Origin of the sequence: Bacillus sp. FJAT-27001, assembly GCF_019039175.1 — a bacterium.
Lineage (GTDB): Bacteria > Bacillota > Bacilli > Bacillales > Bacillaceae > Bacillus > Bacillus velezensis.
On sequence record NZ_JAHOAA010000003.1, the window covers coordinates 168,526 to 397,650 of the forward strand.

Here is a 229,125-nt window from a genome sequence, read left to right on the forward strand (position 1 = left end):
GCGCTGATCGCATTCCCGTTCATTGCGAACTCTGCCGGTTGGATTATGACTGAAATCGGCCGCCAGCCGTGGACGGTCATGGGACAAATGACGACCGCACAATCCGTTTCGCCTAACGTAACGACGGGATCTCTGCTGTTTTCAATTATCGGCTTCGGCGTCATGTACTTGATTTTAGGCGCGCTGCTTGTCTTCCTATTCGTTCGTGAAATTAAAAAAGGTGCGGACCATGATGATCATAAGGATGTTCCTGTATCAACGGATCCGTTCAGTCAGGAGGTCTACCATGGGGTCACTTCATGATCTTTGGTTTGTACTCGTTTCAGTTTTGTTTGTCGGATTTTTCTTTTTAGAAGGTTTTGATTTCGGTGTCGGCATTTCGACCCGATTTCTTGGCCATAATGAATTAGAACGCAGAGTGCTGATTAACACCATCGGCCCGTTCTGGGATGCGAATGAGGTATGGCTGCTGACAGGTACGGGAGCGATCTTCGCGGCATTCCCGAACTGGTATGCGACGATGCTGAGCGGATATTATATTCCGTTTATCATCATCCTTCTTGCTTTAATGGGACGCGGCGTGGCGTTTGAATTCCGCGGAAAAGTGAATCATTTAAAATGGGTCAAAACATGGGACTGGGTGATTTTCTTCGGCAGCCTTATCCCGCCATTTGTATTCGGACTTATTTTCACAAGCTTGTTCCGCGGCATGCCGATTGACGGCCATATGAACATTCACGCAGGTTTTTCAGATATTGTGAACGTGTATTCCGTTCTTGGCGGAGCAGCCGTCACCCTTCTTTCATTCCTGCACGGTTTAATGTTTGTCACACTGCGCACGATCGGTGATTTACAAGAGCGTGCGAGAAAAATGGCAAAACGCGTAATCGGTGTTATCTTTCTTGTTGTACTTGCTTTCTTTGCGATGTCTGCATACGATACGGATATGTTTACACGCCGGGCAAACATCACGATTCCGGTATTCGTGCTGATTGTCATCTGCAACGTTCTTGCCGTTGTGTTCATGAGCAAGAAAAAAGACGGCTGGGCATTCGGTATGACCGGCGCGGGTCTTGCCTTGACAGTTGCGATGATTTTTATCTCTCTGTTCCCGCGCGTCATGGTCAGCTCGCTGAAAAGCGCGTATGACTTAACAGTAGCTAACGCGTCTTCCGGTGATTATTCACTTAAGGTCATGACAATTGCCGCACTGACTCTGCTGCCGTTTGTCATCGGCAGTCAGATCTGGAGCTATTATGTCTTCCGGAAACGCGTCAGCCATAAGGAGCCTATGACTTATTAATGGGAAAAGACCTGTTTCTTTATAAAGGAATGAAGCGGATTCTTGCGATCATTACGGGATTAACGATTATACAAACGGCCGCCATCATCTTGCAGGCGGAATGGCTGAGCCAGGCGGTAACCGGATTATTTAACGGGAAGCGGATTGCTTCTCTTTATCCGGTTATCGGCTTTTTCCTGCTTGCGTTTTTGGTCCGGCATGCGGTGACAGCGGTCCGGCAGAAAATCGTGTACCAATATGCCGCGCAAACCGGCGCAGACGTAAGAAAAAGATTTCTTGAGCAATTGTTCCGTCTCGGCCCCCGCTTTGCGAAAAAAGAGGGGACAGGCCGGATGGTGACGCTGGCGATGGAAGGCATCAGCCAGTTCCGCCGTTATTTAGAGCTGTTTCTGCCGAAAATGGTCAGCATGGCGATTGTGCCGGCGGCCGTTGTTATTTACGTGTTTTTTCAGGATAAAACATCGGCATTGATTCTGATTCTTGCGCTTCCGATTTTGATTGTATTTATGATTCTGCTCGGACTTGTCGCACAGAAAAAAGCTGATCGCCAATGGAAGTCATATCAGACGCTTTCCAATCATTTCGTGGATTCGCTCCGCGGACTGGAGACATTGCGGTTTTTAGGATTAAGCAAATCACACAGCAAAAACATCTTTCATGTCAGTGAGAGATACCGCAAGGCGACGATGAGCACGCTCCGGGTCGCGTTTTTATCATCATTCGCCCTGGATTTCTTTACGATGCTGTCGGTGGCGACAGTGGCGGTGTTTCTCGGCTTGCGGCTGATAGACGGACAAATTCTGCTCGGACCGGCACTGACCGCGCTCATTCTCGCACCTGAATATTTTCTCCCGGTCCGCGAAGTGGGAAATGATTACCACGCGACGTTAAACGGGCAGGAGGCGGGGAAAACCATTCAAGCGATTTTGGCGCAGCCCGGTTTTAAAGAAGAAAAGCCGCTCGAACTTGATACGTGGACTGACGGGGATGAATTACAGCTTGCACGTTTGTCCGTCCGAGAATCGATGTCTGAATTTCATCTGTCCTTCAAAGGGAAGAAGAAAATCGGGATTATCGGGGAAAGCGGTGCGGGAAAATCGACACTCATTGATGTGCTGGGCGGCTTTTTAGAGCCTGCGTCCGGTGAGATCAAGGTAAACGGTGAATCCCGCTCGCATCTGCAGTCGGACGGCTGGCAGAAGCAGCTGCTTTATATTCCGCAGCACCCGTATATTTTTGATGACACGCTTTTGAATAATATCCGGTTTTATCATCCTGATGCTTCGCGTGAGGAAACGGCGCGCGCCGCTAGATCGGCGGGTCTTTCCGAACTGATCCGTGATCTGCCCGGCGGTCTTGACGGCCGGATCGGCGAGGGCGGACGGGCGCTCAGCGGAGGGCAGGCTCAGCGTGTCGCGCTGGCCAGAGCCTTCTTAGGAAACCGGCCGATTCTCCTTTTGGATGAGCCGACCGCTCACCTTGATATTGAAACAGAATATGAAATAAAAGAAACGATGAAAGACCTGTTTGAAAACAAACTTGTTTTTCTGGCCACTCACCGTCTTCACTGGATGCTTGAGATGGACGAAATTATCGTGCTTGATGACGGCGCGGTGGCGGAAATCGGCACCCACGACGAATTGATGGAGAAACAAGGCGTATACGCCAAACTTGTAAAGGCGCAACTGGGGGAAAGAACATGAGAAAAGAAGAATGGATTCTGCCGTATATGAAGCAAAATGCCCGTTTGTTTGTTCTTGTGATTTTTTTAGGCGCGGTGACGATTTTTTCGGCGGCCTTTCTCATGTTCACTTCCGGTTTTTTGATCTCTAAGTCGGCGGCTAGGCCTGAGAATATCCTGCTGGTTTACGTTCCGATTGTAGCCGTGCGGACCTTCGGGATTGCCCGTTCAGTCTCACGGTACGCCGAGCGTCTGACGGGGCACCATATCATTTTGAAAATCGTGTCCGACATGAGGGTGCGGCTTTACAATATGCTGGAGCCGGCCTCGCTCATGCTTTCATCCCGTTTTCGGACGGGCGACATGCTCGGCATTTTGGCTGAGGATATTGAGCATTTGCAGGATGCGTTTTTAAAAACGATTTTCCCTGCGGTTTCCGCTTTGCTGCTGTATGCGGCATCCGTTATCGGACTCGGCTTTTTTTCCTGGCCGTTTGCCGCTTTTGCGGCGATTTACCTGTTTATATTGGTTGTATTGTTTCCGGTTGTGTCGCTTCTTGTGACGAGAGCGAAAAACATGAGGCTGAAAAGCGGCCGGAATACGCTCTACAGCCGGCTTACAGATGCCGTGCTCGGCGTGAGCGACTGGATGTTCTCGGGACGCCAGGCGGCCTTTATTTTCTCTTATGAAGAGAAAGAGAAGGCATGGTTTGATCTTGAAAGCAAACGTCAGCGGTTTACGAGATGGCGTGATCTCGCCGCGCAATGCCTTGTCGGCGGCTTCATATTGATCATGCTGTTCTGGACGGCGGGTCAGTATGCGGACGGCAGCATTGCCAACACGATGATCGCGGCCTTTGTGCTTGTCGTATTTCCATTGACGGAGGCGTTTCTGCCCCTTTCGGATGCGCTGACGGAAGTGCCTTCTTATCAGGATTCCATCAATAGAATGAGTCAGGCGGCTCCGGAGCTGCGAAGTCGTGAGGTGAAGCAGACAGATGAGAAACTGGATGTATCTGATGTGACACTTACATTTGATAACGTGACGTTTTCTTATGATCAGCACTGTCATGTGCTTGACCGTTTTTCCTTCACTCTCCGCCAAGGTGAAAAAATGGCGCTGCTCGGCAGGAGCGGCTCCGGTAAGTCGACCTCTCTCGCTTTAATTGAAGGCGCCTTAGTTCCCGATTCGGGCAAAGTGATGCTGAACGGGCTGGAAACTGCGGCCGTGCAGGAGCAGATTTCCTCAGCGGTGGCCGTTTTGAATCAGAAACCTCATCTCTTTAACACGAGCATTATGAACAATATCCGGCTCGGAAACGGCAAGGCGAGTGATGAAGATGTTAAGCGTGCGGCTCGGCAAGTGAAGCTGCATGATTATATTGAATCACTGCCTGACGGATATGAAACGTCCGTGCAGGAGACGGGGATTCGTTTCTCAGGCGGGGAACGGCAGCGGATCGCGCTTGCCCGTATTCTGCTCCAAGACACGCCGGTCATTATCCTTGATGAACCGACGGTCGGCCTTGATGCGGTCACGGAACGCGAATTGCTTGATACGATTTTTGATGTCTTTAAAGAGAAAACGATCCTCTGGATTACACACCATTTAGCGGGTGTGGAAACAGCTGATAAAATCGTCTTTTTAGAAAATGGAAAAGCAGAAATGGAAGGAACCCATCAAGAGCTTCTTGCAGAAAACGAACGGTACCGGAAGCTTTACCGTCTTGATGTTCCGGTCAGAACATAAACAGCCGCAAACGAGCGGCTGTTTTTTTGTGCGGTTTAAAATCTCTTCTTGTTTGGAATATAAATAGGAGACAGAAGAGGAGGTACAGAGATGAATATAATGGATTGGACGGAACAGGATGTGAAAGATACGCTGCCGAAGCGGGAGGCAGACAGCCATAAGGGGACGTTCGGGACGGCGTTATTGCTGGCCGGCAGCGAAGACATGCCGGGAGCCGCCCTTCTGGCCGGATTGGGCGCGATGAGAAGCGGTGTCGGCAAGCTCGTCATCGGTACATCGGCAGGCGTCATCCCGCTTATCGTCCCGGTGCTGCCGGAAGCGACGTACTGGCGTGACGGCTGGAAAAAAGCCGCGGCGGGCCAGCCCGGGGAAACCATCCGGGCCGCTGCCATCGGGCCGGGCCTTCCTCAAACAGACGAAGTGCAGCAGGCGGCTGATCAGCTGCTTTCTGCCGATTATCCCGTCATACTGGACGCGGGCGCCATTACGAAAAGAACCTATCCAAAGAGGAAAGCCCCCGTGATCTTGACGCCTCATCCCGGCGAATTTTCCAGAATTACAGGCCTTCCGATTCAAGAGATTCAGCAGAACAGAGCGGGATATGCCGCAGAATGGGCGGAGCGGCTTCACGTCACGATTGTCTTGAAAGGAAACGAAACCATTATCGCTTTTCCCGACGGGGAATGCCGCAGGAATACAACCGGAAACGGCGCGCTTGCAAAAGGCGGGACCGGCGACACGCTGACGGGAATGATTCTCGGCATGCTGTGCTGTCATCAAGACCCGAAGCATGCCGTATTGAACGCCGTCCGCCTTCACGGTGAATGTGCGGAGGTATGGACGAAAGAGCGCTCCGCCCATACCTTATTGGCGCACGAACTTTCTGAACTGCTGCCGCGTGTATGGAAGGAATATGAATAAAGAAAAGGCGTCTTCATAGAGAAGGCGCCTCTTGTTGTTTTACCCTTGATTTCATCAGGACATAATACAGCAGCGACGGAACGGCCAGGCCGATGACCCAGGCAATGTCGCCTCCGCCGAATATTTCAGCGAGCGGCCCGATGTAAAAGGATGTATTGATGAACGGGATTTCTAATATAATCGACAAAACGAAGGCGGCCGCTGTAATCCAATTGACCCTGCCGTATTGCCCGTTGACGTCAAACATCGATTTGACGTGGTATTTTCCGCGGCGGATAAAATAGTAATCCACGAGGTTGATCGCCGTCCATGGAATTAAGAAATAACTGATGAAAAAGATGAAATTTAAAAACAGTTCCATGAAATTGCTTTGGCCCAAGAGACTTAATACAGTACCTGCTGCCGTCACACAAAGGATCATTACCACTCTCGTTTTCGGCGTCACCTTCAGTTTTAAAAACGGCTCCAAGGTAGTCGTGGTTGACATAAAGGCTCCGTATAAATTAAAGACGTTGATCGCCATTTGCCCGAACAGGACGATGATCAGCATAATAAAGGAAAACGGACCGAACAATCGGACAATCTCATTTCCCGCATTAGCGGTAAATTCCGGGAGCGCCGTCGTCAAAATGGCGCCGAGAAGCATCATCCAGATGGAACTGACTGACGTACCTGCGTAGCTGTACCAAAAGGTATGCGATGCCGGTGTTTTGACCGGCAGATAACGGGAATAATCTGCGACATATGGTGCGTATGCCAGCTGCCATGTGGCCACCGCGCTGACCGCCACTAGAAAAACAGGCAGGTCTAATGAGCCGGGCACCCAGCTTCCTGAAGGAATCGGCAGTTGAAAAATAAGAATCGTTGCAGCAAAAAAAACGGCAAAGGAGGTCCAAGAGAGGATTTTCTGCATTTTGTGAATCAGATCATGACCGTAGATCGTGAGTAAAAAACAGATGGCGCTTAAGCCGATAATACACCATGAAGCCGGAATCGGTACAAAGCTGCTCAGTGTACCGGCTGCGAGAATCGTACTGCTCGCAAAGAAGCCCAGGTAGATAAACATGACCAAAAAGAGGGGCAGAATCGCTCCGAACACGCCGAATTGCGCGCGGCTTTGAATCATTTGCGGAATTCCGAGCTGAGGTCCTTGTGCGGAATGAGACGCCATAAAGATTGCGCCGATAAAGGTCCCGATAATAATGGCGGCGATACTCCAAAAGAGATCGAGTCCCATTGTAACGGGCAGTGTGCCTGTGACTAACGTCGTAATATGCATATTCGCCCCGAACCAGACGGGGAATAAATCTTTAGCCTTTCCGTGTCTTTCGTCATGCGGAATATGTTCAATCGTTCGCCTTTCTACTTTCAATAGATAATCTCCTCCGTATGTTCTTCTTTAACATAAAGACATAGCTTAACAGATTGACCTGCCGTTTACAAATTCCAGCATGCAGGAAAAACATTGTAAAGCCTCGCTGACAGCCGTCAAAGGGTTTTTTGAAAAACGGAACAAACACTGCCGCCAAAACGATTTGCCAGGGTTTAAAAGGCATGGATATGCTTACGGACTAATATGTATTAAGGAGAAATGTGTCAATCTTTTGACGAATGGAGCCATTATTCGTTAAGCTGAAAGAATAGTTTACTTTGTGTAAATTTCATTAATGAAAAGGGGATTGATGATATGTGTACAAGTCTTACATTGAAAACGACAGACGGTAATCACCTATTGGCGCGAACGATGGATTTTGCATTTCAGCTCGGTACGGACGTCGTGCTTTACCCTCGTCAGTACAGCTGGAAAAGCGAAGCTGACGGCAGGATGCATAAGACGAAATACGCATTTATCGGCATGGGGAGAAATCTCAGCAATGTTCTGTTTGCCGACGGCGTAAATGAAAAAGGGCTGTCGTGTGCGACGCTGTATTTTCCGGGCTTTGCGGGATACGAGAAAGCGGAACGGGAGGGCACCTGTCACATTGCTCCTCATGAGTTTGTCACCTGGGCCTTATCAAACTGTGAATCTCTTGAAGACATAAAGGAAAAGCTCTCAATGCTGACGATTGTAGAGAAGAAGTTAATGTTATTGGATACGGTGCTGCCTCTTCATTGGATTTTATCAGACCGCACGGGCGGCTGCATTGTCATCGAGCCGACACCGGAGGGAATGAAAGTATATGACAACAAACCCGGAGTGATGACCAATAGTCCAGAATTTCCTTGGCATGTGACCAATCTGCGCCATTATATCGGAATCAGGCCGCAGCAGTCAGAAAGCAAAACATTGGGCGGAATGACATTAACCGCTTTCGGCCAAGGATCTGGAACGATCGGGCTTCCCGGTGATTACACGCCGCCATCCCGATTCATCAGAGCCGCTTATCTGAAAGAGCATTTAGAGCCTGCTGCTCATGAAACGGATGGCGTTACGGCCGCTTTTCACGTGCTGTCCAATGTGAATATTCCAAAAGGCGCGGTGATCACAGAGGAGAATGAAATTGATTATACGCAGTATACGTCGGTCATGTGCTGTGACACCGGGAACTACTACTTTCATCTGTACGACAACCGGCAGATTCACAAAGTAAGTTTATTCCATGAAGATCTTGACCGTCCGGAGCCGAAAGTATTTGCGGCCGCGGCGGAGCAGAATATACAGGAGCTGAATTAGCTCAAAAAAAACAGGACGCGATTGTCCTGTTTTTTTATTTAATACGGATCAGACGGATGGCTTTCCTGTTCAGCCTGTTTTGCGGCTTGTGCTGTATCAGTAGTGCCGATCGGCCCGCCGCTGTTGCTTTCGGCGGCTTTTTTCAGCCCTTCCGCCACACGTTTTCCGTAGTCCGGATCTGCTTTTGTGAAATTCTCAATCATTTGTTCCTGAATGTCTTTGCGGCAGGAAGAAAGCGTATTGACCAAGTTTGTGATCAATTCGTTCCGTTCAAATTCCGAAAATCGGCGGTATGTTTCTCCGGCCTGGCCGAAATTATTCGGCCGGTCGATCGCTTCCCGCTTCACATCGCCTTCGACATGAGGTGTATGGTCTTTCCCATCCTGCTTTGCTTCGTTGAGTCCTCCCATAATGGACGGCTCATAGTTGACGTGCGGGTTTTGTCCTTCTGCCCGATCGACCCGATACTGCATTTGCCCGCCTTCCTGGTTGGTGGCGACATGCTTTTTCGGCGAGTTGATCGGAAGCTGCAGATAGTTTGCGCCGACGCGGTACCGCTGGGTATCTGAATAGGAGAATGTCCGCCCCTGAAGTAATTTGTCATCCGAAAAATCAAGGCCGTCCACAAGCACGCCCGTTCCGAATGAGGCTTGTTCCACCTCGGCATGGTAGTTTTCCGGGTTTTTGTTCAGAACCAATTTGCCGATCGGCTTCCAAGGGAAATCGTCTTTATACCACAGCTTGGTCGGATCAAGCGGATCAAAATCCAGCTCGGGGTGTTCGTCATCAGTCATGATTTGCGCATACACTTCCCATTCAGGGTAATCGCCTTTTTCAATCGCTTCATACAAATCCTGTGTCGCATGGTTAAAGTTTTTCCCCTGAATCTCTTCCGCTTCCTTCTGTGTCAGGTTGCGGATGCCCTGTTTCGGTTCAAAGTGATATTTAACGAGCACGGCTTTTCCTTCTTCATTGACCCATTTGTAGGCATGGACGCCTGAGCCCTGCATCTGCCGGTAGTTGGCCGGGATGCCCCACGGCGAAAACAAGAAAGTGATCATATGAGTCGCTTCCGGTGATTGGGAAATGAAGTCGAAAATACGCTCGCCGTCCTGAATGTTCGTAACGGGATCAGGCTGAAATGCGTGCACAAGATCCGGGAACTTCAGCGGATCACGGATAAAAAAGATTTTCAAGTTGTTGCCGACCAGATCCCAGTTGCCGTCTTCGGTATAAAGCTTAACGGCAAAACCCCGGGGATCACGCAATGTTTCCGGGGAATGCTTTCCGTGGTTGACGGTAGAAAACCGCACAAACGCCGGAGTTTTCATTCCTTTCTTTTGAAACACTTTCGCTCTTGTGTATGTAGAAATCTCCTCGTCTCCAAAACTTCCGTACGCCTCAAAGTATCCGTGTGCCCCGGCGCCGCGCGCGTGAACGACGCGCTCGGGAATTCGTTCGCGGTCAAAGTGGCTGATTTTCTCCAAAAAATCATAATTCTCCAATGTCGTCGGTCCTCTATTGCCGACTGTCCTGACATTCTGGTTGTCAGTGACCGGATGGCCCTGCCGGTTTGTCAGCGTGTCTTCTGACTCGCCTTTACCGGTCGTCTTACTGGAAAGCGTTTCTTCGCTGTTTTTGTTATTTTCCATTGTTGAACCCTCCTTTTTGAACGGTAACAATATGCCCAGCAGAGCCGTTTCTTAAAACCGATTTTCAAAAGAAGCAGTTATTCCGTGATCGGCGTCAAGGACCCGCCGTTCCATATTTCGCCTTTGTTCAGCGTCCAGCTGTTTTGATAAAGGCTTTGCGCGCCTTGATTGGCCGCCGGACTTAATTGTTCATCCCATGTCAAAAAGTACGTGGTCTCGGGATACTTTTGCCTGATCGCATTGATAAAAGCAGCATAATCAAAGCTTCCGATATTGCCGGACGGACCGGTTTCGGCAAAGGCAAACGGTTTTTTCAGAGACAGCATTTCATCATAGCCTGATATCGCATACGGATCAGTGAAGTAAGCGTCCAGACCGGTAATATCCACATAAGATGAGCCTGGGTAAAAGTCTGTTTTAAAGTCTCTGTTGGCATCCGGCGAATACACCCACAAAAGGTTATCCAATCCTCTTGTCTCTGTCATATAGCGGTATATCTTCTTGTAAAGCTCTTTGTACAGCGAGATTCTCTCATTGTCTTTTTGGTTGTAGCCTGTCAGCCCCCACCAGAACCACTCGCCGTTCATTTCATGCAGCGGCCTGAACAGAACGGTGACGCCTTGATTTTTCAGCTGAGTAAGGCCGTCGGCGATTTTGCTGAGCAGCGCCTCAAGCCGTTTTCCTTCAACAGTTGAAGGGTCCAGGATGTTTTTGTACTGGCTGTTTGAGATGGCCGTTTTATAGTTTCCGGATGGAAAAGCCGGATTTGCGAGATGCAGGCTGACCTGAGGGAGGCCGCCGCTTTTCCAGTATGAGATTAAGCTGCTGTTGCAGCTGTAATCGATAGAATCGGTGATATCCGCTGTTTCAAGCCATCCTCTCCCATAGTCACAGCCGTAGATGGCGGGAGACTGTCCCGTCGCGTTTTTCAAGCGGTTTTCCTCTGTCATTGAAAAAGTGACATCGCTGTACCCGCCGAACGCCCCGGACATGACCCTGTTTTCTGAACGGTTGGGCAGGTGCGCCAGCCAGTTCATGATATCTTTTGTCGTCTGCTGGGCATTTGGGTTGACGGGATAAACGGTGTGAGCCGATATCGGACTGGCGGCTCCTAAGAGTAATAAAACGATAGACAGGCAGACTGCTAACTTTTTGAGCATATAAAAGACCTCCTGATTTTTAAGATGATGAAGGATGTGAAACGATAACCTCACAATCTCCTTCTATAACAAACTCTCCGGAATCCGCCGGCACGATAAAGTGATCGCCTTTGTGAATGGGGCATCCATCCAGTTCTCCGCGTCCTTTCATGACGCTTGCGAGTAAATACCGGCCGGGTGCGGGAAATGATGCTTTTCCGCTCACATCCCATTGATAAACTGAAAAGAAAGGTGTTTCTGCGAGTGTTGTAATAAGAGCATCTCCGATCCGATGCTTAGTGCTTTTTACATTTTCATCGGTATGGGGAATGTCTGTTACGTCAATTGCTTTCTGAAGATGAAGCTCGCGTTTATTCCCGTTCCCATCCGTCCGGTCATAGTCGTAAAGCCGGTAGGTGGCATCAGAGCTTTGCTGGATTTCAAGAACGAGCGTACCTTCACATAAAGCGTGCAGTGTGCCGCTCGGGACATAGAAAAAATCGCCGGGCTTAATGGGGATGCGGCGGAGCAGGTGATCCCACTCGTTTTGTTCAATGAGCCGAACGAAGCCTTCTCTCGTTTGGGCGCGATGCCCTAAAATGAGCTCCGCGTCTTTTTTGCAGTCCAACACGTACCAGCATTCCGTTTTTCCGAGTTCTCCGTTTTCATGCCGATGTGCATATGCGTCATCCGGATGAACCTGTACGGATAAGTCCATATTTGCGTCAAGAATTTTTGTGAGCAGGGGAAAAGCCTCTTCTTTCGGATGTCCGAACAGGTCAGGGTGTTCACTCCAGAGACGCTGTAATGATGTTCCGGAAAAAGGCCCGTTCCGCACAATGGATGTGCCGTGCGGATGAGCTGAAATCGCCCAGCACTCTCCCGTCCGCTCAGAAGGAATCTCATACCCGAATGTATCGCGCAGCTTCGTCCCGCCCCATAATCTTTCTTTAAAAACCGGTTCCAAAAATAAGAGTTTCGTCATTTTTCCGCTTCCCGGTTTGCCGCCTTTAATGCGCGCTCCGCCAATACGAGCGAACCGGCCGCGCCGGAGTGAATCCCTAATTGAGGGGGAACGATGAAGTGTTCAATGTCGGGCAGATCAATATATTGATTCAGCCGCTTTTTCACGTGCTGACGGATAGAAGAGAACAGCTGCCGCTGCTTCATGACGCCCCCGCCGAGAATGATCTTTTCCGGCGAAAGTATGAGAATATACTGCACAAGCGCTTCGGCAATATAATAGCCCTCAAGCTCCCACACTTCCTGCTGATCCGTGAGCAAAAATGCTTTTTTCCCCCAGCGTTTCTCAATGGCGGGGCCTGCCGCGAGGCCTTCCAGACAATCTGTATGGTATGGGCAATTGCCTTTGTAGCCGTCGTCCGGATGTCTTCTGACATAAATGTGGCCCATTTCAGGATGAGACAGCCCTTGAACAAATCTGCCGTTCATGATGGCGCCCGCGCCGATGCCTGTGCCGACCGTCAAATAGAGGCAGCTGTCCGCGTTTTTGGCCGCGCCGAAAGAAGCTTCTCCAAGCGCCGCCGCATTAACGTCGGTGGTGAAGCCTGCGGGAATATCCAGAGCGCTTTTGATCGTTTGAAGAATAGGGCAGTTCCGCCAGGCTGTCTTCGGCGTCGCGGTGATGCACCCGTATGTTTGACTGTCAGGACGGATATCAATCGGTCCGAACGACCCGATGCCGATGGCTTCTATCGGGAAATCTTTAAAGTAACGGATGACCTGTCTGAGTGTGTCATCCGGTTCTCCCGTCGGAAACTCTGCTCTGTCCAGAATGGTGCCGTCTCTTTGTCCGGCGGCACAGACAAATTTCGTGCCGCCGGCTTCAATACCTCCAAGCATGGCCGTCCCTCCTCATCTGTTAAAATCCGTTTTGATCGGAAACGGCTTTGAACCAGCGGCCGCTTTTTTTGACGGTCCGTTCGCCCCCGTTTTCCAGATTGACAGATACAAAGCCGTAGCGGTTTTTATAAGCATTTGTCCAAGACCAGTTGTCCATGAAAGTCCACAGGTGATAGCCTTTTACATTTGAACCTTCTTCGATGGCCCGATGCACCCATTTGAGATGTTCCTGGATAAATTCAATCCTGTAATCATCCTGAATGATGCCGTTTTCATCGCGGAAGCGTTCCTCGCCTTCAACTCCCATGCCGTTCTCAGAAATAAAACACTCGATATTTCCGTAATGTTCTCTGAGATTGGTAAGAATGTCGTAGATTCCTTTTTCGTAAATTTCCCACCCGCGGTGAGGGTTCATTTTCCGGCCGGGCATGACATACGGATCGAAGAAACGCTCAGGCAGGAAAGGGGCATGCGGATTCGGAACATGTTCTTTTGCCTTGACGCGCCTCGGCTGGTAGTAGTTCACGCCTAACAGGTCGACCGTATGCTCCTGAATGAGGCGGAGATCTTCTTTCTCATAATGCGGCAGAAAGCCTTCCGCCTTGAGAATCTCGACAAGCTCCTCAGGAAATTCGCCCTTTACGGCGGGATCTAAAAATGAGCGGTTGAAAAAGGCGTCGGCAATCCGGGACGCTTTGACATCTTCAGGGTGTGAGCTTCTCGGATAAGAAGGCGTCAGATTCAGAATGATTCCGATTTGTCCATCCTGTTTCAATTCTCTGTAGGCTTTGACAGCCCTTGCATTCGACAGCAGGGTATGGAAGCCGGCCTGCACCGCTTCTTGAAAATTAACGTGATTCGGGTAATGAAAATCATATAAATAGCCGCCTTCAATCGGCACAATCGGCTCGTTGTGAGTGAACCATTTTTTCACCTTGTCACCGAATAGCGAAAAGCAGGTTTTGGCGTAATGTTCAAACGCGTCAACGGTGTTCCGGCTGACCCAGCCCCCCTTACGCTGAAGGGCGAGCGGCATGTCAAAGTGAAACAAATTGACAAACGGCTCAATGCGATGGGCAAGCATTTCATCGATGACGTCCTGATAAAACGCGACCGCTTTCTGATTGACCTCGCCAGTTCCGTCCGGAATCAATCTTGACCAGGAAATAGACAGCCGGAAGGAGTTATGGCCGATTTCTTTCATCAGCCGGATATCCTCCTTGTATTGATCGTAAAAACGTGACGTGTCGCCGGGGCCGACGCCGTTAAAAAAACGGCTCGGCTCTTTTTCATACCAGTAATCCCATATGTTTTGGCTTTTTCCGTCTTTGTCAGCGGCGCCTTCTGTTTGGGTGGCGGAGGCGGAAGACCCCCACCAGAATCCTTCCGGAAAACGATATTGAATATTTGATTCAGTCAATTGATTTCTCTCCCTTACTGCGATTTTGATTACATACTCATGCTGTCATCCCGGGCATGCTGCTCGGTCTCAGCTTCTTTTTCCTTTGCCATGTTTAATTTGTCCAGCGCTTTAAGAAACGGGAACCAGATGACAAACACAATACAGAGGTTGACCAGCTGCATAATGCCGCCCATGACGGAATTGGTCGCCATAATCCCGTTAATGAAAAGGGGGACGGTCCAAGGCACGGTCACGCCGGTAGGAGGGGGCACGATCCCCGCCGACATGGCCAGGTAGGTGACAAGGGTGACAACCATCGGCGCGATGACCCACGGAATGATAATGATCGGGTTCATCACGATCGGCAAACCGAAAATAACCGGCTCATTGACGTTGAAGATGCCCGGCGCGAGACCGAGTTTGGATATCTGTTTCATCTGTTTGCTTTTCATAAAAAGCAAGATGGCGATCACTATGGCCAATGTCATTCCGGTTCCGCCCATTCCGACGGTGTAAATCTCCATAAACGGCTTAGAAATAATATGGGGAATCTCTTTTCCCGCTGTATACGCAGCTAAATTTTCGACCTGTAATGTATTCCAAATCGGGTCCATCACGGAATTGATAATGATTTGTCCGTGAAGTCCGAAAAACCATAAAATCTGAATAAAGAAAACAGCGATTAATGTAGGAATGATGCCGCTTCCAAGTCCGACAAGCGGGGCTTGAACCGTATGATAAATGACATCATGCAGATTGGTGTGAAAGATCTGGGTGACAGCCGCATTGATCAAGAGGAAGACGGTAAGCGTGATAAAAGCCGGAATCAATGCGGCGAACGATTTAGCAACAGCCGGAGGAACACCGGCAGGCATCTTAATCGTTAAGTTTCTCTGAACGATTCTTCTGTAGATTTCACCTGACAAAAACGCGGTCATCATGCCGAGAAACATCCCTTTTGCTCCAAGCCGGTCAACCGGAATGACGCCTGCGACCGCTTTGCCCGTTTCCGGCTCTGAAACGAACGGGGTGAGCAGCAGAAAAGAAACCAATGCGATCGCTCCGCCGAATACGGCCTCCACTTCGTAGCTTTTGGAAAGGTAATAGCCGATCCCGAAGACGACAAAAATGGACATAATCCCCATCGTCGCCGTCGAAGCGCCGCCAAATCCGGATTGAAAGACAGACAGGGCGGAGCTGCTCATGATTTTGTTTAAAAACGGCAGGTTCGTCAGCACGACGAACACCGAACCGAAAATGGTCAGCGGAAACGCCAGCATAAAAGCATCCCGTAAGACTTGCAAGTAGCGGTTATTGTTTAATTTGCCCGCGATCGGAACAAGGAATTGGCTGATTTTCTCAAACACGTCTTCACCCCCGGCTTTTTATAAATTCTTTGATTGAAATAAGTCGAGCATTTCTTTGACGAGCTCTTTCATTGAGAGCGCTGACATTAAGTGGTCTTCAGCATGCATAAAAAGCAGGGAGACATCCGTTTTGGCGCCGCCGGCTTCTTTTTGAATCATCTGAAAATGGATGTCGTGCGCTTTCCCCAGTTCTTCTTCAGCCTTTGTCAGAAAGGTGTCTGACTCATCTGTCCGGCCGTCTTTATAAGCGCGTATCGATTGAATAATATTGCTGCGGGCATTGCCGCTGTGAAGAATCAGCTGAAAACTGATCTGTTCATCCGTGTACGTTTCCATGCTTATCGCCTCCTTTATTTGTTCTCTATCAAGGCAACGGCCTGTTCGTATGCTTTTTTGCCGTCTCCCATGCCGTAAGCCATCATGTCAATCACACATCAACGGTGATGTGAAGCGGGTCCGCCTCTTTTTGAAGCTCACCTTTTAAAAAACTCATCTGCGGGCCGATCAGTACGACGTCTGCATCTTTCATCGCTTCTTTTGCTTTATCCTGTCCGACTGCCCAAATCTCGGCTTCCTCACCGATGGAGCGGGCGTAATTCTGCATTTTCGTAACAAGAAGGCTGGTGGACATGCCTGAGCTGCAGGCTAATAAAATTCTTTTCATGAGGAATCCCTTCTTTCATAAAGTTAAAACGTTTTCATGAATATTATAATCTTTTGAAATTAAATGTCTATACTTTTAAAATATAAAGTTTTACTTTTCGGATTTTTGACACAAAAAAACCTTTTAAGATTCAACTTAAAAGGTTTTTCATCTCAAGCGAGCCATAACAGCCATAAATAAAGTCCGATCAAGGTGATGAATAACGTCGGAATGGTTAATATCAGACCTGTCTTGAAATACATTCCCCAGGAAATTTTCACGTTTTTCCGGCTCAGCACGTGGAGCCATAACAACGTCGCCAGCGACCCGATCGGCGTGATCTTCGGCCCGAGGTCAGAACCGATAACATTCGCGTAAATCAATGCTTCTCTCATCAGCCCGTGAGTGTCCGTTCCGCTGATGGCTATGGCGTCAATCATCACCGTCGGCAGGTTATTCATAACGGAGGAGAGGATCGCAGCGATAAAACCCATTCCGAGTGTGCCCGCAAACAATCCGTGATCCGCCGCTTTCTGAATAAGCTGAGAAAGAAGATCCGTCAGTCCGGCATTCCGCAAGCCGTACACGACAACATACATGCCGACAGAAAAAAACACGATGGCCCACGGGGCGTCCTTGATGACTTGTTTCGCAGGGACGGCGGGGCTTCGCTGCGCCAGAATGAGAAAAATGACCGCGATGGAGCCGGCAACGAAGGAAACGGGTATCGACAGCAGTTCGCTGACGAAATATCCGATCAATAAAACGGCCAGCACAGCCCACGATAACCGGAAAAGGCGTTCATCCTTAATCGCGGATGCCGGATGTTTCACAAGACCGGTGTCATACCGTTTCGGAATGTTTTTTCTGAAATAGAGATACAGCACCAAAATGCTTGCCGCCAGAGAAAAAAGGTTGGGCACCAGCATGCGTGATGCATATTCAATGTATCCGATATGAAAGTAATCGGCGGATACAATATTGACCAAATTGCTTACAACGAGCGGAAGCGAGGTGGTGTCGGCGATGAATCCTCCGGCGATAATAAAAGGAAAAACCAGCTTTTCAGGTAAATTCAAAGCCCGCACCATCGCCAGTACGATCGGGGTCAAAATGAGCGCCGCTCCGTCATTGGCAAACAGGGCGGAGACAACAGCCCCTAAGACCGACACATAGAGAAACATCCGCAGCCCGCTGCCTTTGGCCGCCATGGCCATATGCAGCGCGGCCCACTCAAAAAAACCGATACTGTCAAGAATTAATGAAATGATAATAATGGCGATAAAGGCAAGTGTCGCATTCCAGACGATTCCCGTCACTTCCGCGATATCGTGCAGGCTGACTGCTCCGGCGATCAAAGCGAGGACCGCTCCGCCGCAGGCAGACCAGCCGATTGATACATGTTTCGGCTGCCATATGACAAACACAAGTGTCAGCACAAAAATCAGCGCTGATAAAACCGCAACTCCCAAGAATATATCCCCCTTACCGGCATGTAACAGTGACTTCTTTTTGCCGCAATGTCTGTAAAACTTCGTCCTTTTCATCTATCTGCTGCAGAATCGAGCAAACCAGCGCGTATTCCGGACCGGACGGATGAATGGCATAGTACCGCCACTGACCCTCGCGTCTTTCCCGCACAAGGCCGGCGTTCTTTAATTTCTGCAAGTGCTGGCTGATGCCGGGCTGACTTATATGAAAAATAGCTGTCAGCTCGCAGACACAATATTCCTTATCCTTCAGAAGCTTCAGCATCAAAAGCCTCGTCGGGTCGCTTAGAAGTTTGAGGCACTGGCTGATCCCTTCGGAACTTAAAGCATTATGCCTCCGTTCCATGCGCTCACTCCTTTTTTACACTATTATATAAGCAGATGTTTATATAAGTAAACGACAATATAAAAAAGCCGGCCTTGCACTTTTTGCAAAACCGGCTCATGTTTATTTTTGGAACAGTTTTTTCGCTTCATCCATTGCTAATTTATTTCCCAGTGCTGAATAATCAAGCCAAGGCTGATCGGCAATTTTATAGACGTGGTTTGCTTTCACGGCCTTCAGCCCTTTCCATACAGCGCTTTTTTGCAATTCTTTATAGGCTTGCTGTGACTTGTCGTCTCTGTTAACGACGACGAAAATCGCATCTGCGTTGTAATCAGGCAGCACTTCTTGAGAAATGACTTCATAAGGGCGGGAGGTGTTCATTTCTTTAATGCCGTCAGCCGGTTTCAGCTTCAGATCGTCAAACAGAATCGGTCCCATCGGACGGCGTGTGCTGAAGACGCGAAGCTCTTTTGCGTTCACGCGGATCGCCATGACTTTGGCGTTTTTCCCTAATTCCTTATTCATCATGGATCTGACTTGTTTTGTTTCATCTTCGTAATCTTGAATAAATGTTTTCGCTTCTTTTTCACGGTTGACGATTTTTCCGATATCTTTTAAATGATCGCGCCAAGTGCCTTTATCAAGGTCGAAAACGTGTGTGTTTCCGATTTTCTTGTATTTTGACACATCTTTTCCCGCAAATTCTTTATCAAGATAAATGTTGTCTGGATTCAGCTCAAGTAAAGCTTCCATATCCGGGTCTGAGGCAGGTCCGAGTTTTTTCGTGTCTTTCAGCTGATTTTTCACATGAGGGAGAAAATCTTTTAATTCTCCGCCCACGACGGAACCGGCAGGTGTAACGCCGAGAGCCAGCAGATCATTTGTCAGGTGAATGGACATCGAAGCGATTTTATGATCGCCGGATTTCTTTTTTGACTCCGGCTGTGTTGAATCGGATTGGCAGGCAGCCAATAAGAAAATACACATGAAACTGACGAGCGCAATTATTTTTTTCATGGGAATACTCCTTGTTTTATGATTTGATTTTCATGACGAGATAGAGAAAATACGGCGCGCCGATGGCTGCCGCAACCACGCCGGCCGGAATGGCGTTCGGCTGAAACAATGACCGGCCGATGGTGTCTGCCGCGACAAGAATGACAAGTCCGATTAATCCCGCAATCGGGATAATATGCTGATGCATGGTGCCGACGAGCCGTCTTGCCAAGTGAGGGGCGGCAAAGCCGATAAAGCCGATTCCCCCGGCCATCGCGACGCTCGCGCAGGACAAGCCGACCGCTATGGCGATCAGCATGATCCTTTTTCTCTGCACGTGTGCGCCGAGCCCCGCGGCTGCCTGGTCACCGAGCATTAAAATATTCAAAGAGCGGGCGTTAAGCCATGCAAGCGGTGCGAGAATGCCGATCCAGGGCAATAGCGACCACACGTGAATCCAATCCCTGCCCCAGACGTTTCCCACCAGCCAGCGGGAAGCGAATGTATAAGTTTCTTCATTCAGGCGCAGCGACATAAACAATGTAACGGCGCTGAAGCCCGCGGAAACGGCGATCCCGACTAACAGCATGCGGATCGTTAAAAAACCGTTCAGCCTGTCGTACGTAAGCACTACGATCAGCAGGGCGGCGAGTGTTCCGCCCGCAAACGTAAACAGCGGGATGAACATCGACGCCTGCGCCTCCAGGGAATGAAAGAACGTGATATACATCATCAAACCGAAGGAAGCGCCGGCATGCAGTCCGAGAATGCCCGGATCGGCAAGCGGATTTCGGGATACACCCTGCAAAATAGCGCCCGACACTCCTAAACCGATGCCGGCCAGCATCGTCACCAGAATCCGGGGAAGCCGGTAATCGAATAAAACGGTTGTGCTTTGAAACGTGCCGTATCCGAACAGCGTTTTTCCCACCGTGAGAGGAGAAAGCCGGAATGAGCCCGTATGCAGCCCGATCAGAATAATGCAAACGGCGATGACCAGCAGAATGAGTCCTGCCGCCGCCGCTTTTTTTGTTTCTTTCTGCACTTTCATTTATAAGTCTCTCCCTTCCTTGCGGGCAATATAAAGAAAGAAAGGGACACCGACAAGTGCGACCATAATGCCTATCGCCAATTCCCTCGGGGGACTGACCGTGCGCGAGGCCAGGTCAGCCAAAATCAATAGAATCGCGCCGAGTAACGCGGACATCGGAATAATCAGCCTGTACGTAACGCCGACGATCTTTCGCGCGATATGGGGAATGACCAGCCCGACGAAGCCGATCGCGCCGGCAGCGGAAACAGACACACCGGCAAGAACGACGGCGATCATTAATCCGGCGGCACGCGTCAGAGCCGTGTTCACCCCTAAATTCGCCGCCACGTCATTTCCCATTGAGAGGAGGGTGACGGACCGGCCCATGAATGTCGCGAGAATGATGAAGACCGCAATCACGGGAACAAGGACTTGTAAATGAGCCCACTTGATCCCTGACACCCCGCCGGCGTACCAGAAGGCCAAATCCTGGCTTAAATCGTAATAAATCGCCACACCGGTACTGAGTGAATGTAAAAGAGCGGCTACGACCGCCCCGGCAAGCGTTACTTTTAAAGGTGTCATGCTGCCTTTTCCCGCCGCACTGATAAAGAAAATCAAGCCGGTGCTTGCCAGTGCTCCCAAAAATGACATCACCATCAGCAGGGCGTATGATAAATGAGGGAAAAAAGCAAAACTGAGCGCAACAACAAACATGGCGCCCGCGTTTACGCCTAAGACACCCGAATCGGCAAGCGGGTTTCTCGTGACACCCTGCATGAGGGCGCCGGCTGCGGCAAAAGCGGCTCCTGTAACGGCCGCCCCGAGCACCCTCGGAAGACGCAATTCATGAATGATCTGCTGGCCCGTTATATTCGGATTGTAATCAGCAACAGCCGACCAAACCGTATGTAAAGTAATGTCTTTCGCACCGAATGAGACGGCGAAAAAAATAGATACAAGCAGCCCGATCACAGCGATCAGGAAGAAAACCCCGTTTTTTAAGATGCTGATCAGACGGTTTGCGGACCTGACAGAATCGCTCAAAAATCAATTCACCTACTTTTATGATCATTGTCCGGTATTTATTAAACATGAGAATCATTTTCATTTGAACCATCATATTATACCGAGCCGATTTTCAAAACGCAATAGAGCGTTCAACAATAATGTCCTTTTTTTCTCTCATGTTTATATTGTAAAAAAGAAGTGAAAAACGTGAAAGAGGAAATCGCTATATTCAGAAAGGAGGGAGGCAAATGGCGGGAGAACGAAAGCCTTTGCCGATTGAATTTTACCAGAGACCGTCAGTGGAGCTTGCCCCTTTATTGCTCGGCTGTCTCTTGGTGAAGGAGACGGATGAGGGAACGGCTTCAGGTTTTATCGTGGAAACGGAAGCTTATATGGGAGCGGAAGACCGGGCGGCGCACAGCTTCGGCAACCGGCGCACGAAACGGACGGAAATTATGTTCCATGAGGCGGGCCGCATTTATACATACGTCATGCACACTCATACATTAATGAACGTCGTCGCCGCGGACATCGGCATTCCGCAGGCCGTGTTAATCAGGGCGGCGGAGCCTCATGAAGGGCAGTTCCTGATGGAGAGCAGGAGACCGGGCAGACCCCCGAGAGAGTGGACAAACGGCCCGGGAAAACTGACGAAGGCGATGGGCATTTCAATGAACGACTACGGCGGCATGATCACGGAACCGCCGCTGTATATTACGGAGGGTTTTACGCCTGAGCATATATCAACAGGCCCGAGAATCGGGATTGACAACAGCGGAGAAGCCCGGGATTATCCGTGGCGCTATTGGGTGACAGGGAACCGGTATGTCTCACGCTGACCATGTTTATAAACGCTGATAACAGGGGAAAGACAAGGTAAAAGAAAGGGGATTCAGACATTGAAAAAATTTTTCAAAACGATTATCAAATGGGCGCCCGTCATCTATCCGATCATCAGAAAAATCATAAAAGAACGGAAGGCATCTAAGCGGAACCGCATGTCCGCATCCCGAACAGCCGGCTGATCCGGCTGTTTTTTTACGGGCTTGGCATCGGATTGCCGCATTGACTTGAAATCCTCCCCATTATAGAATTTACATACATTTACCCCTTCCTCATTCTTTTTGCCCATTTTTCACGTCTGCATCTGATCTGATAGGAGGTTTTTCTCATGCTTCATGGGCGGCTTCGTGAACTTTTGCGCTTGCTTTTAGCTGCTGAAACACCGGTTACAAGCTCAGTCATCGCTGCAAATGTAAAGGTAACGACGCGGACGGTCCGCAATGACATAAAGGAACTGCAAACCATTGTAGAAAAACACGGCGCATCCATTCAATCTGTCAGAGGGAGCGGCTATAAGCTGCTGATCCGGAATGAACAGCCGTTTAAAAACTGGCTTCAGGACAATTTCCAGCAGAACAGCACCGTGCCGATTTTTCCCGATGAACGGATAGATTACCTTATGAAAAGAATGCTTCTGGCCGACGGCTACCTCAAGCTGGATGACTTGGCGGAAGAACTGTTCATCAGTAAATCCACACTTCAATCTGATTTAAAAGAAGTCAAAAAACGGCTCCGCCCCTATGACATCATTTTGGAAACAAGGCCGAACTACGGCTTTAAGCTGCGCGGCGAAGAGCTCCGCCTCCGTTATTGTATGGCGGAATACTTAGTGGACGACCGCGAGCCTGAGCCTGATCTCCTGAGTGAAAAGGCCGGTATTCTGCCGAAAGACGACATTCATGTGATCCGCACAGCCATTATGAAGCAGGTTCGAAACCATAAGATCCCGCTTTCTTTCTTCGGCCTGAACAATCTCATCATCCATATCGCCATTGCCTGCAAACGAATCCGGACAGAAAACTATGTATCTCTCATCCCGGAAGATCTTCATGATATTAAGCTTGAAACAGAATATCAGTCAGCGGAAGCCATCGTAAAAGAGCTTGAATCTGCGCTTTCGGTCACCTTTCCCGAACAGGAAACCGCCTATATCGCCATTCACCTGCTCGGGACAAAGCGCATGACCCAGTCACAACTGGAAGGAAAAGAGCTTACAAGGCTGATAGACGGGGAAACCAGCCGTTTGACGGAGGCCATGATCGAAGCCATTGAGCGGGAGCTGAAGCTCGGAATTACGGACGACAATGAGCTGAAAGCGGGTCTTGCGCTCCACATCAAGCCGGCGATTAACCGAAACCGGTACGGAATGAACCTGAGAAACCCGATGCTCTCCGCCATAAAGGAAAATTATCCGCTCGCATTTGAAGCGGGAGTGATTGCGGGAATCGTGATCAAGGAGCAAACCGGCATTGATATTCATGAGAATGAGATCGGATATTTGGCGCTTCATTTCGGAGCCGCCATTGAAAGGAGAAAGACGGAACGGCCGCCTAAGCGCTGCTTGATTGTCTGTGCGTCCGGCGCCGGCAGCGCACAGCTTTTAAGAGAAAAGCTCCGTTCCCGGTTCGCAAAGCGTCTTGAAATCGTCGGAACGGCTGATTACTGCAGCCTTGACCAGCTTTCCTTTGAGTCGATTGATTTTGTGGTCAGCACAGTTCCGATCAAAAAAGACCTGCCCGTTCCCGTATTAAAGGTTCATACGTTGTTGGGCGGCGGGGATTTTACAAAAATCGACGCCATGCTGGAAGAAAAGCGGGAACAATTGAACTTTCTGAAACCGGAGCTGGTATTTTTGCAGCAGGATCTGGAGACGAAGGAGGACGTCATCCGTTTTCTCGGACAGCAGGTTGCTGAAGCCGGCCTCGCTTCTGATTCTCTGACCGATTCTATTTTTGAAAGGGAAGCGATTTCTCCTACGAGTTTCGGCAATCTTACGGCGATTCCGCACCCGCTCGTTCCGCAGACAGACACGACGTTTTGGGCGGTATGCACGCTGAAGAAGCCGATTGACTGGGCGGATAAGCGTGTCCAATTTGTCTGCCTGCTCTGCGTCGAGAAAGAAAGCAAAGCCGACCTCCAGCATATGTACAAATGGCTCGGCGGCATGTTAGATGATCCGGCCGCGGTAAGCCGTCTCTTAAAATGCACAACCTATCAGGAGGTTTTACGAGTATTCAGAGACAAACGATCAGAGAAAGACCGGGATACACCTTTTTTCCGTTAACAGCGGAAAAAGCCTGAGTAGTTATGAAAGCGATTTCATAATATGATGGTACTAACATCGAGACATACAAAATATCAAACTTTCAGGAGGTCTTTTACATGAATATATTACTCGTTTGTGCAGCAGGGATGTCAACAAGCTTACTCGTCACCAAGATGGAAAAAAGCGCACAGGAACAAGGAAAAGAATATAAAATCTGGGCGGTGTCAGGCGATTCAGTCAACCAGCATATTGATAAAGCGGACGTATTGCTGCTTGGGCCTCAAGTCCGTTATTTGCTTCCGCAGCTGAAAAAATTGGGTGAATCAAAAGGAGTGCCGGTTGAAGTCATCAATACCGTCCATTACGGCACATGCAACGGAGCGGAGGTTCTGAAATCAGCGGAACAGCTCGGAAACGCATCGTAGAAAGGGGCGGGCCGTGTGAATAAGGTGAACCAGTTTTTAGAAGAGAAAGTCATGCCCATTGCCGGAAAAATTGCCTCCCAGCGGCATCTGCAAGCATTGCGTGACGGGATCATCCTCACCATGCCGCTTATTATCATCGGTTCATTTTTTCTGATCATCGGCAACCTGCCGATTCCGGGATATGCGGATTTCATGGCAAAGACGTTCGGAAGCGCCTGGTCTCAAAAACTGCAATATCCGGTTGATGCGACCTTTGAAATCATGGGTCTTGTCGCCGCTTTCGGAATCGCCTACCGCCTGGCCGAAAAATACGGGGTGGACGCTTTATCGGCCGGTGCGATATCTTTGGCGGCGTTTCTCTTGGCAACGCCGTACAAAGTTCCGTTTCTGCCTTCCGGCGCCAAAGAGGAAATCATGGTCGGCGGCGGCATCCCGCTGTCTCTCATGGGAAGCAAAGGGCTGTTTGTCGCGATGATCATCGCCATGCTGTCGACGGAAATTTACCGCCTGATCATCCAGCGGAATTTCGTCTTCAAAATGCCGGACGGCGTGCCTCCGGCGGTCAGCAAATCATTTGTCGCTTTAATTCCCGGCTTTGCCGTCATCTTTCTGATCTGGGGTGCGCGTTTAATTGTCGAAGCGACGCCGTTTGAAAGCCTTCATAATATTGTAAGCGTTGTACTGGGGACGCCGCTCTCGATTCTTGGGGGAAGTCTCGGCGGAAGCTTGATAGCCGAAGCGGTTCAAATGCTCTTGTGGGCGTGCGGATTACACGGGGCGAACATAGTCGGCGGCGTTATGGCGCCGATCTGGTTCGGAGCGATGGATGCCAACCGGATTGCGTTTCAGGCGGGCGATGCGCTTCCGAATATTTTCACCCAGCAGTTTTTTGAAATCTGGATCAACATCGGCGGAAGCGGCGCGACACTGGCGCTCGTGGTCACCATGTTTCTCCGTTCGCGAAGCAAGCAGATGAAGCAGCTTGGGAAACTCGCCATCGGGCCGGCCGTCTTTAATATTAATGAGCCGATTATTTTCGGAATGCCGATCGTCATGAACCCGATGCTTCTCATTCCGTTCATTATCACACCGCTTGTCACACTGGTCCTTACCTATATCGGCATGAGCACTGGCCTCGTCGCCAAACCTGCCGGCATTGCCGTCCCATGGACGATGCCGCCGATTTTCTCCGGCTATCTTGCCACGGGCGGAAAAATATCAGGGGCTGTCATGCAGGCGATTAATATCATCACAGCCTTTATCGTGTACTATCCGTTCTTCAGAATGTGGGATTCGCAAAAGCTGAAAGAAGAAAACGAACTTGAACAATCGCAGGCGCCAGCCGTACAGGGAGACGAAAAAGCCGTGCTGTAGAGAAAGGGAGTGAAACACATGAATGAAAAAATGGAACAGACCATTTTTCAGATCATCCTGCATGGCGGCAACGGCAGAAGCGCATCAATGGAAGCCATTGCCGCCGCAAAGCGGGGGGACAGAGCCATGGCGGAAGAAAAGCTTCAGGAAGCCGCAAAGGAACTGACCGAAGCCCATCATTATCAGACAGAACTGATCCAAAATGAAGCCGGCGGAGAAAAAACAGACATGACGCTTTTGATGGTGCATGCGCAAGATCATTTAATGAATGCCATGACCGTGAAAGACTTGGCCGCTGAGTTAGTCGAGATTTACGAAAAAGTGAGTCTGCAAGGGGGAGCAAAAATATGACAAAAGGAATTAAAATTGTAACGATCGGCGGAGGTTCAAGCTATACACCGGAGCTTGTGGAAGGCATCATTAAACGCTATGAGGAACTGCCTGTCAGAGAATTATGGCTCGTCGACATTCCCGAAGGCGAGAAAAAACTCAATATTGTCGGCACGCTTGCAAAACGCATGGTCGAAAAAGCGGGTGTTCCGATAGAGATTCACCTGACGCTTGACCGGAGAGAAGCTTTGAAGGATGCGGATTTCGTAACGACTCAATTCCGCGTCGGCCTTCTTGAGGCCCGCGCCAAAGACGAACGGATTCCGCTAAAATACGGTGTAATCGGCCAGGAGACAAACGGTCCGGGCGGTTTATTCAAAGGGCTGCGCACCATCCCGATTATTCTGGAAATCGCGAAAGACATCGAAGAGCTTTGTCCGAATGCATGGCTCGTGAATTTCACAAACCCTGCCGGCATGGTTACCGAGGCCTTGCTCCGCTACTCGAATCTCACAAAAGTCGTCGGCCTCTGCAATGTGCCGATCGGCATTAAAATGGGCGTCGCAAAAGCATTGGACGTGGATGTCAGCCGGATCGAAGTGCAATTTGCCGGGCTGAATCACATGGTCTTCGGATTAGATGTTTTCTTAGACGGCGTCAGCGTGAAAGATCAAGTCATTGAAGCCATGGGAGACCCGAAAAACGCCATGACGATGAAAAATATCTCAGGCGCGGAATGGGAGCCTGAATTCCTGAAGGCGCTCGATCTGATTCCTTGCGGCTACCACCGCTATTATTTCAAAACGAAAGAAATGCTCGAGCATGAAATAGAAGCGTCACAGACGGAGGGCACACGCGCCGAGGTCGTGCAGAAGGTTGAGAAAGAACTGTTCGAACTGTACAAAGATCCGAATCTCGCCATCAAACCGCCGCAGCTTGAAAAACGGGGCGGAGCGTACTACAGTGACGCGGCCTGCAACCTGATCAGCTCCATCTATAACGACAAACATGATATCCAGCCCGTCAATACGATAAACAACGGCGCGATCGCCAGCATTCCGAATGACTCAGCGGTCGAAGTAAACTGTGTTATGACGAAAGACGGTCCGAAACCGATCGCCGTCGGTGATCTGCCGGTGTCTGTCCGCGGACTCGTCCAGCAAATCAAATCATTTGAGCGCGTCGCCGCTGAAGCAGCCGTCACGGGAGATTATCAAACGGCGCTACTTGCGATGACGATCAACCCTCTCGTCCCGTCAGACTCCGTGGCAAAGGCCATTCTGGATGAAATGCTTGAGGCCCACAAAGAACATCTGCCTCATTTCTTTAAGTCGATTGAAGCATAAGAGCAGTAAAAAAACCCGGATTCGATTCCGGGTTTTTTGCTTATTTTGATTCGCTTAGTGAGGCGACTTCCGTCGTCCAGCCGAACACGTCGGCTTCCGCGCCTTTTTGAATGCCTGTAATGGTATCATACAATTTCTTCGAGATCTCTCCGGTTTCACCGCTGCCGATGACAAGACTTTCATCATTCCAGATCAGTTCGCCGACCGGAGAAATGACCGCAGCCGTACCGGTTCCGAATGTTTCTTCCAATCGGCCGTCACGATGCGCCTGGATGATTTCATCGATCGAAATCTTCCGCTCAGACACAGTCAGTCCCCAATGTTTGAGAAGGGTGATGACGGAAATTCTCGTAATTCCTTCAAGAATGCTTCCGTTCAGCTCCGGCGTCACGATTTCGCCGCTGATTTTGAAGAAGATGTTCATGCTGCCGACTTCTTCGATGTATTTTTTCTCAATGCCGTCAAGCCATAAAACCTGGGAAAATCCCTTCTCTTCCGCAACCTGCTGCGCCTTCAGGCTTGATGCATAGTTGCCGGCGGTTTTCGCGTTTCCGGTGCCGCCTTTGACGGCGCGCACGAATTCGTTTTCCACGGCGATTTTTACCGGTTTAATGCCTTCTTTGTAATAAGAGCCGACCGGGGAAAGAATGATAAACAGCTTGTACGTATGGGATGCCGCTACACCGAGGAAAGGCTCAGTCGCAATGATAAACGGACGGATATAAAGGGAAGTGCCTTCCGCTTTCGGAATCCAGTCTTTGTCGATGGCTACGAGCTGTTTCAGGCCTTCAAGAACAAGCTCTTCATCAATGAGCGGGATGCAAAGGCGGTCATTTGACTGGTTCAGGCGCTCCATATTTTTCTCCGGTCTGAACAGAAGCACTTCCTGATCCTTCGTTACATACGCTTTAAGCCCTTCAAAAACGGTTTGGCCGTAATGATAAACCATGGCCGCAGGATCCATTGAGATGGACTGATAAGGGATAATCCTCGGATCATACCAGCCTTGATCGGCGTCGTAATCCATAACAAACATATGGTCGGTGAAAATTCTGCCGAACGCAAGGTCATGGGGGTCCGGTTTCGGTTTTTTGGCTGAAGTCAATTCAACACGAATGTCTTGTTTCATATTGTTCTGTCTCCCTATTGGTGTTATTGTCAAACTTATTTGAAAATAATTTATATTCTATTGTATACCTTCAACAAATATTCGCAATAGTTTTCCTCAAATTTGTGAAAAAATCAAATCACATAAAAAGCAGGGGAGAGAATGCCCCCTGCGTGTTCGTTTTTACGTATTCTGTCATCACCGTGCTCAGTGAACCGTCACCTTGCCGGTTTTGTAAAACTGCTCCATTGCTTTATCGACGTACACCCAGCCCTTCCAGGCGATATGGATGGTGTCTTTCATAAAGTACGGATCATATTCGTGCCCGGATAAGTCGGCAACCTGAAAGCCCTTCGCTTTAATTTGCTTAGTGACTTTTTTGTAGTAATCAGTCCGGCCCTTTTTCGGGAAGCCGGTGTAGTCATACCATTTTCCGTTGACCGGAATAACCACGAACATCGGTTCAGCGCCGGCATCTTTCAGAATGTCCAGCATATCCTCAAAGTCGTGATATTCGACTGATTTGGCATACGTTCTTCCTTTGTTGATTCCTTTCACTCTCTTTACTTTCTTCTTAATCTTTTTATAAGAAGCGTCATCGATATAGAAAGGATTGGACTTGGAGCTCCGTTCTCCTAATTGAGCGGCGGCTGTTTTTAACTCTGACCACGATTTCCCTTTCAGGTTTTCAGAGATCGTCCGTTCAGGGCCCTTGGTTTCTCCCATTGAATAATAAAGATCTTTTTTCTCAAGCAGAGAATAATAAGCTTTGGCAGCCGGCATGACCGCTTTCACTTTCCATGATTGTCCGTTGACCATTCCCTTGTACAATTCAGAAAGGACGGCATCATGCTGAACGACTTTAAAACGGAGCATGCGCTTCATCATGTTCTTTTTGACCGCGGGATCAATCTGGTTATTAAATGCTAAATCCAATGCCTGAAGTGATGAAAAATTCGGCGCAAAGTGCTGTTCATCAGAACCTTTTTTGATAAACCATTGCGGAGAAACAATGAATACCAGCTTTTTGCCTTTCAGCTGCTGATAATGCGCCGCAAAGTTCACGGCGTGTATCAAGGATTGGTCCCCGCCTTTTCCGACAAGATAAGGCGTAAAGCCTTGGTTGTTCACTTGGAAATAGTTGGACGGGTGAAACTCATCCAGTCTTGAAAGCTCGGAAGAACCGAAAATCGGCAGATACTTCGAGTCTTCGAACATTTTGTTTTGAAGATAGAGTCCCTGGAACATATTCGGATTTAAGGCTGCCGCCGACTCTTCGACACGTTTTTCAGGAATGAAGCGCGTAAGCCATGAAGCCGGAACTGCGATAGCTCCGACAAACAGGACGAACGCTAAAATAATTGGTCCAAAGAAACGCTTTTTCATTTACTTCAACTCAGTCAGTTTGTTTACAATGTTGTTTGGCGTATTCCACTCGTCACGGTCAAATTCAGTGATCGGCACTGTAATGCCGAAGCGGTTTTCGATGGCGACAAGCAGTTCTACAGTTCCGAAAGAATCAAGCAGTCCTTCTTCAAAGATTTCAATATCAGGATTTTCTTTCACAGCGTCCTCCTGACAAACTTCAGCTAATACGTCTAATACTTCCTGTTTAAATTCCATGTGTTTTCAATCTCCTTTAGTGATGAAATGGTTTTCCTGAGAAAATATAAAATCCGAAACATACGAAATGGAATGTGATGACGATGGCTAAAAAGGCCGTAAAACGATTGGCGGGCAGCCACTTGTATTTCTTATTCCATTTCTCAAAAAAGTTATACCCGGTCATTAATACGGCGTGGTACAGGCCGTATACAATATATTGCAGAGCGAGTCCGTGCCAGACGCCCATCAGCATGAACAGCAGGAAATACCCGATGTTCGAGACGGCCATCCGGTTCTTTATCCATTTTTTCTTTGTCATCCAGAAAACAAAGCGCATAAATACGTAGTCTCTGAACCAGAAGGATAAGGACATGTGCCAGCGGTTCCAGAAGTCTTTAATGTTTTTGCTGATAAACGGCTTATTAAAGTTTTCCGGAGATTTGATACCCATGATATAGCTTACACCGACGGCAAACATCGTGTAACCCGCAAAATCAAAAAACAAGTACAAGCTGTATCCGTACATGTACAGCACATTACCCCACAGTTTGCTGTGGGTGATATGAGACAGATTCATAATGAAATACGTGTTAATCGCATATCCGATAATGAATTTGTATAAGAAACCGATAAAAATTTTATGAATGCCGGTATACAGTAAATCAGCGTATTCTCCCTTTGTCCATACTTTCTGTTCGTCCTTGGCAAATCTGCGGTATCTGTCGATCGGACCGGAAGAAATGGTCGGGAAAAACATAATAAAGTACAAAAGGCGGTGAAGCGGCATTTTTTCTTTAATCAGTCCGTCTCTCGTTTCCATGATCAGCTGGACGCCTTTAAATGTCAAATAAGAAATTCCTAAGAAACTGATCAGGTTATGAACCGTGTGATGAGGCGCCGGCGGAAAGAAAAACGGCCATAATTTAGATAAAAACAGGGGTAAAATGGACGCGATCACGGCCATACTGAAGACAAAGCCGCTGTTGGCTTTCAGTCTGTAAGCGAGATAACCCCTGATTAAAAGCACCTGCCACAGTGTAAAGATACATAGTGCGATCACGCCGTGCAGATCATGCGCGAAAATCAAAGCCAATACGATGATGGATATAAACATGTTGTATCCTTGGAATCTCTTGCCGTTCAGCCCTAAAATAATCGTCGGCAAAAGAAGGATTCCAAGTAAGATAAAGAAGAAAAACGAGCTGTAAGGCGTCATACAAGAACCTCTTCGCCAATGCGTTTACGGTCGATTTTTCCGTTCGCGGTCATTTGAATGTGATCCTGATAAATGAATTTTCTCGGAATCATGTAGGCCGGAAGCGAAGCGGCCAGTTCTTTCTTAATGGCGCTTGTCAGCTGGAATTCTTTTTCAAAATCATGTTTTTCAGGCACGATGGCGGCAATTAGATATTCGACAGGTCCGTTAGGCTGATACGGGATGACAACCGCCGTGCGCACATATTGAGACTGCCTTACATGTACTTCGATTTCCTCCAGCTCCATGCGGTAGCCGTGAAGCTTAATCTGGAAATCAAGGCGTCCTTGGCAGAAAATCTGACCATCCTGAACATAACCGGCATCACCCGTGTGATATGCCCACTGGCCGTCGATCGGGAAAAACGCTTTTTCCGTCAGAGAAGGTTCTCCGAGATAGCCTTTGCTTACGCTCGGGCCCGCGATGATGATTTCCCCTTTTTCTCCGTCCGGAAGCTTATTCCCGTTTTCATCCATGATGAAGATATCCATATCGGGTTTTGCAAAACCGACAGGCAGAGATTCATTTTCATCAATAACCTGCTGCGTGATTTCAACGGAGGTGACGGCAACCGTTGTTTCAGTCGGGCCGTATGTATTGAATACGCGGGCCTTCGGAAAACGGTTTAACAGCTCCTGTGCCACGGCAGCCGGAAGCGCTTCTCCGCAAAACATAAATACTTCTGCCTCAGGCAGGAGCTCCTGCGTAAAGCCGGGGTCCATCAGACACATTTGGACGAAAGACGGCGTCGATGTCCAGACGTTCAGTTTGGATTTCTCCAGTTCTTCAAATAGTACTTTCGGTTTATTGATTTTGTCTTTCGTTACGCAATGCAGCGTACCTCCCGTTTGAAGCGACGGGAAAATGTCCATGACAGATAAATCAAAAGAAAACGGAGCTTGGTTTAAGAAAGTCTTACCCCCGCCCACAGGAAAATCCCTGCAGATCCAGTCAGTGAAGCTTTGCAGGTTATCAGCCGATATCTGCACGCCCTTCGGATTTCCCGTGCTGCCGGACGTGTAAATAATGTAAAATGTATCCAGCTCTTTTACCCAGTTCTCACGGCTGAGGTCTGCATCTCCGTCAGCTGCAAGCTCTTCGGGCGTAACGGTTTTAATCAGATTGCTTCCTGTATCGACTGCATCGCCCGATACGCTGATAAGCAGCTCTGCGCCTGAGCTTTCAATGATTTTGACGATCCGCTCCGCCGGAATGGAAACATCGACAGGGATGTAAGGGCGGCCCGCTTTGACGCTTCCTAAGAAAGAAACGATCATATTCGGCTCCATATGTCCGTAAACCAGGACAGGCGCTTTCGAACCGTCAGCTGTATGTTTTTGAATGCCGGACGCAACCCGCTCCGACAAATCCCATAATTCCCCGTAAGTGAGGGAATGATCTAAGGAACGAAACGCTTCGGCCTGCGGCTTGGCGTCTGCGTATGTTTTTATAGCATCAAGTAGTTTCATAGTTATCCTCCCCGATTAGAAATCGTTGTAAATATAAGTGCCGGTATTCGCTGTATGAAATCCATACATCCAAAAGAGCAATACTAATATCAGAAAATAAAAGCCCGTATGAAACGTCCATTTGATCAATGTATTTTCATAAGCACGTTTTAATTTTTGCATCATATTCAAAATTCCTTCCCCGCGTATTCAATAATTACACCAGTATATGACGATTAGATTAACAAAAAGTTTCAAAATATGTCTAATATCCTAAGCTTAAAATTTCCTTAAAAATGAATGAGAAACAAAAGGATGGAAAACACGCATGTATAAATTGGCAAATGATCATACTAAAAAGGCGCTGTTCAGGCGGGATTTTTAACTTATCGTAAATATAAACGAGGTAAAAAAATTTTGGCGGCTTTTTCTTAAGCAGGCTTGTGCCGAACCCCAATGGAGAAGGGCGAAAAGCCGTTTCCGGCAGGATAGCCGATAAAGCGCCGCATCTTGTGAAATGAGGAAGAAATTATTATGATAGATAAGGTAGCAGAAAACGTGAAAACCCCAATTCAACACTACTGTTATCGGCTGACTGTGAAAGCCTTTTAATAGAAAGGAAGAGGAAAATGAATCAAAACAATATGGGGGGCAGCCAAAAGACGCCCGAGAAAGAAAGCATGGGCCGCATTTTGTGGCAGCTAACCCGCCCTCATACATTGACGGCATCGTTTGTGCCCGTACTTCTCGGCACCGTATTGGCGATGTTTTACGTAAAGGTTGATTTCCTGCTGTTTTTGGCCATGCTGTTTTCCTGCCTTTGGATCCAGATCGCCACGAACTTATTCAATGAATATTACGATTTTAAACGCGGTTTAGATACGGAGGATTCCGTCGGTATCGGCGGAGCGATCGTCCGCCACGGCATGAAGCCGAAAACAATTCTGCAGCTGGCGCTCGGCTCTTATGCGATTGCCCTCGTGCTCGGTGTTTATATCTGCATGAGCAGCAGCTGGTGGCTTGCGGCTATCGGCCTTGCCGGCATGCTGATCGGCTATCTGTATACGGGCGGCCCGCTGCCGATTGCGTATACACCGTTCGGGGAACTGTTCTCCGGCATTTGCATGGGCTCTGTATTTGTCCTTATTTCTTTCTTCATTCAGACAGGCAGAATTAATGAACAGAGCATTTTGATTTCCATCCCGATCGCCATCTTGGTCGGAGCCATTAATCTGTCCAACAATATCCGTGATATTGAGGAAGATAAAAAGGGCGGACGTAAAACCCTGGCCATTTTGATGGGGCATAGAGGGGCCGTTATGATACTGGCCGCATCTTTTGCCATCGCTTACATCTGGATCATCGGTCTTGTCATCATGGGTTACACAAGCCCGTGGCTGTTCCTGGTCTTCCTGAGCGTGCCGAAACCCGTTCAGGCCGTGAAAGGCTTTGTGAAAAACGAAATGCCGATGAACATGATTATTGCGATGAAATCAACGGCGCAAACCAATACATTTTTCGGATTCCTGCTTTCCATCGGACTCCTGATCAGTTATTTCCGCTGATTAAATGAAAGGGCAAATGCCATAACCGGCATTTGCTTTTTTTTATGACATAATCTTCACGATATTGTAAAGAACCTGACCGCGGACTGACACGTCTCATATATGGACAGCAAAGCAAGGAGATGAAAAAAATGGACTTGTCAACAGCCCATATGGATGATTTGAAAACGGTCATGGAAGATTGGAAAAATGAATTATTAGTTTATAAATTCGCTTTAGATGAGCTGGATACGAAGTTTTCTATCATCAGCCAGGAATATAATCTGATTCACGGGCATAACCCGATCGAGCATACAAAATCACGCGTGAAAAGTTTTGAGAGTATCGTCAATAAACTGATGCGCAAAGGCTGCGATGTGACGACGCAGGAAATGAAAGAGCATATTCATGATATTGCGGGTGTCAGGATTATCTGTTCCTTTATTTCCGATATTTATAATGTCGCTGAGGTTTTGAAGCAGCATAAGGACCTGAAGATCGTAAAGGTGAAGGATTATATCAAACATCCGAAGCCGAACGGCTACCGCAGCCTGCATTTGATTATTGAAATTCCCGTTTATTTGACGAATCGTGTGGAATATGTGAAGGCGGAAATTCAAATCCGCACCATTGCCATGGATTTTTGGGCGAGTCTTGAACATAAAATTTATTACAAATTAAATAACGAAGTCCCAAAGCATCTGACCGACGAGCTGAAGGAAGCGGCGGACATTGCCCATTATTTAGACGAAAAGATGCTTGGGATTAAGAAAGAAGTCGATTAAACAATTGATGCATCACAACCAGCCGGACCGCTTTTATGTGCAGTCCGGCTGGTTGTTTTTATGTTTACGTGTTTTCGCTTTCCTGCGCGATATATTCTGACGATGATTCAGGCTGAAATCCTGATTGAATTTGAACAGAGAATGCAAAAGATATCAAATCGCAAACAGCACATTCCCGCAGAAAAAATGTGTAAGATCGAGGTTTACTTTTTTTAAAAAGGGAAAGACATTTATACAACAAAAAGGGAGATGAATATCAGTGGGAAAGAATGAAACAATGCATATCGTATCATGTGCCGATGATCATTATGCTCGTCATTTGGGTGGGATGTTCGCTTCTTTATTGATGAATATGGATAAAACAAGGGATGCGAAATTATATGTGATCGACGGCGGAATTACTGCCGAAAACAAGGACAAGCTTGAACAGACCGCGATGTCATTCGGGACGCCGCTTGAATTTTTAGAAGTAGACGCTGATCAATACAAGCATGCAGTCGAAAGCAGCCACATTACAAAAGCGGCTTATTACCGCATTTCCATCCCTGATTTAATTAAGGATGAGTCCGTAAAGCGGATGATTTACATTGATTGCGATGCAATTGTGATGGAAGATATTTCGGTTTTATGGGACTTGGATATTTCCCCGGCAATAGTTGCGGCGGTAGAAGACGCCGGACAGCATGAAAGGCTGAAAAAAATGAATATCAGCGACACTGCCAAGTATTTCAATTCCGGTATTATGATTATAGATTTCGAACCTTGGAGAAAACAAAATATTTCCGAAAAGGTGATTGATTTTATTAACGAAAACAGCTCGGAGGATTTTCTCGTGTTTCATGATCAGGACGCGCTTAACGCGATCTTATATGATCAATGGCATGAACTGCATCCGCGCTGGAATGCGCAGACGCATATTATCATGAACGAGAAAACGCCTCCTGAACTGATCGACCGTATACGTTACAGAGAAACACGTGCCGAACCGGCCATCGTCCATTTCTGCGGCAGCGACAAGCCTTGGAATACAGGCACCTCGCACCCGTATCGTGATCATTATTTCCGATATATGTCCTTTACGAAATGGAACACGATCGACCGCCCGGCCATGAACCAATAGGCAGGTGTGATGAAACGCTTGTGAAGCCGTTATCCGGCTCATAAGCGTTTTTTGCTATTTCACCCGAATCGCACGCACGCGTTTTTGCAGGCTGGTCTTTTCGGCAGACGGCTTCAATCGGCTGACTGCCGTTTGCGCCGCTGATTTTGCTTTTTTCGTCTTTGTTTTTTCAGCCGTTTTTACTTTGTCTCTAGCCTGCTGCCGGTTGAGTTTATCTTTTATCCGGTCAAGCCGTTTTTCCAGAGCGGTTTTTTCTTTTCCCGGCTGGATTTCGCTGACTGCTTTTTGGGCTTTTGCGGTGCTGGCCTCAGAGGTCTTTTTTTCCGCCTGCTTGACGCTGGCCTCAGCTGTTTTCAAAAGGCTTGAGTTGACAGCGTTCAGCCGCTTTTGCAGCCCTTTTTTCTCTGAACCGGCCGGTAATTTGCGAATGGCGCTTTGTGCGGCATTGACGGCGGTTTTTTTCTTTTGTTTTTCGGCAGTCCGGACTTTGTCTCTTGCGTCCGTCACATTTCTTGCCGTCTGAACTTTATTGATCCGGGACTCGAGAGCGGTTTTTCCCTTTGACTTGGACAGCTTGCTGACGGCCGTTTTTGCTTGATTGATATCTGCCTGTTTTTTCGTCTTTTCCGCTTTTATTACGGTCCGTTCGGCATAGCTCTTTTGCTTTACATGATATTGCACCAGGCCGTACCCGAATCGGCTGTCACGTCCGGGAGCGCCCAGATCTTTGACGTTTTGCTGCATCTGCTGCCGGAGCTGTGTATTTGTTTCCTCGGGATATTTCTGCCTGAGCAGCGCGAACATGCCGGTGACGTGGGGCGCGGCTTGAGATGTGCCGTCAGCCGTGGCGTACATTTGATTCAGATACGTGCTCGTAATATTGGTGCCGGGTGCGGCAAACTCAATTTGTTTTCCGGTCGTGGAAAAAGCCGCGAGCCCGTTTTTTTCAGTTGACGCTGAGACTGCCGTTACGCTGCTGTAGGCGCCCGGATAATTGACGGGTTTTTTGTTGCCGTCGTTTCCTGCGGCGGCCACGATCACGATTCCTTTTTTGTATGCTTTGTCTACGGCGTCGTGAAGAATTTGGCTGTCTGCGTTAGTTCCGAGGCTCATATTGATGATGTCCATTTTATTGGCGATCGACCAGTCGATCGCTTTAAGAAGGCTTTTAAGATCCCCTGCACCCTTTCTGTCTAATGCTTTAACCGCATATAACCGGACATCCGGCGCGATGCCGTCAATGCCGTATCCGTCATGTTTTGCCGCAATGATTCCGGCGACATGCGTCCCGTGTCCGTTGTCATCTTTGTATGAGGAAGTATAGCTGACTGCGGAATAGCCTCCGGCAATGGAAAGGTCATCATGAGGGTAAATGCCGCTGTCAATGACAGCCACTTTCACCTTTTTTCCCGTCAAGCCTTCTTTCCACGCCTGCTTGACCTGAGTCGGTTCTATATCCCATTGCGGCAGCGCGTAACTGCTGCTTTGGGCCGCTGATAACGGGCGGATATCAGAACCGCCTGCTGCCTGAAAGGATACATTGTCTTCTACATATAAGATGTCAGGGTCCTGTTTCAGGTCTTTCACCGTTTGTGAATCGGCTGACACGGCGACTGCCGGGAGATGCTGATAGGTCTGTTCCACATCCGCTCCGCTGTCTATGGCGGATTCCTTGCCGTTTTGATTTTTGTACACCACGATAACGTCCCGGTCGTGCGTCTCGGCGTGCGCGGGCGCCGCGGCGGAGAACAGGCCGGCGCACAAGGCCGCGGCCATTATCGGTTTCAGGGTGTGATACATTGCAATTCCCCCTTTTTCTTTATATATCGGCAGTGCGGAATTCTTTTTTTCCTGAGGGATAAGGAAAATTTCTGTATGCAAATGTAAGCGTTTCTAAAATATGATGGAGAAAATGCTTTAAGACATCTGCGCAATGAACTCAAAAAGGGGGTTTTTGATAAATGAGTACGTTCAATCGGGTCATGGAAGAAAAAATCATGCCTGTCGCCGGAAAAGTCGCCGGCCAAAGGCACTTAAGAGCTTTGCGGGACGGCATTATTTTGACTATGCCGCTTATCATCATCGGATCGGTTTTTCTGATTCTGACGAGTCTTCCGATTCCCGGTTATGCCGATTTTATGGCTGGTCTTTTCGGTGAAAATTGGGTTGAAAAGCTCGGGTATCCCGTGAATGCGTCCTTTGACATTATGGCGCTTGTCGCCGCCTTTGGGATTGCCTACCGGCTTGCGGAAAGCTATGAGGTGGATGCCCTGTCGTCGGGAGCCATTGCCCTTGCCGCCTTTTTATTGGCGACGCCGTATCAGATTCCGTTTATTCCTGACGGCTCGGCAACAGAGATTATGGTGGGAGGCGGCATTCCGATTTCGCTGCTCGGAAGCAAAGGTCTGTTTGTCGCGATGATCATTGCAATGCTGTCTACGGAAGTGTACCGGTTTATCATACAAAGAAATATCGTCATTAAAATGCCTGACGGAGTGCCGCCTGCGGTCAGCAAATCGTTCGTTGCGCTCATCCCCGGTTTCATTATTATTACGCTTGTATGGCTGGCCCGTCTGTTTATTGAAATAACTCCTTTTAAAAGCCTCCACAATGTCGTAGGCGATCTGCTGGGCACCCCGCTGTCTATTCTGGGCGGGAGTCTCGGCGGAAGTCTTATCGCCGAATTCGTGCAAATGCTGCTTTGGTCGTGCGGCATACACGGCGCGTCCATTATCGGCGGCGTCATGTCGCCGATCTGGTACGGGGCGATGGATGCCAACCGTTTGGCTTTTCAGGCGGGAGAAGCGCTGCCGAGCATTTTTACGACACAGTTCTTTCAAATATGGATTAATGTCGGCGGAAGCGGAGCGACGCTTGCCCTTGTGCTGACCATGCTTGTGCGCTCCAGAAGCAAACAGATGAAACAGCTCGGCCGTCTCGGAATCGGGCCCGCGATTTTTAACATTAACGAACCGATTATTTTCGGGATGCCGCTCGTCATGAATCCGCTGTTAATCGTGCCTTTTATCATTGCGCCTCTCTTGACCATTACGGCGACGTACATCGGGATGAGCACGGGGATGGTGGCAAAACCGGCGGGAATCGCCGTGCCGTGGACGATGCCGCCGCTGATTTCCGGTTATTTGGCGACGGGCGGGAAAATCTCCGGTTCGGTCATGCAGCTGATCAATCTCCTGATTACATTTATCATCTATTATCCGTTTTTCCGAATTTGGGATCTTCAAAAATGGAGAGAGGAACGGGCGGCGGAACAAAACGTCACTGAAGAAACATAAAAAAAACGGGCTCTTTCGCCCGTTTTTTTTAACGCTGGAAAAATTCGATCCATTCGCCGTCAGGTCCTTCAATGTAAAAGTAGCGGTACCCGTTCGGAAGCGTCGTGATTTCTTCATCGATAAATACGGCGCCCTGACGCTTCGCATGCGTGAACTCCGCCGCGATATCTTCAGTTAATAAAGCGACATGATGGACTTTTCCTTCTGCGGGAAGCTCGCTGCTGTAGCCCTGGATCAGCTCAATTTCTGTCTCCGGCCCTTCTTGAAAGCCGAGAAAGGCAAGTTCAATAATGCCGTTCGTATGAGTGATACGATCCTTTAACTGCATACCGAGAACATCTTGATAAAAGGCGATGGATGTTTCAATATCTTTGACCATAATGCCTGTATGGTCGATTCTTTTGGCTGTCATGGTTTTCCCCCTGTTTTGAATTTTTCGGGACAATGCGGTGTTGATCATGTTTTATGGTACGATAAGAGAAAGCAAAACGAAAGAGGAATGCACAATGAAGCTACTTACAGTGAAAGATACATTTGCCGGAAAGCTGAAAAAAGGATTCCCCCTGATTGAAAAAGACGCTCTGTCCGGAAGCTCGGCTCATTTAACAGAGGGCGATCTTTTTGATGTGACATCCGAGAAGGGTGAGTTTATCGGAAAAGGCTATTACGGTTTGCAGAATAAAGGAGTCGGCTGGGTGCTGTCCCGCGCGAGAGATGAACGGATCGACGGACGTTTCTTTCTGGACAAGCTGAAAAAAGCGGCTGAAGCAAGAGCCCATCTGTTTAAGGCGCCCGATACGACGGCGTTCCGGCTGTTCAACGGTGAGGGCGACGGCATCGGCGGCGTCACGATTGACTTTTATGACGGTTATCTGCTGATTCAATGGTACAGTAAAGGCATTTACGCTTATAAGGACAGCATGATTGAGGCGATTGACGGACTGGAGCTTTCTTATAAAGCGATCTATGAAAAGAAACGATTCGATACGGCCGGGCAATACGTGGAAGACGACGATTTTGTCAAAGGCGAAAGAGGAGATTTTCCGGTCATTGTTCAAGAAAACGGCATACGGTACGCGGTGGATTTAAACGACGGGGCGATGACGGGCATTTTCTTAGACCAGCGTCATGTGCGCAAAGCGATTCGGGATAAGTATGCAAACGGCAGACGGGTGCTGAATACGTTCTCTTATACGGGGGCATTTTCCGTTGCGGCGGCGCTTGGAGGAGCTGAGAAAACGACCAGCGTCGATGTCGCCAACCGCAGTCTCGCAAAAACGATTGAACAGTTCAGCGCCAACGGAATTGATTATGAGGCGCATGACATTAAAGTCATGGATGTTTTCAAATACTTCGGCTATGCGGAGAAAAAAGGGCTGGAGTTTGACCTCATCATCCTTGATCCGCCTTCTTTCGCCCGCACAAAAAAACGGACGTTCAGCGCGGCGAAAGATTATAAAAATCTGCTGAAGGAAACGATCGCCATCACCGCAAAAAACGGCATCATCGTCGCTTCGACAAACAGCAGCGCCTTCAATATGAAGAAATTTAAAGGCTTTATAGAGACCGCCTTTAAAGAAACAAATGAGCGTTACGACATTTTGGAAGAATACACGCTTCCGGAAGATTTCAAAACGATTCCCGCGTTTAAAGAAGGGAACTATTTGAAGGTTGTTTTCTTGCGGAAAAAATAAACAAAAAAGCCGGGCGTGAAGCTCCGGCTTTTTTCTATTCAATAATGTGCTGCACCCGGCCGATTCGTCCGTCTTCAAGGCGGACCTTAATGCCGCGCGGGTGGAAGCTTGAGTTCGTCAAAATATCCTTCACGATTCCTCTTGTCAGCTTTCCTGAACGCTGATCGGCTTTCAGGACGATATCGACTTCAAGTCCTTTTCTGATGCTGCTTCGCTGCTGGCCGTTCATATGACACATCCGTTCTTCAGTCTTTTCACTTCATATCTTATCATATCGTGTTTTCGTCATTTTATGAAGGACAGACAAATCAATCTGATTGGCAAATAAAAAAAGACCGCTCTGTAAGGAGCAGTCTTTTATGACATAAACGAAAGCAAAATCGGGGCCGCGCACAGCGTCATAATTGCGGCGAGAATCATGGACACGCTTGAGATCGTTCCTGATACGGAGCTGAGCTCAAATGCTTTAGATGTTCCCGCTCCGTGCGCGCTAGTTCCGAGCAGCACGCCCCGGGCAATTTCGTTATCAATGCGGAAATAGCGGATGACCATCGGCCCGATGATCGTTCCCAATAAAGCCGTTAAAATGACGAAAACCGCTGTAACGGCCGGCATCCCGCCGATCATTTCTGAAACGTTCATGGCAATCGGCGTCGTCACGGATCGCGGCACGAGACTGTCGACTAAGCTGCTGCCGAGATGGAACCATTTCGCGATAAAGGCCGTTGACAGAATGGCGATACATGAACCGACCGCTACGTTCAAAATAATTTCCACGGCGTATTTCTTTAAAATCGGGAAATATTTATAAAGCGGGATAGCGAACGCCACTGTTGCCGGCTGAAGCATATCGGTCAGCAGTCCGCCGCCGAGATTGTATGTCTGATACGGGACATTGACAAGAAGCAGCAGTACGACCAAAACAGCGGGCGTAATCAGAAGCGGCGACGTATACACCCGCGGAAAACGAGTGTAGAGTTTTTTCGCGCCCAAATATACTAAGACAGTTAAGAATAAACTTATGATTCCGATGAACACGTTTGTTTTTTCTCCTTTCTTTTTGCTATCAGCTGTGTAAGCGTACCTGTTGAAACCATCACGACAAATGTGCTGATGACGACGACAAGTAAAATGCTTACGCCGAATTTAGACATAATATCTCCGTATTCAATCACTCCGACGGCAGACGGGATGAAAAACAGCAGCAGCTCACCGAGGAGCCATGCTGCGCCAAGCTCAATCCATTCAAGTTTGATAATCTTGAAATGCAATAATGTGAAAAGAATCACAATCCCGATTATACTGCCGGGAATATTTATATGAAGAGCCGCCGTGACCCAATTGATCAGACGCGCAAATATAAACAGCAGAGCGATTTGAATAACGGTAAGCAGCAATTTTTTCATAATGATGCCTCCCTTATATTTATATTGTACAGAAGGTTTTGCTATAGGTAAAATACATATAAAGAATAATGTGTATTCCTTTTGTCTATAGAAAGGATGAAATGTAATGGATATCCGGCACTTAACGTATTTTTTGGAAGTGGCCCGTTTGAAAAGCTTTACGAAGGCTTCACAGTCTCTGTATGTTTCACAGCCGACAATCTCAAAAATGATTAAAAACCTGGAGACGGAGCTCGGCATTAAGCTGTTTTACCGCAATGGCCGGCAAGTTGAACTGACTGACGCCGGGCAGAGCATGTATGTGCAGGCGCAGGAAATCACAAAGTCCTTCCAAAACCTGACGTCAGAGCTGAACGATATTATGGAAGTGAAGAAAGGGCACGTCCGCATCGGTCTTCCGCCGATGATCGGGTCCGGCTTTTTCCCGAGAGTGCTCGGTGACTTCCGCGTCACATATCCCGATGTGACGTTTCAGCTTGTTGAGGACGGCTCTATTAAAGTGCAGCAAGGGGTGGAGGACGGCTCGCTTGATATCGGGGTCGTCGTACTTCCCGCGAATGAAGAGATTTTTCATACGTTCACAATCGTCAAGGAAACCCTTATGCTCGTCGTCCATCCGTCACATCGGCTCGCTGACGAGAAAGAATGCAGTCTCCACGAATTGAAAGAAGAGCCGTTCATATTTTTCAGGGAGGATTTTGTCCTTCATAATCGAATTATGACGGAATGCGTGAAAGCCGGATTCAGGCCTCACGTCATTTATGAAACGTCACAGTGGGACTTTATCAGCGAAATGGTATCGGCCAACCTCGGTATCGGCCTGCTGCCGGAAAGAATCTGCCGCGGTCTTGATCCTGACAAAGTCAGAACCATTCCGCTCGTTCATCCGGTCATTCCGTGGCATTTAGCCATCATTTGGCGGAAAGACCGCTATATGTCCTTTGCCGCCAGAGCCTGGCTGGAGCATACGAAATCGTATTTATGGAATCCGAAAAAGAGAAAAAAGGATGATTAAGCATGGACGCACAAACCGCAGCTCAACACTTGAGTAAAGTACGGGATCAAAACCCGCTCGTTCACAGTATCACCAATAATGTCGTCACGAACTTCACCGCTAACGGACTGCTCGCGCTCGGCGCATCGCCCGTTATGGCTTATGCAATTGAGGAGGCAGCCGACATGGCGAAAATCGCAGGAGCGCTCGTCCTGAATATAGGAACCCTCAGTTCGGCGTCGGTTGAAGCTATGATCGCGGCCGGAAAATCGGCCAATGAAAACGGCGTTCCGGTCATTTTTGATCCGGTAGGCGCCGGCGCCACGCCGTTTCGGACGGCATCAGCCCGCAAGATCATACAGGAGGTCCGCTTGTCCGTCATTCGCGGAAATGCCGCGGAAATCGCCAATATTGCCGGCGCCCCTGATTGGAAGATAAAAGGCGTGGATGCGGGGGAAGCCGGAGGAGATGTGGTTCAGCTCGCTAAGACGGCTGCAAGCGGGCTGAAGACGGTCATTGCGATTACCGGAAAAACCGACGTCATCTCCGACGGCACCGACACATACGCCGTACATAACGGTGATAAACTGCTGACGAAGGTGACGGGGGCGGGATGCTTGCTGACGTCTGTAATCGGAGCCTTCTGCGCAGCGGGGCAGGACGTTCTGCAAGCGGCCGTTTCAGCCGTTTCTGTATACGGAAGCGCCGCTCAGCTTGCCGCTCTGGACACCTCCCATAAGGGGCCGGGCAGCTTCCAGATTGAGCTTTTAAACAAGCTGGCAAGCATCTCAGAACAAGAAGCGGCCGAGCTTGCCGCAATTGAAAGGGTGACAGAAAAATGACGCGTATTTCTCGGGAAATGATGAAGGATATGTTATCGGTTTATTTTATTATGGGATCAAACAATACAAGCTCAGACCCCGTTTCCGTGGTGAAAAAAGCCATTGAGGGCGGCGCTACGCTTTTTCAATTTCGGGAAAAGGGGAGCGGTTCTTTAACAGGGGAGGAACGTGTCTTGTTCGCGAAGCAGGTACAGGATGTCTGCAGGCAGGCCGGGATTCCTTTCATCATTAATGATGATGTCGAATTGGCCTTGCGCCTTGAGGCGGACGGAGTGCATATCGGGCAGGATGACGCAGACGCCGAAGAAACGAGAGCGGCAATCGGCGATATGATACTCGGTGTGTCAGCACATAACGTCTCCGAGGTGAAGCGGGCGGAAGAAGCCGGAGCCGATTACGTCGGAATGGGCCCGGTCTATCCGACCGAAACAAAAAAAGATGCTGAAGCCGTGCAGGGCGTTACATTGATTGAAGAGGTGCGGCGTCAGGGCATCACCATTCCGATTGTAGGAATCGGCGGCATTACGGCTGACAACGCGGCGCCCGTCATTGAAGCGGGTGCAGACGGCGTCAGCATGATCAGCGCCATCAGCCAAGCCGAAGATCCAAAAGCGGCGGCGCGGAAGTTTTCAGAGGAAATTCGGCGCTCCAAAGCAGGGCTGTCCCGATAGGGCGGCCCTTTTTCTGTGTGCGCAAAAAGCCAGTGACGGACTTGGAGAATATAAGCCGTATGTCAAGAACAGGGCAATCAGCTTGCAATATCGACCGAAGTGTTTGACGGCTCTATCGCTTCGCTCAAAGTGATGCCTGAACCAATCATTGCCGGCGCCGAAGGCTTAAAAGCCCTCTATGAAACAGTGAAAAGCGCGCAGTGAGAGATCATTTCGAGGTCACGGAAAAACTTGATGCGGAATTCAGCGAATTTGAAGGTTTGATGTCGAAATACAAAACGTGCGATCAATCGTATATGTCTTGTGATACATTAAGTACAGATCAAATCAGAGAGATAAGCACGAAGCTGACGGCCCTTTCTGAAACCATGTCGAAGATTGCCGATGTGCTTTAAAAGGAGTTAAGACGCAGCATGAGCGATGAACAAAACAAGGAAAAACAGATCCACAGACGGGATGTCCTGAAGTGGGGCGCCGTCGCGGGCGCCGCCGTCGCTGTCGGAGCGAGCGGCCTCGGAGGACTCGCGCCGCTCTTCAAACCGGCGGCCACCGCTTCAAAGAAGAATGATGAAAAACGTGATCGTGATCAAATCGTTCCTTTTTACGGGAAGCACCAAGCAGGAATCACAACGGCGCACCAGACGTATGTGTATTTTGCAGCGCTTGATGTCATGTCAAGCGACAAAGCCGATGTCATCTCCCTTTTCAAACAATGGACAAGCCTGACGCAGCTGCTGACTTCAGGCGCCGTCCCGTCGGGCGAACAGAAAAATAAATATATGCCTCCGCAGGATACCGGGGAGTCGCAGGATCTGGCACCGGCGAATTTGACCGTTACCTTCGGCTTCGGCCCCGGGTTTTTCGAGAAAGACGGGAAGGACCGCTTCGGACTGAAAGATAAAAAACCGAAGCATCTCGCCGATATTCCGCCGATGCCTAACGACAAGCTTGATAAGAAACAAGGCGGCGGTGATATCGTCATACAGGTCTGCGCGGATAATGAACAAACGGCGTTTCACGCGGTGCGCAACCTGATGAAACAGGCATCGGGGGTGTGCGAAGTCCGCTTTCTCAATAAAGGTTTCTTAAGCGGCGGGAAAAACGGAGAAACACCGCGCAACCTCTTCGGATTTAAAGACGGCACCGGCAACCAAAGCACAAAGGATGAAAACCTGATGAATTCGATCGTTTGGGTTCAATCAGGAGAGCCTGACTGGATGACGGGCGGCACGTACATGGCGTTTAGGAAAATTAAGATGTTTTTAGATATATGGGACCGTTCATCCTTGAAGGAGCAAGAGGACACGTTCGGGCGGGTGAAAAGCTCGGGCGCGCCTTTCGGACAAAAAAAGGAAACTGATCCCGTGAAGCTGAATCAAATTCCCGCCGACTCGCATGTCAGCGTGGCAAAATCAACCGGCAGACAGATTCTGCGCCGGGCATTTTCCTATACGGACGGAATTGATCCGAAGACGGGCTATGTTGACGCAGGCCTGCTGTTTATCTGCTTTCAAAAAGACCCGGACCGCCAATTTGTCCCGATGCTGAAGGCTTTGGCGGCAAAGGATGCGCTGAATGAATACACACAAACGATCGGCTCTTCCTTATTCGCCTGTCCCGGCGGCTGTAAAAAAGGAGAATATATCGCCCAAAGGCTGCTGGAATCGTGACACCTTCCATATGGAGGGTGTTTTTAAAAAAAACACTTGTAACTACATATGTTACAACTTAAAATAAAAAGGAAAGGAGACTTACAATGACACTGCAGATTAAAGTATATTCTGATTATGTATGTCCGTTTTGCTTTGTCGGCAAAGCGGCGTTTGAAGAAGCAATCAAGGACAAGGACGTACAGGTGGAATGGATGCCGTTTGAATTGCGTCCGAGCCCCTCGCCGAAACTTGATCCGGTGAATGATCCCGCCAAGCGGCAGATGTGGAAAAACTCCATTGAGCCGATGGCGCAGTCGTTAGGCGTTGAAATCACGTTCCCCCGCGTGTCACCGCATCCTTACACGGATTTGGCATTTGAAGGCTTTCATTTCGCAAAGGAACATGGGAAAGGAAGCGAATACCATACACGCGTTTTTCAGGCGTTCTTTCAGGAAGAACAAAATATCGGTGACGTTGGCGTGCTGACAAAGCTTGCGGAAGAAGCAGGACTTGACGGCGCTGCCTTCAAAGAGGCGCTTGAGACAAGAGCGTACAGACACGTACAGCAGGAAGCGCTCCGCCATGCTTATGAAGAAGCCGGCATTACGGCAGTGCCGACGTTTATCATCGGCGATGAGAGAATCCCTGGCGCGGCGGGAAAGGAAACCTTTGAACAAATCATTGAGCGGGAACTGAATAAACGTTAACCCGAAAAAAGCCCTCTCGATCAGCGAGAGGGCTTTGCCATATAGTGTTTGACAAATGTTTGTCTGTCCGCTTCATATGCCGCGGCGTCAAATGAGTCGCCGCAAAAATGAAGGCACCAAGGGTCTTTCTGGCAGGCGACGCCGACTTGATAGCCGTGTTTTTGAAATTCAAGCGACTGTGATGTGTCGTAAAAATGAAAGCCGCGAAACAAATCCTCCCGCCACTCCACGTCATATTGAGCCGCCATTAACAAGCCGTCAATGGCGTCAGCGGGCGTAAACAGGCCGTCTTCATCGCCGTGCTCAAAGTCCAGCGGGTGATAAGCATTCCCCCGGTATTCAATCACTTTTCCCATCCGCTCTCCGCTTTCCCACCAAATGCCGTTCGGCGGCAGGGTTTTGCAGCCGGCGACACCGAGAAGGCCGAGCTCCTGATGAGTTTGAAAGATATGAAGCATGTCATGTAGGAAATGCTGATGAATGATAAAGGTATCCTGATGCAGATAAATTTTATATTTGGAGGGGTGTCTCAGCGCTTTGTTGTAGGACGAGGCCATGCTTGCTGAATCGTATATCGGCATGATATCAACGGAGTATGAAGGGGGGACGGTAAGCTGCATGATATGGCTCTTGCACCGGGAGTAGAGCGGCTCGTCATTCACACAGACGACAAACAGAAATGAATGTGAATCCATTACATGCTCCTCTCGGCCTCAATCACATATTGATACGCCGATGCTTCTGTCATAAAGTCATGCCTTATGCCAAGCTGTACGCATACTTCGTGCAATGCTGCGATGGCTTTGTGGTAAGAGGGGTGATCAACGCGGATCGCCTCAATGCGTTTCACCTCATAGCCGGCGGCTTTAAATAATGAAAGCGTCTCTTCACGGGTAAAAAAACGCAGGTGGGTCTGATCCATTAATCCGGCGTCACTGTAAGTCCATTTGCCGGCTAAAAGCTCCAGCACCACTGAGATGTGGCCGACATTCGGTATGCATGCAAGCACCGTGCCGTCTTTTTTTACATAAGGACGAAGCTTTTTCAGCACGGACCACGGGTCGATAAGATGCTCAAGAACGTCTCCGAACAGCATGCAGTCGAATTGTTCTGATTCGTACGGAAGAATGGCGGATTCAATGTCGCCGCAAAGCACGTGGCTCAATTTGCTTTCCGCCTTTTTTGCGGCTTCGGGATACGCTTCAATGCCGTAAACCGTTATTCCGCGGTCTTCGATCGCCGCTCCTAAATTGCCTGTGCCGCAGCCGACATCAAGCACTGTCCGCCAGTTTTCGTCTATTTTGTTCAATAAATAAGGATTCAGGCCTTCGTAGTAGTTCTGTTGTTTTTCATCATAATAGGGATTCGTATCCATCTGTGTATCACCTCATAAATGGGCATATACACAAGATATGCAGCGGGGGGATCTCATATCACCATGTTTGGCTGTTCAATTGCGGAATGCGGACGGGAATGGTTGTCCGGTATACGGTTTGTTCTCTGATTCCCCTCTTATTGCGGCTGTTCCTTTGAAAACTCGGGTGCGGGCGGACTGTGGCAGGTCATATAGTAAAAGGATCCGCCTGTAATCTTACCGCTGGCGGATGGTGTTTTTCATTGGTGTTTTTTTCTTCACCGCTTTTTCAGTATTTAAGAAGCGCCTCACATCGTCAATGTGCAAACCCATGATTCTAGCCTCTTGAATTAACAATTGCCAATCTTGATCTATATCTTTCATTACATGAGTTTTCATAAGAACCTCCAATTGAAAAATTGATTTGCCCAGCTACAGCAGCCAATGTATAACAAATATCACACATAGTTGGCCGGTAATCCCAAATTGAAGATGAATTCACCTACCTATTCCCTAAGAAAATGACTGAAATAACCAAAATCCTTCAAGAATTCTTACGTATAATAATAAACAAATAAATACTGACTGGATAGTATGCAAATAAAAATAAATCATATGACCTATTAATATTTACCCTCAAAGCGTCGACTAGCATATTCTTTTTGCATAAAAAATACCGCAAAAGAATGATTCGGTGTAAGATAAAGTGAATGATCAAACAGCTGGGGTAAAAAATGAAAAAAAACAAATTTCAAATTAAGAGAGAAGAAACATTTGAAAGTTTTATTGACGCAGGCCTTCATCTCCTGATTGAAAGAGCTTACGATTCAGTCTCAATCGATGACATCAGTAAAGCGGCGGGTTTCAGCAAAGGCGCGTTTTACGTTCATTTCGAAAGCAAGGAAGATTTTCTGAAGCATTTATTAGACAGGCGTCAGATTAAAAAAAGGATCATCACCGGCTATCTCGATGAATTAGAAAAGCAAACAGCGCGGCCGTTGACGCTTTGTGAAGCTGCGGCAAGCGCGGCCAGCCTGTTGATGCGGTTTGTAAACAGCAAGCCTGCCTGGAATGTTGTGTCTTTTGCCGTTCATATGCCTACTTACAAAGTCGTCAGTGAATATGAAGCTTATATCCATCTTTATAAGTTATGGATAGAAGAAAGCACCATGTACATAAATTGGCTCAAATCGAGAAATTTAATAGAAGACCATATAGATACCGAGCATACCGCTAAAATGATGTGCGCGCTCATCGACGGGATGATTAAGCAATCCAATGTGCTGGGAAGGCCGGTTACTTTCCGCAGCATGTTTGACGCGCTCTATGTTTTTGTCAGCGGCAGAAAATCAGGGTAACGTTCTTCTTGATTTGACAAAAGGTTTAGAAAAGTCTTTCAGAAAGTGAGGAACTGCCATGCGCTACAGAGAAATTATGATGTATATCATTATGGGGATATTCACGACCATCGTGAATATCGTCAGTTTTTACTTTCTGACGTCGGCATTTGAGATGGATTACAAGGCGGCGACCGTCGCTGCTTGGATTCTGTCCGTTCTATTTGCATATGTCACGAATAAACTGTATGTATTTCAGCAAAAGACCGCGGGGATGCGGAGTCTGATGAAAGAATTGACGGCCTTTTTCAGCGTGCGGGTATTGTCTCTCGCCATCGATCTCGCCATGATGATTCTTCTGGTCAGTCAATTTCATATGAACGAAACGTTGGCGAAAATCGCCGATAACGTCATTATCGTAGTCGTCAACTATGCGGCCAGCAAGTGGATTGTCTTCAGAAAAGCGAAAGAAGAGGGCGTGTCATAACGGTTTCTTTCCGCGCCCCGGGGGAAAGTGTAATAGTGAAAGGGGATGCGTATGAAGCACAAAATAAAGAAAGCGTTTGCTGATGTATTCGGGGAATCGGAGGACCTGCGCATTTTCTTTGCGCCCGGCAGAGTGAATCTCATCGGAGAGCATACGGATTATAACGGGGGCCACGTCTTTCCTTGCGCGCTGACGATCGGTACATATGCAGCCGTCCGGGAGAGAGGGGACAGGCTCGTCAGAATGTACTCTCATCATTTTAAAGATGCGGGCATAAAGGAATGCAGTCTCGATAATATCCGTTATCAAAAAGAGGACGGGTGGGCCAACTATCCGAAAGGGGTCATGGCGGAATGTCTCGGCAGCGGTTTTTCCCTTCCGCACGGCTTCGATATTGTGTTCTGGGGAAACATCCCGAACGGCGCGGGGCTGTCATCTTCGGCTTCGATTGAACTTGTTACGGCGGTCATTCTCAAGGAATGCCATGAGCTTGAGGCGGATATGCTCGACTTGGTGAAGCTCGCTCAGACGGCGGAAAATTCCTTTATCGGCGTCAGCTGCGGAATAATGGATCAATTCGCCATCGGAATGGGAAAGAAACATCATGCGATTCTGCTGAATTGCGGGACGCTCAGCTTTGAATATACAAAACTCGGGCTGTCGGGGCTGTCGATCGTTATTGCAAATACCAATAAAAAACGAACGCTTGCAGATTCAGGCTATAATACGAGGCTCAAGGAGTGCGGGGAAGCGCTTTGTGATCTTCAGAAGCATCTTTCCGTTCAATCACTGGGAGAGCTGACCCCTTCCGCTTTTGACGCCCATGCGGAGCTGATTCAGAATGAAGTGAACAGACGCCGGGCGAAACACGCCGTCTATGAAAATCACCGCACAATAGAGGCCGCCGACATGTTCAGTAACAATCAGCTTCATCATATCGGTGAATTAATGAGGGATTCGCATCTCTCTTTACGCGATGACTACGAGGTGACGAGTCATGAGCTGGATACACTGGCTGAAGCGGCCTGGCGCCACGGCGGGGTGATCGGATCAAGGATGACGGGAGCCGGTTTCGGCGGCTGTACGGTCAGTATCGTCAAGGACGATGCGGTTTCGGATTTTATTGAAACGGCAGGGGCCCGCTATGAGGAGAAGACAGGGAGAAAAGCTGACTTTTACACGGCGGATGTCGGAGCCGGAGCGAGAGAACTAAAGGGGGATGACGATGGCAATTGAGCGGCACGTGGAACGTTTAATCCGGTACGGATTGCAAAAAGAGCTGATTTCATTTCTTGATATTGAATATACGAGAAACCGTTTGTATGAAGCTTTGCATATCACCCATCCGGAGGTTCCAGAACAGAAAGAAAATGTATCGGCGGCATCATTGCCGGACATATTGGCCCCGATTTATGAATGGGCGGCAGAAACGGGCCGGATTGCAGCCGATACAGACACCTATCGCGACCTGCTGAGCGCGAAGATCATGGGCTGCTTTGCCCCGCAGCCGTCCGAGATTGTCCGTCGTTTTGAAGAAACAAAGGCGGTGCACGGACCGGAGCAGGCGACAAAGGCGTTTTACCGATTTTCAGAGGATGTGTATTATATCCGTTCGGACAGAATACAGCGGAATGTCGGGTGGACGGCTGAGACGGCTTACGGAAAGCTGGACATCACGATCAACCTTTCAAAACCGGAAAAAGATCCGAAAGCAATTGCCGCTGCCAAAGAGCAGCCTCAATCCGATTATCCGAGATGTGTTCTTTGTAAAGAAAATGTCGGGTACGAGGGGAGACCGGATCACCCGGCGCGTCAAAACCTTCGTGTCATTCCGGTAATTCTCGGCGATGAGCAGTGGTTTCTGCAATTTTCTCCGTATGTGTATTACCGGGAGCATTGCATCGTTTTGAAAGACCGGCACGAACCGATGAAGATCAGTAAAAAAACGTTTGACCGGCTGCTGTCGTTCGTCAGCCAGTATCCTCATTATTTTCTCGGTTCCAATGCTGATCTGCCGATTGTCGGCGGCAGTATTTTAAGCCACGACCATTTTCAGGGGGGCAATTATGAATTCCCGATGGCGCGGGCGGAGACAGAAAGCCGGTACAGGCTGCCTGACTATCCGAAAACGGTGTTGGGAATTGTGAAGTGGCCGATGTCGGTCATCCGCCTGCAAAGCGAGAGTGCGTCTGAGCTTTCCGGCGCGGCGGATGCCATCCTGCGGGCGTGGCGCGGTTATTCCGATGAGGCGGCTGATCTCCTCGCCCATTCAGGAGAAACACCGCACAATACAATTACGCCGATTGCCCGGCGGAGAAACGGTTTATTCGAATTAGATCTCGTCCTCAGAAATAACCGCACCTCTGATGAGCATCCGCTGGGAATTTTTCATCCCCATCAGGAAGTTCATCACCTGAAAAAAGAAAATATCGGACTGATTGAGGTAATGGGGCTTGCGATTCTGCCGGGCCGCCTTGAACAAGAAATGAAATACACGGCTGAAGCGCTGTGCTCACCGGACCCGGAAGCGGTCTTAACGGCAGACCCTTCTGCGGCAGCGCATAAAGATTGGGCGCTCAGTGTGCTGCATAAGCGGAAGGTAACGAAAGAAAACGCGGAACAGATTCTGAAAGAGGAAATCGGCCATGCCTTTGCGCGGATACTGGAGCATGCCGGCGTCTTTAAACAAACAGAAGAAGGCAGAGCGGCTTTCCGGCGGTTTATCCGCCATTTGGGCGCTCTACCGGAAAAAAGCCCCATCCCATAAGGGACGAGGCTTTTTTTTTATCCTCTGCTTCTGGCGATCAGGCTGAATAAGAACACCACGATCGCAGCTCCGATGATTGCCGGAATGATGGCAAAGCCGGCAAGGTGAGGGCCCCATGTGCCGAGCAGTCCGTGCCCGATCCATGCGCCGATCAGACCGGCGATCATTGACCCGATGATTCCCCCGGGCATACTGCCTTTTACAAATAAACTTCCGATCCAGCCGATAATAATAGCGACAATCAGAGATACGATAAAACCCATAAATATCACTTCCTATTTTTTATTATTTATGCCTATATGTTTCCTTCGTTTTGTCCATATTAAACATATGAATGTGTTTTTTATAATGAACATATCAAGGCGCGTTCCGGTCTTTTTTTTCACAATGCATTGCGTTAAAATGGAAACCGTGTGAAAAGGTGTGAGCAAAGGAAAAAATATTTCTTTTGTAGAATGTTTAACAAAATGAAACTTTTTGTTGACCAGCGTTTTTTATTATGGTAAACCTTTATTTGGTATTATTCGTTCTCACTATCTTTTTTCTCTATATATGCTAAATGATCTAAAACTTTTTATGTTTGATTTGCGCAAGTGGAAAAAGTTCATGCATTTTTTGACGATTTTGTGACATTAGGTCGAAAAAAAGATGAACTTTAGAAAAAAATAAAGCTAATAAGGGCAGATTTTGATAGCATAACAAGGTAGATAGAGAAAAGATTTTGAGAAAGTACATTTCAGATTCACTACATCAATAGGAAGGATGGTGATCTTCTTGTTCAGAGCATTTAAACCGTTACTTTTATTAGCGATGTTGGCTGTTGTTTTCGTACTGGGCGGATGCAGCGACATTTCCGTTTTAGATCCGAAAGGACCTGTAGCAGACCAGCAGAAAGATCTGATTCTCTTGTCAATCGGATTTATGCTGTTCATTGTCGGCGTCGTTTTCGTACTATTTACAATCATTTTAGTGAAATACCGCGACCGCAAAGGCAAAGACAGCGGAAATTACAAGCCCGAGATGCACGGCAACACGTTCTTAGAAGTAGTCTGGACAGTGATCCCAATTTTAATTGTTATTGCACTTTCTGTGCCTACCGTACAGACGATATATTCGTTAGAAAAAGCGCCTGAAGCGACAAAGGATAAAGAGCCTCTTGTTGTTTATGCTACTTCGGTAGACTGGAAATGGGTATTCAGCTACCCTGAGCAGGATATTGAGACGGTTAACTACCTGAACATTCCTGTAGACCGTCCGGTTTTATTTAAAATTTCTTCAGCCGATTCAATGGCATCGCTATGGATTCCTCAGCTTGGGGGACAAAAATACGCGATGGCGGGAATGCTGATGGATCAATACTTACAGGCTGACAAAGTGGGAACATATGAAGGCCGCAACGCGAACTTCACCGGCGAACACTTTGCCGACCAGAAATTCAACGTAAAAGCTGTTACGCAAAAAGACTTTAACAGCTGGGTGAAAAAAGCCCAAAGCGATTCTCCAAAGCTGACGAAAGAGAAGTATGACGAACTGATGCTTCCGGAGAATGTCGGTAAATTAACGTTCTCTTCTACACACTTAAAATACGTTGACCACGGCCAAGATGCCGAATATGCGATGGAGGCGCGCAAACGCCTTGGCTACAAAGCCGTATCACCGCACTCTAAAACAGATCCGTGGGAAAATGTAAAGAAAAACGAATTTAAAGTATCCGACGATAAACAAGATTGAAATTGAACAAGAAAGGAGGAAGCCCGAATGAAATTGAGATGGGATGAATTTTTTGTAACAGGTGACCCATTAATTCTGGGCGCACAAGTTTCCATTGCGCTTTCCACTATCGCTATCATCGTTGTACTCACATACTTCAAAAAGTGGAAATGGCTCTGGTCTGAATGGCTGACGTCTGTAGACCATAAGAAACTTGGAATCATGTACATTATCTCTGCTGTTATCATGCTGTTCCGCGGCGGGGTCGACGGCTTGATGATGCGCGCCCAGTTAGCGCTTCCTAATAACAGTTTTTTAGACTCAAACCACTATAATGAGATCTTTACGACTCACGGTACGATCATGATTATCTTCATGGCGATGCCGTTTTTAATCGGTCTGATCAACGTTGTCGTACCTTTGCAGATCGGTGCGCGCGACGTAGCATTCCCTTACTTGAACAACCTGAGTTTCTGGACGTTCTTCGTAGGTGCGATGCTTTTCAATATTTCTTTCGTTATCGGAGGTTCTCCGAACGCAGGCTGGACGAGTTACATGCCGCTGGCAAGCAACGACATGAGTCCCGGGCCTGGTGAGAACTTCTACCTGCTCGGTCTTCAGATTGCCGGTATCGGTACGCTGATGACGGGTATCAACTTTATGGTGACGATCCTGAAAATGCGTACGAAAGGCATGACGCTGATGCGTATGCCGATGTTTACATGGACGACGCTGATTACAATGGTTATTATCGTATTCGCCTTCCCTGTTTTGACAGTGGCATTGGCGCTGTTATCATTTGACCGTTTGTTCGGCGCTCACTTTTTCACGCTGGAAGCCGGCGGTATGCCGATGCTTTGGGCTAACTTGTTCTGGATTTGGGGACACCCTGAAGTATATATCGTTATCTTACCGGCATTCGGTATTTTCTCTGAAATTATTTCAGCGTTTGCAAGAAAGCAGTTATTCGGTTACAAAGCGATGGTCGGCTCAATTATCGCCATTTCCGTCCTGAGTTTCCTAGTATGGACTCACCACTTCTTCACAATGGGGAACAGTGCGTCTGTTAACTCTTTCTTCTCGATTACAACGATGGCGATTTCGGTTCCGACCGGGGTTAAAATCTTTAACTGGCTCTTTACGATGTATAAAGGCCGGATCAGTTTTACAACACCGATGCTGTGGGCGCTCGCGTTCATCCCGAACTTCGTTGTCGGCGGGGTAACAGGGGTTATGCTTGCGATGGCTGCAGCGGATTATCAATACCATAATACGTACTTCCTCGTATCTCACTTCCACTATGTGCTGATCGCGGGTACGGTATTTGCATGTTTCGCAGGATTTATTTTCTGGTATCCGAAAATGTTCGGTCACAAGCTGAACGAAAGAATCGGAAAATGGTTCTTCTGGATCTTTATGATCGGATTTAATGTATGTTTCTTCCCTCAATACTTCTTGGGGCTGCAAGGTATGCCTCGCCGTATTTACACATACGGACCGAATGACGGATGGACTGCATTGAACTTTATTTCAACTGTCGGAGCCTTCATGATGGGTGTCGGATTCTTAATCCTTTGCTACAACATCTACTACAGCTTCCGCTACTCTACTCGCGAGATCAGCGGAGATTCATGGGGCGTGGGACGTACGCTTGAGTGGGCGACTTCATCTGCGATTCCGCCGCATTACAACTTTGCGGTGCTTCCTGAAGTGAAATCTCAAGATGCGTACCTGCAATTGAAAGAAGACAAAACGGATATTCATCCGGAAAGCAAGTTCAAGAAAATCCATATGCCGCACAACTCCGGAAGACCGCTTATTATGTCAGTGGCGTTCGGTATTGCAGGCTTCGGACTTGTATTTGAATGGTTCTGGATGGGCATTGTCGGCTTGATCGGCATTCTGCTTTGCATGGTGCTTCGTTCATTTGAATATGACAATGGCTACTATATACCTGTTGAAGAAATAAAAGAGACGGAAAGAAAGATTTCCGAATAAAGGAGGCGTGATTTATGGAACATGCAGAACACGGCAATTCTAACGCGCCTATGGAATATCAATCTGAAACCGGCAGACTCAATATTCTCGGGTTTTGGATCTTTTTAGGGGCAGAGATTGTGTTGTTCTCAACACTATTTGCAACCTTCTTCGTTCTTCAAAGAAGAACAGCAGGAGGAGTCTTACCGGCTGAATTATTTGAAGTGAAGCTTGTCATGATCATGACATTCCTGCTTCTGATCAGCAGTTTCACCTGCGGGATCGCTGTTCATGAAATGCGTCGCGGAAGTTTAAAAGGCGTCGTCATTTGGACGATCATTACGCTTCTTCTTGGCGCGGGCTTCGTCGGATGTGAGCTTAACGAGTTCATCCACTATGTACATGAAGGAGCATCTCTCGGTACAAGTGCTTTCTGGTCTGGATTCTTCGTCCTTCTGGGAACGCACGGAACGCACGTAACGATCGGTATCTTCTGGATTGCCGGCATCTTACTGCAATTGAAGAAACGCGGATTAACGCCGCAGACGTCTTCAAAAATCTTTATCTCAAGTTTATACTGGCACTTCTTAGACGTTGTTTGGATCTTCATCTTTACAGGCGTCTATCTCATCGGATTGGGGGGACTATAATATGGCAAACAAATCTGCTGAACACAGCCACTTTCCGTGGAAGCATATCGTAGGTTTTGCGTTGTCTATTATTCTGACCCTGCTGGCCCTTTGGGTTGCAGTATATACGGAATTAAGCCCATCAGCAAAACTCTGGATCATTTTCGGATTCGCATTTATCCAAGCCGGTCTTCAGCTTCTCATGTTCATGCACATGACAGAAAGCGAAAACGGCGGAATTCAAGTCGGAAACACGCTCTTCGGATTTTTCGGAGCGATTGTTATCATCCTTGGTTCCATCTGGATCTTTGCGGCGCACTACCATCACGGTGACCATATGGATGGAAACCCTCCTGGCGGTGCGAAGCATCATTCCGAACATCAGGAATAAAAAGAAACCCTCTTCGTTTATGCGAAGAGGGTTTTTGGTGCCTTTATTGGCTTCTTCTCCGGCGCAGGCGCGGGAGGCCGTAAATGATAAAGGCGGCGATATGGGCAACGATGACGTTGACGGCAAACAGGATGATCATGAGTGTGTGGCCGAGAGGGGATAGGCTGCTGGTTGCGTAAAAGTAGAAGAAAACCCACATGAGAATAATTGGCGGTATGGCCGAAAGAGCGACTTTTTTGTTATCCAGCCAGATAAAGAGGGGTGTTGCGCTCGCGACCAGTAAATAAGCAAAAAACATGTCCATCTTACATGTCTCCTTTCATTTTATGGGAGCGTTTCCAAAATGAAATACAGAGAATGAAATGTGTCTGTTTTGTGGTCGTTTTTTGAACATTTTGTTACAATTATTATACCATGTTTTCCAATTTTTGATACCGCTTTTTCGAGAAATGTATTGCAACTATTGCCTCATTTTTGGATAGGTACAAGAAACCGGAAAGGCCAAATACCCTGTCACATTTCCGGACAATGGAATGGCGCAGGCTGTGAACCTTTGCTATGGTCAAAGAAAATATGCACAGCAAGGGTGGTTTGAAGTGGACGTAAGGAAAGAAGATGTCACAGCGCCGGATGTCTTTGCGCTTTTGCAGGATCATCTGAAGAGCATGACCATGCATTCTCCTCCGGAAAGTATACATGCGCTCAATGCGGACCGGCTGCGTCAGCCTGACGTTACGTTTTGGAGTGCGAGGGAAAACGGCATCCTGCTCGGCTGCGGTGCCTTAAAGGAGCTAAACAGCCGGCACGGTGAGATCAAATCAATGAAAACCTCTCCGCATCATGTCAGAAAAGGCGTTGCCAACCGGATCCTCCGCCATATGCTTGAAGAAGCAAGGCGGCGGGGCTATCATCGGATCAGCTTGGAAACCGGTTCTATGGAGGCTTTTCTCCCCGCCAGACGCCTGTATGAAAAAGCCGGGTTTCAATATTGTGATCCGTTTGCACATTATAAAGAGGACCCGAACAGCTTGTTTATGACGTTAAACATAGGCTGAAACCCCTTTTCTGACGAGAAGGGGTTTTTTATCGGAAAAGTTTCATCATGACCGAAACATTTCCTTTTCTGACACGTCATATGTCGTGTAGTCCCCAAACCGTAAAAAATAAAAAGGAAGCAACCTCATCATGTTTTCTTGAACGGTGTTCATGTATAATAAACAATAGTGACTTCCGATGAAAATGTAAGGCGGGATAGAATGAGTCGATATAAGAAACAGCAAAATCCCTATTATCAGGGGGATTTGATTTTTATATTTGGTGTGTTTTTAATAATTAGTGTTGCGGCGATTTATGCGGCCGGACAGTTCGGGCAGTACGGAGGCAGTGCCTGGATGAAACAGATTGTCTTCTATGTTATAGGTGCGGGATTCATCGGATTATTGCTGTACTTTGATTTAGAGCAGCTTGAAAAACTGAGTCTGTACGTATTGATTGCCGGTGTGCTGTCGCTGCTCCTTTTGCGTGTGGCACCGGAATCCATCGCGCCGATTAAAAACGGAGCGAAGAGCTGGTTTCAAATCGGAAACTTTACCCTCCAGCCCTCTGAGTTTACGAAAATAGGAATTATGATGATGGTCGCGTCCATTATATCGAAGGCGGGCCCGAAGGATCAAAGGTCACTTCGGGAAGATGTGAATCTGCTTTTGAAAATTGCGGCATGGACGGTTATTCCGATCGGGATGATCGTTTTGCAGGATGCCGGAACGGGTGCGATCTGTCTGTTTATCGTTATGGTGATGGTGTTTATGTCGGGTGTGAACTGGAAGCTGATCACCATTATCGGCGGTTCGGCCGCGCTTGTGCTTGGCCTTTTCTTAGTTCTCGTGATTGAATTTCCCCATGTGGCGAATTCAATCGGCATTGCGGATTATCAAATTAACCGGATTACATCGTGGATGTCTGACTCCAGTGCGGCAACGACTCAGGCAGAGAGCGATAAAAGCTGGCAGGTGGATCAGGCCGTTATGGCGATCGGATCGGGCGGCATTACCGGAAACGGCGTTCATAATCTGAAGGTGTACGTACCTGAGGGACAGACCGACTTTATCTTTGCGATTTTGGGTGAAAGTTTTGGATTTTTAGGCTGCGCCATTGCGGTTGTCATGTTTTTCTTTTTAATTTACAGACTTGTGGTGCTGATTGACCGCTTGCATGCGTTTAACCGATTTGGCGCGTTTTTTTGCGTAGGATTTACTGCACTTATCGTGATTCACACCTTCCAGAACATCGGGATGAATATCGGCATTATGCCGGTTACCGGTATTCCGCTGCTGTTTGTCAGCTATGGGGGGAGCTCGGTGCTTTCTACATTAATCAGCTTCGGGATCGTATATAACGCAAGTGTGCAGCTGACGAAATATAAAAGCTACCTGTTTAATTCTTAATGTGAGACGGCTCGTTTTTCGGGCTGTCTTTTTTTGTTTAGAGCATTTCGCTTTTGACATGATTCCCTTTCGGATATGATATAGAGAGAAGGAGGCTTTTATATGAACAATACCATCGAAACTATACTTAATCATCGGTCGATCCGATCATTTACTGACGAGCTTCTGACAGCAGAAGAGATAGATACATTAGTGAAAAGCGCCCAGGCGGCATCAACGTCCAGTTACGTGCAGGCTTACTCCATCATCGGCGTAACCGATAAGGAGAAAAAGCGGAAGCTGGCGGCACTGGCCGGAAACCAGCCTTACGTCGAGAATAACGGGCACTTGTTTGTATTTTGCGCTGATTTGTACCGCCATAAAAAACTTGCTGAGGAAAAAGGCGAAAACATTACCGAGCTTCTTGAGAATACAGAAATGTTTATGGTCAGCGTCATTGATGCCGCACTTGCCGCACAAAACGTAAGTGTTGCCGCGGAATCAATGGGACTTGGCATTTGTTATATCGGAGGCATTCGAAATGAACTTGATCAGGTGACGGAAGTGCTTGGTACACCTGACCATGTGCTGCCGCTGTTCGGCTTGGTAGTCGGTCATCCCGCTCATCCGTCCGGTCAAAAGCCGCGCCTGCCGAAACAAGCCGTATATCATGAAAACACGTACGATACGAATGAAGAACACTTCCGCAGTTATATGAAGGAATATGATGAAACCATTTCCGCTTATTATGATAAAAGGACAAACGGCAAGCGGGTTGAAACGTGGTCTGATCAAATCCTGCAGTTCATGAAACAAAAACCGAGAACCTATTTAAATCAATATGTAAAAGATAAAGGTTTTCAAAAGAATTAAGAAAAAACCTCTCCTGACCGGGAGAGGTTTTTTTATGTTTCACGTGTAACATATTTCGACAAAATGGAACAAGGTATATTAATGTTTATCATCAGGGATGCTTATAAGCATACAGAAAGAAAAAACGGCTTAGCAGTGGTACGATGTTGATGAGGTGACAGTGATGATTTCATTAAGCATATTAGATCAATCTCCTGTATCAGAAGGGAGTTCCGCGGAAAGCGCGCTGCGGGATACAGTAAGACTGGCGCAGGAGGCGGAAAAGCTTGGATATAAGAGGTTTTGGGTGTCAGAGCATCATTTTTCAGAGCGGTTGGCGGGTTCAAGCCCTGAAGTGCTGATCAGCCATATTGCGGCGAAAACGAATGAGATTCGTGTAGGCTCGGGCGGTGTCATGCTTCCGCATTACAGCGCATATAAGGTGGCGGAGAATTTCCGCGTGCTTGAAGGGTTGACGCCGGGCAGAATCGATCTCGGATTAGGGAGAGCGCCGGGCGGAATGCCGATCGCATCATGGGCGCTGAATGACGGCGGGAAGCGTAATGCTGATCAATATCCGCAGCAGCTTCGTGAGCTGGCGATGTATTTGCATGATACAGCTGATGACAATCACCGTTTTCCGAATCTGACCGCATCACCCCTTATTAAGACGGCGCCGGAAGTCTGGCTTCTCGGTTCTTCGGGGGAAAGCGCGCTTCTGAGCGCAGAAATGGGAGCAGGCTATATGTTTGCCCATTTTATTAATGGAGAAGGCGGAGAAAGCACGACAGCACAATATAAGCGCAGATTTAAACCTTCCGCATTAGGAAAAGAACCAAAAACGGCCGTGGCTGTGTTTGTGCTGTGCGCGGACACGGAGGAGAAAGCGGAGGAACTCGCGGCCGTCATGGATTATACGCTGCTTGCGGGTGAACAGGGGATTCCGCTTCACGGCGTACCGTCTTACGAAACCGTCCGCGGAAATACGTATACACCGTATGAACAAAGACGAATTGCCGATAATCGGAATCGAATGATCATCGGAACGAAGCAACAAGTGAAAGAACAGATTCTGGCTCTCAGTAAAGCATACGGAACGGAAGAAGTGATGGCTGTAACCATTGCTCATCATTTTGAAGATAAACTTCAGTCATACCGCCTGCTTCGAGAAGCTTTTGCCGAATGATCAGAAAGAAACCCTGCTGATGCTCCAGCAGGGTTGTTCGGTTATTCAATGATAAAAGGTTTTTCAGTCAGCACCTGGCTTGATTTCCCTTTGTTCGCGGCATAGGCCAGCATATAATATTCTCCTGCCGGCAGTGCGGTGTCACCATTGACTTTGCCGTTCCAGTCGAAATATTGATAGCCTTTATCCTGCTTTTTGTAGATGCCGGCTTGGCCGACAAAGTCAAGATTGCTGTCATATACAAGGAAGGCAAGCTCTTCGGCTCCCGCCGGAAGATAGGTTTCAATTTGGTAGGTTCCCTGCGTTGTGCCGTCCTGCACGTCGATTGACGTCACGCGCGGATAGTCCGGCTCTTTTACAATCAGCAGCGTCGGCACTTTTGCAACTGTTTTTCCGCCTTCTCGCACTGTGACGGTTCCCTCATAGGTGCCTGCCTTTACTTTTTTGGCATTGACCTTTACTTTCGCATTGACCTTTCCGGTTTGATGAGCGGGGATCACGACCCGGTCTGTGCCCGAAACGGTAATGCCCCTGCCGTTGAAAGAGTACTCGAGCTGATATGATTTTCTGATGGACGATTGATTTTCAATCGTAAAGGTTTCTTTTTTCGTTTCATTGCCTTTGTCTTTCATAAACGTTCCGTAAGAATAACTTCCCGGGGCGACAAGGGAGTCTGCTTTGATCGCCTTCATGATTCTGATGCTTCCGGCACCTTGCGCATTATGCGGGTATACGTCACCGTCCGCGTCCGTTAAGGTTTCCGCCGTGTTCATGAGAGCGGCTTTTATTTGTTCCGGGCTCCATTTCGGTTTGGCCTGCTTGATGACGGCAGCTGCGCCGGCTACATGCGGGGAAGCCATGCTCGTTCCCTGCTTCGATCCGTAGCCGTACGGGTCGGCCGGATCATGGGTCGGAATGGTGCTGACGACGTTTACGCCGGGGGCGGAGACGTCAGGTTTAATCATCCACGTGTCCATAACCGGACCGCGTGACGAAAAGTCTGCCATTTGTTCAGTGAGCGATTTAGCCACGGATAAATTGAAAGTCGCTTTTGTGCCGCCCGCTTTTAATTGGCTGACGAGTTTTTCGCCGTCTTCTGATGAAAGCTTAATCGTCGGCACGGACATGCCCGGTACGTTTGCTTCAATTTCTCCCGGGGCATTGTTATACACAACCATACCGATCGCGCCCGCTTTTTTGGCGTTGTCTGCTTTATCCACAAAGGCGATGCTGCCCCGTTTGACGACAGCGACTTTTCCCTTCAGATCTTTGCCTTCAAAATCCTTTTGCTCGCCGATACCCGCCTCTATGAGCTCTGTTTCTTTTTTATTCAGTGCTTTTATGTCATCTTCTTTGTTGTAGCCCATTACTTTCGCTGAGGAATAGGAACCGAAGGACACGGCGTACTCGTTCAGCGGCAGCTGGGTCGCTCCGACGGAGATGGCTTCTCTGGACGTTCCCGGAGAGCCGACGGTCCAATTGTTCGGCCCGCTGTTTCCGTTTGATGTAACGGCCGTGACGCCTTCTGACATCGCCCAGTCAAGCGCCGTGCTTGTCGCCCAGTCTGGGTTATTCACAGAATTGCCGAGAGAAAGGTTCATGACATCCGCTCCGTCCTGTACGGCGCGTTCGATGCCGGCGATGACGTTCTCCGTTGTTCCGCTTCCGCCCGGACCGAGCACACGGTAGGCAAGGAGTGTAGCATCCGGCGCGACGCCTTTGATCGTTCCGTTTGCCGCTACCGTGCCCGCGACATGGGTTCCGTGGTCAGTCGACGCGCCTCTCGGATCACCGGACGGCGTTTCTTCAGGATCGTAATCGTTATCCACAAAATCGTATCCTTTATATTGTCCGAAATTTTTCTTTAAGTCAGGGTGTTTATATTCGACACCGGTGTCAATAATGGCAACCTTGACGCCTTTACCCGTATAGCCGAGCTTCCACGCGTCATTTGCCCCTATATAAGGCGCGCTGTCATCCATCTGCGGAGACACGGCATCCTTAGATAGGGTGATGTCTTTATCTTTGAGCTGATCGGTATGATAGGTGACATTCGGATAAACCGCTTTGACATCCTGATCACTCAGCAGTTTGGGGATTTCATTTGCCGGGAGTTTCATGGAGAAGCCGGAAAACACTTGCTCATATTCCCTGTTAATTTTTCCGTGTTTAATGGTTTTGAGCGCTTTCTTTTTCACTTTTGCGCGTTCGCTTTTCAGCCTGCTTTTTGTCTGTGCTTTGCCGAGTTCCTTTGCTTCCGCCAGTGACTTTTCCTTCAGCTCCACGATGACTGTCGTTTGTTTGCCGGTGGTCATATCAATGTCACCGAACACCTCAGCCTTCTCAAGATCAGGAGTTTGCGGTTTTGAAGCCGGCGCAGCCTGTGAACTTGTGGATAAGGTAAAGGATAAGACAAAAGCCGGAAGCAGATAACGGATGATTCCTTTTTTCAATCGTGTTTCCCCCTTTTTTCTTTATCTAAATTAGAAATCTAGTATATATTTCTTGAAAATTCAAAATAATCCTTGTGACATATGACTCATTTATGGAAATTGGTCTGTGAATAAGGAGGGAGTTATACACAGAATCCTGTGTATAACTGAATAAATTTGTGTATATATATTGTTGGGAACGAGTGTTCCTATACAAAATATAGATCGAGTTTGTGGATATGTGGATATGCCCTGTGTTTAAGCTGTGCTTAACCAAGGGATAAGGTGTGTATAACTTTTTTTATCGGCTTTTCCATTTTTCAGGTCATTTCCATCAGCTTTCAACAAAACTTCTGAAAACTAGTTTGTTTTTTCACTCATATTGTGACAAACAATTCGCCCGGCCGCGTCTATCATAGAGTCATAGGGTTGCTAGACCCGCTAGTTTTTAGCGGAGAAGGATCGGCCGCCTTTTCCGTTAAAGCGGAGAGAAAAACAGGCCTGCGAACAAGCTGTCTGTCAAAAAGAAGCGGAGGGATGATTTGCAATGAAACGTTTGCTAGTATCTTTACGGGTGTGGATGGTCTTTCTGATGAACTGGATGGCGCCGGGTAACGGAAGATATCCATTAGCCGCCGTGTACGGAAACCAAGCGGCTTATCATAAGAAAGCGAAGCGGACGGCTGGGGCTTTTTCGTTTGTGAGCCGTGTCCGATCGGCGGATTTGACCGATGAAACGAAATCGGCCCGCGGCAGGCTGGATAAAAACCGATGGATGCCTGTCCGCAAAGAATTGCCGAAACGGGAGCGCGCGGGTCCGGCACCTTTACATCATATGAAAAAGAGGGTACAATCCCACTAAACATATGAACGGGAGCGAACCTCTTGAGAATAGACAAAGTATTAAATAACAATGCGGCGTTAATAAAAGAAGACGGACGGGAAAAGATCGTAATGGGTCCCGGAATCGCTTTTCAAAAGAGAAAAAATGATGTGATTCAAAAACATAAAATTGAAAAAATATTTGTCGTGCACGACGAAAATGAAAAGTTCAAACAAGTGTTAGAAACGCTTCCCGAAGAGCATATAGAGGCGGCTGAAGATATCATCAGCCATGCGGAGGGAGAGCTTGCGGCACCTTTGAGCGATCACATCCACATTGCGCTGGCGGACCATTTATCCTTTGCGATCGAAAGGATTCAAAACGGCCTTCAGGTGCATAACCGATTGCTTCATGAAATTAAGGCGCTTTATAAAAAAGAATATGAGATCGGCCGCTGGGCGGTTGAACACGTGAAACAAACCCTCGGTATATCATTGCCTGATGATGAGGCGGGGTATATCGCGCTTCATATCCACACTGCCAAGGCGGATGCCAAAAGCATGTATTCGGCGATGAAGCATACAACCATGATCAAAGAAATGATCGAAAAGATCGAATCCTTTTTCGAACAGAAGGTGGATGAAGACAGTATTTCCTATCAGCGCCTCGTCACGCACTTACGGTATGCGGTCAGCCGGTTGGACTCAAATGAAGCACTCCATTCCATGGACGAGGAGATGCTTTATTTCATCCAAAAAAAGTATCCGTTTGCTTATCGGTGTGCGCTTGAACTGGCGGCGTTTTTAAAAACTGAATATGATTTGGAGCTGCCGGAATCCGAGGCCGGCTATATCACGCTGCATGTCCAGCGTCTGCAAAAAAACCCGGAATAACGCGTCTGTTTCGAGAAACAGACTTTTTTTTTGAAAACATATTGACGAAAGCGCTATCATGAAATAGAATGAAAGCGCATTAAAAAAACTGAATCCGGCGGGATTGTGACTGGTAATGCAGGCAAGACCTAAAATTTGCGTACATGAAAAAGGGATCATGCTGACCTTTTTCGTTGGCGAATTTTAGGTCTTTTTTGATTTTAGAAAGGGGGATACATCATGAATTATCAAGAAACGGCAAAACAGCTTATCAAACATATCGGAGGGGAATCAAATGTCATCAGCGCGACACATTGCGCGACGCGGCTCAGGCTCGTCATTCAAGATGAACAGAAGATCAGCCAGGCCGGCATTGAAGAAATAGAAGGCGTAAAAGGGGCTTTCAGCAGCTCGGGGCAATATCAGATTATATTCGGCACCGGCCTCGTGAATAAAGTGTATGACGCTTTTTCAAAAGAAGCCGATTTGGGGCGGGAAGATCGTGAGACACATCAGGACGCAGCGAAAAAAAAGCTGAATCCGGCCGCAAGATTTGCGAAGACACTGTCTAACATATTCGTTCCCATCATTCCGGCTATCGTGGCAAGCGGACTTTTAATGGGGCTGCTTGGCATGATGAAGGCTTTTCACTGGGTGTCTGAACAATCATCGCTGTTTAAGCTTTTAGACATGTTTTCAAGCGCGGCGTTTATCTTCCTGCCCGTATTCATCGGGTTCAGCGCGGCGAAGGAATTTGGCGGTAATGCCTATCTCGGTGCCGTGCTCGGGGGAATTATGATCCATCCGGCGCTTTTGAATCCGTGGGGGCTTGCGGATGCATCGCCTGATTTTATGCAGCTCTTCGGCTTCGACATTGCGCTGCTCGGCTACCAAGGGACGGTCATCCCCGTACTGTTAGCCGTTTACATTATGAGCAAAGTGGAAAAGGGCACGAGAAAAATTGTGCCTCACGCATTCGATTTATTGGTCACGCCGTTTGTCACGGTGATTGTCACAGGATTTATCACCTTTATCGCAATCGGTCCGCTTGGCAGGGCGATCGGATCAGGCATTACCGTCTCGCTGACATATGTGTATGATCATGCGGGCATTGTTGCCGGACTGCTTTTCGGCGGTCTTTATCCGCTTATTGTGCTTACCGGTGTGCATCACAGCTTTCATGCGATTGAGGCCGGCCTCATCGCTGATTTGGGCAGAAACTATATCCTTCCTATCTGGTCGATGGCGAATGTCGCTCAGGGCGCGGCGGGACTGGCTGTATTTTTCCTGACGAAAAAAGCGAAAATGAAAGAAATCGCTCTGCCGGCCGCATTTTCCGCTTTTCTCGGTGTAACCGAACCAGTCATTTTCGGTGTGAACCTAAGATACCGCAAGCCGTTTATCGCGGGAATGATCGGCGGAGCGCTGGGCGGAGCCTATGTCGTGGTGACCGGTGTCGCCGCCAATGCCTACGGTCTGACCGGAATTCCGATGATTGCCATCACGGCTCCGCTCGGTTTAGGAAATCTTATAAACTATCTGATCGGAATAGGCATCGCCTCTGTCTCGGCGTTTATTGCCGCTTACATTATGGGAGCTAAAGAAAAGGAGGCCGTCAAATGAGGACACCGGATCAAGAGCTGCGCCTGCAGGCTGAGGAAGCGAAAAAGAAGCGGGGAGAAACAGCCGCGTCAGATCCATACCGCCAGAACTATCATATTATGCCGCCGGTCGGGCTTTTAAATGATCCGAACGGCGTGATCCAATGGAACGGCGTATATCACTTGTTTTTTCAATGGCAGCCATTTCATACGGGGCACGGCGCGAAATTTTGGGCGCATGTGACGACGAAGGATTTCGTTGAGTGGAAAGAGGAAGAAATCGCGCTTGCACCGGGTGAGTGGTATGACAAAAACGGCTGCTATTCCGGAAGCGCCATCGAAAAAGACGGGCGGCTCTGCCTGATGTACACAGGCAATGTCCGTGACGGAGAAGGCAATCGGGAAACGTATCAATGCCTCGCCGTATCCGAAGACGGGATCGTATTTGAAAAAAAAGGAGTTGTCGCGCGTCTCCCGGAAGGCTATACCGCTCATTTCCGTGATCCGAAGGTTTGGAAGAAAGACGGAGCGTATTACATGGTGCTTGGCGCGCAGACAGAAAAACTCACCGGAAGCGCTGTGTTGTTCACATCAGAGAACTTGACGGATTGGACGTTTCTCGGTGCGATTGCGGGGGCGGACTCCGGCGGTCTCGGGTCATTCGGTTATATGTGGGAATGTCCCGACCTGTTTTCCCTTGACGGAACCGACGTGCTGCTCGTATGTCCGCAGGGGCTTGAAGCCGACGGGATAGAATATCATAACAGCCACCAGGCGGGCTATTTCCTCGGCAGGCTGCATACAGAGCCGCCAGAATTTAAGCACGGTGAATTTACGGAGCTTGACAGAGGATTTGACTTTTACGCGGCGCAGACGCTGGAAGATGATAAGGGACGGAGAATTCTGTTCGCGTGGATGGGCGTTCCGGATCAGCATGAGGACAAACATCCGACACATGCGTATCACTGGATTCACTGCTTAACGATGCCGAGACAGCTGTCACTGTCCAACGGCAGAATCATACAGCGCCCGCTTTCGGAAATGAAATCACGCCGCACGGATGAACAAAAGCACCGTCTTCAATTGAATTGCTCGTCTGTAAGCCTCCCGGTGAAAGATGCGTCCCGGGCTGAAGTGCTGCTGGAGGACATCACTTGCGAATCCGGTTTTGAAATCTCAATTCGGGGCGCGGCCCGGTTTATATTTCATCAGGAAGAGGGGCTGGCTGTGCTGGAGCGCACCGCTTTCAGCGGAGAAGAAAAAGAAAAGAGAAGCTGCTCCATCAGCGAGGTGCATTCCGTGCAGCTCTTTCTGGATGCATCCTCGATTGAATTGTTTTTGAATGATGGAGAAGAGGTATTCAGCGCCAGATATTTTCCTTTCCCGGGAAATGATGACGTAACCGTCACTTCGGCAGGAAAAACGGAAATAAATGGCTCAATTTGGACACTTTTGTAGAAAATCGTTCTTTTTTCTTATGTGAAACCTATGCCATCTGTGCTATTCTTCAAACGAAAGCCTATGATTCCAGGAATAAAAGGAGTTGTTTTCTCAGTTTTGAAAAATCAGAAGATGACGCCGAAATGTTTACTTGTCAAAGCCGCAGAGCAAGTGGAAGATAAGCGGGAAGAATATAAAGAAGTATTGCTTCAGCTGAATCGCATGCTCAAGAGAGCTGAGCCGCACAATGAATGGAGTGATCGGCTGATGCATACATATGAACAGATGAAGGAATATGCGCTGTTTGTGCAGTCTATTGAGATGTTTTTGCGGTCATCCGCGAAAAAAATGAAATAATCCCCCTCGGGTAATGAGGGGGATATTTATTTTATTTTCCGCTAAGACGCATCGCCGAATGTTTAGTCGGTCCGATGTATTGGTTCAGCGGGAAGGATTCTTTGATTGCCGCGGTGATAAATTCTTTTGCCGCATAGATGGCTTCCTTCACTTCAGAGCCTTTGGCCAGTTCTGCCGTCACGGCGGCGGAGAATGTGCATCCGGCTCCGTGCGTGTAAGGTGTATCAATCATTTCGCTTTCTAATACTTCCGCGGTTTCTCCGTCATACAGCACGTCGATCGCTTTTTCATGTTTCAATTTGCCTCCGCCTGTAATCAATACATATTTCGCGCCGAGTTCGTGAATTTTCTTGGCCGCTTCTTTCATGTCTTCCACCGTTTTTAATTCATCCATACCGCTCAGCTGGCTTGCTTCAAACAGGTTTGGCGTGATGACGGTTGCCAGAGGCGCCAATTGGGTGCGAAGCGCTTCGGCATGCTCCGGATACAGCACTTCGTTCGCTCCTTTGCAGACCATGACAGGATCGATAACGACATTCTTCAGCTGTTTTTCTTTAATCGTTTTCGCCGCAAGCTCTATGATCTCCACGGTAGGGAGCATTCCCGTTTTCATGGCGTCTACGCCGATTCCGTCAACAATCGTCGCCAGCTGTGCGCGAATCGTATCGGCATCGATCGGAAATACTTGATGATCCCAGCTGTTCTCCGGGTCCATCGCTACGATCACGGTCAAAGCCGTCATTCCGTATACGTTTTTTTCTTGAAATGTTTTTAAATCGGCCTGAATTCCCGCGCCGCCGCTGGAATCAGAACCGGCAATAGTAAGTGCTTTGTGCATTGACATATCAATGGCCTCCATCAGTGTTTTATATCTCATTATAGTTAGATTTTCTTTCGATCACAATACGGAAGGCTTGGAGGAATGATTTGACAGCCGCGGGGGATGTGCGTACAATACCTACATAAGATTACTAGGTAAGGGTGAGAAAATAAATGCTCAACAGGGAGCTTGTAAAGGGAAGCACGGTCATTCTGGTGCTGACGCTGCTGAATGAACGGCCCATGTACGGGTATGAACTTGTGAAAGAAATGGAGAAAAGAAGCGGGAATGAACTGCAAATGAAGGAAGGCACGCTGTACCCATCGCTTCATAAGCTTGAACGCCAAAGCTATATTTCTTCTTACTGGGAAAAGCAGACCAAAGGGCCGGACCGAAAATATTACCGGATCACCGATGAAGGAAAAAACATTCTAGCCGAACGGACGAAGGAATGGAATCTGTTCTCTGCTCTGATGGACCGGATGCTGAAGCGGGGCGGGCAGAATGGATAAGGACCTTTATGTGCAGGAAATCAGAAAAGGGCTGGAAGGCAAGGCCGGAAGCCGTGAATTATTAAAAGAAATCGAAAGCCATATTCATCATGCCATTTGTGATCATCTGGAAAAAGGCAAAACCGAAAGCGAAGCGATGGCGCTTATTCTGCGGGAAGTGGGGACTCCGTCTGAGATTATCTCTGCTTTTCAAAAAGCTTCGGCGATGCCCGCGCGGACTTTTATGCTCTTTTATCTGTTCTGCAACTGCGGTCTTTTTGTGATGGGGGCGATGATTACGATGATGCACGCGTGGAGGATTCATCCCGCTGTTGACGCGCTGTGGAAAGGGATTTCCGTGTCAGTATGGCTGATTATGATCGGTTATGTGCTGTATTGGTTCCAAATCGGCTATCAAGCTGGCAAAGAGTTCGGGGCTGGCGGAAAAAAGCTTGCTGAGCGGACGGTATGGGCTTCAATGGTGCCGAATCTATGTTTTATGTTTGTCTTTTTGTTCAACCTGGTTCCGGCTGGGCTGTTTCCTTCGGCGGTCACACCGAGTTTTGCGGCAGTATGCGCCGTTGTGACGGTATGTTTTCCGTTTTGCGGAAAAATAGGTTTTTACGCAGGCAGGCAGAGACTTGCCTGATCTTTTTCACTATATACATAGGGAATCTATATAGGGGTGTTAAAATGAGATTAGGTTCGTGGATGTACGGCGCGTGCGCCCAAATAGCCGTAACCGTATTTACCGTCTGCAGCTTGGTTCTTGCATTGCCCGTTGTGAGTCTTTTTATTATGGTTCTGAATGGGATGCAAGACGCTGTTTTTGTTGTTTTCAGTATTTTGCTTCTTCTATTATTTTATGCGCTGGGATGGATTTGGGCCGTTTCGTTTGCGCGTGAGTGGAAGGTGAAACTTTTCGAGCTGCAGATCAGTTCGCTCATTCCGCTGGCGGGTATATTATACTTGTACATTGACAGCGGGGTGAGTATACCGGAACTGATTCATGATTGGCATGAGGATGGATGTGCGCTTGTCCCGCCGGCTTTTGTCTGCTTGTGCACAAGCTATGCGATGGTGTTGGTGCCTGTTTATCAATCAAAACTTTGGAACGCCATGGAGGCGGGCAGACTTAATGCCAAGGCGGTATGCACTGTTTGGGGAGACCTTCTGATCATTCTCGTTTTGCTGGCGGGCATGACCTGGATTTGTTTCTGAATGGGCCGAAATCAAAAATCCCCCCTGATCTCTCCGCCGCTTTATGTTTTAATAGAACATGAGAAAAAGCAGAAGGAGCGGATCATGAATATATCAATTGTCATAGTCACGTATAATCGGATTCCGGCTTTGTGTGAGCTGCTGGAGTCGATTTCCATGCAGACCATAAAGCCTTATGAAGTGATCATTGTAAATGATGCCGGGGAATCGGTCGAACAAGCGAAGCAGCTGTACAGCGATCTGCCGATTCAGATTATTGATTTAGAACAGAATGCCGGACATGTGGAAGCGCGGAACGCAGGTGTGAAAAAAGCGTCGGGTGATTGCATCATGCTGTGCGATGATGATGATTTCATTACGCCGGGCCATTTGGAAAGAATGGCGGCTGCACTTGCTGATGCGGATTTTGTCCATTCTGACGCGGAAATTGTGTCATTTGAAGAACGGGGCGGCACGAGATACCCGGTGTCACGAAAGCCTTTCGCCTATACGGCGGATTATGCGGATATGCGGGTATTTTCCACGTACGTTCCGTCAGGCAGCATGTACAGACGTTCTCTGCATGACACGTTAGGGTATTTTGATCCGGATGTCCATAATTATTGGGACTGGGACTTTTATTTGCGCGCCGCGAAACAGCACCGTGTGAAGCGTGTTCCTTGCGCGAGCGTCATATATGCGTTTTTTGAGGGAGGCGGCAATCAGTCCGCGGATCTCGGCGGCAAACGGAAGCGGTACTTAGACCGGTTAAGCGAAAAGCACGGGCTTGGGGAGCTCCCGACGAAAAACTTCGCGGTTCTTCTTGAAGAGCCGGACATGAAGAGGCGGGAGGCGCCGACTGACATTGTGTGGGACGGAAAGCCCGTCCATTCAAGACTGCACAGTTCATAAGGGGGACGGACAGTTTGAAACAGCTTTTAAAGGACAGCTGGTGGAATCAGCTGAAAGATGAATTTGACAAACCGTATTATCAAGAGCTGAGAGAGATGCTGAAACAAGAATACAGCAGCCAAACGATTTATCCTGACAGCCATGATATTTTTAACGCCTTGCATTATACGCCCTATGAGGATGTAAAAGCGGTCATTCTCGGACAGGACCCGTATCACGGGCCAGGACAGGCGCACGGGCTTAGTTTTTCCGTTCAGCCCGGGGTCAGGCAGCCGCCGTCTTTGAAAAATATTTTCATAGAGCTTCAGGACGATATCGGCTGCTCCGTACCGAACCACGGATCGCTCGTCAGCTGGGCAAAGCAGGGAGTGCTTTTGTTAAACACAGTGCTTACGGTTCGCCGCGGTCAGGCCAATTCCCACAAAGGCAAGGGATGGGAGCGGCTCACTGACCGCATCATTGATGTGGTGAATGAAAGAGAGAAGCCGATTGTCTTTATCCTATGGGGGCGTCACGCGCAGATGAAAAAAGAGCGCATTGACACATCGAAACACATTATTATTGAATCGACTCATCCGAGCCCGTTTTCGGCAAGGAACGGTTTTTTCGGGAGCAGACCGTTTTCCCGTACAAACGCCGCCCTTGAAAAAATGGGGGAGCAGCCGATCGATTGGTGCATCCCCGACCTGCCGCAATAAACGGTTTTTTGAGGCGCTTCCGCCCGGCGGTAAGCGCCTTTTTTGGCGTTCAGGGCGGTATGCCGTCAGAAAAAATAACAAACTCAATTCTGCGATTCGCTCAGAAATTTGATAAAATGCAGGAAGAAGACAAATTACTGCTGGAGGATTTACTCATGAACATACATATCTCTGCTTTGATTCAGAAGATGGAAGAAGAACTGAGGCAGGCGAAAACGGCGACCCGCACCGAGGAGGTCAAAATGCACGCGGCTGCCATCCGCTCTCTGTGTGATGTCGTGCTCGGCACTCAGACGCACACCGCTCCGGCGCCAGTGCAGAATCCGATTCCGAAAGCGGCGCCGAAACCTTCCGCGTCTCCTTCGACAGACCCGCTGCTGCTTGAAAAAATGATGGGCAGCGCCGGGCTGAACCAATATCAGAAAAAAGCGAAAGACGAACGTGAGGAAGACGGAAACGGGGATTCCATTTTCGATTTTTAACAGGAGAGGTTGATTGACTTGAAACTGATACTCGGGGGTTTGCAATGGACGGCATTTATGATTGCGGCTGCGATTGTAGTTCCTGTCGCCATCGCACAATCATTTCACTTGAACCATGCCGATTCTGCCGCATTGATTCAGAGCACATTTTTTGTGCTTGGCGTCGCCGCGGTCATCCAATGTCTCCAGGGACATCGTCTGCCGATTAATGAAAGCCCGGCAGGCTTATGGTGGGGCGTATACACGATTTACGGCGGACTGACTGGCACGGTGTTCGCGACATTCGGCGAGACGCTGCGGGCGCTGCAGGGGGCGCTGTTATTAAGCGCTGTCTTTTTCTTTTTGTTCAGCCTTTTTAAAGTGATTGAACGGCTGGCCGTGCTGTTTACGCCGGTTGTGACCGGTGTGTATCTGCTGCTGTTGGTCATGCAGCTGAGTCAGCCGATTGTGAAAGGCCTTTTGGGCATCGGCTATTTAAAAAACAGCGTCGACGGCCTTGTATTCGGGCTCGCCATGGTTGTGACGGCGGCGATGTTCATCATGTCCCGATCGAATGTTACGTTCTTAAGACAGTATGCGATTCTCCTTTCGCTTGCCGGCGGATGGATCTTATTCGCCGTCTTCGGCGCTGCCAAACCGATTCAAATACCGGACCGCGTGATTCAGCTGCCGGCTCTTTTTCCGTTTGGAAAACCCGTGTTTGACAGCGGCCTGATCATTACATCACTCTTCATTACCGTGCTTTTGATTGTCAATATGCTCGCGAGCATCCGGGTTGTAGAAGCGGCGGTGAAAAAATTCGGCGGCACCGTCGGGAAACGGCGTGAGCGTCCGGCTGGGTTTGCGGCTTCGATCAGCCACCTTTTGAGCGGACTGTCAGGGGGCATTGCGCCTGTGCCGATTTCAGGGGCGGCCGGTTTTATTGAGACGACGAAGCTTCCTTCGAAAAAGCCGTTTCTTTTGGGAAGTGTATTTGTCGTGATCATCAGTATGATCCCGCTATTTATGAATGCGTTTGCGAGTCTGCCCTCACCGGTCGGCTTTGCGGTAAACTTCGTCGTTTTCTCCACGATGGCCGGTCTCGCCTTTACGGAGTTTGACTCTTATGAGAAAGCGGAGCAAAAACGAATCCGCTCCATTATCGGTCTGGCGCTCCTGACGGGGGTCGGCGTAATGTTTGTGCCGGAGAGCGCGTTATCGGGGATGCATCCGATCCTGATTTCGCTCTTAAGCAACGGTCTTGTGCTCGGGACGCTGCTGGCGATAGCGATTGACCGAATCCAGCTTATCAAAAAGAAAAAATCCGACAATCTCGTGTCATCGGACGGCGGACGTTGAATTTTGCCGATGTTGGGTTATGATTGAATTGGAAACTTTAACGAAAAGGCGGGAGAAAAATAGATGAAAGTGTTTATTATTCTTGGTGCGATTAACGCTTTATTGGCCGTGGCGCTGGGCGCTTTCGGCGCGCATGGGCTTGAAGGGAAAATCCCCGATAAATATTTGCAGGTGTGGCATACAGGCGTGCAATATCATATGTATCACGCGCTCGGTCTTCTGGCTGTCGCGTTTTTGACCGAAAAGCTTTCTGGCGCAGGCAGTGTTTCTGTTGCGGGCTGGCTGATGTTTGCGGGCATCGTTCTGTTTTCAGGAAGCCTGTACGTATTGAGCGTGACGCAGATTTCCATTCTCGGCGCGATTACACCGCTCGGCGGCGTGGCGTTTATCATCTCTTGGATTATGATTATCGTCGCGGCCGTCAAATATTTATAAAGAAAAAAAGCCAATCCTCTGTCAAATGAGCGATTGGCTTTTTGATTTATCTCGGAGAATAAGAAGACATGGAGTACGGATAAGTATAAGCGATTTCCTCATCAAACGTGATGTAATCAAGGTAAATGGTCAGAAGCAGATAGCGGGTGCCCGTTTTCGGATCGCTGATGATGATATGGTCACGTCCCGCTGCCTGAATCACACCGCGGAAAATCTTTGAATTCCATTCTTTGCTGTTTTCAAATGTCATATAAATCGTCGCCGTTTTGCCCCGGTTCAACCGCAGAATATTTTCAATGTATGACTCTTCAATCGGCAGCATGCCGGGAACGTTTTGTGACGATGATGGACCTGACGGAATCTGAAAGCTGCCGCCGCCCTGCTGCTGCGGCTGGCCGGGGAACCCCCCGCCGAAGCTCTGCTGGCCTTGCTGCATCGGCATTGTCATTTGCTGCTGCATCGGCATCATTTGTGATCCTTGGCCCTGAGGCTGCGGATAAGGATTAGGCCCGAGCTGCGGCTGGTATCCTTGCATATCCATTCCCATTCCCATCCCCATCCCCTGCATTTGCTGATATTGATTCTTTTTCGGTTTCATATTGTTCCTCCTTTGATGAAAACCTCTTGATGCTGAAACCTCCTGACAAGTATCAGACAGCCGACAGAGCGGCTGCTGTTTTTATCTATTCCACCATATGAGCCCAAAGAAAGATTTATGCGAAAAAAGAAAATACGCTCCAATGAGTCCGGACATCAGAGCCGGCTTTTTTTGTGCGCGCAATGCTGACTTTTCACATAATAGTCTGTATTCCTAGCGCATCTTCCGCATAAGGAACATATGATAGCGGTAGTTTCAGGTGCGAAAAGGGGGTGACGAGTTGCCTAAAGTGTCAGTGATCATGACGAGCTATAACAAAAGTGACTATGTGGCCCGCTCTATTAAAAGTATTCTGTCTCAGACGTTTACGGACTTTGAGCTGTTCATTATGGATGACAACTCAAATGAAGCGACATTGGCGGAAATACGTCCTTTTCTCACGGATGACCGCGTCCGGTTTTATCAAAGCGATGTATCGGGCGTCAAAGAAAGAACGGAAAAAACACGCTACGCCGCCTTGATTAATCAGGCAATAGAAATGGCGGAGGGCGAGTACGTGACGTATGCGACCGACGACAACACGTATGTGCCGGAACGGCTTGAGAAAATGGTGAAAGAGCTTGATGAAGACCCGGAAAAAGCCGTCGTGTATTCAAGTTCCAAAACCTATCATCTGAATCAGCGGAAAGAGACGGTGAAGGAGACGGCCAGGCCCGCCGAACGGATCGTGTGGAACGCGCCGTGCGCCATTGACCATTGTTCGGTCATGCACCGGTTTTCCGTGCTGGAACAGGTCAAATCGGCATTCGGTTCCTATTGGGATGAAAGCCCGGCGTTTTACCGGATTGGTGACGCCCGTTTCTTCTGGAGAGTGAATCATTTTTATCCGTTTTACCCGATTTCTGAGGAGCTTGATATCAATTATATTACCGATCAATCCATCCATTATCAGCTTTTCGCGGCGGAGAAAAACGAGTTTGTGAACAGCCTTCCGCAGCAGACCACGTGCCGGGAGCTGAGGGAATCATTAAAAAAGCTTGGAAAGGGGTGAGGGCTTGTCGGCATACTTAGCGAACTATTGGGTGCTGTACCGGCAGTATATTGACCTTTTTCAGTCACTTCGCTACAAAGACATCCCGCTCGCATTGATCAGTAATTTTTATCAATATATCAGTCCGGCGCTTCGGGAGAGCATGGAGCAGAACCCAGAGCTTTTCGGTCCGGCTGATCAGCATATTCCTGAAGCCGGTATACAGCCATATTATGATCAAAAAAGGCAAAACATTAAGAAAACAGATGAGAAACCGGTAAACGGAAAGGTCATTCTGCATTTCGATCATCTTCGGTTCACCGAGGGAAACTACCGGCAGTTTGATCCGGCAAAAACAGCGGTACTGGCCAGATGGAGTCTGCCTGACCATTACGGGCTGCCCGTTATCTGCAAATTGGAGCTGACGGGAATGGGGCAAAAAGGGAACCCCGTCCCTTATATTGAAAAAGCCCATTCCATTTTGAAAGAGCTTCACAGCCATCCCGCTTTCGGAAACAGAGAATTTCAGGAACGTTTGTATAAAGACATCCCGTTATTTATTGAAGCGATTGACGCCATTGATATTTTGTTTACGGCCGAAAAGATTTCCGCCGTTGTAGTCGGCACGACGGAGGATATTTACAGCCGTGTGCTGGCGCTGATGTCCGCGAAAAAAAACGCCGTCAGCATCTGTCTGCAGCACGGAGCGCTCATGGGAGATGAAGCGTTTCTGCCCGTATTTACGGACTATCAGGCCGTATTCGGGGCTTATGAAGCGGAGTGGTATAAAGCAAAAGGCTGCAGGGATGAACAAATCATCATCACGGGGCATCCCCGTTTCGACGAGATTTTCTCAAGAGAGCCGATAGATCAGGACACGTTTTACCGCAAACTTTCTTTTCTCCCGTCACAGCGGACGGCGCTGATCGCCACGCAGCCGTTTTCTGATGAATTTTATACGGGCGTGCTTGAAGAGCTTGCCGGCCAAAAGAACATGCAGCTCATTATTAAACCGCATCCGTGGGAAATCGGCAAAAACAAGCTGGATGCTTACAATCAGGTGCTGCGGAAATATAAAGCAGGCAAAATCATCAAAAAAGAGATGGAGCTGTATGATATTCTCCCGTATGTTGACGCTGCGGTGACACAGACATCAACGGTCGGTCTTGAAGCGATGCTGTTTCAAAAGCCCGTGCTGATCGGAAAATCAGCGGGAACCCGCCGATACCCTTATTATCACTCACTTGGAGAATTTGTCTTTGAGGACCCGCAGGCACTTGCTCAGGAATTAATCCGGATATGCGAAAGCCCCGCAGAATATCAAAAAGCGGAACAGGCGCGCCGTGCTTTTGTCGCCGCGAACTACCCGGTTCAGGATTCGCTTGCCGCTTTATGCCAAGTGCTTCAGGAAAAAACCGGAGTCAGCTTCAGACGGGTTGACCCTTCATAAAAAAGATAGGAGCGCAAAGAAAATGGTGCAAAAAAGATCAGCTTTTCTTCCCTATTCATTGCCCATGATCGGGAAGGACGAAATTCAGGAGGTTATTGATACGCTTGAATCGGGCTGGCTTTCAAAGGGACCGAAAGTAGAGGCGTTTGAAAAAGCCTTTGCCGCCTGGACGGGGGCAAAGCACGCGATCGCGCTGAACTCATGTACCGCCGCTTTGTTTTTGGCCCTGAAAGCGAAAGGGATCGGTCCCGGCGACGAGGTCATCACGTCTGCCGTGACGTTCAGTTCAACGGCCAATACAATCGTGCACACAGGCGCCGTTCCGGTGTTTGTTGACATCGATCCGCTTTCGCTGAATGCGGACCCTAAAAAAATTGAGGCGGCCGTCACCCCGCGGACAAAAGCGATTGTACCCGTTCATTTCGCCGGCCAGTCGTGTGATATGGATCAGATTCTGGCCATTGCCGAAAAGCATCAGTTATTTGTCTTAGAGGATGCCGCACATGCCGTGTATACCACGTATAAACAGAAAATGATCGGATCAATCGGCGATGCGACGGCATTCAGCTTCTACGCGACAAAAAACCTGGCAACCGGTGAAGGCGGCATGCTGACGACGGACGATGACGGGCTCGCCGATCAGATCAGGGTGCTCAGCCTTCACGGCATGAGCAAAGGCGCGTGGAACCGCTATTCTTCAAACGGAAGCTGGTACTACGAGGTCGAAACGCCCGGCTATAAAATGAATATGTTTGATCTTCAGGCAGCGCTTGGGCTTCATCAGCTGAAACGGATTGACAGCATGCAGCAAAGAAGAGCCGACATTGCGAGCCGCTACCAGGACGCCTTCAGACACATGAAAGGGCTGACCATCCCGCATGTCAGTGATGACGGACGGCATGCATGGCATCTGTATGTTCTTCAAATAGAGGAGCAGGAGGCCGGGGTCAGCCGGAACGATCTGATTTCCGCTTTAAAAGACCAATATAATATCGGCACAAGTGTTCATTTTATTCCGGTTCCGTTCCATCCGTATTATCAAAAAACGTACGGGTATAAGGAAACTGACTTTCCGGCCGCTGCAGCGTATTATCACCGCACCGTGTCACTCCCTCTTTATCCGTCAATGACAGATGACGACGTTGAATACGTCATTGCAGCCGTTACGGATATCGTCAAAGGGGCTGATTAGGTGTACAGACTGAGGGAAAATCTTGCGCAGGACATGATTCATACCTTCCTGCATCAGAAGGGCATTCAGCCGGAAGCCTATGAATCGTCGCTCTGTTTATTGGAAGAAAACAGCCTTCAAGGCGTGATTTTATATGAAAACTCTTCGTGGGAAAGTCAATTGTTCCGAAAAAATATCATCAATGTGAAGCTTGCAGCCGCAAACAGCGCCGGTCAGCTTAAAAGGCTGTTTCAGGAATTTTACGCGGCAAGGCGGGCGGCAGGCACTGATTTTATATTTATTAAAATACCGGCTGAAGATATCGGCGCGATGCAGGTTGTTCAGCAGCTTCCGAACGCTTATTTTGTAGGGAGTCTGCTCAAGCTCGTCAGTCCTGTGCGTGTATATAACAGCACGCCGCCGTTTGAGATTACGGAAGCCGGACCCGGCGACACGGAAGCGATCAGCCGGCTGGCCCGCGACGCCTTTACAAAAAGCAGGTATTATCAAGACCCCCATCTCAGCTATGAAAGCGCAAACCGCCTGTTTGAAGAGTGGGCGCGGAATAACGCGGGAGGCAGAGCTTCGTTACAATTCGCCGCCACATATAAGGGAGAGACCGTGGGCTTTGTTCAGGGGCTGTCTAAAGGCGATGAATTCGTCCTTGATCTGATGGCGGTAAAGCCCGGATTTGAAGGGAAAGGAGCGGGATTCCATTTAGCGGCGCACGTGATTGAACAATCATTGCGCTTTCAGCATAAGACTGTATCAGCGGGAACGCAGCTCCACAATGTAAGAGCCATCCGCCTGTATGAAAGAATGGGATTTAAAGCGGATGCGTCCTATTACTACTATCATGTGTGGCCCGGGAAGGAGGCGGACTGATGGCATCATGCCAAATCGGAACGAAGTCAATCGGCGAAGGTTCGCCCGTATTCATCATCGCCGAAGCCGGAATTAATCATGACGGAAAACTGAGCCAGGCGTTTGAATTGATAGATGCGGCCAGTGAGGCCGGCGCGGACGCGGTCAAGTTCCAAATGTTTCAGGCTGACAAAATGTATCAGAAAGACCCCGGCTTGTACAAAACCGCTGCGGGAAAAAACGTCTCTATTTTTTCTTTAGTGCAATCAATGGAAATGCCCCCCGAGTGGATCGAACCGCTGCTTGAATATTGTAAGAAAAAAGGCGTGCTGTTTTTAAGCACGGTCTGTGACGAAGGCTCTGCCGACTTACTGTATGCGACTTCCCCTTCAGCCTTTAAAATCGCCTCCTACGAGCTGAATCATCTGCCGTTATTGAAATATGTTGCGGGACTGAAGACACCGATTATCTTTTCCACCGCGGGTGCTGATATTTCAGATATTCAGGAGGCTTATCAAACCATTACCGGCGAGGGGAACACAGAAATTGCGATCATGCATTGTGTAGCGAAATATCCCGCGCCGCCTGAATACAGCAATCTGAGCGTCATTCCCATGCTTGCCGCTGCATTCCCGGATGCTGTGATCGGTTTCTCCGATCACAGCGCCCATCCGTATGATGTGCCGTGCGCGGCTGTCAGGCTCGGAGCGAAACTGATTGAAAAGCATTTTACGATCGATAAAAACCTGCCCGGTGCTGATCACTCCTTCGCCCTCAATCCGGATGAATTAAAAGAAATGGTTGCGGCAATCCGCTCAGTTGAAGCGGAGCTGCGGCAGGGGCATCACGCTCCGGTGCCGGAAGTGCTGTCGGGAAGCTCCCATAAAACCACGACACCGATTGAAGGGGATATCAGAAGGTTCGCTTACAGAGGCATTTTTTCAACAGCGCCGATTCAAAAAGGCGAATGTTTTACGGCGGAAAACCTTGCCGTCCTTCGTCCCGGCCAAAAACCGCAGGGGCTCCACCCGAGATATTTTGAGCTTTTAACTGACGGCGCGCGTGCGGTCAGGGATATTCCCGCCGACACGGGCATCACTTGGGATGACCTTTTGACGAAAGGCAGCTCATATGATGACTGACATTTTGTTTATCATTCAGGCGCGGATGGGAAGCGGGCGTCTTCCCGGTAAAGTGCTGAAACCGATCGGCGGGTATACGATCCTCGATATGATTGTCAAAAGGGTTCGGCAAAGCGCGTATTATGATCAATCGCGGGATAATCTGATCGTCGCCGCGTCTGACAGCAAGACCGACGACATTCTGTCTGCGCACTGCCTCAGCAAGAACTACCGTGTGCACCGCGGCAGCGAGCAGCGCGTGCTTGACCGGTTTTCACAAGTCATCGAACAAGTTAAACCGGACATCGCAGTCAGACTGACGGGGGATAACCCGTTTGTCGACCCTTCGCTGCTTGATTTTCTGATTCAATCGCATTTAGATCAGCACGCAGACTACACGTATATCTGCGGTACACCGCTCGGCATCGGCGGCGAGGCGGTAAACGCGCGACTTTTAACGGAGATCAATGCCGACAAAACGCTGGCGGACAAATACCAGGAACATGTCACGCTTTTAATAAGAGAATCTCCTGAGAGGTACCGGCTTCTCTTTCCTGAGCCCCCGCAGGAACTCCGGGCTCCTCACTTGCGGATGACCGTCGATACAGAAGAGGACTACAGGCTGGCCCGCGAGCTGTACGTAAAAGCGGGCTCGCGTCCTGATATTCCGGCAAAAGAATTGATCCATCTGCTGAATAGTGATCCGGAGCTCAGGGCCATTAATCAAATGATCCGGCAAAAAGAGGCTGATTAGCATGCGGGTTCTGATTTTCGCTGACGGGGGCCGTGACATCGGCATGGGGCACGCGGTCCGGATGAAGCTGCTTGCCGGTGCCATTAAGAACAATTGCTCAATAACGTTCTACACAAATAAAGAGGCTTCTTCTTATCTGTCATCTGATCAATGGGAAGTGATCATCAAGCCTGACAAGGGACAGAAGGAATTTATTGTCCGGGAAATAAACAGGCAGGCTCCTGACCTTCTCATATTCGATCTGCTCGATATGCCGTGTGACTGGTTAGAGGAAGTCAAAAAGCATTCATCGGCACGCATCGTCTTATTTGAAGAAAAACGGGAACATGTCATTCATTTATGCGATGCCGTTATAAACGGCATTTACGGAGGGCTGAAAAGCCGGACGGTCCAAATGGGCAGCGCCGCTGTATATGAAGGCCCGGAATATATGATTCTTCATCCGGGTTTTGAAAAAGCAAAGCAGCTCTATCAGCTGAATAAAGAATGCCGGACCATATTGGTCTCATTAGGAGGAAGCGACCCGAAGAAGCTTGTCTTTAAAGTGATGGAAGCATGCCGCCGCATCCCCGACATTCATCGAAAACGAGTGATCATCGTCATGGGCGGCGCCGCGGCTCATGCTGATGACGTGCGCGCGCATCTTACACAAATGCCTTATGCCGAGATGGTAAGGCAGACAAATGACATGGCCGCGCTTCTTTCGAGGGCTGATATGGCCGTCGTGTCCGGCGGGATCACTTTATATGAAACCATTTGTACAGGTGTGCCCTGCATCGTACTTTCTCAAGTGGAGCATCAAACTGAGACGGCGGAAAAATTCGCCGCACGGGGGGCCGCCGTTCATCTCGGCCTTGGTGAATGCATATCACCGGACGTTCTCGCTCGGCATATGTCTGACATGGCCGCTGATTATCCGATGCGGACCGGACTTCATCAAAACGGAAAGCCGCTGGTTGACGGCAGGGGCATCAAACGGGCGGCGGCGATTCTTTATGATTTGTGATAAAACCACACGTAAGGAAGTGTTCATGTGAAAGGTGTTATCTTAGCCGGAGGCACCGGCTCACGCCTTATGCCGCTGACAAAAGCGGTCAATAAGCATTTACTCCCTGTCGGTCCATATCCGATGATTTACTGGTCGATCATGAAGCTGGAAGAAGCGGGGATTACAGATATTTTGCTGATTACGCAAAAAGAATATATCCCGCAATTTCATAAACTTCTCGAAACCGGAGAAGAGCTAGGCGTCTCGATCACATATCAGGTTCAGCCAGCCGCATCCGGCATTTCCGACGGTTTATCATACGCAAAGCGATTTACAGGTCGCGATCCGTTCGTTCTGCTTTTGGGAGATAATATTTTTGAAGATTCATTAAAACCTTATACGGAGCGTTTCGCAAAGCAGGGAAAAGGAGCGAAAGTGCTGCTGAAAGAAGTGGACGATCCGGAGCGCTTCGGCATCGCCGAGATTGATGAGGAAAACAAACGGATCAAGTCGATCATTGAAAAGCCGGAGCAGCCGCCGACCAGACTATGCGTCACAGGGATCTACATGTACGACGCAGAAGTGTTTTCCTATATTGAACAAATTTCCCCTTCAAAACGCGGCGAACTGGAAATTACGGATGTCAATAATTTATACATTGAACACAGTGAGCTGACGTATGATGTGTTAACGGGCTGGTGGGTGGATGCGGGCACGCATGAATCGCTCCACCTCGCCGGAAGCCTGGCGCATCAGGCATTACAGAAAGGACAGGAGCATTAATCATGCCAAAATCATATTTAATTACAGGGGGCGCCGGATTTATCGGCCTTACCTTTACAAAGATGATGCTGAAAGAAACGGACGCGCAGATTACCGTCCTGGATAATCTCACGTATGCAAGCAGGCCGCTTGAAATAGAAGCCTTAAAAAAGAACGGCCGTTTCCGTTTTATCAAAGGTGACATTTCTGAAAAAGAGGACATTGACAAAGTCTTTTCCCAAATGTATGACGCTGTCATTCATTTTGCGGCTGAATCCCATGTGGACAGAAGCATAAATCAGGCAGAGCCGTTTATCACAACAAATGTGATGGGCACATACCGACTGGCGGACGCGGTGTTACAGGGAAAAGCCGGCAGGCTGATTCACATTTCCACAGATGAGGTGTACGGAGATTTGGCGCCGGATGATCCCGCTTTTACGGAGACGACGCCGCTTTCTCCGAACAATCCGTATTCGGCCAGCAAGGCAAGCTCAGACCTGCTCGTCATGTCTTACGTGAGAACCCATAAGCTTCCTGCCATCATTACAAGATGCAGCAACAATTACGGGCCGTACCAGCATCACGAGAAAATGATTCCGACCATTATCAGGCATGCCGTAAACGGCACGCCGGTTCCGCTGTACGGCGACGGGATGCAGATCAGAGACTGGCTGTTTGCCGAAGATCATTGCCGCGCCATTAAGCTCGTGCTGGAAAAAGGAACACTCGGTGACATTTACAATATCGGCGGAGGAAATGAACGGACGAATAAAGAGCTTGCGTCATTTATCATGAAGGAGCTCGGTGTCGAGGAACGGTTTGCTCATGTCGAAGACAGAAAAGGGCATGACCGCCGTTACGCCATCAATGCCTCAAAGCTGAAAAATGAGCTGGGCTGGCGGCAGGACGTCACATTTGAAGAAGGAATGAGAAGAACCATTCGCTGGTATACAGACAGCCAAGACTAATCGGAAAGAAGGGGATCCGATTGACGAAGGTATTAGTAACCGGAGCGGCCGGCCAGCTGGGGCGGGAGTTATGCCGCCAGCTGAAGCGGGAAGGGTATGAAGTGATCGCCTTGACAAAAGCGATGATGAACATATCCGACCAGCGTTCGGTGCGGCACTCGTTCAGCCATTACAAGCCGGATATCGTCGTCAATACGGCGGCATACACCTCCGTTGACAAATGTGAAACGGAGCTCGACAAAGCGTATTTAATAAACGGAATCGGCGCTTATTATGCCGCGCTTGAGGCTGAAAACACCGGCGCGAAATTCATTCACATCAGCACCGATTACGTCTTCAGCGGCAAAGGAACACGGCCATACCAGACCGATGATCCCGCAGATCCGGGCACGATTTACGGAAAAAGCAAAAAACTCGGCGAAGAACTGATCCGGTTAACGGGAAAAAACCACACCATTATCAGAACGTCGTGGGTGTACGGCAGCGGCGGGCACAACTTTGTCAATACGATGCTGAAACTTGCGGATACACATGATCAGGTGCGTGTCGTTAACGATCAAGTCGGAGCGCCGACGTACACAAAGGATTTAGCCGAAACGGTGATCGGTCTGTTTGACAGGCCGCCGGGCTTATACCACGCCGCAAACAGCGGAGTGTGCAGCTGGTATGAATTTGCCAAGGCTATTTTTGAAGAAAGCGGCAGAACCGCCTCCGTGCTGCCCGTCACGACGGAGGAATACGGAAATGAGACGCCGCGCCCCGCTTACTCGGTGTTGAGTCTTGAGTCGATTGAACGGCAGGGGCTCGGCATGAGGCATTGGCGGGAAGCGCTGCATGATTATTTACAAAGGGAGGGACAGTGCAAGTGATCGAAGGCGTAAAAATCAAAAAGCTGATCAAACACAGCGATGACCGGGGTTTTTTCTCAGAACTCGTCCGTGACGATGAACATCTCTTAGAGCGTTTCGGGCAGGCTTCCTGGTCCAAAAGCTACCCCGGCGTCATTAAAGCATTTCACTATCATGAGAAACAGGATGACCTGTGGTTTTTTCCGACGGGCCACGCCCAGGTCGTGCTGCATGACCTTCGCGAAGAGTCGGCAACCAAGGGAGAAACGGATGTCTACTACATGGGAGAAGACAATCCGATGCTCCTTCTCATTCCTAGGGGCGTCGCACACGGGTACAGAGTGCTGGGTGAAACCCCGCTGACCATTATTTATTTCACGACAATGTCCTACAATCCGGATCAGCCTGACGAAAAAAGAATTCCGTGGAATGATGACACCATCGGATTTGACTGGCAGACGGCTCACCGATAGCGCACAAGACGAAGACAGCGGATGTCTTCGTTTTTTGTGCTGATTCATCTCGTGAAAAATAAATGATTGAATATTCTAAAAAATAATTTACTTCCATGGATAAAGGTGGTAGATTATTCTCAGGAAAAGAGAAACCCAATTCGCGAATGGAACCATCAGACACGCTTTTCCGGCAGAGGACGCTCTGAATCCCATATGATCTGGAGGAATTCATGATGTTAAAAAGAAAATCATTTTCGGCCTTTCTCATCAGTGCTGCGGTATTTTCATCTGTGTTCTTGCCATCTTTTCATGCGAACGCCCAATCTGCCGTTATTGAAGCGAAAACCGTCAATAGTACGAAAGAATACGCGACGTCTGATATTGAAGTCACATACAAGCCGAATGCGCTGCTTGCCGTCGGCGCCGTTGAATTTCAATTTCCTGACGGGTTCAACGCCACTGTGAGGGACTCTGTAAACGGAAGAACACTGAAAGAAACGCAAATTCTCAACTACGGAAAAACGGTCAGACTTCCGCTTACCCTTGACTTACTGGGCGCGTCTGAATACAATCTCGTCCTAGTGCGTAAAAATCTTCCGCGCGCGGGCACTTATACAATTAAAGGCGATTACGTAAACGGTTTGGGGGCCGGCAGTCTTTATGCCGAAACAAAGCTGGTTATTGACCCGCGTTAATCGGGGATGAAAGAGGCTGACAACAGCCTCTTTTTTTTTATGCGCAAAAAACCTGGCATGAATCTTGCATATAAAAAAGGGCGTAACGACAATGTGAAAGGGATTGATGGGTTTTGGTGTAAAAGCGCTTACATTTTGTTCTGCCGGTAATTGAAGCTTACACGTAAAATACGATGAGGTGATAAAACATGTCAGCCAACCCGATTTCTAAAAGCAATCAGAAAGATGAAGAAAAAGAAGTTCTTAATTTGTTCTTGTCAACACAATCGATCATAAAAGAGGCCCTGCGAAAACTGGGGTACCCTGACAATATGTATGAACTGATGAAAGAGCCGATGCGGCTTTTGACCGTCCGCATCCCTGTCAAAATGGACAATGGCTCAGTACAGGTTTTCACGGGCTACCGCTCACAGCATAATGACGCAGTCGGCCCGACAAAAGGGGGCGTGCGGTTTCATCCGGAAGTCAGTGAAGAAGAGGTTAAGGCGCTTTCCATCTGGATGACTTTAAAATGCGGCATCACAAATCTTCCTTACGGGGGCGGAAAAGGCGGCATCATCTGTGATCCTCGGACGATGTCATTCGGAGAGCTGGAACGGCTGAGCCGCGGATATGTGCGTGCGATCAGCCAGATCGTCGGTCCGACAAAGGATATTCCGGCTCCCGACGTATATACCAACTCGCAGATTATGGCATGGATGATGGACGAATACAGCCGCCTGAGAGAATTTGATTCACCGGGATTCATTACGGGCAAACCGATTGTTCTCGGCGGTTCACAGGGGCGGGAAACGGCGACCGCGCAAGGCGTCACGATTTGTATTGAGGAAGCCGTTAAGAAAAAAGGGATTCCATTGGAAAATGCGCGGATCATCATTCAGGGGTTCGGAAATGCGGGGAGCTTTCTCGCTAAATTTATGCATGACGCCGGCGCCAAGGTGATCGGCATCTCAGACGCCCACGGCGCTTTGTATGACCCTGACGGCCTTGACATTGATTACCTGCTGGATAAGCGGGACAGCTTTGGCACGGTGACGAATCTCTTCTCGGATGTCATAACGAACCGGGAGCTGCTGGAAAAGGACTGTGATATTCTCGTGCCCGCCGCAATCTCCAATCAGATTACGGCTGAAAACGCCCATCACATTAAAGCCTCAATCATTGTGGAGGCGGCAAACGGCCCGACAACGATAGATGCCACGAAAATTCTGAATGAAAGAGGCGTGCTTCTCGTGCCGGATATTTTGGCAAGCGCCGGCGGCGTGACGGTGTCTTATTTTGAATGGGTGCAAAATAATCAAGGCTTTTACTGGTCTGAGGAGGAAGTCGCCGGAAAACTGCGCAGCGTCATGGTGAATTCGTTTGAATCCATTTATCAGACAGCGCATACCCACAAAGTCGATATGCGTTTGGCCGCCTATATGACGGGCATCAGAAAATCGGCTGAAGCGGCCCGGTTCCGCGGCTGGGTATAAGTGTTATCCGCAAAGAGATTTTGCATCAGTTATATAGCGGATCGCAAAATTTCTTTGCGTTTTCAGATTGCAGCTGACAGATTCGGACAAGCTTCGTCCGCTTTCGGCAAAGATTTTCTTATTTTTATCACAAATTGCTATGCTGGTATGCTTCTTGCATCATCATAAAGCGTGAGCACACATTACAAAATACGGGGAGGAATTCTAATGACAGTTTCATACGCACACGAACCATTTACAAATTTTCAGGAAGAGACAAATAAACAATCGTTTCAGGAAGCGCTGGCTTATGTGAATTCACAGCTCGGCAAGCATTATCCGCTTATCATCAACGGTGAAGCGATTGAAACGGATAAAAAGATCATTTCCGTCAATCCGGCAGATAAAAAAGAAGTGATCGGTTCTGTATCGGCCGCCGGAAAAGAACTTGCGGAAAAGGCCATGCAGGCTGCGCTGCAGGCATTTCAAACATGGAAAAAAGTACGGCCGGAACACCGCGCGAATGTGCTGTTTAAAGCGGCGGCGATCATCCGCAGAAGAAAGCACGAATTCTCCGCGTATCTAGTGAAAGAAGCGGGAAAACCGTGGAAGGAAGCGGATGCTGATACGGCGGAAGCGATCGACTTTTTAGAGTATTACGCCCGTCAGATGCTGAAACTGAAAGACGGTTCCCCTGTAAAGAGCCGTGACGGAGAATATAATCAGTATCACTATGAGCCGCTTGGGGTGGGGATCGTCATCTCTCCATTCAACTTCCCGCTTGCGATTATGGCGGGAACGGCGGCGGCAGCCATCGTAACAGGCAACACGATACTGCTGAAACCGGCGGATGCGGCGCCTGTCGTGGCGGCGAAATTCGTTGAAGTGATGAAAGAAGCGGGCCTGCCGGACGGCGTGCTCCAATTCATACCGGGCGACGGAGGAGAAATCGGCGACTATCTGGTTGAGCATCCGAAGACGAGATTTGTGTCGTTTACAGGTTCCCGCGCGGTCGGATGCCGCATCTATGAACGCGCCGCAAAAGTACAGCCGGGCCAAAAGTGGCTGAAACGGGTCATTGCCGAAATGGGAGGGAAAGATACGGTGCTTGTAGACAGAGATGCTGATCTTGATCTTGCCGCTTCCTCAATCGTGTATTCCGCCTTCGGATTCTCAGGCCAAAAATGTTCAGCCGGTTCCCGTGCGGTCATCCATCAGGACGTCTATGATGAAGTTGTTGAAAAAGCCGTCGCTTTAACAAAATCACTCACCGTCGGAAGTCCGGAAGATTTTGATACATACATGGGGCCAGTCATCCACGAAGCATCTTATAATAAAGTCATGAGTTATATCGAAATCGGCAAAACAGAAGGAAAACTCCTGACGGGAGGCGAAGGTGATGATTCAAAAGGATACTTTATTCAGCCGACCATTTTTGCGGATGTTGATGAAAACGCCCGCCTGATGCAGGAGGAAATTTTCGGGCCGGTCGTCGCGATCTCAAAAGCCCGTGATTTCGACCATATGCTTGAGATTGCCAATAATACCGATTACGGACTGACGGGCGCTCTGTTATCGAAAACCCGCGCGCACATTGAACGCGCCCGCGAAGATTTTCACGTCGGGAATCTATACTTCAACCGCGGATGTACGGGAGCAATTGTCGGATACCAGCCGTTCGGCGGCTTCAATATGTCAGGAACCGATTCAAAAGCCGGAGGACCTGACTATCTGATTCTTCATATGCAGGCAAAAACAACGTCTGAAGCCTATTAATCTTTCGGAAATAGCGCGATGAAAAAGAGAGTCGCGCTATTTTCTCTATATGAGGGTAAGGAGGATGGAATATGTATCAGCAGCTCAGCAAAATGCTTCCGGAGGAGAAAATAGAAGCCATTACGAAATCACTGGTGGCGTTAAACAGCATCAACGGCACATTGGGAGAAGGAAAAAAAGCCGACTATATCAAAGATATGATCAAGAGCTTTCCCTACTTTCAGGAGAATCCGTCACATGTGTGGGAGCAGGCGATTCCTGAGGACCCTTACGGCCGCAAAAATATTTTCGCATTTATTGAGGGAAACGGCGAAAGCCTGAATACGGTCATTTATCACGCTCATCTTGATACGGTCGGCATCGAGGATTTCGGCCCTTTAAAAGATATCGCTTTTGATTCCGACCGTCTCGCGGAGTATTTCTCAAACTATGAATTTGATCGGGATGTGCAGCGGGACGCCCGCTCAGGCGAGTGGATGTTCGGAAGGGGTTCGGTTGATATGCAGAGCGGTATTGCCGTTCATCTCGCCAATCTGCTTCACTTTTCTGAACGGCGTGATCAGCTGCCGGGCCATATTCTGTTCATGGCAAACCCGGATGAAGAAAGCCAGCATTCCGGCATTTTAACCAGCATTTCTGAATTAAAACGGCTGAAACAAGAAAAGCAGCTTCGTTATTTAGCAGCGATTAATAACGATTTTATCACCCCGCTGTATGAGGGTGACACGACAAGGTACATCTACACGGGCGCGGCAGGGAAGCTTTTGCCTTGCTTTGCGATTTACGGGCGGGAGGTGCATGTCGGTGATACGCTGTCCGGCATCGATCCGAATTTGATCGCGTCAGAAATCACCAGAAGAATTCACAACAATATTCATATGGCGGAAAACATTGAAGGGGAGCTTGTGCTTCCGCCGACCTGCCTGTACCAGCGTGACAACAAGGAAGCGTATAACGTGCAGACCGCCGTCAGCAGCTATGTCTATTTTAATTATTTTATTTACGAGAAAACCGCCAAAGAAGTCATGGATCAGCTGACCGCCGTGGCTGACGAAGCCTGCAAAGAGACAGAACGAAAATTATCTGATTATTACGACGAATACTGTGAGAGAACGAGCCTGCCGAAAAAAGAGATGTCATGGAACGTTCAAGTGTACAGTCTGGAAGATTACCTGAAAAGGCTGAGAAGCCGCGGGATAGACCCTGCACAGTGTATCGGGCAGGCATTTAAAACATATGAACATCTTGAACTGCGGATGAGATGCTTTAAAGCCGTCGAGGAACTGCAAAAACTCGATCCTGAGCAGGGAGCCAAGGTCATTATTTTCTATGCGCCGCCTTACCTTCCGCACAATTATCTGAAAGAAGAGAGCACACGGGACCGGCTTTTGCAGCATGTCATTCAAGAAGCGGTCGATAAAACAGCGGCGTCAACCGGAGAAACATTCGCCTTTAAAAAGTTTTTCCCTTATTTAGCGGACGGAAGCTTTTTATCGCTGCATGAAACAGACGAGGAGGTCTCCGCCTTTACCGATAATTTTCCGGGCTGGGATGTCATCGGGACGATTCCTTTTAAAGAAATCAGGGAATTGAATATTCCGTCGGTCAATATAGGGGTATACGGAAAGGACGGCCATAAATGGACGGAACGCGTGTACAAGCCGTACACATTCCATGTGCTGCCGGAACTCATTCAGCAGACGACAATGCACCTTTTGCACAGCTACCGATTAGACATACGCACAAATGGCTGACATAACGGAATAAGGGGGATGTATATGCAGGGAGATACCAATCAAACTGAATTGCAGCGCACGATGAAGGGCCGGCATTTGTTTATGATCGCCCTCGGCGGCGTGATCGGGACGGGGCTTTTTCTGGGCTCCGGTTTTACGATCAGTGAAGCGGGACCGATCGGCGCGATATTGGCTTATGTGATCGGCGGATTTTTAATGTATCTGGTGATGCTTTGTTTGGGGGAGCTCGCGGTCGCCATGCCGGTCGCAGGATCATTTCAAGCGTATGCGGCAAAGTTTCTCGGGCCGTCGACGGGTTTTACGATCGGATGGATGTACGCATTCAGCTGGGCCAATACAGTGGGGCTTGAACTGACGTCGGCGGGGATTTTAATGCAGCGGTGGTTTCCGGCCGTTCCGATTTGGGTGTGGTGCCTTGTATTCGGCGTCGTCATTTTTTCCATTAACGCGCTGTCTGCACGGAGTTTTGCGGAAATGGAATTTTGGTTTTCCAGCATTAAGGTCATGGCCATTGTATTGTTTATTATTCTCGGCTGCGCTGCGGTATTCGGCTTTGTCGGTTTTAACGGCGGGCAGACGGCTCCGTATCTGTCAAACTTTACGACGGACAAAGGGCTTTTCCCGAACGGTGCCCAAGCCGTGCTGTTTACCCTTGTCATGGTGAATTTTTCATTCCAGGGCACCGAGCTGGTCGGAATCGCCTCGGGAGAAAGCGAAAATCCGGAAAAGACGCTTCCCCGCTCAATCCGAAACGTCATATGGCGGACGCTGTTTTTCTTCGTGCTGGCGATGTTTGTTCTCGTGTCCATTTTGCCGTACCAAACGGCAGGCGTCATCGAAAGCCCGTTTGTGGCTGTGCTGGATAAAATCGGCGTTCCCTATGCGGCTGATATCATGAACTTTGTCATTCTGACCGCCATGCTGTCGGTGGCGAATTCCGGGCTGTACGCTTCATCCAGAATGATGTGGTCCCTATCAAAAACTAAGATGGGCCCCGCTTCCTTAACGAAACTGACGAAAAAAGGCGTGCCTCTGAAAGCTCTTTCCATCACCATCGCTATCTCCGGTTTATCCCTGCTGACAAGTGTATTCGCGGCTGAAACGGTGTATGTGTGGCTCATTTCCATCTCCGGTATGATTACCGTCGTCGCGTGGATGTCAATCTGCGCTTCACAATTCGTTTTCCGGAGACGCTTTCTCGCTGAAGGAGGAAATCTGAAAGACCTGGCATTTAAAACGCCGCTTTATCCGATCGTGCCGATTCTCGGATTTTCGATTTACGGGCTTATCTTAATCAGTCTCATCTTTATCCCCGACCAGCGTATCGGTCTGTACTGCGGCGTCCCGCTGATGATCATCTGTTACGCGTATTATCACTTCGGTATTAAAAAACGCCTGAAGCGTGAGCAGGCTTCTTCGGAAAAAGGCGCTGCCGGATAAGAAAAAAAGCCCTCCGCAAAAAGCGGCGGGCTTTACTTTGTTTTTCGTTTGGCCGACAGGACATAGGATAGAACGGCAAAGAACTCAAAACCGAAAATGCTGACGGCCATCGGCCAGGCATTTTCTTCTCCGGCAATACCGACCAGGGGAGCGGCAGCCGCACCGCCGATAAAGGGCAGGAGTCCGAGAAGAGCTGCAGCGCTTCCCGCGCCTTTCTCCTGTTTCTGCATAGCCAGAGAAAATCCCGTCGTCGTGACGATCCCGACAGAAGAAACAATGATGAATAATGAAATGCAGACCGCCGTCAGGCCTAAACCAAACGCAAGTGATAAAAGCAAAGCGATGCTTCCGATGACGGCGATCAACAGCCCGGAGACAAACAGCTTCCGTTCATCATGTGTTTTGGCCATCCGTCCGGTGATTTGGGTGGCGCATATGATTCCCGCACCGTTTACGGCGAACAGCAGGCTGAACATTTGCGCCGATACGCCGTAGATGTTTTGCAGTACAAACGGCGACCCGGCAATATATGCGAACATGCCGGTCATCACAAATGCCTGGCTGAGCGCAAATCCCATAAACATCCGGTCGCCAAGCAGGCCCCGAAACGTCATCAGCGTCTCCCGGAGTCCGCCGCTTGTCCGCTTTTCCGGCGGGAGTGATTCAGGCAACGCCGTAAGCACGGCGGCAGAAATGATACAGCCGATCACCGCCAGCACGACAAATACGATTTTCCAGCCGGCGAACTGAAGGATAAATCCCCCTGTAATCGGCGCTAAAATCGGCGCCGCCCCATTGACGAGCATCAGTAATGAGAAAAAAGCCGTCAATTCTTTTCCGGAATACATATCGCGTGCGGAAGCCCGTGCGATGACGATTCCGGCCGCCCCGGTGAATCCTTGAATAAACCTCATGACAATTAAAAACGAAACAGAAGGGCTGAAGGCGCATAATAAAGAAGACAGCGTATAAAGCAGCAATGACAGAATGAGCGGCTTCCGGCGCCCGATCATATCACTGAGCGGCCCGACAACGATCTGCCCGACCGCCAGCCCCAAAAGACAAAACGTCAGGCTCAGCTGCGCAAGTGACGCTGTCGTATGAAGATCGGCCGCCACTTCAGGCAAAGCGGGCAGATACATATCGAGCGAAAGCGGCCCGAATGAAGCGAGCGTTCCGAGAATCAGTACCATGCCGAGGCCTGCGCGGGCGGCCTTTGAATCAGTGTTATTCATTCCATGACCCCCACCTTAACAAATGATTCTATCACTATAGCATAACCGGACGGCGTATTTTATATCATTTATTGAATACAAACTAAATATTTTATTTAAAATCTGAATGTAAATAAAAAAACAGAATTAGTTTTCATTTGAAATGTAAAATGAAACATAAGGATGCTAAACTATAAAACAACAAAAGGTAGAAAAGTTTTACGGAAGAGGTGTTCAAAGAGCATGAACAGCAAACAAACCGATCACATCGAAACGAAACGCCGATTTCCGATCTGTCTCGCGCTTGCTTTGACATTAGGCGTATTTGCCGCCGGTTCTGAAGAGCTGGTGATTTCTCCGCTGCTTCCGGATTTAGCGCGGGCTTTCAGCTCGGATGTCAGTGTGCTGGCGCTTTCCATCAGTATTTACGGAGTGATGATTTTTATCGGCGCGCCGCTTCTCGTTCCGCTGGGAGATAAATATTCCCGGGAACTCAGCCTGATGACGGGGCTGCTTATATTTACGGCCGGCACGGTGATCTGCGCGTTGGCGCACAATCTCTTTTTCTTCTTTCTGGGCAGGGCGCTTTCCGGGCTTGCGGCGGGTGCGTTTGTGCCGACAGCTTATGCGGTGGTCGGCGACCGTGTGCCTTATGCGTACCGCGGCAAGGTGATGGGCCTGATCGTGTCAAGCTGGTCGCTCGCTTTGATTTTCGGCGTTCCGATCGGCTCTTTTATCGGCGGCGTTTTAAATTGGCGGTGGACGTTTTGGATTTTCGCCCTCATGTCTGTCCTCGTTGCTTCGCTCATTTTCATTGAGGCGCGCCGCAGCACGGCGGATGGGGATAAAACAGAAGAGGAAAACGGACGGCAGGCAGGCACTTTCCGGGATGCGCTGAAGGTGCCCCGTGTCCCTGTATACCTCACGATCACTTTTTGTAACATGATCGGTTTCTACGGCATGTATTCCTTTCTCGGCACATATCTTCACCGCGTGCTGCCGGGGGGGAATACAGCTTCAGGGCTGCTGATCATGGTGTACGGAATCGGTTTTTCCATGAGCGTGTTCACCGGAAAAATCGCAGATAAGGCGGGGAAAATGCGCTCTTTGATCGCGGCATTGGCCGTGATCAGCATATGGCTTTCCTGTCTCGCCTATGCGCCGTCATCAATGCCGTTTTTGGTCATCGGGTTATTCGTCTGGGGATTGATGCAAAGCCTGACGGTGACCTTGCTCAGCACCATTTTAAGTGATTGCTCACAGAGCCGCCGGGGCAAAATCATGGCATTTTACAGCCTGGCGTCCAATTTGGCCGTCACCTTGGGTTCTGCTGTCATGGGTCCGGTCTATGTCGGATACGGATATGCAGCTGTTGGATTTATCTGTGCGGCCGTCACCCTCATCGGCTTTGTCCTCAGCGTTTTCGCATACAGAAGGTATGGGAAATATGAGCATCAGGCCGACCAATCATTGTATCGGTAAAATAAAGTTTCTATAATTTTGTAAATGTTAATTTTTAGCACCCTATTTCATAGGGTGTTTTCTAATATATAGGAATAATTATCAATATTTTCAAATAATATTGACAGCTTGAACATCTATGGATAATATTTACTTAAAATTTAACAGATTGGTTGGTGCTCATGATTATATTGGATAATAGCATTCAAACGAAAAGCAAGGCTTATTCAATATCTAAACTGATTACGATCAACACGCTCGGTCCTGAAGGGACAAGCAGTGAGTACGCAGCAAAAAACTTCATCACCAATTTTACCCTTCTCCAAGGGGTGAACAGTAAATTATCACTGCATGATACATTTGAATCGTGCATTGAAAAAACGCTTCAAAGTCCGCTGGAATACACAATTGTGCCTCACGCGTATGACGGCATTAAGCACTTCTACATGAGACCGGATCTGCAGCTTCTGCAAATTTTCAGGTGCGACACCCCGATGTACGGCCTGGCTGTCCGGCCCGGTTTTGAATATACGGATGATATGCTTGAACAGACTGTCATCGTATCCCACCCGTCTCCTATCAATTTGATTAAGTATTTTACCCGTAAAGATGTCACGTTTGATCTGGTGAACTCAACGAGCGCAGCCGCGAAAAGAGTGAAGGACGGTTTGTCCGACATCGCGCTGACAAATGAGCTGGCCAGACAAAAGTACGGCCTTCACTTTGTCAAAACATTTAAAAGCATTCCCATGAGCTGGTCATTATTCGGAAAAGGAGAGATTCATGATGAAAACTGAACAAGATTTGCAGGAACTTTATTTCCCGACGCCTAAATTAATAGAATGGGATAACGGAGTAAGACAATATTCGTCCGTCAGAGGAGATACGGAAGTTCTGCTTTCTTACGTTCCGCCGCATACAAACGTGGAACCGCATCAGCATAAGGAAGTCCAAATCGGCCTTGTCGTTTCCGGCGAGCTGTCCATGACTGTCGGAGATGTCACAAGAAAGATGACAGCGCTGGAATCAGCCTATATCGCGCCTCCTAATGTGCCTCACGGCGCAAGAAATGAGACGGATCAAGAAGTGATCGCCATTGATATTAAACGCCTGAAAGCCGGTGAAACCTACACAAGCCCTGAAGATTATTTTTTGAATATTTTTAAAACGAGAGACTTATTGCCCGGTATGGAAGTCACGTTCTTCGTGGAAGACTGGGTGGAAATCATGCTTGCCAACATTCCGGGCAACGGGGGAGAAATGCCGTTCCATAAACACCGCAATGAACAGATCGGCATCTGCATCGGCGGCGGCTATGATATGACCATTGAAGGCTGCAAAGTGGATATGACATTCGGCACAGCTTATTTCTGCGATCCGAGAGAAGATCACGGCGCCATCAACAGATTTGAAAAAGATTCAAAATCAGTCAATATCTTTTTCCCTCCGCGCTATAACAGAGCAAAAGCGAAAAAATTAGAGGCGAAAGAGTCATGAACCTGACGGATAAAACTGTCCTCATCACAGGGGGCGCATCAGGCATCGGTTATGCCGCGGTTCAGGCGTTTCTGAATCAGCAGGCGAATGTGGTCGTCGCGGATATTGATGAGGCGCAGGGAGAAGCGATGATCAGGAAAGAAAACAATGACAGGCTGCATTTTGTGCAGACAGATATTACAGATGAGCCGGCATGTCAAAACGCCATCCGGTCAGCGGCGGACAAGTTCGGCGGATTGGACGTGTTAATCAATAACGCCGGCATCGAAATTGTCGCGCCGATTCATGAGATGGAGCTGAGCGATTGGAACAAGGTGCTCAACGTCAATCTGACGGGCATGTTTCTTATGAGCAAGCACGCGCTCAAGTATATGCTCAAAAGCGGCAAGGGCAATATCATTAACACGTGCTCCGTCGGAGGAGTCGTTGCATGGCCCGACATTCCCGCATATAACGCCTCTAAAGGCGGCGTATTGCAGCTGACGCGTTCGATGGCCGTCGATTACGCCAAACACAACATCCGCGTCAATTGCGTGTGCCCGGGAATCATTGACACACCTTTGAATGAAAAGTCGTTCCTTGAAAACAACGAAGGCACGCTTGAAGAAATCAAAAAAGAAAAAGCGAAAGTCAATCCGCTGCTGAGACTCGGCAAGCCTGAAGAAATAGCGAACGTCATGCTGTTTCTCGCGTCGGATTTATCAAGCTATATGACCGGAAGCGCGATCACCGCAGACGGTGGATACACCGCACAATAGAGAAGGAGTGTTTACATATGGAGAGAAAAACAGTATTGGTTATCGCTGACCTTGGGGGATGCCCGCCGCATATGTTTTACAAAAGCGCAGCCGAAAAATACAACCTCGTCAGCTTTATTCCAAGACCTTTTGCAATTACAGCCTCTCATGCGGCATTAATTGAAAAATACTCGGTCGCGGTCATAAAAGATAAAGACTATTTTAAGAGTCTGGCTGATTTTGAGCATCCCGATTCGATTTACTGGGCTCATGAAGATCATGACAAACCTGAGGAAGAAGTAGTCGAAGAAATCGTCAAGGTGGCCGGCATGTTCGCGGTTGACGCCATTACGACCAACAATGAACTGTTTATCGCTCCGATGGCAAAAGCGTGTGAACGTCTCGGCCTGCGGGGAGCGGGCGTACAGGCCGCTGAAAATGCCAGAGATAAAAACAAAATGAGAGCCGCCTTCAACCGGGCCGGCGTCAAGTCTATCAAAAACAAACGGGTGACGACGCTGGAAGATTTCCGCGCCGCGCTTCAGGAAATCGGAACGCCGCTCATTCTGAAGCCTACATACCTGGCGAGCTCCATCGGCGTGACGCTCATCAAAGAGAGGGAAACGGCAGAAGCCGAATTTAACAGAGTCAATGAATACCTGAAGTCGATTAACGTACCGAAAGCGGTCACGTTTGAAGCGCCGTTTATCGCGGAAGAATTTTTGCAGGGCGAGTATGACGACTGGTACGAAACAAGCGGTTATTCCGACTATATCAGCATAGAAGGCATCATGGCCGACGGAGAATACTTCCCTGTCGCAATTCATGATAAAACACCGCAAATCGGATTCACGGAGACATCGCATATTACGCCGTCCATCCTGGATGATGACGCGAAGCGGAAAATCGTCGAAGCAGCCAAAAAGGCGAATGAAGGACTCGGCCTCGAAAACTGCGCAACACATACAGAGATTAAATTAATGAAAAACCGGGAAGCCGGACTGATTGAATCAGCGGCACGATTTGCGGGCTGGAACATGATTCCGAATATTAAAAAGGTCTTCGGCGTCGATATGGCGCAGCTGTTATTGGATGTTCTCTGTTTCGGAAAAGAAGCCGATCTGCCGAAAGGATTATTGGAGCAGGAGCCATGCTATGTCGCCGACTGCCACTTGTATCCTCAGCATTTCAAAGAAAACGGCCAGCTGCCTGAGACGGCTGTCGATTTCGTCATTGAAAGCATTGACATTCCCGACGGCGTCTTAAAGGGAGACACCGAAATCGTTTCTTTCTCGGCGGCCGAGGCGGGTACATCCGTGGATCTGCGGCTGTTCGAAGCGTTCAACAGCATTGCGGCGTTCGAGCTGAAAGGAAGCAATTCGGGTGACGTGGCCGAATCAATCAAACAAATTCAGCAGCAGGCGAAGCTGACTGCAAAGTATGCGTTACCGGTATGAAACAGCTGAAACCGAACTCTAAGTATTTGCTTTTCGGGCAGGCGCTTTCGTTTATGGGAGACTATTGCGTTCTCCCGGCTCTGCTCATTTTGTCTACATACTATCACGACTACTGGGTGACGTCCGGCGTCATCGCGGTCCGCAGTATTCCGATGGTGTTTCAGCCGTTTTTAGGCGTGCTCGTGGACCGGCTCGACAGGGTGAAAATCATGCTGTGGACGGATGTGATCAGAGGCGTCATCTTTTTGGGGCTGACATTTCTCCCGAAAGGCGAATATCCGCTGCTTTTTCTGGCGCTGCTGTTTGTTTCTTACGGAAGCGGCGTGTTTTTTAACCCGGCACGTCTCGCGGTCATGTCGTCTTTAGAAGCGGATATTAAAAATATCAACACTTTGTTTGCAAAAGCCACGACGATTTCGATTATTGTCGGCGCTGCAGCCGGCGGACTTTTTCTGTTAGGCGGTTCTGTGGAGCTTGCCGTCGCCTTTAACGGGGTGACCTATCTTGTCTCCGCGTTTTTCATCAGCCGCATTAAGCTTCAATACGTGCCGATTCAGTCAGAAAACGTGAGAGAAGCTTTTCAGTCGTTTAAAGAAGGCCTGAAGGAAATCAAAACAAATGCTTTTGTGTTAAACGCCATGTTCACGATGATTACGATGGCGCTTTTGTGGGGTGTCGTCTACAGCTATTTCCCGATTGTCAGCCGCTTTTTAGGCGACGGGGAAATCGGCAATTTCATCCTGACGTTCTGTATCGGCTTCGGCGGCTTTATCGGCGCCGCTCTTGTCAGCAAATGGGGCTTTAACAACAATAAAGGGCTGATGTATTTTACAGTGTTATCGATCGTCTCGCTTGCGCTGTTTTTGTTTACCCCGATTTTCGCCGTGTCAGTCATTGCCGCCATTCTTTTCTTTATCGCAATGGAATACGGTGAGGTGCTGGCGAAGGTCAAAGTTCAGGAGAACGCGGCGAACCAGATTCAGGGCCGGATTTTTTCGGTGGCGGAGGCCTCCATCGGATTGTGCATCGCCGTCGGTTCCATGCTGATCAACATTGTAGACGCGGCAGTCATCATGGCGTTTATCGTCCTTTTGGTCAGCGGGCTGTTTCTGCATACAAAACTGGTCAATAAATCCTTTTCAGAACGGAATAACGAATCAGAGCAAATTCATTTATAAGGAGCCTTTCAGATGGAAATCATACCGTCCGACGTCATCAAGACACTTCCGAAACAGGAATTTTCGCTCGTTTTTCAAAAGGTAAAAGAGATGGAGAAAACGGGAGCCCAGATCATTAATCTCGGGCAGGGGAATCCCGATCTCCCCACACCGCCGCATATCGTTGAAACATTGCGGGAGGCTGCGCTGAATCCTTCGTATCACGGATACGGCCCGTTCAGAGGCTATCCGTTTCTGAAAGAAGCCATCGCGGAATTTTATGAGAGAGAGTACGGGGTATCGGTCAATCCGGAGACAGAAGTCGCGCTGTTCGGCGGAGGGAAAGCTGGTTTGTACGTTTTGACGCAATGCCTGCTGAATCCCGGCGATATCGCCTTAGTCCCGAACCCCGGCTACCCTGAGTATTTATCGGGCATTACAATGGCCAGAGCGGAGCTGCATGAGATGCCGCTTCATCCGGAAAACGGCTATCTGCCGGATTTTGAGCGGATTGATCCCGCCGTCCTGAAAAAAGCCAAGCTGATGTTTTTGAATTACCCGAATAACCCGACGGGCGCGACTGCGGATCAGGCGTTTTATGAAAAAGCGGCAGCGTTTGCAAAAAAACATGACATCCACCTTATTCACGATTTTGCATACGGCGCGTTCGAATTTGATCAGAACCCGGCCAGCTTTCTTCAGGCGAAAGAAGCGAAAACGGTCGGCGCGGAGCTTTATTCATTTTCGAAAACCTTCAATATGGCAGGCTGGAGAATGGCATTTGCCGTGGGGAATGAGAAAATCATTCAGGCGGTCAATGAGTTTCAGGATCACGTCTTCGTCGGCATGTTCGGCGGTCTTCAGCAGGCGGCAGCGGCGGCGCTGTCAGGAAATCCTGAGCATACCGAGCGTCTGAAGCGCACATATAAAGAACGGATTGACTTTTTCACGGTGTTATGTGAAAAGGAATTAGGCTGGAGCATTGAAAAATCGAAAGGGACTTTTTATGTATGGGCTGAAATTCCGAATGAATTCGAGTCTTCACACCAGTTTTCGGACTATCTGCTGGAGCATGCCCATGTTGTCGTGACGCCCGGCGAGATTTTCGGCAGCGGCGGAAAGCGTTATGTCAGAATATCAATGGTGGCCAAGCAGGGCGATTTGAGGGAATTCGTGCTGCGGATTCAAAAGCTCGGTTTGTCCTTTCCTTCATTACAAGAAACATCCCGCTGAGAGCGGGATGTTTTTATTATATGCTTTTCATGCTGCCGCCGTCGGCTGATACTTGCTGTCCGGTAATATAGGAGGCTTCTTCAGAGGCAAGAAAGGCAGCCAGCGCCGCGGTTTCTTCCGCAGTTCCGACACGCTTCATCGGGACGCCTGAGGCAATCCGTTCTTCCGCTTCCGCTTTAGAAATGCCGTTTTGCTTCATGACATTCTTCACGAATTGGTGATAACGGTCTGTGGCGATAAACCCGGGATTCAGACAGTTGACAGTAATGTGAAAAGGCGCAAGCTGAATGGCGATGTTTTTGCTGGCATTAATTAAAGCGGCGTTCATCATGCTGTTGGTAAACATATTGGCGCCGGGTTCTTTCCATAGGTTTCCGACGATATTAATGATTCTGCCGAATTCGTGCTGCTTCATGATTGCTGCGGCCGTTTTCATAGAGTCGATATAAGCGATCGTTTTATTCGTAAAGGTATTTGTCATATCTTCTATATCGCAGTTTTCAAAGGTATCCGGCGAGCCGCCCGGAATGTTGTTGATCAATACATCAAGCCGTCCGCATTGTGATCTGATCTCTTCAAAAATGCCGGCTCTTGTCTTCTGGTCCGACATATCCCCGGCCAGAACGGTGACGCCCGCATCCGGATGTTTGGCGAGGATCTCTTCTTTTACCGATTCGATATTTTCGGGAACTCGTGAATTAATGACGGTATGAAAGCCATTGTCCGCCAGTTTCAGAGCGATCGCTTTGCCGATCCCCTGACTGGCTCCCATAATAAACGCGGTTCGTTTTGACAACTGTCTGCACCCCTTTACCAAAATGGAATCTCCTTTACATCGTAAAAAAAAATGATAAAAATAGCAAATTTTATTTAAATTCTGACAAATAAAAACCCGCCGGACAGGCGGGTGGGTGTTACACGTGCAAAAACTTCGGAAGCGTGTCGAGAGACAAGCGGTTTCCGACAAAAAATGAACCGAATTCGCCGTAGCGCGCGCTGACTTCATCAAAGCGCATTTCATAAACAAGTTTTTTGAACTGAAGCACATCATCGCTGAAGAGCGTAACGCCCCATTCGTAATCGTCAAAACCGACAGATCCCGTGATAATCTGTTTGACTTTGCCGGCATAGCTCCGTCCGATCAAGCCGTGGCTTCTCATCAGGTTTCTGCGTTCATCCATAGAAAGCATGTACCAGTTGTCATTGCCGCTTCTTCTTTTATCCATCGGATAGAAGCAGACGTATTTCGCTTCGGGCAGCTCAGGATACAGGCGGGCGCGGACATGCGGATTTTCATACGGATCGCCTTCTCCGCTTGCGAGGTAGTTGCTCAGCTCAACCACGGACACGTAAGAATAAGCCGGGATTGTAAATTCAGCAAGCTTTGATTTGTTAAATTCAAGCTCGATTTCGTTCAGCTCTTCCATTGTCGGGCGAAGAATCATCAGCATAAAATCAGCTTTCTGTCCGACGATGCTGTAGATGGTTTGCGAGCCTTTGCCTTCTTTTTGGGCGACACCCCATTTTTCAAGCAGTCCCGTAAATTCGTGAATAATCGACAGGCGCTCATCGCTGGATAACATCTTCCATGACGTCCAGTCCATTGTGCGGAAATCGTGAAGCGCGTACCAGCCGTCAAGCGTTTGGGCGGCTTCGTTCGTTTTTTGCTGCTCACTCATGTATCTTCACTCCTATATCTTTTCATTACATTGATGCCTTCACTATATCACAGTTTAACCGTTTCGGCTGTGGAGAAACCTTGAATAATCCGAAGCCTTGTGTCAGAAACTAAACCGTGAAACAAACCGTCAATTAAATTAGTTAGAAAAATAAGATTTCTTTTTGAAAGCGCTATAATAGAAGTTGGTTATTTGAATTTAGCTGGAAGAAGAGTATGCTGTAAAAGTAAGCGTTTTTTGTCAACATAGAGGAGGGTATATCGTGGCAGATTTATTTACAAAAGTACAAGAAAAAGTCGCAGGAAAAGATGTGAAAATCGTATTTCCTGAAGGGTTGGACGAACGTATCCTGGTTGCGGTCAACAACTTGGCGGGCAACAAGGTATTAAAGCCGATCGTAGTCGGCAATAAAGAAGACATTCAAGCAAAAGCGAAAGAATTAAATCTTACGCTTGACGGCGTGGACATTTTTGACCCGCATACATATGAAGGCATGGAAGAACTCGTTCAGGCTTTCGTAGAACGCCGCAAAGGCAAAGCGACGGAAGAACAGGCCCGCAAAGCTTTGCTGGACGAAAACTATTTCGGCACGATGCTTGTGTACAAAGGTCTCGCAGACGGACTTGTCAGCGGAGCTGCACATTCTACTGCTGATACGGTGCGCCCTGCACTGCAAATCATCAAAACAAAAGAAGGCGTGAAAAAAACATCAGGCGTCTTCATCATGGCCCGCGGTGACGAGCAGTATGTGTTCGCTGATTGCGCGATCAACATTTCTCCTGACAGCCAGGACCTTGCCGAAATCGCCATTGAAAGCGCCAATACGGCTCAAATGTTTGACATTGACCCGCGCGTTGCCATGCTCAGCTTCTCTACAAAAGGATCGGCGAAATCAGACGAGACGGACAAAGTGGCTGAAGCGGTGAAAATTGCGAAGGAAAAAGCGCCTGAGCTTACGCTTGACGGCGAATTCCAATTCGACGCTGCATTTGTGCCGTCTGTCGCGGAGAAAAAAGCGCCGGACTCCGACATTAAAGGAGACGCGAATGTATTTGTATTCCCAAGCCTTGAAGCAGGAAACATCGGCTACAAAATCGCTCAGCGCTTAGGCGGCTTTGAAGCGGTCGGACCGATTCTGCAAGGATTAAATATGCCTGTAAACGATCTTTCCAGAGGATGTAATGCGGAAGACGTCTACAATCTTGCGTTAATTACGGCTGCTCAAGCGCTGTAATCCGCAAAAGCCGGCCTTTACGAGGGCCGGCATTTTTTTATAGAAAGAACGTCACTGCGGCCCAGCCGAACAGGGACAAACAGAGAGAACCGATCAAGCCTGCTGCGAGCGCCCGCCAGCCGTTATGACGAAACGCCGATATATGGACTTTCAAACCGAGACCCGCCATCGCCATGCCGATGAAAACATAAGACACTTGAACAAGAAACGCGGAAAACGAGGCTGAAATAACGCCTGATGTATGGATGGCGCTCATTCCGAGAAATCCGAAGATAAACCAAGGGATGGGGAGCGAAGCGGCAGAAGCCGTCTTTGACTTTCCGCTGCGGCGCGCCCGCATTCCGAGCATGAATGCGGCCGGGACGAGCAGCGCGACCCGGGTCAGTTTGACGATCACCGCCATCTCGACGGCTGCTTTTCCTCCGGCGCTGCCGGCCGCCGCCGCATGCGCCACCTCGTGAAGCGTTGCCCCGCAAAAGGCTCCGTAAGCCGCAGGAGAAAAGCCCAATCCATGATAAGCAAGAGAATATACAACAGTAAAAACGGTTCCTAATAACGAAACGGCGGCCGCGCTGATGGCGGCTGCATTTTCATTTGATCTGATCTGCGGCGCGATCGCGGCAATGGCAGCCGCCCCGCAGATCGCTGTGCCGCAGGCTGTCAGCGTGCTGAGTGTCTGATCTATACGGAACAGCCGGGACAGTCCGTATACAACGGCACCCGCAAACATCATACAGCAGACGGCAATTGCAAATACGTGCCAGCCCGCATGATAGATATCCGCCAGATTCAGTCTCATGCCAAGCAGGATGATGCCTGCTTTCAGCAAGTATTTGCTTGAGAACGCGATCCCCGGCTCTAATGCCGCCCGCTGTCCGAATACGGCGCGCCAGAGCATGCCGATCAGCATTGCAAGGACAAGCATTCCGAGCATTTGCAAAAACGGCAGGCGGCTGACATAGAAAGCCGCAAACGCAATTCCTGCGGTAACTGAAACACCTTTTACCATCTTCATCTCAGTCACTTCCCATTATCTTGATAACTCCACTTTACTGCGGTCTTAATCATTAGTAAAATATATTTATATGATCTAAACGATTAGGAAAAATAATGATTAGGGGCGATGCTTTTTGTATTATGGGGAACTGAAAACATTCATTGCCGTCGTGGAAGAAAAAAACTTTACAAAGGCGGCGCAGAAGCTGATGATTTCTCAGCCGAGCGTCAGCCTTCACATTAAAAACCTGGAGAAAGAATTTCAAACCGCCTTGCTGAACCGCTCTCCGAAGCACTTTACGACTACGCCGACGGGGGACATTCTCTATCAGCGCGCCAAGCAGATGGTCTTTTTGTACGAACAGGCGAAATCCGAAATTTACGCCCATCATCATTATGTCAAAGGGAAGCTCAAAATCGCCGCGAGCTTTACCATCGGCGAATATATTCTGCCGCCGCTTCTCGCAAAGCTTCATAACGAGTATCCCGAGCTGAACCTGGACGTCATGATCGGAAACACGGAGGAGGTCAGCGAAGCGGTTCGGATGCTTCAAGCCGATATCGGATTAATTGAAGGGCATACGGGGAAAAACGAGCTCGACATTCAGCCGTTTATGGAGGATGAATTGTGCATTGCCGCACCGAACGGACACCCGCTCGCCGGCAGAAAAAACATCCCGGCTGCTGAATTGCAAAATCAAGCGTGGGTGACGAGGGAGAAGGGTTCGGGAACGAGGGAATATTTAGACCACGTCCTTCAATCAAACGGACTGCGGCCGAAATCCATGATGACGATCAGCAGCAACCAGGGCGTCAAGGAAGCCGTGATCAGCGGAATGGGTCTTTCCGTACTGTCAAAAAGCGTGCTGCAAAAGGATCTGCTTCACGGCAGCATTTCCGTGCTTGAGATAAAAGGATTCTCCTTAAAACGGAAACTGTCTATCATCCAATCTTCCATTATGGAGAACACAAAAAACAAAGAAATCTTCATCGCTCTTTTGAAAAGCCAATTTCAATCATCACAAGCGGAGTGATATAATAAATGCATGGAAAGCCTATGACGAAAGGGATTTAATATAGATGGGAAAGCAACCGATTGATTTACTGATGCAGCCGAGCTGGAGAATCATTGACCAATCCAGCCTCGGCCCTTATTTTGATGCGAAGCAGTCATTCGCAATGGATGATACGCTGTGCGCCTCCGTAGGCAAAGGGGAATCGCCTGCGACGGCACGCTCTTGGGTGCACCACCGGACGATCGTGCTCGGCATTCAGGACACGCGCCTGCCGTTTTTAGAGGACGGCGTGAAATTGCTGGAGGACGAAGGCTACCGTGTCATTGTCCGCAATTCCGGAGGCCTCGCCGTCGTACTGGACGAAGGCGTATTGAATATCTCCCTTATTTTTGAAGACGAAAAAAAAGGCATCGACATCGACAGAGGCTACGAGGCGATGACAGAGCTGGTGCGGCGGATGCTGCGTCCGCACCATGCCGAAATTGAAGCATATGAAATTAAAGGATCGTACTGTCCGGGCAGCTATGATCTCAGCATCGGCGGCCGAAAATTCGCGGGAATCTCACAAAGACGCCTGCGGGGCGGAACCGCGGTTCAGATTTACCTCTGCGCCGATAAAAGCGGAAGCGAACGCGCCGATCTGATCAGACGTTTCTATCAAGCCGCTTTAAAAGACAAAAGCAACGATACAAAAGGCGTATATCCCGATATCCGGCCCGAAACGATGGCTTCATTAAGCGAATTGCTGCAAACGGACATTACCGTGCAGGACTTAATGCTGGCGCTTTTGACTGAACTGAAGGAACTCAGCGGACGCCTGTATGCAGCCGGATTATCGCCGGAAGAGGAAATGGTATTTGAAAAAAATCTGACCCGAATGCTGGAACGGAATGAGAAGGTGTTCGGCACGCAGGAAAGCTTGGACTAAGTCCGGGCTTTTTTTGTTTTTGGTAATTATATACTATTTAGTTATAGTGAAAAAAGAAGTGTTATATGAAAACTAGTTTACATTATATACCTTATTTGATTAATATATTTATGTAGGTTCCAAATAATTCTATAAACTAAAGGAGATGGAGATATGAACTTTAAAAAAATAAAAGAAGAAAAAAGAATCACGATCCCGACACATTTGTTAGCCGGAGATGCGGAACAATCAGGCAATTCTTTCGCTTGGAGCGGCTGGGTGCTTGTAGTGCCGAGCCAAGAAGACAATCAAAACCCGAATTTGAATTTCTCTGATTTAGCCGCTCAAAAGTAGGATAATCACTGTTTGGAGCCTACACATCTGAGACGAGGCGGTGAGAGTTTGACACAAGAGTATATAAGAGAAATTAAGCGGGGAGCACTGTCATGGATTGTTAAAAATATCCATTATTTTGATATGAATCATAAAGTAGCGAATGATTTCAGATGGCGCCTTAAAACATTTATAGAACTCATTTTTCTTACCAATTACCTGATCAGAAATCAGGCAGATGATAAGGAAGTTGCTGTTATAACGGAGTTTATTACAGAAAGGCTCCGTAATGATCAGCTTGAAGAATTTATTCATTTTGATCCGGACGGTCTCGCCGGATTGGCTATTGCGGGTGAATTTCTTACCTTGACTGATCATCCGTCACGGGCTTCGGTGATATGGGAGCTGGAAAAATTCACGGCAGCGCGTTTTGATTGCAGCCTTGCTAAAGTTCCCTTTCGGAAAATGGATCTGAAGTACAGTCTGCAAAGAGCAGGCGTAACCTCGGAAATAACGGATTTTTCTGACTTATATCACTACACAGCAGCTGGTCAGGATATCCCAAATACATATATGACGGATCATGATGCGTACAGCATCACTCATACGATTTTTTATATAACAGACATGGGATGTTCTTCGCTTACGGATAAAGAGTATCATCTGCCGTCCTTAAAAGAAAAGGTCCTGAAATTTCTCGGGATCTATATCTGTCTTGAGAATTTAGATATTACCAGTGAATTATTGATGTGCAGCTCTTTTTTACATATCAACATGGATAAGGACAACCATAAACCGCTCTATGAAGCAGCCTGGAATAAAATCTATCAGGGCCGAATGAAAGAGGGGAATGTCCCGAGCATCACCTATCAACATAAACCCGGTTTGACAGGTGAACAGCGAAGAGAAGATGTGTTCAAACATTGCTATCATACAACACTTGTCGCCGCTGGTGCCGCGCATGCCTGTCTTAGAGCAGAAAGGAACGATTAACTTGAATAGATTAGCTGAAGAGACAGATCAATTTTTATTATCTTTTGCTGAACAATCGCTTCCGGATCAAAAGAGCATTCAGCTGTTTGCCGGCTTCTGCAAGTACTACAGGAAGACGAGCCATTCTTCCGCTGTAAAAGAACATACTGAAAGGATTGCCTTCGCTTTCGTTGATAAGTCATGCTGGGAAGATCTGTTTCACTGTAACACGGCCATTGTCAATGAGTTGATTCATATCTATTTAACGGCAAAAGCTTATAAAAAGAAGCAGGGAATGGATTCGGATGATCAGGTCATACGTCACGGATTGCAAAACGGCTATCTTATAAAAAAAGAATGGCCTTATTTTAAATACGCCGAATTCGTCGGTTTGCTGAGCGAGCTGGGAATGTCAACTGACCATGAAAAAGTGCGCTTTTACAAGAATTCGATGTTTCAGCCTTTGCTCCATGACGCATGGAAAAGAACAGCTGAAAACGAGCTGGAGTTTGTCGAGTACTGTCTTCTTCATTTGAATGAGGGAGAGCATCTGCTTCATCCCGGCTTGAAGGCGTCCATTCAAAAATGGCTTGTGTTTTGTCTCGGCAGCCGAAAAATGAAACAGCTGTGCAATATGTTATTTATCCAATCGTGTATCGATCCATTTTTTTATGGCTGTCAAGCGGCTCTTCATCATATAAATAACGAGAATCCATCCATTCATTGTGCTCCGGCTCTTCTGCCGGCGATTGAGATTCTGAATCTGGAGTGTGGAACATGCAGATAGTCAAGGAACATTTTAATATAAAAAAAACAGAAGAATGGCTGCTGGGTTTTTGGAAGAACATTCAGCTGCAGCCGGAAGAAATGGAAGCAGATGATCTCATGCACCTGTTTTGCGGTTTAGCGGCATGTCATCATTTTGAAAGCAGAAAGGATACAGAAGAAGTTATTCTATTCCTAGACCGTTATTTCGGAGAAAAAACACACGAATGCCATCCGGTCCTGTTCGCGTATGCGTATCATGTGTACCGCAGGATAGATGCCGCAAAAAGCATCTTTTTTCATAACGGACTTGAACAAATGGTCCGCGGTTTACAAGAGGAACTGAAATCAGTGCCCTCCTCTATGATCCTCATGGTGTTAGGGGCTTATTTTGGGGCGGTGACTCCGGAAGAACTGATCGTGTTCTTAGAAACCGGGATGAAACGTGAGGCCGATTTGCTCATGGCACCGGGCGGCATGCAGGAAGAACAGGCGGATGCCCTTTATGCCGTCACTTATTTGCAAATGAAAGAATTGCAGCCTTTTCTCACGGAATGGTACAAAACATCAGACTTTGCTTTTTCAGGTTTAATGTTAGCCGAGTGCAGAAAGTATCACATTGACGCCGTTGCAAAATACACTGCCATTATGAAATTTCTCCGATTCGATGAGGCGCTTTTTATACGGGAAGGGCGGGAATTTCTACACTTTCAGCAGCGAAGCAGCGGGAGCTTCGGTTATTTGAATCCGTTAGCGATGGACCAAGGGGCGGCCAGCGGCAAATTACTGGACCGTCAGTATTTCCTGCCGTCCGCTCATTATGCCGCCGCCTCTCTGTCTATGCTGTAATGTCTCTCTTTTGAAAGACGGAAAAAGAAATCAATAAACATATAAGAAAGTAGATCGCTATAACCGTCATGGAATAGGGGATGTTTAACGTTGAAATCGCATCACCCGCACTTTTATTTACATAAGCAACGAGATTTAAATGCGGAAAGAGCGTAAATTTATACCATGTAAATTGGGCAAGCAAATCAGTTCCGCCCAATATACTGCCGGCAAACAGCAGTAAAATGGATAAGCAAAGGGAGAGCGCCTGGCTTTTGCACAATACTGACAAAGTGAACGCAATGGTGACAATGCTTATAATTGATATGAAACGCAAAAGCAGAATGATTCCGGATGCTTTGATTGAACTGATGGTATACAGACTGTCATTTAAATGAGTATAGACGAGCGGATATGAAGCATTGGAAAAACCGAATAACACGCCGCCGATCAGCAAACAGCTCACACAGTAAAATAAGTAAACCATGCCGGTAAACAGAAGAGACGCCAGAAATTTCGATGTTAAAATCCGCCATCTTCGGTTCGGGCTTGTAGCGATAAACTTAATCGTCCCAAGGGCAAACTCTTTAGAAACAACCCCGCTGACGGTTAAAATCGCGGTCAAGCTGACGAAAATCTCAAGCCCGTTTGAAGTAACCGTGCCGAAAAACCTCCAGCCGTTCCATTCATAAGGGTTGATGTTATGCTCCAAATAATAGTCTTTATTCTTAACATCAGCAGAATAATAAACGCCTGTCGTTTCAGCCGGTTTATCAATTTCTTCCTGTTTTTTTTCGGCGAGAAGCCGTTCTTTCCAATTGTTATCCGAGGAAGCATCTAACTCATGATTCATAATAAGGCCGGCCAGCAAAACGATGAGAAACAGGAAAAAAAGAGATAAAAGTGTGCCTTTTTTTCGGGTTATTTTTATGAATTCGTTCTGCGCCAGATGAAATATGCTCATACCGCGTCCTCCTGATCTGTAATCATCATGTATTTCTCTTCCAATGACAAAGTTCTTGCAGAAACGCGGGAAATCAGAATCTCTTTCTCTGCCAAAGATTTAATGACATACGGGATGGTATCTTCTTCCGCTTCCAATTCAATGATGCGGCTGTCTTTTTGCTGTACTTGAAGAATACCGTCCTGCTCTAATATTTCTTTCGCCCTTGCCGGATGATCGACCGTGACGGTAAACAGTTTTTTCTGACCAAGGTCATGTCTGTTCTTCATGTCTTCAATTCCTAAAATCCGTCCCTTTTTAATATAGGCAACCCTATCGCAAATCTCCTCCATTTCCGACAATAAATGGCTTGATAATAAAATGGAAACCCCTTGCTTCGATAAATCGGAAAGAATGGTGCGCAATTCTTTCATTCCTTTAGGATCGAGGCCGTTCATCGGTTCATCCAGAATTAATAATCCGGGATTGTGAAGAAGAGAATAAGCGAGCCCCAAGCGCTGTTTCATACCTAATGAGAAATGTTTCACTTTTTTGCGGGCAGCCTGCTCTAGCCCGACTTTTGCAAGGGTATTCATAAGGTCATCCGTTCGCAGCGAGGTGCTGCGCAGTTTAGTAAAATATTTTAGGTTTTGCAAAGCGGTCATATTCGGATACATATCCGGGCCTTCAATGATAACCCCGATATGTCTCATAAAATATTCAAAGTCGCTGTCCGGTCTGCCTCTGAATGAAATGGCTCCTTCTGTTTTTTTAATAAGCTGTACGATCATTCTGAAAATAGTGGTTTTTCCTGAGCCGTTCGGCCCTAAAAGGCCGAAAATCTCGCCTTTTCTCACATCGAAAGAAATTGACTGTACAATAGGGGTATGATTGATTGTTTTAGAGACATCTTTTAATATCAGGGCTGGTTCAGTCATGATATTTGCACACCTTCCTTATGATTTAGGGTAAAAGCCGTCAAAACCGAAGAACATGCTTCCGATCAGGCCGGCAACGATTAAAATGAGAGCAATGCTATACCACATTTTTCGATTCAATGGTTTCCCTCCTTACAACGCTGACATTCCATTTGAAATAGCGCAAAAAGATGCGGAATATCAGTTTCGAAAGATCAAATCCGGCCATAAACACCGCCATACCCGCTCCAAGAACCATACATCCGTTAAAAATGGCTGTTACAATCGGCACTTTTACGAGGAGAAAGAATGATCCGGTCATCAGCATCAGGCCGATCGCCATCAAACTTAACACCGCAACAGAGGCAAAAAGAAACGGTGTCAGCATAAACATGAAGTTGAACATGCCCATCCCCAGCATCAGGCCGAATGCTTTGAAAAAGGAGCGCCATGTTTTCTGCTCCTCGGCATCACTAATGAAAATATCCGCTTTTAAGGCGCGCGCAAGTGTTTTGGGGTTTCCTAAATTGTCGGCGATTTGTTCATCGCTTTTTCCTTCAGCGCCGCCCATTTGGAATATTTCGCCGATATCGGCGAGTATCTCTTTTTGCTCAAGTTCCGGCAGATCTTTTATTTCCCGCCGGAGATGTTTTAAATATTGGTCTTTACACATTCATTTTCCCTCCTTAATGATGCTGTTCACTTTTTCGGACAGGTCAAGCCATTCCGATTTTAATGTTTGATGATAAAAGGCGCCTTCTTCTGTTACCTTGTAATATTTGCGTGACGGGCCTTGATCGGAAGCTGCTGTATACGTTTTTAAATAGTTGTTTTTTGTAAGTCTTCGTAATATGGGGTAGATGGTGCCCTCCGATACAGGGAACGTTTCACTTATGATCTTGATTAATTCATAACCATATAAATCTTCATAAAGAAGCAGGGACAACACACAAAGTTCCAACGCTCCTTTTCGTAATTGGCTACTCATTTACTATCATTCCCATCATATCTAATAATTGTATTCTCTATACAGTGTATTGCACAGTAGCTAATCGATCAATAATTCCCAAGAACCATTTGGGATGAGGAATTGAATCTTTATGCTTATGTGCGGGCGGGGACCGAGATGCGCAGCCCTTGCGGGAAGAAGGCCTCCTGAACAATGTTTACATTAATATAGATCAGGATGCGCGTCATTGACAAATGGCAAAAACCCCTTTTTCCATGACAAGGAAAGGGGTTTTTCCGTTATTCGGCCATTTTCTCTAAATTACCGTTCCGGTCCATTTTAAAGGACGGAGAGGCATGTTCGTCGTCTTCAAATAAAACTAGTTTTCTGGCTCTGTTCATAATTTTCACCAAGGTTTCGTAGTCTTCCTGAATGGTTTTTTGATCTTTTTCAAGCTTTTCGACGGCCGCTTCCAGCTGCTCGGTTTTAGACTGAAGTTCTTGGTTTTCCCGTTTTAAACGGTCATTTTCCATTTGCAGGGCGGAAGTTTGCTTTCCGCTGCCTTCATAGCTCTTCAGAAATTGAATGACGTCTGCCATTGTGAGCTCCGCCTTTTGGCTCGGCTGCTGAGGCGCCAGCAAATGTGATAAACTAGCTAACTCTTCCTTGAAGCTTTCATCGACATAAGGCATATGTTCGCCGGACATGACGGCTTGCCGATCCTCTTTTGGCGCTTCCGTTTGAACCGTCTCTTCGGCTGCGGTTTCCTGCATGATGTCCGCATCCGGTGCAGGCGGCTGATATAATAGTTTCTTCTTGGCCGGCTGGCCGTTTCCGAGCGCGCGCATCCGCTGTTTCCGCTGTTTTTTGGCAAGCTGAAGCGCTTTTTCGTATTGATGGCGCACGACGGCATTCCACCTGAATCCGCACGCTGCCGACGTTCTGTTTAATTTATCGCCTACCTCTTCAAAGGCGTTCAGCTGCGTGCTTCCTTCCCGGACGTGCCGGAGCACGGTTTCCGCAAGCAGCAGGTCGTTTTCCTCCGACCAGGCGTCCTGTCTTTGTTTTGTCAATGTTCTCAACCCCCAATATCTTTGATGGTATTAGAATGTCCAGATTGGAAAATATTTATACAAATTGGCTGAAAGAATGAGAGATACGCAGAGCCTTGCAGGATAAGATGAATCCTTGTACAATGAGATGTGATGTGATTTTTTTCGTTTTTAAAATTAAGTTTTAACATAGAGGAACATTGAATGAAGGGAAGCGTACATCATGGCTAATGAATTCCGAGTGTGTGATGATTGCCAGGCCACCAATATTAAGACTTTGCTGCCGCGTTTGAAAGAAGCTGACCCGGATGCAAAAGTGGAGGTCGGATGTCAGTCATATTGCGGGCCCGGACGCAAAAAATCGTTTGCTTTCGTAAACAACCGCCCGCTGTCGGCGCCGACTGAGGACGAGCTGATTGAGAAAGTGAAAAAGAAGATCAAAAAGTAAATGTGTATTTTACGACAGCCTCGCCCGATGGGTCAGGCTTTTTTGCTTCAAAAAATCAATGTCGGAAAACTGGAACAAAACGCCGGACAAATTCAAGGATGTTTTCAAATTACAGAGCCGATATAATAGAATCACGGCTAAAAAAAAGAGGGAATGACGATGGCGTATCCAAACGGAAAATTATCAGAAGAAAAAGTGTTTAAAGATCCCGTTCACCGCTATGTTCATGTGCGGGACAAGCTGATCTGGGATTTGATCGGCACCCGTGAATTTCAGCGGCTGCGCCGGATCAAACAGCTCGGTACGACGTATTTGACGTTTCACGGCGCGGAACACAGCCGTTTTAACCATTCTCTCGGCGTCTATGAGATAGTCAGACGAATGGTTGATGATGTTTTTAAAGGGCGTCCTGAATGGGATGACAATGAACGCGAACTCTGTCTCAGCGCCGCGCTTTTGCACGATTTGGGACATGGGCCGTTTTCGCATTCCTTTGAAAAGGTTTTTCATCTGGATCATGAAGACTATACGAGGGAAATCATTCTCGGCGACACCGAGGTGAATCAGGTTCTCAGAAAGGCGGGACCGGGATTTCCGCAGGATGTTGCCGAAGTCATTGCCAAAACATATAAAAACAAACAGGTGGTCAGCCTGATTTCGAGCCAGATTGACGCCGACAGGATGGATTACCTTCAGCGGGACGCATACTATACGGGCGTCAGCTACGGACATTTTGATATGGAACGGATTTTAAGGGTGATGCGTCCGCGAGAGGATCAGATCGTCATTAAGCAAAGCGGCATGCACGCTGTCGAAGACTATATTATGAGCCGCTATCAAATGTACTGGCAGGTGTATTTTCATCCCGTGACGAGAAGCGCTGAAGTCATATTGACGAAAATTCTCCACCGTGCGAAGCAGCTCCATGAAGAAGGGTATATCTTCACTCATGCTCCCGTTCATTTTTATTCCATTTTTGAAGGGAAGCTGACGCTTGCGGATTATCTGAAGCTTGATGAAGCCATCATTTTATATTATTTCCAGGCTTGGGAAGAAGAAGAGGACCCGATTCTGTCCGACTTGTGCCGCCGCTTCATTAACCGCCAGCTGTTTCAATATGCCGAATTTAACCCCAATGAGGAAATGTCGGCTTATTTTGAACTGACCGCTCTGTTTAAAGAGGCGGGAATTGATCCCAATTACTATTTAGTGGTCGATTCTTCATCGGATCTGCCGTATGATTTTTACCGGCCGGGTGAAGAGGAGGAGCGTCTGCCGATTCACCTGTTAACGCAGAAGGGCCAGATCAAAGAGCTGTCCAGGCAGTCCGCCATTGTCGAATCCATTTCGGGCAAACGCCGGACGGACCATAAGCTCTACTATCCGATGGACCTCATTTGCGACGATTCAGAAAACCCTGAAGCAAAATTAAAAATCCGGCAGCTGCTGGGACTGACATAGAAGGATTTTGGTAAAGAAGGAAAAGGAGATGTCGGGAATTTGTTGAAAGAACATGCAAAACTGATGAAGGTGTTCTCGGATTCTGGAGAAATCATCGGGCGGAAAAAGCTGCAGAAAATCATTTATATCGCGAAGAAAATGCAGTATCCTTTCTACGAAAAATATGATTTTCATTTTTACGGCCCGTATTCCGAAGAACTGACGCTTCGAATTGAAGAGCTGTGCAATCTTGGGTTTCTGGATGAGGTGAAGGAAAAAAAGGGCGGCTACTTTCAATACCGGTACTCGCTGACGGAGACGGGAGCCGAGTTTTTACATCATGCGGAGCTTACGATGCCGGATATGAAGAAGTACATCGACAGCGTCAACAGCCGCTCATCCCGGTTTTTGGAGCTGGTGTCTACGATTTTGTATTTTGACGGCCTTGAAGCTGAGGAAAAGAAAGAGAAAGTGTTTACGATAAAAAGCAAACAGAAATATACGGATGAAGAATATGATGAGGCGCTTCACTACATAGAAGAGCTGAAACACATTTGTTAAAGGCGATGGCTTTCGTCTTTTTTGATGAAAAAACCAGGCCGCGATAAAGCGGGCCTGGTTTTGTTTATTGTCTCAATTTGCTGTGCTTGTACGAATATAAAAAGTAAACGATCACGCCGATGATCAGCCAGACGGCAAAATAAAGCCACGTTTTCAGCGGCAGATTGACCATTAAAAACAAACAGCAGATAATTGCCAAAATCGGCAGTACGGGTACAAAAGGCACTTTAAATCCCCGCGGCAGATCCTTATGGGTGCGGCGCAGAATCAGCACGGACAGACTGACCATGGCGAATGTCAATAATGCGCCGATGTTTGAGAGATCTGACAGCTCTTTCAGATCAACAAAACCCGCGATGCAGGCGCTGATCAGTCCGATCAGCCACGTATTAAAGATCGGCGCTCCCGATTTCTTTCCGACAATGGTAAAGACTTTCGGCAGCATTCCGTCTCTTGCCATCGCAAAAGATATACGGGTCGCCGCATAGGTATGGGCGAGAACGACGGCCATCAGTCCGATCACCGCACCGGCAGCGATAACGCCCGCCACCGCGTTTTGTCCGACAGACTGCAGCACATAAGACATGGCTTCCGGCACATTAAGCTGTGAATACGGAACCATCCCCGTCATGACGAGACAGACGATGACGTATACCAATGTACAGATCACCAGTGAACCGATAATACCGATCGGCAGGTTGCGCTGCGGTTTTTTGACTTCTTCAGCCGAAGCGGAAATCGCGTCAAATCCGAGAAACGCAAAAAAGACGGCAGAAGCCCCCGTAATGACGCCTTTGATTCCAAAAGGCATAAAAGGATGCCAATTGCCCGGCTTTACAAAAAAGCTTCCTGTGATGATAAACAGCAAAACAATTCCGATTTTTACGAGAACCATTATATTATTAAAGGTTTTGCTCTCTTTGGAGCCGCGTGACAGAACGACGGCAATTAATAGAGTAATGATGATGGCAGGAAGGTTGACGATGCCCCCCTGGCTCGGCACGTGCAGCAGACTGTCCGGCAAAGGCATGCCGATTTCGGCTAACAGATTATTAAAATAACTTGACCAGCCGCTTGCCACCGCCGACGCCGTCACCATATAAACGGATAAGAGCGTCCAGCCCATTAAATGGCCGACAATTTCTCCCATGGTGGTATAAGAGTAAATATAGGCGCTTCCGTAAACCGGGAGAACAGAAGCGATTTCGGCGTAACATAATGCTGCAAGGCTGCAGACAACGGCTGCAATGATAAAAGAAAAGATTACGGAAGGTCCGGCGTTTTTCGCGGCCGTAATGCCTGTAAGAACCATGACGCCCGTCCCGATGACGGCGCCGATGCCCAGTAATGTTAAATCAAATCCACCCATCGTTTTGGCAGTCTGCCTGTTTCTGCTTTGTTCAAGCAGCTGGGTGATGTCTTTTTTTTGTAGGATATTCCGCAACACGCATCCCTCCATCCAAAAGCAAAAGCCAAGAGGGGCTCTTTGGCTTTTACCCGTGTCACATCTTCTGTGTAATCGACAATCCTGTGTTCTGTTTCCCCGTCTGTTCCGTTTCTTTTCCAGTCATATTGTCTGCCGCATCCGATCAGATTATCCTTTCCGTCAAACGCAGTCACCCTTAATGATTTTACCTGAATCATGTCTATAAAACCAGCATTGCATAAAAGGGATGGGTGAAAAAGCAGGAGATAATAGTCTGTATAGGGCAGGATAAAAGTTGCGGGCTTTCCGGCCGAAATTTTGACTTTCCCCGCGAGGTATCAGTAAAATGTAATAAAAAACAATCAAATGATGATGGATGCATCTTGAAATGGGGAGTTTCTGCATGGAGCATGATATATTGCAAGCAAATGTACTGGATTACGCGCTCACGAAATATTTAAAGAGCACGAAAAAGCTTGATGAGGCGACAATTCCGAAGAGTATAAACAATATCAGAGGATTTATTCTCAGGATTATTTACCGGCACGGCACGTGCACGATTAAAGATATATTGCAGGAAGTTACATTATCGCCTTCAGCCACGACAACCGCTCTGAATCATTTAGAAAAAGAGGGTTTCGTGGAAAGGTCGAGAAATAACGAAGACCGACGCACGGTATGGATGACGCTTTCCGAATCGGGAAAAATGGCGGCCATGCAAATGATTGAAAACCGGCAGATGCTCATTGACGAGCTGTTCGAAGCATTGACAGAAGAAGAAAAGAATACCTTTTTCAGCCTCGTTGAAAAAGTAATGAAATAAGCCGGCCTGACATAGCAGCGCCGGCCATTATCAAGGATTACTCCGTATCGCTGATCCGTTTGCCGGCGACGGCGTAATGATCCTTTCTCATTTCTTCAATCATGACAATGATCTTTTCTTCGGCTGCGCCTGTCGTTTCTTTTACGGCTTCTGTCACTTTTTCAACCAGATTCCGTTTTTGTTCATCTGTGCGGCCTTCAAGCATTTTAACGGTTACGAGCGGCATGGTGCTGATCCTCCTTTATCGTTTCCTCTCTTTGGAAGAGAGGTCACTTATAGTATACTGAATGAAGGACAATCTTGCATTTTTTAAAAAAGGGGATTTTTACATTTGGACAGATTTTTATATTATCCGCTGGAGCTTATGCCCTATGTCGTGATTACGCTGATTGTGGCATTTACGATGCATGAACTGGCGCACGCGTATGTCGCGTATCGGTTCGGAGACGATACCGCGGCGAGACAGGGCAGATTAACGCTCAATCCGATTAAACATCTTGATGTTTTCGGAACGATTCTAATTTTGGTCGCGGGTTTCGGCTGGGCCCGTCCGGTGCCGGTGAACCGCCGCGCCTTTAAAAGACCGCGGCTGGCGGGAGTGCTGGTTTCCGTCGCCGGGCCTGTAAGCAACCTGCTTCTTGCCTTTATCGGTTTCTTTTTGCTAGTGTTGATGCATGCTTACGGAATGGAGCTGCTTTCTGCATTCAGCATGGGGCTTGACCGCTTTTTCTCTATTTGGATTCAGCTGAATCTCGCGCTGTGTTTATTCAACCTGCTGCCGCTTCCTCCGCTTGACGGCTACCGGATTATTGAGGATCTCGTGCCGCCGCGGGTGCGCGCCAAAATGACTCAGTTTGAGAGCTACGGGATTATCGTGTTTCTCGTGCTGTTTGTGACACCGGTCGGCTCCTATGTCGTGTGGCCGCTGTTAAGTGAGGGGAGAGACTGGATTCTCAAGGTATTTGCCATTATATTTCAACCGCTTTTGTAGGAGGGTATTTTCATGGAAGAAAAAAAGAAGAAAACAATCGGATTTAATATTATTAAAAGTGATCCGACCGACGGACATGGCGGTTTTGGCGCCGGGGCGCTGAGCCTTGACAATATTTCTCCGGTATTTGTCGATGTGGAAGAGAAGGAAGCCTTCGTTGACATCGGCGCCATGCATGCCCGCAGTGTCGTTGAAAAAGGCATCAAATTCCTGCCGAACAAAGATGAAGTGCCGAACGGAAAACCGTACTGGCTCGTGTGGGTCACCATCGACAGAAAAGAAGAAGGCCCTTATTACGCGGGTGTGACGGCTTGTGAAATGACCGTGGACAGAAGTATCCGCAGAGGCTATAAGTCATTGCCGGAGCATGTGAATTTAATGGATAAATCAATGAAGCGCTGCATTATCGTGGACAAAATGGACGCCAGCTCAAAGCAGGTGCTTGCTGAATTTCTGCAGAAGCATGACCAAGGGCTCTGGGAACGTTCATCCGATGAATTGAAAACAGGTCTGCTTCCGGAAGAAAAATAATTTGTGAACTTTTTGTGAACTTTATAAATATTTGCACTATTTTGCGATTGTACTGAGTAAACTGTTAATACAGAATCAGGACATGGAAAGTCCCGAGCCGAACCAAGACTCGGGGTTTTTCATGTTTACGCGGAGGTTTCATCATGTTCACCGTCTTTGAAATCGGGCCATGGGTCATTGAAGCAGATGCGGCGGAAACGAGAAAACAATACGAAAAATCATGGCCTGATCCTTGCGATTGCGGGAGCTGCCGGAACTTTTCCGAGGCGGTGAATCTCCTTCCCGCCGAGAAAACAAGATTGTTTACGCAGTTTGGGATTCGTCCGGCTGTCTGTCACGACTTGGGGGAGCATGGAAAGGAAAACGGCCTGCATCATTATGCGGGCAGCTATCCGATTGTCGGCAGGCTTAGGGAAGGCTGGCCGAAGTTTCATATCGAGAGGGCGGGAGATATCCGCTTTTCGTTTTCATTGCCGAGTACAACATTTTTTATACCGAAGGGTTTTCCTGACCCTATTATCCATCTCGACTTTTCACTCTTGCTCCCATGGGTGCTTGAGGAAGACGCGGATTAAAGCCCGGCGCGCAATGCACCGGGCTCAGTCTTTTTTGCCGAGCCACTTATCCCACCATTTTTTGCGCGGAGCTTCTTTGCGGGCGGGGGCGTGTTCCTTTTCTTTTTTAGACGGTTCCGGTCCGTAGCACACATCCGCGGGCTCAGTGCCTGCGATGAAATACGTATAATGCTTTGCGGCGCAGCCGGGTCCCGAAGTGTAGCCGGAAGCGGGGTCGATATAGACGCCCGTGACGCCCTTCGGCGGTTTAAGCGCTATTTCCGGTTCTCCTTCGAGCGCCTTCTCCATAAAGTCCGCCCAAATCGTCTTCGCATAGCTTTTTTCTTCTACTGAATCAATCGTGCTGCTTTTGTCATAGCCTGTCCATACACCGGCGGCAAGAGCCGGGTTAAAGCCGATCATCCAGCTGTCTGCGCTGGTCGTGCCTGATTTACCGCCATAGGTTCGGGTCAGCCGGTCAGAAATGGTGCGTCCCGTGACGGAAGTATAGCCGTTTAAATCCTGATCAAACATGCCCGTCATCATGCTCGCCGTCACAAAAGCGGCTTTTTTATCAAGCGTCTGCTGATGTCCGCGCGGCTGTTCAAACAAGACGTTGCCGGCGGTATCCGTCACTTTTGTGATAAAGGAAGGGGTGATTTGTTTTCCCCCGTTTGCGAGCATCGCATAGGCATTAACCATCTCAATCGGGCGCACGGGTTCAGTTCCGAGCGCCAGAGACGGAAGGGGCTTTAAATGTTCGCTGATGCCGAATTCCTTTGCTGCCGACACGAGCTTATTCATGCCGAGAAAGAGATGGGTCTTCACGGCATAAATGTTGTCTGATAACGCAAGCGCCTGAAGCAGCGTAATCGGTTTATTGGCATAGTAGCCGTTGTAATTGCTTGGAGAATAAGTATCTCCGTTGTCGTCAATCTGGAACTCTGTGGCTTCGCTTTTCATCAGCGTGACCGGTGTAAAGCCGCTTTGAATCGCTTTGTAGTACAAAAGCGGCTTGATCGTGGAAGCCGGCTGCCGTTTCGCCTGGGTCGCCCGGTCAAACGGGCTTTTTTCGTAGTCACGTCCGCCGAGAAGCGCAAGCACGCGCCCTGTTGCCGGATCAATCGCGGAAAAGCCGACCTGAATGTCAGAGCCGGTACGGATCGTATGTGCCACAGTGTTTTCCGCAATCCGCTGCATGCGCTTATCAAGCGTCGTATAAACACGCAATCCGCTCGTTGCGAGCTGTTCGCGCGTCATGCCGAGCTTTTTCTCGAGTTCTTTCATCGCATCATCGTAAAAATAAGGCGCCGTTTTCGCTGCGGTTCTGTTTTTCAGCGGCTGATAGGCAAGCGGCGTTTTCTTAAGCCTTTCCGCCTTTTCTTTTGAGATCATTTTTTGGCCGATCATCAGTCGGAGAATGGTTTCCTGGCGCTGTTTGGCCTTCTTTTCGCTGACATATGGCGAATAGCCGGACGGGCCTTTCGGTATGCCCGCCAAGAGCACGGCTTCCGCATCGTTCAGATCTTTGGCGTGTTTGCCAAAATACAGGCGCGAGGCGGCTTCAATTCCATATGCGCCGTGGCCGTAATATATCGTATTTACATAACCTTCTAAAATCTCGTTTTTAGAATAGTTCTGTTCAAGGCGGATCGTGTAAAAGGCTTCATTCCATTTACGTTTCCATGTCTTATCATGCTCAAGGTAGAGATTTCTCGCGTATTGCTGGGTGATGGTGCTTGCGCCCTGAACCTTGGCCATTGCCTTTATGTCAGCCAGCGCGGCGGCGGCCATCCGCCGGTAATCAAAACCGTGGTGATTGTAAAAGTTTTGATCCTCCACCGCTATGGCGGCCTGCACCGCTATCGGATTGATATCTTTTAACCGGACCCAGTAGCGCTTTTCCCCAAAATCGGTCTCACCTAGCTTTGAGCCGTCATTTGCATAAAGAATCGTAGACTGAGGAACCCGGACGGAGGGGGCCCCCTGCCATTTCGCTGCAAGAAGAACGGATGTGAAGCAGACGCCGGCCAGCATTCCGCCGATCAGTGTCAGAAAGATGCAGGCGCGGATGATTTTGAACGTGATTCTGAGCTGTTTTCCAGATACTTTATCCACTTTTGGGAACCCCCTTTTTCATGATTCTATTATTATGTGAAAAAAGGGGGTTTTTTAAACATATCAAACCGGACACTTCTTTACTTTTTCCCCTCCATCCTCTATACTTTTTCCTTAGGTGAAAATGAGATTTTAACCGGAATAAAAGCGATACAGACGCTTACAATAAATGAAATAAGCCTTGAAAGGGAGATGACAATTGAGCGAGCTTTGGTATACGGAGAAGCAGACGAAGAATTTCGGCATTACATTAAAGGTGAAACAGACATTACATACGGAACAGACGGAATTTCAGCATCTGGAAATGGTGGAGACAGAAGAATTCGGCAACATGCTGTTCTTAGACGGAATGGTCATGACTTCTGAAAAAGATGAATTCGTCTATCATGAAATGGTTGCGCACGTACCGTTATTTACGCACCCGAATCCGGAAAACGTCCTCGTTGTCGGCGGCGGAGACGGCGGTGTCATCAGAGAGATTCTGAAGCACCCAAGCGTAAAAAAAGCGACGCTTGTCGACATTGACGGCAAGGTTATTGAATACTCTAAAAAATTCCTTCCGTCCATTGCGGGCAAGCTTGATGATCCGCGCGTCGACGTGAGAGTCGATGACGGTTTCATGCACATCGCGAAATCAGAAAATGAGTATGACGTCATCATGGTTGATTCAACAGAACCGGTCGGACCGGCCGTCAATCTGTTCTCAAAAGGCTTCTATGCCGGAATTTCCAAGGCATTAAAAGAAGACGGCATCTTCGTCGCGCAGACGGACAACCCGTGGTTTACACCGGAGCTGATTACAAACGTACAGCGTGACGTGAAAGAAATCTTCCCGATCACCCGTCTGTATACGGCTAATATCCCGACGTATCCGAGCGGCCTGTGGACATTTACGATCGGTTCTAAAAAGTACGATCCGCTTGAAGTGGAGGACAGCCGTTTCTTTGACATCGACACGAAATATTACACGAAAGAGCTTCACAAAGCGGCATTTGTTCTTCCGAAATTTGTGAGCGACTTAATCAAATAAAAACGTACGGCGCAGGAGCGAATCTTGCGCTTTTTTACAGGAAAGAGAGGGTTTTATCATGAGGTTTGATGAAGCATATTCAGGAAAAGTATTTATCGCAAGCCGCCCCGACTGGAAAGAGGCGGACGCCATCCTTTACGGCATGCCGATGGATTGGACGGTCAGCTACCGTCCGGGTTCACGATTCGGGCCGGGGAGAATCCGCGAGGTGTCTATCGGTCTTGAAGAATACAGCCCGTATCTCGACCGTGACTTGGCTGATTTGAATTTCTTTGACGCCGGAGACATTCCGCTTCCGTTCGGCAATCCGCAAAGAAGCCTTGATATGATTGAAGAATACGTGGACAGCATTTTAGAAAAAGGAAAGTTCCCGCTCGGCATGGGAGGGGAGCACCTTGTATCATGGCCTGTCATAAAAGCCATGTATAAGAAGTTTCCGGACCTTGCCATCATTCATTTTGACGCGCACACCGACCTGCGCACGGATTATGAAGGCGAACCGCTTTCCCACTCTACTCCGATCCGCAAAGCGGCCGAGCTCATCGGGCCGCAAAATGTATTTTCATTCGGCATCCGTTCCGGAATGAAGGAAGAATTTGAATGGGCGAAAGAAAACGGCATGCACATTTCTAAGTTTGAAGTGCTTGAGCCGCTGAAAAAAGTGCTGCCGCAGCTTGCGGGACGCCCTGTTTATGTCACCATCGATATCGACGTTCTTGATCCCGCTCATGCGCCGGGAACGGGCACGGTTGACGCAGGGGGCATCACGTCTAAAGAATTGCTCGCGTCCATCCATGAAATCGCGCGCTCAGAAGTCAGCGTAAAAGGCGCTGACCTCGTAGAAGTCGCGCCGGTCTATGACCACTCAGAACAAACCGCAAACACGGCAAGCAAGATGATTCGTGAAATGCTGCTTGGGTTTGTGAAATAAAAGAATTTCCCCCGCTTGAAACATGCGGGGGATTTTTATATTGTATATAAACTACTTAGAAGTTAGTAAAAGCAACATAATATTTTACCATTAATCATTGATGTTATTGATAAAAATTATATAATAGGGTATTATTTAGTAAATACATCTTTAGAAAGGAAGTTAGAATGAAAACAGCAGTAGAAAATGAATTGGAATTAAAAAAGATTGAAATTTCAGTAATTAAACTGATAATTGCTGAAAAACCTAATAAAGAGATCGCTAAGTCATTAAACTACTCGCAGCGTAATGTCGAATATATCATAGCCGGTCTCTGTAAAAAGTGGAATGTGAGTACTAGAGTCGGTATTGTTTCGGAAGCATATAAAAGGAACTGTATACAGTGAACGAAATGAAAGAAAAACCCCTATTGAGGGGGTTTATTTATATATGCTAAAAAAACATTCTATACAGGAATGCCGTAAAAATAAAAACTGAGATTGTCAGGTAGTTCAAATTTGTTCTCCATTTCAGAAGAATAAACAAAAGAAATAAGTATGCAATATTGAACAAATCAAAGATAGAAAAAATCAAATGATTACTTGTGAAAAATAAACTGGTATTTGGATGTTCTGCGAAAATGTTTTTGAATGATATAAGAAAAAACTTAATTGCGACCGGGATGTTAGAAAACATAAATAGGGAATAAAAGGTTTTAATCTTAATTTGAGCGCCAAGAAAATTTATAATGAGAAATAATACAAATCCTTCAAAAATCACCCCGAACATTAAAAGAAACAGTGCGGCTATCGCAATGATATAATCTAAATGTTTTACTTGCTCAACAACTTGTATAGGGATGTTTTTGGGAATTAAACTTTTCATAAAAGGCAATAGGGAACTTAAATAAAAAGCTAACCCGATAATATAAAACAAAAACGAGGACAAAAAATTAATGTTTCGTTCCTTAAATGAGGATAATTCAATTTGCATAATCTTAAGAGGCTCCTTTTATAAAGATAGGTGTAATAAATGTTTCTAACATAGCTGCTATCATTAAACCGAGAAATATAATACCAATATATTTAAAAGTGAATTTCAAATTTATTTTGAGGAGTAATAAATCCAAAGTTAATTTCATTCCTACAGAGGCTGCAAGAAGCAATACCGGCACTTCAATTATTCCATGGGGAATAACAAGCAGTAAAAGGTTTAAATTGTCTTTGATGTTTCCTATCGCATTCCCTAAAATTAATCCATTAATAATTAAAACAGCAACCGTGCCAAGCGACAGCGTCAACGGTCCTAAAAAAACAAGCAGACTCGCTACTTTAATATTATTAAAGAAAATCTGAAAAAAATCCGGACGGATATTTCGATTTAGATTATTTACATTTGAAGCGGGATCTGTATAAAAATATGCTGTAAATAAAGCAATTAAAAATAAGATCAGACAGAGTATGTACAATTTGACTAAAACGTTCTTTTTAAACAAAGTATTTTCATCCATTCGTTTAAGGGACTGCCAGGGATATTGAATTTAATGTTTTATATTAAGCTGCTGCTGTACTTGCTGCAGCCAATTGTTCTAAAACGGCTAATGGCAAGCCTGCACCAAGAGATCCTAAAACAGTAATGATAGCCAGGACTGAACCCGTTGCAGTGATAGCACTGACAATCCAACTAGGAGCTATTATTCCAGCTCTGTTTAAAATATCGATGACATCCATGCTTAAATGATTATGTTTTATACTGAAAAGAGCGAGAACAATGATTCCTGATGCTACTAATGTAAAAATCGCTTTACTATTTTGTGTTTTTAAAAGTAGACTCATTTTTTCCTCCAATTTTTTCAATATCCCCAGCAAGTTAAATAATAAAATATATTGGAAGCTATTTGAATTGCGGATTTCCGAAAAAATATTTAAGAGGTGAAATCCGTTAAGGTATCTGCTGGCTTATTTCAGTACAAAGAAAGCCGGACCATATGTATGATCCGGCTTTCTTTGTACTGAAACATTTATACTTTTTTTTCAAGAATAATATCAAAATAATCGGCTGCCCCATAACCTGAAATAGGAGGAGCAAATATTTGAACCAGCTTCCATCCTTGCTGAGAATACTTTTCAATAATTTCTTTATAGTCTTCTTTAGGCTTTCCTTTCCATCGGTTTACTTCTACTTTTATGAACTTATATTCGTACATTGCTGTATAATCCTCCGGAAGTGTATTGGAATTGTTACCTTGTTTTTCGATTATGATAAACTTGAATCCATAAATAGAGCGCGCAGCCTATTAAAAGTATTGGAAATTGCCATCCTGTATTTCCGTTTTTAAAATAATCTATTAATGACCATATCAGTAAAGCGACAGTATAAAAACTAAATGCTATTCTGGCGGCTATACCCGATTGGTGTTTTTGCATCTCATCCATTTTCTTCATAAGAACCGCTCCCTTACTTTTTTTTGGCGTTATAGTTGAATACTTTATCTATTCCCGTATTTAATGCGTGAGCTATCGAAAAAGCCAGACTTAAAGTCGGGTCATATTTATTATTTTCAATTGCATTGATGGTTTGCCTGGTCACATTGCAGAGCTTAGCCAGATCATTTTGTGAAATATCAGCTGCTGTTCTAAGTTTTTTAATATTGTTATCCACTAAAACCCTCCTTAAATATTTTTGTTTTTATTTTAAATTTTCAAATTTACATATATTTATTTTAAATAATATATGTATATGTGTCAAATACTTTTTACACATTTGAATTTTAAGGTATACTTTTTGTTTTTGCAAATTAGTTGTTTATATAAAAAACGGCTTGCAGTTTAACCTGCAAGCCTAAAAGTAATCATCATTTAAATCATTCCGCGCTGAGCAACTTCAAATTGATGTTTCGGTGCACTTGCGATTTCGGCTGAAACAAAAACAGTGCTTATTGCCAAGCAAGTAAGTGCTAATTTATACTTCAATTTCATACAACTTCACACCTCCTTGAATCTGCTGTCTTGTTTCTTCCACCTTTAAAAAATATGCGGAAGCCTTCTCGAAATTTTCTCTTTCATGATAATATTTTGCCACATCTAAGGCAAAATCTTCAAGATCAGCATACATCGATTTATCTCTGAGAAAGTCAAAACATTCCATGATTGCTTCTTCATCAGGCTCACCGACATATAAAGATTCTAAAAATTCATACTCGGCGATATATAGGGAATCTTCTGCCTCCTCTGCATAAGATACCCCTTTGTCATGATATTGTCTGGCTATGGCCATATTTCCGATTTTATAATGTATTTGTGTGATTAAGAAATAGGCTTGCGGGAGAGAAGTGATGATGTTCCCATCTTCAAAAACAGCTATTGCCCGTTTTATGTAATCAATGGCTGGTTTGTAATTTTCTTGGCTGTTAAAACAAAGTCCGATATTATATAGAGTCCGGCCCATTAATTGTGGCTGCTGTTCTGCCTCTGCCATGGCATAAGCCTTTTTAAAATGCTGAATTGCTTCATCATATTGCTTTAAGTCAAGAAAGTTGGTAGCGAACAATGAATGGCACTGAAGCACCCTTATATTATATGCCTCCTGCTTATGATAAATTTTATAAGCCTGCCGGGCATAATCCATAGAAAAATAAGTCTGTTTCATATAATAGTAGGACTCTGACATCTTAAAATAAAATTCAGCTTTCTCGATACAATCTTTGACAAAATCAAGCTTATATTCAGCTTTCTTAAAAAACTGAATCGCTGAAAGATATTCACGGCATTCCAGCTCATACATCCCCCGGAAAAAATTAAAATAATAATCAAGACGTCCGGTCAGCCGGGCCTGCTTTTTATCAATATCCGCGAGCAGATCCGATAGTCTCGGCTGTTCTTCTATCCGCTGCGATTCCAGCGGTTCGAGGTATTCGAGCATCAGATTATGGCGGAATTCCATGAGAGAATAGTATAGATGAAGATCCTGATCATCTTCCAGACCTGCAAGTTCTTCTTTGATTTCTCTCCGCAAGTACTCGGCGTCCGGGATGCTGAACCTTCGAATGTACATATACCATTCGTTGATTTTTTCTCCAACCGCTGAAGATGATAAAACACTCGCCACTATTCCGAATCCCTCCCTTCCACGTTATGTATATGACATATTTTATCATTTTCGTTCGGAAGGATAGCGCAAAAATACCGCAATGTTTTCTTTCGTTAAAACCGCATGTCTGCGGATATCATTTCAAAAATCCACTATTATCCCCACAATTTGTACAAGCAAACAAATACACCTTCCCATATTCTGTTGTATCTGCGTGAGCAGTGTATGTCTGAAAAGGAAGTGAAGATATGAGAAATAACAAGCTTTCCTTTAAAGAAAAAGCAGGAGCCGCACAAGAAGAATGTTTATGTTTTTGCGAGGAAGAAGCAAGCCGTGAAGCGATGTTTCAAGCGCCGATTGAATTGCCTGAGGGGTTTGTCGTTGATCCGGCTGAAGCTGTTGCAAACGTGACGTGGAATGCAGACAGCCTTTCTTGTGTCATTGAACGCTGTTTCATTGAGACGGGGCCAGAGCCTGATGAAATCGGTGTTCAATTCGCAGTGCGCCTGCAGGGAACTGTTACGCTTCTCGTCAGTGTCTCACCAGTGCGAAATCAATATGGACAAGGGAACGGGTCTGTTTCTGTCATCCGCAATGCAGAGATTGACCAAGTCGTCTATTATTCTGATGAACCCGATGATTGCCCGGATGTCAGTGACATTACGATCGAGAACCTTGTTGTCGTTCCGCCATTCTATGGCAGTCCTTTATCGGTGACGGGCACGATTGTGTTTGTTCCTGAGCCGGAACCCGTTTATGCGTTTACAGCGAATCCAAATGATCAATCAGTTTCTGTGATTGATACAAACACTCATACTGTTGTGACAACGATTGCTCTACCGTACCGGCCGACAGGTATTGAAATAACTCCGGATAAAAGGGCTGTGTTTGTTTTGCACTTCAACAATAATGTGATTTCTGTCATCGATTATGACACTTTAACAGTGACAGCATCCATACTGCTGGATCAGCCGCCTAGATCGATAAAATGTATCCCAAATCATGAGTTTGCTTATGTTCTCGGCGATACTGCGATTTATGTGATTGGAATTGATACGTTAACTGTGGATAGGTCGATTCCTGTGGAAGGATTTGATTTTGCAATTGATCCCAATGGGTTATTCGCCTATGTTCTTGATTTTGGTTTAGTGCAAAAAGTGGACCTATTCACCGGTGAAGTCACAGGAACGATTGAACGAGAGCTTATCGTATCATCCATAGAAACAAATTGGCCGGAGCGGTATGCGTATGTCTTAGAACAAGAATTCTTATTCAATTATTTGACGGTTATTGACTTAAATACGTTTACGATCAGCTTTACCCAAGAGCTGGAGCCTGATGGCCAATATGTAATGTTTACGAGTGGATCAGAGGTGTATTTACATGACAGCTTCACTGGCAATTTATATGCTGTCAGTCCGAATGGTGCAGGCGTTATAGGAAATGTTCCGCAATCGGCAAGAGACTTTGCGTTTACTCCGAATGGCGAATTTCTGTATGCTGCTCATTTTTTAGAGCAGAACATCACTGTTTACAACACGGATGATTATTCTGTGGAAACTGTGATATCTCTTGGGGTTTCACCGGGAGATATTGTGATTTAACCAACTGCATGCTGTACATTTCTAAAAGGACGTGAATTCATGAAAAAGAATGATCTGTCTGCTTTACAGGAAAATTGTTTCTGTTTTTGTGATGAGGAAATTAGCAGAGAAGCGCCGTTTCTAGTGCCGATTGACATTCCCGAGGGGTTCACCATTGATTCTGCCGAAGCAGCTGCGACGGTTACATGGAGTACTGATCATTTATTATGTATCAGTGAGCCTTGCTTAATCCAGACTGGGCCGGAACCAGAAGATATCGGTGTTCGATATGCCGTGAGAGTAAAAGGGACCGTTACGCTTCTTGTCAGTGTGTCGCCTGTACGAAATCAATATGGACAAGGGGACGGGTCTGTTTCTGTGATTCATACTGAAGAGATTGATCAAGTTGTTTATTATGCAGCGCAGTCTGGCCGCTGTCCTGATTTCAGTCAAATAACAGTGGAAGATCTTCTCATTGTACCGCCTTTCTACGGCAGTCCGCTTACGGTGACCGGGACACTTGTTTTACCGCCACCGCCAGACCCTCAATCGTATGTGTTTACAGCCAATTCAGGAGACAGCACGGTTTCGGTTATTGATTCAGATTTAAACACTGTTGTAAAAACAATCCCTTTTTCTGACGTGCCAACTAATCTAGGCGTTACTTTCGATAAAGCTTTCACGTATGTCCTCCATGGGAATACCAACCTTGTCTCAGTGCTAGATAATAAAACATTAACCATCATAAATACCATCACTGTTGGAGGAGGGCCGAGAAAGGTTGAATTTGATTCAACAGATGAGTTCGCGTACGTGATGGCCGCCGGATCTATATATATGATCAACATGGCCTCTCAATCGGTCATTGATGTCATTCCGATACCCGGCGCTTTAGACTTTGCTCTTGATCCGAATGGACAGTATGTCTATACCGCTAATGGAAGCAGTTGGTCGGTTGATAAATATGATGTAAATACTGGGCAGTTGGTAGAAAGTATCATAGATACATTTGAATTTCCCAGTTTAATTGCCACTCCTTACGCTGGAAATTTTGCGTATGTGTTGAATGGTGAGCTGCTGCCGAAAGGTGTAACGGAGATCAGTTTGTCACCATTAAGCAGGGGAGGCGACTTCAACCGTTTATTTGAAACTCTGAGGACGATTGTATTTTCTCGCGATAGCACTAGGGCTTATTTTCTAGAGCCATATAGTGAACCGTTTCTCATTAATAACTTATACGTAGTTAATACGGCTGGACAGAGGATCATTGCAAACGTGTCTCTGCCTGGCGCCTTTGACCTCGCCGTAACACCTGATAATCAGTACATTTATGCAGCACAGCCCGGCGACAATACCGTAACCGTGTACCGCACGAGTGATTATACAGCCATGACGGTGATTCCGGTTGGGACTGGTCCGTCAGCGATTGCGATGTAGCTTATTTCACAGGTTGAGAGAAGCAGAGCTGCGATAAAAAAATCGTTTATAAATAAATGAGCCGATCTGCTGGATGGCAGCCAGGATGATTAAAAACAGAGTTCACTTACGGTGAAACTGAGCATCCGCCAAACCCCGGCTCCTGTCAGCGCTCCCGCATGCCCTTTTTTGAACAGGCTGACATGCTGGAAAAGCTGCAGCAAGTACGTCCGCATAAAATACAATAAATACAAAATCAGTAACACCGCGAGTCCCATTGATACGGCAAGGGGCGTGTGAAAGCGGAAAGGGACGGCTTTGACGATTTCGAACACGCAGCCGAATATGATGACTTGGCATAATACAGCAGCCATCACGTGTGTTTGGCGGACGTTTTTATAGCTGTCACGCAGCGCTTTGACATCGTTGGCATTTCTGCTGCACAATCTATGTTGCCGGAAGTCGCAGCAGCTTCGATGAGACTGTGTGAGTTTCTGAAAAGCTGCTGTCATGTTTTTTACGGATTGGGTGACATAGTGATATGATTTTCTCTTCTCATAAGGAACTGCTTTTTATGAGGTTTATCTTCAAATCTAATGAGCAATGATGGTAAGATAGAAGCAGTTGAAGTTTACAAGCTGAATGATTATACTATTCAAGTCAAAGTGGAATGATGAAAAGGACGTGTCAAAATGAAGCAAGAGACACCGATAACACTCCATGTGAAGTCTGTGATCGAGGATGACGGAAATGATGAAGTCATCGAATTCCGTACTACCGGATTTTACTATGTAAAACAACAAAAAGTGTATCTATCTTATTATGAAGAACACGACCTAGGCAAAGTAAAAACGATTGTGAAGGTGAGCGAAGGCGAAGTCCTGATCATGAGGTCAGGCGCTGTTAAAATGAATCAGCGTTTCATAACGGGAGCTTCCACAATTGCGAAATATAAAATGTCATTTGGTGAGCTTGAGCTGGAAACAAGCACAAAATCGATTCAATCTGATCTCGGTGAAGAAAAAGGCCGAATCAGCATCGCATATGACATGCATGTCGGAGACGGGCAGCAGCATTTACATAATATGACGATCACGTATGAGGGAGGAACTCACGCATGAACATTGCGGAACAAATGAAGGACGTGCTGAAGGAAGAAATCAAAGCGGCCGTTCTGAAAGCGGGCCTGGCGGACGAAAGCCAGATTCCAAGCGTACTGTTAGAAACGCCGAAAGAAAAAACACACGGTGATTATTCCACAAACATGGCGATGCAGCTGGCGAGAATCGCAAAAAAAGCGCCGCGCCAAATCGCTGAGGAGATCGTGGCATCATTTGATAAAGGCAAAGCTTCCATTGAAAAGATGGATATTGCGGGACCCGGCTTTATCAACTTTTACATGAACAACAGCTACTTAACAAAACTGATTCCGTCCGTGCTTGAAGCGGGTGAACATTACGGAGAGACAAACATCGGACAAGGCGAAAAGATTCAGGTCGAATTCGTATCAGCCAACCCGACGGGAGATCTTCACTTAGGCCATGCGCGCGGCGCGGCGGTAGGTGACGCGCTGTGCAGCGTGCTTTCTAAAGCGGGCTATGATGTGAGCCGCGAATACTATATTAATGATGCGGGCAACCAGATTAACAACCTGGCGCTTTCCGTTGAAGTCCGTTATTTTGAAGCGCTCGGTCTCGAGAAACCGATGCCGGAAGACGGCTACCGCGGCGAGGATATTATCGCCATCGGGAAAAAGCTTGCCGAAGATTTCGGCGACCGTTTCGTACACGAAGAGGAGAGCGAACGTCAGGCGTTTTTCCGTGAATACGGCTTAAAGTACGAGCTTGATAAACTTCGCTCCGACCTGGAAAATTTCCGCGTGCCGTTTGACGTATGGTATTCTGAAACGTCACTGTACGAAAACGGAAAAATTGATCAGGCGCTTGAGGCGCTTCGCGAAAAGGGCCATGTATACGAAGAGGACGGCGCGACATGGTTCCGCTCCACAACGTTCGGCGACGATAAAGACCGTGTGCTGATCAAAAAAGACGGCTCATACACTTATTTGCTGCCGGATATCGCATACCATAAAGACAAACTTGACCGCGGATTCGACAAGCTCATCAATGTATGGGGCGCGGATCACCACGGGTATATTCCGCGTATGAAAGCGGCGATTGAAGCGCTCGGTTACAAGAAAGGCACATTGGAAGTTGAGATCATTCAGCTCGTTCATTTATACAAAAACGGCGAAAAAATGAAGATGAGCAAACGTACGGGGAAAGCCGTAACGATGCGCGACCTGATTGAAGAAGTCGGCTTGGATGCCGTGCGTTATTTCTTCGCGATGCGCAGCGCTGATACGCACATGGATTTTGACTTGGATCTTGCCGTATCCACATCTAACGAAAACCCTGTGTATTATGCACAATACGCACATGCACGTATTTGCAGCATGCTTCGCCAAGGGGAGGAGCAGGGACTTAAACCGGCGGCAGATCTTGATTTCAGCCATATTCAATCAGAAAAAGAATATGACCTGCTGAAAACGATCGGCGGCTTCCCTGAGGCAGTGGCAGAAGCGGCGGAAAAACGCATTCCTCACCGTGTCACAAACTATATTTATGATCTGGCTTCCGCTCTGCACAGCTTCTACAATGCGGAGAAAGTCATCGATCCGGAAAATAAAGAGAAGAGCCGCGCGCGTCTCGCTTTAATGAAGGCGACGCAAATTACGCTGAACAATGCGCTTCAGCTGATCGGCGTATCCGCTCCGGAAAAAATGTAATGATGATCAAAGGACAAAGTCTTCGGGCTTTGTTCTTTTTTGTATATAAAGCGTGTGATGTAATTCACAATCCCGCACACTGAGTTTTTGTATGATAAGACTGATATTGAATCAGTGAAAGGGGCAAGCCGAATGATCAATCGTCAACATATTCAATTATCGTTGCAGTCATTAAGCTTAGTGGCAGGGTTTATGGTGTGGGTGCTGATTTCATCGCTCATTTCTCAAATGACATCAGATATTCATTTAAGCAAAGGCGAGATTTCATTGGTGACGGCGATTCCCGTTATTCTCGGATCGCTTCTCCGTATTCCTTTAGGATATTTAACGAACAGGTATGGGGCGCGGCTGATGTTTATGATCAGCTTCATCCTGCTTTTGTTTCCTGTATTTTGGATCAGTATCGCGGATTCTTTATTTGATTTAATCGCGGGCGGCTTTTTCTTAGGGATCGGGGGAGCGGTATTCTCCATCGGAGTGACGTCCCTCCCGAAATATTATCCGAAAGAAAAGCACGGTGTCGTCAATGGGATTTACGGTGCCGGAAACATCGGGACCGCCGTTACTACCTTTGCGGCGCCGGTTATCGCTCAAGCCGCGGGATGGAAAGCAACCGTGCAGATGTATCTTGTTTTGCTGGCTGTTTTCGCATTACTGCACGTTTTGTTTGGCGACCGGCATGAGAAGAAAGTCAAAGTTTCCATAAAGACACAAATGAAAGCCGTTTACCGAAATCATGTGCTGTGGATGTTGAGCCTGTTTTATTTTATTACGTTCGGCGCCTTTGTCGCCTTTACCATCTATCTTCCGAATTTTTTGGTTGAGCATTTTGGGCTGAGCCCTGCGGACGCCGGTCTGCGGACGGCCGGCTTTATTGCGGTCTCTACACTGCTCAGGCCTGTGGGAGGGTTTCTTGCAGATAAACTGAGCCCGCTCCGTATTCTGATGTTCGTTTTCGCAGGGCTTACGCTGTCAGGGGTCATGCTGTCATTCTCCCCGACGATCGGCCTTTATGCGTTTGGATCGCTGACGGTGGCAGTCTGCTCAGGGATTGGAAACGGGACGGTATTTAAACTGGTGCCTTTCTATTTTTCGAAGCAAGCGGGGATTGCCAACGGTATTGTGTCTGCCATGGGCGGACTGGGCGGTTTTTTCCCTCCGCTGATTCTGGCAAGTGTATTTCAGGCAACAGGCCAATACGCGATCGGGTTTATGGCGCTTTCAGAGGTCGCGTTAGCCAGCTTTGTTCTTGTGATCTGGATGTATTGGCAGGAAAGAATGAAAACACATACGGAGAGAAACAGTCAGAGCCTCAATTCATAATGATCCATTCACAAGATTGTTAGTTTTTTCTGGGTGAGTGCAAATCAAGTCACGTTACAATATACATACGCAACGTGACTTTCTTCGAGGTGAGCTCATGAATATTCTCTCTGTCCGAAAATCTGATAAAGAACTTCTTTCCCGCGAACTGCATGAATTGCTGGAATCGATCAGTACGAAAAGGAAAATGAAAAAACATACTTATTTGTTTCAAGAAGGAATGGATGCAAAAGAGCTTTATCTGATTCAGTCAGGACTCATTGAAATCGGCAAGCTGACGTCTGACGGAAAAGACCTGACGCTTAGAATCTGCCAAAAAAACGATATTGTCGGGGAATTGACGCTATTCACAGATGAGCCGAGATATATGCTCAGTGCGAAAGTGTTAGAGGATGGCGAGGTGCTCGTCATTAATAAAAACAAGCTGGAAAAGGAATTGATCCAAAACGGTGTTTTGACGTTTGAATTTATGAAATGGATGAGCACCCATCTTCGAAAAATCCAGTCCAAGATCAGGGACCTGCTTCTTCACGGCAAAAAGGGGGCACTCTATTCCACCCTTATCCGCTTATCAAACAGCTACGGGGTGGAACGAAGTGACGGGATTCTGATTAACATTGTGCTGACAAATCAGGATTTGGCTAAGTTTTGCGCGGCGGCAAGGGAGAGCGTCAACCGCATGCTGGGAGACCTCCGCAAACAAGGGGTTATTTCGATAGACGAAACCGGAAAAATTATTTTGCACAAGCGGGACTATTTACGATGCGAGATCGAGTGTGAAAATTGTCCGCTGGAGATCTGCAATATTGACTGAAAAAAACAAGGGCAGCCGGTGTCCTTGTTTTTCAGCTTGTGATACATATACACATGACGGCGAAAAAGAAGCCGGCATTTACGATTTCCAGAATGCCGATCGTTTTCACCGGCCAGTCTCTTCCGTGAAAAAACCAGGCCCGCAGACTGCTTGGGATAAAAGAGAGAAACGCCCAGCCTGCCCCGAGAAGAGCCGATAAAAAGGGGAGCAAGAGGTGATATCCCCACGACCAGTATGCAAAGGTTCTGCTTTTTCTCTCCCGTATGACCGATTTCACATAAAAAGAACTCCCGACAAAAAATAAAGCAGATTGCAAGAATAGAAACCAAGCCCAGCCGTCAAGGGTTCCCGTTCCCAGCCAGCAGCTCGCAAGCCCGCCTGAACAAAAGAACAGAACACCCGCAATATCATTCGTGAGCGCCCGTTCGTTTTTTCGGCGGGCATAATGCGTATGTATGAGAAACAGCGGCAATAAAAAAACGCCGATCCAGACGAGCTGCGGCTTATGATAGACAGAAATGATCAAAAAGCAGCAGGCCGGAAAACCGTAATACCATATCCACTTTTGATAGGGCTGAAGCTGTTTTTTTTTCAAAGCGAGCGAAACGGGATAAACCGCTAAGTAAAGGAACAGCCAGCCCAGAAAGAGCGGAATATGCCAGAAAACCGGGCCTCCCTTGACCATGCCGAGTAAAAATGGAATCAGCAGCATCGCCCATGCGCCGTGCTGCTTCGGAATCATCGCCTTCATCGAAACCCTCCTTTTTATTTCATTATAAGTACAAACACTCTCCTGATAAGTGACTTTTATCATACAAGCTGTGAAATACATCACTGCCGCGCGGGCTCAATCGGGCTACACTAAAGCTATCCTTAGCACAGGAGGCTTTCCTATGAATCAGTGTGACTATTTATTATTTCTGAAACAACTTCCTATGTTTAATGAAGTGCCTCTGTCCATTGTCGAAACCTTGCTGAAAAACGGGACGTTTATCCGCGGCTCATCTGACCAATCTCCATCCTTTCTTCATTCACAATCCGTTTATATTGTATTAAAAGGCAATATCCGTTTTACGGACAGCAGGCTCCCTGAAGGGTCGCAAACCGTTGCGCTGTGGGAAAAAGGCGATGTGTTTCCGATTGATGAAAAAGGCGGGCTCTCTTTATCGCCTTTTATCTCAGTCAATGCCTCACCGGATATTCTGGTACTCCATATTCCATATTCCGTATTTAAGCAAATGATGTCTTACCATCCGCGGCTGCAAATGAACTTTTTGGCGATGCTTCAGCAAAATGTCTTCTGTTCCTATCAGTTGTTTTTGCGGTATCTGCATACATCACGGGATGAAAACGCCGAACCCGGTTCTTAAACAGAACCGGTTTTTTTTGATGACGCCGGGCGTCCCCATATCGTTTGAAAATCCTTCCTGCTGCTCTGTGTGAACGTTTTGTGAAAAAAGCAGAGTGTGTGACATAGTTCACAAGGTGATGCGACGTCTCTGTTTATAGTGTACATAGCATCACCTGACTCGGAAGGAGTGAACGATCATGAAGAAAAAGAAAATGAGTCCGTTGCTCAGGAGATTAAACTATTTTTCTCCTATCGAACATCATTCAAATAACCATAGCCAAACGACAAGCGAAGATCGTGATTGGGAGAATGTATACAGAAACAGATGGCAGTACGACAAAGTCGTTCGCTCCACCCACGGCGTCAACTGCACGGGTTCTTGCAGCTGGAATATTTATGTGAAAAACGGAATTGTCACGTGGGAAGGACAAAACTTGAATTATCCATCAACAGGCCCGGATATGCCTGATTTCGAACCAAGAGGCTGTCCGCGGGGGGCCAGTTTTTCTTGGTACATCTACAGCCCGCTCCGTGTGAAATATCCATATGTGCGCGGTGTGCTGATCAATTTGTGGCGGGAAGCATTGCAGGCGCATCAAAATCCGCTGGATGCCTGGAAATCGATCGTCGAAAACCCTGAAAAAGCGAAGTCCTATAAACAGGCAAGGGGGAAAGGCGGCTTTGTCCGCGCGGAATGGCCGGAGGTGCTGAAGCTGATTTCAGCCTCTCTGCTGTATACAGTGATGAAATACGGGCCTGACCGGAATGTCGGTTTTTCTCCGATCCCGGCGATGTCCATGATCAGCCACGCATCAGGTTCGCGATTCATGTCGTTAATCGGCGGCCCAATGCTCAGTTTCTATGACTGGTATGCGGATCTTCCGCCGGCGTCCCCGCAAATTTGGGGCGACCAGACGGACGTTCCGGAGAGCAGTGATTGGTACAATTCAGGCTATATTATCACATGGGGCTCCAACGTTCCGTTAACGAGAACGCCTGATGCGCATTTTCTGGCGGAAGCCCGCTATAAAGGCGCTAAAGTCATTTCGATCAGTCCCGATTTTGCGGAATCCTCAAAGTTCGCAGATGACTGGCTGAGTATCCGCCAGGGGACTGACGGGGCGCTTGCGATGGCGATGGGTCACGTCATTTTGCAGGAATTTTACGTGAACCAAGAAACTGAACGTTTTATTGAGTACGCGAAGCAATACACCGATTTTCCATTCTTCGTCACTCTTTCAAAAGAGAACGGCGTGTATACAGCGGGACGGTTTCTGCATGCAAAAGACATCGGGCGGCAGACAAAAAATGATCAGTGGAAGCCGGCGGTCTGGAATGAACAGACAGGTGCGTTTGCCATACCGCAAGGCACAATGGGCTCCCGCTGGGACGGGCAGCAGAAATGGAATCTGCACATGATCGACGAAGACACCAGGGAACAGATTGAGCCCCGTCTCTCAGTGCTCGGAATAGAGGACGAAATCGGCTCAGTGCGCATTCCGTATTTTTCAGATGACGGAAACAAAGTGCTTGAGCGGGATCTTCCTATTAAAAAATTGGATCTGAACGGTGAAGAGACGTACGTCACGACCGTGTTTGACTTGATATTGGCCAACTACGGCGTGAACCGGGGCATCGGCGGACAATCAGCCGCATCCTATGATGATCCCCGTCCGTTCACACCTGCCTGGCAGGAACAGATCACGGGAATTAAAAGAGAAGCCGTTATACAGATTGCCAGGGAGTTTGCCCAAAATGCAATTGATACAGACGGCAGATCCATGATTATCGTAGGGGCGGGGATCAACCACTGGTTCAACTCCGACACGATTTACCGTGCGGTGTTAAATCTTGTTTTACTCGTAGGCGCCCAAGGCGTAAACGGCGGAGGCTGGGCCCATTACGTGGGGCAGGAAAAGCTCCGTCCGGCTGAAGGGTGGCAGACGATTGCCACCGCAAAGGACTGGGAAGGCGTGCCTAAACTGCAAAACGGCACCTCATTTTTTTACTTTGCGACAGACCAGTGGCGTTATGAAGACCAGCCGATCAGTGACTTGGCTTCACCGATCGCCGCGTCGTCCCGCTACAAGCATCACGCCGATTACAATGTGCTGGCGGCGCGATTAGGGTGGCTTCCGTCTTACCCGACATTCAATCAAAACGGCATTGATCTGTACAAAGAAGCTGAGAAAGCGGGGGCGGCGACACCTGAAGACGTAGGTGCGTACGTGGCCTCACGGCTTCAAGAAAAAAAACTGAAATTCGCGATTGAAGACCCTGACAATGAAGTGAATTTCCCAAGGAATCTCTTCGTATGGCGGGCAAATCTGATCTCAAGCTCAGGGAAAGGGCATGAATATTTTCTCAAGCATCTGCTGGGGACGACGAACGGTCTGATGAATGACGACAGCGACAGCATCCGCCCTGAAGAAATCAAATGGCGGGAGCAGGCGCCGGAAGGCAAGCTCGACTTGTTAATCAATCTTGATTTTCGAATGGCGGGTACGGCGCTGTATTCCGATATCGTGCTGCCGGCGGCGACATGGTATGAAAAACACGATCTCAGCAGCACGGATATGCATCCGTTTATTCATCCATTTGCTCCGGCCATCTCGGCGCCGTGGGAATCGAAGTCAGACTGGGATATTTTTAAGGCGCTGTCAAAAGCCGTTTCCGATCTGGCGGAAGAAGTCGATATGGAGCCGGTGAAAGAGGTAGTCGCAACGCCGCTCCTCCACGACACGATGCAGGAATTGGCCCAGCCGTTCGGCAAAATCAATGACTGGAGCAAGGGTGAATGTGAAGCCATTCCGGGAAAAACGATGCCGAACATCCATGTCGTTGAACGGGATTACAAACACATTTTTCATAAAATGACCGCGCTTGGCCCTAATACGGCTTTAAAACCGAGCGGAACAAAAGGGATGAGCTGGTCGATTGCGGATGAATATGAATCACTCAAACAGAGACTGGGAGAAACCGATTCAAACAGCGTTGCCAAAGGATGCCCGAATATAAGTGAAGCGAAGCAGGCGGCGGAAGCGATTTTAACCCTGTCGTCCACCTCCAATGGAAAAGTCGCCGTGAAAGCATGGGAATCACTTGAAAACATTACCGATCTGGAGCTGAAAGACCTGGCGGAAGAGCGCGAGGAAGAATGCTTTACGTTCGAGCAAATTACAGCCCAGCCGAAAACGGTCATCACCTCTCCGGCCTTTACCGGTTCAGAAAAAGGAGGGCGCAGGTACTCGCCGTTTACGACGAATGTGGAAAAATTAATTCCGTGGCGGACGCTGACAGGCAGACAATCCTATTATGTCGATCATGAACTGATGATGGAATTCGGTGAAACGATGGCGACATTTAAACCGATCCTCCAGCACCGTCCATTCCTAAGCAAGCGGCCTGATCAAGAGGGCAAAGAAATCGTTCTTAATTATTTGACGCCGCATAATAAATGGTCCGTCCACAGCATGTATTTTGATTCTCTGCCGATGCTGACGCTGTTCCGCGGCGGGCCGACTGTGTGGATGAATAAAGATGATGCTGCGGATACGGATATCAAAGACAACGATTGGATTGAATGCTTCAACCGAAACGGCGTTGTCGTCGCGAGAGCGGTTTTGTCTCACCGGATTCCTAAAGGAATGGCGTTTATGCACCATGCCCAGGACCGTCACATCAACGTGCCCGGCACAAAACTGACGAATAACCGCGGAGGCACCCATAACAGCCCGACAAGGATTCACGTCAAGCCGACCCAGATGATCGGGGGCTATGCACAGCTGAGTTACGGCTTTAACTATTACGGTCCGACGGGGAATCAGCGCGATCTGAATGTCGTCATCCGCAAGCTGAAGGAGGTTGATTGGCTTGAAGATTAAAGCGCAAATCGGGATGGTCATGAACTTGGATAAATGCATCGGCTGCCACACGTGCAGCGTCACCTGCAAAAACACGTGGACAAACCGTTCCGGTGCGGAATATATGTACTTCAATAATGTAGAAACAAAGCCGGGCATCGGCTACCCGAAGCAATGGGAGGACCAGGACAAATATAAAGGCGGCTGGACGTTGAAAAAAGGAAAGCTTGAACTGAAATCAGGCCCGAAAACGAATCGGCTCGCAGGCCTTTTCTATAACCCGAACCAGCCGACGATTGATGACTACTATGAACCTTGGAACTATGATTATGAAACATTAACAAACAGCCCGCAGAAAAAACACCAGCCGGTGGCACGGCCGAAATCGTCCTTGACGGGGGATTTTATGAATATCGAATGGGGTCCGAACTGGGAGGATGATCTCGCGGGCGGGCATATTACGGGTCTTGAAGATCCAAACGTGCAAAAGATGGAGGAATCGATCAAAACAGAATTCGATGAAGTCTTTATGATGTATCTGCCGCGTATTTGCGAACACTGCATCAATCCGGCGTGCGTGTCCTCCTGCCCGTCCGGCGCCATGTACAAACGCGAGGAAGACGGCATCGTACTCGTTGATCAAAACGCATGCCGTTCATGGAGATATTGCGTCTCATCCTGTCCTTATAAAAAAGTCTATTTTAACTGGCAAACGAACAAAGCGGAAAAATGCACACTCTGCTTTCCGCGTTTGGAGGCGGGGCTGCCGACTATTTGCTCTGAAACGTGTGTGGGCAGAATCCGCTATCTCGGCGTCATGCTGTATGACGCGGACAAAGTGGAGGAAGCGGCCTCTGTTGAAAATGAAAAGGATCTCTACCATTCCCAACTGGACGTTTTTCTTGATCCGAATGATCCTGAGATTGCCAAACTGGCAAAAGAACAAGGCATCCCGGTTGAATGGATAGAAGCGGCGCAGCAATCGCCGATCTATAAAATGATCATTGACTGGAAGATTGCGCTTCCGCTTCACCCTGAGTACCGTACGCTGCCGATGGTTTGGTACATTCCGCCGCTCAGCCCGATTATGAATCTCTTTGAAGGAAAAGGCAGCCGGCAAACGGCGGAAGCGATTTTTCCGGCTATCGACCAAATGAGAATTCCGATTGACTATTTGGCGCAGCTGTTAACGGCGGGGGATACGGATCATATTCGGTCCACGTTAAAGAAAATGTCTGTCATGCGCCAGTATATGAGGGCGGTTCAGACAAATAAATCCATCGACCCGGCATTGGTCTCCAGTGTCGGCTTAACAGAACAGCAAATTGAAGACATGTATCGGCTGCTGGCAATCGCCAAATATGATGACCGTTTTGTGATCCCGAGCAGCCATCGAGAAGAAGTGTCAGATTTATATGCTGAACAAGGGAGCTGCGGCTTATCATTTTCAGGCGGCCCCGGCTCCTGTTTCTAATTTTTCATAAATGAGGTGTAATAACATGAACACCACAGACCGGCAAATGACGTTCTCCGCTCTTTCCGTTCTTCTCTCTTATCCGGATGAAGAGTGGAGAGCCGAGATTCCCGATTGGAAGGCTCTTATCCATGACATCACCAATCAGCAAATCCGGGAGAAATTGCTGCACTTTTTAGAGGCGGCAGCCGGCTTTTCTCCGCAAGCGCTGATTGAACACTATGTGTATACGTTCGATTTCGGAAAAAAAACGAATATGTACGTCACCTACTTTAACTCAGGCGAACAAAGGGAGCGCGGCATTGAATTGCTGCATTTAAAAAACACCTACCAGCAATCCGGTTTCCTGCCGACAGAGAAAGAACTGCCTGATTACCTGCCGCTGATGCTGGAATTCGCCGCGGTTGCGGAGATTGAAGCGGCGAGAAGCGTGTTTGAGAAATACGTGTCTAATGTGAGGGAGCTGGCTTCCCGCCTCGAAAAAAATAACAGCATCTATGCTGAGCTGCTGCACGTGCTGCAGGCCGCACTGGAAAACATCGGTGTACATGAAAGCATTGAAGAAAGGGCTGTTCAGGCATGAGCGGGCAGATCCTGTGGGGCGTTATGCCATACATTGTATTGACGATCTTTATCGGCGGGCATATTTACCGCTATCAGCATGACCAATTCGGCTGGACGGCGAAATCAAGCGAGCTGTTAGAAAAGAAAAAACTTGCCGCTGGCAGCACACTTTTTCATTGGGGACTGCTGTGCGTTGTCGGCGGACATGTCATGGGAATTCTGATCCCGGAAGGCGTGTATGCTTCCCTTGGCATTTCAGAGCATATGTATCACAAAATGGCGATCGGCGCAGGCCTGCCGGCGGGGATTGCTGCATGTGCCGGACTTGTCATCCTGACATACAGAAGGCTGTTTGACAAAAGAATCCGCAAAACCAGCTCGCCATCGGATATCCTGACGCTTATTCTGCTGCTGTTCATGATGCTGTCGGGCGTTGCGGCCACATTTCTTAACATTGATTCGAAAGGCTTTGATTACAGGGCAACAGTCGGGCCGTGGTTCAGGGAAATTGTTTTGTTCCGGCCTGACGCTTCTTTGATGGAGAGTGTCCCGCTATGGTTTAAGTTTCATATCATCATAGGGTACGTCGTTTTTATCCTTTGGCCGTTTACAAGATTGGTTCACGTGTTCAGCCTGCCCCTCAAGTATTTGACGCGCAGCTATGTTGTCTATCGGAAACGCACGTAAAAATCCCCCCTGCAAGAGGGGGATTTTTTATGGTGAAAAAATAAAAACATAAGATATTTTCTGCCAAGGTAATGGCTGGGCGGCGGGGATTCCTGTTATGTTTTATTTGGAAATAACAGCAACAAAAGGAGAGTGAAGAATGAAGCGGATTTTCCTCATTTTAGCCGCCTGTCTGATGACAAGCGCCGGCGTCCTGACACTCAGACATTCTCATGTATTAACCGGCGGCACAGCGGGACTGTCACTAAGCCTGTCATACTTGTTTCATTCCTCTTTTGCGATTATCTTCTTTCTGATCAATATCCCGTTTTATATATTTTCTCTCATCAGAATGGGAATCAAATTCACTCTATCCACCGTTTTTGCAGTCACAGTACTGACTCTGTTTACCGGCGCGGATCACTGGCTGCCGCCGGTCTCTGTTTCACCGCTTGCCGGGGCGATTTGCGGCGGGGCGCTGATCGGGTTCGGCCTGTCGCTCATGTTTTATCATCAGGCATCGCTCGGCGGCGCCAATATCCTCGCTTTATTTCTGCAAAAGCGCTGCGGATGGAATCCGGGTGCCGTTAATTTCCTCTTCGATTTTGGCGTCGTGCTGGCCGGCATTTTTTCCGTCGGGTTGCTGAAAGGGCTCTTCTCCTTAGTGTCGATAGCGGTCACCGGTCTGATCATCGGCATCTTCAAAAATAAAATCAAAGGCAGCTGCTCGCTCAATCCGGCATTGCTTCAGAACATCACACCCGGCCAATCACAAGAAGCTTCATCATAAGCCTTTCCGCTCGTGCGGAGAGGCTTTTTCATATGTTTACAAGCCGGAAAACAGAGGGTATACAGAGATATCGGATCAGATGGGAGAGAGTCGGGATGCTGAAAAGGAGACTGGAATTTTGCTTTTTATATATGATGCTTATCGGAGCATATGTCATATGGTTTTTTCCGGTTTCCAGGCTTGAGTTTTACGGAGGGGTGCTTTGCTATGCAAGCATTATTTTGTTCAGCATCTATTCGTTAATTCTTGAAAACCGCACCTCGCAGCACACGCTGTTATGGATTCATATTCTTGTGTTTTTTCCGATCGCCGGGTACTTATTTTACCTTTTTTCCGGCCAGCTTTATGAAAAAGGCAAGCTGTTCAGGTCGAAACGGACATACAACCGGGAAAAGCTGAGAACGATATTTGATATGGAACAAACTCCCGACCTGACCGGGCTGAAAGGAAATCAGAAGCGTTTCTTTCAATATTCAATCAAGGCGTCCCATATGAATATCAATACAAAAAGCAGGCTGAAGGTGCTCAAAAACGGGGACGAAACATTTCCGGAGCTGTTTGAGGCGCTCCGGGAGGCCGCGTCATTTATACATATTGAGTATTACATGTTCAAATCAGACATGCTCGGGCACAAGATGATGGACATTATGATGGAAAAGGCGCGTCAAGGTGTGGAAGTGCGGTTTTTGTTCGACGCGGCCGGCAGCCTGAAGCTGGCCGGAAAAGATATTAAAAAACTGAAACGCGCGGGTGTGAACATCGTCCCGTTTCTGCCGCTGAAATACGGTTTTTTCAACCAAAAATTCAATTTCAGAAATCACCGCAAGATCGTCATCGTTGACGGGAAAGTCGGTTTTGTCGGCGGGCTGAATGTCGGCAAGGAGTATATCGGCAAAGACCAAGATGTCGGCTTTTGGCGGGACACCCATATGAAAGTCGAAGGAGAAATCGTTCAGACGCTCCACAGCATTTTTATGCTTGATTGGGAATACGTTTCGGATGAGGTGCTGATTGATCGGAAAGCATATACCCGCCCGGTTGCGGCAGAAAGCGGAGGCGTCTATCAAGTCGTTCCGACAGGCCCCGATATGAAGGAGCGGATGAGCGATCTGTATTATGCCATGATAGCGGCGGCCGAATCGTCTGTATGGATCGCGACGCCTTATTTCGTGCCGAATGAGCCGATCCGCACAGCGCTAAAGGAGGCTGCTGCCAGAGGCGTCCGGGTGCGTGTCATGGTGCCGGAAACCAATGACGGATTTTTAACCCAGTACGCGACGAGATCGTATTTCCCCGAGCTTCTTCGCGAAGGAATCGAAGTCTATTCTTATCAAAAAGGCTTTATGCATCAAAAGGTGCTCATCACTGACGGAAACCTCGCCTCTGTCGGGACGGCGAATATGGACATGAGAAGCTTTCAGCTGAACTTTGAAGTCAATGTCTTTTTTACAGATCAAGAGGCGATCAAAGATCTTGAAGCGCATTATCTGGAGGATATGAAGGAGTCTGAAAAAATCAGCCCCGTCCGTTTCTATAAGCGCACATTATGGGAAAGAACGAAGGAATCCTTCGCACGGTTATTTTCCGGCGTTTTATAAAAAACGCTTTTAAAACTCCTTGTGTATAGTATAATTGAGAAATATTATCATTAAGAACGAGGCACAAGGAGGACGGAATCGTGCTGCGACAATTTTTTTCTTATTATAAACCGTACAAAAAGCTGTTTTTTCTCGACTTCTTTTCTGCCATCGCCGGCGGATTGATGGAGCTGAGTTTTCCTCTGATTGTCAATTACTTTATCGATACATTGCTTCCGGGGCGGGATTGGAGTCTGATTATTTTGACTTCCGCTGCTTTATTCGGGGTCTACGCCCTCAGCTCGGCACTTCAGTATGTTGTGACGTATTGGGGCCATATGCTCGGCATTAACATTGAAACCGATATGCGGAAAAAGCTTTTCGACCATCTGCAAAAGCTTTCGTTCAAATTTTACGATAACAACAAAACGGGCAGTTTAATGTCCAAGCTCACCAATGATTTGATGTATATCGGAGAAACCGCCCACCACGGACCTGAAGACCTGTTTATCGCGATCATGACGATTTTGGGCGCATTCGGTGTGATGCTGTTTATTAACTGGCAGCTCGCGCTGTTGACTTTTATCATTATGCCGGTCGTCATATGGCTTGCTTTGTATTTCAATAAAAAAATGACCTCTGCGTTTACAAAACTGAACAAAGACGTCGGAGACTTCAGCGCGAGGGTTGAAAACAATATCGGCGGCATCCGTCTTGTTCAGGCTTTCAGCAATGAAGCGTTTGAAACGCAGCGGTTTGACGTGAACAATCAGCGTTTCCGCAAAACAAAGCTGACGTCTTATAAAATCATGGCGAAAAACGGCTCGATCAGTTACATGCTGACAAGATTCGTCACGCTGTTCGTCTTATTGTGCGGCACATGGTTCGTGATCCGCGGATCGTTATCTTACGGGGAATTCGTCGCTTTTGTGCTGCTGACGAACGTTCTGTTCCGTCCGATTGATAAAATCAACGCGATTATTGAGATGTATCCGAGAGGCATTGCCGGTTTTAAAAGCTTTATAGAAATACTGGAAACGGAGCCTGATATCAAGGACGCCCCGAACGCGAGACATGTGTCCGGTTTAAAAGGGAATATCCGTTATGATGGTGTGTCATTCGGTTACGAAGAAAACAGTCCGGTTCTGTCGGGAATCAATTTGTCCATTCATGCCGGGGAGACAGTCGCATTCGTCGGGCCTTCGGGAGCGGGAAAATCAACGCTGACAAGTCTGCTGCCGCGCTTTTATGAGCCGTCTGAAGGCGTGATTTCCATTGACGGAATCGATATTAAGGACATGACGCTGTCATCATTGCGCGGACAAATCGGCGTCGTCCAGCAGGATGTCTTTCTGTTTTCCGGCACATTGCGGGAAAACATTGCTTACGGGCGGCTCGACGCGTCTGAGGAAGAAATCTGGCAGGCCGTCCGCCAGGCGCATTTAGAGGACTTGGTAAACGGGTATCCCGACGGTTTAAACACGGTGATCGGCGAGCGCGGCGTGAAACTGTCAGGCGGGCAGAAGCAGCGGCTTTCCATCGCCAGAATGTTTTTGAAAAACCCGTCGATCTTAATTTTAGACGAGGCTACATCAGCCCTCGATACAGAAACGGAAGCCGCCATTCAAAAATCGCTGCAAGAGCTGTCTGAAGGACGCACGACGCTTGTGATCGCCCATCGGCTGGCTACGATTAAGGATGCGGACAGGATCGTCGTCGTCACGAAAGAAGGCATCGCTGAACAAGGTCATCATAAGGAACTGCTGGCATCCGGCGGCATGTACCAGAGACTTCATCAGGCGCAATTCGGCGAGCTGATGCATCAATAAAAGAAAAAGGATAGACGAGCGGGGGCCGAGGCGCCTCCTGTCTATCCTTTTTTATGTAGTCTGTATTTAATGGGCTTCTTTTTGCGCAGGTTCGATGATATGTTTGAAACGGTCAATAAGCTGCACCGCTTTCTTGCCTTCCACTACAATTAAATATTCTTGTTCTTTATGGGCCATTCTGAACGTTTCCAGCTCAATGATATCTTTGATTTTGCACATCGTTTTTTTAGAGTAGATATACAGCTCGTGGCCTCCCGTGTGGCAAAGCTGATAAAGCTGAAGCATGTTTCGTAAAGTGAACTTCTTAGCGGCTATTTTCAAAGATGTAATGTTTTTCATATATTTTCTCCTCCGTCTGATGGTCTGTTATTTCGGAAATTCCCCATATAAACGGGTGATAAACCTGGTTATGCCTTCCACTTCAGCACTCCGCCCGCCAGGCGTTTGACTCCGCGGATGGCGCTTAATTCTTCGGCGAGCCGGAGCAGCGCCCGGTCTTTCTCTTTCGCCTCAATCATAAAATCGATGTCCGTATCCCATTGTCGAAACCGCTCCAGCACCGGCAGAATAAAATTCGCATCCACATAGTCCGCATGACTGCGTATGGCTGATTCTGATTTTGGCGAGGAGAGATGGACCTTCGGCTTTAAGCCGATCCGCTGCCATGTTTTGATCATCCGCGGAAGAATGTTATCTAAATCAGCGTCATCGGTCGGATTGGCGTAAAAATGGTGATAATCAAACACAAACGGAATGCCTTCTTGCTCACATACACTGAGTGTTTCCTCGGACGTGTATGTTTTATCATCGTTTTCTAAAGTCATCCGCTGTTTGATGACATCGGGAAGTTCTTTCAGATTCACGCGGAAACGGCCAAGCGCGCTTTGTTTGTCACCGTAAGCGCCTCCGACATGGATGTTGATGACGGAACGGTCCGCGATGCCCATTGCGTCCAGCATGTCATAATGATAGGCCATATCCTTGACCGCATTTGCGGTAATCTCCTGTTTCGGGCTTGTAAAAAGCGTGAATTGGTTCGGATGAAAGCTCGTTCTGAGGTCATATTTTCTGACCAGCCCGCCGATCTCACGAAACTCCTGGCGAAACGGCGTGACAAAATCCCACAGCACATCCGGATGGGTGGCGAGCGGCACAATCGAGCTTGAGAACCTGTACAGCGGGATGCCGTGGCTGATCACATAGTGGATGGTGCGCAGCGTATTGGTAAGATTTGCTTTCGTCACAGAAAGCAGGGCGTCTTTCCGCTCACTGCGGGAAAGCTTGGTATAGCGCGCATATGTTAAGGTTTTTGCGGGGGACGCGTCCCAAAGGCACATGGCGTTTGCGACGAATCCGAATCTGAACAGCATATGGTTTCTCCTTTATAAAAAGTAAGATATGGCCTTTCCCAGCCATTCTGCAGGAAGCTGTCTGACGGAGCGCTGTTTCACTTTTTCTAATGTGAGAAGCTCGGATTTTTCGATGTCCTGCTTTATGGTTGAAAGCACTTCCTTTGTAAAGGCTTCATCATGAATGATGACATTCACCTCTTCATTCCAGAACAGACTCCGTTTATCAAAATTCGGCGTGCCGATAATGCTGATGCGGTCATCAATAATGAAAGCTTTGACATGATAAAAGCCTTGATAATACCGATAGATGAGGCAGCCAGCTTTCAGAAGCTCGGGATAATAGGTAAAAGCTGTTTCCCGAACGAGCGGGTGGTCTGACTTCATCGGCACGATCAAGATGACTTTGACGCCTTTTCGGCAGGCTGAAATAAGCGCTTCCTGAAGCTTTTTGCTCGGTACATAATAAGGCGTGCCGATAATGATTTTTTTCTCCGCCTTACGGATGCAGTTTTCATAATGCGATTCAAGCGAAAAACCGTCAGATGCATATGTCCTATGAGAGATATTCCCTTCGGATAATGCCGGATAAACCCCGGGTGATCCGGGTGCTTTTCCGGTGTTTCGTTTCAGATCGCTTACAAAAAGAGTCTGAAGATCCGCCGTGCCTTCGCCGGTCATCCGCAGGTGATAATCCTCCCAGTTTCCGAACTTCGCTTTTTTGCCGAGGTACTCTTCAGCGATATTAAAACCGCCGACATAGCCGATTTTGCCGTCAATGACGGTCACTTTCCGGTGATTCCGTTTTTGCAGCCTGAAAAAAAGAAACGGAAATGCCGGTTTATTTAGAAAATGAACGTGAACGCCGGCTTTTTTCATCGTTTGAATGGAAGGCTTTTTCACTTGGCGGCTGCCCGCCCAATCGAGCAGCAGATATACGGAGACGCCGGCCTGGGCCTTTTCCTTCAATAAATGAAACATCTCATGGCTGACTTGGTCGTTCTTCATAATAAAAAACATCATATGAATAGAAGAGACGGCTTGGCGGATATCAGCCGTCATCTGCCGCACAAGCTCGCTGCCGCAGTGAATGAGTGTGATATCACTCTTTTTCGGGTCAAAAACGGGCTCATACGCCTGTTTTTTGTACGCCGCCCGGCCAAGCAGCATATCAAGCAGCATAAGTGCGATCAATATGATAAAAATGACAAGCAACACAAAAATGACCTTCATACCGACGCTCCTTTCCGAAGTATTCGTAGTGTGCCCTGAGAATGTGAATTTAATTATTGACTGAACACTCATTCATTATTTATGATAAAGTAAAGATATGACAATGAAGAGGGGTATCAGAACAAAGGGGGAGACAAGATGAACGCATTTCTCATGGTAAACGCGCTGCTGTTTTCAGCTGTAACCGCTTACGCCGTTTATTTATTCGTTTACCTGATCAGAACGAGGATCGCTTATATTAAGCTCGGCCAAAGGGAAGAATTTGATAAACGCCTGAAAGAACGTCTTCAGAAGATATGGGTGAATGTGTTCGGACAAAAAAAACTGCTGAAAGATAAAAAGAGCGGCATCATCCACGTTCTGTTTTTTTACGGTTTTATACTCGTTCAGTTCGGCGCAATTGATTTTATTCTGAAAGGGCTGCTTCCTGACCGCCATCTGCCGTTCGGTCCGCTTTATCCGGCGTTTACCTTTTTTCAGGAAATCGTCACGTTTCTGATTTTAGTCGCCGTAGTCTGGGCGTTTTACCGGCGCTACATTGAAAAACTCGTCAGACTGAAACGCGGGTTTAAAGCGGGGCTTGTCCTGCTGTTTATCGGCGGACTGATGGTGACGGTGCTTCTCGGGAACGCCATGAACCTTTTATGGCACGATCATTCTCTGTCTTGGACGGAGCCGATCGCTTCCTCTATTGCGTTTGTGCTCGGCGGTCTTTCAGCGCCGGCGGCAGCCGCCGTGTTTTATGTTTCATGGTGGCTTCATCTGTTGTTTTTGCTCAGCTTTTTAGTGTACGTGCCGCAATCAAAGCATGCGCACTTAATTGCGGGTCCGGCGAATGTGTTCCTCAGCAGGCTGGATTCAAAAGGAAAGCTGGAAAAAATCGATTTCACCGATGAGACGAAAGAAAGCTACGGCGTCGGAAAGATTGAAGACTTCCGCCGCTCTCAGCTTGTCGACCTTTACGCCTGCGTCGAATGCGGCCGCTGTACAAATATGTGTCCGGCCTCCGGTACGGGCAAGATGCTCTCGCCGATGGACCTCATTTTAAAGCTCAGAGACCATTTGACGGAAAAAGGCGCTGCCGTGACGTCAAAATCTCCGTGGGTGCCCGCGCCCGTTTTTCAGCACACGAAAGCGAATCAGCTCGCCGCGGCTTCCTCAGGGGGAGGATCGCGTGAAGCGGCCGCAGCCATTGATTACAACCCGAGCTTAATCGGCGAGGTCATCACGGAAGAGGAGATTTGGGCGTGCACCACTTGCCGCAACTGTGAGGATCAATGTCCGGTCATGAATGAACACGTTGATAAAATTATCGATCTTCGCCGTTATCTTGTGCTTACGGAAGGGAAGATGGACAGCGACGCGCAGCGGGCCATGACAAGCATTGAAAGACAGGGAAACCCGTGGGGCTTAAACCGGAAAGAGCGGGAGAACTGGCGGGAGCAGGCTGATACAGAAATTCCGACAGTGAAAGAAATGAAAAAACAAGACAAAGAGTTCGACTATTTGTTTTGGGTCGGATCAATGGGTTCCTACGATAACAGGAGCCAAAAGATTGCCGTCTCATTTGCAAAGCTGCTTAATGAAGCGGGCGTATCCTTTGCGATTCTCGGCAATAAGGAAAAAAACTCAGGCGATACGCCGCGCCGTTTGGGCAACGAGTTTCTGTTCCAAGAGCTGGCGGAACACAACATCGGCGAATTTGAAAAACACGGGATCAAAAAAATCGTCACGATTGATCCGCACGCCTATAATATGTTCAAAAATGAATATCCTGATTTCGGATTCCGGGCCGAAGTCTATCATCATACTGAATTATTAGCCGAGCTTGTGTCACAGGGGAAACTAAAACCGCTTCACCCGGTGAATGAAACGATTACCTTCCATGACTCGTGCTATTTAGGAAGATACAATGAAGTGTATGAGCCGCCGAGAGCGATCTTAAAAGCCATTCCGGGCGTTCAATTGAAGGAAATGGAGCGCAGCCGCGAAAACGGGATGTGCTGCGGCGCCGGAGGAGGGCTCATGTGGATGGAAGAAGAAACGGGAGCGAGAATCAACACGGCCCGGACTGAGCAGGCGCTTTCTGTCAGTCCGACGGTCATCAGCTCCGGCTGTCCTTACTGTCTGACCATGCTCGGTGACGGTACGAAAGCGAAAGAAGCCGAAGACGCGATCGGCACTTATGATGTCAGTGAATTGCTCGCCATGTCTGTATTCGGCGCCGAAAAACAAGAGTCTTTATAGAAAGAAGCGGGCCGCCGGCGCATATGCCGGCGGCTTTGTTTTCGCACATCAGCCGATTTATGAAGGGACGGCTCTAAAATTTCTTAAATTACGCTGTTAAGGGTAGCATATTCTGTTTTAATTTGTTTATAATGAGAGGTATGGTTTATGAACAAAACAATACAAATTCGTTCTTATTATAGGATAGAAACAGATACATATAAGTAATAGAAAGGGAGTGTCCGACCTTGAGTATCAAACAATATTCTCAGGAACAGCTGAAGCAGATGGCTTTAGTTGAAATCGCTCACGAAATTTTCTCAGAACATAAAAAACCGGTTCCGTTCCAGGAGCTGCTGAATGAAATGATCTCCTTGCTCGGTGTTACGAAAGAGGAACTGGGCGACCGTATCGCCCAATTTTATACAGACCTGAACATTGACGGCCGCTTTATTGCTCTGTCAGACCAGACGTGGGGGCTTCGCAGCTGGTATCCGTACGATCAGCTGGACGAAGAAACGCAGCCGACTGTAAAAGCGAAAAAGAAAAAAGCGAAAAAAGTCGTTGAGGAAGATCTCGACCTTGATGAATTCGAGGAAGTTGACGAAGATGACATCGATCTCGATGAAATAGAAGAAGATATTGACCTTGAAGCAGACAGCTTTGACGACGAAGATATCGATGAAGAAGATGACGACGAGCTTGAGATCGAAGACGAGATGATTGAAGAAGATGAGGAAGATTATGATGATGAGGAAGAGGATCGCAAAGACTGATTTTATATCAGCAAAACGATCTTGACTTTCATTGTCGAACTATGTAGTATGTATTTTGGGCTCTTCAAAAAGAAGAGAATTCATAAGAGTGCTACGCTCCCTTTCAAGAAATTGAAAGGGAGCTTTCTTATTTTCATCTCCCAAATTCTTTTACACATCATTTGTTTTTAGTGAAATGATTTTCTATAAAACGGCACATTTTAAGGAATGTAGCGCAGACCGAAGAGAGGAGCAAACGAAATGACGAAATATATTTTTGTAACCGGGGGAGTTGTATCATCACTCGGAAAAGGAATTGTGGCTGCGTCACTTGGCCGCCTGTTGAAAAACAGAGGCATGAGCGTCACCATCCAAAAATTTGACCCTTATATCAACGTTGACCCGGGAACGATGAGCCCGTACCAGCACGGTGAGGTATTCGTTACCGATGACGGCGCTGAGACTGACCTTGACTTAGGGCATTATGAGCGGTTCATTGACATTAATCTGAACAGATTCAGCAACGTGACGACTGGTAAAATCTATTCTGCCGTATTGAAAAAAGAGCGCCGCGGGGACTACCTCGGCGGAACGGTTCAGGTCATTCCGCACATCACAAATGAACTGAAAGACCGCGTGTACCGTGCAGGCAAAGAAACAAACGCAGATGTAGTCATTACTGAGATCGGCGGAACAGTGGGAGACATCGAATCCCTTCCGTTCCTTGAAGCCATCCGTCAAATGAAAAGCGACATCGGCCACGAAAACGTGATGTACATTCACTGTACGCTTGTTCCGTACATCAAAGCGGCGGGCGAGCTGAAAACAAAACCGACGCAGCACAGCGTAAAAGAGCTGAGAAGCCTCGGTATTCAGCCTAATATCATCGTCGTGCGCACGGAAATGCCGATTTCTCAAGATATGAAAGATAAAATCGCGCTCTTCTGCGATATTGACACGAAAGCGGTCATCGAGTGCGAAGATGCGGACAACCTTTACTCCATCCCGCTTAACCTTCAGGAGCAGGGACTCGATAAGCTTGTCTGCGATCATATGAAATTAGAATGCAAAGACCCGGATATGACGGAATGGAAAGACCTTGTCACGAAAGTGAAAAACTTGTCTAAAACCATTACAATCAGCCTCGTCGGTAAATACGTCGAGCTTCAGGACGCTTACATTTCAGTCGTTGAATCACTGCGCCACGCCGGCTATGCGTTTGACGCTGATGTGAAGATCAAATGGATTAACGCCGAAGAAGTGACAGAAAGCAATATTCAAGAGCTGACTAGCGGCACAGACGGAATCATCGTGCCCGGCGGTTTCGGAGACCGCGGCGTAGAAGGGAAAATCATCGCCGCCAAGTATGCGCGTGAGAATAAAATTCCGTTCTTCGGCATCTGCCTCGGTATGCAGATTGCATCCATTGAATATGCGCGAAACGTATTAGGTCTGGAAGGGGCTCACTCTGCGGAGATCGATCCGTCCACTCCTTATCCGATCATCGATCTTCTGCCAGAACAAAAAGATGTCGAGGATCTCGGAGGAACGCTTCGTCTCGGACTGTACCCTTGTAAGCTTCAGGAAGACACGAAAGCCTTCGAAGCGTATGCGGATGAAGTGGTATACGAACGCCACCGCCACCGTTATGAATTCAACAACGAATACAGACAGCAAATGGAAGAGAACGGTTTTGTGTTCTCAGGCACAAGCCCTGACGGCCGTCTTGTGGAAATCATCGAGCTGAAAGACCATCCTTGGTATGTCGCTTGCCAGTTCCACCCTGAGTTCAAATCAAGACCGACAAGACCTCAGCCTTTATTCAAAGACTTTATCGGCGCTTCCGTACAAGCTGCAGAACAGAAGTAATAAAAAAAGACTTGCCTCCTTTAAAAGCGGCAAGTCTTTTTTCTGCATCAGGCATATTCCTGCATCATTTCCTTTAACGTAAAGGACAGTGCGTGATAGACATACAGGCCTGTCATTAATGAAGGAAAGCCGTATCTTGTCCCGTCTTCATCAGGCAGAAGCGGCATTTTTAATTTGCTGTCAATATGAACATCACAAAATTCCTCAATCCCGGTTTGATCTTTGATGACAGGAGATACGCCAACGAGGCCGATCCCTTTTTCATAAAGCTTTTGAGCCAGCGCCTGTTCTTCAGCCGTGCCCGGACCTGAACAAAACATCAGCACCCTGTCGCTTTCTGTAATCGAATCAGCTGTATCCGGAAACGCTTTGACGGAAGGCATCGGTTCTGAGCCGAGTTCCGCCTCGCACAAAATGCCCTGCATCTCATTTGCGCCGTATAAATAAATGGTATGGCCGCTGACGGCTGCCTGCGCCAGCAGGCGCGCGCCGTCTTCTATTGCTTCGGATTCCTTATCCTGAATGCGGGAAAAAATGCCTGCAAGCTGCGTTGTAAATATCTTTAACATGAGTGAAACCTCCTTTACACATACAAGAACAGTATACAACAAAAGAGAAAATGCTCAGAAAATGTCGGAAAGTAGACTATTATAATTAAAGGAAATGTGAAAATCAAACAGAATACATAAACAACTGCTTCCTTTTGACGAAAATGATAATATTGGGGTGTAAAATGATGAATGAAAAGATTTTAATCGTAGATGACCAATACGGTATACGCATATTGCTCAATGAAGTGTTTCATAAAGAAGGGTACCAGACGTTTCAGGCCGCCAACGGCATACAGGCGCTGGACATCGTAACGAAAGAACGGCCCGATCTCGTGCTTTTAGATATGAAAATCCCCGGCATGGACGGAATCGAAATTCTCAAGCGCATGAAGATGATCGACGAATCCATCCGCGTCATTATCATGACCGCTTACGGAGAACTCGATATGATTAAGGAATCAAAAGAGCTCGGAGCGCTGACTCATTTTGCGAAACCTTTTGACATTGATGAGATCAGAGACGCGGTGAAAAAATATTTACCTCTAAAATCGAATTAATAAAATTAGAAACAATTATGTCATTGTGTTGCCGATTTGTCGAAAAGTTGGTATCCTAGAGATGGAGAAAAAGCGATCTGTTGTTTTACATATGACAGGTTTTTATGGTCATGCTATAGGTGGAAAGCTTTTTTCGAGAAGAAGCAAATCAGGCTACATAAGGAGGACTTTCGACATGCCTTTAGTTTCAATGACGGAAATGTTGAATACAGCTAAAGAAAAAGGATATGCTGTTGGACAATTTAACTTAAATAACCTTGAGTTCACTCAAGCTATTTTACAAGCAGCAGAAGAGGAAAAATCCCCGGTTATTCTTGGTGTTTCAGAAGGCGCGGGACGCTACATGGGCGGCTTCAAAACAGTGGTTGCCATGGTTAAAGCTCTTATGGAAGAATACAAAGTGACAGTTCCTGTCGCCATTCACTTAGACCACGGTTCAAGCTTTGAATCTTGTGCGAAAGCGATTCATGCAGGCTTCACTTCTGTAATGATCGACGCATCTCACCACCCGTTTGAGGAAAACGTAGCAACTACAGCTAAAGTGGTTGAGCTTGCTCATTTCCACGGCGTTTCAGTTGAAGCTGAGCTTGGAACTGTAGGCGGACAGGAAGATGACGTGATCGCTGAAGGCGTAATCTATGCTGACCCTAAAGAGTGTCAAGAACTTGTAGAGCGCACTGGCATCGACTGCCTTGCACCTGCACTGGGTTCTGTTCACGGCCCTTACAAAGGCGAACCGAACCTCGGCTTCAAAGAAATGGAAGATATCGGCAAATCAACCGGCCTTCCATTAGTACTTCACGGCGGTACAGGAATTCCGACTGCCGACATTAAAAAATCAATCTCACTTGGTACGGCTAAAATCAACGTAAACACTGAAAACCAAATTTCTTCTGCAAAAGCTGTCCGCGAAACATTGGCAGCTAAGCCGAACGAATACGATCCTCGTAAATATCTTGGACCTGCTCGTGAAGCGATCAAAGAAACGGTTATCGGCAAAATGCGTGAGTTCGGTTCTTCAAACCAAGCTTAATCCAATGTAACATCCATAAACCGCCTGACAGCATTGACAGGCGGTTTTATGTCTTACCTTTAGAAAGCGCAATCATGTTTTACAGTTCTGAAAATTTATTACTGGGGAGGCTTTCCTTATGTTATTTTTCATTGATACAGCAAACATTGACGAGATTAAAGAAGCTTATGAACTTGGCGTTCTTGCCGGAGTTACGACAAACCCTAGTTTAGTGGCGAAAGAAGCTGACGTGTCTTTCCATGACAGACTTCGTGAGATTACGGAAGTCGTGAGCGGATCAGTAAGCGCGGAAGTCATTTCCCTGAATGCTGAAGAGATGATTGAAGAAGGTAAAGAACTTGCGAAAATCGCACCGAATATCACGGTGAAAATCCCGATGACGTCTGAAGGGTTAAAAGCCGTAAAAGCGCTGAGCGACCTGAACATTAAAACCAACGTAACGCTCATTTTCAGCGCCAACCAAGCGCTTTTGGCGGCAAGAGCCGGGGCGACTTATGTATCTCCGTTCTTAGGTCGTCTGGATGACATCGGCCATAACGGTCTTGAACTGATTTCAGAAATAAGACAGATTTTTGACATTCATGACATTGATACACAAATCATCGCAGCTTCCATCCGTCATGCGCAGCACGTGACTGAAGCCGCTTTACGCGGTGCGCATATCGGTACGATGCCGCTGAAAGTCATTCACCAGCTGGCGAAACATCCGTTAACGGATAAAGGCATCGAGCAATTCTTGGCAGACTGGAATAAATAAGGGTGAAAAGGGCGGCAAACCGGTTGCATCCGTTTGCCGCACCCTTATGTTTTCCTGTTTGGCAGCGGGCCTTCAGTATCAAAGTGAAGAGTGTGTTTCCCCGGAATGTGAACCCGGCGGGCCTCTGTGCATCCTGTGTTAAAAATGCCCCGCAAAGCTTCGCTATTTTCTTCCTGTTATTTTATAATGTCCTTGTATTCTTTCTCTTCGAATTGGCTACATTTTGGACAAGAGCTTTATTTGCAGAGACAGAATAAAATGCCATTTTATTTACGCTCCGCAGCTATCTTCTTATGGAAGGAGACTATCATGGAAAAGTTGAATATTGCCGGCGGCGATCCGTTAAACGGAACCGTACATATCAGCGGCGCGAAAAACAGCGCCGTCGCATTGATACCCGCAACCATTCTGGCAAATTCCGAAGTAACGATCGAAGGGCTTCCGGAGATCTCAGATATTGAAACGCTGCGTGACCTGCTGAAAGAAATCGGCGGAAACGTCCATTTTGAAAAAGGAGAAATGGTCGTCGACCCTTCTCCGATGATCAGCATGCCGCTTCCCAACGGCAAAGTGAAAAAACTCCGCGCTTCCTATTACTTAATGGGCGCGATGCTGGGCCGCTTCAAACAGGCTGTCATCGGACTGCCGGGCGGATGCCATCTCGGGCCGCGGCCGATTGACCAGCACATCAAAGGGTTTGAAGCGCTTGGGGCGGAAGTCACCAATGAACAAGGCGCGATTTATCTGCGCGCCGAAAGGCTGAGAGGCGCACGGATTTATTTAGATGTCGTCAGCGTCGGAGCGACGATCAATATCATGCTTGCCGCTGTACTGGCTGAAGGTAAAACCGTGATAGAAAACGCCGCCAAGGAACCTGAGATTATTGATGTTGCCACATTGCTCACCAGCATGGGCGCAAAGATCAAAGGCGCGGGAACCAATGTAATCAGAATCGACGGCGTAAAAGAGCTGCACGGATGCAGGCATACGATCATTCCGGACAGAATTGAGGCGGGCACCTTTATGATCGCCGGCGCCGCGATGGGGAAAGAAGTCATTATTGATAATGTCATACCGACTCACCTGGAGTCTTTAACGGCGAAGCTCAGGGAAATGGGTTTTCACATTGAGACGAGTGACGATCAGCTTCTTATGCTCGGCGGGCAGAAGCAGATAAAACCGGTCGACGTAAAAACGCTTGTTTACCCGGGATTCCCGACTGATCTTCAGCAGCCGATGACATCTCTGTTAACGAGAGCCAGCGGCACGAGCGTCGTAACCGACACCATCTACTCGGCCCGATTTAAACATATAGATGAGCTGAGACGGATGGGGGCCAACATGAAAGTGGAAGGCAGGTCGGCCATTATCACCGGTCCGGCCGAGCTTCAGGGCGCAAAAGTAAAGGCGAGCGATCTGCGTGCAGGCGCTTGTCTGGTCGTCGCCGGGCTCATGGCTGACGGCGTAACCGAAATTACCGGTCTCGAGCATTTAGACCGCGGCTACAGCAATCTTGAGAAAAAACTTGAAGGTCTGGGCGCCACAATCTGGCGGCAAAGGCTGACGGACGAAGAGATAGAACAGCTCCAAAATTCATAGAAATGCGGACTTTTGAGAGGAGATCGTGTTGAAATGGAAAGAAGCTTATCGATGGAATTGGTTCGAGTCACTGAAGCGGCGGCTTTAGCATCTGCCAGATGGATGGGCCGCGGGAAAAAAGATGAAGCTGATGATGCGGCGACAAGCGCAATGCGTGACGTGTTTGACACGGTGCCGATGAAAGGCACGGTCGTGATCGGGGAAGGCGAGATGGATGAAGCGCCGATGCTTTACATCGGCGAAAAGCTCGGAAACGGATACGGCCCTCGCGTCGATGTCGCCGTCGATCCTCTTGAAGGCACAAACATCGTAGCGAGCGGCGGCTGGAATGCGCTGACGGTGATCGCGGTCGCCGACCATGGAACACTGCTGAACGCCCCGGATATGTATATGGAAAAAATCGCGGTCGGTCCCGAAGCGGTAGGCTGCATCGATATTGAAGCGCCTGTCATTGATAACTTAAAAGCCGTTGCGAAAGCGAAAAACAAAGACATTGAAGATGTCGTGGCAACCATTTTAAATCGTGACAGACACGAAAAAATCATCTCTGAATTGCGTGAGGCGGGCGCCAGAATCAAACTGATCAACGACGGTGATGTCGCGGGCGCCATCAATACGGCCTTTGACCATACGGGAGTAGACATTCTCTTCGGTTCAGGCGGGGCTCCTGAAGGCGTGCTGTCTGCCGTTGCGTTAAAAGCGCTCGGCGGCGAAATCATCGGCAGGCTTCTGCCGCAAAGTGCGGAAGAGCAGGCCCGCTGTGAGCGAATGGGCCTTGATGTATCCAAAGTGCTCCGGATGGAGGACCTTGTGAGAGGGGATGACGCCATTTTTGCCGCAACGGGCGTCACGGACGGAGAGCTGCTGAAAGGCGTTCAGTTCAAAGGCTCCGTCGGCACGACTGAAAGTCTGGTCATCCGGGCGAAATCAGGAACGGTCCGATTCGTTGACGGAAGACACAGCCTGAAGAAAAAACCAAATCTTGTGATCCGGCCATAAATAGAGAAAAGCGGGACGGAAAGTCCCGCTTTTCTTTTGCAATAAAGAGTCAACCCTATCATTTATATGTCAAAGCATTATTTAAGTTGAATAATTTTTTGAAATGAGGTAAAAATAAAGAGTGCTGCGATTTTTCTGTGTCATTCCTTCTTTTGAGTACTGGGAAATTTTCAAATTCTACCGCATACAGACGATATAAATATTGATCTTCTCAAGTTTTTGTCCTCGCTTCCTTCAAAACTCATTAAGACATTCCTTTTTTAAAAAAGCGCCGATCATGGGTGGAAGTGTTACCGATAGAAGTTCCTGAACGTTTTATAAAAGAATGTGCTTTGGCGGAATCATGCGAAGCAGCCGATTTGAATGAAAACAGCAATACATTGACTATGAAAAGCGTGGTGTTTTTATGAAAGACGTATCTATTTCCTCTTTGGAAAATATGAAATTAAAAGAACTATATGAACTGGCCAGACATTATAAAATCTCCTACTACAGCAAACTGACTAAAAAAGAATTAATCTTTGCCATTCTGAAAGCCAACGCCGAGCAGGAGGATCTTCTGTTTATGGAAGGCGTGCTCGAAATCATCCAATCGGAAGGATTCGGCTTCCTCAGACCGATTAATTACTCGCCAAGCTCAGAAGACATCTACATTTCTGCTTCCCAGATCCGCCGCTTTGATTTAAGAAACGGTGACAAAGTATCCGGCAAGGTGCGTCCGCCGAAAGAAAACGAACGCTATTACGGACTTTTGCACGTTGAAGCGGTAAATGGAGACGATCCGGAATCTGCGAAGGAGCGCGTCCATTTTCCTGCGCTGACTCCGCTTTATCCGGACCGCCAAATGGTGCTTGAGACGAAACCGAATTATCTCTCAACAAGAATTCTCGATATGATGGCTCCCGTCGGTTTCGGCCAGCGCGGTCTGATCGTGGCGCCGCCGAAAGCCGGTAAAACCATGCTGTTGAAAGAAATCGCTAACAGCATTACGACAAATCAGCCTGACGCTGAATTGATCGTTCTCTTAATTGATGAAAGACCGGAAGAAGTAACGGATATTGAACGTTCCGTAGCGGGCGATGTCGTCAGCTCGACGTTCGATGAAGTGCCGGAAAATCACATTAAGGTAGCGGAGCTTGTGCTTGAACGGGCGATGCGTCTCGTTGAACATAAAAAAGACGTTATCATTCTGATGGACAGCATTACCCGCCTGGCACGGGCCTACAACCTCGTTATCCCGCCAAGCGGACGTACGCTTTCCGGCGGGATTGACCCGGCTGCGTTCCATCGTCCGAAGCGCTTTTTCGGTGCCGCGAGAAACATTGAAGAGGGCGGCAGTCTGACCATTTTGGCGACGGCGCTCGTAGACACGGGCTCCCGGATGGATGACGTCATCTATGAAGAGTTTAAAGGAACGGGCAACATGGAGCTTCACCTTGACCGTTCTCTTGCGGAAAGACGGATTTTCCCGGCGATCGATATCCGCCGCTCCGGCACACGGAAGGAAGAGCTGCTCGTGCCGAAAGAGCATCTTGACCGTCTATGGGCGATCCGCAAATCGATGTCTGATTCTCCGGACTTCGCAGAGAAGTTTATGAGAAAAATGAAAAAAACAAAAACGAATCAGGAATTCTTCGATCTGATCAACCAAGAATGGAAGCAGGCAAACCTTTCATCATCAGCCCGCCGCTGATAAAAAATGTATTTGCAAATGCAGTAAATGACTGATATAATTCTCTCATATGCGTTCCGGATTACTCCGGAATAATAACTCTGTTTCCACACGGGATTCAGGGCGGAAGGAGATGGATACAATGAAAGCAGGAATTCATCCTAATTTCAAAAAAGCAACAGTTAAATGCGCTTGCGGAAATGAATTTGAAACAGGCTCAGTAAAAGAAGAGGTACGCGTTGAGATTTGCTCTGAATGCCACCCATTCTACACTGGACGTCAAAAATTCGCTTCTGCTGATGGTCGTGTTGATCGCTTTAACAAAAAATACGGTCTTAAGTAATAATAGATTTTACAGGCAGGCAAGAATTGCTTCTTGCCTGTTTTTTATGTCCATAAACAGGAAAAAAAGGGGAGCGGATAGCCTATGTACATAATGAAGCAAAGCGGATGGCTTGAGCTGATATGCGGCAGCATGTTCTCTGGGAAATCAGAAGAGCTGATCCGCAGAGTGAAAAGAGCGACATATGCGAAGCAGGAGGTCAAGGTGTTCAAACCTGCCATTGATAATCGCTACAGTGAGGAGGCCGTCGTTTCTCACAACGGCACATCCATGACAAGCCACGTCATCTCGTCTTCGGCTGAAATATGGGATCATATCAGTGAAAGCACGGACGTCATCGCGGTAGATGAGGTGCAGTTTTTCGGCGAATCGATCATCGGCGACTTATCCTCGCTTGCGGATAAAGGCTATCGTGTCATCGCGGCCGGACTTGATATGGATTTCCGGGGAGAGCCTTTCGGCGTGGTGCCGAATCTGATGGCGGTTGCCGAATCGGTGACGAAGCTGCAGGCGGTCTGCTCCGTTTGCGGGTCGCCGGCAAGCCGTACGCAGCGTTTGATTGACGGGAAGCCCGCTTCCTATGATGATCCGGTCATTTTAGTCGGCGCATCGGAGTCATACGAAGCGAGATGCAGACATCATCACGAAGTGCCGAAAAAAACAGACTGATAAATAACCCTTTTCATGAAAACACCGGTAAAAAATCCGGTGTTTTTTTGACGTTTTTTCAAAAATTGTAGTTAAATAACTTAAAAAAGAGTATGAAAAAATTAAGTAATTTTCATCTCTTGAATTTTCATTTTTACAGGCATAAAATGACTAAGTAATGTAAATAGTTATGAGACATTGTTCGAATAATTGTCAAAAAAAGATATAGCAGATCGCGATCACACTAGCCAAAATGGGTAATTACTTAACTTTGTTAACTATTTGAAGAAAGAAGGAGATTTTCTTGAATAATATTAAAGTAACGAAGGAAGGCAACTTAGAAACTACTTTAAGAGGAAAAGAAGTTCTATCTATCCCTACTTTAAATAAAGGTGTTGCGTTTTCAGCAGAAGAAAGAAAAAGCCTTGGATTAGACGGGCTGCTTCCTCCGACAATTCTGTCTCTTGATGAGCAGGCAAAACGCGCATACGAGCAGTTTCAAGCTCAGCCGGACCGCCTTCGCCAAAACGTGTATTTGAATGATTTGCAAAACCGTAACGAAGTTCTTTTCTTTAAATTGCTTCAAAACCATCTTCGTGAAATGCTGCCGGTTGTTTACACACCGACTGTCGGTGAAGCGATTCAAGAATACAGCCATGAGTACAGAAGACCTCAAGGGATTTACCTTTCTATCGACAACGTGGAAGGGATTGAAGAGGCATTTGAAAACCTTCATGCCACTGCCGGAGATATTGATCTGATCGTTGCGACAGACTCAGAAAGCATCCTCGGAATCGGTGACTGGGGTGTAGGCGGTATCAACATCGCCATCGGTAAATTAGCGGTATACACAGCTGCCGCCGGTATTGACCCAAGCCGTGTTATTCCTGTCGTTCTTGACGTCGGTACGAACAATGAAAAACTTCTGAACGATCCTTTATACATCGGTAACCGCCATGAACGTATCCAAGGCGAACGTTACGAAGCTTTCGTTGACGCTTATGTAAAAGCTGCGCTTAAATATTTCCCTAAAGCTCTTCTTCACTGGGAAGACCTTGGAAACAAAAACGCGCGCAATATCATGAAGAAATACAACCATGAAATTCTTACATTCAACGATGACATTCAAGGAACAGGCGCGATTACGCTTGCAGGTGTGCTTGCGGCTATGAAGAAAACAGGCGCGTCTATTAAAGACCAGCGTGTGGTTGTCTTCGGTGCGGGATCTGCCGGAATCGGAATCGCTGACCAAATCCGCGACACTATGGTGCTTGCCGGTCTTTCTGAAGAAGAAGCCAACAAAGCGTTCTACACAATGGACTACAGAGGCTTGTTAATTGAAGGTATGGAAAACATTCTTGATTTCCAAGAGCCGTACCTGCGCACAGCTGAAGAAATTAAAGATTGGAAACGCGATGAAAACGGACAAATTCCTTTCATTGAAGTGATCCGTCAAGCGAAACCGACAATCTTAATCGGTACATCAGGCCAAAGCGGCGCGTTCAGTGAAGAAATCGTCAAAGAAATGGCAAAACACGTTGAGCGTCCGGTCATCATGCCGATGTCTAACCCGACACCGCTTGCTGAAGCCGTTCCTAGCGATCTTTTCAAATGGACTGACGGCAAAGTGCTTGTGGCGACAGGAAGCCCGTTTGACAATGTAGAGTACAATGGCGTTTCTCATGAAATCGGACAATCTAACAACGCATTCGCGTTCCCTGGACTTGGTCTCGGTTCAATCGTTGTAGAAGCGAAAGTGATTACTCCTGCAATGTTTGCGGCAACTGCTGACGCAATCGCAGAAAGCGTTGATTTTGAAACACCGGGTGCAGGCCTTCTGCCGAGCATGAGCGACTTACAAGAAGTTTCAATTAAAGTTGCGATCGCCGTAGCGGAAACTGCCATTAAAGAAGGCGTGGCAAACCGCATTCCTGAAAATGTAGAACAAGCCGTTCTTGATGCAATGTGGAAACCGCAATATAAACAAGTTGTCGCTAAATAATTTTTACGATTAATTTTACAGTCCGAGGGAAAGCTTTTATGTAAAGGCTAAAGTATACGGACATTAAGGATTTGGAGGAGAACATTTTGAGCTTCTTAGATATTTTAATCCTCCTGGCGCCGATCTTTTTCGTGATCGTGCTGGGATGGTTCGCAGGTCGCTTCGGAAGTTATGACGCGAAGTCAGCAAAAGGGGTAAGCACCTTAGTTACGAAGTACGCGCTTCCGGCGCATTTTATCGCAAGTATTTTAACCACTTCAAGAAGTGCGTTTTTATCACAGGTTCCTTTGATGGTCGCTTTGATCATTGGGATTGTCGGATTCTTTATCGTCATTCTGTTGGTTTGCAAATTTATCTTCAAGTATGATTTAACGAATTCATCTGTATTTTCTTTAAACTCTGCACAACCGACATTTGCTTTTATGGGTATTCCCGTACTAGGAAGCTTATTCGGAGCAAGCGAAGTAGCGATTCCTATCGCCGTTACGGGTATCGTGGTTAACGCCATCCTTGACCCGCTTGCGATCATTATCGCTACTGTCGGTGAGTCATCTAAGAAAAAAGACACTGAAAACGAGAACTTCTGGAAAATGACTGGTAAGTCTATTCTTCACGGTCTTTCCGAACCGCTTGCGGCTGCACCGCTTATCAGTATCATTCTGGTACTCTGCGGTGTAACACTCCCTGGCTTGGGAGAAAAAATGCTTGATCAGCTCGGAAGCACAACATCAGGTGTTGCGCTCTTCGCCGTCGGTGTAACTGTCGGTATCCGCAACATTAAGCTCAGTCTGCCGGCTTTCGGTATCGCTTTGTTAAAAGTTGCCGTTCAGCCTGCGCTGATGTACTTGATCGCTCTTGCAGTCGGACTTCCGGCTGACCAGATCACTAAAGCGGTATTGCTCGTTGCATTCCCTGGATCTGCGGTAGCGGCGATGATTGCCACACGTTTCGAAAAACAAGAGGAAGAAACTGCGTCCGCGTTCGTGATCAGTGCGATTTTATCTCTCATCTCACTGCCGATCATCATTGCGCTGACTGCATAATGAAAAGCTCCCTGTTTCAGGGAGCTTTTTTGATTAGAATTGAAATTTAAAAGGCGAAAATCTCGTTTTTTTTCTGGGTTTCTTATGTTCTGAAGAAGCGGCTGTTTCTGAGAGGGGAGCTGTCTGGGCAAGTTCCTGGATGCGGGAGGCCAATGTCTGCAATTCGGTATTGAGGTCGTCAATTTCCCGCCTGTGCTGAAGAAGCTGATAAGACACCCCTTCATCCGCCTTTTGTTTCAGCTGGCGTTCAAGCTCCTCTATCCTTGAAAGCAGATGGTTCTCACCTTGTTTCTCTTTCGTGAGAATGTCCAGTTTGCGCTCCAGCTCTTCCAATCTTTGTTCAGCGCCGCCATTGATTTTCGGACGCTGCAAAATGAAGCCCGTCCGTTTTTTCAGCTGCCGGGGCACTTGAACGTCCAGAAGGGCAGTGCCTTCAGAAATTTGCCGTTTGACCGATTTCAGCACATCAAGATCCTCAGGTGTGAAGGAATAATGTCCGAGTTCATTCCGTTCAGCCGGAAGATTCAGCTGCTTGACCCACCTTTGCACCGTTTTTGCGGAGACGCCGAGCTCTTTCGCGGCCATGTTTGTATTCATGATCACATACCTCCTTTTTGCTAGGTATTCGACCATGAGGCGGCGTTCCCTTCATGTTAGACAAAACAAGAAGGAATTCGCCAAAGAAAGCGGCATTTCTTCAAAAAACTTACGCTTCATACAATTCAAGCGGAAGCTTGTCGGGATCAAAGAAAAAGGTAAACCGTTTCCCCGTCAGCGGATCGGTTCTGATTGGTTCTGTGCCGACGCCCTTTTCCTTTAACTCTCTGACGGCTGCTTCAAGATCGTTTACGGTGAAAGCGAGATGCCGGAGACCCGCGGCTTCCGGTCTGGTCGGCCGTTCGGGCGGATCGGGAAAGGAAAACAATTCAATCGCGTACGCGCCGTCCAGCGCAAGATCAAGTTTATAAGATTCCCGTTCCTTTCGGTATGTTTCTTTTATAATGCCGAAGCCGAGAATCTCGGTGTAAAAAGCTTTCGACTTTTCATAATCAGAGCATATGATTGCTATATGGTGGATGGATTTCAGCATATCCGCCCCTCCTTTTTTGCTTCAGTATAACAGAGGCGAATTGCTTTTGACTGGCGATAAGCCCTATACTATAATGAGAATGTTACGCACAGGAAAACAGAGGTGAAGACCGTGTTAGACCGTTTACAGTCAATTGAACAACGATACGAAAAATTAAATGAGCTTTTAAGTGATCCGGAAGTGGTCAACGATCCGAAAAAGCTTAGAGAATATTCGAAAGAGCAATCTGATATACAAGAAACCGTTGAAGTCTATAGACAATACAGAGACGCATCAGAACAGCTTGCCGATGCGAAAGCGATGCTTGAGGAAAAGCTTGATGCCGATATGAGAGAAATGGTGAAGGAAGAAATCTCCGAACTGCAGGGAGAGACGGAAACCTTATCAGAGCGTTTGAAAGTGCTCCTCATCCCGAAAGACCCGAACGATGACAAAAACGTAATCATGGAGATCCGCGGAGCAGCGGGAGGAGAAGAAGCCGCGCTGTTTGCGGGAAATCTCTACAGAATGTACTCCCGTTATGCCGAAATCCAAGGCTGGAAGACTGAAGTCATGGAAGCAAACGTTACCGGAACGGGCGGTTACAAAGAAATCATCTTTATGATTACGGGAAAAGGCGCATACTCTAAGCTGAAGTATGAAAATGGCGCGCACCGCGTACAGCGTGTTCCGGAAACGGAATCAGGCGGCCGTATTCATACATCCACGGCGACGGTGGCGTGTCTTCCTGAAGCGGAAGAAGTAGAAGTGGACATTCACGAAAAAGACATCCGCGTCGATACATTCGCATCAAGCGGACCGGGCGGACAAAGCGTAAACACGACGATGTCGGCCGTACGCCTGACGCATTTACCGACTGGTGTTGTCGTTTCCTGTCAGGATGAAAAATCTCAGATTAAAAACAAAGAAAAAGCGATGAAGGTGCTCCGCGCCAGAATCTATGACAAATTCCAGCAGGAAGCTCAGGCTGAATATGATCAGACCCGTAAATCAGCCGTCGGTTCAGGCGACCGTTCCGAGCGTATCCGCACATACAATTTCCCGCAAAACCGTGTGACGGATCACCGCATCGGCCTGACGATTCAAAAGCTGGATCAAATCCTGGAAGGCAAGCTTGACGAAGTGGTTGAAGCGTTAATCGTAGAAGACCAGTCAAGCAAGCTCCAGCAGGCGGAAAATTAAGATGAAGACCGTTTTTGAAGCCCTAAGCTGGGCTTCTTCTTATTTAACCGAAGCGGGAAGAGAAAAAAACGCGGCCGAGCTGCTGTTGTTAAATGATACCGGAATGGACCGGAGCAAGCTTCTCGCAAGTCTGCAGGAGGCCGTCGGCGAGGACGAGCTTTATCGATTCAGGCGGCACGTGGAGATGCATAAAGAAGGTATTCCGATTCAATATATTATCGGGAAAGAACAGTTTTACGGCAGGGAATTTTTTGTGAATGACGATGTTCTCATTCCGCGTCCGGAAACGGAAGAAGTCGTCTTTCATCTGCTGGACAGACAAAAGCGGGTATTTTCCGAGGCAGAACGACTGAACGTCATTGATATCGGTACGGGGAGCGGTGCCATTGCGGTGACGCTCGCCCTTGAATGCGGACATTTTTCAGTATCGGCTTCGGATATTTCAAAAGAAGCGTTGCAGGTGGCGGAAAGAAATGCGCAAAACCTCGGAGCGGACGTCTGTTTTTTTCAGGGAGATCTGTTAACTCCTTTTATTTCATCAGGGAAAAAAGCGGATATTATTGTTTCCAATCCGCCGTATATTTCTGAAGAAGAAATGGCGGATTTGTCGGATATCGTCCGTTTCCATGAGCCGCTTCATGCACTTACGGACGGCGGTGACGGTTTGAAATTCTACAAGCGGTTTATGGAGGAGCTGCCTCTTGTCATGAAAGATAAAGCGCTTGTCGTCTTTGAAATCGGATATAATCAGGGAAAAGCCGTGAAAGACCTGTTCCGTCATTCCTTTCCGAATGCGGAAGTGGAAGTCGTACAGGACATCAACGGAAAAGACAGAACCGTATCCGCGGTCATCACATCATGAAAAAAGCCCGCCGGTGACGCACACGGCGGGCTTTTGTTACAATGGAAAGAAAATGAAAGGGGCATCCGCCTTGAAAAAAGCGTTCGCCTTCGGATGTATACTCGCCGCCGCAGCTTATGCGGCGGGGTTTGTTCTGCCGTTTGGCGTTGACATCATTTTCGGCGCCGTTACGGCTGTTCTTATCGTCACAGCGATTATCGTTTCCGGGTTGGCCGTAAGCGGAGCGGAGCAGCGGGCCAATTATCATTCTGAAACAGAAGAAGGACGGCACGCCCGTTTAAAGATGGCCGCCGTTTTCTTTTGCGCCGCTCTCCCTTCAGCCGGCTGTCTGCTGATTACGCTTCTGTAGCCGGATTTTGTCTTTGCAGCAATACGGAATCCCATACCCAATAGACGACGGCTGTTAAAACCGCAAAGATATAAAAGGCTGAATTAGAAAACAGAGATTGGCCTGACGGCTGCAAAAGACCGAAGATGATCCCGTTTGCAATGAATGACACCCCTAAATAATAAAGAAAATACAGCGGATGAAATCTCTTCGGCTTTTTATTCAGAAAGTATTGAAGCGGCAGCGCAAAAATCAAATAAGGAAACAAAAAATAAAACGCCATCGAAATGAAAGCCGCGATAATGAATTGATGAACATACAAAATAGAATAAATGACAGACATACATGCCGCCGACAGCAGCACGGTGTAATTATATTTCATCTGAAAACCTCCTATCAAAATAATATCGTACCATATTTTGAATCTGTCAATGCAGATTATCAGCTTGCTAGATTTTTTTCTTCCCGCCGGTTTAAACCTTTTCCGTCATGTCCATAATGGGACTAGATAAAAAAAGCACGGAGAGGAACGGTGGGGACCGATGAAACAGACAATGATGATCTGCATATATATTTTTCTTTTATTATCAGGAGCGCTTGCGGGTTTGACAAAAGAAGAAACGGCGCGGGCATCAGCCGATGAGCCCGTCGTCATACCGGATGAAGCGATCCGGCTCAGAATTTTGGCCAACAGTGATAACGATGAAGATCAAAAGCTCAAGCGCCAGATCAGAGATGCTGTAAACAAGCAAATTACGGACTGGGTGAAAGATATCACTTCCATTGAAGAAGCGCGGCGGCTCATTCGTTCGAAGCTTCCTGAAATTAAAGAAATCGCCAAACAGACGATGAAAGAAAAGGGTGCGCATCAATCCGTTTCAGTTCAATTCAATAAAATCTCGTTTCCGACAAAGCTCTACGGCAATATGGTCTATCCGGCCGGAAAATATGAAGCGATTTTAATTACACTCGGCAATGGCGAGGGCGCCAACTGGTGGTGCGTCTTGTTTCCGCCGCTGTGCTTCCTTGATTTCTCAAACGGCGAAGCGGTGAAAGATCAGGAAGACGGCGGACAGAAGCAGGAAGAAACGCAGAAACAGACTAAAAAAGTGCTGGATGACGTAAAAGCAAAGGCTGATAAAGCGAAGAAAGAAAATAAAGATGACGATGATACCGAAGTGAAGTTTTTCCTCGTCGATTGGATTTCAGATCTATTTTCCTGAAGTAAAAGGCATAAATCCGGATTCGATTCATAGATTGGAAGAAAGAGTTGATCGAAACGGAGGGAAATATATGTTTTATCAGCTGAGAGTGGCAAGAGATCAAGATACGGAGGCGCTGGAGGCCTTTTTGAAAAAGGCTGATACGGCACATGCGGAAATCGATCAGCAGATCAGCCGGTTTATCGTACTGGAAGACAGCGAAAAAATGATTGCCGCCTGTCTCGGGATCGAAAAATTCAGCGGCGGAAAAGGGCTTCTCCGTTCACTCGTCATGTCGGACAGGCTGAATCAAAGCCATATCGTTACACTGTTTCAAAGTATGGATGTGCTGTGCAAAAAACATGAGATTCAAGATGTCTACTTAGTCGCCAATCAGCCCTCATCTGCTGAGTTTCTGAATGTGATGGGATTTGAAGCGTGCGCCGATGCGCCTGATGAACTGTATACGTCCGAACATTTCCGCAACTCGTTATGCACAGAAGGTTCGTTTTTAATGGTGAAAACCTCTGCCTGATCTAACTTATACACAAGGTTATCCACTTATTAAAAAGTGTTGTCCACAGTTTGTGGATAACACTTGTTTTATTAAAGGACATCTTTTATACTTTCAAAAGGAATACACGAGAGAAAATAAAGTTTTACCGCTTTAAAATAAGGAGTTTGGTTCTACATGAAAACAAGAAGATGGTTTGTGGATTGTTCCGCAGAATTATCCACAACCGATCCCCAGATTACACAAGCCGCGGAATTGCTGCGGCAGAATGAGGTTGTGGCTTTTCCGACAGAAACCGTTTACGGACTGGGCGCTAACGCTGAAAATACGGAAGCCGTAACGAAAATATATGAGGCGAAAGGAAGGCCGAGCGATAACCCGCTGATTGTGCATATATCCCATATCAGCCAGCTTGATCGTTTTATCAGCCATATTCCTGAGACGGCGAAAAAGCTTATGAAGCTATTCTGGCCGGGGGCGCTGACCCTTGTTCTGCCGTGTAAGCCCGGTGTGCTGTCACCCCGTGTCACCGCGGGACTTGAGACGGTAGCGGTCAGAATGCCAGATCATCCGGTAGCATTAGCCCTCATCAGCTCGGCCGGACTGCCGATCGCCGCGCCGAGCGCCAATTTATCAGGAAAACCGAGCCCGACGAAGGCCGAGCATGTAGCCCATGATTTAAACGGCCGCATTGCCGGTATTGTGGACGGCGGCGCGACGGGAATCGGAGTGGAATCAACCGTTCTGTCCTGTACGGGGAAACAGCCCGTGCTGCTTCGTCCGGGCGGCGTGACAAAAGAGCAGATTGAATCCGCCGCCGGTCCGGTTCTTGTGGATAAAGGGCTGACCGAAGAAGATGAGGTTCCTATTTCTCCCGGTATGAAATATACACATTACGCGCCTTCTGCGCCGATGGCTATTGCCGACGGCGGCGCCCGGAGAATTCAAGAACTGGCAGACGCATATAAAAGCCGGGGGAAACGAATCGGCATTCTGACAACAGAAGAGAACGCCGATAGTTACCAGGCTGATTATATCAAGGTCTGCGGCAGACGCGCCGACCTTGAAACAGTGGCGTCCGCCTTATACGATGCGCTCCGCAGTTTTGATGAAGCGGAAGTGGACATGATTATTTCTGAGTCCTTTCCGGATACCGGAGTGGGGCTTGCCATTATGAACAGGCTGATGAAAGCCGCAGGCGGCACCGTTATCCATTAACTTGTTCTACCCCCTATCGGACATGCATAAGCTAAACAAGCGGGCACGTCCAAGGGGGTTTTTATTTCATGTCGAATCTATTCATCGGGGAACTTGTCTCCTTAAGCATCATGGCATTTGCTTTAGGGACGGATGCCTTTTCCGTCGGGCTCGGAATGGGAATGATTCAGCTGAAGAAAAAACAAATTTTTCATATAGGGGTTGTCATCGGGCTGTTTCATGTCATGATGCCGCTTGCGGGAATGGCGGCCGGGCATCTGCTGTCCGGTTTTCTGGGGATGCTCGCCGTTTACATCGGCGGATCTCTTCTTTTCATTTTAGGGGTGCAGATGATCATCGCCGCGTTTAAACAATCAGACGGGCCGCTCATATCTCCGGCAGGATCGGGACTGTTGCTGTTTGCGGTCGGTGTCAGTCTGGACAGCTTTTCTGTCGGGCTCAGTCTCGGGATGAACGGTTCCAATCCGTTTCTGGCCGTTACGCTGTTCGGGGTTTTCAGCACCGTTTTAACATGGGCGGGCCTTTTGGCGGGAAGAAAGGTGCAGTCGTGGCTCGGCTCGTACAGCGAAGCGCTTGGCGGAGCCATTTTGATCGGATTCGGGCTGAAACTGCTTTTACCGGTATAAGATACGTAAAAAAAGAAACGAAGATGCCGTTTCTTTTTTCTTCATTTATAATAGGCAGTAAGAGGTGACGGACATGAAAATAATCTTTGTATGTACAGGCAATACGTGCCGCAGTCCTATGGCTGAGGCTCTTTTTAAATCCATTGCAGAAACGAAAGGGCTGGACGTCAGCGTAAGCTCGGCCGGCGTATTCGCGTCTCCGAACGGAAAAGCGTCAGCCCATGCCGTGGAAGCGCTGTTTGAAAAACGGATCGCTCTCAATCACAGTTCATCTCCCTTATCGGAAGAACATATCGAGACGGCTGATCTGGTGCTGGCGATGACGGAACAGCACAAACAGCTGATTGAAGGCCGATATCAAAACAGTCAGGGCAAAGTCTTTACCATTAAAGAATACGTAACGGGGGAAAACGGCGATATCTCTGACCCGTTCGGCGGTCCGCTTGATGTTTATAAACAGACGCGGGACGAACTGGAGGAGCTGCTGACCCTTTTGGCTGATCAATTGCTTGACGGAAAAAGCAAGTAATCTGTCAGAAAATCTGCAAACAGGTCATTTGCAAAACGAATGTGAAAGAGTAGAATGAAATCAACGGATTTCGTAATAAAAAGGACAAGCACACTGGGCTGTCTTCGCCCAGCCACACCTAGGAGGTAAATGAATGAAAGTAGCTATTGCGTCAGATCACGGCGGCGTCCATATCCGCGAAGAAATAAAAAGTCTTTTGGATGAATTGCAGATTGAATACATTGATATGGGCTGTGAATGCGGCGCCGGCTCTGTCGATTATTCAGACTACGCTTTTCCGGTAGCGGAAAAAGTGGTGAACGGCGAAGCTGACAGGGGAATTTTAATTTGCGGCACAGGCATCGGCATGAGCATCTCCGCAAATAAGGTAAAGGGCATACGCTGTGCGCTTGCCCATGACACCTTCAGCGCAAAAGCGACGCGTGAACACAATGACACGAATGTTCTTGCGATGGGCGAACGCGTCATCGGCCCGGGGCTGGCGCGCGAAATCGCAAAAGTCTGGCTGACGACTGAATTTACGGGCGGCCGCCACGAACGGCGGCTCGGCAAAATCGCAGATTACGAAGAAAAAAATCTGTAAGAGGTGCTGGACAATGGAAGAGATGAAGCAAAAATGGACGGACATGCTGACTGAGTTTCAAGAGCAGGCAGGACTGACGGACGGCAGTCTGCTGGTGATCGGGTGCAGTACAAGTGAAGCCGCCGGAAGCCGGATCGGCACCGCCGGAAGCGGGGATTGGGCTGAATTGATATACGGCGGACTTAACCGGTTTAAGGAAAAAACGGGTGTGCATCTTGCTTTTCAATGCTGCGAGCATTTAAACAGGGCGCTTGTCATTGAAGCGGAAACGGCCGAGCGGTTCAGGCTCCCCATTGTTTCAGCCGTTCCCGTCCCGAAAGCGGGCGGAGCGATGGCCTCTTATGCATATCGGCAGATGCGTTCTCCCGTGCTCGCCGAATCGATTCAGGCTGACGCCGGGATTGACATCGGTGATACGTTCATCGGCATGCATCTGAAACCCGTTGCCGTCCCTGTCCGGATATCAAGCCGTGAGCTTGGAGAAGCACATGTGACGATGGCCCGGACAAGGCCGAAGCTGATAGGCGGAATTCGCGCCGTTTATGAATGCGAATGATGAAAATACTTTTCCTGTATAATGTTCGTGTTTTCTAATTAAATTTTGTGATTTTTTTAAATAAGCTGTTACATTCACCTGAAAAACCATGTACAATAAGGGTGGTAAAAATAAAGAACAGGAAACGGATAGGAGAGGATCTCGCTGATGAAACATTTACCTGTACAAGACAAACAAGTGTTTAACGCCATCAAAGATGAGCGTAAGCGTCAACAGACTAAGATCGAATTAATTGCTTCTGAAAACTTCGTGACGGAAGCGGTAATGGAAGCACAAGGCTCTGTTTTAACAAACAAATATGCTGAAGGCTACCCCGGCAAACGCTACTACGGCGGCTGTGAGCATGTTGATGTCGTTGAGGACATCGCCCGCGACCGCGCGAAAGAGATTTTCGGAGCTGAGCATGTAAACGTTCAGCCGCACTCAGGCGCACAGGCGAACATGGCTGTTTACTTCACGATTTTAGAGCACGGCGACACGGTGCTCGGGATGAACCTCTCCCACGGCGGCCACTTAACACACGGAAGCCCGGTTAATTTCAGCGGCGTTCAATACAACTTTGTAGAATACGGTGTCGATAAAGACACGCAATATATAGATTATGAAGATGTGCGTGAAAAAGCGCTGGCGCATAAGCCGAAACTCATCGTTGCCGGAGCGAGCGCGTACCCCCGCACGATCGACTTTAAAAAATTCCGCGAAATCGCTGATGAAGTCGGCGCTTACTTCATGGTAGACATGGCGCATATCGCGGGTCTTGTCGCAGCCGGTCTTCATCCGAATCCGGTTCCTTACGCTGACTTTGTAACGACAACGACTCACAAAACACTTCGCGGACCCCGCGGAGGAATGATCCTTTGCCGTGAAGAGTTCGGCAAAAAGATTGATAAATCCATTTTCCCGGGAATCCAAGGCGGACCGCTTATGCATGTCATCGCGGCCAAAGCCGTTTCTTTCGGAGAAGTGCTTGAAGATGATTTCAAAACATATGCGCAAAACGTCATCTCGAACGCGAAGCGCCTGGCTGAGTCTCTGAACAAAGAGGGCATTCAGCTCGTATCAGGCGGAACGGATAACCACCTTGTGCTTGTCGACCTCCGCTCTCTCGGTCTGACCGGAAAAGTCGCTGAACACGTTCTTGATGAAATCGGCATTACATCTAATAAAAACGCGATCCCTTACGATCCGGAAAAACCGTTCGTCACAAGCGGAATCCGTCTTGGTACGGCAGCTGTGACAAGCCGCGGCTTTGACGGTGACGCGCTTGAAGAAGTCGGCGCCATCATCGGCCTCGCACTGAAAAATCATGAAGACGAAGCAAAACTTGAAGAAGCGAGACAGCGCGTATCTGCCTTGACTGAAAAGTTTTCTTTATATAAAGAACTGGACTATTAATAAGGAAGAAACCCGCCGGAACCTTAATCCGGCGGGTTTTTTTATGATTTTCTTGAAACTGTTTGTCTTTTTCTGTAGAATCAATAGAAGTGTGAAAAAGTCACTCGGACAACAAAAAAGGAGCTGAACACAGTATGGGAAAGGTTTACGTATTTGATCATCCTTTAATCCAGCATAAGCTGACATATATTCGGAATGAAAATACAGGCACAAAGGATTTCAGAGACCTTGTGGACGAAGTCGCGTCACTGATGGCGTTTGAAATTACACGTGATCTTCCTCTTAAAGAAGTGGAAGTGAAAACACCTGTTCAAACAGCGACTTCCAAAGTGATTTCAGGGAAGAAACTCGGTATCGTGCCGATCCTGAGAGCGGGTCTCGGAATGGTTGACGGCATGCTGAAATTAATCCCGGCCGCTAAAGTGGGACATGTCGGATTATACCGTGATCCGGAAACCTTAAAACCGGTGGAATACTATGTCAAGCTTCCTTCTGATGTAGAAGAACGCGAATTTATTGTCGTGGATCCGATGCTTGCTACGGGAGGTTCTGCGGTGGAAGCGATAAACAGCCTGAAAAAGCGCGGCGCGAGAAACATTCGTTTTATGTGTCTTGTAGCGGCTCCGGAAGGCGTGGAAGAACTGCAGAAACATCATTCTGACGTTGATATTTACATCGCCGCCCTTGATGAAAAACTGAATGAAAAAGGCTATATCGTTCCGGGCCTCGGTGACGCGGGTGACAGACTGTACGGAACCAAATAAATCGGAAAACCTCATTCAGGGGTTTTCTTTTTTTATCCAGATATTTGCTGAATGGGCAGAGTTCATACATTTATAGGTGAAATTGTGAACATTCTGTGTATGCTCCCGGTATAAAAAGTTTTTTAACTTTAAACAGATTGACACATGTTAGGGGCTATTGTATGCTAAACGAGGGTATTATGAGAAGGTTTTCATTCCTTTCATTTCTAGTATCCATCCTCATTTTAAATCCTCCAAAAAAACCCGTTATATGAGGATTTATCTAAGCGAATGAAACAGCATCCCGTGGCATCAGGAGGATGAGTGGTTTTTTCGAACAGGCCGTTTTGCGGACAAAAAAGGCCTTCTGCAAGGGTTAACCGCATGTTTTGCCGTATCCAGGAATTATATTACATTTTCATCAGGAGACAGATAGTTGATGGACGATCCCAATCTTACATTCAGCAGACAACGGAGATATGTATTTGTAATCTTAGCAATCTATTTGCTGGGATATGGTCTTACGGCGTATAAAACTGTTTTTTTAGGCCTCTTTTTGGGAACTGTTTTCAGTTTGTTTAATTTGTGGCTCTTGACCAGAAGAATGAATGCTTTTGACAAGGCCGTGGCGAAAGGAAAGTCCATACGATCACTCGGGAGCGCAGCGCGTTGGTGCAATGCGATACTTGCGATGGCTGTCGCCTTTAAATATCCCGATAAAGTCAGTGTGGCAAGTGTGATTATTGGATTAATGACAATTTATCCCGTCATTATGATAGATTCCATTATTCAGCTCAAACGTTCATCAATGGAAGAGAGGTGAAAACCCATTGAATCACGATTACAGAACTATTGATTTGTTTGGTCTTACTTTTAATCTGACAAACATTCTGATGATTACTGTGGCAAGTGTGATTGTGCTGCTGATTGCGATTCTCACTACGAGAACGCTGTCCATCCGTCCGGGAAAAGCCCAGAACTTCATGGAATGGATTGTTGATTTTGTCCGCAATATTATAGGCAGTACAATGGATTTAAAAACAGGGGCTAACTTCTTGGCGCTTGGTGTAACCTTGCTGATGTACATATTTGTATCAAATATGCTGGGGCTGCCGTTTTCTGTAACGGTCGGACACGAGCTTTGGTGGAAATCACCGACGGCCGATCCGGCTATTACTCTGACTCTAGCCGTTATGGTTGTGTCGTTAACGCACTATTACGGCGTGAAGATGAAAGGTTTGAAGGAATACTCTAAGGATTACCTCAGACCGGTTCCGCTTATGTTCCCGATGAAGATCATTGAGGAGTTTGCGAATACGCTGACACTCGGACTTCGTCTTTACGGTAACATTTTCGCCGGGGAAATTCTTCTTGGCCTGCTTGCGAATCTGGCGACGAATTTCTACTCAAACAGTTTCTTTCTCGGTTTGGTCGGCACAGTCGGAGCCATTATTCCGATGCTTGCATGGCAGGCGTTCAGCTTGTTCATCGGTACCATCCAGGCATTTATCTTTACGATGCTGACGATGGTGTACATGTCACACAAAATCAGTCATGATCATTAAAATCATATATCCATTCGGATAACATTTTAAAGGAGGAACTTTTTCATGAATTTAATAGCAGCTGCAATTGCAATCGGTTTAGGTGCACTTGGTGCAGGTATTGGTAACGGTCTGATCGTTTCACGTACGGTAGAGGGAATTGCCCGTCAGCCGGAAGCAGGAAAAGAACTTAGAACTCTTATGTTCATGGGTATCGCATTGGTTGAGGCCCTTCCGATTATCGCTGTCGTTATCGCGTTCTTAGCGTTCTTTGGCTAAGCAAAAAAGCCTTATATGAACTAAAAATGGCGAAGATCACTCTAAGAGAACCTTCGCCATTGCTTTATGTCTGATAAGCACGCCGTCCCGAAACGGCTTTTTATCAGCAGAGAAAACCTGCAGAAGGGAGTTGCCGTAGTAGATGTCTCAATTACCTCTTGAATTAGGACTGTCGTTTAACGGCGGAGATATCCTATTCCAATTGTTAGCTATGTTAGTTTTATTAGCGCTTCTCAAGAAATTCGCTCTTGGACCGCTATTAAATATAATGAAACAGCGTGAAGATCATATCGCCGGCGAAATTACGTCCGCTGAAGAAAGAAATAAAGAAGCGCAGAAGCTGATTGAAGAGCAACGCGTTCTTTTAAAAGAAGCGAAACAGGAATCACAATCACTCATTGAAAATGCGAAAAAACTGGGTGAAAAGCAGAAGGAAGACATTATCCAGGCTGCACGCGCCGAGTCTGAAAGATTGAAAGAAGCGGCGAGAACCGAAATTGTCAAAGAAAAAGAACAAGCGGTTTCCGCACTTCGCGAGCAAGTCGCATCACTTTCTGTCTTAATCGCATCGAAAGTGATTGAAAAAGAGCTTGATGAACAAGCCCAGGAACAACTGATTCAGGACTATCTTAAAGAGGTAGGAGAAAGCCGATGAGTGGATCTGCTGTCTCTAAACGATACGCGTCAGCGCTTTTCGACATTGCCGTTGAGACTTCTCAAATCAATGAAATCGAAGAAGAGCTTACCGTACTAAAAGAAGTGTTCCGGAACGAAGCCGGATTACAGGAAGTGTTAAGCCATCCGAAGGTATCGGCCGCTAAGAAAAAAGAGCTGATTCAGCAATCGTTCGGCGCACTGTCTGAGTCTGTGCTGCATACGATTTTTCTTCTGATTGACCGCCGCCGGTCTTCGGTTGTGCCTGATCTCACAGACGAGTTTATCAAACTTGCCAATCAGGCTCGTCAGACAGAGGACGCGGTTGTTTATTCAGTAAAACCGCTGTTAGAAGCGGAAATGTTATCATTGTCTCAAGTGTTTGCAAAAAAAGCCGGAATCGCTTCGCTCAGAATCAGAAATGAAGTGCAGACGGATTTAATAGGCGGCATTAAAGTCCGCATTGGAAACCGGATTTATGACGGAAGCGTAAGCGGAAAGCTTGAGCGCATGGAACGTCAACTTGCCGGAGGAAATCGATAGAAGGGGTGAAACCTAAGTGAGCATCAAAGCTGAAGAGATTAGCACGCTGATAAAGCAGCAAATTCAAAATTACCAATCTGAAATTGAAGTTCATGACGTAGGTACAGTCATCCAAGTCGGAGACGGTATTGCGCGTGTGCACGGCCTTGACAATTGTATGGCCGGTGAACTTGTTGAGTTTTCAAACGGCGTTTTGGGTATGGCTCAAAACCTTGAAGAATCCAACGTAGGTATCGTTATCTTAGGACCTTACAGAGATATCCGTGAAGGTGATGAGGTCAAAAGAACGGGCCGCATCATGGAAGTTCCTGTAGGTGAAGAATTAATCGGACGTATCGTCAACCCGCTCGGACAGCCGGTAGACGGACTGGGTCCGATTCTGACAAGCAAAACACGTCCGATCGAAAGCCAGGCTCCAGGCGTAATGGACCGTAAATCGGTACATGAGCCGCTGCAAACGGGTATCAAAGCGATCGACGCGTTAATTCCGATCGGCCGCGGACAGCGTGAGCTGATTATCGGTGACCGTCAGACAGGTAAAACATCTGTTGCGATTGATACAATCTTAAACCAAAAAGATCAAGACATGATCTGTGTGTACGTAGCGATCGGTCAAAAAGAATCTACAGTGCGCGGCGTGGTGGAAACACTTCGTAAGCATGGCGCGCTTGATTACACGATTGTCGTGACAGCGTCCGCTTCACAGCCGGCTCCGCTTCTGTACCTTGCACCGTATGCAGGGGTGACAATGGGTGAAGAATTCATGTACAACGGCAAGCACGTTCTCGTCGTATATGATGATTTATCCAAACAAGCGGCCGCTTACCGTGAGCTGTCATTGCTTCTTCGCCGTCCGCCGGGCCGTGAAGCATTCCCTGGGGATGTATTCTATCTTCACTCCCGTCTGCTTGAGCGCGCAGCCAAGCTGAGTGACGCAAAAGGTGCAGGATCAATTACGGCGCTGCCGTTCGTCGAAACACAAGCAGGAGATATCTCCGCTTATATCCCGACAAACGTCATTTCCATTACTGACGGACAGATTTTCCTTCAATCCGACCTATTCTTCTCAGGCGTGCGTCCTGCGATCAATGCCGGATTATCCGTATCCCGTGTCGGCGGATCAGCCCAAATCAAAGCGATGAAAAAGGTAGCGGGAACATTGCGTCTTGACCTGGCTTCATACCGTGAACTTGAAGCGTTCGCCCAATTCGGATCTGATCTTGACCAGGCGACTCAGGCGAAACTGAACCGCGGTGCGCGTACAGTTGAAGTGCTGAAGCAAGACTTGAATAAACCGCTTCCGGTTGAAAAACAGGTAGCCATTCTTTATGCGCTGACAAAAGGATATCTTGATGATATTCCGGTTGCGGATATCAGACGTTTTGAAGAAGAGTACTACATGTACCTTGATCAAAACCATAAAGATCTGCTTGACGGCATTGCGAAAACAGGAAACCTTCCTGCTGATGAAGACTTCAAAGCTGCAATCGAAGGCTTCAAACGCACATTTGCACCAAGCAACTAACCCTTAGAAGATGAGAGAAAAAGGTTCTCTTTTTCTCTCTTTTTACGCAAATGAAGAATAAAGGTGGTGAAATCTTTGGCCTCATTACGCGATATTAAGTCAAGGATCACGTCAACGAAAAAAACAAGCCAGATTACAAAAGCCATGCAGATGGTATCCGCTGCGAAGCTGAACCGTGCGGAAACCAACGCGAAGTCATTTGCTCCGTATATGGATAAGATCCAGGAGGTTGTGTTTAACGTCGGAAAAGGCGCGAAAAACGCGAAACACCCGATGCTTGTCTCAAGAGAAGTGAAAAAGACGGCGTATCTCGTCATTACGTCTGACCGCGGGCTTGCGGGTGCGTTTAACAGTTCGGTTTTGCGAAACGCTTACCGCACCATTCAAGAACGCCATCAGTCTAAAGATGAATACACGGTGATTGCAATCGGCAGAGTCGGCCGCGATTTCTTCAAAAAACGGGAAATGCCGATTTTGTCTGAGTTAGTGGGGCTTGGCGACGAGGTCACTTTTGCTCAGATTAAAGATTTGACCCGTCAGACGGTTCAAATGTTTATCGACGGCGCTTTTGATGAACTGCATTTGGTGTATAACCATTTCGTCAGTGCGATTTCACAGGAAGTGACGGAGAAAAAAGTGCTGCCTTTAACGGATTTCGGAACGAGCGGCGGGAAGCGCACGGCTTCATACGAGTTCGAACCGGATGAAGAAGAGGTGCTCGAAGTGCTGCTTCCTCAATATGCGGAAAGCTTAATTTACGGCGCGCTTCTTGACAGTAAAGCAAGTGAACACGCTGCGAGAATGACAGCAATGAAAAATGCGACTGATAATGCGAAAGAACTCATTGATTCACTTTCGCTTTCATATAACCGCGCGCGTCAAGCGGCGATTACACAAGAAATTACCGAAATTGTCGGCGGTGCAGCCGCTTTAGAATAGAAAGATTTTGTCAGGAGGGATAGCGATGAAGAAAGGACGCGTAAGTCAGGTGCTTGGACCGGTTGTCGACGTACGTTTCGAGGACGGCCACTTGCCTGCGATTTATAATGCGATTAAAGTTTCACAGCCAGCTACAGGCGAAAATGAAGTAGGCATCGACCTAACGCTAGAGGTTGCTCTTCATTTAGGCGATGATACAGTCCGTACAATTGCCATGGCATCTACGGACGGAATTCAGCGCGGAATGGAAGCTGTTGATACAGGTGCGCCAATTTCCGTTCCTGTCGGTGATGTGACTCTCGGACGCGTATTTAACGTACTGGGAGATAAAATTGATTTAAATGAACCGCTGCCTGCGGATGCTCAAAAGGACCCGATCCACAGATCAGCTCCTTCATTCGATGAGCTTTCAACTGAGGTTGAAATTCTTGAAACGGGAATTAAGGTTGTTGACCTGCTCGCTCCTTACATCAAGGGCGGTAAAATCGGATTGTTCGGCGGCGCCGGCGTAGGTAAAACCGTATTAATCCAGGAATTAATCAACAACATCGCGCAAGAGCACGGCGGTATTTCCGTATTCGCCGGTGTAGGAGAGCGTACTCGTGAAGGGAACGACCTTTTCTACGAAATGAGCGATTCAGGCGTTATCAAGAAAACAGCCATGGTCTTCGGACAAATGAACGAGCCGCCGGGCGCACGTATGCGTGTAGCATTGACGGGTCTTACAATGGCTGAGCATTTCCGTGATAAACAAGGACAGGACGTACTGTTCTTTATCGATAACATTTTCCGTTTCACACAAGCGGGTTCAGAGGTTTCCGCGCTTCTCGGCCGTATGCCTTCTGCGGTTGGTTATCAGCCGACGCTTGCGACAGAAATGGGTCAGCTTCAAGAGCGTATTACGTCTACAAACGTTGGTTCAGTTACATCTATCCAGGCGATCTACGTGCCTGCCGATGACTATACTGACCCGGCTCCGGCGACAACGTTCGCTCACTTGGATGCGACGACTAACCTTGAGCGTAAATTAACTGAAATGGGTATCTACCCTGCGGTTGATCCGCTGGCTTCCACTTCCCGCGCGCTTGCTCCGGAAATTGTCGGAGAAGAGCATTATGCGGTGGCGCGTGAAGTCCAGTCAACGCTTCAGCGTTACAAAGAACTTCAGGATATTATCGCGATTCTCGGTATGGACGAATTAGGTGAAGAAGACAAGCTTGTCGTTCACCGCGCACGCCGTATCCAGTTCTTCCTTTCTCAAAACTTCCACGTAGCTGAGCAGTTTACGGGACAAAAGGGTTCTTACGTGCCTGTTAAAGAAACGGTACGAGGCTTTAAAGAAATCCTTTCCGGTAAATATGACCATCTTCCGGAAGATGCATTCCGTCTTGTGGGACGCATTGAAGAAGTCATTGAGAATGCAAAAGAGATGGGTGTAGAAGTTTAATCTGGTCCTAGGAGGGTAAAAGCATGAAGACCGTTAAAGTCAATATCGTTACTCCCGACGGCCCAGTATATGATGCTGATATTGAAATGGTAAGTGTAAGAGCCGAGAGCGGTGATCTCGGTATCTTGCCTGGCCATATTCCGACCGTGGCTCCGCTTAAAATCGGCGCTGTCCGCCTTAAAAAAGACGGACAGACCGAATTGGCGGCTGTCAGCGGCGGATTTTTAGAAGTCCGTCCTGATCAGGTCACTATCCTTGCACAAGCCGCTGAAACAGCGGAAAGCATTGATAAAGAGCGCGCCCTTGCTGCGAAAAAGCGGGCGGAAGACCGTTTGAACAAACGATCAGATGATACTGACATTCGTCGGGCTGAGCTTGCGCTACAGCGGGCTGTAAACAGATTGGATGTTGCAGGAAACTAAAAAAGAATCCTTCTCGGCTGTCTGAGAAGGATTCTTTTTCTATATTAACGCATAAGAGATTCATAGACGCCGATAAGCGGATGATCCTCTTCTTTTTGCAGATATAAATGTTCGCAGCAGTTGTCGGTGTGCCACGTTTTGTTTCCTCTCCGCACACCCGTCGTATAGGCGCCGTCCGTATACGGATAAGGTTTGACGACCCATTCGGCATCGTCATGGTGTCTGATGGCGCAATCGATGACATACACACTGAGCATTTTCTCAAATTCGTCAATCGGCAGGTTCCAATCCGCCAAAAGCAGCTCTTGTATGCTGCGGAAGTAAAGAGCTTCCACTTCCAGCAGGCTGCCGCGTGAATAATCAAGAGAAATGTTGAAAAACTGACATAATTCTTTCAGTTCCTCTGTTTGAGACTGTCTATAATCATAGTAGAATGCTATCGCTTCCCACTCGTGGTCAAATACGGGAAGTGTTTCTCCATACTGCTTTTCCGGATGAAAAAAGGAATGATTCATATTCCCATCTCCTTTCCAAAAAAGTATATCATGCCGGAGAACGGACATTTAAGCGGGGATTGCCCCTAATTTTGGATAAAAATTCTGATGTAAAAATGATCATCTTTCTCTCTTCTTCTTATATAATAAGAGAGGATATGAGGGGCGGAAAAAATGAAAGGAGATGGGATTTGTGAATGTATTGGGGCAGCAGGCCGCAATCAGCATCCTGGTTCACCTGGTATGCATTGCGGTGACATGGTGGGCGCTTCAGGCCGTCAACTTTGATCCGCTGATCCGAAAAGGAAAAATAGTGCAGGCGAGGCTGCTGATCATTCTTCTTACCATTGCGATCGGTACGGCAGTCGCCAACTTCTTTTTAGATTATCTTACCTATTCGAAACAGCTTCCATACTTATTTTAAGATGTTTCGTCTGTTGAAATGAAGGGAATCGCTGGGTGAGAAACCAATTTTTCTTCACCCGCTTGGCGAGTTTTGACGAAGTTTTCCATGTATCGCTTTCCCCGGCTCCGGCAAAAATGGGAGTAAGGGGGAGAGATCGATATGAAGAAAAAAAGAGCAGGCCGCATCATCTTATTTTTTGTTTTTTTAAGCGCCTTAATAGCGGTATTTCATTCCATTCATGCAAGTGAGCTGTCTCCGCTTGCCCAGATTGCCGAAGGAATGGAGCGGCAGCAGGTCACTGTAGATGAATGGACGCTTCATGCGAAAGAAAATCTGAACCTGTCACTGAGTGAATTTGATGACAAGGTAAAAGAACTGAAGACGCAGTATCCGCAATATCATTGGGAATCCGCGCGGGAAGATAAAATCGTAAAGACCGTCGGCACGTATTCTGACAAAAAAAATCACACAACTTTTAAACTGCAGCTCGTCACTACCCTCAAAAACCAGAACCCAACTTCGTATTTATTATATGAGCAAATGAGCCCGGAGCAACCGGAAAACTGGAATGATACATATGAACAGTTTGAACGGCAGGCACATGACATATTTCAAAATAAAGTATTTATTTTTACTTGTCTAAAGGGTCATTTAAATGATAATATGAGTATTGTTTTGCAAAAAAAAGCAGAACAGCTCATGAAAGAATTTGAAGCAAGTCCAGTTGAACATGTAGTTGAGCCTCATTTCGTTTCTGTTTCTGCATTTACATATAAGTGGACAGATTACATCATGACATCGAAACATAAGATGAATGTGCAAGTTGCGCTTAGAAGTGCGGGAATGGGCGAAAAACATACCGTTACGGTTGGCACACCAATCGTGACGACTGAATATTAATATAGAGAATATAGGGACGCGGAGGGGAATACCTTGGAAAAAATCATCGTCCGCGGCGGTCAGAAGTTAAACGGCACAGTGAAAGTTGAAGGAGCAAAAAATGCCGTTTTACCAGTTATCGCTGCATCTTTATTAGCAAGTGAAGAAAAAAGCGTAATATGTGATGTACCTACGCTCTCCGATGTATATACAATTAATGAAGTGTTGCGTCATTTAGGAGCAGATGTGCATTTTGAGAATAATGAAGTTACCGTAAACGCTTCTTACGCTTTAGAAACAGAAGCACCTTTTGAATATGTGCGCAAAATGCGCGCGTCAGTGCTTGTTATGGGCCCTCTGTTAGCCCGTACGGGTCATTCAAGAGTAGCGCTTCCGGGCGGCTGCGCAATCGGCTCAAGACCGATTGATCAGCATTTAAAAGGCTTTGAAGCAATGGGTGCAAAAATCAAAGTAGGCAACGGCTTTATTGAAGCAGAAGTAGAAGGCCGTCTGCAGGGCGCAAAAATCTATTTAGATTTCCCAAGTGTGGGTGCGACAGAAAACTTGATTATGGCAGCTGCTTTAGCTGAAGGAACAACAACGCTTGAAAACGTGGCAAAAGAGCCTGAAATCGTTGACTTAGCGAACTATATCAATGCGATGGGCGGAAAAATCCGCGGAGCCGGCACAGGCACCATTAAAATTGAAGGTGTCGAGAAGCTTCACGGCGTAAGACACAACATCATTCCTGACCGTATTGAGGCGGGTACTTTCATGGTGGCTGCGGCTATCACGGAAGGAAATGTATTAGTGAAAGGTGCGGTTCCTGAGCATCTTACGTCTTTAATTGCGAAGATGGAAGAAATGGGAGTCAAAATTACGGATGAAGGAGAAGGCCTTCGTGTCATCGGTCCTGCCCAGCTGAAGCCGATCGACATTAAAACGATGCCTCACCCAGGATTCCCGACTGATATGCAGTCGCAAATGATGGCGCTGCTTCTCCGTGCGAGCGGAACAAGCATGATTACTGAAACTGTGTTTGAAAACCGTTTTATGCATGCTGAAGAATTCCGCCGGATGAATGGCGACATTAAAATTGAAGGACGTTCTGTGATCATTAACGGTCCTGTACAGCTGCAAGGCGCAGAAGTTGCCGCTACGGACCTGCGTGCGGGCGCGGCGCTGATTCTTGCGGGATTAGTGGCTGAAGGTCATACACGCGTCACGGAACTGAAGCACTTGGATCGCGGTTATGTGAATTTCCATAAAAAACTTGCGGCTCTCGGCGCTGACATCGAGCGTGTCGTTGATGAAACGGCCGCTGAACAAGAAAGCAAAGAAGTCGTAACTGACCTAAACGCATAATGGCTGTAAAAACAGTATGTCAATCTGGCATACTGTTTTTTTATGGTTTATCATCATTATTATGCTCTGATTTCCAAAAAAGAATACGTTTTTCGCGTGAAAAATGGAATAAAGATTCTGTCCAAAAGGAAGTCATATTAGCTTGTCCCTGCCCATAAGATGAAGTAGAGTCGAATCCCAAGCAGGAGGCAGCTGATATATGAAACCGATTGTATTTCTACTATCCGGGCTGTGTATACTTATTCTTCTAGTCCCCACCATTCTCGTCCTTCCGTTTCAGGCAGAAAAAGGAGCAGCCGTAAACAGAGAGCCCGGACACAAAACAGCACACACCACACGAGAAACAAAAGGAGCAGAAACATTGAAAGAATCACCTGTATCCATTCCGGTTTATCGGACATCCAATCATTCTGTAGAAAACATTCCGCTTGAAGAGTACGTGATCGGTGTCGTGGCTTCCGAAATGCCCGCAGATTTTAAACCGGAGGCCTTAAAAGCCCAGGCGCTCGCCGCCCGGACATTCATCGTCAGACTGATGGTCGCTGACTCAGCCGTCCAGGCGCCGAAAGGATCACTGGTGGATGATACGCAAATGTTCCAAGTCTATCAAAGCAAAAGCCAGCTGAAAAAAGAATGGGGTTCTAAGTACGCACACAACCTCAAGAAAATCACAAACGCGGTGGCCGGCACGCAAGGAAAGATTTTAACGTACGATAACAAGCCGATTGAGGCATCTTTCTTCTCTACGAGTAACGGGTATACGGAAAATGCGGAAGCCTATTGGACAAGCGCCATTCCTTATTTAAAAAGCGTGAAAAGTCCGTGGGATAAGCAATCGCCGAAATATCTTGCCACCCAGACCTTCAGTGTGCCGGAGTTTCAGCAAAAGCTCGGCGTACAGCTCTCAGGACAAAACACGGTGGGACAGATTACAGCCAGAACGCCGGGCCATCAAGTGGCAACGGCCGTCATCAACGGCAAAAAGCTGAAGGGAAGAGACATCCGGGAAAAACTCGGACTCCGTTCTGCCGACTTTGAATGGAAACGAAACGGCAGCAGCATCACCATTACGACAAAAGGATTCGGCCACGGCGTCGGCATGAGCCAGTACGGGGCCAATTACATGGCGGAGCAGGGAAAATCAGTGGCGGACATCGTCAAGCATTATTATCAGGGAGTGGACATTTCCGAAGCAGATTCATTTTTAAACAAATATATGGCGAAAAAATAGACGCTTTCATGAGCGTCTGTTTTTTTGAAAACTATTCCATAAACGGTAAAGCAACCAACAGACTCATATAACGAAAGCCTAAAGGCTGACAAATGTCGATTGAAGGCTGAGCGCCGGGTGTAAATCACTGATAAAAATGCCGCTTCTATGTGAATATACGCAAAAATAATGAGGAACGCCGTCCTATTTATTTCCCTTTTCATCTCATTTACGATAAATATTGTTCGGCGTTGAACGTAAATCTATTGAAAAGGGGAAAAAGCAATGAAAAAAACATTTTCACTCATACTCATGCTCGGATTGATGCTGACTGCTGCATCTCCTGCTTTTGCTGCCGAGAATGCAAACGAGAAGACTCTTTCATTTAAAAACAATACCGCCATTTTACTTGATGCGAGCGGCAGTATGGCAAAACGGATTGACGGTGTTTCTAAATACAACATGGCAAAAGAAGAAATTGTCCGTTTTGCGGATCAAATTAAATCTAAATCACAGGTCAGAATGACAGTTTTCGGTTCGGAAGGCAATAATAAAAACTCCGGAAAGGTTCAATCTTGTGAATCCATTCGCGGTGTGTACGGATTCCAAAGGTTTGACAGACAGAGCTTCCTTAACTCTCTTAACGGAATCGGGCCTACGGGCTGGACACCGATTGCAAAAGCATTAGAGGATGCGAAGGCTTCCTTTACCGGTTTGCACAAACTTGGCAGTAAATCCGTTTTCCTGTTGACGGACGGCGAGGAGACATGCGGAGGAGATCCTGTTAAGACAGCGAAAGAACTTCGCAAACAGCATATTAAAGTCAACGTGATCGGCTTTGACTTTAAGGAAGGCTTCAACGGCCAGCTTCACGAGATTGCCAAAGCGGGCGGAGGAAAATATTACGAAGCTCACAGCCAAAAGGATATGAACCGCATCTTTACAATGGCAGCGAGTTCATTAGCGGAATAAGAAAAGGTGCCGTTTATCGGCCCTTTTTTTTATTTTTATTTAACAAAAATTTCAAGAAAAGATGAAGAGAAAACTGTAAAAAGAATCAGATTCCGGACTTATATTACAAAAAGGGCGAAAAAGGCATTAAATCTGTCATCATTTATCCAATCTTTTTAGGATGATGCGCATAATTCTGTTCATTTTTAACGGCGTACAGCCGCTTATACAAAAGGAATCCCGCCCTATATCTTTTTGCATACACGTCATCTAGCATAGAGAAGAGCCGGGGGCCCATCGGCCAAAAACAAACGGAGAGGAATGAAGGAAATGAAAAAAATGTTCACTGCGGGGATTGTCGGACTTTTGACGCTTTCACTCGGATCACCTGTTTTTGCAGCTGAGAAAAAGCACGAAGAAACAAACGTTGCTGTGCTGTTTGATGCAAGCGGAAGCATGATACAAAAAACAGGGGGAGAGCGTAAAATAGATGTTGCGAAAGAGTCTGTCACTTCTTTTGCGGAAGTTCTTCCTGAAGACACGAATCTGATGCTTCGGGTATTCGGGCATAAGGGCAATAATAAAAACTCAGGCAAAGCCGTATCATGTAATGCGACAGAAACGTTATACGGCCTTCAGCCGTACGCCGTGACTCCATTTGAGCAATCACTCAGCAAGATTAAACCGACCGGCTGGACACCGATTGCGAAAGCGCTCTCTGATACGCGTGAAGAATTTGAGCGGGCCGGCGCCACAGGGAAAAACGTCGTATATCTGATCACAGACGGTGAAGAAACATGCGGCGGTAATCCTCAGGCCGAAATTCAAAAGCTCCGTAAAGCGAACGTCAACACGATCGTCAATATCATCGGCTTCAACTTCGGCATGAAAGGAAGCGAAAGCCTTGAAAAAGCGGCGGAAGCGGGAGGCGGCACATATGTCTCAGCTGACAGCGCGGACGAGTTCAAACAGGCTTGGGAAGACGCTGCAAAGGATTTAGCAAAAGAATAGGTTAAAAAAGGACGCCCGCGCGGCGTCTTTTTTGTTTAGAAAACGGAACCGCGGGAATGATACGGATAAAAGGAGATGAACGCTGTTGTTAAAAGGAGCAGGCATTATATTAGTGCTGGCGGCAGTCGTTTTTGTTCTGATGGGAATTTTTCTGAAGCTTGCCGCCTTCATATTCGTCAGTATATTGGCCATTATCGCCGCAGTTATTTTATTCACCATTCTGAGCAGACATCATCGCAATGAAACATAGAGTCCTAAGAGGGCTCTTTTTTTAAACCGCAAATTCGACAAAATACAGGGATTGTGGAAGAATAAAAGAGAAGGATACTGCGGAGGGGAAAACAGTGGATGAAAAAACAACAGCGGTTAGAGACATATACCGCTATGAAAAAGGGGTATTAACAAAGACGGCAGATCGGATGGTTTCAGAGTATCCGCTGACCGTCATGGTGAACGGACAGGAATTTGTTACGCTCGTCTGCACGCCTGACCATTTAGAGGAACTCGTCATCGGATTTCTCGCATCAGAAGGCGTCATTCGTTTTGAAAAAGAAATCAAAAGCTTTACTATAGATGAAAGTCTCGGGTTTGCATATGTTGAACTGACGAATCCCGGAGTGCTTGAGCAAAAAGACTATACGAAGAGGGTCATCGGTTCATGCTGCGGGAAAGGCCGCCATTTTTACTTTCAGCAGGATGTGAAAACGGCCAAAACCGCCGTCAGCCGTATCACTATAACTCCTGAGACGTGCCTTCGCCTGATGAAGGAGATGCAAAGAGGAAGCGGCACCTTCCAGGAAACGGGCGGCGTCCATAATGCGGCGCTGTGCGATACGGAAAAGCTGCTCTTCATGAGGACGGACATCGGGCGCCACAACGCGCTGGATAAGCTGTACGGCTGCTGTTTGAAAAACGGAATGCCGGTCCGTGACAAGCTGATCGTCTTCAGCGGCCGGATTTCCTCGGAGGTTTTATTAAAAGCCGCAAAAATCGGCGTGTCGATTGTCATTTCAAAATCGGCGCCGACGGAGCTCGCGCTGCAAATGGCGGAAGAGCTGAACATAACCGCGATAGGTTTTGTCAGAAACGGATCATTTAACGTATACACACATCCTGAACGGGTTGAACAATAGAAAGGGGTCTTGGGCTTATGAATACAGAAACGCGCCGGGTGACAGACAAAAGGGAAAGGCCGCTCAGGGATCTTCGTATCTCTGTAACCGACCGCTGCAACTTCAGATGCACGTACTGTATGCCAGCCGAATTATTCGGACCGGATTATCCATTTTTAAAAAAGACGGAATTGCTCTCCTTCGAGGAGCTTGAGCGGCTTGCGAAGCTGTTTGTCGGCCGCTTCGGCGTTGAAAAAATCAGGCTGACGGGCGGAGAGCCGCTCATGAGAAAAGATATGCCTGAATTGATCAAAAAACTTGCGCGCATCCCCGGACTTAAAGATATCGCGATGACGACAAACGGCTCTCTGCTTCCCGTGTATGCGGAAAAACTGAAGCAGGCGGGGCTGCATCGCGTGACAGTCAGCCTCGATTCTTTAGAGGATGAGCGGTTTAAGGCCATTAACGGCCGCGGGGTTTCGGTGAACAAGGTGCTTGAGGGCATTGAGGCGGCAAAAGCGGCCGGACTCGGTGTGAAAATCAACATGGTTGTTCAAAAGGGCGTCAATGAAAAAGATATCCTGCCGATGGCCCGCTATTTTAAAGAAAAGGGTCATATTCTCCGGTTTATTGAATTTATGGATGTAGGCAATACGAATCAATGGAATAAAAAAGATGTGATCACGAAGGCAGAGATTATTGATCTGATCAACCAGCACATGCCGACGGAGCCGATAGAAGCGAATTATAAAGGAGAGGTCGCTTCCAGGTTCCGCTATCTTGACGGTTCCGGCGAAATCGGCGTGATTTCCTCCGTCTCGGATGCATTCTGCGCCTCCTGCAACAGAGCGCGCCTGTCGGCGAGAGGCGAGCTGTTTACGTGCCTGTTTGCGTCAAGCGGCTATGATGTTCGGAAACTCGTGCGCGGCGGTCTGACCGATGATGAATTGACGGAATCCATCGCTTCTGTCTGGAGAAATCGCACGGATCAGTATTCAATTGACCGCGCGCTTTCTAAAACGGATGGGAAAAAGAAAGTGGAAATGTCTTATATAGGCGGATGAAGAAAAGCTTGCCCGGACAAGGGCAGGCTTTTTTATTCACAATATGAGAGCGGTCTGTTCAAAAAATACCGGTGACAGCCGAAATATATGATAGGAATTTTGATGCAGGACAATCAAGTTATGCAATTCCAAAGCCATACAATATGTTAAAATATAACCAATAGAAATTAGAAAAGGTTGTGAAAGGGGCATGACCGCATACGAGATTCCGTCATCTCAAGTTGGAGTCAAGATCAACAAATGGTACAAGCACATTTTAGCGTTTCAAGCGGCTGATGCCATAAAGCTGAAAGAGGAAATTGATGAGGATATACAACGTATGGAGGAAGACCAGCTGCTGCTGTTATATTATCAGCTGATCAGCTACCGCCATCATATTATGCTTGATTACGTCAAGCCGGAATGCACCGAACAATCACAGATTCAGTACAGCGAGCTGCAAAAGACGATCGAAAGCACGGACAGCATATCGGGACTGTCTGAGTATTATTTCCATTTGTTCAGAGGGATGTATGAATTCGATCACAATAACTATGTTGCGGCTATTTCTTTTTACCGGAAAGCGGAAAAACTCCTTTCATTTGTCGAGGATGATATAGAGAGGGCGGAATTCCATTTCAAGATGTCTGAAGTGTTTTATGTCATGAAGCAGACTCATTTTTCCATGAATCACGGGATTCAGGCGCTGGATACGTATATGAAACACGATTTCTACAGAGTGCGGAGAATTCAATGCCATTTCGTCATCTCAGGAAACTACATCGACTGCAAAAACTACGACAAAGCGCTTGAGCATTTAGACGAAGCCCTCCGCCTTTCTTTGCTTGAAGGACAGCCCCGCCTGATCGGGTCTTCGCTTTACAATCTGGGGAATTGTTATTCTGAAAAGCGAGATCTGGATGAAGCGGCCCGGTACTTTAGAAAAGCGGTTCCCGTTTTTGAAGAGCATCAGCTTGAACAGCTTCCGAAGGCGCTGTTCAGCTTAACGCACACCCTTTTCAGGCTGCATGATGACCAAGCGGCCCTTACCTATTATGAAAGAGGGGTCATGATCGCGAAAGAACGGGGCGATCGATTCAGTTTAGAGAAGTATAAGTTTTTACAAGCGCTTTATTTGGAGTCACTCAATATGGATTTAATCCATGAAGTGTTTGACTATATGAATGAAAAATCGCTGTATGTGTATATTGAAGATTTCGCCTTGGAGGCCGCCGTTTACACAAGCGCACATGAGCAATATAAAGAAGCGGCGTATTTTTATGAAAAAGCGATTCGCATGAGAGAAAACATTCAAAAAGAACAGTGTTTATACGATATATAATTTTCTTAACCATCTGATCAGCAGATGGTTATTTTTTTATGCACATCATAACGTTTGACCATAGAAAAAAACGGAAAAATCGCAAAAGAGAGAAAAAAGTATGATGGGAAGGAGGGATTTGTTGTTCGGATTCAATGATATGATAAAGTTTTTCGTATCATTTCTCATCATTCTGCCGATGGTGTCTGTCATTCATGTGTCGGGACACAGCTTTATGGCCATGCTGTTCGGAGGCAAGGCATCATTGGATATCGGAATGGGGAAACGTCTTTTAAAAGTAGGGCCGATTCAGGTTCGGCGTATCTACTTCATAGATTCTTTCTGCAAGTTCGGCGAATTGCGGATAGATAACCGTCTGACGAGCGCGCTCGTCTATTCCGGAGGCTGTCTGTTTAATCTCGCTTCTATCTTTTTAATAAATCTGCTGATCATAAAAGATGTCCTCGAGCCAAACTTATTTTTTTACCAATTTGTCTATTTTTCAACTTATTATGTTTTCTTTGCCCTTCTGCCGGTGCAATACGGGGATAATAAGCTGTCAGACGGATTGGCTGTTTACAAAGTGCTCCGCTACGGGGAACGCTGTGAAATCAATAATTGAGAGTTTACATGTTTGCTATCAGGCTGAAAGGGAAGAAAACAAGTACACAGAACAAAAAAGGAGCTGAAGAGATCATGAGTCAAGATAACGGTTTAAAAGACAAAGTAAAAGGCGGCATGAACAAAATGAAAGGGGAAGCAAAGGACAAAGCAGGCGACATGGCAAACAAGTCCGACTTAAAAGCGGAAGGTAAAAAAGACAAAGCGAAAGGCAGCCTGCAAAAGGGTGTCGGCAAAACGAAAGATAAACTCAGTGATGATTAATTTGATAGTGAAACACAGCAAAAGCCCAAAATATTTTGGGCTTTTTGTTATGAGAAATGACAAAAATTCCAGTTCATTTGGTTAATATTCACTAAATTTTTAAATATTCTATAAATTCCCCGGCAATTTCTTTATAATATTCACAAAGAATGTAACCTTTCTTCACATTTGATTAAACGTTTGTTGAAGAAAAAAATGAGAAATCGGTAATTTCTGCAAAAGGAATCGGGCCGTTCACCGTCGAATAACTTTTATCACTTAACATTTCATGAGGTGAAGGGGGTGACGGCCGCCTGCATCGTTTCGGTATGACCATGCGGATTGTGTTTGACTATCACTAAGGGGGAATACAGATGAAACTGACACCGGTTGAACAAGAAAAATTGCTTATTTTTACGGCGGGAGAGCTCGCTAAGCAGCGGAAGGCGCGCGGCGTTCTGCTGAATTATCCCGAAGCCGCCGCATATTTGACCTGTTATCTGATGGAAGGCGCGAGAGACGGAAAAAGCGTTGCTGAGCTGATGGAATCCGGCCGCAATGTATTGACGGAAAAAGACGTTATGGAAGGCGTTCCGGAAATGCTGGACAGCATTCAGGTGGAAGCGACGTTCCCGGACGGGGTTAAGCTTGTCACCGTTCATCAGCCGATCAAAGCGGAGGTGAAGTCATGAAGCCGGGAGCGATTCAAGTCGCAAAGGGGACCATCACCATTAACGAAGGCCGGAAGACGCTGGAGGTGTCAGTCACCAATAACGGAACACGGTCAGTGCAGGTAGGATCGCATTTTCATTTTGCCGAAGCCAACGGCGCCCTTTCCTTCAATCGGGACAAAGCAATCGGCATGCGCCTTGATATCCCGTCAGGCACATCTGTCCGTTTTGAACCGGGAGAAGAGAAAACCGTCACGCTCGTGGAAATCGGAGGGCGAAAAACGGTCAGAGGCCTCAACGGCATGGCCGATACGTATATGGATGAGCGGGGAAAAGAGAAGACTCTGTCAAATCTTAAAAAAGCCGGATGGATGGAGGAGGCGATCCGATGAAAATGTCACGTGAGCAATACGCAGAACTGTTCGGACCGACAACGGGAGACAAAGTCAGACTCGGAGATACGGATTTATGGATTGAAGTCGAAAAAGATTTCACGAATTACGGTGAAGAAATGATTTTCGGCGGAGGGAAAACAATCCGGGACGGCATGGGGCAGAACGGGCGTATCACCGGGAAAGACGGAGCGCTTGATCTGGTCATTACAAACGCGGTTATCCTGGATTATACCGGAATCGTCAAGGCGGATATCGGGGTGAAGGACGGCCGGATTGTCGGCGTCGGAAAAAGCGGCAACCCTGATATTATGGATGGGGTGGACCCGCACATGATTATCGGTGCCGGAACAGAAGTTATTTCCGGCGAAGGGAAAATCGTAACGGCCGGCGGGGTGGATACGCATATCCACTTTATCTGCCCGCAGCAGATGGAAGTCGCGCTTTCTTCAGGCGTGACCACGCTTCTCGGCGGCGGAACGGGTCCTGCGACGGGAAGTAAAGCGACGACTTGTACATCCGGTGCATGGTACATGTCGAGAATGCTGGAAGCGGCCGAGGAGTTTCCGATCAACGTCGGTTTCTTAGGAAAAGGGAATGCATCCGATAAAGCGCCGCTGATCGAGCAGGTGGAAGCAGGCGCGATCGGCCTGAAGCTGCATGAAGATTGGGGATCAACGCCAAGCGCCATTAAAGCTTGCATGGAAGCGGCGGATGAGGCGGACATTCAGGTGGCAATCCATACAGACACGATAAATGAAGCGGGCTTTTTAGAAAATACGCTTGATGCGATCGGCGACCGGGTTATCCATACATATCACATAGAGGGAGCCGGCGGAGGCCACGCACCGGATATTATGAAACTCGCATCTTACGCCAATATCCTGCCGTCCTCTACGACGCCGACGATCCCGTATACCGTCAACACGATGGACGAGCATCTTGATATGATGATGGTCTGCCATCATTTAGATTCAAAAGTGCCTGAAGACGTGGCGTTCAGTCATTCACGCATCAGAGCGGCCACCATTGCGGCGGAGGATATTCTGCACGATATCGGCGCGATCAGCATGACGTCATCTGACTCGCAGGCGATGGGCAGGGTGGGAGAAGTGATTATCCGGACATGGCAGGTGGCCGATAAAATGAAAAAACAGCGCGGCGCTCTATCAGGAGAAAACGGCAATGACAATGTGCGCGCCAAACGCTATATCGCCAAATACACGATCAACCCGGCCGTCACTCACGGCCTGAGCCATGAAGTCGGTTCCGTTGAAAAAGGAAAGCTCGCCGACCTTGTACTATGGGACCCGGTTTTCTTCGGCGTCAAACCTGAACTTGTGCTCAAAGGCGGCATGATCGCCCGCGCCCAGATGGGAGATCCGAATGCTTCCATTCCGACGCCTGAGCCCGTGTTTATGCGGCAGATGTACGCATCATACGGTAAAGCAAACCGAAATACCTCTATTACATTTATGTCCCAGGCCGGTATCGCAAACGGTGTGCCGGAAAAGCTCGGCCTTGAAAAAATGATTTCTCCCGTACGGAATATCCGTAAGCTGAGTAAGCTCGACATGAAGCTGAATGACGCGATGCCGAATATACAAGTCGATCCGAAAACCTATCAGGTGTTCGCCGACGGAGAAGAGCTGGCATGCCAGCCCGTCAGCTATGTTCCGCTCGGACAGCGTTATTTCTTATTTTAATCCCTCTTCGGCCGGTTTCCCGCCGGCCTGTTTACACCTCTATTGCCAACTTGATTTCATCCTGCCGCCCGTTTTAGTGTATATTAGTAGTTGACAAACAAATGAAATGTAACTATTGCGGTTACAACGGTGGTGAAAAACATGATTAACAGCCGTCTTGCTGTGGCCATTCACATTCTATCGCTGATCTCAACGGATGAACGGGCGTCATCGGATATGATTGCGGGCAGCGTAAACACCAATCCCGTCGTCGTGCGGAGAACGATCAGCCAGCTGAAAAAAGCGGGTATTCTGACATCCCGGGCGGGTGTTCCGGGAGCCAGCCTGAAAAAAGATCCGTCGGAGATCACCCTCTTAGAGGTTTACAGGGCGGTGCAGAATAAGGAAGAGCTTTTTGCGGTTCACGACAATCCGAACCCCGACTGTCCGGTCGGCAAAAATATTCAGCGCGCGCTCGATGAGACGTTCGGAAGCGTACAGCGGGCAATGGAGAATGAACTTGCGAGCAAGTCCCTTTATGATGTAATGAATCATCTCTTTTGTTAAAAAGAGATGGGTTCATGCCGCTAACGGTGTAACAAAAATGGTTACAAGGAATAATGAGGAAATCACGGTTTTGGCTCCATATTCAGACACGCCTGGATGCGGGATTGCGATCTGTTTAATGAAGAAATCCTTCGAAACTAAAGGAGGTGGTTACCGGGATATTTTTATTTCGCTTAAGACTTATGTGAAGGTGTCAGCTGTGAGCAAGTTAAACAAAAAATGATATCCTGCCTCCGATATTGCCAAAACCGTTCGCCTCTTAACAATCATTATAAAATTTCTCTAGGAACGATCAGCAGCCCGTTAGCTGCCCCTAATTAAAGATGAGCTGTTACCACACTGTTACATTAGAACTTCCGCTGCTTTTATATCCTTCTGTCGCTAAGACTTGATAAGCCCAATTACTGCCCAGATTCATTCCATGGCTCTTCCATGCGTTAACATGATTGCTGAAAGTGATTGCAGCGTTGCTTCCGGTCGGTCTCTTCGACTGGCGAACACTCCAGTACTGCGTAAAAGTAGTGTTATCGCCATCAATGGAAGGTGCGTTATAACGTGTTGTTGTATATATGTCATATGTACCTCCATCACTCTTTACAGTACCTTTATACGTTCCGGTAGGTCTGTAAGTACCCCATGAATCCACTACATAATATTCGATGAGAGGTGCTCTCGTCCAGCCATATAAAGTCAAATATCCATTGCCATTCGGCGCCCAGACTCCGGCATTATAGTTTATTGTTCTAAATGGCGAGCCTGTAGTCCAGCCTTTACCAACAACGAAATTTCCGGTATTAGACCAATTAACACTGTAATTCCCGCCAGATCCATTGACTGCGTTTACTGTTCCGCCCCCATCAGTCCAATTTTGCCAGTAATCTGTACCAGCTGCAGAGGCGGTTGCCGAAAACATGCTGATACTCATGAAAGCTGCCGTTAATCCAACTAAGAATTTCTTTTTAAACTTAAACATATGTTACCTCCTATACTATTTTTTCTGACTTTGACATGAGGCAGCACTCGTAAATATTTAACGAACGCCAACGCTTTTGATCGTTCCTTTCAATATAATAGCATGAATACATGAGTGAATATTAAGAACAATTGTAATTTAATTACAAAGACCCAAAAAACTGTATGATAAGTGGTCTTGTTCCATCAGGGCCTTTATCCTTATTTTGCAGAATCACAATTCTTGCTTCTAAACCTGATCAGGAACAGTCGAACAATTGAGTGATTTCAGTTGAAACTCTGAGGAAAAGCTTTATTTGAATAAACTTTTTTGAGCTGAAGCCGGAATGTCTGAAAGAATATTTGCAGACAGCTGCATCAGCTGCATCAGCTGCGCCATTATGCCATCGTCGTATTGGAAAATCCAAAACAGAAAAACTTTCCCGTTATCGAAGAAGCGGAATAAGAAAAAATCCCGGGCGGATGCGCCGGGATTTTCCTTTTTAATATGTATTGGCATCAATATTATTAAACACGCCGTCCACGATGCCGAGCGTCATGAGGACAATGAAGAGAACGATACCGAGAACGGACAAGCCGACCGTCACAATCAGGTAGATCCCCTGCATTTTCACGAACTTTGCATAATTCTCCAGCATATGTTCCTCTGTCAGTTCATTGAACTGCTCCGCCATCTGTCCCGCTTCATTTGCCGAGCGCATCAGAAAAATGCCGGCAATGATCTGCAGAACGCCGGGAATGGCTCCGATTAAAAAGAAAAACGCGCCCGACAGCGCCGCAAACGCACCCACGATAATAAATAAAATACCTGTCGCTTTTCCCCATTTCGAAATAGAAATAAGCGAACGATTCACTGATTCAGGTTTCAAACTATGGCACTCCTTTACAAAAAAATACTCACTTTTCATTTATACACTATTCGGTCATTCTTTTGAATATAAAATGTGTTTTTTCATGCCGTGTCCGTTTTTATATCAGAAAATTCCCGAGAAAACACCCCGGGAATTACAAAATCGGCGAAAGAAGTCTTGAAATCGATTCTTTAATGCGGATCCGCAGCGAACGCTCCTGATATTCTTCATACGTATATTTTCTGGAGACGAGCAGATCTTCTTTAAATGAGGAAATGAGTTTTTTCGCAATGGTGACGTCATAAATAAAGGCGTTGACTTCAAAATTAAGTCTGAAGCTTCTGACGTCGATATTCGCCGTACCGACTGAAGCCGTCTCATCATCGACGACAATCGTTTTTGCATGAATAAAGCCGTTATCGTAAATGTAGACTGAGGCTCCGGCTTTCAAAAGATCGCCGATGTAAGATAAAGTCGCCCAGTAAACGAAAGCGTGATCCGGCTTGTTCGGAATCATGATTTTGACGTCGATGCCTGACAGACAGGCGATCCTGAGGGCATCTAAAAGACTTGAGTCAGGAATAAAGTAAGGCGTCTGAATCAGGATTGACCGTTTGGCCGTTGAGATCATCTTGATATAGCCGTTTTTAATTTGTTCCCATTCTGAGTCCGGTCCGCTCGTGACAATCTGCATCCCGACATTGCCCTTCGGCTCGCATTCCGGAAAATGATTCGGAACGTATGTGAGCGTATGATGATGGGAGGCTTGGTTCCAATCGAGGATAAACCGTGTCTGAATGGCGTGTACCGCCGTGCCTTGAAGCCTGAGGTGCGTATCGCGCCAGTAGCCGAATTTCGGATTCAGGCCGAGATATTCATCTCCGACGTTAAAGCCGCCGACATAGCCGGTTTCGCCGTCAATGATGACGAGCTTGCGGTGATTCCGGTAATTGAGCCGCAAATTAATCGGACGAAGCCTGGAAGGAAAAAAGACTTCCACATGGCCGCCGGCGTCCCGCAGCGGTTTGAAGAATTTTTTTCTGAGTGATCTTGAACCGAGTTCATCATATAACACTCTGACTTTTACGCCTTCACGTGCTTTTTTCACTAAGGCATCGCGCAATTTTTTTCCCAGTTCATCACCTTTATAAATATAGTATTGAAGGTGAATGTGATCTTTTGCGTTGGAAATGTCCTTCATTAAGCGTTTGAACTTATCGCGCCCGTCCGTCAATATCTCCACCGAATTATCCTCTGTAAAGACTGCGTGGTTGTTCATGACAAGCATATAGATGAGGTCTTTATTATCCACAGTCGCCCTGTTGTTAAATTGGAATTGCCTCGACTTCAGATCCTTCAGCTGAGACTTCAGCAGCTTTTCAATCCCGATTTTTTTACGGTCTTCCCACTGAAACAGATGCTTGCGTCTCAGGTTATGGCCGAATAACAGGTATAAAATAAACCCTAAAATGGGAATAAAAAAAAGAACCAAGAGCCAAGCCCATGAAGCGCTGGCATCGCGTCTTTCTTTGAAAATCATGATGACGGCCAAAAGTATATTTAAAACGAAAAAAAATCCGAATAAAATAAATGAAATGCTCACTTTGCAACCCCGCTATATCATATTTATCAAGACTGTGCCCATTAGTATTCCGACAAGTGCAGCAATCTGATTCCCATTTCAAATTATAACATTGACATTTTGAAAGAATAAAGAGCCGGAATCAAAGATGAATGCAGTTTTCTTTCAAAGAAAGTTCCGGGTGCGGTAAAATATGCATATATGAAAAAGAAGACAAAAATGACAGCAAAGGGGAGAGGGCATGAAGCTGGAGCATGCGGAACAATTGCCGGGATTCATAAAAAAAGAAATTCAGAAAATACAAATCGCCATCGCGCCGCTGATGAAAAAAAGCATCATTTACCGTTTTCTTGCTTTCCCGCTCGCCGCTTTTAGTCTGTTTCATCTGGCATCGCTTTTGATTCAGGCCCCTTCCGGGAGAGGAGCTCTCGTATCGGCCGGCATTTTTGCCCTCCTTGCGGCTCTGGGTCTTGCGTTTTTTAAGGAAGCCGGCCATCAGCGGAAACAGGTGCAAAAAACGATCCGCCTTTATATGCTGAACAGAATCAGAAAAAGCGACATTCTGTCCGAGGAACGGAAAAGCGCCTATACCCGGCTGATTGCCGAGGAGCCGTCTGCGATGAAGAGCTTTATTGAATTTTTAACGGAAGAAGACCGGAAAAAAGAAATGCTTTATTAAAAAAGAGCTGACGCGCGATCAGCTCTTTTTGTCATTCAAACACCGGGTCGTTCTCATAGTAATATGAATCAGGCGTGTCATACGTATCAGTGCTGTGATAAGCGATAATTCCGATGACAGCGAAGATGACGACTAAAATAAAAGCGAGAATACCCAATACCACACTGGATGCCGCGTAAAAAAACTGCATTTTGATAAATGACGCGTAATGTGCAAGCATATTTTCTTCCGCGTTTTCTTCTAGTCCTTCCTGAAGGGCGGCAGCCGCTTTTGCCGAGCGCATCAGCATGACGCCGGAAATGATGAGCAGAACCCCCGGAATGGCTCCGAGCAGCGTCACAATGGCTGACAGAGCGGAAAGAGAGCCCGTGATGATCAGAAACACGGCGGTGATCTTTCCCCATTTGGCGATGTCGGCAAGGGAACGGGCTTTTTTATTGAGCGGCTGGTTTTCGTCTTTGTCTTTATCGATGGTGATCATGACAGTTCTCTCCCTAAAATGTTCAAGTCATATCGTTTTCCGTCCATTTCGGCGATACCCGGGAATACGCCCCATTCGGTAAAACCGAATTTTTCAAACAGCTTAATGCTCGGCACATTATGTCCGAAGATAAAAGCCATCAGGCTGCGGATGCCGATTGCCGGAGCGAGTGCCAGGGCTTCTTTCAGCAGAAAGCTTCCTGCTCCTTTGCCGCGGCAATCCTGATGCAGATAGATGCTGATCTCCGCCGTTTTGTCATAGGCCGGACGGCCGTAAAACGTTTCAAAGCTGATCCAGGCCGCCACTTTGCCGGTCTCATCTTCCGCGACCATCAGCGGGCGCCGGTCCGTGTGCCGCAAAAACCAATCCATCCGGTCTTCGGGCGTCACTTCTTCCGTATCAGCCGTTACCATTCGTGAGGCAATCGTCGAGTTGTATATGGCCACCACCGCATCTAAATCCTCCAATACGGCTTTGCGCAGGGTCAAATTCATATTCCGGGATCTCCCTTCACATTTCATTACATAATCAAGTGCAATCTGCACATACTATTTCCAAAAAAGTTTTTTATGGATGTGTATATATTTTCAGAAAAGTGTTCAGAATGTTGCTGAGGTGATGAACAAATGAGAGAGGAAGAAAAGAAAACTTCTCAAGTCAAAAAACTTCAGCGGTTTTTTCGCAAACGCTGGATATTCCCTGCAATCTACTTAGTCAGTGCGGCCGTCATTTTAACAGCTGTCCTTTGGTATCAATCCGTTTCGAATGATGTGAAGGACAATCTGACGAACAACGGAGGAAACTCCGCGTATGACAGCGGCAAAGACGATGCCGTCGAAGTAGGCAAGTCAATGGAAAACGTCGCAATGCCGGCTGCTCATTCTGAAAATGTTTCTGTTGTGAAAAAGTTTTATGAAACTGATGCCGCAAAAAAAGAGAAAGAAGCAGCACTTGTTAACTATAATAACACGTACAGCCTCAGTAAAGGAATTGACTTAGCTGAGAAAGACGGAAAATCATTTGATGTTTCTGCTTCTCTGAGCGGTACGGTTGTTAAAGCTGCTAAAGACCCGGTACTGGGATATGTGGTTGAAATTGAACACTCAGACGGCCTGTCTACTGTCTATCAGTCTTTATCTGAAGTCAGCGTGGATCAGGGCGACAAAGTAAAGCAGAACCAGGTCATCGGTAAATCCGGAAAAAACCTTTACAGTGAAGAAAGCGGAAATCACGTGCACTTTGAAATCCGCAAGGACGGCGTAGCGATGAACCCGCTCAATTTTATGGACAAGCCGGTAACATCTATTGAAAAAGCGGCGGCTGAAGAGAAAAACGCTGTGACAGAAGAAACGGAAGGGTCAATTCAGCAGTCTTCCGAGAAAAAAGATGTGACGCCTAAAAAAGAAACCGAAGAAAAACCAGGTGACAAAGAGGACGGCACAAAAGACAAGACAGATGGTAAAGATGACGGCTCAATGAAAGATTCGGGCAAGTAATCTTGATCCCAAAGCGCCTATCAGCTCAGATAGGCGCTTTTCATATTGCCGCATGTGCCTTTATACTAGTAGAAAACGAAGGAGATGCTGAATGAATAAATGTCTGGCGGCCGGGTGGCTCGTCTTTGTTTTCGTTTCGGCTTTGACGGAAAGCTTTCACGATATGATTGTGTCACAGACGGTGTCCTTCCGTTTCACGCCGCATCCGGATGTGTCCGGTTTCTTTGTGTTCGATATGGCGGAGCTCGCCATACCGGAAGCGGCGATTCAAAAGCTCGGGCACGCGTTTTCATTTTTTGTGCTCGCCTATTTGTTTTTCAGAGAGCGCAGGCGCATGAAGAGGGCGGTGCTGTATGCATTGGCCGCCGCTTTCCTGACAGAAATCGTCCAGCTCTTTTTCGGCAGAAACGGATGCCTCCGCGATGTGCTGATTGACAGTCTCGGCATTGCCGCATTCTGTGCTTTACAAAGGAAAAAGCATACAGCCAAACATACAAAAACCGGCAGTCTGTGACAGACGCCGGCTTTTTTTATATATTATGGTTTGTCGATTTGCTTTTATGAACGATACTTTCATAGATTCGCACGATCAGATCGACAATCGGACGAAGCACATTTGAAAATCTGAACAGCAGGAATCCGACAATGAGGGAAACGATAATGCTTCCGAGCACATCGATCGGATAATGGTGGCCGACCCAAATTCTTGAGAAGCCGGTCAAAAGGCCGAAAATCACAAGCGGCCAGCCGAGTTTTTTGTTGCGGAACAGAATCGCAATTGAAATCGCCAAAGCGCCTGTCGTATGGTCACTCGGAAATGAAGCATCCGCGGCATGAGGGATCAGCGTATGAACCGTATGTTCGACAAAGGGGCGCGGCTCGACATAGACTTTCGTGATGAGGTAGTTGACGATAAGCGCTGCAACACCCGTGAAGCCCGCGTACAGGGCGTTTTGTCTGCCTTTTGTGCTTCCGAACAGCCACATGGCAAGCAGGAAAAGGGCGTAGGCGTAAATGGCGTATTCCGTAATAAATACCATGATAGAGTCGAGAATGGCACTATGGTGCGACAAACCATTGATCGCTTTAAATAGTTCGTAATTCACAAATATCACCTTTTATCTTTATTTTATATGAACAGTGTAATGCTTTTTTCTATGAGACACAATTGGTATTAAAAATAATCATAAAAAAGTAAACAGAATGAAACGTGACTGTATTACTGTGCGTCAAGTATGCGGGAAAAGAATAGCCGAAGGAGTTTTGTCCGTTGCTGAAACGTTTGAAAAACGCCGATCTGCCGCTTGTGTTTGTCATTATGCTGCTTTGCGGATTCGGCTTGTTAATGGTGTACAGCGCCAGTGATGTGATGGGGTCTCAGCGGTACGGAGATCCATCCTATTTCTTCCATAAGCAGAGTGCCTCTTTACTGATCGGATTATGCTTATTTCTATTTGCCGCCTGTCTGCCGTATAAGCGGTATGCGCGGCTTGTACCGCTGTTTGTGGTCGGTTCGCTGGTATTGCTGCTGCTCGTATTGATACCGGGAATCGGGCTGGAGCGGAATTTTTCCCGCAGGTGGCTGGGAGCGGGCCCGCTTGTCGTACAGCCGTCTGAATTGGCGAAGATCGCCATGATTTTGTATTTCGCTTCGATTTATACGAAAAAGCAGCCGTACATTCATCAATTTGTGAAAGGGGTTCTGCCGCCTTTAGTGATTTTGGGGACCGCTTTTCTGCTGACATTGGCGGAGCCTGATTTAGGGACGGCTTCCTTAATCCTGGCGGCGTGCGGGTCGATTTTATTATGTGCCGGCTTGAAAAAGCGCCATCTGTTCGTGCTCGGCGCGACGGCGGTGTCCGGGGTTGTTTATCTCGCATTTTCGGCTTCCTATCGTGTGAAGCGCCTCGTTTCCTTTACCAATCCGTTTGGTGACGCGAACGGGGACGGCTATCAGCTGATTCAATCCTATTTTGCTATTTCCGGAGGCGGGTTTTTCGGAAGAGGGCTTGGAAACAGTGTTGAAAAAATGAACTATCTGCCTGAGGCGCATACCGATTTCATTATGGCCGTGATCAGCGAAGAGCTGGGGATATTCGGTGTTCTGATCGTTTTGGGATTATATTTTGCGTTAATGCTTCTCGGCGTAAAAACGGCCGTGCGGGCTGATGACCCGTTCGGGAAGCTTCTTGCCATCGGAATTACGTTTCAATTAATGTTTCAGGTTGTATTGAATTTGGGAGCGATGAGCGGACTTCTCCCGGTTACGGGTGTGCCGCTTCCGTTTATCAGCTACGGCGGTTCTTCATTAATTATGACGCTGTTTTTGTGCGGCATACTGGTCAATATCAGTACATATGCGAAAAAACAACCCGTACGGCATAAGCGGCCTGTCCCGCATGAAAAAAAGGTTTCTTCTTTTTAATGAAGCTGGAAAAAAACGCCCGGGACATTTCTGTCTCCGGGCGTTCTGCCTGTTTATAAAGCTCCTGGTCCTTCTTCTCCGGTGCGGATATTAATCGTGTTTCCGATTTCATAGACGAATATTTTGCCGTCTCCGGGCTCTCCCGTTTTCAGCACTTTTTTCGCCGTTTCCACGACTTGATCAACGGGGACCTTGCTGACAACGATTTCCACTTTCAGCCGTTCATACACATTGCTCTCAATTTTGACTCCGCGGTACAGTTCGGTGTGGGCTTTTTGAAGGCCGCAGCCGTGTACGTTGGAGAAGGTCAGCGATGTGACTCCGATTTTACCGAGTTCCTGTTTCAATGTTTCAAACTTAGCCGGACGCGTAACGATTTCTACCTTGAACATTTGACCGCTCATCTAAGCCACTCCTCACTTTATAAGTCCTGATATGCTTTTTCCCCGTGCATCGTTAAATCAAGCCCGAGTGACTCTTCTTCTTCACTGGCGCGAAGGGGAATGAACAGACCTACAATTTTAATGATAACGAAAGTGACAATAAATACAAATACATAGGTTGCCGCAATGGCTGCAATCTGCTTCCAGAGCAGTCCCGGATCGCCGTAAAACAGCCCGTTTGCCCCGCCGTCATTGACGGAAGTGGTTGCGAATAAACCGGTCGCGATGCCGCCCCATGTCCCGCCGATCCCATGCAGGCCGAAAGCGTCAAGCGCATCATCATAACCGAAAGTCTTTTTGAGCCAATAAACGCCCCAAAAGCAGACAAGCCCGCCGATGAAACCGATTACGATGGAAGAGAACGGCGTAACGAACCCGGCAGCCGGCGTAATGGCGACAAGCCCGGCGATTGCGCCTGATACAGCACCCAGCATGGTCGGTTTTTTATTCAGCATCCATTCGATTAAAATCCAGCCGATAATTCCGGCTGCAGCCGCGGTGTTTGTGTTAATGAAGGCAAACATCGCGATACTGTCAAGCGTGAGGGCGCTGCCGACATTGAAGCCGAACCATCCGAACCAGATGAGCGCTCCGCCCAAGAACGTGTAAATTAAGTTGTGAGGGGAAGCCGCCGTGCCGTCCTTGCGTTTCCCGAGCACAATCGCCAGCACAAGCCCGGCGACTCCGGAAGAAATGTGGACGACGTTTCCGCCTGCGAAGTCAAGAGCGCCCATTTGGCCGATCCAGCCGCCGCCCCATACCCAGTGCGCAACGGGCGTATATACGAGGGAAGCCCACAAAAAGGAAAATACAAGAAAAGCACTGAATCTCATGCGTTCAGCAAATGCTCCGGAAATAATGGCCGTCGTCAGTACGGCAAACGTCATTTGGAACATCATGAACAATGAATGCGGGATCGTATAACTGTAACTTCCGGGTTCAAAGCCGACCCCCTTCAGCCCTGCCCATTCAATCCCGCCAAGCCATGTATTCCCGGGGGCAAAAGCAAGTGAATATCCGTACAAAACCCAAACGACGGATACGATGGCGAGGGAAGAAAAACTGTGCATCGCCGTGCTGAGCACGTTTTTGCTTTTTACCATTCCGCCGTAAAACAAAGCCAGCCCGGGGGTCATCAGCCACACGAGTAAAGCGCAAAAGAACATAAATACTGTATCGCCCATCTGCATGTTGTATTCCTCCGTCTCATTCAGAATGTAATTGTGATTAATTCATTATTATAGAGAAAAAAGAACGATAAAACATTTTCGTGTAAGGTTATCTGACATGGTTTTTTGCGTTCATAATGCTGCTTTTTCAAATGGGTGCCGTGCGACTTTATATCCATAAAAAGAGCGCCGGAGCACGGCGGAAGAAATCCTGTCCGGGAAAGAGTAAAATAAACGGGGTGAGAAACACTAACTGCATCAGGAGGAATCATTATGACAACATCATTAAATCTGCAATTTGAAAAAACGGCTTTGGTCCTTATTGATTTACAAAAAGGCATTGTGCCGATGGATAAAAGCGGTACCGTTGTGCCGAACGCGAAAAAATTAATTGAGGTGTTCCGGGAAAAAGGCGGATTTATCAGCTTTGTGAACGTGGATTTTCATGACGGAGCGGATGCGCTGAAGCCGCTGACGGATGAAGAGGCGGCGGGCCATTCGGCTCCGCCGGCGGACTGGGCTGAATTTGTGCCTGACATCGGAGTGAAAGAAAATGATTATACGGTAACAAAACGGCAGTGGGGCGCGTTTTTCGGCACGGACCTGGACCTTCAGCTCAGAAGACGGGGGATCGACACGATTGTGTTATGCGGGATTGCGACAAACATCGGTGTGGAGAGCACGGCGCGAGAAGCTTTTCAGCTCGGGTATCAGCAAGTTTTCGTAACTGACGCGATGGCGACATTCAGCGATGAACAGCACGAAGCGACACTCAAGTTTATCTTCCCGAAAATCGGCAGAAGCCGGACGACGGAAGAATTTATCACACAGACAAAATGACAATCTCCAAAAAAAGCCGCGTCCTGTTCTTGACAGCCGTGGCTTCGGGGACGATGCTGAACCCATTGAACTCGTCGATGATTTCTCTTGCGCTTCACAGTATTCAGCATGAATTTCACCTGTCGTTTACAACGGTGTCCTGGCTGATATCGTCCTTTTATCTGGCCAGCGCGGTGGCGCAGCCTGTTACCGGGAAGCTCGGTGATATGCTCGGCAGGAAGAAGCTGTTTTTGATCGGGCTTCTGCTTGTTGCTGTCTCGGCGGTCGGCGCGCCGTTTGCGCCGACTTTTATGACTTTGCTGATCATGCGGCTTTTTCAATCGATCGGAAGCAGCGCGATATATCCGTCCGGCGTCGGATTGATCCGTTCAAATATACGGGAGAAGCAGGCTTCGGCGCTGGCCGTCCTGTCAATCTTTGCATCAGCCATGACGGCGCTCGGTCCGACTCTCGGCGGTTTTCTGATCGTTTGGGGAGGGTGGCCGGCAATCTTTTTTGTCCATCTGCCGTTTATCATTCTCAGCTTTTTTCTCGGAATGTATATGTTTCCGAAAGATGAAAAACGCGAGATCGGCGGCTTGAAAGGCGTGCTCCGCCAGCTTGATACGATCGGGATACTCCTGTTTGCCGGAGCGATTATCCTTCTCCTGTCGTTTTTATTGTCCTTCAGTACGAAGCCTCACTATACAGAAGGCGTATTCGGGCTTTTGTTTGTCGGGCTCTTTATCTGGCGCGAGCTGAAAACAGAGAAGCCGTTTATTGATGTCAGGCTGTTTAAAACGCATCGGAAACTATCGTCGGTGTATATTCAATTTATTTTGCTGAATATATTCTTTTACTGCATCTTTTTCGGGCTTCCGAGCTATTTTCAGGATGAAATGCATTTGTCCGTTCAGACAAGCGGGTTGATTATGCTGTTTATGTCGGGCATGAGTATTCTGGTGTCGCCTCTGACCGGAAAATGGATAGATAAGAAAGGGCTTCTTCAGCCGATTGTTGCCGGAACCTGCCTGACCGCGATCGGAGCGGTGCTGTTAACGTTTTTCTTTCTTCAGGCGCCCATGATAGGAAAAGGGCTGATCCTGTCCGTGCTGGGTGTCGGCTACGGCTTCGGAAATGTCACGTTTCAGGCGGCCATGCTGACAACGAGCCCCGCCGACATGGTCGGAACAACGTCCGGCCTGTTTCAGACCTGCCGGTATCTCGGTTCGATTTTGTCTTCTGTCATTTTGGGCATTCTTTTCGGAAAAGAAATTACCGCCGGCCATTTTCATATGCTTGGGACGATTCTTATCGTTGTCGGCGCTGTAAGCCTTTTGATGGCGTTCCGGTTTTCGGTTCTCCTCAAAAAAGCCTCTTAACAGGCGCAACAAAAAGAGACGGGCTCTCCCCGTCTCTTTTTTTGTGTAATGTGCTCAAAAATCAAAACGATTATTGTCGATAGCGACCAATGTTATTTACGGAATTTTCAGTTATATTTTTTTCACATGCGATGTAAGGAAAACGTACATGCGGGAGGGAGAAAATGAAAAAAACAACGAGTGATCGGCTAAGCAATAAAGATTTACTGCCTTTAGAAGACGGCGAACGGACATGGAAAGCGGTGAATTTTGCATCCATCTGGATGGGTTGTATTCATAATATCCCGACCTACGCGACTGTGGGCGGGCTCATTGCGATCGGTCTTTCTCCGTGGCAGGTGCTCGCCATTATCGTGACGGCGTCACTCATTTTGTTCGCCGCTTTGGCCTTGAACGGCCATGCCGGAACGAAATACGGACTGCCTTTTCCGGTCATTATCAGGGCTTCTTACGGAATATACGGCGCTAACATTCCGGCGCTTCTCAGGGCGTTTACAGCCATCATGTGGCTCGGAATTCAAACATTTGCCGGGAGCACGGCTTTACACATTCTGCTTTTGAACATATGGCCGGGCTGGGGGAGTCTCGGCGGAGATTGGAATATACTCGGGCTTCATCTGCCGGGTTTTCTGTCGTTCATTTTCTTTTGGGGCATTCATCTGCTTGTACTGCGGCACGGCATGGAATCGATCAAAAAATTTGAAGTGTGGGCGGGCCCGCTTGTTTATCTCGTCTTCGGCGGCATGGTCTGGTGGGCGATAGATATTGCCGGCGGGCTCGGACCGATTTACTCACAGCCGGGAAAGTTCCACACCTTTTCTGAAACGTTTTGGCCGTTTGCAGCAGGGGTGACGGGCATTATCGGAATATGGGCGACGCTGATCCTGAATATCCCTGACTTCACCCGGTTCGCCGCGTCGCAAAAAGAACAGATTCGCGGCCAGTTTTACGGGCTGCCGGGAACGTTTGCGCTGTTCGCGTTTGCAAGCATCACGGTGACATCAGGATCACAAGTAGCATTCGGAGAACCGATTTGGGATGTGGTGGAGATTTTGGCCCGGTTTGATAATCCTTTTGTTATCGCTCTTTCGGTCATCACACTTTGCATCGCCGCCGTCTCGGTTAACGTGGCGGCAAACATCGTGTCACCGGCCTATGACTTGGCGAATGTCCTGCCGAAGTATATTACATTCAGGAGGGGTGGGTATTTGACCGCCGTTTTGGCTCTGTTCACAATACCGTGGAAGCTGATGGAGAGCGCCACGAATGTTTATGCGTTTCTCGGACTCATCGGCGGGATGCTCGGACCGGTGGCCGGGGTGATGATGGCTGATTATTTTATCATCAGAAAAAGGCGGCTCTCAGTTGAAGACCTTTATTCGGAAACCGGACAGTACACTTATTACAAAGGCTATAATTACCGGGCCTTTGCCGCGACCTTTCTCGGCGCGTTTATTTCTTTAATCGGGATGTACGTCCCGGCGTTCGCCGGCATCTATGATATCTCCTGGTTTGCGGGTGTCATTTTGTCATGTCTCGGTTATACGGCGCTTATGTATATTCATCCTCCTTATGTAAAAGCGGCAAGACGAATCGCGCGGGAAAGAGCGGCCGAATAAAAAAAGCCGGGGCTGCCCCCGGCTTTTTGTCATATCATTCTGCGATTGAAACGTTTCCGTCCGCTTGAAGCGGCGTTCTTTTTTTCTGGCTCCAGCCATACAGGAGTAAAGCAATCAGGACGAACAGCCCTGCTGCCAGATAAATCGAATGGAATCCGGCCGAAGCGACGAAGAGGCCGAATACATAGGACCCGCCGGCAATCCCGCTGTCAAAGAAAGTGAAGAAGGTAGCCGTCGCAAAGCCTGAACGGTGTCCGGGCGAGTTCTGAATCGCCAGCGTCTGCATACACGGTACGATAGAGCCGTATCCGAGACCGATTACGGCACCGGATAAGAGAAGCATGAGGGCGCTGTTTGTCATCGCCAGCATGCAAAGCCCCGCGGAGAACACGATAATCGACGGATAGATGACGATTCCCGGCCCCACTCTGTCAAACAGCTTTCCTGTGAAAGGACGGGCGGCCATCATCGTCACGGCGAAACAGACGAAGAAATAGCCGCTGACATCCAACAGGTGGATCGTCTTTGCATAAACGGATAAATATGAAGTCACACTTGAATAACAGAAAGAAATGGACAACCCGACAATCGCGATTTTAAGCGCGCCTTTTTCAAACATGTCGGAGAAAGAAAAACGGAAGACAGTCGTTCCGCTGTTGTTTTGATCCGGCACACGAATCATAAAAGCAATCAGCAAGCCTAAAGAAACAAATACGGCAAAAATCGTAAAGAAAACCGGGAACGAAATGACTTTCACAAGACTCAGCCCGAGAAAAGGACCGATCGCCATGGCAAGGTTCATAGACATCGCGAAATAACCGAGCCCCTCGCCGCGCCGCTTGGCGGGAATAATGTCAGCGGCAATTGCGCCTGTGACCGTCGTTAAAATGCTGAACCAGATGCCTTGGAAAAAACGCAGTCCGAGCAGCAGATAGAAATTGTGTAGCGGCAAATACAGATAAGAAGACAGGGCGAACAGCGCCAAGGATACAATCGTCATTCTTTTCTTGCCGAACCGTTCAATAATCGCCCCTGAAAAAGGACGGGTAATAATAGCAGATAACAGGAACAGGCTGATCAAAAGCCCTCCTTGCGATTCACTGCCGCCAAGCTCCTGAATCATATAGATAGGCAGCACGGCCAAAAATGTATAAAAGAACACAAAGACAAATAAATTCACGAGTACGACCATAATAAAATCTTTGGTCCAGATCGAGTCAGATTTACTCAAAAGTACAGCACTTCCCTTTCTTTTCTATTTCGTTAAAAACACATTCAGAAACTCAGAAAAAGCTTCCTTATCTCCATCTTGGAAATCCGCAAGCATGTCTTCCTCGAACTTCAGCATCTCTTGATTGATGCTGTCGTATTTCAATTCAGCTTCCTTCGTCAGGACGACGAGCTTTTCCCGCTTGTCTTCTCCCTGTTCCCGCTGAATCCAGCCGTTTTCTTCAAGGCGTTTGATCGTTCTGGTAACGGTCGGCGCCTCTACGTTCAGATAGGACCAGATTTCTTTTTGGGTCATCGGTCCGATCGTTTTTAAGCAATATAGGATTGACCATTGAGAGGAGTACAGGCCGAATGGTTCCAGCCGTTCATTGGCTTTCTTCGTAATCAGGCGGGCGCATTGATTGATTTGGTGAATGAGGCGTCTGTTGACGTGGATCATTTCCGTTCTCCTTTTCAAAAAACTTACCTAAGTAACTAATTGTGCTGTTTCATTCTACAGCAGGATCGCGCGGATGTAAACCCCCCGATCAAAAAGCAGAAAATTATGACCCGCCCCTTGTCCTTATTGAGTTTTTAGCATATTCCCAATTCATTGCTAATACACTGTTACAAACCTATCAAAGAGAGTGTTTGAGGTGAGGGATCGTGGGCATATTTCTAAAACCTTCTTATATAATCGGACAACGAAGAAGCTGCATCATCAGTGAATCTGTTACAGAATACGGATCTCATTTCACACTTCTCACATCCAACTGGGGAGGTCGAGTGGTGTGCACGATTACATCAAAGAGCGAACAATCAAGATTGGTAAGTATATCGTGGAGACGAAAAAAACCGTTCGTGTCATTGCGAAAGAGTTTGGTGTTTCCAAAAGTACCGTACACAAAGATCTGACAGAGCGCCTGCCTGAAATCAATCCTGACTTGGCGAATGAAGTAAAAGAAATACTCGATTATCATAAATCCATCAGACATTTAAGAGGGGGAGAGGCGACGAAACTAAAGTACAAGAAGGATGAAATTCTTGAAGGGGAGCCCGTTCAGCAGCCGTAGCGTCTGACGTCTGCCGGGCCCTTTTTTCTCCTCCCGGGCGGTTTCGCGAATATCCGCAAAATTTTGTCAAGAACTTATATCGTTCAGCAGCTTTTTTTTGATAAATTATGATAATATATATAATTAGGGCACAATGTGGATATTTTACTGTGAAACAGATATCAAGGAGGATATAAATAGATGTTTGCAAGGGATATTGGAATTGACCTCGGTACTGCAAATGTACTGATCCATGTAAAAGGAAAAGGAATTGTTCTGAATGAGCCTTCCGTTGTGGCACTTGATAAAAACAGCGGCAAAGTGCTGGCTGTCGGTGAAGAAGCCAGACGAATGGTTGGACGTACACCTGGGAATATTGTTGCGATCCGTCCGCTGAAAGACGGCGTAATCGCAGACTTCGAAGTAACAGAAGCCATGCTGAAACATTTCATTAATAAGCTGAATGTAAAAGGACTTTTCTCAAAACCGCGCATGCTGATCTGCTGCCCGACGAATATTACATCCGTTGAGCAAAAAGCGATTAAAGAAGCAGCTGAAAAAAGCGGCGGAAAGCATGTGTACCTTGAAGAAGAACCGAAAGTTGCCGCTATCGGCGCGGGTATGGAAATCTTCCAGCCGAGCGGTAACATGGTTGTTGACATCGGAGGCGGTACGACAGATATCGCAGTTATTTCTATGGGCGATATTGTCACCTCCTCTTCTATTAAGATGGCTGGGGACAAGTTTGACATGGAAATCTTAAATTATATCAAACGCGAGTATAAGCTGCTGATCGGTGAACGTACCGCTGAAGATATTAAGGTGAAGGTCGCAACGGTTTTCCCAGACGCACGTCATGAAGAAATCACCATCCGCGGCCGTGACATGGTTTCCGGTCTGCCGAGAACGATTACAGTAAACAGCAAAGAAGTAGAAGAAGCCCTTCGTGAATCAGTTGCCGTCATTGTGCAGGCCGCCAAGCAGGTTCTTGAAAGAACACCGCCTGAATTGTCCGCTGACATCATCGACCGCGGCGTTATCATTACCGGCGGGGGAGCGCTGTTAAACGGGCTTGACCAGCTTCTTGCCGAAGAGCTGAGGGTGCCTGTTCTTGTTGCTGAGAACCCGATGGATTGTGTTGCGGTCGGAACCGGCGTCATGCTGGATAACATGGACAAGCTTCCAAAACGCAAACTGAGCTGATGATAAAACCTCATTCTGAAAAAGAATGGGGTTTTTTTCTGTCAAACCCTTCACGAACGGGAATGTAAATCCGATAATAAGAAAAATGCTGATTTTCATTATAGAACAAATGTTCCGGTGAGGCAACTGGAAATAATGCTATTTCAGAGGTGGAAGACTTGTTAAAAGGATTATATACCGCAACGTCCGCAATGATTACACAGCAGAGAAGAACGGAAATGCTGTCAAATAACATCGCAAACGCGAATACATCAGGGTACAAAGAGGATCAAGGTTCAATCCGCGCCTTTCCCGAGATGCTTCTGAGCCGAATAGAAGGCGACAAAAAAACGAAAATCGGCTCCGTCAACACAGGCGTATACATGCAGGAGCTGAAACCGTTGTTTACGCAGGGAAGCCTGAAAACGACCGATCAGCCGACGGATATCGCGCTTATGGAGAATCAGGTTCCCAAGAATGCCGAAACGAATGAAAACGCCGAGCTGTTTTATCCCGTGCAGACCGCAGGCGGCGTCCGCTATTCAAAAAGCAGCACTTTCTCATTAAATGAAAACAATCAGCTTACGATAAACGGAAACCTTGTGTTATCAACAAACGGACAGCCGATTACAGTCGACAATGAAAAATTCACCGTATCAGAAAACGGAACGGTCACGACAAACGGCCGGCCGGCGGGGCAGATTGATATCAGAATGGAAGAAGACGTGCGCAATCTGAAACGGGACGGCAATGACCTATACAGCACGGCCGACGGCTCTGAACTGTTGAGCGCGGCGGCGAATCCCCAAGTCTCGTATTCATTAAAGCAAGGCGTCTCGGAGCTTTCAAACGTGGACGTGACGAGCACGTATACAGAAATGACGGAAGCATACAGATCATTTGAAGCCAATCAGAAAGTCATTCAGGCTTACGATAAAAGCATGGATAAAGCCGCAAATGAAATCGGCAAAGTGTAACAAAATGGGGGACATTCAATTATGATGCTCAGATCAATGCTGACGGCTTCAACAGCCTTACATCAGCTTCAGCAGCAGATGGATACAGTCAGCAGCAACCTTTCAAACAGTGATACGACAGGCTATAAAGCGAGGGACTCCCGCTTTTCCGAGCTGATCAGACAGCAGTATGACCATATAGATGACAAAAAGGAAAATTCGCCGAACATGCGGAAAACGCCGCCCGGCCTGCGTCTCGGCGCCGGAACGGTCATGACTCCGCAGCTGGACTCAGGGCAGGGAAGCATCAAAAAAACCGACCGTGACCTTGATATCGCGTTCACATCACCTTATCAATATCTTCAGGCAGAAGCGGACGGACGGCGGGTGTATACAAGGGACGGCTCACTTTCCCTCAAGCCGGCCGGCGGAAATGACCGGCTGCTTCAGCTGATGACAGCGGGAGGCAATCCCATTCTCGATGAGAACGGTCAGCCCATACAAATTGACAGTTCGCTGACTCAGCTGAAAATCAGCAAAACCGGAACGCTGACTGCTTCAGACCAGGCGGGAACCCGTTCGCAGACGTTTAATCTCGGCATCGTCAATGTCAATAATCCTAAGGCGCTTCATGCGGAAGGGGATAATCTGTTTTCCGTAAACGGCGCGGGGGCTTCAGCGATTGAAGAGTTTACCGGCGCAAACCGGCAGGCAATCGGCATGGAGCAGGGCGCGCTTGAAAGTTCAAATGTCGATATGTCAAAAGAAATGACCGGCTTAATCGTGTCTCAGCGTTCCTATCAGCTGAACAGCCGCACGATTACATTGGGAGACCAAATGCTGGGCTTAATCAACTCAGTCAGATAAAAGAAGGGGCGTTTTGATCAGCCGCGCATGATAAAAAATGCGGCTTTCTCAAAATCGCCCTTTTTTTTGTAGTAATCAGTAATATCCTGAAGCAGCACTTCCAAATCCACCCACGCTTCAATTTTCTGCAGCTCCAGCACAAGCTTCTGCAATCGGTCGTACGGGTCCTCCTGGGCGGTGTACAGTATGTTGAGCGCGGTCAGCTTCAATTTCATAATCTTGTTCTGCACTTTTTCAGATATGTATAAACCTTTCTGCAGCACGGTTTGTCCTTCGGCGGCAGAGCCGGTTTTAAAAAGTGCTCTGACCGCTTCGTACACACAATGAAGGTAGGAAACGGGAGACTCTTTCTCGAAACGCTGATTGCCCAATACCTTTTTGTAAAAAGGGAGGGCCTCTTTATCTTTTTTCTGGGCGGTCTTTAAAAAACCAAAATTATAATAGGCGTGGCACAGCAGGTTATTGTCATTGATCCGGTCCGTTATCTTTATGGATTCATTGAAGAGCTGTTCTGCGTCGTCATAGCGTGCCTCGTCTATATAATTCACGGCGAGAAGCAGCCGGCAGCTGAGCGTTTTTTTGATGTAGCCGGCTTCATCTTGATAGATTTCCAGCGCTTTATTGACATATTGAATGGAGAGCGCAGGCGACTTCATCATGTAATATGCACCCGCTGTTTTATAATAAAATTCAGCGGCTTCGAAACGGTCCTGAATGGCCGGCAGGTACTGTTCAGCTTCTTTAAAGCGGCAGACAGCACGGTTCGGAGCGCCATTCACCATATGGAATAACCCTTTGAAAAAATAGAAATAATAAGTTAATTCATGATCCATCTCATCTTTGCGCCGCTTCAGCTCGCAGAACAGCTTATTCAGACCGTCTTTTTTCTCAAACAGCAGCTGAAACCGTGCGAAAAACAGCTGATATCTGAGTTTGAGCTTTGCATTCTTTTGTAATTTGGGGAGATGCTGATTGATTTGTTCGTGAAGGGAACGGGCTAGATCGAATTGGCGTTTTCCCATGGCGTCATACCACTCATTCAGCATCACCAGCGTACGTTTTTCAGTAAACTTAGCAATCATCTTCCAACCTCTTTGCATAGGGTAAAAGTCTTTATTTATCATAACACATTAATGGACGAGGCTCATTGCCAGCTGGTTACAGTTTACAGCGCGGTTGAAAAAGAAATTGATTCATAATATACTTCCAAATGTACAGATTGGTTGCCACATATGCCTTCTATACATACTATTGTCGATGAAGGAGATGTCAAGAGAATGCTTGATACTCAGCAAATTAAAGAAATTATTCCCCATCGCTATCCGTTTCTTCTGGTAGACAGAATTACGGAAGTCGAAGAAGGAAAACGGGCGGCGGGATATAAAAATGTGACGGCGAATGAAGATTTTTTCAACGGCCATTTTCCTGAATACCCTGTTATGCCGGGCGTATTAATCGTAGAGGCTTTGGCGCAGGTCGGAGCGGTTGCGATGCTGATTAAAGAAGAAAACCGGGGCAGACTCGCATTTTTTGCGGGGATTGATAACTGCCGTTTCAAAAAGCAGGTAAAACCGGGTGACAAGCTGGAGCTTGAGGTTGATATTACCCGCGCGCGCGGTACGATCGGACGCGGCAAAGGCGTTGCCAAAGTTGACGGCGAGCTCGTGTGTGAAGCTGAATTAACTTTTGCGCTCGGAGAATAAAAGCAAACAAATGGGCTTATAAAAAAGCCCATTTTGTATAGAAAGGGGTGAATGTAATGTGGTCAGAATTTAAAAGCTTTGCGATGCGGGGCAATATCATGGATCTGGCAATCGGTGTCGTCATCGGCGGCGCTTTCGGCAAAATCGTGACGTCGCTCGTTGAAGACATCATCATGCCGCTTGTCGGCCTGCTTCTTGGCGGTCTTGACTTTTCAGGGCTGGCCGTGACATTCGGCGATGCTCATATCAAGTACGGAAGCTTCATTCAAACGATTGTGAACTTCTTCATTATTTCATTTTCTATTTTTATCGTGATCCGCACAATAGGCAAGCTGAGACGTAAAAAAGAAGCAGAAGAAGAGGCTGAAGAAGCCGAGGAAACAGATCAGCAGACAGAACTGCTGACTGAAATCAGAGATCTGCTGAAACAGCGGGCTCCTCACAATGACTAGGGCACAAAAAAAGGCTGGATGATTAACGTCCGGCCTTTTTCATGATCATAATTTTTGTTTAAACGCTTCAATCAGCCGGCTGCCCGAGTAGCCTTCTTTCACGAGCGACTCCAGAATGCTTTCTGATCCGGGGTGGTTTCTTGACACCATTTGACCGTAAATTAAAACTTGTATACTTCTTTCCAGCTCGACGATATTTTTGATGCTTCCTGTCAGCTGGGCGGGGCGGTTGCTTTTTTTCGTAATCGTTACAAACACCTTCGCTTCTTTCTGGCTTTTCATCAGCATGTCAAAAAAAGAAAAGTGTTCGGCCGGGACCAGTGCTTCAATTAACCAGTGATTTTCTCCGTCCTCTTTGTTGATAATCAATCCGTCTAAAAGGGGAAACTGCTCAATCGGCTGATCGTCTTTATCTAAACGTTCCACATTCAGATCAACCAGTTTAAAGGTTTTCATCTCTTATTTTCACCCCTGTTGTCCATGTTTCGTTCATTTATTATAACACATATCATTTTTCCCGGGAAAATGCTGTAAGACATGCTTCATCATTTTTGTAGGCGGTCAACATTTAATCATTTCTATTTTTTCATTATAATGTAAAAGAATATGGTCATGGAGAGATGCTTATGAATCAATTGCGCCTGAAGGAAATCTATATAGAAGACGGTTCAAGGCGAAAAGACGATCATTCCTACTTGGTATGCAAAAAGGAAGATTGTGAGGTGCATCTTAACAGAAGGGGAAATGTCGTCTTTTTATATGAAACAAAAGACCGCATGGAACAGTATAAAATTCAGCTTTCACTGACTGATAAAAAGCTGAGTTTTTACTGGTTCGCATGGGACGGCGGAAAGTTTGTCCGCATGTTTGAGAAAGACTGGCTCAAAACGAAACTTTTCTCGCGGCTGCTCAAAAATACATATTACATAAGCGGCCAAAAACAAAAGTTTTTTTTATCAGAAAGAAAAACGAAAACATAAGAGCAGCCTGAACGGATAACGGCTTTTTCCGCTTTTTGCTTTCACGAGCCCTTGTACTACAATGAAGCCAGCCTCGAAAAAGAGAGGAGGATACGGCTTGTTTAACCACGTTATGCTTGTCGGCCGGCTGACGAAAGACCCGGAGCTCCGTTTTACAGCAGCGGGCATTCCCGTCGCACATATTACGTTGGCGGTAAACCGCAATTTTAAAAGCGCGTCGGGTGAAACCGGAACCGACTTCGTCAACTGCACCATCTGGAGAAAAAACGCTGAAAATACGGCATTGTACTGCCAAAAAGGGTCAATGGTCGGTGTAAGCGGCAGAATCCAGACGAGAAGCTATGAAAAGACAGACGGCGTAAAAGTTTATGTGACCGAGGTCATGGCTGATACCGTTCGGTTTATGGATCAAAAACGGAAAGAGCCGCTGGCTGAATAGCATGCTTTTTTCCTCGATTTCCCGCCTTTTTCAGCGGGCCCCGCAATACCTCCTTCCCACTCGCCAGTCGAAAGACTGGTTTTTTTGTGCGGGAGCTAAAAAATGGTTAAAAAGAAGTGATTTCGCTTATGAATACTTAAAAACATTGAATATATTGGGATAAAAACTTATAATTACTTACAGATAAGTGACGAAAAAGGGAATGAGGACGTGTATCAAGAAGAAAGACTGATTGCGATAATGGAATATTTGAAACAGCATCGGCGGATCACCGCTGAACAGATATGTTCGCTGCTTCATATTTCAAGAGATACCGCAAGAAGGGACCTTGTAAAGCTGAAAGAGCGCAGGGCCATTATCAGAACACGGGGCGGCGCGATTCTGCCGTCGGTGAATCAGGAAGTTCCGGGCTATTCGGGCCGGCTGAAAACCGTTTCTGAAGAGAAAAACAAAATCGGCAAGCTGGCCGCATCCCTGATCCATAAAGGAGACCGGATCATCCTGGACACATCGACAACCGTGCAGGCCTGCGCGGAGCATTTAAATGTCACCGGCTGCACTGTTATTACAAATTCGATCAATCAGGCCGATATCCTTTCCGCAAAAGAGGGAATTGATATTCACCTGCTCGGCGGAAAGCTCCAGAAGGAACACCGGTTTTTATACGGGGCTTCCGTTGTAGAAAAACTGGGGGATTATCACGCCGATAAGGTGCTGATCGGCGTTGTCGGCATCTCGGAAAACGGCCTGACGATTCCGCATGAAGAAGACGGCATGGTAAAGCGTAAAATGATCCGACAGGCGGAACAGGTGATTGCGCTGAGCGATCACTCCAAGCTTGGCCGTACGAGTTTTTATCAGTATGCAGCTCTGCATGAGATTGACCTGCTGATTACCGATCAGCTGCCTGATCAGGATTTTTGCGATCTGCTCGACCGGCACGGCGTAGAATTGCTTGTAACTGAATCTGAAGAAGAGGATGAGGACATGTGAAACTGATTGCCATAGATCTGGACGGCACACTGCTGAACAGCAGTCATCAAGTAAGCGATGAAAATGAGCGGGCTTTAAGGGAAGCCCGGCAAGCGGGAATTGAAATCGTGGTTTCCACGGGACGCGCGCATTTTGACGTGCACTCCATATTCGAACCGCTCGGCATAAAAACGTGGGTCATCAGCGCAAACGGAGCCGCCATTCATGCTCCTGACGGCAGCCTGTACCACTGTGATGCGATTGAAGAAACAAGAGCCCGCGGCATTTTGTCATGGCTTGAAGAGAATCAATATTACTATGAGGTGTTTACAAACAAAGCCATCTATACGCCTGAAACCGGCAGGCAGCTGCTCGAAATCGAAATGGACCGGGTGAAAAGCGCCAATCCGGAAACCGATCTTTCCGTTTTGGAACAGGCGGCTTCAGTGCAATACAGCCAGTCCGGTTTTGCTTACATTCATTCATACCGTGAGCTCTTTGAGAAAGAAGAGCATCTGGATTTTTATAATATTCTCGGATTTTCGTTTGATGAGCGGAAGCTGAAAGCGGGCTGGGACCGATTCAGCGGTCAGAAAGATCTCACCCTTGTCAGCTCTGCCGATCACAACTTCGAACTGGCGTCTCGAAACGCCTCTAAAGGGCAGGCGCTCAAACGGCTGGCGCAAAAGCTCGGCATTCCGATGGCTGAAACCGCCGCGGTCGGTGACAGCTTAAATGACTATTCAATGCTTCAGGCGGCCGGAAAAGGCATAGCGATGGGGAATGCGAGAGAAGATATTAAGGAGATCGCTGATGCCGTTACATTGACAAATGATCAAAACGGCGTTGCGCATATGATCAGGAATTTACTGTGAAAGGTATGGCGATACTGTTCATGACTGGCGTGACGCATTCATGGCAAATGCGGCGTAACAGTAAGGACGACATAAAAGACCGGCTCTTCTGAGAGAGCCGGCCTTTTTGCGTTTAATGTGATTGCGCCGATGCGCTGAGGGTGAATAATTCTTCAAGCTCAGCGGATGACAGCTCGGTAATCCAATTTTCACTTTGGATAATCTGATCGTTCAGCGTTTGTTTCGTTTCGAGCATGGCATCAATTTTTTCTTCAATCGTTCCCGTCGTAATGAGTTTGTGAACGTGGACGAACCGTTCCTGGCCGATTCGGTAGGCGCGGTCGGTCGCCTGGTTTTCCACCGCCGGATTCCACCATCTGTCATAGTGAATGACATGATTGGCAGCCGTCAGGTTCAGGCCGGTTCCGCCCGCTTTCAGTGACAAAATCAGCGTCGGGTATTCTTTCTTCTGGAACCGTTCGACGAGAGAATCGCGTTCCTGCTTGGATAGGCTTCCGTTTAAAAACTGAACCGGTTCTCCGAATGTTTTTTCCAGGAGGCGCTTCATCATATTGCCCATCTGAATGTATTGGGTGAAAATGAGGCAGCTTTCCCCTTGTCCGCGGATCACCGCCATTAAATCAAGCAGCTTTTCCAGTTTGACGGATCTCCCGTTTAACAGCTCTGTCTGTTCTTCCTTCAAATAGAGCGCAGGATGGTCGCATATTTGCTTCAAGCGGCCGAGCATGCTCAGAATCAGCGCTTTCCGCTGCATCCCGGTCAGAGAAGCCATATGTTCAAATGTATCTTTGACAAGCTGTTCATAAAGGGATGCCTGTTCGGCTGAGAGCGGGATAAACTCTTTTTGTTCCAGCTTGTCAGGAAGATTAAGCGCCACTTCTTCATCCCGTTTTGTCCGGCGCAGTAAAAACGGCCGGATTAACTGCTGAAGCTGGTTGATTCTTTTTTCGTCACGGTCTTTTTCAATCGGCAGCACATAGCGTTTATGAAAGCCGGTCAGACTGCCGAGATAGCCTTTGTTCATAAAATCAAAGATCGACCAAAGCTCTGTCAGGCGGTTTTCCATCGGTGTTCCGCTCAGCGCGATATGATGGACGCCTTTCAGCTTTCTGATCGCGCGGGACTGCTTCGTATGCGCGTTTTTAATATTTTGCGCTTCATCAAGGCAGATGGTGCTCCATGTCACGGAAGAAAGCTCTTCCTGATCGGCGTGCGACAGGCCGTAAGAAGTAAGAACGACGTCCGCGTCCTGATAGGCCGGGACAAATGCTTCCCCCTTCGGCCGGCGGGGACCGTAATGAAGCACGGCCTTCAGCTGCGGCGCGAAGGTCTGGAGCTCACGCTGCCAGTTGCCGAGCACCGATGTCGGCGCAATGATTAAGGCAGGCGCTTTTTGCCGGCCGCTTTCCTTCACATGGAGAAAATAAGCGATCATCTGAATCGTCTTTCCAAGTCCCATGTCATCTGCGAGACAGGCGCCGAAGCCGTTTTCCCGTAAAAACAGAAGCCAGTTCATGCCGTACATCTGATAAGGGCGGAGCTGGCCCTGAAACGCGGCGCTGACTTCATGTTCCGGCAGATCCCGGGCTTCCGTCAGTTTGCGGATCAGGCTTCTGAGCTGCTTTGATAATTCGATCTTGATCCCGGCAAATGCCGATGAGTCAATGATGTCTGTGTCCTCGGCTCCGTTTTCCCCGTGATCCATCAGTTCGCGCGCCAGCACGTCGGACATGTGGAGGCCCTCAGATTCCGCTTTTTCCATCAGTTTTTTCATCTGTTTAATAAATTGCGGATCAATTTTCACCCATTGGCCGCGGATGTTGACGAGACGTCTGTTGTTTGCGACAAGCTCATTGAATTCATCCTCTGTCAGCTCAATACCGTTTGTGGCGAATCTCCAGTTGAAATCAAGCAGAGCGTTCATGCCGACGAAGGACTCGCCCCGCGGCGAGGATGACACTTTCGCCTTGAGCATCATATTGCTGTCCCGGACAATCTGCCACCATGATGGGAGAAGAATCTCCACACCCATATCGACAAGCGTCTCACTCGCTTCCGATAAGAAGATCCAAGCCTCTTCTTCAGATATCAGCGTCGTTCCTGAATCAAACGAAAGCCAGGGAACCGTTCTGCGGAAGCGGTCCTGTTCGCGCGCGATTTTTCCGCTGTATGCCTGCCACGCTTTTTTCAGTCCCTTCAGTCCGTCAAAAAAGGTGATGGAGCCGGTTTTTTTCTCACGTAAAAACATTTCGATTTTCCAGTCGTCACCGTCGAAATCAGGCTCGTTTAATCGGAGCCCGACGGTAAACGGCGTC

General features: G+C 47.6%; 242 protein-coding genes and 4 pseudogenes (1 of these 246 only partly in view). 171 read left to right on the forward strand and 75 right to left on the reverse strand.

Going from position 1 to position 229,125, the window contains the following annotated elements; translation table 11 throughout:
- From BGM27_RS11005 to BGM27_RS11025, 5 genes are all read left to right on the forward strand, one after another.
- The coding region (locus BGM27_RS11005; protein WP_217031263.1) for a cytochrome ubiquinol oxidase subunit I at positions 1-303 on the forward strand (303 nt) is incomplete at its 5' end.
- Positions 287-1,303, forward strand: coding sequence for a cytochrome d ubiquinol oxidase subunit II (cydB, locus tag BGM27_RS11010; protein ID WP_007407762.1), 1,017 nt, complete (start codon positions 287-289; stop codon positions 1,301-1,303). The genes BGM27_RS11005 and cydB, both read left to right, overlap by 17 nt.
- Positions 1,303-3,006 carry a thiol reductant ABC exporter subunit CydD gene (gene cydD / locus BGM27_RS11015; protein WP_007407761.1) on the forward strand — a complete coding sequence of 568 codons (1,704 nt, stop codon included), beginning with the start codon at positions 1,303-1,305 and terminating at the stop codon, positions 3,004-3,006. The genes cydB and cydD overlap by 1 nt, the downstream gene beginning before the upstream one ends.
- Positions 3,003-4,733: a thiol reductant ABC exporter subunit CydC gene (gene cydC, locus BGM27_RS11020; protein WP_007407760.1), complete on the forward strand. Its 1,731-nt coding sequence runs from the start codon at positions 3,003-3,005 to the stop codon at positions 4,731-4,733. The genes cydD and cydC overlap by 4 nt, the downstream gene beginning before the upstream one ends.
- A gap of 90 nt (positions 4,734-4,823) precedes the next feature.
- Positions 4,824-5,654, forward strand: a complete 831-nt coding sequence (locus tag BGM27_RS11025; RefSeq protein WP_007407759.1) for an NAD(P)H-hydrate dehydratase — start codon at positions 4,824-4,826, stop codon at positions 5,652-5,654.
- A 13-nt stretch (positions 5,655-5,667) separates the two neighbouring features.
- On the opposite strand, the gene BGM27_RS11030 is transcribed toward BGM27_RS11025, so the two are convergent.
- Positions 5,668-7,026 (reverse strand): purine-cytosine permease family protein, encoded by a 1,359-nt coding sequence (locus BGM27_RS11030; RefSeq protein WP_020954367.1) that lies wholly within the window; start codon positions 7,024-7,026, stop codon positions 5,668-5,670.
- 315 nt (positions 7,027-7,341) lie between these two features.
- Between BGM27_RS11030 and BGM27_RS11035 the strand changes: the two genes are divergently transcribed.
- Entirely contained in the window at positions 7,342-8,328 is a 987-nt protein-coding gene (locus tag BGM27_RS11035; protein ID WP_007407757.1) for a choloylglycine hydrolase family protein, read from the forward strand.
- A gap of 38 nt (positions 8,329-8,366) precedes the next feature.
- On the opposite strand, the gene katX is transcribed toward BGM27_RS11035, so the two are convergent.
- From katX to BGM27_RS11100, 13 genes and pseudogenes are all read right to left on the reverse strand, one after another.
- Positions 8,367-9,980, reverse strand: coding sequence for a catalase KatX (gene katX, locus BGM27_RS11040; protein WP_020954366.1), 1,614 nt, complete (start codon positions 9,978-9,980; stop codon positions 8,367-8,369).
- Positions 9,981-10,057: 77 nt separating this feature from the next.
- On the reverse strand, positions 10,058-11,140 hold the full coding sequence (locus BGM27_RS11045; protein ID WP_007407755.1) for a glycosyl hydrolase: 1,083 nt from the start codon (positions 11,138-11,140) through the stop codon (positions 10,058-10,060).
- Between the two features lie 19 nt (positions 11,141-11,159).
- Entirely contained in the window at positions 11,160-12,104 is a 945-nt protein-coding gene (gene manA, locus BGM27_RS11050; RefSeq protein ID WP_007407754.1) for a mannose-6-phosphate isomerase, class I, read from the reverse strand.
- Positions 12,101-12,982 carry an ROK family protein gene (locus BGM27_RS11055; protein ID WP_007407753.1) on the reverse strand — a complete coding sequence of 294 codons (882 nt, stop codon included), beginning with the start codon at positions 12,980-12,982 and terminating at the stop codon, positions 12,101-12,103. Before BGM27_RS11055 ends, manA begins: the two co-directional genes overlap by 4 nt.
- Before the next feature lie 19 nt (positions 12,983-13,001).
- Positions 13,002-14,402: a glycoside hydrolase family 1 protein gene (locus tag BGM27_RS11060; protein WP_007407752.1), complete on the reverse strand. Its 1,401-nt coding sequence runs from the start codon at positions 14,400-14,402 to the stop codon at positions 13,002-13,004.
- A 29-nt stretch (positions 14,403-14,431) separates the two neighbouring features.
- Positions 14,432-15,751: a PTS cellobiose transporter subunit IIC gene (celB, locus tag BGM27_RS11065; RefSeq protein ID WP_007407751.1), complete on the reverse strand. Its 1,320-nt coding sequence runs from the start codon at positions 15,749-15,751 to the stop codon at positions 14,432-14,434.
- Between the two features lie 18 nt (positions 15,752-15,769).
- Positions 15,770-16,087, reverse strand: coding sequence for a PTS lactose/cellobiose transporter subunit IIA (locus tag BGM27_RS11070; protein WP_007407750.1), 318 nt, complete (start codon positions 16,085-16,087; stop codon positions 15,770-15,772).
- Between the two features lie 14 nt (positions 16,088-16,101).
- A pseudogene (locus BGM27_RS11075) lies at positions 16,102-16,415 on the reverse strand (PTS sugar transporter subunit IIB).
- Between the two features lie 152 nt (positions 16,416-16,567).
- Positions 16,568-17,866: an arsenical efflux pump membrane protein ArsB gene (locus tag BGM27_RS11080; protein WP_007407748.1), complete on the reverse strand. Its 1,299-nt coding sequence runs from the start codon at positions 17,864-17,866 to the stop codon at positions 16,568-16,570.
- 13 nt (positions 17,867-17,879) lie between these two features.
- On the reverse strand, positions 17,880-18,230 hold the full coding sequence (locus tag BGM27_RS11085; RefSeq protein ID WP_007407747.1) for an ArsR/SmtB family transcription factor: 351 nt from the start codon (positions 18,228-18,230) through the stop codon (positions 17,880-17,882).
- 102 nt (positions 18,231-18,332) lie between these two features.
- The gene (locus BGM27_RS11090; protein ID WP_007407746.1) at positions 18,333-19,229 is read right to left on the reverse strand and encodes an ABC transporter substrate-binding protein; all 897 of its coding nucleotides are present in this window, start codon (positions 19,227-19,229) and stop codon (positions 18,333-18,335) included.
- A 16-nt stretch (positions 19,230-19,245) separates the two neighbouring features.
- Positions 19,246-20,259 carry a FecCD family ABC transporter permease gene (locus tag BGM27_RS11095; protein ID WP_007407745.1) on the reverse strand — a complete coding sequence of 338 codons (1,014 nt, stop codon included), beginning with the start codon at positions 20,257-20,259 and terminating at the stop codon, positions 19,246-19,248.
- Complete coding sequence (locus BGM27_RS11100; protein WP_042635747.1) at positions 20,260-21,258, reverse strand: FecCD family ABC transporter permease; 999 nt, start codon at positions 21,256-21,258, stop codon at positions 20,260-20,262.
- Positions 21,259-21,500: 242 nt separating this feature from the next.
- On the opposite strand from BGM27_RS11100, the gene BGM27_RS11105 reads away from it, so the two are divergent.
- From BGM27_RS11105 to licH, 7 genes are all read left to right on the forward strand, one after another.
- Complete coding sequence (locus tag BGM27_RS11105; RefSeq protein ID WP_007407743.1) at positions 21,501-22,091, forward strand: DNA-3-methyladenine glycosylase; 591 nt, start codon at positions 21,501-21,503, stop codon at positions 22,089-22,091.
- A 51-nt stretch (positions 22,092-22,142) separates the two neighbouring features.
- A complete protein-coding gene (locus BGM27_RS20750) occupies positions 22,143-22,277 on the forward strand; it encodes a hypothetical protein (RefSeq protein ID WP_369719122.1) in 135 nt (44 codons plus the stop codon).
- Positions 22,278-22,423: 146 nt separating this feature from the next.
- Positions 22,424-24,379: a transcriptional regulator LicR gene (gene licR, locus BGM27_RS11110; RefSeq protein ID WP_007407741.1), complete on the forward strand. Its 1,956-nt coding sequence runs from the start codon at positions 22,424-22,426 to the stop codon at positions 24,377-24,379.
- 98 nt (positions 24,380-24,477) lie between these two features.
- A complete protein-coding gene (gene licB / locus BGM27_RS11115) occupies positions 24,478-24,786 on the forward strand; it encodes a PTS lichenan transporter subunit IIB (protein WP_003150863.1) in 309 nt (102 codons plus the stop codon).
- Positions 24,787-24,801: 15 nt separating this feature from the next.
- Positions 24,802-26,160, forward strand: a complete 1,359-nt coding sequence (gene celB, locus BGM27_RS11120) for a PTS cellobiose transporter subunit IIC (RefSeq protein WP_007407740.1) — start codon at positions 24,802-24,804, stop codon at positions 26,158-26,160.
- Between the two features lie 18 nt (positions 26,161-26,178).
- Positions 26,179-26,511, forward strand: coding sequence for a PTS lichenan transporter subunit IIA (gene licA / locus BGM27_RS11125; protein ID WP_007407739.1), 333 nt, complete (start codon positions 26,179-26,181; stop codon positions 26,509-26,511).
- Entirely contained in the window at positions 26,508-27,836 is a 1,329-nt protein-coding gene (gene licH / locus BGM27_RS11130; protein ID WP_007407738.1) for a 6-phospho-beta-glucosidase LicH, read from the forward strand. Before licA ends, licH begins: the two co-directional genes overlap by 4 nt.
- Before the next feature lie 40 nt (positions 27,837-27,876).
- Here licH and BGM27_RS11135 read toward each other — a convergent pair whose 3' ends face one another.
- The 6 genes from BGM27_RS11135 to BGM27_RS11160 form a co-directional block, all read right to left on the reverse strand.
- Positions 27,877-28,965: a branched-chain amino acid aminotransferase gene (locus BGM27_RS11135; RefSeq protein WP_007407737.1), complete on the reverse strand. Its 1,089-nt coding sequence runs from the start codon at positions 28,963-28,965 to the stop codon at positions 27,877-27,879.
- A 186-nt stretch (positions 28,966-29,151) separates the two neighbouring features.
- Positions 29,152-30,330, reverse strand: coding sequence for a D-alanyl-lipoteichoic acid biosynthesis protein DltD (dltD, locus tag BGM27_RS11140; protein ID WP_007407736.1), 1,179 nt, complete (start codon positions 30,328-30,330; stop codon positions 29,152-29,154).
- Positions 30,331-30,567 (reverse strand): D-alanine--poly(phosphoribitol) ligase subunit 2, encoded by a 237-nt coding sequence (dltC, locus tag BGM27_RS11145; RefSeq protein WP_003150875.1) that lies wholly within the window; start codon positions 30,565-30,567, stop codon positions 30,331-30,333.
- A gap of 16 nt (positions 30,568-30,583) precedes the next feature.
- Complete coding sequence (dltB, locus tag BGM27_RS11150; protein ID WP_007407735.1) at positions 30,584-31,765, reverse strand: D-alanyl-lipoteichoic acid biosynthesis protein DltB; 1,182 nt, start codon at positions 31,763-31,765, stop codon at positions 30,584-30,586.
- The gene (dltA, locus tag BGM27_RS11155; protein ID WP_007407734.1) at positions 31,762-33,273 is read right to left on the reverse strand and encodes a D-alanine--poly(phosphoribitol) ligase subunit DltA; all 1,512 of its coding nucleotides are present in this window, start codon (positions 33,271-33,273) and stop codon (positions 31,762-31,764) included. Before dltA ends, dltB begins: the two co-directional genes overlap by 4 nt.
- Positions 33,274-33,288: 15 nt before the next feature.
- A complete protein-coding gene (locus BGM27_RS11160) occupies positions 33,289-33,438 on the reverse strand; it encodes a teichoic acid D-Ala incorporation-associated protein DltX (protein WP_003150882.1) in 150 nt (49 codons plus the stop codon).
- A gap of 443 nt (positions 33,439-33,881) precedes the next feature.
- Between BGM27_RS11160 and BGM27_RS11165 the strand changes: the two genes are divergently transcribed.
- From BGM27_RS11165 to BGM27_RS11175, 3 genes are all read left to right on the forward strand, one after another.
- Positions 33,882-34,817, forward strand: coding sequence for a 1,4-dihydroxy-2-naphthoate polyprenyltransferase (locus BGM27_RS11165; protein ID WP_007407733.1), 936 nt, complete (start codon positions 33,882-33,884; stop codon positions 34,815-34,817).
- Between the two features lie 131 nt (positions 34,818-34,948).
- Positions 34,949-35,581, forward strand: a complete 633-nt coding sequence (ywaC, locus tag BGM27_RS11170) for a GTP pyrophosphokinase YwaC (RefSeq protein WP_007407732.1) — start codon at positions 34,949-34,951, stop codon at positions 35,579-35,581.
- A gap of 259 nt (positions 35,582-35,840) precedes the next feature.
- Positions 35,841-36,701 (forward strand): glycosyltransferase family 8 protein, encoded by an 861-nt coding sequence (locus BGM27_RS11175; protein WP_007407730.1) that lies wholly within the window; start codon positions 35,841-35,843, stop codon positions 36,699-36,701.
- Positions 36,702-36,755: 54 nt separating this feature from the next.
- On the opposite strand, the gene BGM27_RS11180 is transcribed toward BGM27_RS11175, so the two are convergent.
- Positions 36,756-38,501, reverse strand: coding sequence for a S8 family peptidase (locus tag BGM27_RS11180; protein WP_023842873.1), 1,746 nt, complete (start codon positions 38,499-38,501; stop codon positions 36,756-36,758).
- Positions 38,502-38,662: 161 nt separating this feature from the next.
- On the opposite strand from BGM27_RS11180, the gene celB (BGM27_RS11185) reads away from it, so the two are divergent.
- Positions 38,663-39,997 (forward strand): PTS cellobiose transporter subunit IIC, encoded by a 1,335-nt coding sequence (gene celB, locus BGM27_RS11185; RefSeq protein WP_007407728.1) that lies wholly within the window; start codon positions 38,663-38,665, stop codon positions 39,995-39,997.
- 28 nt (positions 39,998-40,025) lie between these two features.
- Here celB (BGM27_RS11185) and BGM27_RS11190 read toward each other — a convergent pair whose 3' ends face one another.
- Positions 40,026-40,409, reverse strand: coding sequence for a glyoxalase GlxA (locus tag BGM27_RS11190; RefSeq protein ID WP_003150894.1), 384 nt, complete (start codon positions 40,407-40,409; stop codon positions 40,026-40,028).
- A 94-nt stretch (positions 40,410-40,503) separates the two neighbouring features.
- Here BGM27_RS11190 and BGM27_RS11195 point away from each other — a divergent pair, with 94 nt between their 5' ends.
- Positions 40,504-41,691 carry a class I SAM-dependent rRNA methyltransferase gene (locus BGM27_RS11195; RefSeq protein ID WP_007407727.1) on the forward strand — a complete coding sequence of 396 codons (1,188 nt, stop codon included), beginning with the start codon at positions 40,504-40,506 and terminating at the stop codon, positions 41,689-41,691.
- A gap of 34 nt (positions 41,692-41,725) precedes the next feature.
- On the opposite strand, the gene BGM27_RS11200 is transcribed toward BGM27_RS11195, so the two are convergent.
- The 3 genes from BGM27_RS11200 to BGM27_RS11210 all read right to left on the reverse strand — a co-directional run bounded on the left by BGM27_RS11200 (position 41,726) and on the right by BGM27_RS11210 (position 43,097).
- The gene (locus BGM27_RS11200) at positions 41,726-41,920 is read right to left on the reverse strand and encodes a YwbE family protein (RefSeq protein ID WP_003150901.1); all 195 of its coding nucleotides are present in this window, start codon (positions 41,918-41,920) and stop codon (positions 41,726-41,728) included.
- 128 nt (positions 41,921-42,048) lie between these two features.
- Positions 42,049-42,729 carry a CidB/LrgB family autolysis modulator gene (locus BGM27_RS11205; protein ID WP_007407726.1) on the reverse strand — a complete coding sequence of 227 codons (681 nt, stop codon included), beginning with the start codon at positions 42,727-42,729 and terminating at the stop codon, positions 42,049-42,051.
- Positions 42,711-43,097, reverse strand: a complete 387-nt coding sequence (locus BGM27_RS11210) for a CidA/LrgA family holin-like protein (protein WP_007407725.1) — start codon at positions 43,095-43,097, stop codon at positions 42,711-42,713. Before BGM27_RS11210 ends, BGM27_RS11205 begins: the two co-directional genes overlap by 19 nt.
- A gap of 106 nt (positions 43,098-43,203) precedes the next feature.
- Here BGM27_RS11210 and cidR point away from each other — a divergent pair, with 106 nt between their 5' ends.
- The 6 genes and pseudogenes from cidR to BGM27_RS11240 all read left to right on the forward strand — a co-directional run bounded on the left by cidR (position 43,204) and on the right by BGM27_RS11240 (position 47,963).
- Positions 43,204-44,112, forward strand: a complete 909-nt coding sequence (gene cidR, locus BGM27_RS11215; RefSeq protein ID WP_003150908.1) for a cidABC operon transcriptional activator CidR — start codon at positions 43,204-43,206, stop codon at positions 44,110-44,112.
- A 2-nt stretch (positions 44,113-44,114) separates the two neighbouring features.
- Positions 44,115-44,933 carry a hydroxyethylthiazole kinase gene (gene thiM, locus BGM27_RS11220; protein ID WP_003150909.1) on the forward strand — a complete coding sequence of 273 codons (819 nt, stop codon included), beginning with the start codon at positions 44,115-44,117 and terminating at the stop codon, positions 44,931-44,933.
- Complete coding sequence (gene thiE, locus BGM27_RS11225; RefSeq protein WP_007407724.1) at positions 44,930-45,604, forward strand: thiamine phosphate synthase; 675 nt, start codon at positions 44,930-44,932, stop codon at positions 45,602-45,604. Before thiM ends, thiE begins: the two co-directional genes overlap by 4 nt.
- Before the next feature lie 75 nt (positions 45,605-45,679).
- Positions 45,680-45,999 (forward strand): annotated as a pseudogene (locus BGM27_RS11230) (Efem/EfeO family lipoprotein); the annotation flags it as partial.
- Positions 46,000-46,017: 18 nt separating this feature from the next.
- On the forward strand, positions 46,018-47,274 hold the full coding sequence (gene efeB, locus BGM27_RS11235; protein WP_007407721.1) for an iron uptake transporter deferrochelatase/peroxidase subunit: 1,257 nt from the start codon (positions 46,018-46,020) through the stop codon (positions 47,272-47,274).
- Between the two features lie 86 nt (positions 47,275-47,360).
- Positions 47,361-47,963 carry a DsbA family oxidoreductase gene (locus BGM27_RS11240; protein ID WP_007407720.1) on the forward strand — a complete coding sequence of 201 codons (603 nt, stop codon included), beginning with the start codon at positions 47,361-47,363 and terminating at the stop codon, positions 47,961-47,963.
- Positions 47,964-47,983: 20 nt separating this feature from the next.
- On the opposite strand, the gene BGM27_RS11245 is transcribed toward BGM27_RS11240, so the two are convergent.
- From BGM27_RS11245 to BGM27_RS11255, 3 genes are all read right to left on the reverse strand, one after another.
- On the reverse strand, positions 47,984-48,658 hold the full coding sequence (locus BGM27_RS11245) for a glycosyltransferase family protein (protein ID WP_007407719.1): 675 nt from the start codon (positions 48,656-48,658) through the stop codon (positions 47,984-47,986).
- Positions 48,658-49,338, reverse strand: a complete 681-nt coding sequence (locus tag BGM27_RS11250; RefSeq protein WP_007407718.1) for a class I SAM-dependent methyltransferase — start codon at positions 49,336-49,338, stop codon at positions 48,658-48,660. Before BGM27_RS11250 ends, BGM27_RS11245 begins: the two co-directional genes overlap by 1 nt.
- A 216-nt stretch (positions 49,339-49,554) precedes the next feature.
- Positions 49,555-49,716, reverse strand: coding sequence for an anti-repressor SinI family protein (locus BGM27_RS11255; RefSeq protein WP_003150917.1), 162 nt, complete (start codon positions 49,714-49,716; stop codon positions 49,555-49,557).
- Positions 49,717-50,051: 335 nt separating this feature from the next.
- Between BGM27_RS11255 and BGM27_RS11260 the strand changes: the two genes are divergently transcribed.
- The 4 genes from BGM27_RS11260 to galT all read left to right on the forward strand — a co-directional run bounded on the left by BGM27_RS11260 (position 50,052) and on the right by galT (position 53,908).
- Positions 50,052-50,675 (forward strand): TetR/AcrR family transcriptional regulator, encoded by a 624-nt coding sequence (locus BGM27_RS11260; protein ID WP_007407716.1) that lies wholly within the window; start codon positions 50,052-50,054, stop codon positions 50,673-50,675.
- Between the two features lie 79 nt (positions 50,676-50,754).
- Positions 50,755-51,141, forward strand: a complete 387-nt coding sequence (locus tag BGM27_RS11265) for a GtrA family protein (protein WP_032863219.1) — start codon at positions 50,755-50,757, stop codon at positions 51,139-51,141.
- Between the two features lie 51 nt (positions 51,142-51,192).
- Positions 51,193-52,377, forward strand: a complete 1,185-nt coding sequence (locus BGM27_RS11270; RefSeq protein WP_007407714.1) for a galactokinase — start codon at positions 51,193-51,195, stop codon at positions 52,375-52,377.
- Positions 52,367-53,908 carry a UDP-glucose--hexose-1-phosphate uridylyltransferase gene (galT, locus tag BGM27_RS11275; protein WP_007407713.1) on the forward strand — a complete coding sequence of 514 codons (1,542 nt, stop codon included), beginning with the start codon at positions 52,367-52,369 and terminating at the stop codon, positions 53,906-53,908. The genes BGM27_RS11270 and galT overlap by 11 nt, the downstream gene beginning before the upstream one ends.
- 17 nt (positions 53,909-53,925) lie before the next feature.
- On the opposite strand, the gene BGM27_RS11280 is transcribed toward galT, so the two are convergent.
- Complete coding sequence (locus BGM27_RS11280; RefSeq protein WP_003150926.1) at positions 53,926-54,171, reverse strand: GlsB/YeaQ/YmgE family stress response membrane protein; 246 nt, start codon at positions 54,169-54,171, stop codon at positions 53,926-53,928.
- A 502-nt stretch (positions 54,172-54,673) separates the two neighbouring features.
- On the opposite strand from BGM27_RS11280, the gene qoxA reads away from it, so the two are divergent.
- Genes qoxA through qoxD form a run of 4 tightly spaced genes read left to right on the forward strand, consistent with a single transcriptional unit; the run spans position 54,674 to position 58,615 of the window.
- Positions 54,674-55,639 carry a cytochrome aa3 quinol oxidase subunit II gene (gene qoxA, locus BGM27_RS11285; RefSeq protein WP_012118744.1) on the forward strand — a complete coding sequence of 322 codons (966 nt, stop codon included), beginning with the start codon at positions 54,674-54,676 and terminating at the stop codon, positions 55,637-55,639.
- 27 nt (positions 55,640-55,666) lie between these two features.
- Positions 55,667-57,616: a cytochrome aa3 quinol oxidase subunit I gene (gene qoxB, locus BGM27_RS11290; RefSeq protein ID WP_012118743.1), complete on the forward strand. Its 1,950-nt coding sequence runs from the start codon at positions 55,667-55,669 to the stop codon at positions 57,614-57,616.
- Between the two features lie 14 nt (positions 57,617-57,630).
- Entirely contained in the window at positions 57,631-58,245 is a 615-nt protein-coding gene (qoxC, locus tag BGM27_RS11295; protein WP_003150930.1) for a cytochrome aa3 quinol oxidase subunit III, read from the forward strand.
- A 1-nt stretch (position 58,246) separates the two neighbouring features.
- Positions 58,247-58,615: a cytochrome aa3 quinol oxidase subunit IV gene (gene qoxD, locus BGM27_RS11300; RefSeq protein WP_007407711.1), complete on the forward strand. Its 369-nt coding sequence runs from the start codon at positions 58,247-58,249 to the stop codon at positions 58,613-58,615.
- 43 nt (positions 58,616-58,658) lie between these two features.
- Here qoxD and ywcE read toward each other — a convergent pair whose 3' ends face one another.
- Entirely contained in the window at positions 58,659-58,919 is a 261-nt protein-coding gene (gene ywcE, locus BGM27_RS11305; RefSeq protein WP_003150937.1) for a spore morphogenesis/germination protein YwcE, read from the reverse strand.
- Between the two features lie 292 nt (positions 58,920-59,211).
- Between ywcE and BGM27_RS11310 the strand changes: the two genes are divergently transcribed.
- The 4 genes from BGM27_RS11310 to BGM27_RS11325 all read left to right on the forward strand — a co-directional run bounded on the left by BGM27_RS11310 (position 59,212) and on the right by BGM27_RS11325 (position 63,076).
- Positions 59,212-59,670, forward strand: coding sequence for a GNAT family N-acetyltransferase (locus tag BGM27_RS11310; protein ID WP_007407710.1), 459 nt, complete (start codon positions 59,212-59,214; stop codon positions 59,668-59,670).
- Positions 59,671-59,871: 201 nt separating this feature from the next.
- Entirely contained in the window at positions 59,872-61,059 is a 1,188-nt protein-coding gene (locus BGM27_RS11315) for an FtsW/RodA/SpoVE family cell cycle protein (RefSeq protein WP_007407709.1), read from the forward strand.
- 102 nt (positions 61,060-61,161) lie between these two features.
- Positions 61,162-61,911, forward strand: a complete 750-nt coding sequence (gene nfsA / locus BGM27_RS11320; protein WP_007407708.1) for an oxygen-insensitive NADPH nitroreductase — start codon at positions 61,162-61,164, stop codon at positions 61,909-61,911.
- Positions 61,912-62,074: 163 nt separating this feature from the next.
- Positions 62,075-63,076 (forward strand): LLM class flavin-dependent oxidoreductase, encoded by a 1,002-nt coding sequence (locus BGM27_RS11325; protein WP_007407707.1) that lies wholly within the window; start codon positions 62,075-62,077, stop codon positions 63,074-63,076.
- A 41-nt stretch (positions 63,077-63,117) separates the two neighbouring features.
- Here the strand turns inward: BGM27_RS11325 and BGM27_RS11330 are convergent, their stop codons facing one another.
- Positions 63,118-65,529: a S8 family peptidase gene (locus BGM27_RS11330; RefSeq protein WP_007407706.1), complete on the reverse strand. Its 2,412-nt coding sequence runs from the start codon at positions 65,527-65,529 to the stop codon at positions 63,118-63,120.
- 526 nt (positions 65,530-66,055) lie between these two features.
- On the opposite strand from BGM27_RS11330, the gene BGM27_RS11335 reads away from it, so the two are divergent.
- The 5 genes from BGM27_RS11335 (at position 66,056) to BGM27_RS11355 (ending at position 70,601) form a co-directional block, all read left to right on the forward strand.
- Entirely contained in the window at positions 66,056-66,370 is a 315-nt protein-coding gene (locus BGM27_RS11335; protein ID WP_003150952.1) for a hypothetical protein, read from the forward strand.
- 23 nt (positions 66,371-66,393) lie between these two features.
- Complete coding sequence (locus BGM27_RS11340; RefSeq protein WP_007407705.1) at positions 66,394-67,224, forward strand: PRD domain-containing protein; 831 nt, start codon at positions 66,394-66,396, stop codon at positions 67,222-67,224.
- A 219-nt stretch (positions 67,225-67,443) separates the two neighbouring features.
- Positions 67,444-68,826, forward strand: coding sequence for a sucrose-specific PTS transporter subunit IIBC (locus BGM27_RS11345; protein WP_007407704.1), 1,383 nt, complete (start codon positions 67,444-67,446; stop codon positions 68,824-68,826).
- A complete protein-coding gene (locus BGM27_RS11350) occupies positions 68,823-70,262 on the forward strand; it encodes a sucrose-6-phosphate hydrolase (protein ID WP_007407703.1) in 1,440 nt (479 codons plus the stop codon). Before BGM27_RS11345 ends, BGM27_RS11350 begins: the two co-directional genes overlap by 4 nt.
- A 63-nt stretch (positions 70,263-70,325) precedes the next feature.
- The gene (locus tag BGM27_RS11355; protein WP_042635591.1) at positions 70,326-70,601 is read left to right on the forward strand and encodes a hypothetical protein; all 276 of its coding nucleotides are present in this window, start codon (positions 70,326-70,328) and stop codon (positions 70,599-70,601) included.
- Positions 70,602-70,632: 31 nt separating this feature from the next.
- Here the strand turns inward: BGM27_RS11355 and BGM27_RS11360 are convergent, their stop codons facing one another.
- Positions 70,633-71,445 (reverse strand): bifunctional hydroxymethylpyrimidine kinase/phosphomethylpyrimidine kinase, encoded by an 813-nt coding sequence (locus BGM27_RS11360; RefSeq protein WP_007407701.1) that lies wholly within the window; start codon positions 71,443-71,445, stop codon positions 70,633-70,635.
- 149 nt (positions 71,446-71,594) lie between these two features.
- On the opposite strand from BGM27_RS11360, the gene BGM27_RS11365 reads away from it, so the two are divergent.
- The 8 genes from BGM27_RS11365 (at position 71,595) to BGM27_RS11400 (ending at position 76,977) form a co-directional block, all read left to right on the forward strand.
- Positions 71,595-71,933, forward strand: coding sequence for a PadR family transcriptional regulator (locus BGM27_RS11365; protein WP_003150960.1), 339 nt, complete (start codon positions 71,595-71,597; stop codon positions 71,931-71,933).
- Complete coding sequence (locus tag BGM27_RS11370) at positions 71,926-72,561, forward strand: permease prefix domain 1-containing protein (RefSeq protein ID WP_007407700.1); 636 nt, start codon at positions 71,926-71,928, stop codon at positions 72,559-72,561. Before BGM27_RS11365 ends, BGM27_RS11370 begins: the two co-directional genes overlap by 8 nt.
- A gap of 44 nt (positions 72,562-72,605) precedes the next feature.
- A complete protein-coding gene (locus tag BGM27_RS11375) occupies positions 72,606-73,133 on the forward strand; it encodes a hypothetical protein (protein ID WP_007407699.1) in 528 nt (175 codons plus the stop codon).
- An 84-nt stretch (positions 73,134-73,217) separates the two neighbouring features.
- A complete protein-coding gene (locus BGM27_RS11380) occupies positions 73,218-74,024 on the forward strand; it encodes a glycosyltransferase family 2 protein (RefSeq protein WP_007407698.1) in 807 nt (268 codons plus the stop codon).
- 14 nt (positions 74,025-74,038) lie between these two features.
- Positions 74,039-74,722: a uracil-DNA glycosylase gene (locus BGM27_RS11385; RefSeq protein ID WP_012118732.1), complete on the forward strand. Its 684-nt coding sequence runs from the start codon at positions 74,039-74,041 to the stop codon at positions 74,720-74,722.
- A 59-nt stretch (positions 74,723-74,781) separates the two neighbouring features.
- A complete protein-coding gene (locus BGM27_RS11390; protein ID WP_015387535.1) occupies positions 74,782-75,204 on the forward strand; it encodes a YwdI family protein in 423 nt (140 codons plus the stop codon).
- 18 nt (positions 75,205-75,222) lie between these two features.
- On the forward strand, positions 75,223-76,542 hold the full coding sequence (locus BGM27_RS11395) for a purine/pyrimidine permease (protein WP_007407695.1): 1,320 nt from the start codon (positions 75,223-75,225) through the stop codon (positions 76,540-76,542).
- A 63-nt stretch (positions 76,543-76,605) separates the two neighbouring features.
- On the forward strand, positions 76,606-76,977 hold the full coding sequence (locus BGM27_RS11400) for a DUF423 domain-containing protein (RefSeq protein WP_007407694.1): 372 nt from the start codon (positions 76,606-76,608) through the stop codon (positions 76,975-76,977).
- 46 nt (positions 76,978-77,023) lie between these two features.
- Here the strand turns inward: BGM27_RS11400 and gerQ are convergent, their stop codons facing one another.
- Positions 77,024-77,575, reverse strand: a complete 552-nt coding sequence (gene gerQ / locus BGM27_RS11405) for a spore coat protein GerQ (protein WP_007407693.1) — start codon at positions 77,573-77,575, stop codon at positions 77,024-77,026.
- A 280-nt stretch (positions 77,576-77,855) separates the two neighbouring features.
- Here gerQ and BGM27_RS11410 point away from each other — a divergent pair, with 280 nt between their 5' ends.
- The 16 genes from BGM27_RS11410 to BGM27_RS11485 all read left to right on the forward strand — a co-directional run bounded on the left by BGM27_RS11410 (position 77,856) and on the right by BGM27_RS11485 (position 95,111).
- On the forward strand, positions 77,856-78,626 hold the full coding sequence (locus tag BGM27_RS11410) for a glycosyltransferase family 2 protein (protein WP_003150972.1): 771 nt from the start codon (positions 77,856-77,858) through the stop codon (positions 78,624-78,626).
- A gap of 4 nt (positions 78,627-78,630) precedes the next feature.
- Complete coding sequence (locus tag BGM27_RS11415) at positions 78,631-80,055, forward strand: capsular polysaccharide export protein, LipB/KpsS family (protein WP_007407692.1); 1,425 nt, start codon at positions 78,631-78,633, stop codon at positions 80,053-80,055.
- A gap of 22 nt (positions 80,056-80,077) precedes the next feature.
- Positions 80,078-81,247, forward strand: a complete 1,170-nt coding sequence (locus tag BGM27_RS11420; RefSeq protein WP_007407691.1) for a DegT/DnrJ/EryC1/StrS family aminotransferase — start codon at positions 80,078-80,080, stop codon at positions 81,245-81,247.
- Positions 81,248-82,111: a GNAT family N-acetyltransferase gene (locus BGM27_RS11425; protein WP_007407690.1), complete on the forward strand. Its 864-nt coding sequence runs from the start codon at positions 81,248-81,250 to the stop codon at positions 82,109-82,111.
- Positions 82,111-83,232: an N-acetylneuraminate synthase family protein gene (locus BGM27_RS11430; RefSeq protein WP_007407689.1), complete on the forward strand. Its 1,122-nt coding sequence runs from the start codon at positions 82,111-82,113 to the stop codon at positions 83,230-83,232. Before BGM27_RS11425 ends, BGM27_RS11430 begins: the two co-directional genes overlap by 1 nt.
- Positions 83,225-83,965, forward strand: coding sequence for a cytidylyltransferase domain-containing protein (locus tag BGM27_RS11435; protein WP_032868195.1), 741 nt, complete (start codon positions 83,225-83,227; stop codon positions 83,963-83,965). The genes BGM27_RS11430 and BGM27_RS11435 overlap by 8 nt, the downstream gene beginning before the upstream one ends.
- A 1-nt stretch (position 83,966) precedes the next feature.
- A complete protein-coding gene (locus tag BGM27_RS11440; RefSeq protein WP_007407686.1) occupies positions 83,967-84,971 on the forward strand; it encodes a PseG/SpsG family protein in 1,005 nt (334 codons plus the stop codon).
- 27 nt (positions 84,972-84,998) lie between these two features.
- Positions 84,999-85,736 (forward strand): sugar phosphate nucleotidyltransferase, encoded by a 738-nt coding sequence (locus BGM27_RS11445; protein WP_007407685.1) that lies wholly within the window; start codon positions 84,999-85,001, stop codon positions 85,734-85,736.
- Positions 85,737-85,738: 2 nt separating this feature from the next.
- A complete protein-coding gene (gene rfbB, locus BGM27_RS11450; protein ID WP_007407684.1) occupies positions 85,739-86,686 on the forward strand; it encodes a dTDP-glucose 4,6-dehydratase in 948 nt (315 codons plus the stop codon).
- Between the two features lie 20 nt (positions 86,687-86,706).
- The gene (gene rfbD, locus BGM27_RS11455) at positions 86,707-87,555 is read left to right on the forward strand and encodes a dTDP-4-dehydrorhamnose reductase (RefSeq protein ID WP_007407683.1); all 849 of its coding nucleotides are present in this window, start codon (positions 86,707-86,709) and stop codon (positions 87,553-87,555) included.
- On the forward strand, positions 87,552-88,007 hold the full coding sequence (locus tag BGM27_RS11460; protein WP_007407682.1) for a dTDP-4-dehydrorhamnose 3,5-epimerase family protein: 456 nt from the start codon (positions 87,552-87,554) through the stop codon (positions 88,005-88,007). Before rfbD ends, BGM27_RS11460 begins: the two co-directional genes overlap by 4 nt.
- 215 nt (positions 88,008-88,222) lie before the next feature.
- Positions 88,223-88,684 (forward strand): biofilm surface layer hydrophobin BslB, encoded by a 462-nt coding sequence (bslB, locus tag BGM27_RS11465; RefSeq protein WP_007407681.1) that lies wholly within the window; start codon positions 88,223-88,225, stop codon positions 88,682-88,684.
- Between the two features lie 188 nt (positions 88,685-88,872).
- A complete protein-coding gene (locus tag BGM27_RS11470; RefSeq protein WP_007407680.1) occupies positions 88,873-90,159 on the forward strand; it encodes a Glu/Leu/Phe/Val family dehydrogenase in 1,287 nt (428 codons plus the stop codon).
- Between the two features lie 207 nt (positions 90,160-90,366).
- Positions 90,367-91,914: an L-glutamate gamma-semialdehyde dehydrogenase gene (gene pruA / locus BGM27_RS11475; protein WP_003150992.1), complete on the forward strand. Its 1,548-nt coding sequence runs from the start codon at positions 90,367-90,369 to the stop codon at positions 91,912-91,914.
- Positions 91,915-91,985: 71 nt separating this feature from the next.
- A complete protein-coding gene (locus BGM27_RS11480) occupies positions 91,986-93,668 on the forward strand; it encodes a M20 family metallopeptidase (protein WP_007407678.1) in 1,683 nt (560 codons plus the stop codon).
- Between the two features lie 24 nt (positions 93,669-93,692).
- Complete coding sequence (locus BGM27_RS11485; RefSeq protein WP_007407677.1) at positions 93,693-95,111, forward strand: amino acid permease; 1,419 nt, start codon at positions 93,693-93,695, stop codon at positions 95,109-95,111.
- Between the two features lie 32 nt (positions 95,112-95,143).
- On the opposite strand, the gene BGM27_RS11490 is transcribed toward BGM27_RS11485, so the two are convergent.
- Positions 95,144-96,346 (reverse strand): multidrug effflux MFS transporter, encoded by a 1,203-nt coding sequence (locus BGM27_RS11490; protein WP_007407676.1) that lies wholly within the window; start codon positions 96,344-96,346, stop codon positions 95,144-95,146.
- A 222-nt stretch (positions 96,347-96,568) separates the two neighbouring features.
- Here BGM27_RS11490 and BGM27_RS11495 point away from each other — a divergent pair, with 222 nt between their 5' ends.
- The 7 genes from BGM27_RS11495 (at position 96,569) to BGM27_RS11525 (ending at position 103,867) form a co-directional block, all read left to right on the forward strand.
- The gene (locus tag BGM27_RS11495; RefSeq protein ID WP_007407675.1) at positions 96,569-97,807 is read left to right on the forward strand and encodes an MFS transporter; all 1,239 of its coding nucleotides are present in this window, start codon (positions 96,569-96,571) and stop codon (positions 97,805-97,807) included.
- A 161-nt stretch (positions 97,808-97,968) separates the two neighbouring features.
- Complete coding sequence (locus BGM27_RS11500; RefSeq protein ID WP_020954358.1) at positions 97,969-98,583, forward strand: bacilysin biosynthesis protein BacA; 615 nt, start codon at positions 97,969-97,971, stop codon at positions 98,581-98,583.
- A complete protein-coding gene (gene bacB, locus BGM27_RS11505; protein WP_003151000.1) occupies positions 98,573-99,283 on the forward strand; it encodes a 3-((4R)-4-hydroxycyclohexa-1,5-dien-1-yl)-2-oxopropanoate isomerase in 711 nt (236 codons plus the stop codon). Before BGM27_RS11500 ends, bacB begins: the two co-directional genes overlap by 11 nt.
- The gene (gene bacC, locus BGM27_RS11510) at positions 99,280-100,041 is read left to right on the forward strand and encodes a dihydroanticapsin 7-dehydrogenase (protein ID WP_007407673.1); all 762 of its coding nucleotides are present in this window, start codon (positions 99,280-99,282) and stop codon (positions 100,039-100,041) included. The genes bacB and bacC overlap by 4 nt, the downstream gene beginning before the upstream one ends.
- A 17-nt stretch (positions 100,042-100,058) precedes the next feature.
- Complete coding sequence (gene bacD, locus BGM27_RS11515; RefSeq protein ID WP_007407672.1) at positions 100,059-101,477, forward strand: alanine--anticapsin ligase; 1,419 nt, start codon at positions 100,059-100,061, stop codon at positions 101,475-101,477.
- Positions 101,474-102,655: a bacilysin exporter BacE gene (locus BGM27_RS11520; protein ID WP_007407671.1), complete on the forward strand. Its 1,182-nt coding sequence runs from the start codon at positions 101,474-101,476 to the stop codon at positions 102,653-102,655. Before bacD ends, BGM27_RS11520 begins: the two co-directional genes overlap by 4 nt.
- A gap of 12 nt (positions 102,656-102,667) precedes the next feature.
- The gene (locus BGM27_RS11525) at positions 102,668-103,867 is read left to right on the forward strand and encodes a transaminase BacF (RefSeq protein WP_007407670.1); all 1,200 of its coding nucleotides are present in this window, start codon (positions 102,668-102,670) and stop codon (positions 103,865-103,867) included.
- Between the two features lie 16 nt (positions 103,868-103,883).
- On the opposite strand, the gene bacG is transcribed toward BGM27_RS11525, so the two are convergent.
- Both bacG and hemQ read right to left on the reverse strand, forming a co-directional pair.
- On the reverse strand, positions 103,884-104,663 hold the full coding sequence (gene bacG, locus BGM27_RS11530; protein WP_007407669.1) for an NADPH-dependent reductase BacG: 780 nt from the start codon (positions 104,661-104,663) through the stop codon (positions 103,884-103,886).
- A gap of 118 nt (positions 104,664-104,781) precedes the next feature.
- The gene (gene hemQ / locus BGM27_RS11535) at positions 104,782-105,546 is read right to left on the reverse strand and encodes a hydrogen peroxide-dependent heme synthase (RefSeq protein WP_003151011.1); all 765 of its coding nucleotides are present in this window, start codon (positions 105,544-105,546) and stop codon (positions 104,782-104,784) included.
- 262 nt (positions 105,547-105,808) lie between these two features.
- Here hemQ and pta point away from each other — a divergent pair, with 262 nt between their 5' ends.
- The gene (pta, locus tag BGM27_RS11540; RefSeq protein ID WP_007407668.1) at positions 105,809-106,780 is read left to right on the forward strand and encodes a phosphate acetyltransferase; all 972 of its coding nucleotides are present in this window, start codon (positions 105,809-105,811) and stop codon (positions 106,778-106,780) included.
- A gap of 37 nt (positions 106,781-106,817) precedes the next feature.
- Here pta and BGM27_RS11545 read toward each other — a convergent pair whose 3' ends face one another.
- Positions 106,818-107,795 carry a YeiH family protein gene (locus BGM27_RS11545; RefSeq protein WP_007407667.1) on the reverse strand — a complete coding sequence of 326 codons (978 nt, stop codon included), beginning with the start codon at positions 107,793-107,795 and terminating at the stop codon, positions 106,818-106,820.
- Between the two features lie 115 nt (positions 107,796-107,910).
- On the opposite strand from BGM27_RS11545, the gene BGM27_RS11550 reads away from it, so the two are divergent.
- From BGM27_RS11550 to BGM27_RS11575, 6 genes are all read left to right on the forward strand, one after another.
- Positions 107,911-108,810, forward strand: a complete 900-nt coding sequence (locus BGM27_RS11550) for a cysJI operon transcriptional regulator CysL (RefSeq protein ID WP_007407666.1) — start codon at positions 107,911-107,913, stop codon at positions 108,808-108,810.
- Positions 108,811-108,856: 46 nt separating this feature from the next.
- Positions 108,857-109,720: an octanoyl-[GcvH]:protein N-octanoyltransferase gene (lipL, locus tag BGM27_RS11555; RefSeq protein WP_007407665.1), complete on the forward strand. Its 864-nt coding sequence runs from the start codon at positions 108,857-108,859 to the stop codon at positions 109,718-109,720.
- A 153-nt stretch (positions 109,721-109,873) separates the two neighbouring features.
- Complete coding sequence (locus tag BGM27_RS11560; RefSeq protein WP_003151018.1) at positions 109,874-110,053, forward strand: hypothetical protein; 180 nt, start codon at positions 109,874-109,876, stop codon at positions 110,051-110,053.
- A 48-nt stretch (positions 110,054-110,101) separates the two neighbouring features.
- Positions 110,102-111,025 carry a DUF6895 family protein gene (locus tag BGM27_RS11565; protein WP_007407663.1) on the forward strand — a complete coding sequence of 308 codons (924 nt, stop codon included), beginning with the start codon at positions 110,102-110,104 and terminating at the stop codon, positions 111,023-111,025.
- Positions 110,994-111,791, forward strand: coding sequence for a hypothetical protein (locus tag BGM27_RS11570; protein WP_007407662.1), 798 nt, complete (start codon positions 110,994-110,996; stop codon positions 111,789-111,791). Before BGM27_RS11565 ends, BGM27_RS11570 begins: the two co-directional genes overlap by 32 nt.
- A complete protein-coding gene (locus BGM27_RS11575) occupies positions 111,782-112,618 on the forward strand; it encodes a hypothetical protein (protein WP_038462322.1) in 837 nt (278 codons plus the stop codon). Before BGM27_RS11570 ends, BGM27_RS11575 begins: the two co-directional genes overlap by 10 nt.
- On the opposite strand, the gene BGM27_RS11580 is transcribed toward BGM27_RS11575, so the two are convergent.
- The 5 genes from BGM27_RS11580 to BGM27_RS11600 all read right to left on the reverse strand — a co-directional run bounded on the left by BGM27_RS11580 (position 112,608) and on the right by BGM27_RS11600 (position 116,479).
- Positions 112,608-113,561: an ABC transporter permease gene (locus BGM27_RS11580; protein ID WP_007407660.1), complete on the reverse strand. Its 954-nt coding sequence runs from the start codon at positions 113,559-113,561 to the stop codon at positions 112,608-112,610. The two genes, BGM27_RS11575 and BGM27_RS11580, sit on opposite strands and share 11 nt — an antisense overlap.
- Positions 113,558-114,478 carry an ATP-binding cassette domain-containing protein gene (locus BGM27_RS11585; RefSeq protein WP_007407659.1) on the reverse strand — a complete coding sequence of 307 codons (921 nt, stop codon included), beginning with the start codon at positions 114,476-114,478 and terminating at the stop codon, positions 113,558-113,560. Before BGM27_RS11585 ends, BGM27_RS11580 begins: the two co-directional genes overlap by 4 nt.
- 97 nt (positions 114,479-114,575) lie before the next feature.
- Positions 114,576-115,130 carry an HAAS signaling domain-containing protein gene (locus BGM27_RS11590; protein ID WP_007407658.1) on the reverse strand — a complete coding sequence of 185 codons (555 nt, stop codon included), beginning with the start codon at positions 115,128-115,130 and terminating at the stop codon, positions 114,576-114,578.
- The gene (locus tag BGM27_RS11595) at positions 115,131-115,445 is read right to left on the reverse strand and encodes a PadR family transcriptional regulator (RefSeq protein WP_007614461.1); all 315 of its coding nucleotides are present in this window, start codon (positions 115,443-115,445) and stop codon (positions 115,131-115,133) included.
- Between the two features lie 260 nt (positions 115,446-115,705).
- Positions 115,706-116,479, reverse strand: a complete 774-nt coding sequence (locus tag BGM27_RS11600) for an RsfA family transcriptional regulator (RefSeq protein ID WP_007407656.1) — start codon at positions 116,477-116,479, stop codon at positions 115,706-115,708.
- 202 nt (positions 116,480-116,681) lie between these two features.
- On the opposite strand from BGM27_RS11600, the gene BGM27_RS11605 reads away from it, so the two are divergent.
- From BGM27_RS11605 to BGM27_RS11615, 3 genes are all read left to right on the forward strand, one after another.
- On the forward strand, positions 116,682-116,906 hold the full coding sequence (locus tag BGM27_RS11605; protein WP_003151034.1) for a YuzB family protein: 225 nt from the start codon (positions 116,682-116,684) through the stop codon (positions 116,904-116,906).
- A gap of 159 nt (positions 116,907-117,065) precedes the next feature.
- Positions 117,066-118,367: an HD domain-containing protein gene (locus tag BGM27_RS11610; protein ID WP_007407654.1), complete on the forward strand. Its 1,302-nt coding sequence runs from the start codon at positions 117,066-117,068 to the stop codon at positions 118,365-118,367.
- Positions 118,368-118,406: 39 nt separating this feature from the next.
- Entirely contained in the window at positions 118,407-118,907 is a 501-nt protein-coding gene (locus BGM27_RS11615; protein WP_007407653.1) for a YwgA family protein, read from the forward strand.
- 64 nt (positions 118,908-118,971) lie between these two features.
- Here BGM27_RS11615 and BGM27_RS11620 read toward each other — a convergent pair whose 3' ends face one another.
- Positions 118,972-120,351, reverse strand: coding sequence for an amino acid permease (locus BGM27_RS11620; RefSeq protein ID WP_032865071.1), 1,380 nt, complete (start codon positions 120,349-120,351; stop codon positions 118,972-118,974).
- 385 nt (positions 120,352-120,736) lie between these two features.
- Here BGM27_RS11620 and BGM27_RS11625 point away from each other — a divergent pair, with 385 nt between their 5' ends.
- Complete coding sequence (locus BGM27_RS11625) at positions 120,737-121,156, forward strand: MarR family winged helix-turn-helix transcriptional regulator (RefSeq protein WP_007407650.1); 420 nt, start codon at positions 120,737-120,739, stop codon at positions 121,154-121,156.
- Positions 121,157-121,193: 37 nt separating this feature from the next.
- Here BGM27_RS11625 and BGM27_RS11630 read toward each other — a convergent pair whose 3' ends face one another.
- Positions 121,194-121,382, reverse strand: a complete 189-nt coding sequence (locus BGM27_RS11630; RefSeq protein WP_003151042.1) for a 2-hydroxymuconate tautomerase — start codon at positions 121,380-121,382, stop codon at positions 121,194-121,196.
- A 105-nt stretch (positions 121,383-121,487) separates the two neighbouring features.
- Here BGM27_RS11630 and BGM27_RS11635 point away from each other — a divergent pair, with 105 nt between their 5' ends.
- The 3 genes from BGM27_RS11635 (at position 121,488) to BGM27_RS11645 (ending at position 123,253) form a co-directional block, all read left to right on the forward strand.
- Entirely contained in the window at positions 121,488-122,147 is a 660-nt protein-coding gene (locus tag BGM27_RS11635) for a site-2 protease family protein (RefSeq protein WP_003151043.1), read from the forward strand.
- Positions 122,148-122,159: 12 nt separating this feature from the next.
- On the forward strand, positions 122,160-122,678 hold the full coding sequence (locus tag BGM27_RS11640; RefSeq protein WP_007407649.1) for a YwhD family protein: 519 nt from the start codon (positions 122,160-122,162) through the stop codon (positions 122,676-122,678).
- 143 nt (positions 122,679-122,821) lie between these two features.
- The gene (locus BGM27_RS11645; protein ID WP_007407648.1) at positions 122,822-123,253 is read left to right on the forward strand and encodes a hypothetical protein; all 432 of its coding nucleotides are present in this window, start codon (positions 122,822-122,824) and stop codon (positions 123,251-123,253) included.
- Positions 123,254-123,277: 24 nt separating this feature from the next.
- Here the strand turns inward: BGM27_RS11645 and BGM27_RS11650 are convergent, their stop codons facing one another.
- Entirely contained in the window at positions 123,278-125,350 is a 2,073-nt protein-coding gene (locus BGM27_RS11650; protein WP_007407647.1) for a transglycosylase domain-containing protein, read from the reverse strand.
- A gap of 199 nt (positions 125,351-125,549) precedes the next feature.
- Here BGM27_RS11650 and speE point away from each other — a divergent pair, with 199 nt between their 5' ends.
- The 3 genes from speE (at position 125,550) to BGM27_RS11665 (ending at position 127,697) form a co-directional block, all read left to right on the forward strand.
- Positions 125,550-126,380, forward strand: coding sequence for a spermidine synthase (gene speE / locus BGM27_RS11655; protein ID WP_003151052.1), 831 nt, complete (start codon positions 125,550-125,552; stop codon positions 126,378-126,380).
- Between the two features lie 58 nt (positions 126,381-126,438).
- Positions 126,439-127,311: an agmatinase gene (gene speB, locus BGM27_RS11660; protein WP_007407646.1), complete on the forward strand. Its 873-nt coding sequence runs from the start codon at positions 126,439-126,441 to the stop codon at positions 127,309-127,311.
- Between the two features lie 167 nt (positions 127,312-127,478).
- A complete protein-coding gene (locus BGM27_RS11665) occupies positions 127,479-127,697 on the forward strand; it encodes a helix-turn-helix transcriptional regulator (RefSeq protein WP_003151056.1) in 219 nt (72 codons plus the stop codon).
- Between the two features lie 590 nt (positions 127,698-128,287).
- Here BGM27_RS11665 and BGM27_RS11670 read toward each other — a convergent pair.
- The 7 genes from BGM27_RS11670 to BGM27_RS11700 form a co-directional block, all read right to left on the reverse strand.
- Positions 128,288-128,800, reverse strand: a complete 513-nt coding sequence (locus BGM27_RS11670) for a stage II sporulation protein M (RefSeq protein ID WP_007407644.1) — start codon at positions 128,798-128,800, stop codon at positions 128,288-128,290.
- 43 nt (positions 128,801-128,843) lie between these two features.
- A complete protein-coding gene (locus BGM27_RS11675; protein ID WP_007407643.1) occupies positions 128,844-129,125 on the reverse strand; it encodes a hypothetical protein in 282 nt (93 codons plus the stop codon).
- Between the two features lie 185 nt (positions 129,126-129,310).
- A complete protein-coding gene (locus BGM27_RS11680; RefSeq protein ID WP_007407642.1) occupies positions 129,311-129,496 on the reverse strand; it encodes a DUF4177 domain-containing protein in 186 nt (61 codons plus the stop codon).
- A gap of 34 nt (positions 129,497-129,530) precedes the next feature.
- Positions 129,531-129,734, reverse strand: a complete 204-nt coding sequence (locus BGM27_RS11685) for a hypothetical protein (protein WP_007407641.1) — start codon at positions 129,732-129,734, stop codon at positions 129,531-129,533.
- A gap of 13 nt (positions 129,735-129,747) precedes the next feature.
- The gene (locus BGM27_RS11690; protein ID WP_007407640.1) at positions 129,748-129,951 is read right to left on the reverse strand and encodes a helix-turn-helix transcriptional regulator; all 204 of its coding nucleotides are present in this window, start codon (positions 129,949-129,951) and stop codon (positions 129,748-129,750) included.
- Positions 129,952-130,148: 197 nt separating this feature from the next.
- Positions 130,149-130,268, reverse strand: a complete 120-nt coding sequence (locus BGM27_RS11695) for a PhrC/PhrF family phosphatase-inhibitory pheromone (protein ID WP_007407639.1) — start codon at positions 130,266-130,268, stop codon at positions 130,149-130,151.
- Positions 130,252-131,397, reverse strand: coding sequence for a response regulator aspartate phosphatase (locus BGM27_RS11700; RefSeq protein WP_007407638.1), 1,146 nt, complete (start codon positions 131,395-131,397; stop codon positions 130,252-130,254). The genes BGM27_RS11695 and BGM27_RS11700 overlap by 17 nt, the downstream gene beginning before the upstream one ends.
- Positions 131,398-131,627: 230 nt before the next feature.
- Here BGM27_RS11700 and BGM27_RS11705 point away from each other — a divergent pair, with 230 nt between their 5' ends.
- Entirely contained in the window at positions 131,628-132,983 is a 1,356-nt protein-coding gene (locus BGM27_RS11705) for a YncE family protein (RefSeq protein ID WP_007407637.1), read from the forward strand.
- A gap of 39 nt (positions 132,984-133,022) precedes the next feature.
- Positions 133,023-134,399: a YncE family protein gene (locus tag BGM27_RS11710; protein ID WP_007407636.1), complete on the forward strand. Its 1,377-nt coding sequence runs from the start codon at positions 133,023-133,025 to the stop codon at positions 134,397-134,399.
- 6 nt (positions 134,400-134,405) lie between these two features.
- Here the strand turns inward: BGM27_RS11710 and BGM27_RS20535 are convergent.
- Positions 134,406-134,917, reverse strand: a pseudogene (locus tag BGM27_RS20535) (bacteriocin biosynthesis protein AlbG); the annotation flags it as partial.
- Positions 134,918-135,070: 153 nt separating this feature from the next.
- On the opposite strand from BGM27_RS20535, the gene BGM27_RS11720 reads away from it, so the two are divergent.
- The 4 genes from BGM27_RS11720 to BGM27_RS11735 all read left to right on the forward strand — a co-directional run bounded on the left by BGM27_RS11720 (position 135,071) and on the right by BGM27_RS11735 (position 139,303).
- A complete protein-coding gene (locus BGM27_RS11720; RefSeq protein WP_007407634.1) occupies positions 135,071-135,499 on the forward strand; it encodes a YwiB family protein in 429 nt (142 codons plus the stop codon).
- Positions 135,496-137,166 carry an arginine--tRNA ligase gene (gene argS, locus BGM27_RS11725; RefSeq protein ID WP_007407633.1) on the forward strand — a complete coding sequence of 557 codons (1,671 nt, stop codon included), beginning with the start codon at positions 135,496-135,498 and terminating at the stop codon, positions 137,164-137,166. The genes BGM27_RS11720 and argS overlap by 4 nt, the downstream gene beginning before the upstream one ends.
- Positions 137,167-137,298: 132 nt before the next feature.
- Positions 137,299-138,489 carry a nitrate transporter NarK gene (narK, locus tag BGM27_RS11730; RefSeq protein WP_007407632.1) on the forward strand — a complete coding sequence of 397 codons (1,191 nt, stop codon included), beginning with the start codon at positions 137,299-137,301 and terminating at the stop codon, positions 138,487-138,489.
- 97 nt (positions 138,490-138,586) lie between these two features.
- The gene (locus BGM27_RS11735; protein ID WP_007407631.1) at positions 138,587-139,303 is read left to right on the forward strand and encodes a fumarate/nitrate reduction transcriptional regulator Fnr; all 717 of its coding nucleotides are present in this window, start codon (positions 138,587-138,589) and stop codon (positions 139,301-139,303) included.
- Positions 139,304-139,334: 31 nt separating this feature from the next.
- On the opposite strand, the gene BGM27_RS11740 is transcribed toward BGM27_RS11735, so the two are convergent.
- Positions 139,335-140,054 carry a YwiC-like family protein gene (locus BGM27_RS11740; protein WP_007407630.1) on the reverse strand — a complete coding sequence of 240 codons (720 nt, stop codon included), beginning with the start codon at positions 140,052-140,054 and terminating at the stop codon, positions 139,335-139,337.
- Positions 140,055-140,196: 142 nt separating this feature from the next.
- Between BGM27_RS11740 and BGM27_RS11745 the strand changes: the two genes are divergently transcribed.
- The 8 genes from BGM27_RS11745 to BGM27_RS11780 all read left to right on the forward strand — a co-directional run bounded on the left by BGM27_RS11745 (position 140,197) and on the right by BGM27_RS11780 (position 151,417).
- A complete protein-coding gene (locus tag BGM27_RS11745; RefSeq protein WP_007407629.1) occupies positions 140,197-140,673 on the forward strand; it encodes a cyclic nucleotide-binding domain-containing protein in 477 nt (158 codons plus the stop codon).
- A 178-nt stretch (positions 140,674-140,851) separates the two neighbouring features.
- Entirely contained in the window at positions 140,852-144,538 is a 3,687-nt protein-coding gene (locus tag BGM27_RS11750) for a nitrate reductase subunit alpha (protein WP_007407628.1), read from the forward strand.
- Positions 144,528-145,991: a nitrate reductase subunit beta gene (gene narH / locus BGM27_RS11755; protein ID WP_020954352.1), complete on the forward strand. Its 1,464-nt coding sequence runs from the start codon at positions 144,528-144,530 to the stop codon at positions 145,989-145,991. Before BGM27_RS11750 ends, narH begins: the two co-directional genes overlap by 11 nt.
- A 25-nt stretch (positions 145,992-146,016) precedes the next feature.
- A complete protein-coding gene (gene narJ, locus BGM27_RS11760; protein ID WP_007407625.1) occupies positions 146,017-146,574 on the forward strand; it encodes a nitrate reductase molybdenum cofactor assembly chaperone in 558 nt (185 codons plus the stop codon).
- Positions 146,571-147,242 carry a respiratory nitrate reductase subunit gamma gene (gene narI, locus BGM27_RS11765; RefSeq protein WP_007407624.1) on the forward strand — a complete coding sequence of 224 codons (672 nt, stop codon included), beginning with the start codon at positions 146,571-146,573 and terminating at the stop codon, positions 147,240-147,242. Before narJ ends, narI begins: the two co-directional genes overlap by 4 nt.
- Before the next feature lie 139 nt (positions 147,243-147,381).
- Complete coding sequence (locus tag BGM27_RS11770) at positions 147,382-148,011, forward strand: YitT family protein (RefSeq protein ID WP_007407623.1); 630 nt, start codon at positions 147,382-147,384, stop codon at positions 148,009-148,011.
- Positions 148,012-148,106: 95 nt separating this feature from the next.
- Entirely contained in the window at positions 148,107-149,609 is a 1,503-nt protein-coding gene (gene cls / locus BGM27_RS11775) for a cardiolipin synthase (protein ID WP_007407622.1), read from the forward strand.
- Positions 149,610-149,689: 80 nt separating this feature from the next.
- On the forward strand, positions 149,690-151,417 hold the full coding sequence (locus BGM27_RS11780; protein ID WP_007407621.1) for an ABC transporter ATP-binding protein: 1,728 nt from the start codon (positions 149,690-149,692) through the stop codon (positions 151,415-151,417).
- Positions 151,418-151,483: 66 nt separating this feature from the next.
- Here BGM27_RS11780 and BGM27_RS11785 read toward each other — a convergent pair whose 3' ends face one another.
- The 3 genes from BGM27_RS11785 to cls (BGM27_RS11795) form a co-directional block, all read right to left on the reverse strand.
- The gene (locus tag BGM27_RS11785) at positions 151,484-151,756 is read right to left on the reverse strand and encodes a hypothetical protein (protein ID WP_007407620.1); all 273 of its coding nucleotides are present in this window, start codon (positions 151,754-151,756) and stop codon (positions 151,484-151,486) included.
- A 68-nt stretch (positions 151,757-151,824) separates the two neighbouring features.
- On the reverse strand, positions 151,825-152,787 hold the full coding sequence (uvsE, locus tag BGM27_RS11790; RefSeq protein ID WP_007407619.1) for a UV DNA damage repair endonuclease UvsE: 963 nt from the start codon (positions 152,785-152,787) through the stop codon (positions 151,825-151,827).
- A 12-nt stretch (positions 152,788-152,799) separates the two neighbouring features.
- The gene (gene cls, locus BGM27_RS11795; RefSeq protein ID WP_020954350.1) at positions 152,800-153,999 is read right to left on the reverse strand and encodes a cardiolipin synthase; all 1,200 of its coding nucleotides are present in this window, start codon (positions 153,997-153,999) and stop codon (positions 152,800-152,802) included.
- A 138-nt stretch (positions 154,000-154,137) separates the two neighbouring features.
- Here cls (BGM27_RS11795) and BGM27_RS11800 point away from each other — a divergent pair, with 138 nt between their 5' ends.
- The 3 genes from BGM27_RS11800 (at position 154,138) to pyrG (ending at position 158,849) form a co-directional block, all read left to right on the forward strand.
- Positions 154,138-156,246, forward strand: a complete 2,109-nt coding sequence (locus BGM27_RS11800) for a (Fe-S)-binding protein (protein ID WP_007407617.1) — start codon at positions 154,138-154,140, stop codon at positions 156,244-156,246.
- Positions 156,247-156,473: 227 nt separating this feature from the next.
- Positions 156,474-157,001: a DNA-directed RNA polymerase subunit delta gene (gene rpoE, locus BGM27_RS11805; protein ID WP_007407616.1), complete on the forward strand. Its 528-nt coding sequence runs from the start codon at positions 156,474-156,476 to the stop codon at positions 156,999-157,001.
- Positions 157,002-157,241: 240 nt separating this feature from the next.
- Positions 157,242-158,849, forward strand: coding sequence for a glutamine hydrolyzing CTP synthase (gene pyrG / locus BGM27_RS11810; RefSeq protein WP_007407615.1), 1,608 nt, complete (start codon positions 157,242-157,244; stop codon positions 158,847-158,849).
- A 47-nt stretch (positions 158,850-158,896) separates the two neighbouring features.
- Here pyrG and BGM27_RS11815 read toward each other — a convergent pair whose 3' ends face one another.
- Positions 158,897-159,418, reverse strand: coding sequence for a DUF2529 domain-containing protein (locus tag BGM27_RS11815; protein WP_007407614.1), 522 nt, complete (start codon positions 159,416-159,418; stop codon positions 158,897-158,899).
- Positions 159,419-159,582: 164 nt separating this feature from the next.
- Here BGM27_RS11815 and spo0F point away from each other — a divergent pair, with 164 nt between their 5' ends.
- The 11 genes and pseudogenes from spo0F (at position 159,583) to BGM27_RS11865 (ending at position 170,053) form a co-directional block, all read left to right on the forward strand.
- A complete protein-coding gene (gene spo0F / locus BGM27_RS11820) occupies positions 159,583-159,957 on the forward strand; it encodes a sporulation initiation phosphotransferase Spo0F (RefSeq protein WP_012118670.1) in 375 nt (124 codons plus the stop codon).
- A 175-nt stretch (positions 159,958-160,132) separates the two neighbouring features.
- Entirely contained in the window at positions 160,133-160,990 is an 858-nt protein-coding gene (locus BGM27_RS11825) for a class II fructose-bisphosphate aldolase (RefSeq protein ID WP_003151102.1), read from the forward strand.
- A gap of 118 nt (positions 160,991-161,108) precedes the next feature.
- Positions 161,109-161,747 carry a fructose-6-phosphate aldolase gene (fsa, locus tag BGM27_RS11830; protein ID WP_007407613.1) on the forward strand — a complete coding sequence of 213 codons (639 nt, stop codon included), beginning with the start codon at positions 161,109-161,111 and terminating at the stop codon, positions 161,745-161,747.
- Between the two features lie 309 nt (positions 161,748-162,056).
- Positions 162,057-163,346 (forward strand): UDP-N-acetylglucosamine 1-carboxyvinyltransferase, encoded by a 1,290-nt coding sequence (locus BGM27_RS11835; protein WP_007407612.1) that lies wholly within the window; start codon positions 162,057-162,059, stop codon positions 163,344-163,346.
- 33 nt (positions 163,347-163,379) lie between these two features.
- The gene (gene glpX / locus BGM27_RS11840; RefSeq protein ID WP_003151105.1) at positions 163,380-164,345 is read left to right on the forward strand and encodes a class II fructose-bisphosphatase; all 966 of its coding nucleotides are present in this window, start codon (positions 163,380-163,382) and stop codon (positions 164,343-164,345) included.
- 201 nt (positions 164,346-164,546) lie between these two features.
- Positions 164,547-164,755, forward strand: a pseudogene (locus BGM27_RS20890) (hypothetical protein).
- Positions 164,752-166,038 (forward strand): transcription termination factor Rho, encoded by a 1,287-nt coding sequence (rho, locus tag BGM27_RS11845; RefSeq protein WP_003151107.1) that lies wholly within the window; start codon positions 164,752-164,754, stop codon positions 166,036-166,038. The pseudogene BGM27_RS20890 and the gene rho overlap by 4 nt, the downstream one beginning before the upstream one ends.
- Positions 166,039-166,159: 121 nt before the next feature.
- On the forward strand, positions 166,160-166,360 hold the full coding sequence (rpmE, locus tag BGM27_RS11850; protein WP_003151132.1) for a 50S ribosomal protein L31: 201 nt from the start codon (positions 166,160-166,162) through the stop codon (positions 166,358-166,360).
- Between the two features lie 84 nt (positions 166,361-166,444).
- Positions 166,445-167,029 carry a thymidine kinase gene (locus BGM27_RS11855; RefSeq protein WP_007614390.1) on the forward strand — a complete coding sequence of 195 codons (585 nt, stop codon included), beginning with the start codon at positions 166,445-166,447 and terminating at the stop codon, positions 167,027-167,029.
- 283 nt (positions 167,030-167,312) lie between these two features.
- Positions 167,313-169,010, forward strand: a complete 1,698-nt coding sequence (gene malS / locus BGM27_RS11860) for an oxaloacetate-decarboxylating malate dehydrogenase (RefSeq protein ID WP_007407609.1) — start codon at positions 167,313-167,315, stop codon at positions 169,008-169,010.
- An 86-nt stretch (positions 169,011-169,096) separates the two neighbouring features.
- Complete coding sequence (locus tag BGM27_RS11865) at positions 169,097-170,053, forward strand: AEC family transporter (protein ID WP_007407608.1); 957 nt, start codon at positions 169,097-169,099, stop codon at positions 170,051-170,053.
- Positions 170,054-170,086: 33 nt separating this feature from the next.
- On the opposite strand, the gene racA is transcribed toward BGM27_RS11865, so the two are convergent.
- Together racA and gloA2 are read right to left on the reverse strand one after the other, a co-directional pair.
- Positions 170,087-170,650, reverse strand: coding sequence for a chromosome-anchoring protein RacA (racA, locus tag BGM27_RS11870; RefSeq protein ID WP_007407607.1), 564 nt, complete (start codon positions 170,648-170,650; stop codon positions 170,087-170,089).
- Between the two features lie 109 nt (positions 170,651-170,759).
- Positions 170,760-171,143, reverse strand: coding sequence for an SMU1112c/YaeR family gloxylase I-like metalloprotein (gene gloA2 / locus BGM27_RS11875; protein ID WP_003151138.1), 384 nt, complete (start codon positions 171,141-171,143; stop codon positions 170,760-170,762).
- A gap of 111 nt (positions 171,144-171,254) precedes the next feature.
- Here gloA2 and prfA point away from each other — a divergent pair, with 111 nt between their 5' ends.
- From prfA to BGM27_RS11890, 3 genes are all read left to right on the forward strand, one after another.
- Positions 171,255-172,325: a peptide chain release factor 1 gene (prfA, locus tag BGM27_RS11880; protein ID WP_003151139.1), complete on the forward strand. Its 1,071-nt coding sequence runs from the start codon at positions 171,255-171,257 to the stop codon at positions 172,323-172,325.
- A gap of 1 nt (position 172,326) precedes the next feature.
- Positions 172,327-173,187 (forward strand): peptide chain release factor N(5)-glutamine methyltransferase, encoded by an 861-nt coding sequence (gene prmC / locus BGM27_RS11885; RefSeq protein WP_007407606.1) that lies wholly within the window; start codon positions 172,327-172,329, stop codon positions 173,185-173,187.
- Positions 173,188-173,257: 70 nt separating this feature from the next.
- A complete protein-coding gene (locus BGM27_RS11890; protein ID WP_020954349.1) occupies positions 173,258-173,536 on the forward strand; it encodes a DUF5316 family protein in 279 nt (92 codons plus the stop codon).
- On the opposite strand, the gene BGM27_RS11895 is transcribed toward BGM27_RS11890, so the two are convergent.
- Positions 173,523-173,897 carry a UPF0715 family protein gene (locus BGM27_RS11895; protein WP_003151143.1) on the reverse strand — a complete coding sequence of 125 codons (375 nt, stop codon included), beginning with the start codon at positions 173,895-173,897 and terminating at the stop codon, positions 173,523-173,525. The two genes, BGM27_RS11890 and BGM27_RS11895, sit on opposite strands and share 14 nt — an antisense overlap.
- 160 nt (positions 173,898-174,057) lie before the next feature.
- On the opposite strand from BGM27_RS11895, the gene spoIIR reads away from it, so the two are divergent.
- The 18 genes from spoIIR to BGM27_RS11985 all read left to right on the forward strand — a co-directional run bounded on the left by spoIIR (position 174,058) and on the right by BGM27_RS11985 (position 188,234).
- The gene (gene spoIIR, locus BGM27_RS11900) at positions 174,058-174,738 is read left to right on the forward strand and encodes a stage II sporulation protein R (protein ID WP_007407604.1); all 681 of its coding nucleotides are present in this window, start codon (positions 174,058-174,060) and stop codon (positions 174,736-174,738) included.
- Positions 174,739-174,808: 70 nt separating this feature from the next.
- Entirely contained in the window at positions 174,809-175,252 is a 444-nt protein-coding gene (locus BGM27_RS11905) for a GNAT family N-acetyltransferase (protein WP_007407603.1), read from the forward strand.
- Positions 175,253-175,408: 156 nt separating this feature from the next.
- Complete coding sequence (locus BGM27_RS11910) at positions 175,409-176,449, forward strand: L-threonylcarbamoyladenylate synthase (RefSeq protein WP_007407602.1); 1,041 nt, start codon at positions 175,409-175,411, stop codon at positions 176,447-176,449.
- 68 nt (positions 176,450-176,517) lie between these two features.
- Positions 176,518-177,075: a manganese efflux pump MntP gene (locus BGM27_RS11915; protein WP_007407601.1), complete on the forward strand. Its 558-nt coding sequence runs from the start codon at positions 176,518-176,520 to the stop codon at positions 177,073-177,075.
- Between the two features lie 73 nt (positions 177,076-177,148).
- Positions 177,149-177,604: a low molecular weight protein arginine phosphatase gene (locus tag BGM27_RS11920; RefSeq protein ID WP_007407600.1), complete on the forward strand. Its 456-nt coding sequence runs from the start codon at positions 177,149-177,151 to the stop codon at positions 177,602-177,604.
- Between the two features lie 133 nt (positions 177,605-177,737).
- Positions 177,738-178,187 carry a ribose 5-phosphate isomerase B gene (gene rpiB, locus BGM27_RS11925; protein ID WP_007407599.1) on the forward strand — a complete coding sequence of 150 codons (450 nt, stop codon included), beginning with the start codon at positions 177,738-177,740 and terminating at the stop codon, positions 178,185-178,187.
- Between the two features lie 13 nt (positions 178,188-178,200).
- Positions 178,201-178,743, forward strand: a complete 543-nt coding sequence (locus BGM27_RS11930; protein ID WP_007407598.1) for a TIGR01440 family protein — start codon at positions 178,201-178,203, stop codon at positions 178,741-178,743.
- 147 nt (positions 178,744-178,890) lie between these two features.
- Positions 178,891-180,138: a serine hydroxymethyltransferase gene (glyA, locus tag BGM27_RS11935; RefSeq protein WP_007407597.1), complete on the forward strand. Its 1,248-nt coding sequence runs from the start codon at positions 178,891-178,893 to the stop codon at positions 180,136-180,138.
- A gap of 134 nt (positions 180,139-180,272) precedes the next feature.
- Complete coding sequence (upp, locus tag BGM27_RS11940; protein ID WP_003151154.1) at positions 180,273-180,902, forward strand: uracil phosphoribosyltransferase; 630 nt, start codon at positions 180,273-180,275, stop codon at positions 180,900-180,902.
- Between the two features lie 418 nt (positions 180,903-181,320).
- Positions 181,321-181,704, forward strand: a complete 384-nt coding sequence (atpI, locus tag BGM27_RS11945; RefSeq protein WP_003151155.1) for an ATP synthase subunit I — start codon at positions 181,321-181,323, stop codon at positions 181,702-181,704.
- A gap of 7 nt (positions 181,705-181,711) precedes the next feature.
- On the forward strand, positions 181,712-182,446 hold the full coding sequence (gene atpB, locus BGM27_RS11950; RefSeq protein WP_003151158.1) for a F0F1 ATP synthase subunit A: 735 nt from the start codon (positions 181,712-181,714) through the stop codon (positions 182,444-182,446).
- Between the two features lie 45 nt (positions 182,447-182,491).
- Positions 182,492-182,704 carry a F0F1 ATP synthase subunit C gene (gene atpE / locus BGM27_RS11955; RefSeq protein ID WP_003151167.1) on the forward strand — a complete coding sequence of 71 codons (213 nt, stop codon included), beginning with the start codon at positions 182,492-182,494 and terminating at the stop codon, positions 182,702-182,704.
- 142 nt (positions 182,705-182,846) lie between these two features.
- Positions 182,847-183,359 (forward strand): F0F1 ATP synthase subunit B, encoded by a 513-nt coding sequence (atpF, locus tag BGM27_RS11960; protein ID WP_003151168.1) that lies wholly within the window; start codon positions 182,847-182,849, stop codon positions 183,357-183,359.
- Positions 183,356-183,901: a F0F1 ATP synthase subunit delta gene (locus tag BGM27_RS11965; protein WP_007407596.1), complete on the forward strand. Its 546-nt coding sequence runs from the start codon at positions 183,356-183,358 to the stop codon at positions 183,899-183,901. Before atpF ends, BGM27_RS11965 begins: the two co-directional genes overlap by 4 nt.
- A gap of 16 nt (positions 183,902-183,917) precedes the next feature.
- On the forward strand, positions 183,918-185,426 hold the full coding sequence (gene atpA / locus BGM27_RS11970) for a F0F1 ATP synthase subunit alpha (protein ID WP_003151170.1): 1,509 nt from the start codon (positions 183,918-183,920) through the stop codon (positions 185,424-185,426).
- A 75-nt stretch (positions 185,427-185,501) separates the two neighbouring features.
- Positions 185,502-186,365 carry an ATP synthase F1 subunit gamma gene (atpG, locus tag BGM27_RS11975; RefSeq protein WP_003151172.1) on the forward strand — a complete coding sequence of 288 codons (864 nt, stop codon included), beginning with the start codon at positions 185,502-185,504 and terminating at the stop codon, positions 186,363-186,365.
- A gap of 25 nt (positions 186,366-186,390) precedes the next feature.
- Positions 186,391-187,812 carry a F0F1 ATP synthase subunit beta gene (atpD, locus tag BGM27_RS11980; RefSeq protein WP_003151173.1) on the forward strand — a complete coding sequence of 474 codons (1,422 nt, stop codon included), beginning with the start codon at positions 186,391-186,393 and terminating at the stop codon, positions 187,810-187,812.
- A 23-nt stretch (positions 187,813-187,835) separates the two neighbouring features.
- Positions 187,836-188,234, forward strand: coding sequence for a F0F1 ATP synthase subunit epsilon (locus BGM27_RS11985; protein ID WP_003151176.1), 399 nt, complete (start codon positions 187,836-187,838; stop codon positions 188,232-188,234).
- Between the two features lie 44 nt (positions 188,235-188,278).
- On the opposite strand, the gene BGM27_RS11990 is transcribed toward BGM27_RS11985, so the two are convergent.
- Entirely contained in the window at positions 188,279-188,749 is a 471-nt protein-coding gene (locus BGM27_RS11990; protein WP_007407595.1) for a hypothetical protein, read from the reverse strand.
- Positions 188,750-188,921: 172 nt separating this feature from the next.
- Here BGM27_RS11990 and BGM27_RS11995 point away from each other — a divergent pair, with 172 nt between their 5' ends.
- The 16 genes from BGM27_RS11995 (at position 188,922) to BGM27_RS12070 (ending at position 202,205) form a co-directional block, all read left to right on the forward strand.
- Positions 188,922-189,152 carry a DUF1146 family protein gene (locus BGM27_RS11995; protein ID WP_003151181.1) on the forward strand — a complete coding sequence of 77 codons (231 nt, stop codon included), beginning with the start codon at positions 188,922-188,924 and terminating at the stop codon, positions 189,150-189,152.
- A gap of 141 nt (positions 189,153-189,293) precedes the next feature.
- On the forward strand, positions 189,294-190,034 hold the full coding sequence (locus BGM27_RS12000; RefSeq protein WP_007407593.1) for a YwmB family TATA-box binding protein: 741 nt from the start codon (positions 189,294-189,296) through the stop codon (positions 190,032-190,034).
- Positions 190,035-190,067: 33 nt separating this feature from the next.
- Complete coding sequence (murA, locus tag BGM27_RS12005) at positions 190,068-191,378, forward strand: UDP-N-acetylglucosamine 1-carboxyvinyltransferase (RefSeq protein WP_007407592.1); 1,311 nt, start codon at positions 190,068-190,070, stop codon at positions 191,376-191,378.
- Between the two features lie 199 nt (positions 191,379-191,577).
- Entirely contained in the window at positions 191,578-192,609 is a 1,032-nt protein-coding gene (gene spoIID, locus BGM27_RS12010; RefSeq protein ID WP_007407591.1) for a stage II sporulation protein D, read from the forward strand.
- Positions 192,610-192,873: 264 nt separating this feature from the next.
- Entirely contained in the window at positions 192,874-193,560 is a 687-nt protein-coding gene (locus tag BGM27_RS12015) for a VWA domain-containing protein (RefSeq protein WP_007407590.1), read from the forward strand.
- A 309-nt stretch (positions 193,561-193,869) separates the two neighbouring features.
- Entirely contained in the window at positions 193,870-194,550 is a 681-nt protein-coding gene (locus BGM27_RS12020; RefSeq protein WP_012118657.1) for a VWA domain-containing protein, read from the forward strand.
- Between the two features lie 85 nt (positions 194,551-194,635).
- Positions 194,636-194,800 (forward strand): hypothetical protein, encoded by a 165-nt coding sequence (locus BGM27_RS12025; protein ID WP_007407587.1) that lies wholly within the window; start codon positions 194,636-194,638, stop codon positions 194,798-194,800.
- A gap of 94 nt (positions 194,801-194,894) precedes the next feature.
- Positions 194,895-195,683: a formate dehydrogenase accessory sulfurtransferase FdhD gene (gene fdhD, locus BGM27_RS12030; protein ID WP_007407586.1), complete on the forward strand. Its 789-nt coding sequence runs from the start codon at positions 194,895-194,897 to the stop codon at positions 195,681-195,683.
- Positions 195,684-195,700: 17 nt separating this feature from the next.
- Positions 195,701-196,726: a GTP 3',8-cyclase MoaA gene (gene moaA / locus BGM27_RS12035; protein WP_007407585.1), complete on the forward strand. Its 1,026-nt coding sequence runs from the start codon at positions 195,701-195,703 to the stop codon at positions 196,724-196,726.
- A 190-nt stretch (positions 196,727-196,916) separates the two neighbouring features.
- A complete protein-coding gene (locus tag BGM27_RS12040; protein ID WP_007407584.1) occupies positions 196,917-198,047 on the forward strand; it encodes a response regulator aspartate phosphatase in 1,131 nt (376 codons plus the stop codon).
- 121 nt (positions 198,048-198,168) lie between these two features.
- Entirely contained in the window at positions 198,169-198,648 is a 480-nt protein-coding gene (locus BGM27_RS12045) for a hypothetical protein (RefSeq protein WP_007407583.1), read from the forward strand.
- A 74-nt stretch (positions 198,649-198,722) separates the two neighbouring features.
- The gene (locus BGM27_RS12050) at positions 198,723-198,911 is read left to right on the forward strand and encodes a CsbD family protein (RefSeq protein WP_012118653.1); all 189 of its coding nucleotides are present in this window, start codon (positions 198,723-198,725) and stop codon (positions 198,909-198,911) included.
- A gap of 353 nt (positions 198,912-199,264) precedes the next feature.
- Complete coding sequence (gene ureA, locus BGM27_RS12055; RefSeq protein ID WP_007407581.1) at positions 199,265-199,582, forward strand: urease subunit gamma; 318 nt, start codon at positions 199,265-199,267, stop codon at positions 199,580-199,582.
- Complete coding sequence (gene ureB, locus BGM27_RS12060) at positions 199,579-199,953, forward strand: urease subunit beta (RefSeq protein ID WP_003151199.1); 375 nt, start codon at positions 199,579-199,581, stop codon at positions 199,951-199,953. The genes ureA and ureB overlap by 4 nt, the downstream gene beginning before the upstream one ends.
- On the forward strand, positions 199,950-201,659 hold the full coding sequence (gene ureC / locus BGM27_RS12065) for an urease subunit alpha (RefSeq protein ID WP_007407580.1): 1,710 nt from the start codon (positions 199,950-199,952) through the stop codon (positions 201,657-201,659). Before ureB ends, ureC begins: the two co-directional genes overlap by 4 nt.
- Before the next feature lie 141 nt (positions 201,660-201,800).
- Positions 201,801-202,205, forward strand: a complete 405-nt coding sequence (locus BGM27_RS12070; protein ID WP_003151203.1) for an Rrf2 family transcriptional regulator — start codon at positions 201,801-201,803, stop codon at positions 202,203-202,205.
- Positions 202,206-202,536: 331 nt separating this feature from the next.
- Here the strand turns inward: BGM27_RS12070 and xynA are convergent, their stop codons facing one another.
- The 3 genes from xynA to cls (BGM27_RS12085) all read right to left on the reverse strand — a co-directional run bounded on the left by xynA (position 202,537) and on the right by cls (BGM27_RS12085) (position 205,631).
- Positions 202,537-203,178, reverse strand: a complete 642-nt coding sequence (xynA, locus tag BGM27_RS12075) for an endo-1,4-beta-xylanase XynA (protein ID WP_007407578.1) — start codon at positions 203,176-203,178, stop codon at positions 202,537-202,539.
- 481 nt (positions 203,179-203,659) lie between these two features.
- On the reverse strand, positions 203,660-204,046 hold the full coding sequence (locus BGM27_RS12080) for a DUF5362 family protein (RefSeq protein WP_007407576.1): 387 nt from the start codon (positions 204,044-204,046) through the stop codon (positions 203,660-203,662).
- A gap of 136 nt (positions 204,047-204,182) precedes the next feature.
- Positions 204,183-205,631, reverse strand: coding sequence for a cardiolipin synthase (gene cls, locus BGM27_RS12085; protein ID WP_007407575.1), 1,449 nt, complete (start codon positions 205,629-205,631; stop codon positions 204,183-204,185).
- A gap of 220 nt (positions 205,632-205,851) precedes the next feature.
- On the opposite strand from cls (BGM27_RS12085), the gene BGM27_RS12090 reads away from it, so the two are divergent.
- Positions 205,852-206,289, forward strand: coding sequence for a DUF5392 family protein (locus BGM27_RS12090; RefSeq protein WP_007407574.1), 438 nt, complete (start codon positions 205,852-205,854; stop codon positions 206,287-206,289).
- A gap of 31 nt (positions 206,290-206,320) precedes the next feature.
- On the opposite strand, the gene BGM27_RS12095 is transcribed toward BGM27_RS12090, so the two are convergent.
- Positions 206,321-206,770 (reverse strand): DUF5362 family protein, encoded by a 450-nt coding sequence (locus BGM27_RS12095; RefSeq protein ID WP_007407573.1) that lies wholly within the window; start codon positions 206,768-206,770, stop codon positions 206,321-206,323.
- Positions 206,767-207,258: a GNAT family N-acetyltransferase gene (locus BGM27_RS12100; protein WP_089072492.1), complete on the reverse strand. Its 492-nt coding sequence runs from the start codon at positions 207,256-207,258 to the stop codon at positions 206,767-206,769. The genes BGM27_RS12095 and BGM27_RS12100 overlap by 4 nt, the downstream gene beginning before the upstream one ends.
- Positions 207,259-207,396: 138 nt before the next feature.
- On the opposite strand from BGM27_RS12100, the gene spoIIQ reads away from it, so the two are divergent.
- Together spoIIQ and BGM27_RS12110 are read left to right on the forward strand one after the other, a co-directional pair.
- The gene (gene spoIIQ / locus BGM27_RS12105) at positions 207,397-208,266 is read left to right on the forward strand and encodes a stage II sporulation protein SpoIIQ (protein ID WP_007407571.1); all 870 of its coding nucleotides are present in this window, start codon (positions 207,397-207,399) and stop codon (positions 208,264-208,266) included.
- Between the two features lie 91 nt (positions 208,267-208,357).
- Positions 208,358-208,780, forward strand: a complete 423-nt coding sequence (locus BGM27_RS12110; RefSeq protein WP_007407570.1) for a VanZ family protein — start codon at positions 208,358-208,360, stop codon at positions 208,778-208,780.
- Between the two features lie 16 nt (positions 208,781-208,796).
- Here BGM27_RS12110 and BGM27_RS12115 read toward each other — a convergent pair whose 3' ends face one another.
- Entirely contained in the window at positions 208,797-209,372 is a 576-nt protein-coding gene (locus BGM27_RS12115) for an undecaprenyl-diphosphatase (RefSeq protein WP_007407569.1), read from the reverse strand.
- Positions 209,373-209,536: 164 nt separating this feature from the next.
- Between BGM27_RS12115 and ftsW the strand changes: the two genes are divergently transcribed.
- Complete coding sequence (gene ftsW, locus BGM27_RS12120; protein WP_007407568.1) at positions 209,537-210,691, forward strand: putative lipid II flippase FtsW; 1,155 nt, start codon at positions 209,537-209,539, stop codon at positions 210,689-210,691.
- A 53-nt stretch (positions 210,692-210,744) separates the two neighbouring features.
- Here the strand turns inward: ftsW and BGM27_RS12125 are convergent, their stop codons facing one another.
- Both BGM27_RS12125 and BGM27_RS12130 read right to left on the reverse strand, forming a co-directional pair.
- A complete protein-coding gene (locus BGM27_RS12125) occupies positions 210,745-211,095 on the reverse strand; it encodes a P-II family nitrogen regulator (RefSeq protein WP_003151222.1) in 351 nt (116 codons plus the stop codon).
- A 17-nt stretch (positions 211,096-211,112) separates the two neighbouring features.
- Complete coding sequence (locus tag BGM27_RS12130; protein ID WP_007407567.1) at positions 211,113-212,324, reverse strand: ammonium transporter; 1,212 nt, start codon at positions 212,322-212,324, stop codon at positions 211,113-211,115.
- A 252-nt stretch (positions 212,325-212,576) separates the two neighbouring features.
- Here BGM27_RS12130 and BGM27_RS12135 point away from each other — a divergent pair, with 252 nt between their 5' ends.
- The 3 genes from BGM27_RS12135 to BGM27_RS12145 all read left to right on the forward strand — a co-directional run bounded on the left by BGM27_RS12135 (position 212,577) and on the right by BGM27_RS12145 (position 216,123).
- Positions 212,577-213,143 carry an isochorismatase family protein gene (locus BGM27_RS12135; protein ID WP_007407566.1) on the forward strand — a complete coding sequence of 189 codons (567 nt, stop codon included), beginning with the start codon at positions 212,577-212,579 and terminating at the stop codon, positions 213,141-213,143.
- On the forward strand, positions 213,140-214,504 hold the full coding sequence (locus BGM27_RS12140) for an MFS transporter (RefSeq protein WP_007407565.1): 1,365 nt from the start codon (positions 213,140-213,142) through the stop codon (positions 214,502-214,504). The genes BGM27_RS12135 and BGM27_RS12140 overlap by 4 nt, the downstream gene beginning before the upstream one ends.
- A gap of 164 nt (positions 214,505-214,668) precedes the next feature.
- Entirely contained in the window at positions 214,669-216,123 is a 1,455-nt protein-coding gene (locus BGM27_RS12145) for an NCS1 family nucleobase:cation symporter-1 (RefSeq protein WP_007407564.1), read from the forward strand.
- A gap of 34 nt (positions 216,124-216,157) precedes the next feature.
- Here BGM27_RS12145 and BGM27_RS12150 read toward each other — a convergent pair whose 3' ends face one another.
- On the reverse strand, positions 216,158-217,354 hold the full coding sequence (locus tag BGM27_RS12150; protein WP_007407563.1) for an MFS transporter: 1,197 nt from the start codon (positions 217,352-217,354) through the stop codon (positions 216,158-216,160).
- A gap of 24 nt (positions 217,355-217,378) precedes the next feature.
- On the reverse strand, positions 217,379-217,792 hold the full coding sequence (locus tag BGM27_RS12155; RefSeq protein ID WP_007407562.1) for a MarR family winged helix-turn-helix transcriptional regulator: 414 nt from the start codon (positions 217,790-217,792) through the stop codon (positions 217,379-217,381).
- Positions 217,793-218,123: 331 nt separating this feature from the next.
- Between BGM27_RS12155 and spoIIID the strand changes: the two genes are divergently transcribed.
- The 4 genes from spoIIID to BGM27_RS12175 all read left to right on the forward strand — a co-directional run bounded on the left by spoIIID (position 218,124) and on the right by BGM27_RS12175 (position 221,389).
- Positions 218,124-218,405 carry a sporulation transcriptional regulator SpoIIID gene (spoIIID, locus tag BGM27_RS12160; RefSeq protein ID WP_003151236.1) on the forward strand — a complete coding sequence of 94 codons (282 nt, stop codon included), beginning with the start codon at positions 218,124-218,126 and terminating at the stop codon, positions 218,403-218,405.
- Between the two features lie 180 nt (positions 218,406-218,585).
- Positions 218,586-219,587, forward strand: coding sequence for a cell shape-determining protein Mbl (gene mbl / locus BGM27_RS12165; protein ID WP_003151237.1), 1,002 nt, complete (start codon positions 218,586-218,588; stop codon positions 219,585-219,587).
- A 158-nt stretch (positions 219,588-219,745) separates the two neighbouring features.
- The gene (locus BGM27_RS12170; protein WP_007407561.1) at positions 219,746-220,543 is read left to right on the forward strand and encodes a flagellar hook-basal body complex protein FlhO; all 798 of its coding nucleotides are present in this window, start codon (positions 219,746-219,748) and stop codon (positions 220,541-220,543) included.
- Between the two features lie 24 nt (positions 220,544-220,567).
- Entirely contained in the window at positions 220,568-221,389 is an 822-nt protein-coding gene (locus BGM27_RS12175) for a flagellar hook-basal body protein (protein ID WP_007407560.1), read from the forward strand.
- 17 nt (positions 221,390-221,406) lie between these two features.
- On the opposite strand, the gene BGM27_RS12180 is transcribed toward BGM27_RS12175, so the two are convergent.
- Positions 221,407-222,471: a tetratricopeptide repeat protein gene (locus BGM27_RS12180; RefSeq protein WP_007407559.1), complete on the reverse strand. Its 1,065-nt coding sequence runs from the start codon at positions 222,469-222,471 to the stop codon at positions 221,407-221,409.
- Positions 222,472-222,666: 195 nt separating this feature from the next.
- Here BGM27_RS12180 and fabZ point away from each other — a divergent pair, with 195 nt between their 5' ends.
- A complete protein-coding gene (gene fabZ, locus BGM27_RS12185; RefSeq protein ID WP_003151242.1) occupies positions 222,667-223,092 on the forward strand; it encodes a 3-hydroxyacyl-ACP dehydratase FabZ in 426 nt (141 codons plus the stop codon).
- 56 nt (positions 223,093-223,148) lie between these two features.
- Positions 223,149-223,544: a large conductance mechanosensitive channel protein MscL gene (gene mscL, locus BGM27_RS12190; protein WP_003151243.1), complete on the forward strand. Its 396-nt coding sequence runs from the start codon at positions 223,149-223,151 to the stop codon at positions 223,542-223,544.
- A 45-nt stretch (positions 223,545-223,589) separates the two neighbouring features.
- Here the strand turns inward: mscL and BGM27_RS12195 are convergent, their stop codons facing one another.
- The gene (locus tag BGM27_RS12195; protein ID WP_007407558.1) at positions 223,590-224,000 is read right to left on the reverse strand and encodes a YwpF-like family protein; all 411 of its coding nucleotides are present in this window, start codon (positions 223,998-224,000) and stop codon (positions 223,590-223,592) included.
- Between the two features lie 170 nt (positions 224,001-224,170).
- Here BGM27_RS12195 and BGM27_RS12200 point away from each other — a divergent pair, with 170 nt between their 5' ends.
- The 4 genes from BGM27_RS12200 to BGM27_RS12215 all read left to right on the forward strand — a co-directional run bounded on the left by BGM27_RS12200 (position 224,171) and on the right by BGM27_RS12215 (position 226,810).
- On the forward strand, positions 224,171-224,524 hold the full coding sequence (locus BGM27_RS12200; RefSeq protein WP_003151247.1) for a hypothetical protein: 354 nt from the start codon (positions 224,171-224,173) through the stop codon (positions 224,522-224,524).
- Positions 224,525-224,621: 97 nt separating this feature from the next.
- The gene (locus tag BGM27_RS12205) at positions 224,622-224,963 is read left to right on the forward strand and encodes a single-stranded DNA-binding protein (RefSeq protein ID WP_007407557.1); all 342 of its coding nucleotides are present in this window, start codon (positions 224,622-224,624) and stop codon (positions 224,961-224,963) included.
- Positions 224,964-225,173: 210 nt separating this feature from the next.
- The gene (locus BGM27_RS12210; protein WP_007407556.1) at positions 225,174-225,956 is read left to right on the forward strand and encodes a transcriptional regulator GlcR; all 783 of its coding nucleotides are present in this window, start codon (positions 225,174-225,176) and stop codon (positions 225,954-225,956) included.
- A complete protein-coding gene (locus BGM27_RS12215) occupies positions 225,953-226,810 on the forward strand; it encodes a Cof-type HAD-IIB family hydrolase (protein WP_007407555.1) in 858 nt (285 codons plus the stop codon). Before BGM27_RS12210 ends, BGM27_RS12215 begins: the two co-directional genes overlap by 4 nt.
- Before the next feature lie 112 nt (positions 226,811-226,922).
- Here the strand turns inward: BGM27_RS12215 and BGM27_RS12220 are convergent, their stop codons facing one another.
- Positions 226,923-229,125, reverse strand: the 3' portion of a protein-coding gene (locus tag BGM27_RS12220; protein ID WP_007407554.1) for a DEAD/DEAH box helicase. It continues 572 nt past the right edge of the window; the window shows 2,203 of its 2,775 coding nt (coding positions 573-2,775); the start codon falls outside the window, past its right edge — the gene reads right to left on this strand; it ends in the stop codon at positions 226,923-226,925.

Bases quoted from the DNA above. Each gene is read 5' to 3' on its own strand.
- atpD (WP_003151173.1), top strand. From the start codon at position 186,391: ATGAAGAAAGGACGCGTAAGTCAGGTGCTTGGACCGGTTGTCGACGTA.
- fsa (WP_007407613.1), top strand. From the start codon at position 161,109: ATGTTATTTTTCATTGATACAGCAAACATTGACGAGATTAAAGAAGCT.
- BGM27_RS11260 (WP_007407716.1), top strand. From the start codon at position 50,052: ATGAAAAAAAACAAATTTCAAATTAAGAGAGAAGAAACATTTGAAAGT.
- BGM27_RS11745 (WP_007407629.1), top strand. From the start codon at position 140,197: ATGAATCAGTGTGACTATTTATTATTTCTGAAACAACTTCCTATGTTT.
- spoIID (WP_007407591.1), top strand. From the start codon at position 191,578: ATGAAACCGATTGTATTTCTACTATCCGGGCTGTGTATACTTATTCTT.
- BGM27_RS11985 (WP_003151176.1), top strand. From the start codon at position 187,836: ATGAAGACCGTTAAAGTCAATATCGTTACTCCCGACGGCCCAGTATAT.
- BGM27_RS11990 (WP_007407595.1), bottom strand. From the start codon at position 188,749: ATGAATCATTCCTTTTTTCATCCGGAAAAGCAGTATGGAGAAACACTT.
- pyrG (WP_007407615.1), top strand. From the start codon at position 157,242: ATGACGAAATATATTTTTGTAACCGGGGGAGTTGTATCATCACTCGGA.
- BGM27_RS11720 (WP_007407634.1), top strand. From the start codon at position 135,071: ATGAAGCAAGAGACACCGATAACACTCCATGTGAAGTCTGTGATCGAG.
- BGM27_RS11825 (WP_003151102.1), top strand. From the start codon at position 160,133: ATGCCTTTAGTTTCAATGACGGAAATGTTGAATACAGCTAAAGAAAAA.
- narI (WP_007407624.1), top strand. From the start codon at position 146,571: ATGAGCGGGCAGATCCTGTGGGGCGTTATGCCATACATTGTATTGACG.
- spo0F (WP_012118670.1), top strand. From the start codon at position 159,583: ATGATGAATGAAAAGATTTTAATCGTAGATGACCAATACGGTATACGC.
- BGM27_RS11210 (WP_007407725.1), bottom strand. From the start codon at position 43,097: ATGAAAAAATTGCTGCTTACCGTTATTCAAATCGCTCTGCTGTTTATA.
- BGM27_RS11575 (WP_038462322.1), top strand. From the start codon at position 111,782: ATGCAGATAGTCAAGGAACATTTTAATATAAAAAAAACAGAAGAATGG.
- BGM27_RS11520 (WP_007407671.1), top strand. From the start codon at position 101,474: ATGAAACAGCTGAAACCGAACTCTAAGTATTTGCTTTTCGGGCAGGCG.
- speB (WP_007407646.1), top strand. From the start codon at position 126,439: ATGAGGTTTGATGAAGCATATTCAGGAAAAGTATTTATCGCAAGCCGC.
- cls (WP_007407622.1), top strand. From the start codon at position 148,107: ATGCTGAAAAGGAGACTGGAATTTTGCTTTTTATATATGATGCTTATC.
- BGM27_RS11345 (WP_007407704.1), top strand. From the start codon at position 67,444: ATGAATTATCAAGAAACGGCAAAACAGCTTATCAAACATATCGGAGGG.
- BGM27_RS11485 (WP_007407677.1), top strand. From the start codon at position 93,693: ATGCAGGGAGATACCAATCAAACTGAATTGCAGCGCACGATGAAGGGC.
- BGM27_RS12125 (WP_003151222.1), bottom strand. From the start codon at position 211,095: ATGAGCGGTCAAATGTTCAAGGTAGAAATCGTTACGCGTCCGGCTAAG.
- BGM27_RS11610 (WP_007407654.1), top strand. From the start codon at position 117,066: ATGGCGTATCCAAACGGAAAATTATCAGAAGAAAAAGTGTTTAAAGAT.
- BGM27_RS11105 (WP_007407743.1), top strand. From the start codon at position 21,501: ATGGCGGGAGAACGAAAGCCTTTGCCGATTGAATTTTACCAGAGACCG.
- licB (WP_003150863.1), top strand. From the start codon at position 24,478: ATGAATATATTACTCGTTTGTGCAGCAGGGATGTCAACAAGCTTACTC.
- BGM27_RS11710 (WP_007407636.1), top strand. From the start codon at position 133,023: ATGAAAAAGAATGATCTGTCTGCTTTACAGGAAAATTGTTTCTGTTTT.
- ureB (WP_003151199.1), top strand. From the start codon at position 199,579: ATGAAGCCGGGAGCGATTCAAGTCGCAAAGGGGACCATCACCATTAAC.
- dltC (WP_003150875.1), bottom strand. From the start codon at position 30,567: ATGGAATTTAAACAGGAAGTATTAGACGTATTAGCTGAAGTTTGTCAG.
- thiM (WP_003150909.1), top strand. From the start codon at position 44,115: ATGGACGCACAAACCGCAGCTCAACACTTGAGTAAAGTACGGGATCAA.
- BGM27_RS12180 (WP_007407559.1), bottom strand. From the start codon at position 222,471: ATGATTGCTAAGTTTACTGAAAAACGTACGCTGGTGATGCTGAATGAG.
- licA (WP_007407739.1), top strand. From the start codon at position 26,179: ATGAATGAAAAAATGGAACAGACCATTTTTCAGATCATCCTGCATGGC.
- ureA (WP_007407581.1), top strand. From the start codon at position 199,265: ATGAAACTGACACCGGTTGAACAAGAAAAATTGCTTATTTTTACGGCG.
- BGM27_RS11685 (WP_007407641.1), bottom strand. From the start codon at position 129,734: ATGAAGAAAATGGATGAGATGCAAAAACACCAATCGGGTATAGCCGCC.
- BGM27_RS11500 (WP_020954358.1), top strand. From the start codon at position 97,969: ATGATTATATTGGATAATAGCATTCAAACGAAAAGCAAGGCTTATTCA.
- BGM27_RS11495 (WP_007407675.1), top strand. From the start codon at position 96,569: ATGAACAGCAAACAAACCGATCACATCGAAACGAAACGCCGATTTCCG.
- BGM27_RS11545 (WP_007407667.1), bottom strand. From the start codon at position 107,795: ATGAAGATGGTAAAAGGTGTTTCAGTTACCGCAGGAATTGCGTTTGCG.
- BGM27_RS11625 (WP_007407650.1), top strand. From the start codon at position 120,737: ATGGAGCATGATATATTGCAAGCAAATGTACTGGATTACGCGCTCACG.
- cls (WP_020954350.1), bottom strand. From the start codon at position 153,999: ATGAAGGTCATTTTTGTGTTGCTTGTCATTTTTATCATATTGATCGCA.
- licH (WP_007407738.1), top strand. From the start codon at position 26,508: ATGACAAAAGGAATTAAAATTGTAACGATCGGCGGAGGTTCAAGCTAT.
- dltB (WP_007407735.1), bottom strand. From the start codon at position 31,765: ATGACGCCTTACAGCTCGTTTTTCTTCTTTATCTTACTTGGAATCCTT.
- BGM27_RS11815 (WP_007407614.1), bottom strand. From the start codon at position 159,418: ATGTTAAAGATATTTACAACGCAGCTTGCAGGCATTTTTTCCCGCATT.
- BGM27_RS11435 (WP_032868195.1), top strand. From the start codon at position 83,225: ATGACTGACATTTTGTTTATCATTCAGGCGCGGATGGGAAGCGGGCGT.
- BGM27_RS11375 (WP_007407699.1), top strand. From the start codon at position 72,606: ATGAGATTAGGTTCGTGGATGTACGGCGCGTGCGCCCAAATAGCCGTA.
- BGM27_RS11930 (WP_007407598.1), top strand. From the start codon at position 178,201: ATGGAAGAGATGAAGCAAAAATGGACGGACATGCTGACTGAGTTTCAA.
- BGM27_RS11365 (WP_003150960.1), top strand. From the start codon at position 71,595: ATGCTCAACAGGGAGCTTGTAAAGGGAAGCACGGTCATTCTGGTGCTG.
- upp (WP_003151154.1), top strand. From the start codon at position 180,273: ATGGGAAAGGTTTACGTATTTGATCATCCTTTAATCCAGCATAAGCTG.
- BGM27_RS11570 (WP_007407662.1), top strand. From the start codon at position 110,994: ATGCCTGTCTTAGAGCAGAAAGGAACGATTAACTTGAATAGATTAGCT.
- BGM27_RS11390 (WP_015387535.1), top strand. From the start codon at position 74,782: ATGCCGTCAGAAAAAATAACAAACTCAATTCTGCGATTCGCTCAGAAA.
- bacB (WP_003151000.1), top strand. From the start codon at position 98,573: ATGAAAACTGAACAAGATTTGCAGGAACTTTATTTCCCGACGCCTAAA.
- gloA2 (WP_003151138.1), bottom strand. From the start codon at position 171,143: ATGCTGAAATCCATCCACCATATAGCAATCATATGCTCTGATTATGAA.
- bacC (WP_007407673.1), top strand. From the start codon at position 99,280: ATGAACCTGACGGATAAAACTGTCCTCATCACAGGGGGCGCATCAGGC.
- BGM27_RS11070 (WP_007407750.1), bottom strand. From the start codon at position 16,087: ATGGAAACGTACACGGATGAACAGATCAGTTTTCAGCTGATTCTTCAC.
- BGM27_RS11200 (WP_003150901.1), bottom strand. From the start codon at position 41,920: ATGAACGGCCAGCAGCGAAGCAGCATCAGAAAAGGACTTGAAGTCGAT.
- nfsA (WP_007407708.1), top strand. From the start codon at position 61,162: ATGAACAATACCATCGAAACTATACTTAATCATCGGTCGATCCGATCA.
- racA (WP_007407607.1), bottom strand. From the start codon at position 170,650: ATGAATACAAACATGGCCGCGAAAGAGCTCGGCGTCTCCGCAAAAACG.
- cydB (WP_007407762.1), top strand. From the start codon at position 287: ATGGGGTCACTTCATGATCTTTGGTTTGTACTCGTTTCAGTTTTGTTT.
- BGM27_RS11905 (WP_007407603.1), top strand. From the start codon at position 174,809: ATGTTTTATCAGCTGAGAGTGGCAAGAGATCAAGATACGGAGGCGCTG.
- BGM27_RS11180 (WP_023842873.1), bottom strand. From the start codon at position 38,501: ATGTATCACACCCTGAAACCGATAATGGCCGCGGCCTTGTGCGCCGGC.
- BGM27_RS11670 (WP_007407644.1), bottom strand. From the start codon at position 128,800: ATGGATGAAAATACTTTGTTTAAAAAGAACGTTTTAGTCAAATTGTAC.
- BGM27_RS11750 (WP_007407628.1), top strand. From the start codon at position 140,852: ATGAAGAAAAAGAAAATGAGTCCGTTGCTCAGGAGATTAAACTATTTT.
- BGM27_RS11135 (WP_007407737.1), bottom strand. From the start codon at position 28,965: ATGAAACAAGACATTCGTGTTGAATTGACTTCAGCCAAAAAACCGAAA.
- BGM27_RS11740 (WP_007407630.1), bottom strand. From the start codon at position 140,054: ATGAAGGCGATGATTCCGAAGCAGCACGGCGCATGGGCGATGCTGCTG.
- rpmE (WP_003151132.1), top strand. From the start codon at position 166,160: ATGAAAGCAGGAATTCATCCTAATTTCAAAAAAGCAACAGTTAAATGC.
- rho (WP_003151107.1), top strand. From the start codon at position 164,752: ATGAAAGACGTATCTATTTCCTCTTTGGAAAATATGAAATTAAAAGAA.
- BGM27_RS12145 (WP_007407564.1), top strand. From the start codon at position 214,669: ATGAAAAAAACAACGAGTGATCGGCTAAGCAATAAAGATTTACTGCCT.
- BGM27_RS11665 (WP_003151056.1), top strand. From the start codon at position 127,479: ATGAAAACAGCAGTAGAAAATGAATTGGAATTAAAAAAGATTGAAATT.
- ywcE (WP_003150937.1), bottom strand. From the start codon at position 58,919: ATGGACATGTTTTTTGCTTATTTACTGGTCGCGAGCGCAACACCCCTC.
- BGM27_RS11695 (WP_007407639.1), bottom strand. From the start codon at position 130,268: ATGAAATTGAAGTATAAATTAGCACTTACTTGCTTGGCAATAAGCACT.
- BGM27_RS11380 (WP_007407698.1), top strand. From the start codon at position 73,218: ATGAATATATCAATTGTCATAGTCACGTATAATCGGATTCCGGCTTTG.
- BGM27_RS11090 (WP_007407746.1), bottom strand. From the start codon at position 19,229: ATGAAAAAAATAATTGCGCTCGTCAGTTTCATGTGTATTTTCTTATTG.
- katX (WP_020954366.1), bottom strand. From the start codon at position 9,980: ATGGAAAATAACAAAAACAGCGAAGAAACGCTTTCCAGTAAGACGACC.
- BGM27_RS11595 (WP_007614461.1), bottom strand. From the start codon at position 115,445: ATGAGTAGCCAATTACGAAAAGGAGCGTTGGAACTTTGTGTGTTGTCC.
- prmC (WP_007407606.1), top strand. From the start codon at position 172,327: ATGAAGACCGTTTTTGAAGCCCTAAGCTGGGCTTCTTCTTATTTAACC.
- BGM27_RS11580 (WP_007407660.1), bottom strand. From the start codon at position 113,561: ATGAGCATATTTCATCTGGCGCAGAACGAATTCATAAAAATAACCCGA.
- BGM27_RS11675 (WP_007407643.1), bottom strand. From the start codon at position 129,125: ATGAGTCTACTTTTAAAAACACAAAATAGTAAAGCGATTTTTACATTA.
- BGM27_RS12040 (WP_007407584.1), top strand. From the start codon at position 196,917: ATGACCGCATACGAGATTCCGTCATCTCAAGTTGGAGTCAAGATCAAC.
- bacD (WP_007407672.1), top strand. From the start codon at position 100,059: ATGGAGAGAAAAACAGTATTGGTTATCGCTGACCTTGGGGGATGCCCG.
- BGM27_RS12155 (WP_007407562.1), bottom strand. From the start codon at position 217,792: ATGATCCACGTCAACAGACGCCTCATTCACCAAATCAATCAATGCGCC.
- qoxD (WP_007407711.1), top strand. From the start codon at position 58,247: ATGGCAAACAAATCTGCTGAACACAGCCACTTTCCGTGGAAGCATATC.
- BGM27_RS12175 (WP_007407560.1), top strand. From the start codon at position 220,568: ATGCTCAGATCAATGCTGACGGCTTCAACAGCCTTACATCAGCTTCAG.
- BGM27_RS11630 (WP_003151042.1), bottom strand. From the start codon at position 121,382: ATGCCGCTCGTAACCGTTAAAATGCTTGAAGGCCGCACAGATGAACAA.
- BGM27_RS11035 (WP_007407757.1), top strand. From the start codon at position 7,342: ATGTGTACAAGTCTTACATTGAAAACGACAGACGGTAATCACCTATTG.
- BGM27_RS11420 (WP_007407691.1), top strand. From the start codon at position 80,078: ATGGTGCAAAAAAGATCAGCTTTTCTTCCCTATTCATTGCCCATGATC.
- atpF (WP_003151168.1), top strand. From the start codon at position 182,847: ATGTCTCAATTACCTCTTGAATTAGGACTGTCGTTTAACGGCGGAGAT.
- BGM27_RS12135 (WP_007407566.1), top strand. From the start codon at position 212,577: ATGACAACATCATTAAATCTGCAATTTGAAAAAACGGCTTTGGTCCTT.
- BGM27_RS11585 (WP_007407659.1), bottom strand. From the start codon at position 114,478: ATGACTGAACCAGCCCTGATATTAAAAGATGTCTCTAAAACAATCAAT.
- qoxB (WP_012118743.1), top strand. From the start codon at position 55,667: ATGAAATTGAGATGGGATGAATTTTTTGTAACAGGTGACCCATTAATT.
- BGM27_RS11315 (WP_007407709.1), top strand. From the start codon at position 59,872: ATGAGTCGATATAAGAAACAGCAAAATCCCTATTATCAGGGGGATTTG.
- rfbB (WP_007407684.1), top strand. From the start codon at position 85,739: ATGCCAAAATCATATTTAATTACAGGGGGCGCCGGATTTATCGGCCTT.
- mscL (WP_003151243.1), top strand. From the start codon at position 223,149: ATGTGGTCAGAATTTAAAAGCTTTGCGATGCGGGGCAATATCATGGAT.
- BGM27_RS11245 (WP_007407719.1), bottom strand. From the start codon at position 48,658: ATGGATTCACATTCATTTCTGTTTGTCGTCTGTGTGAATGACGAGCCG.
- BGM27_RS11735 (WP_007407631.1), top strand. From the start codon at position 138,587: ATGAATATTCTCTCTGTCCGAAAATCTGATAAAGAACTTCTTTCCCGC.
- hemQ (WP_003151011.1), bottom strand. From the start codon at position 105,546: ATGAGTGAGCAGCAAAAAACGAACGAAGCCGCCCAAACGCTTGACGGC.
- BGM27_RS12070 (WP_003151203.1), top strand. From the start codon at position 201,801: ATGATTAACAGCCGTCTTGCTGTGGCCATTCACATTCTATCGCTGATC.
- cydC (WP_007407760.1), top strand. From the start codon at position 3,003: ATGAGAAAAGAAGAATGGATTCTGCCGTATATGAAGCAAAATGCCCGT.
- lipL (WP_007407665.1), top strand. From the start codon at position 108,857: ATGGGAAAGCAACCGATTGATTTACTGATGCAGCCGAGCTGGAGAATC.
- BGM27_RS11910 (WP_007407602.1), top strand. From the start codon at position 175,409: ATGAAAACAAGAAGATGGTTTGTGGATTGTTCCGCAGAATTATCCACA.
- xynA (WP_007407578.1), bottom strand. From the start codon at position 203,178: ATGTTTAAGTTTAAAAAGAAATTCTTAGTTGGATTAACGGCAGCTTTC.
- BGM27_RS11165 (WP_007407733.1), top strand. From the start codon at position 33,882: ATGAATCAAAACAATATGGGGGGCAGCCAAAAGACGCCCGAGAAAGAA.
- BGM27_RS12195 (WP_007407558.1), bottom strand. From the start codon at position 224,000: ATGAAAACCTTTAAACTGGTTGATCTGAATGTGGAACGTTTAGATAAA.
- atpI (WP_003151155.1), top strand. From the start codon at position 181,321: ATGGACGATCCCAATCTTACATTCAGCAGACAACGGAGATATGTATTT.
- BGM27_RS11785 (WP_007407620.1), bottom strand. From the start codon at position 151,756: ATGAAAAACATTACATCTTTGAAAATAGCCGCTAAGAAGTTCACTTTA.
- BGM27_RS11370 (WP_007407700.1), top strand. From the start codon at position 71,926: ATGGATAAGGACCTTTATGTGCAGGAAATCAGAAAAGGGCTGGAAGGC.
- ywaC (WP_007407732.1), top strand. From the start codon at position 34,949: ATGGACTTGTCAACAGCCCATATGGATGATTTGAAAACGGTCATGGAA.
- BGM27_RS12095 (WP_007407573.1), bottom strand. From the start codon at position 206,770: ATGATCACCATCGATAAAGACAAAGACGAAAACCAGCCGCTCAATAAA.
- BGM27_RS11680 (WP_007407642.1), bottom strand. From the start codon at position 129,496: ATGTACGAATATAAGTTCATAAAAGTAGAAGTAAACCGATGGAAAGGA.
- BGM27_RS12020 (WP_012118657.1), top strand. From the start codon at position 193,870: ATGAAAAAAATGTTCACTGCGGGGATTGTCGGACTTTTGACGCTTTCA.
- cydD (WP_007407761.1), top strand. From the start codon at position 1,303: ATGGGAAAAGACCTGTTTCTTTATAAAGGAATGAAGCGGATTCTTGCG.
- BGM27_RS11640 (WP_007407649.1), top strand. From the start codon at position 122,160: ATGGAAGAAAAAAAGAAGAAAACAATCGGATTTAATATTATTAAAAGT.
- celB (WP_007407728.1), top strand. From the start codon at position 38,663: ATGAGTACGTTCAATCGGGTCATGGAAGAAAAAATCATGCCTGTCGCC.
- spoIIQ (WP_007407571.1), top strand. From the start codon at position 207,397: ATGAGAGAGGAAGAAAAGAAAACTTCTCAAGTCAAAAAACTTCAGCGG.
- qoxC (WP_003150930.1), top strand. From the start codon at position 57,631: ATGGAACATGCAGAACACGGCAATTCTAACGCGCCTATGGAATATCAA.
- atpE (WP_003151167.1), top strand. From the start codon at position 182,492: ATGAATTTAATAGCAGCTGCAATTGCAATCGGTTTAGGTGCACTTGGT.
- BGM27_RS11190 (WP_003150894.1), bottom strand. From the start codon at position 40,409: ATGACAGCCAAAAGAATCGACCATACAGGCATTATGGTCAAAGATATT.
- BGM27_RS11280 (WP_003150926.1), bottom strand. From the start codon at position 54,171: ATGGGTTTTATCGTATCTCTGATTGTCGCTATTATTATCGGCTGGATC.
- spoIIR (WP_007407604.1), top strand. From the start codon at position 174,058: ATGAAACAGACAATGATGATCTGCATATATATTTTTCTTTTATTATCA.
- BGM27_RS11480 (WP_007407678.1), top strand. From the start codon at position 91,986: ATGTATCAGCAGCTCAGCAAAATGCTTCCGGAGGAGAAAATAGAAGCC.
- BGM27_RS12140 (WP_007407565.1), top strand. From the start codon at position 213,140: ATGACAATCTCCAAAAAAAGCCGCGTCCTGTTCTTGACAGCCGTGGCT.
- BGM27_RS11490 (WP_007407676.1), bottom strand. From the start codon at position 96,346: ATGAATAACACTGATTCAAAGGCCGCCCGCGCAGGCCTCGGCATGGTA.
- efeB (WP_007407721.1), top strand. From the start codon at position 46,018: ATGAGCGATGAACAAAACAAGGAAAAACAGATCCACAGACGGGATGTC.
- mbl (WP_003151237.1), top strand. From the start codon at position 218,586: ATGTTTGCAAGGGATATTGGAATTGACCTCGGTACTGCAAATGTACTG.
- BGM27_RS11360 (WP_007407701.1), bottom strand. From the start codon at position 71,445: ATGTCAATGCACAAAGCACTTACTATTGCCGGTTCTGATTCCAGCGGC.
- glpX (WP_003151105.1), top strand. From the start codon at position 163,380: ATGGAAAGAAGCTTATCGATGGAATTGGTTCGAGTCACTGAAGCGGCG.
- BGM27_RS11440 (WP_007407686.1), top strand. From the start codon at position 83,967: ATGCGGGTTCTGATTTTCGCTGACGGGGGCCGTGACATCGGCATGGGG.
- galT (WP_007407713.1), top strand. From the start codon at position 52,367: ATGGCAATTGAGCGGCACGTGGAACGTTTAATCCGGTACGGATTGCAA.
- BGM27_RS11195 (WP_007407727.1), top strand. From the start codon at position 40,504: ATGAAGCTACTTACAGTGAAAGATACATTTGCCGGAAAGCTGAAAAAA.
- argS (WP_007407633.1), top strand. From the start codon at position 135,496: ATGAACATTGCGGAACAAATGAAGGACGTGCTGAAGGAAGAAATCAAA.
- dltD (WP_007407736.1), bottom strand. From the start codon at position 30,330: ATGAAAAAGCGTTTCTTTGGACCAATTATTTTAGCGTTCGTCCTGTTT.
- licR (WP_007407741.1), top strand. From the start codon at position 22,424: ATGCTTCATGGGCGGCTTCGTGAACTTTTGCGCTTGCTTTTAGCTGCT.
- BGM27_RS12130 (WP_007407567.1), bottom strand. From the start codon at position 212,324: ATGCAGATGGGCGATACAGTATTTATGTTCTTTTGCGCTTTACTCGTG.
- BGM27_RS11270 (WP_007407714.1), top strand. From the start codon at position 51,193: ATGAAGCACAAAATAAAGAAAGCGTTTGCTGATGTATTCGGGGAATCG.
- BGM27_RS11400 (WP_007407694.1), top strand. From the start codon at position 76,606: ATGAAAGTGTTTATTATTCTTGGTGCGATTAACGCTTTATTGGCCGTG.
- BGM27_RS11560 (WP_003151018.1), top strand. From the start codon at position 109,874: ATGAACTTTAAAAAAATAAAAGAAGAAAAAAGAATCACGATCCCGACA.
- BGM27_RS11915 (WP_007407601.1), top strand. From the start codon at position 176,518: ATGTCGAATCTATTCATCGGGGAACTTGTCTCCTTAAGCATCATGGCA.
- BGM27_RS11770 (WP_007407623.1), top strand. From the start codon at position 147,382: ATGAAGCGGATTTTCCTCATTTTAGCCGCCTGTCTGATGACAAGCGCC.
- BGM27_RS11965 (WP_007407596.1), top strand. From the start codon at position 183,356: ATGAGTGGATCTGCTGTCTCTAAACGATACGCGTCAGCGCTTTTCGAC.
- BGM27_RS11160 (WP_003150882.1), bottom strand. From the start codon at position 33,438: ATGATGCAAAAATTAAAACGTGCTTATGAAAATACATTGATCAAATGG.
- BGM27_RS11835 (WP_007407612.1), top strand. From the start codon at position 162,057: ATGGAAAAGTTGAATATTGCCGGCGGCGATCCGTTAAACGGAACCGTA.
- BGM27_RS12015 (WP_007407590.1), top strand. From the start codon at position 192,874: ATGAAAAAAACATTTTCACTCATACTCATGCTCGGATTGATGCTGACT.
- BGM27_RS11855 (WP_007614390.1), top strand. From the start codon at position 166,445: ATGTACATAATGAAGCAAAGCGGATGGCTTGAGCTGATATGCGGCAGC.
- BGM27_RS11085 (WP_007407747.1), bottom strand. From the start codon at position 18,230: ATGGAACGGAGGCATAATGCTTTAAGTTCCGAAGGGATCAGCCAGTGC.
- BGM27_RS11025 (WP_007407759.1), top strand. From the start codon at position 4,824: ATGAATATAATGGATTGGACGGAACAGGATGTGAAAGATACGCTGCCG.
- BGM27_RS11265 (WP_032863219.1), top strand. From the start codon at position 50,755: ATGTATATCATTATGGGGATATTCACGACCATCGTGAATATCGTCAGT.
- BGM27_RS11325 (WP_007407707.1), top strand. From the start codon at position 62,075: ATGATTTCATTAAGCATATTAGATCAATCTCCTGTATCAGAAGGGAGT.
- dltA (WP_007407734.1), bottom strand. From the start codon at position 33,273: ATGAAACTACTTGATGCTATAAAAACATACGCAGACGCCAAGCCGCAG.
- BGM27_RS11095 (WP_007407745.1), bottom strand. From the start codon at position 20,259: ATGAAAGTGCAGAAAGAAACAAAAAAAGCGGCGGCGGCAGGACTCATT.
- BGM27_RS11525 (WP_007407670.1), top strand. From the start codon at position 102,668: ATGGAAATCATACCGTCCGACGTCATCAAGACACTTCCGAAACAGGAA.
- rpiB (WP_007407599.1), top strand. From the start codon at position 177,738: ATGAAAGTAGCTATTGCGTCAGATCACGGCGGCGTCCATATCCGCGAA.
- BGM27_RS11045 (WP_007407755.1), bottom strand. From the start codon at position 11,140: ATGCTCAAAAAGTTAGCAGTCTGCCTGTCTATCGTTTTATTACTCTTA.
- BGM27_RS11920 (WP_007407600.1), top strand. From the start codon at position 177,149: ATGAAAATAATCTTTGTATGTACAGGCAATACGTGCCGCAGTCCTATG.
- ureC (WP_007407580.1), top strand. From the start codon at position 199,950: ATGAAAATGTCACGTGAGCAATACGCAGAACTGTTCGGACCGACAACG.
- glyA (WP_007407597.1), top strand. From the start codon at position 178,891: ATGAAACATTTACCTGTACAAGACAAACAAGTGTTTAACGCCATCAAA.
- manA (WP_007407754.1), bottom strand. From the start codon at position 12,104: ATGACGAAACTCTTATTTTTGGAACCGGTTTTTAAAGAAAGATTATGG.
- BGM27_RS12090 (WP_007407574.1), top strand. From the start codon at position 205,852: ATGAAGCTGGAGCATGCGGAACAATTGCCGGGATTCATAAAAAAAGAA.
- BGM27_RS11705 (WP_007407637.1), top strand. From the start codon at position 131,628: ATGAGAAATAACAAGCTTTCCTTTAAAGAAAAAGCAGGAGCCGCACAA.
- BGM27_RS11645 (WP_007407648.1), top strand. From the start codon at position 122,822: ATGTTCACCGTCTTTGAAATCGGGCCATGGGTCATTGAAGCAGATGCG.
- BGM27_RS11590 (WP_007407658.1), bottom strand. From the start codon at position 115,130: ATGTGTAAAGACCAATATTTAAAACATCTCCGGCGGGAAATAAAAGAT.
- BGM27_RS11355 (WP_042635591.1), top strand. From the start codon at position 70,326: ATGATTCCAGGAATAAAAGGAGTTGTTTTCTCAGTTTTGAAAAATCAG.
- pruA (WP_003150992.1), top strand. From the start codon at position 90,367: ATGACAGTTTCATACGCACACGAACCATTTACAAATTTTCAGGAAGAG.
- narJ (WP_007407625.1), top strand. From the start codon at position 146,017: ATGAACACCACAGACCGGCAAATGACGTTCTCCGCTCTTTCCGTTCTT.
- BGM27_RS11250 (WP_007407718.1), bottom strand. From the start codon at position 49,338: ATGGATACGAATCCCTATTATGATGAAAAACAACAGAACTACTACGAA.
- BGM27_RS11605 (WP_003151034.1), top strand. From the start codon at position 116,682: ATGGCTAATGAATTCCGAGTGTGTGATGATTGCCAGGCCACCAATATT.
- BGM27_RS12200 (WP_003151247.1), top strand. From the start codon at position 224,171: ATGAATCAATTGCGCCTGAAGGAAATCTATATAGAAGACGGTTCAAGG.
- gerQ (WP_007407693.1), bottom strand. From the start codon at position 77,575: ATGAAACCGAAAAAGAATCAATATCAGCAAATGCAGGGGATGGGGATG.
- narK (WP_007407632.1), top strand. From the start codon at position 137,299: ATGATCAATCGTCAACATATTCAATTATCGTTGCAGTCATTAAGCTTA.
- BGM27_RS11895 (WP_003151143.1), bottom strand. From the start codon at position 173,897: ATGAAATATAATTACACCGTGCTGCTGTCGGCGGCATGTATGTCTGTC.
- BGM27_RS11255 (WP_003150917.1), bottom strand. From the start codon at position 49,716: ATGAAAACTCATGTAATGAAAGATATAGATCAAGATTGGCAATTGTTA.
- BGM27_RS11470 (WP_007407680.1), top strand. From the start codon at position 88,873: ATGTCAGCCAACCCGATTTCTAAAAGCAATCAGAAAGATGAAGAAAAA.
- thiE (WP_007407724.1), top strand. From the start codon at position 44,930: ATGACGCGTATTTCTCGGGAAATGATGAAGGATATGTTATCGGTTTAT.
- BGM27_RS11800 (WP_007407617.1), top strand. From the start codon at position 154,138: ATGAACGCATTTCTCATGGTAAACGCGCTGCTGTTTTCAGCTGTAACC.
- BGM27_RS12000 (WP_007407593.1), top strand. From the start codon at position 189,294: ATGAAGAAAAAAAGAGCAGGCCGCATCATCTTATTTTTTGTTTTTTTA.
- BGM27_RS12050 (WP_012118653.1), top strand. From the start codon at position 198,723: ATGAGTCAAGATAACGGTTTAAAAGACAAAGTAAAAGGCGGCATGAAC.
- BGM27_RS11430 (WP_007407689.1), top strand. From the start codon at position 82,111: ATGGCATCATGCCAAATCGGAACGAAGTCAATCGGCGAAGGTTCGCCC.
- cidR (WP_003150908.1), top strand. From the start codon at position 43,204: ATGGATATCCGGCACTTAACGTATTTTTTGGAAGTGGCCCGTTTGAAA.
- BGM27_RS12110 (WP_007407570.1), top strand. From the start codon at position 208,358: ATGAATAAATGTCTGGCGGCCGGGTGGCTCGTCTTTGTTTTCGTTTCG.
- BGM27_RS11335 (WP_003150952.1), top strand. From the start codon at position 66,056: ATGAAACGTTTGCTAGTATCTTTACGGGTGTGGATGGTCTTTCTGATG.
- fabZ (WP_003151242.1), top strand. From the start codon at position 222,667: ATGCTTGATACTCAGCAAATTAAAGAAATTATTCCCCATCGCTATCCG.
- BGM27_RS11350 (WP_007407703.1), top strand. From the start codon at position 68,823: ATGAGGACACCGGATCAAGAGCTGCGCCTGCAGGCTGAGGAAGCGAAA.
- moaA (WP_007407585.1), top strand. From the start codon at position 195,701: ATGAATACAGAAACGCGCCGGGTGACAGACAAAAGGGAAAGGCCGCTC.
- uvsE (WP_007407619.1), bottom strand. From the start codon at position 152,787: ATGCTGTTCAGATTCGGATTCGTCGCAAACGCCATGTGCCTTTGGGAC.
- BGM27_RS11240 (WP_007407720.1), top strand. From the start codon at position 47,361: ATGACACTGCAGATTAAAGTATATTCTGATTATGTATGTCCGTTTTGC.
- bslB (WP_007407681.1), top strand. From the start codon at position 88,223: ATGTTAAAAAGAAAATCATTTTCGGCCTTTCTCATCAGTGCTGCGGTA.
- BGM27_RS11055 (WP_007407753.1), bottom strand. From the start codon at position 12,982: ATGCTTGGAGGTATTGAAGCCGGCGGCACGAAATTTGTCTGTGCCGCC.